Below are 201797 nucleotides of genomic sequence, written 5' to 3'. Positions count from 1 at the left end.
GGTGGTGTTGCCCGCGGTGTTGCCTGGGTAGTAGTACTGGTAGACGCCCACGTCCCAGTCGATCGGGCCGCCCTTGAATTTGTAGCCGCCGTAGAAGTCCATCTCGACGGAGTTGCCCGGCAGCCAGTTGACGCTGGAGTTCCAGTTGCCGACGTAGAAGCCGCTGTCGCCGAAGGCGTAGTCGATGCCGCCCTGGATGGCGGGCTTGAACCAGCTGGTCTTGGCGAAGCCGTTGTGCCCGATGGTGTCCTGGTCCTGACCGCGGAACTTGTAGTTCGTCGTGATCGAGACGTTGCCCGTGAGGTTCGGAGCCGGGGGCGTCGCGGCTGCGTCGGCAGTCTGCGCGCTCGCGAGCATCGGCAGGGCGGCCAGCGCGGCCGCGGCCAAGGGAAGAAAACGAGGTGATTTCATCGTTGAAGAATGCAAGTACGAAAGGGAAGCGCGAGCGTAGGTGCGCGGCCATAAAAGGCGCGTAAAAAGCACCGGTGCCCGCGTAAAGACTTCGTGCGGGCGGGGCACGCCCTTGCGTTTCAACGAACGAAGGCGTCCACCCCCTGCACGAGCCGCTTGGCCAGGCGGGCCTGCTTGAGCTGCGCCAGCCACCAGTCCAGCGCGCGTCCTTCCTGTTCGCCGCGCCAGGCGACGTACAGGATGTTGGGCTCTCGCGGATCGGCGGTCTGCATTTCGACCAGTTCGCCGCGCTCGAGCAGCGAGGCGATGCGCTGCCGCGGCAGCCAGCCGACGCCGAGGCCCTCGCGTTGCGCCAGGATCTTCGCGTGCATGGTCGGCACGGCCAGCGTCGCCTGTCCGCCCTGGATGCCGTAGGCGCTGCCTGCGGTGCCGCGCGACGTGTCCGCCACCACCACGGCGCGGTGGCTCACGATCTGGTCGCGGCCCAGCGGCTCCTTCGCCTTGGCGAGCGGATGCCGCGGCGATACGGCGAACGCCCACTCCATCACGCCGAGCTCGAACCAGCGCAGCCCCTGGATGGCGGGCGGCTCGTTGGTCGCGCCGACCACGATGTCGGCGCGGCCATCGCGCAACGCTTCCCAGGTGCCTCTCAGGACCTCGTGGGTCACGCGCAGCGGCACGCCGGACGCCAGGGCATCGAAGGCGGTGATGACGGGGAGCAGCGTCTCGAACTCGATCACTTCGTCGGTGACGATCCAGAGGCGATCTTCCCAGCCGCTCGCGACCTGGCGTACGCGCTGCGAGAGTCGCGACGAGTCCAGTGCCAGCCGCGCCGCCTCCTGCGCGAGGAGTTGGCCGGCAGGCGTCAGCTGCAGCCGGTAGCGGCGGCGGTCGAACAGGAGCGCGTCGAAGCGCTCTTCGAGCTGCCGGGCCGCATGGGAAACGGTCGAGGGCGCCTTGCCGAGCCGGGCGGCGGCGCGCGAGAGGCTGCCGCTTTCGCGGATGGCCTCCAGCAGCGCGAGTTCGTCATCTGACAGCATCCGGAAATCCTCGAACCAGTTCGCCGGGATGATGGCATGTCCGGCCAACATGTTCGATGCCTTCGCACATGTGCATCGCGAAGACGGCACGTCAATCGAGACTGAAAAGCGGACCATTCATGTCACGGTCTTTCACCGCAACCCAACCCAACTGGAGTCCACCATGAATCGCTTTCAAGACAAGACAGTCCTCGTTACCGGCGGCACGAGCGGCATCGGCCTGGCAACCGCCAAGGCCTTCGCCGCCGAAGGCGCGCGCGTCATCATCACCGGGCGCGACGCCGCCGCCCTCGAAAAGGCGCAGGCCGAGCTGGGCGCCCGCGCGCTGGCCATCCGCAACGATGCCGGCGCGCCCGGCTCGGCGAAGGAACTCGCCGCGGCCCTGTCCGGTCACGGCGTGAAGCTGAGCGCGGTTTTCCTCAATGCGGGCATCGCCAGGTTCGCCGGTCTGCCGGACGTGACCGAAGCCTTCTGGGACGAAGCCTTCAACATCAACGTCAAGGGCGTGTTCTTCCAGATCCAGGCGCTCACGCCTTTGCTGGACAAGGGTGCGTCCATCGTGATCAACGGTTCGATCAACGCGCACATCGGCATGCCGAATTCGTCGGTCTACGCGGCGAGCAAGGCGGCGGTCATCTCGCTGGCGAAGACGCTGTCGGCTGAACTGCTGCCGCGTGGCGCCCGCGTCAACGTGGTCAGCCCGGGCCCGGTGCACACGCCCCTTTACGGCAAGCTGGGCCTCGACGCGGCGACGCTGGAAAGCACCGCCGCGCAGATCCAGTCGCAAGTGCCGCTGGGCCGCTTCGGCACGCCAGAGGAAATCGCATCCACCGTCCTCCACCTGTCGGCACCGGAGTCGGCGTTCATCGTCGGCACCGAAATCATCGCCGACGGCGGCATGAGCCAGCTCTGATCCCGCAAGATGGTCGCGCGAGCCCGTGGCAAGATGGCCCCGTCATCTTCACTGCCCGGGCTATTCGCATGCTAGTCAATTGCGTCGTCTACGAGGACGGCACCAAGCTCGCCGACATTCCGGTGGCCCGGATCAGCGACTATGTCTCGCTGCCGGGCTGCTTCGTGTGGGTGGCGCTGCACGACGCGACACCTGAGGAACTGAACGAGGTGCAGGCGGAATTCGGACTGCACCCGCTGGCGGTCGAGGACGCCCAGCACGGGCACCAGCGACCCAAGGTCGAGGAGTACGAGGATTCGATCTTCGCCGTCATGCACCTGCTGGAGCCCGAGGGCTCGGAGACGTCGAGGCTGAACATCGGCGAGATCGATGTCTTCGTGGGCCACAACTACGTGGTGTCGGTGCGCAATCGCAGCGAGCACGGCTTCACCGAGGTTCGCGAGCGCTGCGAGCGCGAGCCCGCCCTGCTGAAGCATGGCCCGGGCTTCGTGCTCTATGCGCTGATGGACGCGGTGGTCGACCGCTACTTTCCGATCATCGATGCCTTTGAGGTCGAGATCGAGACCATCGAGCGGCGGATCTTCACCAAGGGCGCGGCGCGCGAGAGCATTAAGCGGCTGTACGACCTGAAGCAGCGCCTGACCGTGCTGAAGCACGCGGTCGCGCCGCTGCTCGAAGGCGCCGGCAAGCTGCACGGCGGCCGGGTGCCGCAGATCTGCATGGGGTCGCAGGAGTACTTCCGCGACGTGGTCGACCATCTTGGGCGCATCAATTCGTCCATCGATGCCATCCGGGACACGATCGGCACCGCGATCCAGGTCAATCTCTCGATGGTCACCATCGAGGACGGCGAAGTCACCAAGCGCCTCGCGGCCTGGGCAGCGATCTTCGCCGTGTGCACCGCGTTCGCGGGCATCTGGGGCATGAACTTCAAGCACATGCCCGAACTGGAATGGCGCTATGGCTACGTGGCCGCGCTGGCGCTCATCGTCGGCTTCTGCGGCTACCTGTACTACCGTTTCAGGCGCGCGGGCTGGGTCTGAGCCGATCCCTCGGCGAACAGGCTGGCAAGGTCGACTTCCTGCTCGGCCGAGGCACCGGCGATCACGCGCTGCTCCAATTCGTCGAGATGCTCCATCGCCGAATGCACGGCGCGATCGAGCGACGGGCCCATCAGGTCCTCGATGATCTGCTCATGCTCGCGCGGTGCGCAACTCGCCGCCTCCACCGTGTCGTAGAGCGCCTTGTAGAGCTCGGTGTTGGACACCAGGCGCTGGAGGTAGGAGAGCAGGTCCTCGCTGTCGGCCATCTGGGCGAGCAGGAGGTGGAACTCTCCCGCCAGCCGGATCGCGTCCTCGCGCCGGCCTTCCTTGAAGGCGCGCTGCTCGGCCTGGACGTGCTTGCGCAGCGTGGCCGTCTGGTCACGCGAAAGCTGGCCGAACAGCGTGGTGATCAGCCCCGCCTCGACGATGCGCCGCGCACGGTAGACGCCGCGCATGTCCTCGATCGACGGGTTGGGGACGAAGGCGCCGCGGTTGTGTTCGAGCACGAGCCGCTTCTCGGACCCGAGCCGCGCCAGCACCTTGCGGATGGCGCCGCGGGTGCAGCCCAGCGCTTCGGCGAGCGCCCGCTCCCTCAATGGCGTGCCGGGGCGGAGCTTGCCGCTCAGGAGGGCCTTCGACACCGCCGCGTAGACGCGCTCGTCGACGCTCGCGTCGGTGGCTGGTGCGTCGTCCGTCGCGTCGTCGGCCGGGGCGCCGGCGTTCCGGGGTGGGGCAGGTGCGGGAGTGCGGCGACGGACGGATGTGGGCATGAAGATCCGGGGAGGGGCGCCGGCAAGGGCCGGCGGTCACCGGAAATGTTAACCGTGACGCGGCGGCGCCTCAGCGCGGCGGGGCCGGCATGAAGGCCAGGCGGCCGTCCGGTGTCCGCCGGCACACGCCGTCGACGGACTCGCCGCGCGGGCCCTTGACCTGCACGGCGGCGCCGTCCTGCTGCCCTTCGCAGGCCTTCATGAATTCCGGCGGTGGCGGCCGTCCTTCGCGATGGTGCGGCGACGGGGGTGGTGGCGGTGGCGGTGGCGGCATGACACAGCCTTGAAGGGCGGCAAGTGCGAGAAGTGCGAGAAGTGCAAGGGGGGCAAGTACGCCCCGACCATGGGTTCGGTTCATCTGGAATCTCCTTGTTGCCCATGGTCGCGGCCGACTTCGGAGGAATGTGGGAGCGTCAGTCGCCAGGCTCTTCGAAGGCGAAGCCGACGCCATAGACAGAGCGGATCCAATCGTGCGCCGGTCCTGCCGCGGCGAGCTTGCGGCGCAGGTTCTTGATGTGGCTGTCGACCGCGCGCTCCGTGACATCGGCGTTGTCGTCATAGGCCAGGTCGAGCAGTTGCGAGCGCGGGAAGATGCGGCCCGGTTGTCGCGACAGCACCTGCAGCAGCCTGAATTCGAGGCGGGTCAGGTTGAGCGCCGCGCCGTCGAGCGTGGCGCGCCAGTGGAGGTCGTCCAGCAGGACCCGCTTCCGGACCGGCGGTGCGTCATTGCCTGCGAGGCTGCGCCGGAGCACGGCACGCACGCGTGCCACGACCTCGCGCGGCGAGAAAGGCTTGCACACATAGTCGTCGGCCCCCAGTTCGAGACCGAGCAGGCGGTCGACCTCCTCGATGCGCGCGGTGAGCAGGATGACCGGATGGGCCGTGTGCTGCCGGGCCTGCTGCAGCACCGAGAGGCCGTCCAGCCGCGGCAGCATGATGTCGAGCAGCGTGAGGTCGGGCGGGTCCGCGCGCATGCGTTCGAGCGCGCTCTCGCCGTCGGCCACGCGCTCCGTGTCGTAGCCGGCATGCCGCAGGTAGTCCACGAGCACCGTGGCGATGTCGTCTTCGTCGTCGACGACGAGGATGCGTGTCATGTCGGCGCCTCCAGCGGCAGCGTGACCCTCATGCGCAGTCCGCCGAGCGGCGAGGCGGCTGCCTCGATCGATCCGCCGTGGGCCTCGATGGTGGCGCGGCAGATCGCCAGCCCGAGTCCCGAACCGCCCAGCGCCCGGCTGCGCGAGGCCTCGCCCCGGAACAGGCGCTCGAAGAGGCGCTGCAGTTCGTCCGTTGGGACGCCCGGCGCGCTGTCGTCGAACTGCAGCACCAGCCGCGTCCCGCCTTCGATGTGTGCGCCGATCCGCAGGCGGCCGCCGGTGTCCGTGTACGAGAGCGTGTTCTCGATCAGGTTCAGGAAGACCTGGTGCAGCCGGCGCGCATCGCCCTGCAGCAACGGCTGATGCGCCGCTGCCAGCATGTCCAGCGAGGCGGCATCCAGTGTGATCCCGCGCTGCGCGAAGCGTTCGCGCGTGAGCGCCAGCGCTTCCTTCAGCATTGCCAGCGGAAACACCGGCGCGAAGGGTGGCGCCGCGTCGTCCTGTTCGCGCATGCTGCTGCGCAGGTCGTCGACCAGTTGTCCGAGCCGCATGACCTGCCGGTGCAGTCGAAGCGCGGTCTTGTCGTCGAAGCTGCGCACGCCGTCCTGCAGCGCTTCGATCTCGGCGCGCATCGCGGCCAGCGGCGTGCGCAATTCGTGGGCGACGTCGGCCAGCCAGGCGCGGCGCGAGGCCTCGATGTGGTCGAGGCGCTCGGCCATGTCGTTGAAGGTGCGGCCGAGCAGGGCGAGTTCATCCTGCCCGCGCACGTCGACGCGCGCGTCCAGGCGCCCTTGCGCGATGCGTTGCGCACCTTGCGTCAGCGCATCGATGGGGGCGAACCAGCGGCGCGCCAGCAGCCATGACAGAAGCAGCGCGATCGCGAGGCCCGCAACGCCGGTCCAGATGACGAAGCTCGACTGCCGGGCGACGAAGGCGCGGTCGGCATCGGTCTCCAGCCCCTGCAGCGGCGCGAGCACGAGGCTGCCGATCAGGTGCTCGCCATCGCGCAGCGGGAGACGGGCGGCGATCGACGGGTCGACCTTGGCCCCGACGACCCAGTTGCCTGCGGCATCGACGAGGCCCAGGCGCTGGTAGACCGAGTCCGGGTTGCCACGCGGATCGCCGGACGGGTCCGGCGGCGGGGGCGGCATGCGGCGCGGTGGGAGCAGATCCGGTGGCCGCGCGGCCGGTGGCCGGCCTGCGTCGCGAGGCGGCGGTCCGTCTTGCCAGGGCGGCGGGGGCCGGGCATCGCGCATCGGGCCGAAGCCGCCCATCTGCACCTGGTGCCACGCGCTTGGGTCGTTGCGCAGGGTGTCCCAGTTGCCTTTCTCCGCGTAGTGCTTCCTGAGCAGTTCGCCGAGCCAGTCCATGCGCCGGATCTCGATCTCGGCGACGTAGGGGCCGAGCCCCCGCTGCAATCCGAGGCGCGAGAAGCCCGCGAAGATCAGCAGCAGCGCCAGCAGCAGCACCGCCAGCGCAAGGAAGATCTTTCGGAAGAGCGTCAGGCGAGGCATGGTGGCGGCGGACGGGCGAGCCGCATTGTGCGGCATGCCTTCGGGGCCTTCGTGGCTAGGCGGCGATCGCGATGCTGATGTTCGCGCTGTAGCCGCTGTCGGCGTCGCCGCTGAAGTTCACCATTTCGAGCGAGGTGCCGTCGCTGAACACGTTGTCCGTCGCGAAGCTGATCGCGTTCAGGTTGGCCACGCTCTGCGAATAGCCTGCGGCGTTGGTGTAGATGGCGCGCAGCGTTTCGGTCGGGAAGGCGAGCTGCGTGGTCCTCACCGCGGTCGCCGACGACCTGGCGTTCGCGAGGCTCGGGTAGATCTCCAGGTGCATGTGCGGCATGCGCCCCGCGTAGCAGCCGGGCACGACGGTGGTGAATTTCACGGCGCCGTTCGCGTCCGTTTCCTGCACGCCGCGCAGGTGGTTGTCGCTCAGGCTCTGCGTGGTGTAGACCGAGTAGGTGCCTTCGCGCGTGCAGTGCCAGATATAGACCGCGTAGCCGGCGAGCGGCGCGCAGCTGGTCTTCGTGTTGGTGAGCGTGATGGTGATCGTCAAGGGTGCGCCGGCGACTTGCGCCGTGCCGCCGATGTTGGTCCGGATGTCCGAGCGGACGATGCCGTCGAGGGCGAGCACGTTGTAGGTGTTGTTGCTCGCGTTCGAACCGTCGGCGGGGTAGGGTCCCGCGGTTTCCTCGGGCACGACCTGGCAGGCGCTGCTGGTCGTGCTCGTGTCTGCGGCGGCGGTAGCTGTCGAGGTGGTGGCGGCCGTCGTCGGCGGCGTCGTGGTGCTGCTGGTCAGGATGGGCGCGAGCGTTGATGCGCTGCTGCCCGAACTCCCGCCGCCGCCGCCGCATCCACTGAACGCGAGCAGGCCCAGCGAGCCGAGTGCGCCCAGGACGTGGCGCCTGGCGCCGTCGGTCGGGGATGAACCCATTGCCATGTGAATTTCTCCTGCGCGGAATGCGTGATGCCTCGACTGTGCGTGGCGATCTGGGAGAAAACGTGTGGAAGGACTAGAGCGCCGGCGGTGTCCCGCCGCTGGAATGGTTGCCCTGCAGCGGGAGCCGCAGGGTGATGCCCAGGTGCCCAAGCGGGGACGGCGCTGCGTAGATGCGGCCCCGATGCTCGCCCACGATCTGCGTGCAGAGCGCGACGCTCGCGATCGAATCGCCGTCGCCGCGCGACCGCACGACGCGTGCGGATGCCGCGTCGAAGCCTCGCGCGAGACGCGGCTCGTCGGCGCCGGGTGCGCTGTCCATGAAATTGACGACGGCCTGCGCGCCGTCGACGCGGCCCAGCACATGCAGGGTGCTGCCGGCCTTCATGACGCGACATGCCAGTTCGACGATGTGGGCAAAGACTTCCTGCATCCCGGATCGGTCGAGGAGCACCGGCAGCGGCTCGGAAAACTTCAGCTCCAGCGCCATCCCGGCGTCATGGAGGCGGTCTCTCAGGGCGTCGGACATCTGGTGCAGGAGTTGCCGGATATCGGCCTGGCTGCACGACTGCGGAACGTAGGCGACCGGTTCCCGGCAGGGCGTGTCGGGCGCGCTGTCGCTGTGCTGCTTCAGGAGCCGCCAAAGCACCGACAGCAGCACGGTGACGAAGAGGGCGATGGCGATTCGGGCTGGATTCATGCAGGAAAGGGGTGGTTGCGATGGGCCGCATTAACCCCTGTCGGCGCCGCGCGCGCAACAGCGCCCGCGCACGGTGTCGGGCCTTCAAGATCTCTCCCAGATCCGGCCGCATTGCCTCGGGGTCCGGCCTGCGGCCTAGGTATTAACGCGAGATTGACGGCTTTGGTGGTCGACCATAACATCGTGTTTGGTTAACCAAAATGTGTTTTATGGGTTAACCATCAAATCCAACCCAACAGAGAGAGCGAGGTCTCGAATGAACCCCGTCAAATGGCTGGCCTTGTTGCCGGTGATTGCCTTTTTCAGCGGCGGATGGCTTTCCGCCCACGCGCCGACCTTCGTGCTGGGCCTGCCCTTCCTGATGGTCTGGAACGTGAGCTGGCTGGTCCTGACTTCGCTGATCATGGTCGTCATCGACCGCAGCGAGGGTGACCTCGACGCCGTGGACGCGGCCACAGGGGACGCACGATGAATGCCGCGTTGCTGATCATTGCCCTCTTCGTCGTCGGCGCGCTCGTGCTGGCCGTGCTGGCCCGCCGCGGGCGCAAGATGAGCCTCGAACAATGGGCGCTCGGCGGACGCGGACTCGGCGCGCTGATGGTGTTCCTGCTGATGGCGGGCGAGTCCTTTTCCACCTTCACCTTCCTCGGTGCGAGCGGCTGGTCGTACAGCAAGGGTGCGCCGGCCTTCTACATCCTGGCCTACGGCGGCCTCGCCTACCTGCTCGCGTTCTGGATGCTGCCGGCCATCTGGCGCTATGCGACGGCGCACAAGCTGGTGTCGTTCTCGGACTTCTTCGCGAGCAAGTACGACAGCCGGGCGCTGGGCGTACTGGTGTCCGTCGTGGCGCTCATGGGGATGGTGGCGCTGCTCACCATCCAGTTGCGCGGCCTCGGCATCATCGTTTCCGAAGCGTCGTACGGCACCATCGCGCCCCAGGTCTCGATCTGGATCGGCGCCATCGTGATGGTGGCGTACATCCTGGTGTCGGGCGTGCATGGCTCGGCGAGCATCGCGATCGTCAAGGACTTCATGATCCTCGCGCTGGCGATCTTCCTGGGCGTCTACCTGCCCCTGCACTACTACGGCGGCGTGACGCCGATGTTCACCGCCATCCACAGCGCGAATCCCGAGTTCTTCCAGTTTCCCAAGGAGGGGCTGAACCTCACCTGGTACAACTCGACGATCCTGCTCACCGCGCTGGGCTACTACCTGTACCCGTTCAACCTGACCTCGGTCTATGCCGCGAAGAGTGCGAGCGCGGTGCGTCGCAACACGATGCTGATGCCGCTCTATCAGATCGTCATCGCCTTCCTGTTCCTGGTCGGCTTCGCGGCCATCCTCAAGGTGCCGGGCCTCAAGGGCGCGGAAATCGATCTCGCGCTGTTCGGGCTGGCCAAGGCGACCTTCGATCCGTGGTTCGTCGGCATCATCGGCGGGACCGGCGTGCTCACCGCGCTGGTGCCCGGCGCCATGATCCTGCTCACGGCGTCGACGGTCATCGGCAAGAACGTCTACAAGGAAGGCTTTGCGCCGCGCGCTACCGACCGTCAGGTCTCGATGGTCGCGCGGGGTGTGCTGCCTGTGTTCGCGCTGGTGGCGGTGTACTTCGTGCTGCGCGGCGGCGGCACCATCGTCTCGGTCGCGATCTTCGCTTCGAGCCTGCTGACGCAGTTGCTCCCGTCGCTGCTGTTCAGCATCCTGCCGCGGCCCTTCGGGACCAAGCAGGCGGCGTTCGCGGGCATCCTCTCGGGCGGCGCGGTGCTGGGCTACGTGATGATCGCCGGCACCACGCTCGCCCAGATGTTCCCCGACGCACCGGCGGTCTTCAAATCGCTCAATATCGGACTGGTGGCGCTGGCGGCCAACGCGCTGGTCTTCACGCTCGTGACCGTGATCAGCCGCCGGTCGGTGGCGCAGCGTGTCGCAGCCGTGCCGGCCTGAGCCGACGCCCGACGCCATCCATCATCGAAGTCTTTCATGTCCCATTCTTCTTCGCTCCTCATTCGAAACGTCCGTCCCCTGGGCGGCGCCCCGGTCGACGTTCTGGTCCAGGACGGCCGCCTTGCCGCGCTCGGTGCTCCGCTGCAGCCGGCGGACGGCTGTGCGGTGGAGGACGGGCAGGGCGCGCTGCTCCTTCCCGGACTGGTCGAAGGCCACACGCACCTGGACAAGACGATGTGGGGCATGGACTGGTACCGCAACGAAGTCGGCACGCGGCTGATCGACAAGATCGACAACGAACGTGCCTTCCGCGAGGCAAGCCGGCATGACGCCGCCGCGCAGTCGCTGGCGCTGGCGAAGGCCTTTCTCGCGCTGGGCACCACGCGGCTGCGCACGCACGTGGACGTCGATACGCAGGCCGGGCTGCGCCATCTCGACGGCGTGAAGCGCACGCGCGAGACGCTGCGCGAAGTGCAGCAGATCCAAATCGTGGCCTTTCCCCAGTCGGGCCTGCTGCAGCGTCCGGGCACGGCGGAACTGCTCGACCAGGCGATGGCGCAGGGCGCGGACGTCCTCGGCGGGCTCGACCCTTGCGCGATCGATGGCGACCCGGTGCGCTCGCTGGACGCGCTCTTCGCCATTGCGGACCGACACGCCTGCCCCATCGACATCCACCTGCACGAGCCGGGCGCGATGGGCGCTTTCTCGCTCGAACTGATCCTGGAACGCGCAGCGGCGCTTGGCATGCACGGACGCGTCGCGATCAGCCACGGCTTCTGCCTGGGCGAGCTGCCCGAACGCGAGCGCGACGTGCTGCTCGCGCGCATGGCCAGGCTGGGCATGGTGCTGATCACCAGCGCACCGCCGTCGCGCATCGTGCCGCCGCTCATGGCCTGCCGGGAGGCCGGCGTGACGGTGCTGGGCGGCAACGACGGCATCCGCGACACCTGGTCGCCCTACGGCAATCCGGACATGCTGGAGCGTGCCATGCTCATCGGCCTGCGCTACAACCTGCGCCGCGACGACGAGCTCGAAGTGGCGCTCGACTGCGTCACGCACGCCGGCGCACGCGGCTGCGGCTTCGAGTCCTATGGGCTGGTGCCGGGCAGCCGGGCGGACCTGGTGCTGCTCGATGCACAGACGGTCGCCCATGCCGTGGTCGCGCGCCCGCCGCGGCGGCTCGTCGTGGCGGGTGGTCGCATCGTCGCGCGCAACGGCGTGCTGCTGCCGGACGCGGTGCCAGCGTGATTCGGACCGGCAGGGGCCGGCAGGGCGAGGGCGGCCTGGGTCTGGCACTCGTGATCGTGCTGGTGGCGCTCAATCTGCGCGCCTTTCTCACTTCGACCAGTCCGCTGCTCGACGACATCCACAGCGCCACGGGCCTGGGCTTCCATGGGGCGTCGATGCTCACCGTGCTCCCCATGCTGGCGATGGGCGCGATGTCGCTGATCGGCGTCGCGGTGGGCCAGCGGCTCGGGCATCGGGCGAGCATCCTCGCGGGCCTGGCGACCATCGCGCTGGCTTGCGCAAGCCGCTTCGTCGCGCATGACGTGCTGCTGCTGATGGGCACCGCCGCGCTGGCGGGCATCGGTGTGGGACTGGTGCAGGCGCTGATGCCGGCCGTCATCAAGGGTGCCTATCCGATGCGGATGGGCATGGCGATGGGCCTTTATTCGGCCGCGCTCATGGGCGGCGGTGGGCTGGGTGCCATGGGCAGTCCGTGGCTTGCGCGGCTCAGCGACGACTGGCAGGCAGGGCTGGCGATATGGGCGCTGCCCGCGGTCCTCGCGGCGCTCGCATGGTCGCGCGTGGCGCGCACGGACCCGGCGGGCGTTCGCGACACGCGCACGGATGCGCCCTGGCTTCGCTGCTTCGGCAACCGGCGTGCTTGGTTGCTGGCAACGTACTTCGGCCTGATCAACGGCGGCTACACCAGCGTGGTCGCGTGGCTTCCTCATTTCTACGCGCAGCAAGGCTGGAGTACCGAGCGGGCCGGTTCCATGCTGGCGCTGATGACCGCAGCGCAACTGATCGCTGCGCTGGCGATGCCTGCCATGGCGCGCGGCCGGCGGGATCTCCGGCCCTGGCTCGTCCTGACCTTGCTGACCCAACTCGCAGGCTTTGCAGGGCTGCTGCTCGACGCGCAGCCGGCCGTGGCCGTCGTGGTTCTGCTGGGGCTTGGGCTGGGCGGGGCCTTCTCCCTTTGCATGGTGCTGGCGCTCGACCACTTGCCCGATCCGTCGCAAGCGGGCACCCTTGCCGCATTCATGCAGGGGCTGGGCTTCATGATCGCGGCGCTGGCGCCCTTCGTCACCGGATGGGTGCGCGAGCACAGTGACGGCTTCGGCTCGGCGTGGGCCTACCTGGCCGCCATCGTCGTGTTGTTGCTGCCGTTGACCTTGCGTCTGGGGCCGCGCGGCTATGCACGGGCGACGGCGGGCCTTTTCGGCCCGCGGAAGTACGGGACATTGACAACGAACGGACGGGTGCCGGGCACGCCGGCCGTCATCGAATGAACGAGTAGGAAGGAACGACGATGTACCAGGAAGAATTCATGCAGCGCGCCATCGCGCTGTCGGCCCAGGCGCTGGACACGCCGGGCACGGAGCCCTTCGGCGCCGTGGTCGTCAAGGACGGCCGGGTCGTCGGCGAAGGCTTCAATCATTCCGTGGCCCATTTCGACCCCACGTCGCATGGCGAGGTCGAGGCCATTCGGGATGCCTGCCGTAACTTGAAGAGCGTCGACCTGGGCGGCTGCGACCTCTACACGTCATGCGAGCCTTGCGCACTGTGCGTGGCCGCGATGCGGATCGCGGGCATCGGCAAGCTCTACTACGCCGCGTCGCTCGCGCAGTCCGGCGAGGCCTTTGCGGGAGTGCCTGTAGAGGCGCGTCACCCCATCGATGTGGAAGAACTGCGGGCCGAGGCGGGTGCACCGCTCGCCGCGCGCGCCATGCCTTCGGAGCAGAAACTCGATCGCGCCGCGGTCGAGGCGCTGGAAGCCTGGGCCGCGGTCCGGCGCGCCTAGCGCGACAACCCGCGGGTCCCGTTTCAGGCGCTCGGGCTCAGGCGGCCTGTGCCGAGGTCTGCGCCTCGGACAGCGCGAGGCGGTAGATCACCGCGCCGATCACCGCGCCGAGCAGCGGGGCGGCCCAGAACATCCACAGTTGGTCCATCGCCCACTGCGGTGCGAACAGCGCCGGACCCGTGCTGCGCGCAGGGTTCACGGACGTGTTGGTCACGGGAATCGAGACCAGGTGGATCAGCGTGAGGCACAGGCCGATGGTCAGGCCCGCGAAGGCGCTCGATGCGCGTTTGGCTGTGGCGCCGAGGATCACGACCAGGAAGAACGCGGTCATCACGACTTCGGAGACCAGCGCGGCGGCCATGCTGTACTGCCCGGGCGAATGCGCTCCGAAGCCGTTGGAGGCGAAGCCGCCGAGGTCGACGCCGGGCTTGCCCGAGGCGATGAAGTAGAGGACGCCGGCGGCGACGCATGCCCCCGCCACCTGCGCCACGATGTAGCCCGGCAGCTTGCCGAGCGGCATGCGCCCGGCAACCACCAGGCCCAGGGAAACCGCCGGATTGAAGTGACCGCCGGAGACGGGCCCGAACGCATAGGCGCCGGTGACGACGGTCAGCCCGAAGGCGAGCGAGACACCGAGTAGGCCGATGCCCAGTTCGGGAAAGGCGGCGGCGAGCACGGCGCTGCCGCAGCCACCGAAGGTGAGCCAGAAGGTACCGAGGAATTCGGCCGACCAGATCTTGAAGTTGCTGTGTTGCATGGGAGCTTTCAGGTTCAGTTGCAGGTTGGAAAGGGTTGGGAGGCAGGGGAAAGGGCGGTTCGCGGGCGGGTTCTGGCGCGTGTCAACTGATAGCCGGCGTGAGGATAGGTCTCGAGAATCCAGCCATGCAAGCCGCGCAAATTGAGAGAGGAACGCACGTCCTTGATGACCGAGCCGATGTTGTCGATGCGGTAGAGGATGTGTCCGCGCTCGCCGGAGGGCAGCATCTGGCGGAGGGCTGCGCGCGTCACCCTCTGGTCGGCGTTGAAGAACAGTTCGAGGGCCACGTCGAACGCGACGGGATCCAGTCGCGTTTCGCGTCTTTCGAACGTGACGATGCGTGTGGCCGGATCGAAGGAATAGCTGTCCCACTCCAGAAGCGGGTGCGAGGTTTCGAATCCGTTGGCGTGGAGGAAGGAGAGGATCAGGCCGTACAGGTCGCTGAAGAAGCGCGCGGAGACGATGTCCGGACTGCCGGGTGCCAGGGCTGGCTGCAATCGCGCGCTGAGCATCGGCACATGCGGGCCAACCACGTTGCGGACGCCGGAGAGGACGGGGATCCCCTTGTCGTCCTTGTCGGGCAGGTCACCGAGCAGGAGCAGATCGAGGGTCCTCGCGCCGGCGCCCATTGCGCTGAGTTCGTCAAGGCTCGTGAACACGAGCGGCGCATAGCGCTGCGAGCGCAGCGCGCGACGCATGTATTCGCGTGCCCTGAACGAGTAGGCGAGGACGCCCGCGCGCCGGGAGGCGGCAAAACGAGACATTGACGGGTTCCCTGATGCGCCGCGCCTGCACGCGCACGACATGACGTGTTGTTCAAATGATTGGGTCGCAAACAATGACAAAAGCCGTCAATTGACGGCTTTCGGATTGCGTGACAGCGGCCGGAAAGTTTAGGGTCCGGCTTGCTTTGAGTGGGCTGAGTCGGGTTGTGAAATCTCTTGAAATCCATCAGAGATCTCCCGATGGAGAAGGTGAGAATCTTCGAAGGTCATTGCGGCCGTGAAATCATGGGCGCCTCTCAAACACCAAACCAAGAGGAGCCCATTCATGACAGGCAAGCCGTCGAAAGTCCCCGGACCGCGCGGATGTGATCGAGTGAGGCCCTCATGAAGATCGCGGTGATGGGCGCCGGTGCGGTTGGCTGCTACTACGGCGGCATGCTGGCGCGTGCCGGCCATGCGGTGACGCTGATCGGGAGGCCGCAGCACGTCGAGGCGGTCCGGCGCGATGGCCTGCTGCTCGACACGCAGACCTTCAAGGCGCATGTGCCGATGCACGCCAGCACCGACCCCGACGCGGTGGAGGGCGCGGAACTCGTGTTCTTCTGCGTCAAGTCCACCGACACCGAGAGTGCAGGCATGGAGATACGGCCTCATCTCCTGCCGGATGCGCTGCTGATCACGCTGCAGAACGGCGTCGACAACGCCGAGCGGTTGCAGGCGCTCGTGCCGCAGGAGGTCGCTGCCGCGGTGGTCTACGTGGCGACCGAGATGGCGGGCCCCGGCCACGTCAAGCACAACGGACGCGGCGAACTGGTCATCGCGCCCTCGAAATCGAGCGAGCGTGTCGCCGCGATGCTCGCTGCAGCGGACGTGCCGACGCAGGTTTCCGACAACGTCATCGGATCGCTGTGGGCCAAGCTGATCCTGAACTGCGCCTACAACGCGCTGTCGGCCATTTCCCAGCTCCCCTATGGCCGCCTGGTGCAGGGCGTGGGCGTCGACGCCGTGATACGCGACGTGGTGATGGAGTGCCTCGCGGTCGCCGAAGCGGCGGGCGTCACGGTGCCCGGCGACACGTGGCAGGCGGTGGAACGCATCGCGCAGACTATGCCCGCGCAGTTTTCATCGACGGCGCAGGATCTGGCGCGCGGCAAGCGCAGCGAGATCGACCACCTCAACGGCTACGTCATGCGCAAGGGCGAGGCCTTGGGTGTGCCGACGCCGGTCAATCGCACGCTCTTCACCCTGGTCAAGCTGATCGAAGACCGCCAGGCGCACGCCGCTGCGCAGTGATCCGCCCGGCGTCGCGTCTTCAATCGGCTCGCGGATCCGGCACGTACCAGCGGGTGGCGATCAGTTCGGGCTCCTCGTGTGCCTGCAAGCGATCCCAGTGCCGGTCGGCGTCTTCCACGAAGAGGTCTCGCGCGATCGCCTGCGCGAGACGGGTGGCGCCGATGGCCAGTCCGGGAATGTCCCCCGCGAGTGCGCCGTGGCTCATCGTGGCACCCCAGTTGAAAAGGCGCATGCGCGCCAGCGCCGCTGCCTGCGGGCCGCCCGGATCCGTGCTGCGCAACTCGAAGCCCGCGCCAAGGCAGGGAAAGCGCGCCGGCTCCGGGTGATGTTCCGCTTCGGTCGGCGACACATGGTTGGCCCAGGTGTCAATGTGCGCGGTGTAGGGCGCGATCTCGGGCCGGTCGAGTAGGTCGACATCGAAGCCGGTGCCGAAGATCACGGCATCGAAACGCTCGCTGCCGCCGTTGGGCAGGGCGACGCTCACGCCGTCCTCGTCGGGCGCGACGTCCTCCCACGGGGTGCCCAGTCGCAGTTCGAAGGCGTCGTGCGCGTCGCAGCGACGCACGGTTTCCCAGGGCGGCGGCACCTGCTCGTCGAAGATGTAGGTGTAGACGCGCCACTTGCGCGCATCGTCGAGCCCTTCGAAGCCCCGCAGGAAACCGTGGCTCGACGCGGCCTTGCTCTTGTTGACCTGCGGCAGTTGCGTCCGGCGCGCGAACAGCGTGACCTTCGCGGCGCCCGCTTCGAGCGCGCAGGCCGCGTTGTCGAAGGCCGAGGCGCCGGCGCCGAGCACGGCGATGCGCTGGCCTTCCCAGGCCGCGAAGTCGATCGGATCGGCGGAATGGAACACGCGGCCGCCTGCGAGCGGGTCGCCGCGGCGCAGCGAGGGAAAGGCCGGCCAGCGCGGCGCGCCGCTGCCGTCGCGGCCCAGCGCCAGCACGAGCTGGCGTGCGCGCACGGTCTCGCGCCGGCCTTGGGCATCCTCGATGTCGATCAGCAGCACGGCACCATCGCCGGCGTGCGACACCGAGCGCAGCGACACGCCGTTTTCCACCGGCAATCCGACCGTGTCGCGCACCCATAGCAGGTAGTCGCGCCAATCGACGCGCCCGATCTTGTGCAGCGCCTCCCAGCCCGGCGTGCCTGCGCTGGCGCTTTCGCGGCCCTCGCCGTGCTGGGCCTCGTACCAGGCGCGGAAGCTCAATGACGGCACACCCAGCTCCGGGCCGCCCACATGCTTGGGGCTGCGCAAGGTCAGCATGCGCGCATAGGTGCCCCAGGGCCCTTCCTCGCCGCGGGCGGCGCGGTCGATCACCCGGATGTTCGTGATGCCTTCGCGGCGCAGGGCATAGGCAGCGGTCTGGCCGCACATGCCGGCGCCGGCGACCAGCACGTCCAGCACGGGCGCGTCGGCGGTCGACGATTCGGCGGGAAGCACCCAGGCGGGCGGCGGAACATTGATGCGTTCGAGGTCGGCACGCGCCTGCATCGCCAGGCGTTCAAGCGCCGCCGTGTCGCGCGGGCTTGCGATGAATTGAAGGGGCACCGGGGGCAGTTCGCCGGGCACGTCGGGAAGGGAATCGTGGGAAGCCATCGCCTGAAGATAATCCAGAACATGATCGCTCTCGACTGCTACTACAGCCTCTCTTCGCCCTGGGCCTACCTCGGCGGTCCGCAATTGCAGGACATCGTGCGCCGCCACCATGTGCAGCTCACGCTCAAGCCCTACGACTTCCAGGCGGTGGTCCCGCAGACCGGGGGGATTCCGCTCAAGACCCGGCCGGAGCCGCGCCGCACCTATCACGCGCTCGAACTCGCGCGCTGGCGTGATCACCTCGGCATGGCGCTCAACCTCGAACCGGCCCACTACCCGAAGGGCGCGGCCAGCGATCCGAACTGGAACAAGTACCCCGGCTGGATGGTGATCGCGGCGCAGTTGCAGGGGCTCGACGCGCTTCCGCTCTCGCATGCGCTGCTGCGCGCGCTGTGGGCGGAGGAGCGCGACACCTCCGACGCGGCGGTGCGCATCGCCGTGGCGGACGAGAACGGCTACGACGGCCCCGCACTGCAGGCGCTGGAGCAGATGCCCGAGACGCAGGCCATCTATCGCGCGAACAGCGCCGAGGCGGTGGAAAAGGGCGTGTTCGGCGCGCCGACCTTCATCCTCGACGGCGAGCGCTTCTGGGGCCAGGACCGCCTGCCCTTCCTCGACCGTGCGCTGGACAAGCTCAGGGCCACGCGCGGCGCATAGCGCGTTGGGCGCAGCGGATAATCCCGCGATGCGAATCCGCTTCACCAAGATGCAAGGCGCCGGCAACGACTTCGTCGTGCTGGACGAAACCCGCGGCACGCTCGGCCTCGACGCCGCGCAGTACCGCTTCCTGGCCGACCGCCATTTCGGCGTGGGCGCCGACCAGATCCTCACCGTGCGGCCTTCGCCGGGCGAGGGCATCGATTTCCAGTACGTCATCCACAACGCCGACGGCGGCGAGGTCGAGCAGTGCGGCAACGGCGCGCGCTGCTTCATGCGCTTCGTGCGCGAGCAGGGCCTGACACCCAAGGACACCGTGCGTGTGCAGACGCTTTCCGGCGTGATCGAGCCGCGCATGGGGGCCGACGGCCGGGTGACGGTCGACATGGGCGCACCCGTCTTCGAACCGGCCCGCGTGCCGTTCGACACCGCCGGGCTCGATCCGCAACCCGAAGGGACGTGGGAGAAGTGGCACCTGGCCATGGGCACCCGCGCCGGCACCGCCATCGTGTCGGTGGCCGTGCTGTCGATGGGCAATCCGCATGCGGTGCAGATCGTCGACGACATCGACACCGCGCCGGTCGAGACCCAGGGGCCGCTCATCGAGCACCATCCCCGCTTTCCGCAGCGGGTCAACGCCGGCTTCATGCAGGTGGTCGACCGCACGCACGTGCGCCTGCGCGTGTTCGAGCGCGGCGCCGGCGAAACGCTGGCCTGCGGCACGGGCGCCTGCGCGGCCGTGGTCGCGGGCATCCGGCTCGGCCTGCTCGACCCGCGGGTCGACGTCCAGACGCGCGGCGGCCTCCTCACCATCGAATGGGCCGGCGACGGCGCGCCGGTGCTGATGACGGGCCCCGCCGTCACCGTGTTCGAAGGCGACATCGAGGTGCCGGACCAGCCATGAATCATTACAACCAGAACGCCATGAACCCCATCACCGAAGACGATATCGCCAACTACCTGTCGAACACGCCCGACTTCTTCGAGCGCCATGCGCAGTTGCTGGCGCAGGTGCAGCTCACCAGCCCGCACGGCAATCGCGCCGTGAGCTTGCAGGAGCGCCAGGCCGAGATGCTGCGCGAAAAGATCAAGGCGCTGGAGCACCGCGTGATGGACATGGTGCGCCACGGCACCGAGAACGTGGTCACGGCCGATCGCCTGCAACGCTGGACGCGCGGCCTGTTGACGGCGCGCGATCCGCGTTCCCTGCCGACGCAGATCGCCTCCCAACTGCAGACGCTGTTCCTCGTCCCGCAGACGGCGATCAAGGTCTGGGATTGCGACAGCAGCTATCTCGACGAGTCCTATGCCCAGTGGGTGAGCGACGACGTGAAGACCCTGGCCACCTCGCTGACCGCGCCCTATTGCGGCCTGAACGCCGGCTTCGAGGCCGCCAACTGGCTGCCCGAGCCGCACGCGGCCGTGTCGATCGCGCTGATCCCGCTGCGGGCCGAGACCGACGCGCCGGCTTTCGGCCTGCTGGTGCTGGCATCGCCCGATGCGCAGCGATTCAATCCCGAAATGGGCACCGATTTCCTGGAGCGCATCGCCGAACTCGCGTCGGGCGCTCTCTCTCGGTTGCGGTCTTGAGCCCTGTAATCCGGCGCTCGGTGATTGGCGCGCTGCTGATCCTGCTGCTGGGTTACGCGGCCATCCACATCACGATCTGGCGACATGGGTTGCGTCTGCTGGCGCATCCGCCGGAGCGCAACGCCGATGCGGCCCTGGTCCTCGGCAACCGCGCGTACCGCGACGGGAAGCCCAATCCCTGCCTGACGGGGCGCGTCGACACGGGCATCGCGCTCGCGAATGCGGGGCGCGTGCAGCGCCTGATACTGAGCGGAGGCGCCGACTGGGAAGACGGCCGCATCGAGGCCGAAGTGATGGAGCGGCACGCGCGGATGTCCGGCTATACGGGGCCGTTGATGCTGGAGCCTGTGTCATCGTCGACGCGCGAAAACCTCGCGATGTCGAGCACCTTGCTGAAGGCCGCGAGGGTGAAGAGCGTGATCATCGTGACGGAGCCCTATCACCTCTGGCGGACCGAACGCCTGGCGCGCGCATCCGGGTTCGATCGGGCCTTTGACGTGCAATACGCCGCGGCGCCCACCTCGTGCTGGCAGCGTTGGGGCATGGCCTTCAAGGGCGCGTTGCGCGAGCCGCTGGCGATCGTCAAGAATGAAATTTTTTAACTCCCCCAGGCTTGCCCACTTCGTGTGGCCGCCTACCCCCTCGCCGGGGGCAATACCGGCGGACCGGCGGAGCCGGATCCGCGGTATTTCTGGAAGGGAATGGTGATGGCTGATCCGGCGTTGATCGAGCGGTATCTGGAGCATGTCCGGGTGGAGCGGCGGCTGGCGGCGCGTACGGTCGAGCTCTACTCCATTCATTTGAAGACGCTGGCTGAGAAGGCGGCGGGTGGGGGCCTCGCGCTGGACAAGGTGCAAACGGCGCATGTCCGCCGCTGGATGGCGCAAATGCACAGTGCCGGACGCGAGTCGCGGGGCATCTCGCTGGTGCTGTCGTGCTGGCGCAGCTTCTACCGCTGGCTCGGCAACGAGGGGCTGGTGGTGTCGAATCCGGTGCAGGACGTCCATGCGCCGAAGGCGGGGCGGCCATTGCCGAAGGCGCTGGCGGTCGATGAGGCCGTGCAACTCGCGGACCTGCACGACGCCGAGGCCGATCCCTGGGCGGAGGCGCGGGATCGCGCGATCGTCGAACTGCTCTATGGCTGCGGCCTGCGGGTCGGCGAACTGACGGGGCTGGACGCGCGCGCCAGCGGCACAGCGCGGGGCTGGGTCGACCTGGATGTCGGCGAGGCCCATGTGCTGGGCAAGGGAAGCAAGCGCCGCATTGTTCCGCTCGGCGCCAAGGCGGCGGAGGCCCTTCGGGCATGGCTGGCGGTGCGGGACGACTGTCCGGCGCTGAAAGCCGCGCTGCTGCGCGACCCGTCGGGTGCGGTGGCGCTCTTCATCGGTCGCAACGGCACGCGTTTCTCGGCGCATTCGGTCTGGACCCAACTGCGTCGGCGCAGCCTGAAGGCGGGTTTGGCGGCGCCCGTGCATCCGCACATGTTGCGCCACTCGTTCGCGAGCCATGTGCTGCAATCCAGCAGCGACCTGCGTGCGGTGCAGGAACTGCTGGGCCACGCCAACATCTCGACGACCCAGGTCTACACAAGGCTGGATTTCCAGCACCTCGCGAAGGCCTATGACGCGGCGCATCCGCGCGCGCAGGCCCGCGACGAGGCGCCGCCGATCGGCGACACCGTCCGCAAGAACAAGGGCAAGACCCCATGAAGCAACTCCGACTCCGGCCCGGCAAGGAGCGCTCACTGTTGCGGCGTCACCCGTGGGTCTTCGAATCCGCGATCGCCAAGGGCGGCGGCGACGCGGGCGAAACGGTGCGCATCGAGTCCGACGAGGGCAAGTTCCTGGCGTGGGCTGCGTTCAGTCCGCATTCCAAGATCCGCGCCCGGGCGTGGAGCTTCGACGAGAAGCAGCGCATCGACGCCGCATTCCTGGCGGAGCGGGTCGCGAGAGCCGTCCAGGCACGCACACTGTTCGACCTTCGAAGCGACGGGGTCCGCCTCGTCCACGGGGAGGCCGACGGCCTGCCGGGCCTGATCGTCGACCGCTACGGCGACACGCTGGTGGCGCAGTTTCTCTCCGCCGGCGTCGAGCGCTGGAAGGCCGTGCTGGCCGATGCGCTGCTGGCGGCGACCGGACTCGACAAGCTCTATGAGCGGTCCGATGCCAGCGGCCGGGAGCGCGAGGGGCTGAAGCCCGTGACAGGCTGGCTGCGCGGCACCGGGCCGACCGACATCACCATCCGGGAGCACGACTGGCGGCTTTCGCTGGATGTCGCGACAGGCCACAAGACCGGCTTCTACCTGGACCAGCGCGACAGCCGCCAGCGGTTTGCTGAACTCGCCGCGCACCGCCGCTTCCGGCGCGTGCTGAACTGCTTCTGCTACACGGGTGGCTTCACCGTGGCCGCGCTGGCCGGCTTGAAAGCTGCGGATGCGGTGGAGGGGGCCGAGTTGATCTCCATCGATTCATCCCAGCCCGCGTTGGAGCGGGCGCGTGCCCATGTGGCGCTCAACGGCTTCGAAGGGGCGCGCGCGGAGTTCCTCGACGCCGACGTCAATGCCACGCTGCGCCGCTTCGTCGAGGAGGGCCGCGCTTTCGACGCCATCGTGCTCGACCCGCCGAAGTTCGCCCCGACGGTGGCGCACGCGGAGCGCGCCGCGCGGGCCTACAAGGATCTCAATCGGCAGGCCTTCAAGTTGCTTGCACCGGGTGGGCATCTGCTGACCTTCTCGTGCTCCGGCGGCATCGGCGCCGACCTGTTCCACAAGATCGTGGCCTCCGCCGGCATCGACGCGGGGGTCGACGGCTACATCACCGAACGGCTCGGCGCGGCGCCCGACCATCCCATGACGATCGAGTTTCCCGAGGGCGAATACTTGAAAGGCCTCGTCGTGGTGCGCAAGTAGCGTTTGACCTTGCTGAAGCGTGCCCGCGGCGCCGAGGCTAGACTTTCCGCCCTTTCCCCGTTTCCTGATCTCCGGAGCATTCCATGGCCCTCATTCCCGCCACCATCCTCACCGGCTTCCTCGGCTCCGGCAAGACGACCCTCCTGAAGCGCATCCTGAGCGAGGCGCATGGCCAGAAGATCGCGGTCATCGAAAACGAATTCGGCGAGGAGAACATCGACACCGACATCCTCGTCACCGAATCGAAGGAGCAGATCGTCCAGATGAGTAACGGTTGCATCTGTTGCACGATTCGCGAAGACCTGCGCGAGGCGCTGCAGCTGCTGGCCGCCAAGAAGCGCAAGGGCCTGCTCGACTTCGACCGCGTCGTGATCGAGACCACCGGCCTGGCCGATCCGGGCCCCGTGGCCCAGACCTTCTTCATGGACGACGAAATCGCAGAGAGCTACCTGCTGGACTCGATCCTGACGCTGGTGGACGCCAAGCACGCGCCGCAGCAGCTCAACGACCGCCAGGAGGCCCGCCGCCAGGTCGGGTTTGCCGACCAGATCTTCATCAGCAAGAGCGACCTGGTCGCCGCCGACGAAACCGAGGCGCTGATCCACCGCCTGAAGCACATGAATCCGCGTGCGCCGCAGCAGAAGGTGCACTTCGGCGAGGTGCCTCTGAAGGACGTGTTCGACCTGCGCGGCTTCAACCTCAACGCCAAGCTGGACATCGACCCGGACTTCCTCAAGGAGGAAGACGAGCACGACCATGACCACGTGCACGGCGAGAACTGCGACCACCCGTCGCACGCGCACGAGGGGCATGGCCACCACCATCACCATGACGACGATGTGAAGAGCTTCGTCTACCGTTCCGACCGTGCCTTCGACCCGGCGCGCCTGGAGGATTTCCTCGGTGCGATCGTCAATATCTACGGTCCGCGCATGCTGCGCTACAAGGGCGTCCTCCACATGCAGGGCACCGAGCGCAAGGTGATTTTCCAGGGCGTCCACCAGCTCATGGGCAGCGACCTCGGCCCCGCCTGGGGCCCCGACGAAAAGCGCAACAGCCGCATGGTATTCATCGGCATCGACCTGCCGCGCGAGATCCTGGAACAGGGCCTCGACCAGTGTCTCGTCTGATTCCCCGGGCGACTTGACTTCTCTATACAATCGCGCGCCTGTTGCGGAGGCATGCTCCGTTTCGCTTTAACGACGAAGTGTGGCTTCCGCATGGGACGGAGTGCGTTTCCGGGCTGAATTCGGGGGTATAACCCCGGGGTTCGCCATTGGCGAGCACCCTGACAACATGGACTCCGCGAGGCCGCAAGGCGCCGTGGGTTCCATGGGGAAGACACCCATTGAATGTGCGTTCGAGTTCGTCGAAGGAGCCAGTCACTGTGAAGAAACCTGCCGCAAAAGCCCAGCCCGCGCCGAAACCGGCCGTCAAGAAGACGTCGGTTGCCAGGCAGGCTGTGCCCGCGGCGAAGAAGGTTTCCGCTGCAAAGTCCGTTCAGCCCGCTGCACCATCGAAGGCGCCTGCCACGAGCAAGGCCAAGGTGGAGCCTGCGAGTGTCCTGTCATCCAAACCGGCCGGCCCCCATGCCGAGCCACCTGCACCATCGACTCCCATGAAAAAAACGGCTGCCGCCTCTTCCTCCGCCACGGCGACACCTCCCGCAACCGCCACGACGACCACGCCGGCTCCCGCTCGCGGCGGACGCGTGTCGCGGCTGTCGCAGTTGACCGTGCCCTCCATGCCGCAATCGGTGGCTTCCACCGCGGCCAAATCGAGCTTCGTGCAGATCACCTCGAACGCCCTGGTGCCTCCGCCGCCCGTCGCGGTCAAGAAAGACCCGAAGCTCGCCAACAACTGGAAGGCCAAATCGGCCGAAGAGCTCACCGACGCCGAAGTCATCGCGATGCCGGACTCGGAGTACATGAACGACAAGCAGATGGCGTTCTTCCGCCTGAAGCTGCAGGAACTCAAGCGCGGCATCCTCGAGAACGCCGGCGAGACCACCGAGCACCTGCGTGAAGACACCGTTGTCGTGCCCGACCCGGCCGATCGCGCCACCATCGAGGAAGAGCATGCGCTCGAACTGCGCACGCGCGACCGCGAACGCAAGCTACTGAAGAAGATCGAGCAGTCGATCCAGCGCATCGACGCGGGCGATTACGGCTACTGCGACGAAACCGGCGAACCCATCGGCGTCGGCCGCCTGCTGGCCCGCCCGACGGCCACGCTGTCGCTGGAGGCCCAGCAGCGGCGCGAGCTCAAGCAGAAGATGTTCGGAGATTGATTCCGACATCGCCAAGGGCCGAAGGGAGACACTGAGCATGGCCAAGGAAGAACCCGGGCGCTTGCTGTCGAAGGTGGCGAAGTTCGTGCGCAATCCGCTCAAGGATTGGTCCGAGCTCGACGCCGACGAATCCTCGACGCTCGAAAACGGCTACAGCCGTGAAATGCTCAAGGAGATGATCGAGCGGCGGCAGCGCAACGACTTCGTCCGGCGCCGCGAGTTCGACATGCTGCGCAAGCTGCGGCAGCGCGAAGCGGCCGGCGGGCGCGATCCCGCCGCAACGCCGTCCTCCTTCAATGTCAGCAGCACCTCCGGCAAGACCGAAGGGCGAGCGCTCACGCTCAAGAAGATCGACGAGATCGAAGAGCAGATGTCGCAGCAATGGTGGAAGGCCCGAGGCCCCCGCGACGAGTCGACCGCCGAGGGCGCGCCGGCCGAAGGCGGGCAGATGGCCGCGCAGCATGCGCGCGCCTATGCCGATACCGTGCCAGGCGTGCCGCAGCCGGGGGCGCAGGCTCAGTTGCCGGCCCATGACGGCTGTGTCGAGGAAGCCTCCATCCGCTTCGCCCACGGCGACGACGCCGGCGCCGAGGCCATCCTGCTCCAGGCGCTCGCGCCGGACAGCCCGACCAACGACAACGACGACACATGGCGCACGTTGCTCGACCTTTACCGCGCCATGGGCGACGCTGAAAAGTTCGTCGCCGCCAGCACCCGTTATGCGCAGCGCATGAAGCGGACCGCGCCCGAGTGGATTTCCTTCCGCGCACTCGCCAACACCGTCCGTACATCGGCCGCGGCGAACGTCGCGCCCGTCGCGGCGCCCGGTACAGGCGACGCCGACTGGTCCAGCGGCCCACGACTGACCCGCGAGGGCCTGATCGGCCTCACCCGCGCACTCGGTGCCGCCGGACCTTCGTGGAGACTCGACTGGAGCGCCCTCCAGGCCATCGAAGGCGATGCCGCGGGCCCCTTGCGCGCCCTCTTCACGCACTGGGCGGATTCGACCGTCCAGCTCCGTTTCGCGGCGCCGGACCAGTTGTTGCTCGTGCTGGCCGAAGCCACACCGGCCAATGACCGCACCGTCGATCCCGTCTGGTGGCAGTTGCACATGGCCGCGTTGCGCGTGATGCACCGAGCCGACGAGTTCGAGCTCCTGGCACTCAACTACTGCATCACCTACGAAGTCTCCCCCCCGCCATGGGAAGACCCCAAGGGCGACTACGCCGTGCTCGATACGCCCAAGGTCACCAAGCCGGCGGTGCCGAGTTTCTCGCTCGCGTCCAGCCACGGCGACGACCCCGAACCCGAGCCCGTCGCTGGTGTCGGCCAGGCCGCGCTCGCGGGTGAACTGGTGGGCGAATCCGTCTCGACCTGGCAGCGCCTCGACGAGGAACTGGCCGACGCATCCGCGCCGATCATCTCCTGCTCCGCCCTGGTCCGCATCGATTTCGCGGCCGCAGGAACCCTCCTCAACTGGGTCACCGGCCACCACGCCCGCGGCCACGGCGTCCAATTCGTCGACGCCCACCGCCTGATCGCCGCCTTCTTCAACGTCATCGGCATCGCCGACCACGCGACCGTCAAAACACTGGAATAGGCTCGCCCCCAGGCTCGCGCACTTCGTGTCGCTCTCCACCCCCTACCGGGGGCGCTGCCTTGCGGCCCGGCAAAGCCGGTTCCGCGGCAGCCCCCGCGCTCGGCGCGCTGCGCGCCGCCGCTCAATGGCTAGGCGTCCCCATTCCAGAAATACCGCGGAACCGGCTTCGCCGGGCCGCTGGTATTGCCCCCGGCAGGGGGTGGAGAGCGACACGAAGTGCGCGAGCCTGGGGGCGAGATAATGCTTTATGGAACAATTTCACGGAACCACCATCGTCAGCGTGCGCCGCAAAACCGCTGCTGGCGCTGATCAAGTGGCCATCGGCGGTGACGGGCAGGTCACGCTGGGCAATATCGTCATCAAGGGCAGTGCGCGCAAGGTGCGTCGCCTCTATCACGGCAAGGTGCTCGCAGGTTTTGCCGGCGCGACAGCCGATGCGTTCACGCTGTTCGAGCGCTTCGAGGCCAAGCTCGAGAAGCACCAGGGCCATCTGGCGCGCGCCGCCATCGAACTCACCAAGGACTGGCGCACCGACCGCGTCCTGCGTCGCCTCGAAGCCATGCTGGCCGTGGCCGACGCAACCACTTCACTGATCATCACCGGCAACGGCGACGTGCTGGAGCCCGAGAACGGCATCATCGCCATCGGCTCCGGCGGCGCGTACGCGCAGGCCGCCGCCAAGGCGCTGATCGACCACACGGAGATGCCCGCCGACCAGATCGTCAAGAAGGCGCTGGAAATCGCAGGCGAGCTCTGCATCTACACCAACATGCACCACACGGTTGAAACCCTGTGAGATGGATCGAGTGACCCCATGTCCATGACTCCCCAGGAAATCGTCTCGGAACTTGACCGCCACATCGTCGGCCAGCCGGACGCCAAGCGCGCCGTGGCCATTGCGCTGCGCAACCGCTGGCGTCGCCAGCAGGTCGAGGAAAAGCTGCGTTCCGAGATCACGCCCAAGAACATCCTCATGATCGGCCCCACCGGCGTGGGCAAGACCGAGATCGCGCGCCGGCTGGCGCGCCTCGCGGACGCACCTTTCATCAAGGTCGAGGCCACCAAGTTCACCGAGGTGGGCTATGTCGGCAAGGATGTCGATTCGATCGTCCGGGACCTGGCCGAGATCGCCGTCAAGCAAACCCGCGAAACCGAAAGCGCCAAGGTCCGCATGCGGGCCGAGGACGGCGCCGAGGAACGCATCCTCGACGTGCTGCTGCCGCCCGCCCGCACCGCGGACGGAACGGCCGCCGACAGCAGCAACGCGACGCGCCAGGCCTTCCGCAAGAAACTGCGCCAGCATGAACTCGACGACAAGGAAATCGAGATCGACCTCGCCGATACCCGCACGCCGCTCGAAATCATGGGTCCGGCCGGCATGGAGGAAATGACCGAGCAACTCCGCGGCATGTTCGGCCAGCTTGGGCAGGGCAAGCGCAAGACGCGCAAGCTCAAGATCGGCGAGGCGATGCGCCTCCTGGTCGACGAGGAAGCCGCCAAGCTGGTGAACGAGGACGAGATCCGCGCCCAGGCGATCCACAACGCCGAGCAGAACGGCATCGTCTTCATCGACGAGATCGACAAGGTCGCCACGCGCAGCGAGGCGCAGGGCGCCGACGTGTCGCGGCAGGGCGTGCAGCGGGATTTGCTGCCGCTGGTCGAAGGCACCGCCGTGAGCACGAAGTACGGCGTCGTCCGCACGGATCACATCCTTTTCATCGCGAGCGGCGCATTCCACCTGAGCAAGCCGAGCGACCTGATTCCCGAGCTCCAGGGTCGGTTTCCGATCCGGGTCGAACTGCAATCGCTGTCTGTGGCGGATTTCGAGAGCATTCTCACGCAGACCCAGGCATCGCTGGTCAAGCAGTACCAGGCCTTGCTGGCCACGGAGGGCGTCACGCTCGAATTCACGCCCGAGGGCATCACGCGTCTCGCGAGCATCGCCTTCGATGTCAACGAGCGCACCGAGAACATCGGCGCGCGCCGGCTGTCGACCGTCATGGAGCGCCTTCTCGACGAAGTGAGCTTCGGTGCGACCCAGCTGGGCGGGCAGGCCGTGCGCATCGATGCGGCCTATGTCGATTCGCGCCTGGCGGCACTAAGTCACGACGAAGATCTTTCCCGATTCATCCTCTGAAAATTCCGTTCGGCTCAATTGGTTCACGCAACACATTCATTGCGTGAGCTAAGTGCTTCATTTGCAACGGGATTCGGTATTTGGCCAGTTGCAAAAACACCGCTAAGTCGTTGATTCCATTACAAAAAATTCCCCCAGCGCAGCGTTGCGCGGTAGGCGTTTCCTGCTACAGTGCAAAAAAGTGCAGTTAAGTGGGAAAAAGTGTCGAGCGGTGCCTGATTCGGGTGCGCGACGCCTCCCACCACCGGGGTCTCGTGGTCGTGTTTCAAGGCGCTTCATCGCTCAGTCTGGATGCAAAGGGTCGGCTTTCCGTGCCGACCCGGCATCGTGACGTCCTGAGCGCGACCGCGTCCGGCCAGCTCACGATCACGAAGCACCCCCACGGCTGCCTGATGGTGTTCCCGCGCCCCGAGTGGGAAAAGTTTCGCGACCGCATCGCGGCGCTCCCGATGTCGGCGCAGTGGTGGAAGCGCGTCTTCCTCGGCAACGCGATGGACGTCGAGATGGACGGCACCGGCCGCGTGCTCGTATCCCCCGAACTGCGCACCGCCGCCGGCATCAGCCGCGACGCGTTGCTGCTCGGCATGGGCAACCACTTCGAGCTCTGGGACAAGGCCACCTACGACGCCAAGGAAGCCGAAGCCACCCAGGGCCAGATGCCTGACGTATTCCAGGACTTCTCGTTCTGAGGCCCGACGTGGAGCAGTCATGGACCCATACGACCGTCTTGTTGAACGAAGCGGTGGACGCCCTCTTTCCGGAAGGATCGGACGTCACCGGCACCTATGTGGACGCGACCTTCGGGCGCGGCGGGCACAGCCGCGCGATCCTCGAAAGGCTGGGCCCGTCGGGGCGGCTGATTGCGTTCGACAAGGACGCGGAAGCGGTGGCCGAAGCAGCGCGCATCGAGGATGCGCGTTTTTCCATCCGTCACCAGGGGTTCAGGGACCTGGGCGAGTTACCACCGGCGAGTGTGTCAGGTCTGTTGATGGACCTCGGTGTCAGCTCTCCCCAGATCGACAACCCCGCACGGGGTTTTTCTTTTCGTTTCGATGGCCCGCTCGACATGCGCATGGATACCACGCGCGGCGAGAGCGTGGCCGAGTGGCTGGCGACAGCCGAAACACAGCAGATTGCGGAGGTGATTCGTGACTATGGCGAGGAACGGTTTGCTGTTCAGATTGCAAAGGCGATTGTTGCTCGCCGACAAGAACGGAGCCCAGTTTCAACCACCACCGAGCTGGCCGAGCTCGTGGCTGGCACGGTCAAAACCCGCGAGCCGGGCCAGAACCCTGCAACGCGCACATTTCAGGCTCTTCGGATTTTCATCAACGCCGAGCTTGAAGAGCTGCAACAGGCGCTAGAAGCGAGTCTTGCCGTGTTGCAACCCCAAGGCCGGCTCGCGGTGATCAGCTTCCATTCGCTGGAAGATCGCATCGTGAAGCAGTTCATCGCCACGCATTCGCGCGAGGTCTACGACCGCCGCGCGCCTTTTGCCGTGCCGAAGGCGATGAAGCTGCGGGCCCTGGCGCGCATCAAGCCATCGCAGGCTGAGGTGGACGGCAACCCGCGCGCACGCAGCGCGATCCTTCGCGTCGCCGAACGCACGGCCGAGGCAGCATGAAACTCGCCCCCAGTCTTCGCGCACTTCGTGTCGCTTCGCCAACCCCCTGCCGGGGGCAATACCTGCGGCCCGGCGAAGCCGGTTCCGCGGTATTCCTCGCAACCGATGCATGGCGGAAGTACTGAAATGGCACGCCTCAACCTGCTCCTGCTGATCGCCGTGCTCGGCTCGGCGATCTACCTCGTGCACACGCAGTACATGTCGCGGCAGCTCTATACCGAGTTCCACCGTGTCGAGCTGGAGGCCCGTCGCCTCGAACTGGACCAGGACCGTCTGCAGGTGGAGAAGCGCGCACAGGCCACGCCTCTGCGCGTCGAGAAGCTCGCCAAGGAGCAGCTCAAGATGCGCACGACTTCACCCGCCATCACGCAGTACGTGCGGCAGGACGGCACCGTGATTCCGGCGGTCGCCGCGCCTGCGCCAACCGCGCCGGGCGCGCGCACGGCAGGTTCGACCCGGGGGGCTCACTGATGACCCGTCGCAGCCGCAGCGTCCAGTACACGACCAGCCCATTGCTCGCCAGCAAGACCCCGGTCTGGCGCAGCAAGTTCATCGTCGCCGGCATTGCGCTGGGCTTCGGGGTGCTGGCTGCCCGCGCGGCCTACGTGCAGGTGATCGGCAACGATTTCTTCCAGCGCCAGGGCGAGGTGCGTTTCACCCGCACGCTGGAACTGCCGGCCAATCGCGGGCGCATCCTCGACCGCAACGGGCTGCTGCTGGCGTCGAGCGTGGTCGCGCCGAGCATCTGGGCGATCCCCGAGGACATCGAGCGCGACGATCCCGAGGTCAAGGGCAAGCTCCGGCAGGTCGCGAAGCTGCTCGAGATGCCCCAGAAGGACTTCGACAAGAAGCTGGAGGACGAGGACAAGACCTTCGTCTGGATCAAGCGCCAGGTCGACGAGCCCATCGCCAAGCAGATCGCCGCGCTCAACATCAAGGGCATCTACCAGCGCAAGGAGTACAAGCGCCAGTACCCCGAGGGCGAGGCCGCCGCGCACGTGGTGGGCTTCACCAACGTCGAGGACAACGGCCAGGAAGGCATCGAGCTCGCCTTCAACAAGGACCTCGCCGGCAAGGCGGGTTCGCGCCGCGTGATCAAGGACCGCCTCGGCCGCGTGGTCGAGGGCGTGGGCGAGCAGGTGCCGCCGGTCGACGGCAAGGACATCCAGCTCAGCGTCGACAGCAAGGTGCAGTTCTTCGCCTACCAGAAGCTGCGCGACGCGGTGACGATGCACAAGGCCAAGGCCGGCAGCGTGGTCGTGCTCGACGCCATCACGGGCGAGATCCTCGCGCTGGCCAACTACCCGAGCTACGTGCCCGACAAGCGCCAGAACCTCACGGGCGAGCAGCTGCGCAACCGCGCGATGACCGACGTCTTCGAGCCCGGCTCGACGATGAAGCCGATCACCGTCGGCATTGCGCTCGAAGCCGGCCGGGTCAAGCCGCAGACCGTGATCGACACGTCGCCGGGCCGCTACAGCCTTGGCGGCTTCACCATCAGCGACACGCACAACTACGGTTCGCTGACTGTGGAAGGCGTGATCCAGAAGTCGAGCAACATCGGCGCGCTGAAGATCTCGCAGAAGATGACGCCGCACGAGATGTGGGACACCTACACGGCGCTGGGCTATGGGCAGAAGCCGCAGATCCAGTTTCCGGGCGCGGTCACGGGCCGCCTGCGTCCCTGGAAGTCGTGGAAGCCGGTCGAGCAGGCGACCATGGCCTACGGCTACGGCCTTTCCGCGTCGCTGTTCCAGATGGCGCACTCGTACACGGCCTTCGCGCACGACGGTGACGTCATCGCGGCGACCATCCTCAAGAGCAACGAGCCCGCAGTCGGCGTGAAAGTCTTCTCCGCGCAGAACGCGCTGGCCGTGCGCAAGATGCTGCAGATGGCCGCCGGTCCGGGCGGCACCGGCCCTCTCGCGCAGACCATCGGCTACTCGGTCGGCGGCAAGTCCGGCACGGCCCACAAGCAGGTCGGCCGCGGCTATGCCAGCAAGCAATACCGCTCGTGGTTCACGGGCATGGCGCCGATCGAGAAGCCGCGCATCATCGTCGCGGTCATGATCGACGAGCCGAGCAACGGCCAGTACTTCGGCGGCATCGTGGCCGCGCCCGTCTTCAGCGAAGTCGTGCAGCAGACGCTGCGCATGATGAACGTGCCGCCGGATCTCGCGGTCAAACCCCTGGTCGTGACCAAGGGTGTGGAAGAGAGCTTCTGATGACGACGACGCTTCGCAGCCCCGACGAAGCCGCGCGCTGGCTCAAGGCGCGCGTGCGCGGGGTGCTGCATGCCGACAGCCGTGCCGTGGGCGCGGGCGATGGCTTCGTCGCCTGGCCCGGCGCCGCGACGGACGGCCGCCGCTACGTGCCGGCCGCGCTGGCGCAAGGAGCGGTGGCCTGCCTGGTCGAGGAAGAGGGCAGCGCCGCGTTCGGATTCGAAGGCGAGGCGACCGCCACCTACGCCGGCCTGAAGGCCGCGACCGGGCCGATCGCCGCTGCCTATTACGACGCGCCCTCGACGCAGCTGGACGTGCTGGCCGTCACCGGCACCAACGGCAAGACCTCCACCGCGTGGTGGCTCGCGCAGGCGCTGTCGTCAGAGGCGGCGCAGTCGGTCGATTCGCCTTGCGCCGTCGTGGGCACGCTGGGCGTGGGCGTTCCGCCCGAGCTCACCTATACCGGCCTCACCACGCCGGACCCGGTGCTGCTGCAACGCGAACTGCGCGGCTTCGCCGACCGCGGCTTCCGCGCCTGCGCGATCGAGGCATCGTCGATCGGCATCGCGGAACGCCGGCTCGACGGTACGCACATCGCCGTCGCGGTGTTCACGAACTTCACCCAGGACCACCTCGATTACCACGGCAGCATGGATGCCTACTGGCAAGCCAAGGCCGAGTTGTTCCGCTGGCCGGGCCTGCGCGCGGCGGTCGTCAACATCGACGACGTGCACGGCGCGTCGCTCGTGGGCAATCTGGTCGAAACCGGCGTTGGCGCGCTCGACATCTGGACGGTGTCGGCCGACGGCAGCCCGGCGCGCCTCCGTGCCGAGGACATCGGCTATGACGCGCAAGGCCTCCATTTCTCCGTGGTGGAGCAGGGCGCGACGACGCAGCACCTGTCGACGCAACTGATCGGCCAATACAACGTCGCGAACCTGCTGGGCGTGCTCGGCACTCTGCGCGCGCTCGGCCTTTCGCTCGAACAGGCGGTGCAGGCCTGCACGGGCCTCGACAGCGTTCCGGGCCGCATGGAGCGCCTGAGCGTGCCCGGCCATCCCCTGGCGGTCGTCGACTACGCGCACACGCCGGACGCACTCGACAAGGCGCTGGCCGGCCTGCGACCGCTGGCGCAGCAACGCGGCGGCGCGCTCTGGTGCGTGTTCGGCTGCGGCGGCGACCGCGACAACGCGAAGCGCCCGATGATGGGCGCGGTGGCGGAGACGCAGGCCGATCGCCTGGTCGTGACCAGCGACAACCCGCGCAGCGAGAAGCCCACGGCCATCATCAGCCAGATCCTGCTAGGCCTGGCACGGCCCGAGGCCGCTCAAGTCGAGCCCGACCGATCGAAAGCGATCGCCGACACGCTGGCCCAGGCGCGGCCCGAAGACGTCGTGCTGATCGCGGGACGCGGCCACGAGGCATGGCAGGAGATCGCCGGAGAACGCATCGCGTTCTCCGACCGCGCGCACGCCATCGATGCACTCACACGGAGGAGCGACGCATGATCGACGCACTCGCACCCGTGCCCATGATGACGCTCGGCCAGGCGCACGCCTGGATCCCCGGATCGCGTTTGGTCGGCGATGCCGCCACGCCGATCCTTCGCGTGCATACCGACACGCGCACCCTCGCGGCCAGCGATCTCTTCGTCGCGCTGAAGGGCGAGCGTTTCGATGCCAACGACTTCCTTGCCGACGCGCGTTCTCGCGGCGCAGTCGCGGCCATTGCCCATCACGGACTTGAAGCCGCGGGCCTCGCGGGACTCGAAGTGCCGGATACGCTGGCCGCCCTCGGCGCACTGGCCTCCGGTTGGCGATCGCAATTCGACCTGCCGCTGATCGCCGTCACCGGCAGCAACGGCAAGACCACCGTGACGCAGATGATCGCCGCGATCCTGCGCACCGCCTGCGGCGAAGGTGCACTGGCGACCGCCGGCAATTTCAACAACGAGATCGGCGTGCCGCTGACGCTGCTGCGCCTGCGTGCACGTCATCAGCGCTCGGTGGTCGAACTGGGCATGAACCATCCGGGCGAGATTGCGCGGCTGGCCGCCATCGCCAAGCCCACGATCGCGCTGGTCAACAACGCGCAGCGCGAGCACCAGGAATTCATGGCCACGGTCGAAGCCGTCGCCCGCGAGAACGCATCGGTCTTCGCGGTGCTGTCGGCCGACGGAACCGCCGTGTTCCCCTACGGCGACGCGTTCACGCCGCTGTGGAACGAGATCGCGCACGAAGGCGCGATCCGTCGCTGCCTGACCTTCGGCGAGCACGCGGATGCGGACATCGCGCTGGTGTCCGCCGACTGGCAGCACGGCGCGTGGCATTTCGAGGCGCGCACGCCGCTGGGCGAATTGCGCAGCACGCTGCGCATCGCCGGCCGCCACAACGTGATCAACGCGCTGGCGGCGATCGCCTGCTCGCTCGCCAGCGGTGTCTCGCTCGACAAGATCGCCGAAGGGCTCGCTGCGTTCGAGCCGGTGAAGGGCCGTTCGAAGGCCAGCGAACTGACGTTCGCCGGCGAGCGCGCGATCACGCTGGTCGACGACACCTACAACGCGAACCCCGATTCCGTGCGCGCCGCGATCGACGTGCTCGCCAGCCTGCCCGGCCCGCGCGTGCTCGTGCTCGGCGACATGGGCGAGGTCGGCGACCAGGGCCCGCAGTTCCATGCCGAAGTCGGCGCCTGGGCGCGCGAGCGCGGCATCGAGACGGTCTTCGCGCTCGGCAAGGAATCCGTTCACAGCATCGCCGCCTTCACAGGCGCCGCCGGCGTCGACGCCCGGCACTTCGACGACATCGACGCGCTCCATGCGGCCGTGCTGGCGCAGCTGCCGCGCGCCGCCAGCGTGCTGGTCAAGGGATCGCGCTTCATGCAGATGGAGCGCGTGGTCCAGGCCATTGCCGCTGCCTCGCAACAACAAGAGAAGGGGGGCGGCAAATGACGTATGTGCCGTACCCAGTTACATCATGCTGATGACCCTGGCCCAATGGCTGCAGACGGTCTCGCCGGAGTTTGGTTTCCTGCGTGTCTTTCAATACCTCACCTTCCGCGCGCTGATGGCGTCGCTGACCGCGCTGCTGCTCGGCCTGGCCGCGGGGCCCTACGTGATCCGTCGCCTCACGGCGCTCAAGATCGGCCAGCAGGTGCGCAGTTACGGCATGGAGACGCACCTCACCAAGAGCGGCACGCCGACCATGGGCGGCGTGCTGGTGCTGTTCTCCATCGCCTTCTCGACCCTGCTGTGGTTCGACCTGTCGAACCGCTTCGTGTGGATTGTGCTCTGGGTCACGCTGGGATTCGGCGCGATCGGCTGGGTCGATGACTGGCGCAAGGTGGTGCGCAAGGATCCGGAAGGGATGCGCTCGCGCGAGAAGTACCTCTGGCAGTCGGTGGTCGGGCTGGTGGCGGGCTTCTACCTGCTCTTCAGCATTTCGGAGAGCTCCAACTGGCGCGTGCTCGAACTGTTCTTCACCTGGGTGCGCTCGGGCTTCGACCTGGACTTCCCGCCGAAGATCAACCTGCTGGTGCCCTTCTTCAAGGAAGTGAGCTACCCGCTCGGCGGCATCGGCTTCGTGATCCTGACCTACCTGGTGATCGTCGGCGCGAGCAATGCGGTGAACCTCACCGACGGTCTCGATGGCCTGGCGATCATGCCGGTCGTGATGGTCGGCTCCGCGCTGGGCGTGTTCGCGTACGTCACGGGCAGCGCGGTGTATTCGCGCTACCTTCTCTTCCCGCACATCCCGGGTTCGGGGGAACTGCTGGTGTTCTGCTCCGCCATGGCCGGCGCGGGCCTCGCTTTCCTGTGGTTCAACACCCATCCGGCGCAGGTCTTCATGGGCGACGTGGGCGCGCTCGCGCTCGGCGGCGCGCTCGGCACCATCGCCGTCATCGTGCGGCAGGAGATCGTGTTCTTCGTGATGGGCGGCATCTTCGTGGTCGAGGCGATCTCGGTGATGGCGCAGGTCACGTACTTCAAGTACACCAAGAAGCGCTTCGGCGAAGGTCGGCGCGTGCTCAAGATGGCACCGCTGCACCATCACTTCGAGAAGAGCGGCTGGCGCGAGACGCAGGTCGTCGTGCGCTTCTGGATCATCACGATGCTGCTGTGCCTCGTGGGCCTTTCCACCTTGAAGCTGCGTTAAAAACATGCGGCATCTCAAAGACCTCCACGTGCTCGTCCTGGGCCTCGGTGCGTCCGGCCTGGCGATGGCGCGCTGGTGTTCGCGCCACGGCGCCAGGGTCACGGTGGCCGACACGCGCGAAGCGCCGCCGCAGTTGGCGACGCTGCGCGAGGAATGGCCCGATGCCGTCTTTGTCGGCGGACCGTTCTCGGCAGCATTGGTCGAAGGCACGCCGGTGCGTGCCGTGTACCGCTCGCCGGGGCTGTCCCCGGCCTCGGTGGCGGTCGTGGTTCAAGCCGCTCGTGCCATGGGGTTGACCGTCGGGGGTGAGCTGGACCTGTTTGCACGCGCGCTGGCGGACCTGCGCATCGTCGAAGCGGCGGCGGCGCCAGAGGCCGAGGTTGTCGTCGAAGCGCCCGCTGTCGAGCCGACGCCGGAGGTCGCCGAGCCCGTCGAGCCCGTGTTGGATGAAACCGCCGAAAGCGAAGGCGACAAAGCCGTCGAAGCCGCGCCGCCCGACGAAGACGACGACTCCTTCGCGCCGGCGCCGGAAATTGTCGTCCCGCCGCCGGAGCTTAAAGGCTACGCCCCGGCGGTGCTGGCGATCACCGGCACCAACGGCAAGACCACGGTCACCGCATTGACGGGCCAACTCGTGGAGCGCGCCGGCAAGAGCGTCGCGGTCGCCGGCAACATCGGCCCCACCTTGCTCGACACGCTGTGGGGCCACATGGATGCCGAGACATTGCCGGACGTCTGGGTGCTGGAGCTGTCCAGCTTCCAGCTCGACGGCGTCGAGGGCTTCGAGCCGACCGCCGCCACGGTGCTGAACCTCACGCAGGACCATCTGGACTGGCACGGCGACATGGCCGCCTATGCGGCGGCCAAGGCCCGCGTCTTCGGCAAGAAGGGCACGATGGTGCTCAATCGCGATGACGAGGCCGTCATGGCCATGCGGCCTGCGCCGGCCAAGCTGCCTAGGGGGCAGGTCGCGCGCACGGTCGTCACCTTCGGCGCCGAAATGCCGACGCGCCCGGGCGACTACGGCATCGAGCGCCTGCACGGCATGGGCTGGCTCGTGCGTGCGCTGGAAGCCGACGAAACGCAAAAGCGCAAGCGCGGTGCCGCCGTCGAAGAGGAAGAGATCCACATCCAGCGCCTGATGCCCGCCAATGCCCTGCGCATTCGCGGCCGGCACAACGCGCTCAATGCGCTGGCGGCGCTGGCGCTCGCCACGGCGGCGGGCTGCCAGCTCGCGCCGATGCTCTATGGCCTGCGCGAGTACCGCGGCGAGCCGCATCGCGTCGAGCCGGTCGCCATCGTCAACGAGGTCGAGTACTTCGACGACAGCAAGGGGACCAACGTCGGCGCCACGGTCGCCGCGCTGATCGGTCTCGGCGAAGAACGCCGTGTCGTCGTGATTCTCGGCGGCGAAGGCAAGGGGCAGGACTTCGCGCCGCTGGCCGCGCCGGTCGGTCGGTACGCGCGCGCCGTCGTGCTGATCGGCCGGGATGCTCCGTTGATCGAGGCGGCACTCGCTTCCACCGGCGTCTCGATGCAGTCCGCCGCGAGCTTGCCCGAGGCGGTGGCGCTGGCCGCCGGCCGCGCGCAGCCCGGGGATGCCGTCCTGCTGTCACCGGCCTGCGCGAGCTTCGACATGTTCAAGGACTACGCCCATCGCGCCACCGTCTTCTGCGAGGCCGTGGAGGCACTCGCCGACGCGCCGGGTGGCCAAGGCAATGGGGAGGCCGCGTGAGCGCCAGCGCTTCGGCGACACCCAACAAGACCGGCCGCTTCAGCGGCTGGTTCAGCCGCGCCAAGAGCGGCATCGACGCATTGCCCATGCACCTGCCGGTGCGGCTCGGCAACGCCGGCATGACGCAGACCAAGGCGGCGCCGGTGCGCGTGCTCGGCTTCGACCAGGCGCTGGTCTGGGTCACGGTCGCCCTGCTGGCCTGGGGCCTGGTGATGGTGTATTCCGCATCCATCGCGATCCCCGACAACCCGCGCTTCGCGCGCGCCGGCTACAGCCCCACCTTCTTCCTCACCCGGCACGCGGCGTCGCTCGTGATCGCCTTCGTGGCGGCCCTGCTGGCATTCCAGGTGCCGATGAAGACCTGGGAGCGCGCCGCGCCCTGGCTCTTCGTGGTGTCGCTGCTGCTCCTGATGGCCGTGCTCATTCCGCACGTCGGCATCAACGTCAATGGCGCACGCCGCTGGCTGCCGCTGGGCTTCATGCGCTTCCAGCCCTCGGAGCTGGCCAAGCTCGCGATGATCCTCTACGCCGCCAGCTACATGGTGCGCAAGATGGAGATCAAGGAGCGATTCTTCCGGGCCGTGCTGCCCATGGGCGTGGCGGTCGTCGTGGTCGGCATGCTGGTGATGGCCGAGCCCGACATGGGCGCCTTCATGGTGATCGCGGTCATCGCGATGGGCATTCTCTTCCTGGGCGGCGTGAACGCCCGCATGTTCTTCGTCATCGCCGCGCTGGTCGTCGTGGCCTTCGGCACCATCGTGGCGACGAGCCCGTGGCGGCGCGAGCGGATCTTCGCTTACCTCGATCCGTGGAGCGAGGAGCATGCGCTGGGCAAGGGCTACCAGCTTTCGCATTCGCTGATCGCGATCGGGCGCGGTGAGGTCTTCGGCGTCGGACTTGGCGGCAGTGTCGAGAAGCTGCACTGGCTGCCCGAGGCCCACACCGACTTCCTGCTCGCCGTGATCGGCGAGGAGTTCGGGCTCATCGGCGTGCTGCTTGCCATTGCCCTGTTCCTCTGGCTCACGCGGCGTGTCATGCACATCGGGCGCCAGGCGATCGCGCTCGACCGTGTGTTCTCCGGCCTGGTCGCGCAGGGCGTGGGCATCTGGATCGGCTTCCAGACCTTCATCAACATGGGCGTGAACCTGGGCGCGCTGCCGACCAAGGGGCTGACGCTGCCGCTGATGAGCTTCGGCGGCTCCGCCATCCTGATGAATGTCGTGGCGCTCGCGGTCGTTTTGCGCATCGACTACGAAAATCGCGTTCTCATGCGCGGGGGGCGTGTATGAGCCGGACCGCACTCGTCATGGCCGGCGGCACCGGGGGGCACATCTTCCCGGGCCTCGCCGTGGCCGAGGCGCTGCGCGAGCGCGGCTGGCGCGTGCACTGGCTCGGCGCGCCCGGCAGTATGGAGCACCAACTCGTGCCGCCCCGCGGTTTCGCCTTCGAGCCGGTGCAGTTCGCCGGCGTGCGCGGCAAGGGCCCGATCACGCTGGCGCTGCTGCCCATGCGCCTGCTGCGCGCCTTCTGGCAGAGCATCGGCGTCGTGCGCCGCGTGCGTCCCGACGTGGTCGTCGGCCTGGGCGGCTACATCACCTTTCCGGGCGGCATGATGAGCGTGCTGTTGGGCAAGCCGCTGGTGCTGCATGAGCAGAACTCGGTCGCGGGTCTCGCGAACAGGGTGCTCGCGAGCGTGGCCGACCGCGTCTTCACTGCCTTCCCCAACGTGTTCAAGAAGGCGCAGTGGGTGGGCAACCCGCTGCGGTCGGCATTCACCTCGCAGCCGGATCCCGTCGCCCGCTTTGCGAACCGCACCGGCCCGCTGCAACTGCTGGTGGTCGGCGGCAGCCTGGGTGCCAAGGCGCTCAATGCCGTCGTGCCGAAGGCGCTGGCGCTGATCGCGCCGGCGCATCGTCCCAGGGTCACGCACCAGAGCGGCGCCAAGCAGATCGACGAGTTGCGCGCCAACTATGCGGCCGCCGGCGTCGAAGGCGAACTGACGCCTTTCATCGAAGACACCGCACAGGCCTACGCCGAAGCCGACCTGATCGTCGCGCGCGCAGGCGCCAGCACCGTCACCGAAATCGCGGCCGTCGGCGCAGCAGCGCTGTTCGTGCCATTTCCTTCCGCCGTTGACGACCACCAGACCACCAATGCCCGCTTCCTTGTCGACGCGGGCGGTGGCTGGCTCGTTCAACAAACCGAACTCACACCTGAATTGTTGGCAGACTTGCTACAGAAAACCGGGCGCCCCGCGCTCATGGAACGGGCCTTGAAGGCCAAGACGATGCAGAAGACCGAAGCGGTAGACGCCGTGGTCCGCGCATGCGAAGAACTCAGCCATGGAGGTCGCTCATGAAGCATGCGATCCATCACATCCATTTCGTCGGTATCGGCGGCTCGGGCATGAGCGGCATCGCCGAGGTACTGCTCAACCTCGGCTACACGATCTCGGGCTCGGACCTGGCCGACAGCGCGACGTTGCGACGCCTGGCGGGCCTCGGCATCTCGACCTTCGTCGGCCACGACGCCGCGAACATCGCCGGTGCCGATGCGGTCGTCACCTCGACCGCCGTGCAGGCCGACAACCCCGAGGTCGTCGCGGCGCGCGAGAAGCGCATCCCGGTCGTTCCGCGCGCGTTGATGCTCGCGGAGCTGATGCGGCTCAAGCAGGGCATCGCCATCGCCGGAACGCACGGAAAGACCACGACGACGAGCCTGGTAGCGAGCGTGCTCGCGGCCGCGGGCCTCGATCCGACCTTCGTCATCGGCGGGCGCCTCAACAGCGCGGGCGCCAACGCCCAGCTCGGCAGCGGCGACTACATCGTGGTGGAGGCCGACGAGTCGGACGCCTCCTTCCTGAACCTGCTGCCCGTGATGGCCGTGGTCACGAACATCGACGCCGACCACATGGAGACCTACGGCCACGACTTCGCGCGGCTCAAGAAGGCCTTCGTCGACTTCCTGCACCGGATGCCTTTCTATGGCGTTGCGATCCTGTGCACCGACGACCCCGCCGTGCGCGACATCGTGACGGAAGTGTCCTGCCCGGTGACGAGCTACGGCTTCGGCGAGGACGCGCAGGTGCGCGCAGTGAATGTGCGCGCCGTCGGATCGCAGATGCATTTCACGGCGCAGCGCCGCAACGGCGTCACGCTGCCGGACCTCGACATCGTCCTGAACCTGCCCGGCGAGCACAACGTGCGCAACGCGCTGTCGGTGATCGCGGTCGCCGTCGAACTTGGCGTACCTGACGAGGCAGTCCAACGTGGCCTCGCCGACTTCAAGGGCGTGGGTCGACGCTTCCAGCGCTATGGCGAAGTCCCGTCGCAAGGCGCGGGCAGCTTCACGCTGATCGACGACTACGGCCATCACCCGGTCGAGATGGCGGCGACCATCGCTGCGGCGCGCGGCGCCTTTCCGGGTCGCCGCCTCGTGCTGGCATTCCAGCCGCACCGCTTCACGCGCACGCGGGATTGCTTCGAGGATTTCGTCAAGGTCATCGGGCAGGCCGATGCCGTGCTGCTGGGCGAGGTCTATGCCGCGGGCGAAGCGCCCATCGTGGCGGCGGACGGCCGCTCGCTGGCACGCGCTCTGCGTGTGGCGGGCAAGGTGGAGCCGGTGTTCGTCGACGAGATCACGGAGATGCCGGCAGCGATCCTGGACAACGCGCGTGAAGGCGACGTCGTGATCTGCATGGGCGCCGGCTCCATCGGTGCCGTGCCCGCGAAAGTGGTGGAACTCGGTGGCGCGATGCCGCCGAAATCGGAGCGCCTGACGCGCGAAGGGAGGGCGCTGTGAGCCTGATCGATCCCAAGGCCTTCGGCAAGGTCGCCGTGCTGTTCGGCGGCAGTTCGGCCGAGCGGGAAATCTCCATCATGTCCGGCACGGGCGTGCTCGAGGCCCTGCGCTCGCGCGGCGTCGACGCCCATGCCTTCGACCCGGCCGTGCGCGAACTGAGCGATCTCAAGCGCGAGGGCTTCCAGCGCTGCTTCGTGGTGCTGCACGGCCGCCATGGCGAGGACGGCACGGTGCAGGGCGCGCTGGAGCTGCTCGGCATTCCCTACACCGGCTCCGGCGTGATGGCGTCCAGCGTGGCGATGGACAAGGTCATGACCAAGCGCATCTGGCATGCCGACGGCCTGCCCACGCCGCGCTACGTGCGCCTCGCCTTCGACCAGCAAAGCCGCGAGCAGATCAACGCCGTGCCCGACGTGCTGGGCCTGCCGCTGATCGTGAAGCCGCCGCGCGAGGGGTCGTCCATCGGCGTGACCAAAGTGGTGGGCTACTCGCAGATGCAGGACGCGGTCGCGCTCGCGATCCGCTACGACACCGACGTGCTCTGCGAGGAGTTCATCGAGGGCGAGGAAGTCACTTGCGCCGTGCTGGGCAGCGGCCTCGACGCGGTGGCACTGCCGGTGGTGCGCATCTCCGCACCCGAAGGCGCCTACGACTACCAGAACAAGTACTTCACCGACGACGTGAAGTACCACTGCCCGAGCGGCCTGGCGGGCGACGAGGAGCAGGAGATCCGCCGCATCACGCTGGCCGCCTACCACCAGCTCGGCTGCCGCGGCTGGGGCCGGGCCGACCTGATGATCCGCGCCAGCGACCGCAAGCCGTTCCTGCTGGAGATGAACACCTCGCCGGGCATGACCACGCATTCGCTGGTGCCCATGTCGGCGCGCGCCGCGGGCATCGACTACGAGGACCTGTGCCTGCGCGTGCTCGCCACCGCGACGCTGGATTCCGGCTCGGCACCGAAAGAGGCCAGCCCATGAGCGACAGCATCCCCGTGCCCTTCGACGTCAAGCTGATGAACGTGACCGCGACCCTCGTGTTCGCGCTGTTCGCGCTCACGTTGCTGGCGGCGGGCGCATGGTGGGTGCTGCGCCAACCCTTCTTCCCGCTCGCCGGCATCAAGGTCGACGGCGAGGTCACGCACAACAACGCGGTCACGCTGCGCGCCAACGTCGCGCCGCAACTGGCGGGCAACTTCTTCACGGTCGACCTGGCGCGTGCGCGCACGGCCTTCGAGTCGGTGCCATGGGTGCGCAAGGCGGTCGTCCGGCGCGAGTTCCCGAACAAGCTGCGCGCCACGCTGACGGAGCACGTGCCCGTCGCGCATTGGGGCGACGAGGCGGGTTCGAAACTGATCAACGGTTTCGGCGAAGTCTTCGAGGCCAACGTGGCCGAAGTCGACGACCACCTGCCGCGCCTCGACGGCCCGCCCGAGCAGGCCGGCCAGGTGCTGGGCATGTACCGGGTGCTGGCGCCGATCTTCCAGGGCTACGACCTGTCGATCGACGAGCTGAGCCTGTCGAGCCGCGGCAGCTGGAAGGTGATTCTCGAAAGCGGCGCCGTCATCGAACTGGGGCGCGGGCAGGTCGACGAGGTGACCGCCCGCACGCAGCGTTTCCTGAAGACCGTGACGCCGGTGGCAAGCCAGTACGGGCGCACGGTCGCGGCGGTCGAGGGCGCCGACCTGCGGCACAACGAGGGCTACGCGCTGCGGTTGCGCGGCGTCACCACGGTCGTTCCAGACCCCAAGAAGAAATAGCGATTAGAGGAAGCTTCATGTCCAAAGAGTACAAAGATCTCGTTGTCGGCCTCGACATCGGCACCGCCAAGGTGATGGCGGTGGTGGCCGAGGTGCTGTCCAACGGCGAGCTCAAGCTGGCCGGCCTCGGCATTGCGCCCAGCAACGGCCTCAAGCGCGGGGTGGTGGTGAACATCGACGCCACGGTGCAGAGCATCCAGCAGGCCCTCAAGGAGGCCGAGCTGATGGCCGACTGCAAGATCAGCCGCGTCTACACCGGCATCACCGGCAGCCACATCCGCGGCATCAATTCGAGCGGCATGGTGGCAGTCAAGGACAAGGAGGTCACGCCCGCCGACGTGGCCCGCGTGGTCGAGACGGCGCGCGCCATCAACATCTCCAGCGACCAGCGCCTGCTGCTGGTGGAGCCGCAGGAATTCGTGATCGACGGCCAGGACGTGAAGGAGCCGATCGGCATGAGCGGCATGCGGCTCGAAGCCAAGGTCCACATCGTGACCGGTGCACAGAGCGCGGCGGAGAACATCATCAAGTGCGTGCGCCGCTGCGGGCTCGAAGTCGACCAGCTCATGCTCAACCCGCTGGCCTCGAGCCAGGCGGTGCTGACCGAGGACGAACGCGAACTCGGCGTGGTGCTGGTCGACATCGGCGCGGGCACGACCGACGTCGCGATCTTCACCAACGGCGCGATCCGCCACACCGCCGTGATCCCGATCGCCGGTGACCTGATCACGAGCGACATCGCCATGGCGCTGCGCACGCCGACCAAGGACGCCGAGGACATCAAGGTCGAGAACGGCTATGCGAAGCAATTGCTGGCCGATCCGGACACGCAGGTCGAAGTGCCGGGCCTCGGCGACCGCGGCCCGCGCATGCTGAGCAAGCAGGCGCTGGCCGGCGTGATCGAGCCGCGCATCGAGGAGATCTTCTCGCTCGTGCAGCAGGTGATCCGCGAGTCGGGCTATGAAGAGGTGCTGTCATCGGGCGTGGTGCTCACGGGCGGCAGCGCGGTGATGCCCGGCATGGTCGAGCTTGGCGAGGACATCTTCCTGAAGCCGGTGCGGCGCGGCATTCCGAAGTATTCGAGCGCGTTGTCCGACATGGTTGCGCAGCCGCGTGCGGCTACGGTCATGGGCCTGCTCGAAGAAGCGCGCTACGCACGGCTGCGTGGCTTCAAGGTCGCTCAGAAAAACGGTTCCGTGAAGACAGCTTTCGGCCGCTTCAAGGACTTCATCGTGGGGAACTTTTGATGACCCCCAGGCTCGCGCACTTCGTGTCGCTCTCCACCCCCTTGCAGGGGGCAACACCTGCGGCCCGGCGAAGCCGGTTCCGCGGTGTTTCCGATGGAGGGACGGTGCGATGAACGCATTTCCTCTTTGGCTGGCCCGTGCGGGGCCTCCGCGTCATTTCAACGAGCGATGGCGACGGACGGGTCCACCGCCATAGCGCTCTCGGTTCCAACAACAAATTCATTCGCAAATAAGTGGCAACTGCAAATTCAAGGAGTCAGAAAATGGCTATCGAAATGATCGAGATCGAAGAGTTCAACCAGGGCACGCAGATCAAGGTGATCGGTGTCGGCGGTGGCGGCGGCAACGCGGTCGCCCACATGATGGACCGTGGCGTGCAGGGCGTGCAGTTCGTCTGCGCGAACACCGACGCACAGGCCCTGTCGCGCAGCAATGCGCACAAGACCATCCAGCTCGGCACCAACGGACTGGGCGCGGGCAGCAAGCCGGAGAAGGGCCGTGACGCGGCAGAGGCGGCGATCGACGACATCCGCGAGGCGATCGCCGGCGCGCACATGCTGTTCATCACGGCCGGCATGGGCGGCGGCACGGGCACCGGCGCAGCGCCGGTGATCGCACGCGTCGCGAAGGAGATGGGCATCCTGACGGTGGGCGTGGTGACCAAGCCCTTCGACTGGGAAGGCGGCCGCCGCATGACCAATGCCGATGTCGGCCTGACCGAACTCGAAGCCAACGTCGACTCGCTGATCGTGGTGCTGAACGAGAAACTGCTCGACGTGCTCGGCGAGGACGTCACGCAGGACGAAGCCTTCGCGCATGCCAACGATGTGCTCAAGAACGCCGTGGGCGGCATCTCGGAAATCATCAACGAGTACGGCGGCGTCAACGTCGACTTCGAAGACGTGCGCACCGTGATGGGCGAACCCGGCAAGGCCATGATGGGCACGGCCGCCGCCAGCGGCCCGGACCGCGCGCGCATCGCCGCCGAGCAGGCCGTGGCCTGCCCGCTGCTGGAAGGCATCGACCTCTCGGGCGCCAAGGGCGTGCTGGTTCTGGTGACGGCGTCGAAGGCTTCGCTCAAGCTGAGCGAATCGAAGCTCGCGATGAACACCATCCGCGCCTACGCCTCGCCGGACGCGCACGTGATCTACGGCGCCGCCTACGACGACAACCTCGGCGACGAGATGCGCGTGACGGTGGTCGCGACCGGCCTCTCGCGCCAGGACGCACGCCGCCAGGCACCGACGCTCGAAGTCATTCGCACCGGCACCGACAACATCCCCTTCAACGTGCCAACGCTCGGCACCGCGAGCGGACATGGCCACGGTCACGCGGCCAGCCAGCCGAACTACGACGGCATGGCCGTGCCCAGCGTGTGGCGCACCAACCGCACCATGGCCGCGGCCAAGGTGGACGCGCTGTCGTCGGGCGGGATGGACGATTTCGAGATTCCGGCGTTCCTGCGCAGGCAAGCTGACTGAGCGAGTTCCTGTGGGGGCTATTGCGGAGATAGCGAGGCATACGGTACGCCGGATGCCTCGCGCCTCTAAAATCGCGCCCGTGCTTCCCCAACGAACCCTCAAATCCATCACACGCGCCGTGGGCGTCGGCCTGCACAGCGGCCAGCGTGTGGAACTCACTCTGCGCCCGGCGCCCGTCAACCACGGGATCGTGTTCCGGCGCGTCGACTTGCCCGAGCCGGTCGAGATCCCGATGACCGCCGAGGCGGTCACCGACACCCGGCTCGCGTCGACGGTGTCCTCCGGCGGCGCCAAGGTGCAGACCGTCGAGCACCTGATGTCGGCGTGTGCGGGCCTGGGCATCGACAACCTGCTCATCGACATCACGGCCGACGAGGTGCCGATCCTCGACGGGTCGGCGTCATCCTTCGTGTTCCTGCTGCAGAGCGCGGGCATCGAACTCCAGAGCGCGCCGCGGCGCTTCATCCGCGTCACCCGCCCGGTCGAGGTGCGCGAGGGCGAGGGCGCCGACGCCAAGTGGGCGAGGCTCGAGCCGTTCCACGGCTTCAAGCTCAGCTTCGAGATCGACTTCGACCATCGCGTCGTCAACTCCACCGGCCAGCGGGTCGAGTTCGACCTGGGCAGCGGCTCCTACAGCCGCGACATCGCGCGCGCCCGCACCTTCGGTTTCACCAAGGAAGTCGAGTACATGCGCTCGAAGGGCCTCGCCCTCGGCGGCGGGCTCGACAACGCGATCGTGATGGACGACACCAAGGTGCTGAATGCGGGCGGACTTCGCTACGACGACGAGTTCGTCAAGCACAAGATCCTCGATGCGATGGGCGACCTCTACGTCATCGGGCAGCCGCTGCTGGCGGCCTACAGCGCCTTCCGCTCGGGCCATGCGCTCAACAACAAGCTGCTGCGCGAGCTGCTCGCGCACGACGATGCCCACGAGGTCGTGACCTTCGACGACGAGAAGCGCGCGCCGGCCGGCTTTGCTGAAGTCGCACGTGCCTGGTAGCCCATCCCGTCGATGCTGATCTTCCGCTGGGCCATCCTGTTGCTGCTGCTCGTGGCCGGGGCGTCCTTCGCGTTCTATGCCGGCACCGGACAGCTCAAGTACCGCCGCTTCGGCTGGGTCGTCCTCAAGTGGACGCTGCTGGCGGCCTTCGGCTTCTTCGCGGTGCTGATCGCCGAGCGGGTGTTCTAGGCCGGCGCTAGCCTGTGTGCGTGCGTCGGACTTTCTTCAGTTGCTCGATCTGTCCGTCCACCAGCGAGAAGGCGTGAGCCACGGGCGAACCGGCTGACAAGGGCGCCAGCGCGTAGAACACCCCGACACCCGGATCGATCATTCCCTTGGGGTTTGGAATGTCGTCGAAACCCATGCGTGTCGCGTAGTCCCGCACCTCGCTCTCGAAGCCCGTCAGCGCACGCTCCAGGTCGGCTTGCGCGAACGCGCTGCCCGGAACGCCCGCCACGACCGCCGAGAACTCGTCGCCGCCCTGCCGGAACAGCATGCATTGCGCGTGCCCGGCGAGTGTCTCCACGAGGGCCTTTTTCAGGAAGCCGGCGAAGGGCTTGAATATCCGGTCCGCCACGCCCGTCCAGTTCAGGACGGCGTTGGCACCGCCGACATTGCGGATGTCCACGCAGACGTAGAACACCTCCACGCGATGGGCTTCGCCATAGAGCAGCGCCTGTTCCGCCACCGCATGACGATCCCGACTCCAGAAGCCGGTGATCTCGTCGAGCAGGATGTTCTCGATGGCGGGGCGGATGTTCTGGAAGTACAGGTCGACGGGCGTGGGAATGCGATCGGGCATGTCGCGCCTTTTCGTCAGACCGGGACGATTTCCGTGCTCACGCGGGACTTGGTGATGTCGTTGGATTCGATCAGCACATCCAGCACGCCCTGGAAGCCGGAGATCTCCCTGTGCTCCAGCATCCGCTCGTAGAAGTCCCTGCCCAGGTGGGCCTTTTCAAGGTGTTGCTGGATGGCCTGGTGCAGGCTGTTCAGGGTCAGGGGGATGTCATAGATCTCGATGTGCCCCGCGACGTTCGACGACAGGTCGACGTGGAAGTCGTAGGGGCGCATCGTTCCTGCATCGACCTTGATGGGTCGCCACTTCAGCGAATGGCGCCTGGCCGTGACCTTGTCGTACATGTCGGCCGACAGGTCGTTCGGGATCAGGATCCTGAAGCGGAATTCCTCCACGGGCAGCGAGCGACCATCGACCACGATGTGTTTCTGGTCGATCAGCCGCTGGCAGGTGCGCACGACGAAATTCTGGAAGTAGCCGTGGGCCAGCGACACGGAAGGCAGCAGCCCGAGTTCGAAGGTGCGGCCGCGCTTGTCGATCTCTTTCTTGATCCTTGCACAGATGTCACGCAGCGCCTTGTCCTGTGCATCGCCCGGCTCGCCGGGAAACGACGGCAAGGAGATGCCGAGCAGATCGCTGGGCAGCTTGACACCGTCCTGGCAGACAAGGAACGCCTTTCTCGGCCCGAGGCCGCCCAGAAACAGGCCGAACTCGAAGATCACGTTGTCGCGCGGCACATCGAACGCCTCATCGCGAGATCGCGTGAAGTCGTCCGCGGTCGCCACCAGCACGCCGATGTCGTAGAGGTTGATGCTTTTGACGAGCGTGTCGAAATAGCTCTTGTTGAAGGTGAAGACATCCTTGTCCCAGATGGTGCAGGTCGCCCAGCGGGAAAGATGCTTCTTCACCTTCCGGGCAACTTCGAGGCCTTCGGTGGAAGAGCCAATGAAGACTTGCGGCTTCAGGACCAAGATCGAGCCCTCCGGGTTGGCTCGCGCTGACAGGATGCAGCGCCAGCGGACGGACCGACTATGCCTTGCCGGACTCGCGTTGGGAAGCGATGGACGACGCAGCCTAGCGCGTCCGCCCCTGCCGATACATCCCCGTCGTGGTCCGCCCGAGTGCCGTGGCCTGCCCGAGCCGGGCCATGGAACTCCCCACATGGGCATGCGTGATTGCGATGCCGAGCGCGTCGGCCGCGTCGCTGCCCGGCACGCCCGGCAGTTGAAGAAGCCGCTTGACCATCTCCTGCACCTGCGCCTTCGCAGCACCGCCATGGCCGGCCACGGCCTGCTTCATCTGCAGGGCCGTGTACTCGGCCACGGACAGATTGCTCGTCACCAGCGCCGTGATGCACGCGCCGCGCGCCTGGCCGAGCAACAGCGTCGACTGGGGATTGACGTTGACGAACACGATTTCCACCGCCGCCGCGTCGGGCTTGTAGCGCTCGGCAATCTCGCCGATGCCATCGAACAGCACCTTGAGGCGCGCCGGCAGTTCGCCGCGCGCCAGGTGCTTGGTGCTGATGGTGCCGCTGGCGACGTAGTGCAGCGCGTGGCCTTCCATGTCGACCACGCCGAAGCCGGTGGTCTGGAGTCCGGGGTCGATACCGAGGATGCGCATCAGCGGCTCATACGTCGAAGTACCAGCGCACGGCGTGGAAGAACACCGGCGCGGCGAAGCAGAGGGCGTCCACGCGGTCCAGCAGGCCGTTGGCGCCGGTCACGCCCACGCCGCGGCGGCCCCAGTTGGGGATGCCGCGGTCGCGCTTGAGTGCCTTCATCACGAGATGGCCCATGGAACCCGCCACGCAGGCGATGAGCGACATCGCGAGCGCCTGGCCGAACTTGAACGGCGTGATGAAGGACAGCAGGGCGCCGGCCACGCTGGCGATCGCCATGCCCAGGGCCCAGCTGGTCCAGTTGAAGCTGCGGCTCACGTTCGGCGCGAAGGGCGGTTGCATGAACAGCCGGTGGCGTGCGGTGGCGAGCCAGCCATTGGGCGGCTCGGGCGGGGGCGCGCCTTCTGCAGGCATCGTCTTGCGTCGCGACACGAGGTGCTGCACGATCATGCAGGTCTGCACCACGAACACGAGGTAGAAGACGAGGAATGCGTTCTTGCCCTCGTAGTGCGGGAAGGACAGCAGCAGCAGCGCCGGCACATGGCTCATGCCGTAGACGCAGACCATGATCCCCCATTGCAGCTTGGCATTGCGTTCGAGGAAGTGGCTCGGATCGTCGGCCAGCGCGCTGACGACCGGAATCGCGAGAAAGACATACACCGGGATGAACACGGTGAACAGGTCGAAGTGCGCGGTCGCGACCAGCCAGAACTGGATCGGCAGCACGAAGAAGAAGGCGAGGATCAGGCTGCGGTGGTCGCCCCGCCGCGTCGGCGACATCGAGATGAACTCGCGCAGCGCGAAGAACGAGATGAGGGCGAAGAGCAGCGTCGCGACCTTCTCGCCCAGGGCCCAGCCGACCCAGAAGATGACCACCATCACCCAGGTCGTGCGCAGCAGCGTGCGGAAATGATGGAGCTCCCGCTGCCAGATCTCGTCGTGCACCGGATTGCGACGCTCCCTGAAGCTCAGCAGGAAGGCCACCGTGCTCACGATGAACAGCAGCCCGAAGACGATGAAGAAAAGCGCCGCGACCTGGTGGGTCGATGAAAGATTGCGGAGGTACTCGTTCATCTAGACCTCGCGCAGCGCGACCACGGCTTTGCGTGCCCGATCGAGAAAGGGCCGGCGCTCTTCGCCTTCTTCGAGTCGGATTGGTGCGCCAAAGGTGACCGAGCAGAGGATCGGCACGGGCACCACTTCGCCCTTGGGCATCACGCGCTGGACGTTGTCGATCCAGGCCGGCACGAGCACCGCCTCGGGAAACATCTGCGCGAGCGTGAAGAGGCCCGACTTGAACTTCTGCGGCTCGCCCGTGTGGCCGCGCGTGCCCTCGGGGAAGATGATGATCGAGTCGCCGCTCTGCAGCGCCTCGATCAAGGGCTGGAGCGGTGCCAGCGCCTCGGCGCTGCCCGGCGTCGCGATGGGAACGGGCTCCGCAACCGGTTGCGACAAGGGCAGTTCCACCTGCGAGGTCCACGGCTCGACGGGCGCCGGGTCCGGCGGCGGCACGTCGTCGAATGCCGGTTCGATGCGCTCGGCGAGCGGTGGCGGCGCGGGCGGCGCAGGCGGCACCACCGGCGCGCCACCGCCGCGCTCGACGTAGATCGCATGGAACACCTCGGTCGTGATCCAGCGCTTGAAGGGCGAGTTGGCCCAGTAGTCGCGGGCGGCGATCGGCCGCGTGATGCTGCGCAGTTCCTCGGGCAGGGCGGCCCAGATCATCACGAGATCGAGATGGCTCTGGTGATTGGCGAAGTAGATGCGCTGCTCGGCCTTGGGCGGGCAGCCCCACCAACGCGCCTGCGCGCCGGTGAGCAACCGGATCAAGGCCAGCAATCCCCACCCGGTGATCTTTGCAAGCATGAAGTCGATGATAGGTTGAGCTAAGGCAGTTCGGCGGCCGGCATCCGGGCGACGATCGTGCTCGTGCGACTTGCGAGATAGCCCGAACCCTGCCGCCGCTCGAAGTACTTGGGGCTGGGCAGCATCACGGCGAGCCGTGCTGCCTCACTCGCGCTGAGCCGCGACGCGGACTTCCTGAAGTAGTGCTGGGCGGCGGCTTCTGCGCCGAAGATGCCTTCGCCCCATTCGACGTTGTTGAGGTAGATCTCGAGGATGCGCTGCTTGCTCAGCATCACTTCGAGCGCGGTGGCGAGCACCAGCTCCTGCCCCTTGCGCAGCAGCGTGCGCTCGCCCGACAGCAGCAGGTTCTTGGCCAGTTGCTGGGTGATGGTCGAGCCGCCGCGCAACTGGGGAGCGCGCGGCTCCTTGCCTCGCGCACGCATCTGCGCGGCGCGGCGCGCAGCGAGTTCCTCGGCCTTGGCATTGCGCTGGCGGGCCCGCTCGATGGCCTCCCACTCGACGCCCTGGTGATAGACGAACTCGCTGTCCTCGCTGGCGATCACGGCGCGCTTGAGCGAGTCGGCGATCTGCGCATAGGGCACCCAGCGCTGCTGCCAGTCGCGTTCGCCGTTGCTGCGTCCGTGCGTCGCGACCTGCCAGGCCTCGGAGCGCTGGAAGGCCGTGGACTCGGGATCGATGGCCGCCATCGCGGCGATCCTGCCGATGAAGAACAGTTCGAGCGCGAAGCCAGCGATCAGAAGGCAGCCGAGCCAGCGAAGGAAGGGCTTCACTTCGCGTCGACGATGGCGCGCAACTCGGCCAGCACCGTGGCCGTCGGCGGCCGGACGCCGCGCCAGGTCTCGAAGGCCTCGGCCGCCTGTTCGACCAGCATGCCGAGCCCGTCGCGCGGCACCGCGCCGTGCGCGCGTGCCCATGCCATGAAGCCGGCAGCGGCGGGGCCGTACATCATGTCGATCGCGAGTGCGCCCTTTTTCAGGACGCGGCCGTCGACCGGCACTTCGCCGCCCGCCAGGCTCGACGCGGTGGCGTTGACCACGACGTCGAAGGTGCCGGGCACTTCGTGCAGTGCCTGCGCCTCCAGCGCAACGTGGTGCTGCAAGGCGAGCGGTGCGTGGCGCTGGACCAGCGCGATGGCCTTCGCGAGCGTGCGGTTGGCGACCACGACGCGGCGCGGGCCGGCTTCGAGCAAGGGACCGAGCACGCCCGCGGCCGCGCCGCCCGCGCCGAGCAGCAGCAAATCGCTCCCCGCGATCGCGACGCCCGCGTGAAGGGTGATGTCGTTGACCAGCCCGATGCCGTCGCTGTTGTCGCCGTGGATGCCGTCGTCGCGAAAGCTCAGCACGTTGACGGCATGCGCCAGCGCGGCGCGCGGCGTCAGATGTTGCGCGGCGAGCGCCGCCGCATCGAACTTGAAGGGCACCGTGACGTTGCAGCCGCGTGCCGTGCCCGCCGTGTCGGCCCGAAAGGCCGCGACGGCATCGGCAAATCCCCCGATCGGTGCCAGGCGTCGCCCGTAGTCCAGCGTCTGGCCCGTGAGCTCGGCGAAACGCGCATGAATCCAGGGCGAGCGGCTGTGCTCGACCGGATTGCCCATCACGCAGTACAGGTCCATGGCGTCACCTTGGTCATTGTCTGGACGAAAGCTGTGTCTCGAGCGTCTCGTCGTGGGTGAACTTGAAGCGCGAGGGCAGCACGATCTGGTCGGTCTGGCGGCGCATCGCGTCGGTGAACTTGCCGAAGCTGCCGATGCTGCGGACGATGGCCTGCGCGCGCCGGTCGAGCAGCCGGTTGCCCGAGCTCTCGACGATGTCGGTCGCGAGGATCGAGCCGTCGAAATTGACCGTCAACATCATCGTGAGCTCGCCGTACATCTTCTTGCCGGCCGCCTCGGGGAAGTTCTCGGTGCCGCGCACCTCGATCTTCCGGCGCAGCGCATCGACATAGGCGGCATAGGCGGCCTCGCGCGTGGCGGGGCTGATGTAGCGCTTCTTGGGCCGTGCGTTTTCTTCGTTGACGCGGCGCTCGATCTCCGCGAGCAGGTCGACCAGCTGGCGACGCTTTTCCTCGCGCGCGGCGGTTTCGCTCGGGTTGCCCTGGCTGCGCGGATCGGGCACCGGCATCGATGCGAGCTGCTGCTTGATCTGGGCGAGCAGCAGCATCTGTTGCTGCTGCATCGCCTCGACCTGGCGCTGCTGCTCTTCCATCGCATCGCCCATGGTCGTGAAGGCGGAGGGCGGCAGCGGACTGGTGGCGCGTCCCTTGTCGAGATCGCCGCCGCCGGCCAGGGAGGCCTGGGCGATCGCCTTGGCCTTGTCGGGCCGCTCGTTGGTCCGGGCGTTGACCAGGATGACCTCCAGCGGCGTCTCCTTGAAGACGCGGTTGAAGGACTCCGGATCGACGAAACGGACGGTCAGCAAGGCCGCATGGGCGACCACGGACAGGCCGAGGGCAATCTGCAGCGTGCTGAGGTCGCGCAGGTTCATCGGGTGATTTCCTTCTCCAGACTGCTGCTCGCTTCGGTCATTGGCAAAGCTCCATGCTTCGCACGGCGGTGCGAGCTTGCCTGGAGCGGTCCGGCGCGGCTCATGCCGGAGCGTTCTCCGGTGCGGCCTCGCTGTCCGCGAGGTCGACCGCAATGGCGATCGGGCCGGCGACCTCTTCCTCGTCCTCGCCCGCTTCGTCCTCCGCCGTGGCTTCGGACGGCGCAGCGTCGAGTCGCTCGACGACGGTGCCGTGGACGTCGAGCGCGATCTCGTCTATCTCGCCCAGCTTGACGCGCACGCGCGCGCCGCGAAGCAGACCCTGCGTTCCCGTCACCATGAACACCAGCGGCAGCGTGTCGGCGCGGGCCAGCGCACCGTTCGGCACGTCCTTGATCAGGGTCGCGTCGAGTTCGGTGATGCCGTGCTGCTCCAGGTACTTGAGCGTCCAGAAGCGCTCCATGCCACCCTGGTGCGCGTTGTAGGTGCTGTAGGCCGCGTCGAATCCCGACAGGATGGAGAACAGGTCGGCATCCTTCGGCTTGAAGGGCGCGGCCAGCGCGGCGGTCTTGCCATGGCGCGCGGCGGCGATGATCTGCCACTGGTTGACGAGGTCGGTGTAGCGGCGCAGCGGCGAAGTGCTCCACGCGTAGCTCTTCACGCCGAGGCCGGCGTGCGGCAATGCGCGCGTGCCCATGCGCACCTTGATGCCGGGTGCGAGGCTGGCCTGGCTGCGATAGAGCCCCGGCACGCCCAGCTCGCCGAGCCAGCCGCCCCAGCTGCTGTTGGCCAGGATCATGGCCTCGGAGACGATCAGGTCGAGCGGCGCCCCGCGCTGGCGCGTGGTGATCTGCACCTGCTCGCTGCCGGTGGGCTCGCCGTCGTTGCCGACGAGGCGGAAGTTGTAGTCGGGCCGGTTGAAGCTCTCGGGCTTGCCGCGCACGACTTCACGCTGCGCCTTCAGCTGCTTCGCCAGGCGGAACAGGAAGGACAGCGGCTCGCGCACGCGCTGGGCCACCTCGGGCGTGCGGTCGGCGTCGACCGAAGCATCCTCGAGCCACGCCTGCGTGACGACGGCATCGAGCTGGTCGTGGCGCAGGTTGGCGACGATCGGCACGCGCTCGAGGCGGGTCTCGGTGCCCTTGAGTTCGAGCGAGGATTCGTCGAAGGTCGCGTAGAGCGACACGGCCGGGCAGTCGCGGCCCTCCTGCAGGGTGTAGGCCTCGACCACGTGGTCGGGCAGCATCGTGATCTTGTGGCCCGGCATGTAGACGGTCGACATGCGCGCACGCGCGACCTGGTCGATCGGGCTGCCCGGCACCAGGGCCAGCCCCGGCGCCGCGATGTGGATGCCGACGACGACCGTGCCGGTGCCGAGGCCACTCACCGACAGCGCGTCGTCGATCTCCGTGGTCTGCGAATCGTCGATCGAGAAGGCCTGCACCTCGGCCAGCGGCAGCTCGTCGGCGATAACCGGCGCGCTGAGCGCCGGAAAGGCGGTGCCCTTCGGAAAGTTCTCGAACAGGAAGCGCCGCCAGTGGAACTGGTAGGACGAGTCGATGGCGCCCGCCTGCTTCAGCAGGTCGAGCGGTGCGCGCTGCGTGGCGCGGGAGGCCTCGACCACGGCCTTGTACTCCGGCGCGTTCTTGTCGGGCCGGAACAGGATCTTGAAGAGCTGCTCGCGCACTGGCGCCGGGCATTCGCCGGCCGCCAGCTGGGCCGACCACTCGGTGATCTGGGCCTGTACGGCTTTCTTCTTCTCGATGGCAGCCAGCGCCTGCTGGATGATCTCGGCCGGCGCCTTCTTGAACCGGCCCTTGCCGGCACGACGGAAATAGTGCGGTGCCTCGAACAGCGCCAGCAGGGCCGCGGCCTGCTGCACGAGGGTCGGCTGGGCCTGGAAATACTCGGCGGCGAGCTCGCCGAAGGCGAATTCGCCCTCGGGTGCGAATTCCCACGCCAGGTCGAGATCGACCGTGGCCGCCAGCGCGCGCGCCTCGGCGAGCAACTCGGGTGGCGCGGGCTTTTCGAACCTCAGCACGATGTTGGCGCCCTTGACCTTGACGCGCTTGCCGGTCTCGAGCTCGACCTGCGCCGAGGACTCGGCCTCCGACAGGACGCGGCCCCCCAGGTACTTGCCGGCTTCTTCGAACAATACAAACATGGCGCGGATTGTCCCATGCGCTGTGGCGCGTTCGCCGCTCGCAGACCCTCAGACAGGGTCGATGAAGGCCATCACCTCGTCGAGGTGCCGCTCGGCGAAGTCCGACAGCGCGTGGTCGCCGCCTTCGAGCAGCTCGATGCGACTTCCCGGATAGCGGTCGGTCATTTCGCGCCAGTCGAGCACTTCGTCGCCCTTGGCGATGATGGCGAAGACCTGGTCCGGCCGCGCCAGCGGTCCGGCATCCATCACGCGCAGCTCGCCGATGTATTCGGGCCGGAAGTGGAAATGCTCGGCCGGGTCGTGCCAGAGCGTCTGGTCGCCGATCTGGCGCACCAGGTCGCGGGCGGGGTGCACGGCGGGGTTCAGAAGCACCGCCCGGCAATGGGTGGTGCTGGTGACATAAGTGGCATAGAAGCCGCCCAGGGAGGAGCCGACGACCGCCATCGAACTTCGGGGCCAGTCGGCGATGCCGCGCATCACGAGGTCGATCGCCTCGCGCGGCGAGGGCGGCAGTTGGGGGCACCACCACCGCAGATTCGGGTGCTCGCGGGCGACGCGCTGCGCCATGAGCGTGGCCTTGGTCGAGCGGGGTGACGAGCGAAAACCGTGCAGGTAGAGCAGGTGGGTGGTTCGCGGCATGGGCGACATTATCGGGATTGCAACCGAAAAAGCCGTCGGAGCCGCTTCCGAGTGCGCAGGGCGCGATAATCCCGACCCGAATCATCTGCCCGAAACCATGTCAGCCGTCTTCCACCAACCCTCGCTCGCGCGACGCCTGTTGCCCGTGTTCCAGGGATTCGACGGTTTCCTCGCCTTCGCCGTGCTGCTGCTGGCCTGTGCCGGCATGCTGACGATGTACTCGTCGGGCTACGACCACGGCACCCGTTTTGCCGACCATGGCCGCAACATGCTGCTGGCCGCCTTCATCATGTTCGTGGTCGCCCAGGTGCCGCCGCAGCGCCTGATGTTCTTTGCGGTGCCGCTCTATACGGTGGGCGTGGGCCTGCTGATCGCCGTGGCGCTCTTCGGCATCACCAAGAAGGGCGCGCAGCGCTGGATCAACGTGGGCGTGGTGATTCAGCCCAGCGAAATCCTCAAGATCGCGATGCCGCTGATGCTGTCGTGGTGGTTCCAGCGGCGCGAAGGGCAGTTGCGGGCGCTGGATTTCGTGGTCGCGACGATCCTGCTGGTCGTGCCCATCGGCCTGATCATGAAGCAGCCCGACCTCGGCACGGCGCTGCTGGTGCTGGCCACGGGGCTGTCGGTGATCTTCTTCGCCGGGCTGTCGTGGAAGCTGATCGTGCCGCCGGTGGTGATCGGCCTGGTCGCCGTGGCGCTCATCGTGGGCTTCGAATCGCAATTGTGCGCGGACGGGTTCGACTGGCGGATCCTGCACGACTACCAGAAGCAGCGCATCTGCACGCTGCTCGACCCCACCAAGGACCCGCTCGGCAAGGGCTTTCACATCATCCAGGGCATGATCGCCATCGGTTCGGGCGGCGTCGGCGGCAAGGGTTTCATGCAGGGCACCCAGACGCACCTGGAGTTCATCCCCGAGCGCACCACCGACTTCATCTTCGCCGCCTATTCCGAGGAATTCGGCCTGGCCGGCAACCTCGCCCTGATCGCCGGCTTCATCTTCCTGATCTTCCGCGGCCTCGCGATCGCGCTGGACGCACCGACGCTCTTCTCCCGCCTGCTGGCCGGCGCGGTGACGATGATCTTCTTCACCTATGCCTTCGTGAACATGGGCATGGTGAGCGGCATCCTGCCGGTGGTGGGGGTGCCTCTTCCGTTCATCAGCTATGGCGGAACCGCCATGGTCACGCTGGGGCTCGGGCTAGGGATCCTGATGTCGATATCTCGCGCAAAACGATTAATGCAATCCTGACTTTTTCCAGGAACACCGCGGAACCGGCTTGGCCGGGCCGCCGGTGTTGCCCCCGGTAGGGGGTGGGCGAAGCGACACGAAGTGCGCGAAGCCTGGGGGGGAGCCTAGAATGTTTTCATGATTTCTCGCGAACCCACCATCGAGCGCCTCGCCACGGCGCAGCAACTCCTGCTCACGCCCTTCGGTCTCGACGAATCGCATCTCTCCCGTGCGCTCGCCGAGATCACCGCGCACAAGGTGGACGACGCCGACCTCTACTTCCAGTACACCCGCAGCGAGGGCTGGAGCCTGGAAGAGGGCATCGTGAAGACGGGCAGCTTCAGCATCGACCAGGGCGTCGGCGTCCGGGCGGTCAGCGGCGAGAAGACGGCCTTCGCCTATTCGGACGACATCTCCGAAGCCTCGCTGCTCGACGCGGCGCGCACCGTTCGCTCGATTTCCGCCGCCGGCCGCACGGCACGGGTGAAGGCGCCGACGCGAAAGATCGCGTCCAGCCGTTCACTCTACGGCGCGGTCGACCCGATCTCCACGCTCGACAGCACGGCGAAGGTGCAGCTTCTCGAAAAGGTCGAGAAGCTCGCGCGCTCCCGCGATCCGCGCGTCGCGCAAGTGATGGCGGGCCTCGCGAGCGAGTACGACGTGGTGCTGGTCGCGCGCGCCGACGGCACGCTGGCCGCCGATGTGCGGCCGCTGGTGCGCCTGTCGGTCACCGTGATCGCCGAGCAGAATGGCCGCCGCGAGGTGGGCTCCGGCGGTGGCGGCGGACGCTTCGGGCTGGCCTACTTCGATGACGAACACATCGCGCAGTACGTGGACCAGGCCGTCAAGTCGGCGCTCGTCAACCTGGACTCGCGCCCGGCACCCGCCGGCGAAATGACCGTGGTGCTCGGCCCCGGCTGGCCCGGCATCCTGTTGCACGAAGCCATCGGCCACGGCCTGGAAGGCGATTTCAATCGCAAGGGCTCGAGCGCGTTCTCCGGCCGCATCGGCGAGCGCGTGGCCGCGAAGGGCGTAACGGTGCTCGACGACGGCACCATCGCCGACCGCCGCGGTTCACTCAACGTCGACGACGAAGGCAACGCCACGCAGCGCAACGTGCTGATCGAGGACGGCATCCTCAAGGGCTACATCCAGGATTCGCTCAACGCACGGCTGATGAAGACCAAGGCGACCGGCAACGGCCGTCGCGAAAGCTACGCGCATGCGCCGATGCCACGCATGACCAATACCTACATGCTGGGCGGCGACCGCGTGCCGGAAGAAATCGTGGCCAGCATCAAGAAGGGGCTCTACGCCACCAACTTTGGCGGCGGCCAAGTCGACATCACGAGCGGCAAGTTCGTGTTCTCTGCGAGCGAGGCCTACTGGGTCGAGAACGGCAAGATCCAGTATCCGGTGAAGGGCGCCACGCTCGTGGGCAACGGGCCGGATGCGCTCACGCGCGTCACGATGATCGGCAACGACATGGCGCTCGATTCGGGCGTGGGCACCTGCGGCAAGGAAGGCCAGAGCGTGCCGGTGGGCGTCGGGCAGCCGACGCTGCGCATCGATGGCCTGACGGTGGGCGGAACTGCATGAGGCTCGCCCCCAGGATGCGCGCACTTCGTGTCGCTTCTCCTTCCCCCTGCCGGGGGCGACGTCTGCGGACCGGCGGAGCCGGTTCCGTGACGTCCCAGGCCTTGGTTCCCCGCTGGCGCGGTTGTCTGTGTTAAATTCGCGACTTATGTCCGCAGCTCGCGCTTTTTACTTTGCCTACTTTTGGTTCCCGGTTTCCGGCGGACGAGAGGCGCGCGCGTAAAAGCAGCAGACAAACAGAACCTCCCAAAACCGCCGGTGCCACAAGCCCGGCGGTTTTTTTATTGCCCTCACGAAATCAAGCCACCCGAAAAGGACCGACACATGAGCACGAAAGCCGCCCCGGCCAGCGACACCTGGTATGCGAACGTCGAAAAAACCAGCCAGACCGACGACGAACGCATCAAGGACATCAACGTGTTGCCTCCTCCAGAGCATCTGATCCGCTTCTTCCCGATCCGGGGCACGCCGGTGGAGTCGCTGATCACCGCCACCCGCCGGTCGATCCACAACATCATGACCGGCAAGGACGACCGGCTGCTGGTGGTGATGGGGCCGTGCTCGATCCATGACCCGGCCGCGGCGATGGAATATGCCCGTCGCCTGAAGGCCGAGCGCGAGAAGTATGCGGGTACGCTGGAGATCGTGATGCGCGTGTACTTCGAGAAGCCGCGCACGACGGTGGGCTGGAAGGGGTTGATCAACGACCCTTACCTCGACGAAAGCTTCCGCATCGACGAAGGCCTGCGCATCGCGCGCCAGTTGCTAATCGACATCAACCGGCTCGGCCTGCCGGCGGGCAGCGAGTTCCTCGACGTGATCTCGCCGCAGTACATCGGCGACCTGATCTCCTGGGGCGCGATCGGTGCGCGCACCACCGAGAGCCAGGTGCATCGCGAACTGGCCTCCGGGCTGTCGGCGCCGATCGGCTTCAAGAACGGCACCGACGGCAACATTCGCATCGCGACCGATGCGATCCAGGCGGCGGCCCGCGGCCACCACTTCCTCTCGGTGCACAAGAACGGCCAGGTCGCGATCGTGCAGACCAACGGCAACCGGGATTGCCACGTGATCCTGCGCGGCGGCAAGGCGCCCAACTACGACGCGGCCAGCGTCGCGGCGGCCTGCAAGGACCTCGAAGCCGCCAAGCTGCCGCAGACGCTCATGGTCGACTGCAGCCACGCGAACAGCAGCAAGCAGCACCAGAAGCAGATCGACGTGGCGAAGGACATTGCCGCGCAGATCGCGGGCGGCAGCCGGAGCGTGTTCGGGCTGATGGTCGAGAGCCACCTCGTCGCCGGGGCGCAGAAGTTCACGCCGGGCAAGGACGACATCGCCGGCCTCGAATACGGCAAGAGCATCACCGACGCCTGCCTGGGCTGGGACGATTCGACGCAGGTGCTGGACGTGCTGTCGCAAGCCGTCAAGCAGCGCCGCGGCTGATTGGCGCCCGCGGCGCCGATCAGATCAGCGCCGCGAGGTCGGGCCAGTGGTGGCGCAGCAGGGCCGCCTCGTCGCCATCGGGCTGCATGAACGAGAAGTCGTTGAAGTCGAAGCCCGGGCCGACGGTGCAGCTCACGAGCGTGTAGTCGTCGGCCTCGGGCGAGACGATCGGCCGGGCCGCCTGCCAGCGCCCGGCAGGCACCGTGTGCTGCGGCCGGGTGCCGTGGACATCGACCGGCCCCAGGCGCACGTGAGCCGGTGCGGTGCGCAGCGCTGCATCGCTGATCCACAGCGCGAGCGGCGCGCCTTCGAGGTGGATCCACACCTCGTCGGACTGCACCCGGTGCCAGCGCGAATGCTGGTGCGCTTCGAGCAGGAAATAGATCGTGGTGAGCGCATCGCGGGCGGGGCGGCCGTCGGCGGGCATCACCTGCGCGGCCGAACGAAACATCTCACGGAACCACCCGCCCTCGGGATGGGGCTGCAATTGCAGGGTCTCGATGAGTTGCTTCGCGCGCATGGGGCTCATTCTGGCGCGTTCAGGGCCGTCAGGAGTTTCTCGTGCACGCCGCCGAAGCCGCCGTTGCTCATGCAGACGATGTGATCGCCCGGCTGCGCGGCCGCGACGACCTGGGTGACCAGTGCGCCGATGTTGTCCGCCACCTGCGCGCGTGGGCCCATCGGCGCGAGCGCCAATGCCGCATCCCAGTCCAGGCCTCCGCTGTGGCAGAAGGAGAGGTCGGCCGCTTCCAGGCTCCAGGGCAGCTGGGCCGTCATGGTGCCCAGCTTCATCGTGTTGCTGCGTGGTTCGAAGACCGCCAGGATGCGCTGACTTTGGCCACCCTCGGCGTCGAGCTTCTGGCGCAGGCCGTCGAGCGTGGTGCGGATCGCGGTCGGATGGTGTGCGAAGTCGTCGTAGACGGTGATGGCGCCCTGCGGGCGATCGACCGTGCCGCGCAGTTCCATCCGCCGACGCACATTGCGGAAGCTGCCGAGCGCGTCGGCTGCCGCGGCCGGAGCGACGCCGACATGCTCCGCCGCCGCGATCGCGGCCAGCGCATTCATCTGGTTGTGCAGCCCGGAGAGCGGCCATTCGACACGGCCCACGCGCTCGCCCCGGCGAAGCACGTCGAAGGCATCGTGCGATCCGCTGGCCTGCCATTCGCCACCGGCGCCGAAGCGCGCGAGTTCGCTCCAGCAGCCTTGCGCCAGAACGCGCTGGAGGCTCTCCTCGATGGCATTGACGACCACGCGCCCTTTGCCCGGGACGGTTCGGACGAGGTGATGGAACTGCCGTTCGATCGCCGCGAGGTCGTCGAAGATGTCGGCGTGGTCGAACTCCAGGTTGTTCAGGATCGCGGTGCGCGGGCGGTAGTGGACGAACTTGCTGCGCTTGTCGAAAAAAGCCGTGTCGTATTCGTCCGCCTCGATCACGAACGCATCGCCTTGCCCCAGTCGCGCCGAGACGCCGAAATCGAGCGGCACGCCGCCCACCAGGAAGCCCGGCGTCAGTCCGGCGCGCTCCAGGATCCAGGCCAGCATCGAGGTCGTGGTGGTCTTGCCATGCGTACCGGCCACGGCCAGCACGTGACGGCCCTGAAGGACGTGTTCGGCCAGCCACTGCGGCCCGCTGGTGTAGTTCGCGCCGGCATCGAGGATCGCCTCCATCAATGGAAACTTGGGCGTCCCGTCGGCGAGGCGGACACGCGACACCACGTTGCCGACCACGAAGACGTCCGGCTTCAAGGCCAGCTGGTCGGCGCCGAAGCCTTCGATCAGGTCGATGCCGAGGGCCCTCAATTGGTCGCTCATCGGCGGGTAGACGCCCGCGTCGCAGCCGGTCACCCGGTGGCCGGATTCGCGCGCCAGCGCCGCGACACCGCCCATGAAGGTGCCGCAGATGCCGAGAATGTGAATGTGCATCCGGCGATTCTAGGGATGCGGTCGATCCGTCTTCCTGCGAGGGACGTACTGCGGGCAAAATGAACCGATGGACATGTCCAAACAGGAAATCGCCGCCGCTGCGGCCCGCCTCGTCGTCGAGGAAGGGCTGGAGTACGGACCCGCCAAGCGCCGCGCGCTCCGCGACCTGGGCTTGCCCGTGCGCACCGCCCTGCCCAACAACGACGAGGTCGAGACGGAGGTCCGGGACTACATCCAGCTCTATTGCGCCGACACCCAGCCTCAGGAACTGCACGCGCTCCGCGTGCTCGCGCTGGAGTGGATGGAGCGGATGGCGCAGTTCCGGCCGCATGTGGGCGGCGCGGTGTGGCACGGCACGGCCACGCGGCTTTCGGACATCTATATCCAGCTCTTCTGCGACGACTCGAAATCCGCCGAGATCGCGCTCATCGACCATCACGTCGACTACGAGCCGCGCATGGTGACCGGGTTCCACGGCGAGCAGGTCGAAGCACTGAGCGTCCACGCCGCCAGTCGCGAACTGGGCGAGGAAATCGGCGTGCACCTGCTCGTGTATGACCTCGACGACCTGAGGGGTGCGCTCAAGCCCGACACTCAGGGGCGTGTGCCGAGGGGCAATCTGGCCGCCCTCCGGCGGTTGATAGAAAAGGACGGTGGATGACCTCCAGCTCCAAGCGTCGTGGCTTGCTTTTCGGTGCCGTCGCCGCGGTGGCGGCCGTCGCCGGGGTGGGCGGCGCATTCTGGCGAAGCCAGTCCGCGCAGCGGGGCGGGGAGCGGCTCGATGATGCATTCTGGTCGCAGCGGTTCGAGCGCCCGGAAGGCGGTGAGGTGGCACTCGACGCCTTGCGCGGCAAGCCGATGCTGATCAACTTCTGGGCCACGTGGTGTCCGCCCTGCGTGGAGGAGATGCCGATGATCGACGCCTTCTTCCGCGAAAACGCCGCCAATGGTTGGCAAGTTGTCGGATTGGCGATCGATCAGCCGAGCGCCGTCCGCAAGTTCCTCGCCAAGACGCCGGTCAGCTACCCGATCGGGATGGCAGGATTGAACGGGACCGAACTGGTCAAGCAGTTGGGAAACACGGCGGGCGGCTTGCCTTTCACGCTGTTCGTCGATGGGGGCGGATCCGTTGCGGCACGTAAAATGGGAAAGCTCGAAGTCGGTGATCTTCAATCATGGCGACGGGCATAGTTCACGGCTAGAATCCAGCCCCACGAATCGCGCAGTTGGCGTTGAAACGCCGAAATAAGCCGATCTTCAGGCGAGTTACATTCTAATAACCGGCAAAGCCGGGGCTGGAGTCCCATGGATCTACGCAAACTCAAGACACTGATCGACCTGGTGTCTGAATCGAACATTTCCGAACTGGAAATCACTGAAACCGAAGGCAAGGTCCGGATCGTCAAGGGCGGCGTGGCCGCACCGGTTCAGTACGTGCAGACCGTGGCTGCGCCCGCCGCGGCGCCCGCCATCGGAACTGCGCCGGCGCCCGCTGCCGGCGCGCCTGCAGCCGCACCGGCCGAAGCCGCTTCCACCGGCCACGCCATCAAGTCGCCCATGGTGGGCACCTTCTATCGCTCGTCCAGCCCCGGTGCCCCGGCATTCGTCGAGATCGGCAGCCAGGTCAAGGAAGGCGACACGGTCTGCATCATCGAGGCGATGAAGATCCTCAACGAAATCGAGGCCGACAAGTCCGGCACCGTCACCCAGATCCTCGGCGAGAACGGCCAGGCGGTCGAATATGGCCAGCCGCTGTTCATCATTGAGTGACCATGTTCAAGAAGATCCTGGTCGCCAATCGTGGTGAGATTGCGTTAAGAATCCAGCGCGCCTGCAGCGAACTCGGCATCAAGGCCGTGATGGTCTATTCCGAGGCCGACCGCGAGGCGAAATACGTCAAGCTGGCGGAGGAGGCGGTGTGCATCGGCCCGGCGCCGTCATCGCAGAGCTACCTCAATATGCCGGCGATCATCTCGGCGGCGGAGGTGACGGACTCGGAAGCCATCCATCCGGGCTACGGCTTCCTGAGCGAGAACGCCAACTTCGCCGAACGCGTGGAGCAGAGCGGCTTCCAGTTCATCGGCCCCTCGCCCGAGTCGATCCGCATCATGGGCGACAAGGTGTCGGCCAAGCAGGCGATGATCAAGGCGGGCGTGCCTTGCGTGCCCGGTTCCGAAGGCGAACTGTCGGACGACGCGGCCACCAACAAGCGCATCGCCCGGGCGATCGGCTACCCCGTCATCATCAAGGCGGCGGGCGGCGGTGGCGGACGCGGCATGCGCGTGGTCCACACCGAGGCGGCGCTGGTCAACGCGATCCAGATGACCAAGGCCGAGGCCGGCGCGGCTTTCAACAATCCGGCGGTCTACATGGAGAAGTTCCTCCAGGACCCGCGCCACATCGAGATCCAGATCCTCGCCGACAAGCACAAGAACGCCGTCTACCTGGGCGAGCGCGATTGCTCGATGCAGCGTCGCCACCAGAAGGTGATCGAGGAATCGCCCGCGCCGGGCATTCCGCGCAAGCTCATCGAGAAGATCGGCGAGCGCTGCGCGGCTGCCTGCAAGAAGCTCGGCTACCGCGGCGCCGGCACCTTCGAGTTCCTCTACGAGAACGGCGAGTTCTATTTCATCGAGATGAACACGCGCGTGCAGGTGGAGCATCCGGTCACGGAGTTCACGACCGGCATCGACATCGTGAAGACGCAGATCATGGTGGCGGCCGGCGAGAAGCTGCCCTTCACCCAGCGTCAGATCGAGATGCGGGGCCATGCGATCGAATGCCGGATCAACGCCGAGGATCCCTACAAGTTCACGCCCTCCCCAGGCCGCATCACCATGTGGCATCCGCCGGGCGGACCGGGGGTGCGCGTGGATTCGCACGTCTACACCAACTACTTCGTGCCGCCGAACTACGACTCGATGATCGGCAAGATCATCGTCTACGGCGATACGCGCGAGCAGGCGATGGCTCGCATGCGCACGGCGCTGAACGAGACGGTGGTCGAAGGCATCCAGACCAACATCCCGCTGCATCGCGAGTTGATGGTCGACGCGAAGTTCATGAGTGGCGGGACCAACATTCACTACCTGGAAGAGTGGCTCGCCGCGCATAAACGTTGATCTCCCCCAGGCTGCGCGCACTTCGTGTCGCTTCGCCTTCCCCCTCGCCGGGGGCAACACCAGCGAGCCGGCCGAGCCGGCTCGCGGTGTTTTGCGAACGGGCTTCGCTTCGCTTGCCGCGGGCGCAGTCCTTGACTTATTGAGAGGACTGCGATGTTCGAGCTTCGATTGATGGCGCCGGAGGAATTCGTCGAGACGGTCAGCGATGCGCTGGATGCGCTCGATGCGTTGAGCGTGTCCGTCGAGGATGCGGATGCGCAGACGGATGCCGAGCAGGCGCTGTTTGGCGAGCCGGGGATGCCGCCGCCGAAGGAGGGGTGGCAGCGGTCGCGGGTGATCGCGTTGTTCCCTACGGAGCAACTCGCGCAGGAGGCGGCCACGGTGCTGGCGGCGCAGGACTTCTTTGCGGAGTGCCGCGTGCTCGGGATGGCCGAGGTGCCGGAGCAGGATTGGGTTCGCTTGACGCAGTCGCAGTTCGCGCCGGTCGAGGTGACGCCGGAGTTCTGGATCGTGCCGACCTGGCACGATCCACCGGCGCAGGCGCGGCAGATCATTCGGCTGGACCCCGGGCTCGCGTTCGGCACGGGCACGCATCCGACCACGCGCATGTGCCTGCGATGGATCGCCCGGCGCGGCGAGTTGGCAGGCCTTCGCGTGCTGGACTATGGCTGCGGCTCCGGCATCCTGGCGATCGGCGCCGCGAAGTTCGGCGCGCGTGAGATCGATGCGGTCGATATCGATGATGCTGCTGTGGAATCGACACGGCTCAATGCCGAGGCGAATGGCGTGACGCTGAATGCCGGCTTGCCGGAGGCGGCGGTGGGGCGCTACGACATCGTGCTCGCGAACATCCTTGCGACGCCGCTCAAGGTGTTGGCACCCCTGCTCTGCGCGCACGTTGCACCGCGCGGTGCACTCGTTTTGGCGGGCATCCTGGAGCGCCAGGCGGATGAACTGAAGCTAGCCTATGCGCCGTATGCAACTCTTGAAGTGGGTGACAGCGAGGACGGTTGGATCCTCATGAAAAGCGTGACTTGACTCGCCCCCAGGCTTGCCCACTTCGTGTGGCCGCCAACCCCCTGCCGGGGGCAACACCGGCGGCCCGGCGAAGCCGGTTCCGCGGTGTTCGCCAGCAGTCCCGGCTTGCACGGCAATCTTCGACGTCCAGTTGGGGCGAGCTTTTACAATTCGCCACATGAGCCTGGTCACGCGCTGCCCCGCCTGCGAAACCACTTTCAAGGTGGTGAAGGACCAGCTTCGCATCTCGGATGGATGGGTGCGCTGCGGTCGTTGCAGCCAGGTCTTCGACGCCACGGTCGATCTTCGGGAAACGGCTGAGTCCGCGCCGGCGCCTTCCGTGCCGGTCTCCACGCCGGTTTCCGACGAGAGCGGCGCGTCGAGCGATTCATCTGTCGAGAAAGCACCGGCACCGTTGCCCGATGAGGATGCTTCGCCCGCAGCAGACGTCGAGCATCATGCCGACGAAGAATCGGAGGTCGACTTCCTCGAGGACGACCATCCTGAGGCGGCGGCTGATACGGGCGCACAACCATTGTTCGAGGCTGGATCGACGGCATCCTTGAAATCCGCGGACGAGTTGCCGCCTCTCGCAGGCATGGTTGCAGGCGATCCTTGGATGGATTCGGGCTTGCTGGATCTGGGGGACCAAGGCCGCACCGCAGTGAGGCCGCCGGTGCCTCCGCCGCTTTCCTTTCCGAACATCGATCTCTCGTTGTCGAGCCCGGCACCGGTATCGACGCCGGCCCCGAGCAGTCTCGAGCCCGCGCCATCCGCCGAAGATGCGGCCAACGCGCAGCTGCAGAAAGCCTTGCGTCGCGCGCGCGCCAAATCGGCCAAGATCGCGAAGGCGAAGGCCCGCGAGGCAAAGACGGCTTCGATCGAAGTGGCGCCGCTGGTCCTCGCCGCCAGCGAGCCCGAGCCGCCGGCCGAAGTAGTCCGCACGCCGTCCTTCATGGGGATGTCCGGCGGGGAGGGCTTCTGGCAGCGGCCGGCGGTTCGCCGATCGATGGTGGCGGTGGCTGTGCTCGCCGCATTGCTCCTGATCGGGCAGGTGGTCTACCAGGAGCGCGATCTCATCGTCGCGCGTTCTCCGGGACTGCGCCCTGCCATCGCATCGATGTGCGGCGTGCTCGGCTGCGAGATTTCCGCGCTTCGCCAGATCAACGACATCAAGGTCGACGGCGCTTCGTTCTCGCGCGAGAAGATCGATGACGGATTCCGCCTCAGCTTCACCTTGCGCAACACCGCCGATGTGCCGCTGGCGATGCCGGCGGTCGAGCTGTCCCTGCTCGACACGCAGGAACGGGCCGTGGTGCGGCGCGTGCTTGCGCCCGCCGAATACGGTGCGCCGACCGTCCTGCCGGCTCGCACCGAACGCGCGGCGTCGCTGTCGCTCAAGCTCACCGGTCCCGAGGCGGCGGCGATGCCGCCGGTCGCGGGCTTTCGTGTCGAGACCCTCTATCCCTGAGCGTCTGCGGCTTTCTTCCCCTTCCATCCAACCAACGGTTCATCCGGTTCATTCATGGCAGCAGTAATTTGCGGTTCGCTCGCGTTCGACACGATCATGACCTTCGAGGGCCGGTTTGCAGACCAGATCCTCCCCGACCAGCTGCACATCCTCAACGTGTCGTTCCTGGTGCCCGGCCTGCGTCGCGACTTCGGCGGGTGCGCTGGCAACATCGCCTACAGCCTCAACGCGCTCGGTGGCACGGCGCTGCCGATGGCCACGGTGGGCAGCGACGGCGGCGACTACCTGGATCGACTGCGTTCGCTGGGCATCAGCACCGAGTTCGTGCGGCAGGTGAGCGACACCTTCACGGCGCAGGCGATGATCATGAACGACCGGGACAACAACCAGATCACGGCCTTCCATCCCGGCGCGATGCAGCAGGCCCACATCACACGTGTTGCCGCGCGCGAGGACATCAAGCTCGGCATCGTGGCGCCGGATGGCCGCGACGCGATGCTTCAGCATGCGGAGCAGTTCAAGGCGGCCGACATCCCCTTCGTGTTCGACCCGGGGCAGGGCCTGCCGATGTTCGACGGCAAGGAGCTCGCGCACTTCGTCGAGCTGGCGAGCTGGGTGGTCGTGAACGACTACGAAGGAAAGATGCTCTCGCAGCGCACGGGCTGGAGCCTCGCCGAGATCTCGGAGCGCGTGCGCGGCCTGGTGGTGACACTGGGCGCCGATGGCTGCGAGGTGTGGATCGATGGCGATCGCGAGCACGTCGCGGCGGTGAAGCCGGTGGCCGTGCTGGAGCCGACCGGATGCGGCGACGCATGGCGCGGCGCGCTGTTGTTCGGGCTGGAGAAGGGCTGGCCGCTCGCCCGTTGTGCCGCGCTCGGCAATCAATTGGGCGCGCTCAAGATCGCGCAACGCGGGCCGCAGAACTACAAGGTCGACCTTCCTTCCCTGGGGCTCTGACGCGGCGAAAGCCCCACGAAAAAAGCCCGGCACCTTGCGGTACCGGGCTTTGCCTTCAAGGCCGCTGAACGACTCAGGGCTTGCTGGCCGTCGGGAACGGCCAAGCTGCCTGCGGGTTCAGGGTCGTCTGCGCTGCGGGAGCAGGGGCAGGGGCGACGGCAGCCTTGGCGGGAGCCTTCGCAGCCTTTTTCGCAGCAGGCTTCTTCGCTGCTTTCTTGGCAGCGGGCTTCTTGGCCGCAGCCTTTTTCGCAGGGGCCTTCTTCGCGGCGGCCTTCTTCGCCGGCGCCTTCTTGGCTGCTGCCTTCTTCGCAGGAGCCTTCTTCGCTGGCGCCTTCTTGGCCGCTGCCTTCTTGGCAGGAGCCTTCTTCGCCGGCGCCTTCTTGGCCGCTACCTTCTTGGCGGGAGCCTTCTTCGCAGGGGCCTTCTTGGCCGCTACCTTCTTGGCCGGCGCCTTCTTGGCTGCGACCTTCTTCGCCGGAGCCTTCTTCGCCGGGGCCTTCTTTGCAGCGGCCTTCTTGGCCGGCGCTTTCTTTGCAGTTGCCATTTCTATTTTCTCCTTGATCAAGTTGAAAAAATCAACCTTTTGAAGCACTCCACGCATGTTGGTCAGCGTGAAGCGATTCATGGCGTTGGAGCGGGCTCCAGCACCATGAACACCTGTGCCCTCACCGATGCCGCACTCTTTGGTGCTGGTCGTCGGCAAGAACGATTCTTGAATTCACTTCTTGTTCTTGTCGGAAAGATTCAATCCCAGGAGAGCGCACCACCCGACTGATACTCGATCACGCGGGTTTCGAAGAAGTTGCGCTCCTTCTTCAGGTCAATCATTTCGCTCATCCAGGGGAACGGGTTTTCCTCGTTCGGGAAGAGCGTCTCAAGGCCGATCTGCTGCGCGCGCCGGTTGGCGATGTAGCGCAGGTAGCCCTTGAACATGGAGGCGTTCATGCCGAGCACGCCGCGCGGCATGGTGTCTTCGGCGTACTTGTATTCGAGCTCGACGGCCTTCATGAAGAGGGCCTTGATCTCCGCCTTGAACTCCGCGGTCCAGAGGTGCGGGTTCTCGAGCTTGAGCTGGTTGATCAGGTCGATGCCGAAATTGCAGTGCATCGATTCGTCGCGCAGGATGTACTGGTACTGCTCGGCGGCGCCGGTCATCTTGTTCTGCCGCCCCAGCGCAAGGATCTGCGTGAAGCCGACGTAGAAGAAGAGCCCTTCCATCAGGCAGGCGAAGACGATCAGCGACTTGAGCAGCGTCTGGTCGTTCTCGTGCGTGCCGGTGTGGAAGTTCGGGTCGCTGATGGCGTCGATGAACGGGATCAGGAACTGGTCCTTCTCGCGGATCGACGGCACTTCGTTGTAGGCGTTGAAGATCTCGCTCTCGTCCAGGCCGAGCGACTCGACGATGTACTGGTACGCGTGCGTGTGGATCGCTTCCTCGAAGGCCTGGCGCAGCAGGAACTGGCGGCACTCGGGCGCCGTGATGTGGCGGTAGGTGCCCAGCACGATGTTGTTGGCGGCCAGCGAGTCGGCGGTCACGAAGAAGCCGAGGTTGCGCTTGACGATGCGGCGCTCGTCCTCGGTCAGGCCGTTGGGGTCTTTCCAGAGCGCGATGTCGCGCGTCATGTTCACTTCCTGCGGCATCCAGTGGTTGGCGCAGGTGGCGAGGTATTTTTCCCAGGCCCACTTGTACTTGAACGGCACCAACTGGTTGACGTCGGTCTGGCCGTTGATGATGCGCTTGTCGGCGGCCTTGACGCGATGCGCCACCGGTGCCGCGCCTGTCGTTGCCGCTGCTTGAACGGGGCGCACGACTGCGCCGTCATCGAGCGTGCGTGCGACGGGCATCACGGAAGCAGGTGCGGAAGAAACTTGGGGAGCAATTTGCGAAGTCGGAAACTCCGACGAGCGGCCGACTTGCGCGCCGCTGTTCGATGTGTGCCGCAATCCTTGTTGCAGATCCTTTGGCAAGGAGGGCTTGACTTCTTCGTCCCAGGTCAACATAGAAAAATCCAATGCTCAAATTATGTGAGCAACGATGTGAGTTGCAAAGTGCTCCATCACATCGCGCTCCAATTATGTTGTCGTTATGTTGTTCGCATGCATCGCAATCTGTCAGGCAATGCCGCGAACGACCTCCACTTTCATGCCGACATCATTGGCATGCTTCGCACGTCGGATCGTCGACGCCGCAGAACGCGATGTCGGTTGCAGGCATCGCATTCAACTGTGCCTGCGCTGCGAGTGCCGCGGCTTCGAGTGCGCTCATGCCTTGCGATGCATCGCCGCTGCCCGACGACACGGCGTTGAGCCGACCCGATTGAACAGTGGACTTCTCTGCATGCGTCGCGCTCTGCGTGCGCAGGTAGTACGTGGTCTTCAGGCCGCGCAGCCATGCGAGCTTGTACGTGTCGTCGAGCTTCTTGCCTGATGCGCCGGCCATGTAGATGTTGAGCGACTGCGCCTGGTCGATCCACTTCTGGCGACGCGCGGCGGCCTCGACGAGCCACGTCGTCTCGACCTCGAACGCGGTGGCGTAGAGCGCCTTGACGTCCTGCGGCACGCGGTCGATGGGGCGCAGCGAACCGTCGAAGTGCTTCAGGTCCATCACCATCACGTCGTCCCACAGCCCCAGGCGCTTGAGGTCGCGCACCAGGTAGTGGTTGATCACGGTGAACTCGCCGGAGAGGTTCGACTTGACCGAGAGGTTGCCGAAGCAGGGCTCGATCGAGGCATCCACGCCGATGATGTTCGAGATGGTCGCGGTCGGTGCGATGGCGACGCAGTTCGAATTGCGCATGCCGTCGGCCTTGATCTTCTGGCGCAGCGCGTCCCAGTCGAGGGTCGACGAGCGGTCCACTTCGACGTAGCCGCCGCGTGCCTTCTCCAGCAGGTCGAGCGTGTCGGACGGCAGCACGCCCTTGTCCCACAGCGAGCCCTTGTAGCTGGAGTACTTGCCGCGTTCGCGTGCCAGGTCGGTCGAGGCCCAGTAGGCGTGGTAGCAGATCGCTTCCATCGATTCGTCGGCGAACTGCACGGCTTCCTGCGAGGCGTAGGGAATGCGCAGTTCGTACAGCGCATCCTGGAAGCCCATCAGGCCGAGGCCGACCGGGCGGTGACGCAGGTTCGAATCGCGCGCCTTCTTGACCGCGTAGTAGTTGATGTCGATCACGTTGTCGAGCATGCGCATCGCGGTCGAGATGGTGCGCTTGAGCTTTTCCTGGTCGACCTTGCCGTCCTTCAGATGCTGCAGCAGGTTGACCGAGCCGAGATTGCAGACGGCGGTCTCGGTGTCGCTGGTGTTGAGCGTGATCTCGGTGCAGAGGTTCGACGAGTGAACCACGCCGGCGTGCTGCTGCGGCGAGCGCACGTTGCAGGCGTCCTTGAAGGTGATCCACGGATGCCCGGTCTCGAACAGCATCGTGAGCATCTTGCGCCAGAGGTCGGTGGCCTGGACCGTGCGGCTCGGCTTGATGTCGCCGCGCGCGGCCTTCTCTTCGTAGGCGACGTAGGCGGTTTCGAAATCGGCGCCGAACTTGTCGTGCAGATCGGGCACGTTCGAAGGCGAGAACAGCGTCCAGGTGCCCTTTTCCATCACGCGACGCATGAACAGGTCGGGAATCCAGTTCGCCGTGTTCATGTCGTGCGTGCGGCGGCGATCGTCGCCGGTGTTCTTGCGCAGCTCGAGGAATTCCTCGATGTCGAGGTGCCAGCTTTCCAGGTAGGTGCAGACGGCGCCCTTGCGCTTGCCGCCCTGGTTGACCGCGACGGCGGTGTCGTTCACCACCTTGAGGAAGGGCACGACGCCTTGCGATTCGCCGTTGGTGCCCTTGATGTGGCTGCCGAGGGCGCGTACGCGCGTCCAGTCGTTGCCCAGGCCGCCCGCGAACTTGGAGAGCAGCGCGTTTTCCTTGATCGATTCGTAGATGCCGTCCAGGTCGTCGGGCACGGTCGTCAGGTAGCAGCTCGACAGCTGCGAGCGCAGCGTACCGCTGTTGAACAGCGTCGGCGTGCTCGACATGAAGTCGAAGGAGGACAGCACTTCGTAGAACTCGATCGCCCGGGCTTCGCGGTCGATCTCGTTCAGCGCGAGGCCCATCGAGACGCGCATGAAGAAGGCTTGCGGCAGCTCGATGCGCGTCTTGCGCACGTGCAGGAAGTAGCGGTCGTACAGCGTCTGCAGGCCGAGGTAGTCGAACTGCATGTCGCGTTCGGGCTTGAGCGCGGCGCCAAGGCGGGGCAGGTCGAACTGCAGCAGCTTCTCATCGAGGAGCTCGTTGTCGACGCCCTTCTTGATGAACTGCGGGAAGTAGTCGGCATAGGCCTGGGCGCGGTCGGCCGGGGGGACCTCGCGGCCGATGACTTCCTTGAAGATCGTGTGCAGCAGCAGGCGGGCAGTGGCGAAGGTGTAGTCGGGGTCCTTCTCGATCAGCGTGCGCGCGGCGAGGATGGAGGCCTTGTAGACCTCGTCGAGCGGAACGCCGTCGTACAGGTTGCGCATCGTCTCGGCCACGATCGGGGCGGAGGTGATGCTGTCGCCGAGGTCGGTGCAGGCGGATTCGATCAGGTCCTTGAGTTCGTTCAGGTCGAGCGCCACGCGCTCGCCGCGGTCCAGCACGTGCAGCGTGGAGACGGCGACCTGCGACTCGGTGTCACCCTGCTTCGTGCGCTCTTGCGAACGGCGCTCGCGGTACAGCACGTAGGCGCGGGCGATCTCGTGGTGGCCGCCGCGCATCAGGCCGAGCTCGACCTGGTCCTGCACATCCTCGATGTGGAAGGTGCCGCCGCCCGGACGCGAGCGGACCATGGCGCGCACCACGGCCTGGGTCAGGGTGTCGACCGTCTCGCGCACGCTGGCGGAAGCCGCGCCCTGGGTGCCGTGCACCGCGAGGAAGGCCTTCATCAGCGCGATCGCGATCTTGTTCGGCTCGAAGGGAACGACGGCGCCGTTGCGGCGAATGATCTGGTAGTGGGCGAGCGCGTTGCCGGCGGGCGAGCCGGCGACGTCGCGGTTTTGCGGCGTCGAGGGTACGGCGCGAGGGGTGGAAGGGGTGTTCAGGGCTGTTTGCATTCGATCCTCGTTTGGCGATTCTTGTTGGGGCGGCAGTGCCGTGTTGGCATTTGTTACTGACGGTAAATGCCGGGCCAGGGCACACTATATCTAGGGTCTGGAGGGTCCACAACCCACTAGATATAGTGTTTTCGACAATCTACAACAACTGCCAAAGTGCTTCTTGAATGGCCAGGGCGCGTTCGTGCCGCACCATCAGTGGCCTACCTTAGTCCAGCCCGCGATCCATGGGCGTTTCCGCAGGATTTGGGCTTGAAAAGCGCATGGTTGCTGCCCTTCCGGCGTGGCGGGCCACGTCGGCACCGATGTGTCGGCGGCGCATCGCCGGACGCTTCGCGATTGAAAAATTTCAGCGCGTTACGACAGTGGAGGGAAACATCGCACGGTCCCAGCCCAGTTCTTCCTGCAGCAGGCCCCAGTCGAAGCCCGCGCCCGGGTCTTCCTTGCGGCCCGGCGCGATGTGTTCGTGGCCGGCGATGAACGCGATGGCGTACTCCTGCGCGATGGCGGGGCACAGGCTCGCCAGCGCTTCGTACTGGGCGCTTTCGAAGGACTCGCCTTCGAGCCCTTCGAGCTCGATGCCGATCGAGTCGTCGTTGCAGTTCGCGCGACCGCGCCACGACGATGCGCCGGCGTGCCAGGCACGGTCGTCGCAACTGACGAACTGCCAGAGCTCGCCGTTGCGCCTTATATAGAAGTGGGCCGAGACTTCCAGCCCGCGGATGGTGCCGAAATAGGGATGCGCGTCCCAGTCGAGGCCGTTGGTGAAGAGCTGCTGCACCTCGTCGCCGCCGTAGCGTCCGGGCGGCAGGCTGATCGAATGCAGCACGATGAGATCGATCTGCGCGCCGGTCGGGCGGGCTCCGAAATTGGGAGAGTGCAGGTGTCGGGCGAAGCGGTACCAGCCGGACTGCCAGAGGCCCGTAGCGGCCTCACTCATCGGCGCCGAATCCATTGCCGTCGTCGCCGTTCGGCGTGGCGATGCCGAGGCGGGCGATCCGGTAGCGGATCTGCCGCAGGCTCAGGCCGAGTCGCGCTGCGGCCGCCGTTCGGTTGAAGCCGCTCTCCTGAAGGGCGCGCACCAGGATCTGTCGTTCCTGCTGATCGAGATAGCCTTGCAGGTCGTTCGGCATGGCCGCTGTCTGGCGCGGGGCGAATGCGGGCACGGATTCGGGCTCGGGCTCGCGCGCAAGAACGGGTTCCGGCGCGGATGCTTCCGTGGCCATGACGGCGCTGTCGACGAAGTCGAGATGCAGCATGTCGCCGTCGCTCAAGGCCACGGCGCGATGCAGGAGGTTTTCCAGTTCGCGGACGTTGCCGCGCAGGGGATGCTCGGACAGCAACTGCAGCACATCGGCCGACAGCTTGGGCACCGGCATGCCCGCGTCGCGTGCGATGCGGGCGAGCAGTGCGTTGCACAGGGCAGGCAGGTCGCCGCGACGCTCGCGCAATGCCGGCACGGCGATCTCGATCACGTTGAGGCGGTAGAAGAGATCCTGCCGGAATCGGCTGGCCTGCACTTCGGCTTGCAGGTCCTTGTGCGTGGCGCTCACGATGCGGACATCGACCGCGTCCTCCTGCGTCGAGCCGATGGGACGCACGCTGCGCTCCTGGATCGCGCGCAGCAGCTTTGACTGCATCGCCAGCGGGAGGTCGCCGATCTCGTCGAGGAACAAGGTGCCGCCGCGCGCCGCCTGGAAGTAGCCGTCGCGATCCTGCGACGAGCCGGTGTAGGAGCCCTTGCGCGCGCCGAAGAATTCGGCTTCGAGGAGGTTCTCGGGAATGGCGCCGCAGTTGACCGCGACGAAGGGGCCGTCGCTGCGCTGACTGCACGCATGCACGGCTCGCGCGACCAGTTCCTTGCCGGTACCGGACTCGCCCCGGACCAGCACCGGCGCCATGCCGCGCGCCACCTTGGCGATGCGCGCCTTCACGAGGCGCATCGGTTCGGATTCGCCCACGAGCCGCTCGAGCGCGGCGACGCCGGTGACTCCGATCACGGGCGCGGCCTTGCCGGCATCGTCCGTCGCGCGGACCGCCTTGGCCATGGTCGTCTGGACCGTCGCCTGGACGGCCGACGCCACGACCGCGCGAAACTGCTTCAGGTCGACCGGCTTCGTCAGGTAATCGAAGGCGCCGGCCTTGAGTGCCTCGACCGCGTTCTCCGCGGAGCCGTAGGCCGTCATCACGACGCAGCGCTCGCTGCGCTGGTCCTGCTGGATGCGCTGGAGGATCTCCATGCCGAGCCCGTCGGGCAGGCGCATGTCGGTGATCACGGCATCGAAGCGTCCGGCCTCCAGGTGCTGCCAGGCCTCGGACACACTGCCCGCGGCCTCGACGCGATAGCCCTCGCGGAGCAGCGTGAGTTCATAGAGCGTGCGCAGATCGGGCTCGTCGTCGACGACCAGGATCTGGGCGGGGCGCGCCGTTGGCGGGTTGAGGGTGCTCACGGCGCTATTGTGTCAGCCGGCTTTCGGCCGCGGCAAATGCCACGAAAAACTCGTTGCCCTCCGGCCCCGATGGCGACAGCGCGCGGCGCTCGTAGCCGATCGTGGCGCCATGGCGCTCGCACAGTTCGCGGCACAGGAAAAGGCCCAGGCCGCTCGAGCGGCTTTCGGACGAGAAGAAGGGCTCGAACAGATGACGTTGCACCGCAGGCTCCAGCGGCGCGCCGTCGCTCCAGATCTGGAGGCAGGGTCGGCCGGCCGCGTTCAGGCGCGTGCTTACCTGGATGGAACCGTCGCGGTCACCGGCATAGCGGGCTGCGTTGTCGAGCAGGTTCACGAGGATGCGGCGCAGGTGCTCGACGTCGAAGCGCACGTCGCGGCCCGTCGCGTCGAGCGCGAGCAGCACCCCCTGGCGTTGCGCATGCTGGACCCATTCCTCCGCGAGCGATCGCACCGTGGGATCGAGCGCCACCTGTTCGCCCAGCGGCAGCACGCGCTGTTGCCGGGCGCGCGCAACGTCGAGCACGTCGTCGACGATGCGCGAGAGGCGCAGCGCGTTCTGCTGGACCATGGTCGTCAACTGCCGGTGCGCGGGGTCGACGAGGTCTTCGCTGAGCAGCGCGCTGGCCTGCGTGATGGCGGCGAGCGGGTTGCGGATCTCGTGCGCGACGGCCGCCGACATGCGCCCCATGGCGGCCAGCTTCTCGGTGCGGATGCGGGCTTCGAGTTCGCGAAGGTCCTGCAGGAACATCACGCAGAGGCTCTCGGTATGGCGGTCCCTCGATTGCGTGAGGCGCGTGCGCACGCGGACTTCGCGCGGCGCACCCTGGGCCTGCGCGACGGGAATTTCCCTGGACTGCGGCGTGCGTCTGGAAAAGGTCTGCCGGGCGAGCGCCGCCAGCGGAATCCACGCCGGATACGCGCTCAGCGCGAATGGCAGCGAGAGCCCTCCAAGGCCTTGGCCAAGGATCGCATCGGCGGCCGGGTTGGCGGCGTGCACCTGGCCTTCGGCGTCGATCACCAGCACGCCTTCGCTCAGCGTCTCGATCACGAGGTCGTTGACCAGCTGGTGCATCTGCGCGGCGCTGCGGCTGCGTTGCGCCATCGCTTCCTCGCGCGTCAGCCGGCGTGCCAGCTCGTGGGCCAGCAGCGCCACCACGAAGAGGCCCGTGCCGGTCAGCGCCGCCTGGACGAAACGGGGCGACGTGTCCGTCGGCTGCTCCATCCAGTACCAGGCTGCATGCCCCAGCAGCAACAGGGTGGCCGCCGCCGTCGTGCCGAGGCCCACGGCACTCGTGCCGAGCACCGCGCCCATCAGCGCAGGCAGCGCGTACAGAGGCGTGTAGTTGATGCTGCCGACCTGCAACACCTGCAGCGCCGTGAAGGTGACGAGGTCGACCCCGATGGTCGCCATCCATGCGGCGCCGATGCCGCGGATCGGCTGGAACGGCGCAAAGCGCGCTGCGAGCAAGGTCGCGACCACGTAGCCCCCGGACAGCGCGATCGCCGCCGGCTGCATCGGCTGCCCCAGCGCCATGGTGACGGCCTGCAGAAGCAGCAGCACCGCCGCGACGAAGCACCGCGCCGCCATGAAGCCGCGCCACAGCCGGAGCAAGGCCGTGCTGTCGCCGCTGAAATGCTCCAGCGAACTCCAGTCCGTGGCGGGATCGCCCCGCGACCAGAGTGAAGCCGTCATGGTCGTTTCATCTCAGTCTCCCACCAGTCGATCTCGCGACGAATGCGAGAAACCCCGCGGAACCGGCTCCGCCGGTCCGCCGGGGTTGCCCCCGGCGAGGGGGGAGGCGGCCACACGAAGTGGGCAAGCCTGGGGGTGGTTCATTGATCTTTCTGCCGGTGCGCGGTGCTGCAGTACACCCCTGACGGGCCGGTGATGGCGTCGGCCGCGGGAAGGTGAAGGCCGCAGTAGGCGCAGCGGACCATGGCTTGCGGCGCACCGACGACCGGCGGCTTGGCGGCGGGCGGTGGACGCGACTGCATTTCCTCGCGCCGGTTCTTGCGCCAGATCCAGATCGCCACGAAGACCACGGCAAAGACGAGAAGGTATTTCATGCGGGTGTTCGCGAGAGGACGACTTCCAGCACGAAGCGCGATCCGACATAGGCCAGCAGCAGCAGCGCCGAACCCGCGTAGAGCACGCGCCGCGCCGTACGTCCGCGCCATCCGAAGCGAGCGCGGCCGGTGAGAAGCACGGCGAAGGTGAGCCAGGCCAGCACCGAGAACACGGTCTTGTGATCCCACTTCCATCCGCGCACGGCCGCGCCGTAGAGGGTCTCGCTGAACAGGAGCCCCGCGAGCAGCGTGGCCGACAGCAGCACGAAGCCGGCGGCCACGAAGCGGAAGGTCAGCCGTTCCATCGTGAGCAGCGGCACGCCACCCTGCGGCTCGGCCGCGAGGCGGATCTGCTTCTCGGCACGCGTCATGAGCCAGGCATGGATCACCGCCGCGCCGAACAGGCCGTAGGACGCGATGCCCAATGCCAGATGCAGCGGGAGCCAGGGTGACGCCGAGACATGCAGCGGCGTGCCGGGGAACACCACCGCGAGCAGCACCGCAGCAGCGCCCAGCACCGCGAGTGCGCGGCGAACCTGCAGTTGGGGGTACATCCGGCTCTCGATGGCATAGACCGTGAGCACCAGCCAGGCGGTGACCGAAATCGCAGGTGCGAAGCCGAAGCGCGGGGTGCCGCCGACCAGCCCGCAGCCCAGCGCGAACGCGTGCAGCAGCCAGGCCAGCGCCAGCAGCGATTGCGTGGAAGAGCGGCTGAGCCACGAGGATGCTGCCGCTGTGATGCCATAGGCCGCGGCGGTGGCGATGCCCAGTGCCACGCCGAGCGGGGAAGGGATCGCTAAAATCATCGCTGGAGTTTACTGGCTCGCCCCCAGGCTTCGCGCACTTCGTGTCGCTTCGCCTACCCCCTGACCGGGGGCAACGCCAGCGGCCCGGCGGAGCCGGTTCCGCGGCGTTTCGCGAAAGGCGCTTCCGGCGCTGGCTGCGGTTCTTCCGACTTTCTAACGGTCCGCTTCGGCGGGCAACAGGTATCCCCTCATGGCCACCGCCCTCACTGAAAAGTTCTCCCGCCTCGTCAAGACGATGAGCGGCCAGGCCCGCATCACCGAAAGCAATGTGCAGGACATGCTGCGCGAGGTGCGCATGGCGCTGCTCGAAGCGGACGTGGCGCTGCCGGTCGTTCGCGATTTCGTCGCGCGGGTCAAGGAGAAGGCGCTCGGCCAGGAAGTGCTGGGCTCGCTGAAACCCGGCCAGGCGCTGGTCGGTATCGTGAACCGCGAACTCGCTGCGACCATGGGCGAGGGCGTGTCCGACATCAATCTTGCGGCCCAGCCGCCGGCCGTGATCCTGATGGCCGGCCTGCAAGGCGCCGGCAAGACGACAACGACGGCCAAGCTGGCCAAGCACCTCATCGAGAAGCGCAAGAAGAAGGTGCTGACCGTGTCGGGCGACGTCTACCGGCCCGCCGCGATCGAGCAGCTCAAGACGGTCACGAAGCAGGCGGGTGCCGAATGGTTTCCGAGCACGCCGGACCAGAAGCCGCTCGACATCGCGCGGGCTGCGCTCGACCATGCCAAGCGCCACTTCTTCGACGTGCTGCTGGTCGACACGGCCGGCCGGCTCGCCATCGACGAAGTGCTCATGACCGAGATCCAGCAACTGCATGCCGCGCTCGATCCGGTCGAGACGCTCTTCGTGGTCGATGCGATGCAGGGGCAGGACGCGATCAACACCGCCAAGGCCTTCAAGGAGGCCTTGCCGCTGACCGGCATCATCCTGACCAAGACCGACGGCGACTCCCGTGGCGGCGCGGCCTTGTCGGTGCGGCAGGTCACGGGCGTGCCGATCAAGTTTGCCGGCGTCAGCGAGAAGATCGACGGCCTGGAAGTGTTCAACGCCGAACGGCATGCCGGTCGCATCCTGGGCATGGGCGATATCGTCGCGCTGGTCGAGCAGGTCACCGCCGGCGTCGACGTCGCGGCGGCGCAGAAGCTCGCAGCCAAGGTCAAGAGCGGCGCGGGCTTCGACCTCAACGACTTCCTCGTCCAGTTGCAGCAGATGAAGCAGATGGGCGGCCTCTCCAGCATCATGGACAAGCTGCCCGCCCAGATGGCCGCCAAGGCCACCGAAGCGGACATGACCCGTGCCGAGCGCGACATCCGTCGCAAGGAAGGGATCATCAACAGCATGACGCCGCTGGAGCGCCGCAAGCCCGAGCTGCTCAAGGCAACGCGCAAGCGGCGCATTGCGGCGGGGGCCGGCGTTCAGGTTCAGGAAGTGAACCGCCTGCTTAACGAGTTCGAGCAGATGCAGGGCATGATGAAGAAGATGAAGGGCGGCGGCCTCATGAAGATGATGAAGCGCATGGGGGGCATGAAGGGCATGCCACCCATGGGCGGTGGCGGCATGCCACGGTTTTAGCGCGCCCCCAGGCTCGCGCACTTCGTGTCGCTCTCCACCCCCTGCCGGGGGCAATACCGGCGGACCGGCGGAGCCGGGTCCGCGGTATTTCTGGAAATGAAAAAGCCCGCCGAAGCGGGCTTTTCTTATTGCATCGAGGCTCAGGCTGCTACGGGGCGGGCCAGGCGCACTGCGTGCATCCAGGCGCGGCGCAGCACGGCTGGTGAGCGCGATTCTTCGGGGATCAGCAGGAAGCCCTTGTCGCGCAGGGAGTTGCCTAGTGCGATCTGGCTGGTCAGCACCGTCAGCGGGATGGCCAGCAGCAGCGGCAGGCCGACAGGCATCAGCCAGGCCAGTGCGCTCGCGTCGATCAGCGCAATGCCGACCGCGAGGGCGGCAACCACCAGCGACATAGGCGCCAGTTGCGAGGCGGCGATGCGCCACGGCACGGCGGCGGCTTCACGCGGGGGCGACTTCCAGTCGAGCTTGATGCCGGTCAGGGCCACGACCACGAAGAGCGAGTGCGCGAGCATGCGGACCGGCGCCTGCACGATGGCAAGGGCGCTTTCGAGCGCGGCGCTCTTGAGCAGGCCGCCCAGGCCGCCGAACTGGCGCTGTTCGCCGCGAATCACCACGGCCACGATGCCCAGCACGCGCGGCAGGAACAGCAGGCAGAGGGTCCACAGCCACAGGCCGGCCAGTTCCATCGGCATGGCGAGCCAGTGCTCGACCACGCTCGAACCCGTCAGCCACAGGGCAGTGCCCAGCGTGAGGAACGCGAGCCACAGCGGCGCGGAGACATAGGCCATCGTGCCGGTGACGAACATCGCGCGGTGCACAGGGTGCAGGCCCGGTTCAGCCATCAGGCGGGCGTTCTGCAGGTTGCCCTGGCACCAGCGGCGATCACGCTGCAGCTCGGCCAGCAGATCCGGCGGTTGCTGTTCGTAGCTGCCGACCAGATCGGCCACCAGCCACACGTGGTAGCCGGCGCGGCGCATCAGCGCGGCCTCGACGAAGTCGTGCGACATGATGCCGCCGGACATGCCGCCCGTGCCCTTGATCGGGGCCAGCGCGCAATGGTCCATGAAAGGCTGCACGCGGATGATTGCGTTGTGGCCCCAGTAGTGCGATTCGCCGAGTTGCCAGAACTGCATGCCGAGCGTGAACAGGCGGCCCGTCATGCGCGAGGCGAACTGTTGTGCGCGGGCGTGCAGCGTGACGTGGCCGATGGCCTGCGTCGCGGTCTGGATGATGCCGGCGGTGGGGTTGGCTTCCATCAGCTTGACCATCGAGGTCAGGCAGTCGCCGCTCATGACGCTGTCGGCGTCGAGCACGACCATGTAGCGGTAGTCCTTGCCCCAGCGGCGGCAGAAGTCGGCGACGTTGCCGGCCTTGCGATGCGTGCGGCGGGTGCGCAGGCGGTAGTACACCTCGACTTGCGGCTGGTTCGGGCTGCTGGCCAGTGCGGCGCGCAGGTCTTCCCAGGCGGCGCGTTCGGCGGCGGCGGTCTCGGGGGTGTAGCTGTCGGACAGCACGAACACGTCGAACTGCCGCGCATGCCCGGTGGCGGCAACCGATTCGCAGGTGGCACGCAGGCCGGCGAACACGGTGGCCACGTCCTCGTTGCAGATCGGCATGATGATCGCCGTGCGCGCCTCGGGGTTCATCGGGTGGTTGGCCACCTGCCTGGCGGACAGCGCATGCTTGTCACCGCGAACCGAGACATAAAAGCCCATCAGCGCGGTCACGAAGCCGGTCACGACCCAGCCCGACAGCAAGCCGTAGAGCGCGATCTGGCTGTATTCGAGCCAGAGGTTGTCGTAGTCGGGCTGCACGCGTGCAAACAGCGTGGAAGCGATCACGGTGCTGAACACCGCGAGTGCCATGAACGCCAGGCGACGCTGCGATGCCGCGCGCTGCCACGGTTGTTGTGCTGGCGCTGCTGCGGAACCAGCACGCGAGGCCTTCGCCGCGCGGCCGGCGCCCAGCTTGACCAGGAGCGCGGTACCGATGCTGTTCCAGAAACCGCGCCAGGGGCGGGGCGCCATCGAACCGCGGTTGATGGGGGGCGCGGTCACCGAATTCGGGTGGCGCTCCTCGCGAAGGTAGCTGCGGCGCGAGAAATCGCTGTCCGACAGGACCTTCAATTGGGAGAATTCATTGGGCTTCATGGGGCGGCTTACCTGTGCTTCTGGACGGAAGGCGTGTCGCCGATTGCCGGAAAGCGCTTGAACACGCAATCCGGCGCGATGCCGCTGGAGGCTTCGAGTGCTGCCAGCGACTGACCCGCGGCACGGGGCCGCGAGAGGGAAAACTGCTTTTGACGCAGGCCGTCGCGCTGCGGACGCATCGCGAAAGAGGGGCTGGTAAGTGCTGTCATGCCTCTACTAGGGCAAGCCCTGTGCCAGCGCCGGAAAACCCTTTCAAATCAACCGCTTGGGATGATTTTTCCGGTCTCGATCGGGGCGCGGAGGCCAGAATGGCCCCAAAACCCCCGAATCTGTCGCCGAATCCCGACAACTCGCCGTGCCTGACCAGCAAAAGCCAATCAAATCAACGACTTAGGGGTGTCGCTGGTCAGCGACCGCCTTCGGGTCCCGGCGACGGCACGTCGGCCTTGAAATGGCCGGGCGTCAGTTCGTGCTTCTGCAGCAGGCGGTAGAACTCCGTCCGATTGCGGTCGGCGAGGCGTGCGGCATCGGCCACGTTGCCGTCGGTCAGCTTGAGGAGGCCGACCAGGTAATCGCGCTCGAAACGCTGCTTCGCCTCCGCATAGGTCTGCACTTCGACGCTCGGCACGCGCAGCGCGCGCTGCACCAGCACCAGCGGGATCAGGGGCGAGCTGGAGAGGGCGCACACCTGTTCGACCACGTTGAAGAGTTGGCGCACATTTCCCGGCCAGGAGGCGGTCGTCAGCGCCTTCAGCGCCTCGGGCGCGAAGCCAGACAGCCGCTTGCCGTACTTGGTCGACAGCCGCTGGAGGAAGTGATTCGCCAGCAGCGGAATGTCCTCGCGCCGCGCCGAAAGGGGCGGGAGGCTCAATGTCACGACGTTGAGACGGTAATACAGGTCTTCGCGGAACTGGCCGGCTTCCATGGCGGCGTCCAGGTCCCGATGGGTGGCGGAGATGATCCGCACATCGACCGCGATCGACTGGCTGGCGCCGAGCGGACGCACCGCGCGTTCCTGCAACACGCGCAGCAGCTTGACCTGCAGCGCCGGCGGCATGTCCCCGATCTCGTCGAGCAACAGCGTGCCGCCGTCCGCCTGCTGAAACAGGCCCTTGTGATTGGCCACAGCGTCGGTGAAGGCGCCCTTCATGTGGCCGAACAGCTCCGATTCCAGCAGCGCTTCCGGGATGGCGCCGCAATTGACCGCCACGAACGGCTTGTCGGCGCGTGCGCTGGCGCGGTGGATCGCGCGGGCGAGCAGTTCCTTGCCGGCACCGCTGTCGCCGCGCAGCAGGACGCTGGCGTCCGACTTGGCGACCATGCGGGCTTCGGCCAGCAACTCCGACATGCGGTTGCTGCGGCTGACGATCTCCGCACGCCAGCTTTCGTCGCCGCCCTTGCCGGGCGCCGCCGCCGGGGCGCCGAGCGCAAGCGCCTGCGCGATCTTGTCGAGCAGCTCGCGACCGTCGTAGGGCTTGGTCAGGTAAGTGAAGACGCCGCGCGCCGTGGCTTCGACCGCGTCGGGGATCGTGCCGTGCGCGGTCAGCAGGATCACCGGCAGGGTCGGGTGCCGCTTGCGGATCTCGTCGAACAGCGCGAGTCCGTCGCGCCCCGGCAGCCTGACGTCGCTCAGCACGAGTTGCGGGTGTTCGATCTCGAGTTGCGTCAGTGCCGATTCCGCCGAGGTCACGGCGGTGACCTGGTAGCCGACCGACGTGAGTCGCATCGACAGGAGCCGGAGCATGTCCGGATCGTCGTCCACGACGAGCAGCCGGGCGCCGCGCGCGTCACCGCCCGGTGCCACGGCGGGATCCTTGGCAGGCGAAGGCGGGACGGGCGTGATCACTGTGGCGGCTTCGTGTTGTTCGCGGGGGTCGGTGCCGCGGCCGGGTTCGGGCGCGCAAAGCTGCGCTCGATGGCGCGCAGGGCCTCGATCCGATCATTGAGCTGGTCGATGCGTCGCTGGCTGTCGCGCACCTGCTGTGCCTGCTTGTCACGGTCGTCCTCGACGCGCCGCTGTTCCGCGTAGCGCGCCGCCAGCACCCGGGCCAGGGGCTGCAGCGGCAGCGCATCGGCCGAGGGATTGGTGATCACCCGCTGGAGCAGCCCCTGCGCCTTTGCGAGGTCAGCCGGTGCGCGCGTCTGGGCAAGCACGATCGCCGTCTGCATCTGCGTGGTGGGCGTCTCGATGAGGTCACCCAGCCGTGCCAATTCGTTCGCGAGTTCGGGCGGGCCGAGTTGTCGCACCTTGTCGGCGTACGCAATCATGGCGCCGACCGGGCCCGGGGCCTGCTGCGTGAAGAGGCCGCCTGGCAGCGTGGCGGGCGCGATCGGCTCGGCCTCGACCGGCGTGATGGGGGGAGGCTGAGGCGTCGGCACGACGGTCACTGCAACGGCTTCGGCCGGCGGCTTGCGCGGCGACGCGCAGCCGGCAAACAGCAGTGCCGAGGCGATCGTCGCGGCGAGGGCGGATCTGCGAAAGATCGAAAAACACATGGGTCGGAAAGGCGCGTGGGGCGGTGGACGTCAGGCGGAGCGCGGCAACTCGACGCGGAATCGCGCACCCGGCCCACCGGGCAGCAGCGTGACGCGGCCGCCATGGGCTGCAATGTACTCCTGCACGATCGAGAGGCCGATACCGGTTCCCTTGACCGCGTGCTGGGGTTGCCGCTCGCCGCGGAAGAATGGCTCGAAGATGCGGTCGCGGTCGTTGTCGGCAATGCCGGGCCCGGCGTCCTGGATGTCGATGTAGACGGTGTCGGCCGTGCTCGAAACCGCCATGGTGATGGTGCCGCCGCGCGTCGAATACCGGATCGCATTCGACAGCAGATTGGCCAGGGCGGTGCCGAGCTTGACCGGATCCACCACGGCGGAGATCGGCTCGCCTTCGGCGCGGACGGTGAGTCCGTTGGCCTGCCACTGGAGGCGCTGCGCCTCGATCTGGTCCTCGATCAGCGGGATCAGCGGGGTGCGCTGGCGGTGCAACTGCCGCGCCTCGAAGGCCGCGGCGTTGAAACGCAGCAGGGCTTCGATCTGCCCCTGCAGCGAGATCGTGTTCTGCTGCAGGATCTGCGCGACTTCGCGCTGCGCGGGATTCAGCGCGCCGGTCACGCCGTCTTCCAGCAGCGAAACACCCTCACGGAGGGCGGCGAGCGGCGTCTTGAGTTCATGCGAGACGTGTCGCAGGAAACGTGCCTTGTCGGCGTCCAGTTCGGTGAGCCGCAGCCGCAGCCATTCGAGCTGCTGGGAGACGCGGCGGACATCGGAGGGACCGTGGATGTCGATCGGCTCGTCCAGGCGGTTTTCGCCCAGCCCGACGATGGCGCGCTGCAGCCGCTTGAACGGCCGCGCCAGCCAAACGCCGAAGGCGAGCGCGAGCGACACGGCCAGTGCACTGGCCGCCACCACCAGCCGCATCAGGCGCGTACGGGCGGTCTCGATGCGTTCCGCGAGCGCCTTGTTCTGGGTCTCGATCAGGAACTGCGCCTGCTGCGCGATGTCGGTGTTCACCGCATCGAGATCGCGGAACTGCATCGCCATGGAGCTTTCGCGCGCCAGGGCCGTTTCGGGGGCGCCGCTCATCAGGCCCTGGATCACGTCGAGCTGCGCGCGCCACTTGTCGGGGCCGTCGGCGGAGAGGCCGTTCGTGGCCAGGCGGTCGAGCACCTGGCGGGCATCGCGGGCGGCATCGTCGAAGCGGCGCCGCAGCACGGCATCGTTCAGCACCAGCGACTGGCGGGCGGCGCGCTCCATCGCCGCGCTGCGTTCCGCCAGCGATTGCGCCGCGCCCGACAGAGTGAGCGCACGCGCCGCCGCGTCGCGGCTTTCGGTCATCAGCAGGTCGTACTGGAAGACGGCGCGCAGCGCGACCCCTACCAGCAGCGCGGTGATCAGGAGGAACGCGAACAGCAGCAGCTGCTGGAAAGAACCGCGCGCGGCCTTCAGCTTCGCCATCAGGCGGCCGGCACCAGGGCGCTTCGGTCGGCCGCCCGAGTCGATTCGGCGGTCAGGACCTCGCCGCGCAAGGTGTAGGCCAGCGAGCGCGTGATGCGCAGGTCGACCATCTCGCCGACCAGGCGCGCATCGCCCTCGAAATTGACGACGCGATTGCACTCCGTGCGGCCCATGAGTTCGCGGGCGTCCTTCCGCGAGGCACCCTCGACCAGCACGCGCTGGACCGTGCCGACGCGGCTTTCGCCGAAGCGCTTGACGTTGCCGTCGATCACCGCCTGCAGCCTCTGCAGCCGCGCCAGCTTGACCGCATGCGGGGTGTCGTCGTGCAGCGCGGCGGCCGGCGTGCCGGGGCGCGGGCTGAAGATGAAGCTGAAGCTTGCGTCGAATTCGAGGTCGTCGATCAGCTTCATCATCTTGCCGAAGTCCTCATCCGTCTCGCCGGGGAAGCCGACGATGAAGTCGCTGCTCAGCGCCAGCCCGGGGCGGATCGCGCGCAGCTTGCGCACCGTGCTCTTGTATTCCATCGCCGTGTAGCCACGCTTCATCGCCATCAGGATGCGGTCGCTGCCGTGCTGGACGGGGAGGTGCAGGTGACTCACGAGCTGCGGCACACGCGCGTAGGCCTCGATGAGCCGCGGCGTGAATTCGTTGGGGTGGCTCGTCGTGTAGCGAATGCGCTCGATGCCCGGGATTTCCGCGATGTATTCGATGAGCAGCGCGAAGTCGGCAATCTCGGCGGTGTCGCCCATGCGGCCGCGGTAGGCATTCACGTTCTGCCCCAGGAGGGTGACTTCCCGTACCCCCTGGTCCGCCAGTCCGGCCACCTCGACCAGCACGTCGTCGAGCGGCCGGTTCACTTCCTCGCCGCGCGTGTAGGGAACGACGCAGTAGCTGCAGTACTTGGAGCAGCCCTCCATGATCGAGACGAAGGCGGTCACGCCCTCGACCCGTGCGGGCGGCAGGTGATCGAACTTCTCGATCTCGGGAAAGCTGATGTCCACCTGCGGCCGTCCTTCGCGCTCGCGCCGGTTCAGCATGTCCGGCAGGCGGTGCAGGGTCTGGGGTCCGAAGACCACGTCGACGTAGGGCGCACGCGCGATGATGGCCGCGCCTTCCTGGCTCGCGACGCAGCCGCCGACACCGATCTTCACGCCCTTCGCCTTGAGATGCTTGACGCGGCCGAGGTCGGAGAACACCTTCTCCTGGGCCTTCTCGCGCACGGAGCAGGTATTGAAAAGGATCAGGTCAGCCTCGTCCACATTCGTGGTCGGCTCGTAGCCATCGGCCGCGCGAAGCACGTCGGCCATCTTGTCCGAGTCGTACTCGTTCATCTGGCAGCCGAAGGTCTTGATAAAAACTTTGGGCGTCATGACGCTCTCCCGAAAAAATGAAATGGCGCTGCAATCGAGCGCAGGCGGCGTCGCAAGACACCGCGGGACTGGCTCCGCCAGGCCGCCGGTGTCGCCCCCGGCAGGGGGTAGGCGGCTACACGAAGTGAGCAAGCCTGGGGGCGAGCTACTTGTTCTCGTACTTGGGCAGCTGGTCGAACGGCGTCTTGCCGTCGTCGCGCGGGCCGCTGTCGGCCACGAAGGGCCAGAAGTTCAGCAACGGCTTCTCGGCGGATGCCCGCTTGGCCCGGGCTTCGTCCGGCGTGAGAATCCAGACTTCGCGGACCATCCCGGCCGCGTCGCGCGTGTAGTTGACCAGCAGGTTCTGGCCGGTGATCGACGCGGGCATGACGAGCATGCGGTTGGCGCCGAGGATGCGCGCACCGGGGGAAAGGCGCTCGGCCTGGCCGTCGAGGACTATTTCCGGCGCGTTCACCACCATGAACTTGCCGCGCAGCGTGCCATTCGGAAAATTGCGGCCGCCGTTGGTGGCCTCGTTCTGCGTGGCGGACGGATCCTGCAACTGGGCGGCGGCGCTTGCGGAATAAAGAGCAGCAGCAGGCATCAGCACTGCGCTCAGCGCTACTAAAATGAGAGCGTTCAGTGGGTTTTTGCAGCGGTTCATGGGGTACATCCAGAGGCTGTGGGAGCGGCGATTCTAGCGGTCGCATCTTTTCAGACGAAGCCGCGGAACGTGCCATCGTGCATGAACGCTTTACTTATCTTTACGGCGGCCATGGGCTCTTTTCTGATTGCACTGCTCCAATAAATGCCGCCGGAAAATAGTGCGACATAGCGACCGGCCCCTTTCGATCCAATATCAACGCCCCATGAAGAAGAATCTCGTTCTCACCCTGTCGGGTGTGCTGGTCGTGGCCGCAGCAGCGGGCACCTGGTGGTGGTCGGGCGCCAAGACGCGCGGAACCGCCGAGGGCGCTGCGACCACCAGTGCCAGTCCCGGCAAGCCCGGCGCGGGAGCGGCCGGGACAGGCGCTCCCGCGTTGGTCACCCTGGCGGCCGCGAAAAAGCAGGATGTGCCGGTCACCGTGCAGGTCAACGGCAGCGTCGTGTCGCTCAACAGCGTCGACCTGCGGCCGCAGGTGACGAATACGGTGAAGGACGTGCACGTCAAGGAGGGCCAGTTCGTCAAGGCCGGCCAGTTGCTCTTCACGCTCGACGACCGCCCCGACCAGGCCAACCTGGCGAAGGCCAAGGCGCAGCAGCAGCGTGACGAAGCCATGCTGGCCGACCTGGAGCGCCAATACAAGCGCAGCCAGGATCTCGTGGCGCAGAACTTCATCGCCAAGAGCGCCGCCGACGCCACCCTGTCGCAGCTCGAGGCCCAACGCGCGGCGGTCGCCGCGGATCGCGCTGCGGTGCAGTCCGCTCAGGTGGCGCTGGGCTACACCACCTTGCGCGCACCCATCGCGGGTCGCATCGGCGCAGTCAATATCTACCCGGGCACGCTGGTCCAGCCGAGCCTGTCGCTGGTGACCATCACCCAGCTCGATCCGATCGCGGTGAGCTTCCCGGTGCCTGAAGGGAAGCTGCAGGACCTGCTGGAAGCGGCGCGTTCGCACACGCCGGTCGAAGCAGCCGTGACCGGTCGCAAGGAGCCATTGAAGGGTTCGCTGAGCTTCGTCGACAACACGGTCGATCCGCTGATCGGGACCGTGCGCGCCAAGGCGGTGTTCGACAACGCCGACCAGAGCCTCTGGCCCGGCCAGTTCGTCGAGACGCGCGTGACCGTCCGAACGATCAAGGACGCCACCGTGCTTCCGGCCTCCGCGCTGATGATGCTGGCGGACGGCGTGTCCGTCTACGTGGTCGACGCCGACAGGAAGGCGTCGCGCCGCAAGGTCGAATCGCTCTACACCTTCGGCACGCAGGTCGCGGTGCGCGGCGTCGAGCCGGGCGAGCAGGTGGTCATCGAAGGCAAGCAGAACGTGCGGCCCGGCGGCAAGGTGCGCCTCGATGCGCCGGTGCCGGCGCAGAAACCCGGAGAGTCGGCAGCTCCCGGCCCGGGCAGCGCCGCATCGGTCGCCCCCTCCAACGCGAGCCTCGTCGCCGAGCGGGAGCACACATGAACATCTCCGAGCTGTGCATCCGTCGTCCTGCGATGACGGTGCTGCTCTCCGCCGCGGTGGTGGTGATCGGCATCTTTGCCTATTTCCAGATCCCCGTCGCGGCGCTGCCCAGCTACAACACGCCGGTCATCAACGTCAACGCGCAGTTGCCCGGCGCCAGTCCGGACACCATGGCGTCATCGGTCGCCTTGCCGTTGGAAAAGCAGTTCTCCACGATCCCGGGCCTGCAGACCATCAGTTCGGTCAATACGCAGGGCGTGACCTCGGTCACCCTCGAATTCGTCAGCTCGCGGGACATCGACGCGGCCGCGGTCGACGTGCAGGCCGCACTTCTGCGCGCGCAGCGGCAACTGCCGCAGGAGCTGACGCAGCTGCCTTCCTACCGCAAGGTCAATCCGGCCGACGCGCCGGTGCTGTTCATCGCGATGGTCTCCAACTCGATGACGCCGGCCGAGCTGAACGACTATGCCGAGAACCTGATTTCACCGAGCCTGTCGACCATCGACGGCGTGGCGCAGGTCGGCGTGTACGGGCAGAAGCGCTTCGCGGTGCGCGTCAAGGCCGATGCCAACCTGCTCAACGCACGGAACATCACGCTCGACGAGCTCGCAAATGCCGTGCGCCTGGCGAATGCCAATACGCCGGTCGGCGTGCTCGACGGTCCCCGGCAGACGCTCACCATCCAGGCCAACGAACAGATGCTGAAGGCGGCGGATTTCGCCAAGGTCATCGTCGGCCAGCGCAACGGCGCGCCGGTGCGGCTCGACGAAGTCGCGACCATCGAGGACAGCTTCGAGTCCGTCAAGACCGCGAGCAGCTTCAACGGGCAGAGTTCGATCCAGCTGGCCGTGCAGCGCCAGCCCAACGCGAATACGGTGCAGGTGGTGGATGCGGTGCGCGCGCTCATGCCCCGCTTCAAGGAAGAGCTGCCGCAGTCCGTCGAGATCAACCTGGTCAACGACCGCTCGCTCTCCATCCGCGAAGCCGTGCACGACGTGCAGCTCACGCTGCTCGGCACCATCCTGCTGGTGGTGCTGGTGATCTTCCTGTTCCTCCATCGGCTGGTGGCCACCCTTATCCCCGCGCTGACGATCCCGATCTCGCTGATCGGCGCGGTGGCGCTGCTCTACGCCTTCGGCTACAGCCTGGACAACGTGTCGCTGCTTGGCATCACGCTGGCCGTCGGCCTGGTGGTGGACGACGCCATCGTCGTGCTCGAGAACATCATGCGCTACGTCGAGAAGGGCATGGAGCCTTTCGCGGCGGCCTTGCGCGGTGCGCGCGAGGTGGGCTTCACCATCATCTCGATCTCGATCTCGCTGGTCGCGGTGTTCATTCCGATCTTCTTCATGCCGGGCGTCATCGGCCTGCTGTTCCATGAATTCGCCGTGGTGGTGGGACTGGCCGTGATGGTTTCCGCCATCGTCTCGCTCACGCTGGTGCCGATGCTGGCGAGCCGGCTGCTCAAGCACACGCCACGCGACGGCGGGAAGGTCGATCACGAGGAAGAGCATCCCGAGCCGGGCACCGCCATCGGCCGGGCCTTCGAGCGCGGCTACCGCTGGGTGCACGGCAATTACATGCGCACGCTCGACTGGACCCTGGGTCACCGGCCGATCATGCTCGCCCTCGCCGCCTCGACCTTCGCGCTGACGGCCTGGATGTTCATCACCATCCCCAAGGGCTTCTTCCCCGAAGAGGACATCGGCCAGATCCAGATCACGACCGAGGCGGCCGAAGACATCTCCTTCCCCGCCATGAAGGCCCTGCAGGATCGCGTGGCCGAGGCGCTGCAGGCCGACCCCAGCGTGGACTACGTCAATTCCTTCATCGGCGTCGGCGGCCCGACGGCCACGCAGAACTCGGGCCGGCTGTTCGCGGTGCTCAAGTCCCGCAAGGAGCGCCCGCCGATGCCGCAGGTGCTCGAATCGCTGCGCAAGCGCTTCCGCGAGATCCCGGGCATCGCCGTCTACATGCAGCCCGTGCAGAACCTGCGGCTGGGCGGCCGGCAGAGCAAGGCCCGCTTCCAGTACACGCTGCAGAGCGTGAATGCCGGCACCATGGGCGTGTGGGCCGACAAGCTGATGGAGCGCATGCGCGCCGATACGGACTTCCGCGACGTCACCAGCGACTCGCAGAACCGCGGCCTGCAGGCCACGCTCGACATCGACCGCGACAAGGCCGGCGTGCTCGGCGTCGCGGTGGGCGACCTGCGCACCGCGCTCTACAACGCCTACGGCGACCGCCAGATCGGCAGCATCTATGGCGCGAGCAATACCTACCAGGTGATCCTCTCCGCCTCCGACAGCGACCGTCAGTTCGAGGAAGACATGTCGCGCCTGTCCGTGCGCAACAAGGCGGGCCAGCTGGTGCCGCTCTCGGCCTTCTCGACGGTCAAGCGCACGGTGGGGCCGACCTCGGTCAACCACCAGGGCCAGCTCCAGGCGGTGACCGTGTCGTTCAACCTCGCGCCGGACGTGCCGCTCGGCAACGCCACGGCCAAGATCGACCAGTTCAAGGCCGAGCTGAAGATGCCGGTCTCGATCATCACGAGCTACGGCGGCGATGCGGCGGTGTTCCAGAGCTCGCAGTCGAGCCAGGCGGTGCTGCTCATCCTGGCGGTGCTGGTGATCTATGTGCTCCTGGGCGTGCTCTACGAGAGCTACATCCATCCGCTCACCATCCTGGCCGGCCTGCCTTCGGCCGCGGTGGGTGCACTGCTGTCGCTCAAGCTCTTCGGCTTCGACCTCACGCTGATCGCCACCATCGGCATCCTGCTGCTGATCGGCATCGTGAAGAAGAACGCGATCATGTTGATCGACTTCGCACTCGAGGCGCAGCGCGTCGAGGGCATGAAGCCGGTCGACGCGATTCGCGAGGCGTGCCGGCTGCGGTTCCGTCCGATCCTGATGACCACCCTGGCCGCGATGATGGGTGCACTGCCGCTCGCGCTCGGCCTGGGCGCCGGCGCCGAGTTGCGTCAGCCGCTGGGCGTGGCGGTGGTCGGCGGGCTGATCTTCTCGCAGGTGATCACGCTCTACATCACGCCGGCGATCTACCTCGCGCTCGACCGCTACAGCGGCAGCGGACCGATGCAGGAACTGCCCGGCGAAAAGGTGCCGCACGCGGCTGGCGCGGCGACGTGAACGGTGCACGCCGCGCGAGCGCGGCGGTCATCAGGGCAGCGCGTCGCGGGCGAACGCCTGTGCGGTGCGCCGCGAGCCCGCCCGTGCGGGCGAGCGCCCCGCCAATGCCGGGGCCAGTTGCGACAAGGCGGACGTCCCGCCATGCGTCACGCGCAGCACCCAGTCGCACACCACCGCCATGAAGGTCTGCTGCGCAGCCATCGACGTCAGGCCGTGGTCGATCTCGCCGATGAACTCGTATTCGAACTGGCGCATGAACGGCTCATCGGCAAACGGTCCGAGCTGATCGCGATTCCGGTCCGTGACGTGCATGGTCCCGGTGTAGAGCAGCAGCACGGCCAGATTGCGCGCCGCCACTTGCGACATCGACCGGCGAAACGCCGCCGCGGTCACTTCCGGCGGATCGGGCTCGAAGATATGCGGTGCCGCCGCGGCCGCCGCGCTCGGCGACAGCTTGCGCTGGACCCAGCGCACCGTCTTGCCGATGAAGGCCGGATTGGTCGGCGCTGCCAGCGCCCGGCGCAGCATGCGTTCCATGCGGGTGCGGCGTCCGGGGAACGCATAGCCGTCGAACATCAGGAGGCCGACCACCCGCGCGTCGGCGACGGCGAGCGAAAGGCCGTTGGTCGCGCCCGAGCAGAGCCCGATCACGATGAATCGGCGCACCCCGAGCATGGTTTCGATGAGATTCATCGCCGCCTGCAGGTCGTACACCGCCTGCGTCAGGAAATGCTCCGAGCCGCTGGCCGGACCGCTGTCGCCCAGGCCGGCGAGGTCGAGCCGGATGCTGCTGATGCCGCGGGTCGCCAGCTGGCGGGCCAGTTTCACGTTGATGCGGCGGGGGCCGATGTGGTGGTTCGCCCCCATGTTGAGCATCAGGCAGGCGACCGGACCCATCGGGCCGTCGGCAGGCGTCGTGACGATGCCGATCAGCGAGCCGTCGGGCCCGAACTGAACGGGGGTTTCCTTGCAATCAATCATGAACTTCAGCCAGGAGACGTTGCAGCGCTTCGGTCGGGACCATGGCGTTATTGGGGTGCGGATCGGAGGTCCAGATCAGCGGATGGTGGAAATCGGAAATCTTCACAGGCATGTGCCGGCCAGCCTCCGCCTTCGCCCACCCGTGCGCTGCATGGTCTTCCGCGTCCGCCAGCATCACGGTTTCGTGCAACGCGGTCAACTGCAATGTTGAGGATGACAGCGAGCGCAATTGCTGCCTCAGGGCGGGCGAGACGCCGAAGCCGAAGAGTTCGTCGGTGAATGCGTCCGGATCCTTCACGAGCCGGCGGCGCCACGTCGGATCGGGAACGCAGTAGGAGCGCTCGAGCGCGTCGACGTGGCCGGCGCGAAGCGTGTCCAGATAGCGGGTGCCGTCGACGATGGGATCCCAGAGAATCAGGCGCGACGGGTCGCAGCGACCGCTCTTGGCCGCCAGCACCGCGATCGCGGCACCCAGGCGCGAGCCCAGCCAGATGATGCGCCGCGCGCCCGCTCGCCTGCGCAACTCCTCGTGCGCCGTGCAGACGTCGCGCCGCCAGCCCTCGAGTTCGCCTTCGACGTCGTCGCCGGGCGAGTCGCCCGTGCCGTAGTAGTCGAAGCGGAGCACCGCCACGCCTGCGCGCGCGAGCCGGTCGGCGAGCACGCGGAACAGGCGGTGCGCGCGGATCGCTTCCTGGCCGAAGGGCTGGCAGATCAGCACGGAGACGTTGCCTTCGCGCTCCGGCGCGTGGTACAGCCCGAACAACTGGCGCGAGGCCGGGCCGAAGAGCATCGGGGTCATGCGTACAACTCGCTTTCCTGCATCATGGGGCGCGGCGCGATCGCCTCCACCGCCAGGATGCGCGCGACCGCGCACACCACACCCTGCCCGCCATCGAACGAACTCAGTGCCAGGCGCACGAGGCTCCCGTCACCGGCAACCTGCACTTCGCGCGCATCGCCGTCGAGGCCGACCTCGAAACCGCGGGTATCGGCACTGAGGCCCATCCCCGTGGCTTTCAGGCAGGCTTCCTTGCGCGTCCAGCAGCGCAGGAAGGCGCGGTCCCGCTCGTCGGGCGAGACGGCCTTCAGCGCACGCCGTTCCGCGTCGGTGAAATGCGCTTCGGCCAGGGCCTCGGCGTCCGGCAGGTGGCGCAGCAACTCGACGTCGACACCGACCTCCGAATCCATGCTGATCGCGATCAGTCCGACCGACTGGCTGTGGCTCAGGTTGAAGCGAACGCCGACCGGGTCCACCAGCCGGGGCTTGCCGAATGCGCCGTGCGCGAAGTCCAAGAATGCGCCCGGGATGCCCGTGTGGGCCGACAGAGCGCCGCGAAGCGCCGAATGCGCGGCAATGAAGCGGTGCCGATCCCGCGCGAAGACGAAGCGATGGGCCCTTTCCCACTCCTCGTCCGACAGGCATGCCGCCGCCTCCGGGCCCGGCACCACATCGAGATCCACGCGCCACAACTGGCAGTGCGCCACGGAAGGAATCTGGACGATCGACATGGCAACCCTTCAGCCTTTGCGGCCCCAACCCGAGAAAACGCGACCCAGCAGGCCCTTCTTCGCCCCGCTGTCCGCCGAGGCTTCCGCGACAGCTTCGCCGGCGTCGATGGCAGTCCCTGCGGCGGCCGAGGCCAGTTGTCCCAGGCTCTCGAACACGTAGCGCCGCGGTTCCACCCGGAAGCCTAGCACCTGTTCCGCCTGCCGCAGCACGCGCATCGCCAGCAGCGAATCGCCGCCGAGGTCGAAGAAGTTGTCGTTGGCGCGGATGTCGTTGACGTCGATGCTCAGTGCGCTCGCCCAGATCTGGGCCAGGCGGGCCTGTTCCGGCAGCAGCAGCGCCGGCGGTCCCTTTTCTTCCGGGACCGAGGCGACGGGCGGCGCGGCCTGCGGCGACGGCGTGTTGCCGGCCGCGAGGCGCTTCAGGTAGCTCTTGCTTTCGGACTCGCCCGACGTCCAGAGCGCTTCCAGCGTGTCGTCCGGCCGTTGCGCCACGAGCGTCAACAGTTCGACATAGCGTTCCTTGAAGGCGGCGCCCGTCTCGCGACGGTAGATGTCGGCGTTGTAGGTGATCGCGCCTTCCAGCCCCTTGGCCTTGTCCATGAGCCAGATGCCGAGGTCGTCCGTCGCGCCGCGCTGCAGCAGGTGCATCTGCCGATCCTGCAGGTCGCCGATGCCTGGCGGCCGTTCGCGCGCATCCTGGAAGGAGAACAGCGCCTGGTAGAGGCCCACGCCCTGGGCGCGCTCGACGAACTCGGGCTCGACCACCAGCCGCTCGAAGGGCACCTGCTGGTAGTTCATGACCGACAGCAGCTCCTGCTTGACGTAGCGCATGAACTCCCCGAAACGCAGCGAACCGTCGATCTGGAAGGACAGCGGCAGCACGTTGTTGAAGAAGCCCATGATCGACTCGGTCTCGGGCGCCTCGCGGCCGCGCACCGGCGTCGCGATGACGATGGAGCGCGTGTCGATCACGCTGCTCATCATCAGGATGTAGACGCCGAGCGTGAGCATGTTGAGCGTGACGTTGTGGCCGCGCCCGACGTCGCGCAGTCGCTCGGTCATCCCCTTGTCGACGCTGATCCAGTGCGTGCCGCCCTGGCCGCTCATGCCCGCGCGGCGCGGCATGTCGGTTTGCGGTGCCTTGGGCGTCGGCGAGTTCGCGAAGCGGTTCTTCCAGTATTGAAGCTGGGTCTCCATCTCCGGCTGTTCCAGCCAGTTCGCATACCACTCGGCGTAGTCGCCGTGCGTCAGGGCCGGCTCGGCCAAGCCGTGCGGCACGCCGCGCACCATGGCGCCGTAGATCTGCGACAGCTCGGACTGCAGGACGTCGAAGGACCAGCCATCCCACACCAGGTGATGCGGCACGAAGACGAAGGCATGGTCGTCCTCCGCGACCTTGTAGAGCGCGGCGTGGAAGAGCGGTGCCTTGTGGATGTCGATCGGGCGATCGGCCAGCTCCTGCATCAGCTCCAGCAGTTCGTTCTCCCGCTGGTCCTCGGGAAGGCTGCCCAGATCGACCAGCGGCAGTTCGTAGTCGATGCGGTCGGCGATCAGCGCCACCGGCTCGCCGGTCTGCGGGTCGACGCCGACCGACGTGCGCAGCGAAGCCTGTCGGCGGATGATCTCGCGCAGCGCGGCGTTGAACTTGGGAATGTCCAGCGGCCCGCCGAGACGGTGCGCCGAAGGTGCGTTGTAGACCGAGCGGCCCGGATGCATTTCCTCGACGAAGCGGATCCGCTCCTGCATGGGCGTGAGCGGCGCGCTGCGACGTCCGGCCTTGTGGGGAATCGGTTCGCTGTGCGGCGCGTTGTCGCCGCTCAGGTCGTCGATTGCCGCGGCCAGCCGTTCGGCGGTCGGGGCTTCGAACAGCGTGCGCAGCGGCACGGTCACGCCGAACTCGCGGCTCAGCAGCGTCGACACGCGCGCGGCCAGCAGCGAATGCCCGCCGAGCGCGAAGAAGTCGTCGCGGATGCCGAGCCCGGGCAGGTTGAGCACGCGCTCCATGGTTTCCATCACGACGCGCTCGCGGTCGTTGCGCGGTGCGATGCGCTCGGTCGTTTCCTGCCGGGTCGCGCTGGGCTTGGGCAGGGCCTTGCGATCAACCTTGCCGTTCGGCAGCAGCGGAATCGCATCGAGCGTGACGACGTGCTGGGGCACCATGTACTGCGGCAGGCGGCTGCGCAAATGACGGTCCAGCGCCGCGAGGTCGACGGTGGCGCCGGGGGAGGTCGCGAGGTAGGCCACCAGGCGCACGTCGCCGGGCTGGTCCTCGCGCGTGACCACGACGCTGCGGGCCACGCCGGATGCTTCGTTGCAGCGTGCCTCGATCTCGCCGAGTTCGATGCGGTAGCCGCGCACCTTCACCTGGAAGTCGAAGCGACCCATGTGCTCCAGAAGTCCGTCGTTGCGCCAGCGGCCGCGGTCGCCGCTGCGGTAGATCAGCGTCTCCACGCCGTCGATGGCGGTGGTCACGAAGCGCTCGGCCGTGAGTTCGGGGCGGTCGAGGTAGCCCAGTGTCACGCCCATGCCGCTGATGCAGATCTCGCCCGGCACGCCGATGGGACAGGGCTGCAGGTTGTTGTCCAGGATCCAGACGCCGGTGTTCGCCATCGGGCGGCCGATGGACACGCCGCGTGCCGCGATGCGCGGCCGCTCCATGCGCCAGACCGTCGACCACACGGTGGTCTCGGTCGGGCCATACAGGTTCCAGAGCTCGGAACTGCGGTCGAGCAGTTCGAGTGAAAGGTCCGCCGGCACGGGTTCGGCGCCGATCCAGGCCCGGAAGCCGCGTGCGCCCGACCATTGCGCGTCGAGCAGCAGGCGCCACATGCCGGGCGTGGCCTGCAGGATGGTGATGGCTTCGGATTCGAGGAGTCCGCGCAGGCGGTTGCCGTCCATGGCGACTTCGCGCTGCACGATCACGATCTCGGCGCCCGCCGCCAGCGGCAGCATGACTTCGGGCACGGCCATGTCGAAGGACAGCGTGGTCACCGCGGCCAGTCGGTCCTGCGCAGAGATGCCCGGCTCGCGCTGCATGGTCTGCATCAGGTTCGCGACGGCACGGTGCGGTACGCACACGCCCTTGGGCTTGCCGGTGGAGCCGGAGGTGTAGATCACGTAGGCCGTGTCCTCGGCCTCTGCGTCCTGGGGTCCGGCTGCGAGCGGTGTCGCCGGCTCGTCGAGCCAGGCGGTCTCGCGGTCGAGCAGGAACACGCGTTGCGCGGCATCGGCGCACCAGTTGGCCGGCGCGGCGGTAATGGACGAAGCGGTCAGCAACAGGCCCAGGCTCGCATCCTCGGCGTAGTAGTCGAGACGGGCCTGCGGGAAGGCGGGGTCCAGCGGCACATAGGCGGCGCCGCTCTTGAGCACGGCGAGCAGGGCCACGAACATGTCGGTGCCGCGGTCCAGGCACAGGCCGACGCGCTGGCCGCGGCCCATGCCGCGGGCGCGCAAGGCATGCGCGAGGCGGTTCGAGCGAGCGTCGAGTTCGCGGTAGCTCATGCGCCGATCGCCGTCGCGAAGGGCCGGCCGCTCGGGTTGCGTGGCCGCATGCTTCACGAAGCCGGCGTGCATCAGCGGCTCACCGTCGAGCGGCGTCGGCGCCGGTTGAAGCGCGGTGAGCGCACGCGCCTCGTCGGCCGACAGCACTTGCAGCTTGCCGACGGGCTGCGCCGGATCGCTCACCACCGAGCGCAGCAGGCATTCATACATGCCGAGCCAGCGGCGCACCGTGGCATCGTCGTACAGGTCGGCGTTGTATTGCGCCTCCATCTGCATGCCGCCGACCACTGGCGTGACGTTCAGGAAGAGCTCGAAGTTCTCGTAGCGGCGCGCGATGGTGCTCTGCTCGACGCGCAGGTCCGGGAAGTTGCCCTCGTTGGGCGCCGCATCGCGGTCGACGTTGAACAGCACGTTCACCAGCGGAAGCCGGCTCGGATCGCGCGGCACGGGCAGCTTCTTGAGCAGCGAGCCGTAGGTCAGCGTCTGGTGCTCGAAGGCATCGAGCAGCAAGGTGCCCGACTGGCGTGCCAGCGCATCGAAAGGGGTGTTCGGGTCCACCGCCACGCGGATCGGCAGCAGATTCACGCAGTGGCCCACGAGGCTGGTCATGTCGCTGGGCATCTGGCCCGCGGCGGCGATGCCGACCACGAGATCATCCTGCGCCGTCAGCCGCTGGAGCGTCGCGGCAAAGGCGCTGAACATCGTCGCGAACAGGCTGGTGCCCGTTCCCGAACCGACCTTGCGCAGGCCGTCGATCAGGGACTGGTCCAGCACGTGGTCGATGCGGTAGGAGCTGAACGTGCGCACGGCGGGCCGCGGGTGGTCCAGCGGCAGTTCCAGCACCGGCAGGCTGCCGCCGGCATAGCGGGAGAGCCAGTAGTCGACGTGCGCCTGCATGTCGGGGCTCGATGCTTCCTCGGCCTCCCACGCGGCATAGTCGGAATAGCGCGCCGCCGGTTCGAGCGCGGGGCCCGCGCCGATCTGTTCGGCATAGAGCATGCCGAGGTCCTGGCTGATCACGCCCCACGACCAGCCGTCGCAGATGGCGTGGTGCGCGGTCATCACGAGCACATGGTCGGTCGGGGACAGCTGGTAGAGCGCGGCCCGGAAGAGCGGACCCGTCTCGAGCAGGAAGGGCTCCTGCACGGCGGCCTGGCCGTCTTCCTCCAACCGGCGCTGCTGTGCCGCTGCGTCCAGATGCCGAAGGTCATGCTGGCTCAGTCGCAGCGGCGCGGGCTCGCCGATCAGCAACTGGGTACCGTCGGGAGAAATCGTCGAGCGCAGCGATTCGTGGCGTGCCACCAGCTGGTCGAGCGCCTCGCCCAGTGCGCGCGTGTCCAGCCGGCCCTTGAGGCGAAGCCGCAGCGACTCGTTGTACGCCAGCGATGCCTGGGGGCTCAGGCGATCGCCGAGCCAGACTTCGCGTTGCGCCTCGGTCGTCGCGACGATGCGCTCGATCAGGCCGGCTGCAAACGGGTCGAACTCGTCCACGACGCTGTCATCGGAAGGGGTCAGGACGGCTGTGGTCATGCTTGGAACTTCATGAATTTGCCTTGGGCGGTCGGATCGGGAACGAACCATGCGGGCTGGCCGTCCTTGTCACGACCAAGACGTGCATTTGGCACGGGCGGATGGGAGGGGTCGAAAGCCGACTTCGGCGCCGCACGGCGCGGCAGCAATTCGGCCTCCTGCATCTCGGCGATCGATTCCTTGAAGGCCGACTTGATGGTCGCGATGTCCTGCTGCGTGTGCGCGGTCGTCATGAAGCAGGGAAAGTTGTCCAGGATGTGCACGCCGCGGCTGCGCATCATCGCGAACAGCAGGTCCTGCAACGGATGGTCTTCCAGCCAGCTCACGCGCCACAGCGACGAGAAGTAGCGGATCTCGACCGGCGCACCGACCTCGCGGCAGAAGGCCGACAGCTCGTCCGCCATGGCGGCCGTATGCAGGTTCAGCTGGGTCTGCAGCTTGTTGTTGTCCTGCTTCAGGAATTCGAGGGCGGCCTTGGAGGCGGCGAGCGCCAGCGGATGCCGCACGAAGGTGCCGGCGAAGTAGGTCACGCCCACGGTGGGCACGGAGTCGTCGCCGTACTGCCACGGGCCGCCATCGAGCGCATCCATGTAGGTGCGCTTGCCGGCGATCACGCCGACCGGGAAGCCGCCGCCGAGCACCTTGCCGTAGGTGGCAAGGTCGGCACGGATGCCGAACACGGCCTGTGCGCCACCCAGGTCGCAACGGAAGCCGGTGATGACCTCGTCGAAGATCAGGCAGGTCTCGGACTTCTCGGTGATGGCGCGCACCTCGCGGAGGAATTCACGCGGCTGGAAATCGGGCCGGCGGCTCTGCACCGGCTCCACCAGCACGGCGGCCAGGTCGTCGGCATTGGCGCGGATGAACTCCAGCGCTTCCGGCGTGCCGTAGTCCAGCACCCGGACATCGCCGAACATGCCCTGCAGCACGCCGGGCGCTGCCGACATGCCCTTGGCGCTGCGCCCCGCACGGACCAGCACTTCGTCGAAGGTGCCGTGGTAGGAACCGGTGAACAGCACCACCGTGCTGCGGCCGGTGACCGTGCGCGCGATGCGCAGGGCGGCCATCACGGCCTCGGAGCCGGTGTTGCACAGACCCGCGCGGTCGAAGCCGGTGAGGTCGCACAGGAGCCGGGTCACGTCGGCGGCCAGCGGATGCTGCGGACCGATCTCGTAGCCCAGGTCGAGCTGCTTGCGCACCGCGTCGTTGATGAAGTCCGGCGTCCAGCCGAAGAGGTTCATGCCGAAGCCGTTCAGCGTGTCGACGTATTCGTTGCCGTCGATGTCCCAGAGCCGCGAGCCCTTGGAGCGCTCGATGACGATCTGGTAGGTGATCTCCTTCGTCGCCGGGCGGAAGCCGTTGACCACGCGCGGATCGGCCATGTGCGGACGGTTGCGCTCGGTGAAGGCCTTGCTGCTGTGCGTGCGCTCCACGTAGCGCCGCATGAAGGCGGCCAGCCGCGCCTTCTGCCGCTCGGTCGGCTCCTTGCTCTGTGTGTGGATGCGCGCGATGGCGCCGAAGGCTTTCTTGACGTCGTACTTCTGCAGGGGCGCGGCGGGCTCTTCGGCAGCAGCCGGCGTGGGGGAATTGGACGCCGTGGCCGCGGCGGTGGCCATGGGCGTAGGTTGCTCCGTCGCCGGCGCCGGCAGCACAGGGCTAACCGGAGCCGTCGGCGCCGCCGACAGCAATGCGAGTTGCTGTTGCATCAATTGCATCTGTTGCGCGATGACCTGCTGCATCAGCGAGCCATTGCCGGCGGCGAGACCGGCCGCGGGCTGGATCACCTGCATGACGGGCACTTGCACCGCCGCTGCCTGTTGCGGCATGGCCGCCGCCGCGGGCACGGCCACCGGCGCCGCGACTGCCACCGGATCGGGCGGCAGCGTGGCATCCAGGAACTCCGCCAGCGCATCGAAGCTGCGATAGCTCTCCATCAGTTGCCGGAAGGTGAGGTTGACCTTGAAGTTCTTCTTGACCTGCAGTGCGGCCTGCGTGAGCGTGAGCGAGTCGAGTCCGATCTCGACGAAGGGTGCCGCGCCTTCGACGTCGGTCATGTCGACGCCCGAGAGGTTCTCGAACAGATCGCGCAGGCGCGTGACGAGGGATGCACGACGCGCAGGGGGCGCGGAAGAGGCGACAGCAGCGACAGTCATTGTCAACTCCGGGATCGATGGGGAAAGAGGAATGGAAAGGGCAGGAAAAGCGGAAGCGTCGAACGCGGGCGCAGCGGCGGCGACCGGCACGCTGGTGGTCTCGGGCACGGCCGGGACGGTGGTGGCCACCGCCATCTCGACCCAGAAGCGCTTGCGTTCGAACGGATAGGTCGGCAGGCGCACGCGATGCTTGCGCGCGCGCGTGTCGAGGGCGCCGAGGTCGATCTCGACCCCCTGCGTCCAGAGGCGGCCGGCGGCGAGTCGCCATGCGGCGCTCTCGCCCTGCGCCGGGTCGGGCAGCAGCGACGCCGCGGGTGCGGGCACGGCCTTGGTGGCGTGCTGGCGCACCAGCGTCGCCAAGGTATTGCGGGGGCCGATCTCGATGAAGAGAGGATGCGCGAGCTGGCCGAGCACTTCGCGCACCGCGGGCGAGAAGCGCACGGTTTCGCGCAGGTGGCGTGCCCAGTAGTGCGGGTCCGTCGCTTCCGCGTCCGTCAGCAGGCGGCCGGTGAGCGTCGAATAGATCGGCAGGCTCGGGGCAGACAGCGGCGTCTCGCGAACCAGCGCCTCGAAGGGTGCGACGGCCGCTTCCATCATGGCGGAGTGGAACGCGTGCGAGGTTTGCAGCGTCCTCGCGACGATGCCCTTGGCTTCCAGCGCTGCGCGCAGGTTCTCGATCGCATCGCTGGGACCCGCCGCCACGCAGACGGCCGGGCCGTTGTCGGCGGCCAGCGAGATGCCTTCGGGCAGCAGCGGCAGCAACTCGGCGGCACCGAGCCGCACGGACAACATCGTGCCGGGGGGCAGCGCCTGCATCAGCGCGCCGCGCCGTGCCACGAGCCGCGCAGCGTCTTCGAGGCGCATCACGCCGGCCAGCACGGCGGCGGCGAACTCGCCGACGCTGTGGCCGACCATGGCGGCCGGCGTCACGCCCAGTGCCATGAGCTGGCGCGCGAGCGCGTATTCGAGCGCGAAGGTGGCCGGCTGGGTGACCGATGTGGGGGTGAGCGCCGAGGCCTCGTCCGAGAACATGCGTTCGCGGAGATCGAAGCCCAGGACACCGTCGAAGGCCCGCAGGCAATCGTCGAAGGCGGCGCGGAAGACCGCATCGGCCGCGTAAAGCGCGCGGCCCATGCCGGCGTACTGCGCACCCTGGCCGGGGAACATGAAGACCGGTTGCGGCACCCAGGCATTGACCGAGCCACCGGCGCGCGCGGGCGAGTCGGCGGTGCGCAGCGCCGCGACCGCCTCGTCGAAGGACTCGGCGACCACGCAGGCGCGATGTGCGAACTGCTTGCGGCCGACGCGCAGCGTGTGGGCGACGTCGGCCAGCGAGACCTCGCGATGCGTATCGAGGTGATCGGCCAGGCGGCCCGCCGCGGCGGCGAGCGCTGCCGGCGAGCGGGCAGAGAAGGTCAGCAATTGCGGACCGGTCGCTGCATCGGAAGGCGTGCGAAGCGGTGCCTCCTCGATGATCACGTGCGCGTTCGTGCCGCCCACGCCGAAGCTGCTGACACCCGCGCGCCGCGGCGTGGCTTCGCGCGGCCAGGCGCGCAGCTGGTCGTTCACCCGGAAGGGCGAGGCGTCGAAATCGATCGCCGGGTTGGGCGACTCGTAGTGCAGGCTGGCGGGGATCGCTTCCGAATGCATCGAGAGCGCGGCCTTGATGAGTCCGGCGGCGCCGGCGGCGGTGACCATGTGGCCCACATTGCTCTTCAGCGAGCCGATGGTGCAGAAGCCGGTGTCCGCGGTGTGCGCCGCAAAGGCGCGCGTGAGGCCTTCGACCTCGATCGGGTCGCCCATCGGCGTGGCCGTGCCGTGCGTCTCGACGTAGGAAATGCTGCGGGCCTCGACGCCGGCCGACGCCAGCGCGGCTTCGATGACCGCCGCCTGTCCGTCGACGCTCGGTGCGGTGAAGCTGGCCTTGGCGCCGCCGTCGTTGTTGACGGCCGCGCCGCGCAGCACGGCATAGATGGTGTCGCCGTCGGCGATCGCGTCGGACAGGCGCTTGAGCAGCACGACGGTCGCACCATCGCTGAAGACCGTGCCCTTCGCCTTCGCGTCGAAGCTGCGCGTGTGGCCGTCGGGCGACAGCATCGAGCCTTCGTTGTACAGATAGCCGCTGCGCGGCGGGCAGGTCACCGACGCGCCGCCCGCGAGTGCCATGCGGCACTGGCTGGTGCGCAGCGCATGGAAGGCCTGTGCCACCGCCACCAGCGAGGTCGAGCAGGCGGTGTGCACGCTCACGGCGGGGCCGGTCAGGCTCAGACGGTTCGCCACGCGCGTGGTGATGTAGTCCTTCTCGTTGCCGAGCATCACCTGGAATTCGCCGACCATGTCGACCAGGTCCGGGTGCGCCGACACGTGGCGCTGGAAGTAGGTGGCGTTGTACATGCCGCCGTACACGCCCACCGGGCCGGGCGCCTGGTCAGGCACGTAGCCGCCGCGCTCCAGGCACTCCCAGCAGATCTCGAGGAACACGCGGTGCTGCGGATCCATGAGCTCCGCTTCCTTCGGATTGATGCCGAAGAAGGCCGCGTCGAACTGCTCGATGTCGTCGATCACGCCGCGTGCGCGCACGTAGGACGGGTCGGCCCGCAGCGCGGCGTTGACGCCGGCGTCCAGCGTCGCATCGTCGAAGAAGGTGATCGACTCGCGACCCGCCATCAGGTTGTCCCAGAACTGCTCGACGTCCGCGGCACCGGGGAAACGGCCGGCCATGGCGATCAGCGCCACCGGCTCCATGTCCTGCGTGGCTTGCGGCGCGGGCTTTGCGGCCTCGCGTTGCGGCGTGTTGGCGTCGCTGTCCTGCATCCCGGTGGCGAGGGCCGCGGGCGTGGGCTGGCGGAAGAACAGGTTGGTCGACAGGCGGCGATCGCTGCCGCGCTGCAGATCCTTCAGAACCTTGAGCACCAGCAGCGAGTCACCGCCGAGGTCGAAGAAGTTGTCGTTGCGGCCGACCTGGTCGATGCCGAGGGCGCGTGCGAAGGCTGCGCATACCTTGCGCTCGGCATCGTCGCGCGGTTCCTCGAAGGTCTGCGCGAGTTCGGGCCGTTGCCTCGGCGGCTCGGGCAGCGCGCGGCGATCGAGCTTGCCGTTGTTCGTCACTGGCAGTTGGTCGAGCCAGACCTGTGCCGCGGGCTGCATCGCTTCGGGCAGGCGTTCGGCGAGGTGCTGGCGCAGGCTCGTCCATGGCACTTCTGCGCCACGCGCGACCAGGTAGGCCACCAGGCGAAGCCGTCCCGCTGCGTCGGCGCGCGCGATGACAGCGCAGGACTTGATGCCCGGATGGGCAAGCAGCGCTGCCTCGACTTCACCTGTCTCGATGCGGTGACCCCGGATCTTGACCTGGCCGTCGATGCGGCCGATGTACTCGATGGTGCCGTCCGGCAGCCAGCGCGCCTGATCGCCGGTGCGATAGAGGCGGTCATCAGGCCCGCCGAACGGATCGGGGACGAAGCGCTCCGCGGTGAGGTCGGGGCGCTGCAGGTAGCCGCGCGCCAGGCCGCGTCCGCCGATGCAGAGCTCGCCGACCAGGCCGGCGGGCAGCATTGCCATCGCCGGGCTGAGCACGCGCAGGGCGGTGTCGTTGATGGGGCGTCCGATCGGCACCGAACGCGCGTCGGCCGGCAGGTCGCGCGGAATGCGGTGCGTGGCCGCGAAGGTCGTGCACTCGGTCGGCCCGTAGCCATTGATGAGCGTGAGACCGGGCAAGGCGGCCATGGCGCGGCGCACATGCGGCACCGACAACGCCTCGCCGCCGGTCAGCAGTTGCCGCAGGCCGGCCAGTTGCGCCGGATCGTCATCGACCACCGCGTTGAAAAGCGCGGCCGTGAGCCAGGCGCTCTTGACCGAATGCAGCGCGATGGTGCGCGCGAGGCCGGCCCCGGTCGGCACCTGTTCGTCGTGGACCACGCAGATGCCGCCATTCAGCAGCGGGCCCCAGATCTCCAGCGTGGAAGCATCGAACCCGAGCGGCGCGGCGTGCAGCATCGCTTCGCCGGGCGGGAGTTCGACATATCGCGCATCGACCACCAGCCGAAGAATCGAGCGGTGGCAGATCTCGATGCCCTTGGGCGTGCCGGTCGAGCCCGACGTGTACATCACATAGGCCACCGATTCGCCGCCTGCCGCTGCGGTCGCGAGCGGCGGCAGCGAGGCGTCGTCTTCCATGGCCTCGTCGATCGACAGCAGCGCCCGTCCTGCGGGAACGAGTGGCCGGTGCGCGGCCTGGGTCACGACCAGCCCGACCGCGGAGTGCGACAGCATGAAGGCGATGCGTTCGGGCGGGAAGTCCGGCTGCACGGGAACGTAGGTCGCGCCGGCCTTCAGGATGCCGAGCAGGACAACCACCGCGGCGCTCGACCGGTCGAGCATCACGCCCACGGTATCGCCGGCGCGGACGCCGCGCGCCTGCAGCCTGCGCGCCATGCGGTCGGCCCGATCGGACAGCGCGCGGTAGCTCAGGGATCCCTCTTCGCCGATCAACGCGATGGCGTCGGCCTGCGCCGCGACCTGGCGTTCGAACATGGCGTGGACGGTCAGCGCCGGGTCGTAGGGCGACGCCGGGATGTTCCAGACTTCCAGTTGCTGCTGCCGGTCGGATGCCGGCAGCGTGCGGATCTCGCGCAGAGTGGCCGTCGGCCGCCGCTCCAGCAGATCGGATGCCGTGTCGATGAGCGCGGCCAGCAGGATTTCGGCGACTGCGCTCTCCAGCAGCGCGGCAGCGGCCGTCATATGAAGTGCGGCTGTCTGGTCAGACGGGAAAGCGGCCCCGAGTTGAAGCATCGGACCCTCGTCGCCACCGCCGGGCGCTCCGTCACGAATCCACAGCGCAAAGGGCGGTTCGTCGGCGGCCGGGATGGTGCCAGCGTTGCGACGAGCCTGATCGACCTCGACGAGCCACTGGCCCGCAGGCGCATCGCCATTGCAATGGATCGCAGTGCCGACGATGCGAGCGTCCACCGATTCGCGAAGCTCCACCACAGGCGTTCCCAGCCAGCGTGATTGTAGGAGGCACCAGGCCGCTGCAAGCAGCGTGTCGGGGAGGAGTCGGGATGCCCGCGTCAGTGCGGCCAGTTTTGCGGCGAGGACAGGCGACAAGTCGGCGCTGCCGCTCTGGCGAGTCTGGGGCGCGCTGCCGGTCGGGCGTACGAACAGGTCGGTCAACGTGAGCGCCGCTGCCTCGGGCGATGATGGGGATAGAGGCTGTTGTTCCATGGACTGCTGACTCCGCAAAATGCCCTTGCCCTTCGGGTAAGCCCTATTGTTTCAACCGTTACGTCTTTTCGGCAGGAGATGTATCAGGGCCTAGAGTAATCACAAAGCGCTAATTTTTCAGCCGAGACCCGATATTGCCCTCTACAGCGCCCCTGCGCTACCTTCCGAAAGGCCATATTTGGCAGCCTATGCCGTTTGGATGCTCTGCAACATTCGACGCACTTGGTTGCGTTTTGGGTGTCAGAAGAATGCTTTAAGACGGATACGATTCTGCACTCATTTATACAAAATGAATACAAATTACTGACACGAAACGTCAGTCATAGCGCGAAACGCGCACTAAGGCAGCTATTCGGCGCGAAGTGGGCGCGATCAGGCGGTTGCTTCGTCCAGCGTTCCGTCGCCGAGAAGGTGGGCGGTGTCGGCCCATCCCACCAGTGTGAATCCCTGCGGCGTCCAGAGCAACCGGTTAATCGCCGCGTTGCCCAGGTCCCAGGTGCGAGGCGCCTGCAGTTCCTGCCGCGTGGCCGCACGGTAGAGCACGTCCATGACACCCCCATGAGCCACCATGACCACGAGTTCGCCCGGATGCCGCGCCGCAAGGCGGGCCGCAGTGCCCGTCACGCGTTCACGGAAAGTAAGCAGGGACTCCCCGCCTTCGGGCATGAATTCGGGGTCGCGCGTGCGCCAGAGCCGCGCCTGCTCGGGCAATTCGGCGTCGATCTCGGCGAAGGTGCGGCCTTCGAACAGGCCGAAGGCCCGTTCGCGCAGTCCCGGTTCGGCTTCGACCTCGATGCCGTGCGTCTGGGCGATCTGCTGGGCGGTCTGCCACGCCCGGGCGAGGTCGCTGGCGTAGATGGCTGCGATGGACTCCTCCTCCAGCGCCTGCGCGACGCGCCGGGCCTGCCAGAGCCCGGTGTCGTTGAGCGCGATGTCGAGCTGGCCCTGGAGGCGGCTGTCGGCGTTCCAGGCGGTTTCGCCGTGACGGACGGCGATGAGTCGGGTGGGCTCCATTCGAAGGCATTCTAGGGTGAACCCCTAGCCCTCAATTCCTGGCCGTCGGGATCTCGATGTTGACGCGCCGTTCGCCCTCCGGCGGATTCGGAAAACCCTGGAGGGCAGCCTGGAACATCACGGGCAGGACGGCGTCGGTCGCGGTGTAGGGCCCGTCGTTGCGCGCGTGGGTTTCGTAGACGACGCGGTTGGAAGGCAGCTCGCGCAGCACGATGCTGACTTCGCGTGCGTACCAGGGCGACGGGGGTGGGAAGGCGGGGCCCCACCATCCGCCACCGCCATACCAGCCGCGGCCGTACCAGCCGGGGCCATAGCCCCAGGCGCCGAATCGCGGGCCCGGTCCCCATCCCGGACCCCAGCCGGGGCCCCACCCCGGCCCGCCGTAGAACCATGGGTCGGCCCAGGGCGACAGCTCCGTGTTCACGCGGGCGCCGATCAACGCGCTGAAACGGGGTTCGGCATCGTCCCGGCGCAGGCCCGCGCCTTCGAGCGCCGGGGCCGCCATCGCCTCCAGTCGCTGCTGCGCGGCCTCGTCGTATTGCTGCGAAGGCAGGCGTTCGAAGCGGAAGGTCGACCCGGCCGGCACTGTCTCGATCTTCGAGAAGCTCCGGACATCGCTGTCCACCACCCAGCGGGTCGCGCAGCCGCCCAGGCTGGCGATCAGCACGAGGGCGGCGAGCAGGCGTTTCATGGTGTCAGAGTTGCACGATCCGGAGCGGGGATGGGGTGGTCGGGAACTCGGGCGCGTCGAAGGCCTTGTCCCCGTCGGCATCCGCGACGCCCGTCGCCTTCAGACCCTTGAAGTCGAACGACGTTCCGTCGAGCAGGTGCGAGGGCACGACGTTCTGCAGTGCGTTGAACATGTTCTCGATGCGGCCCGGGAACTTGCGGTCCCATTCGCGGAGCATCTCGGCGACCTGCTTGCGCTGCAGGTTCTCCTGGCTACCGCACAGCGTGCACGGGATGATCGGGAACTCACGGTGCTGCGCCCAGCGGATCAGGTCCTTCTCGGCCACGTAGGCGAGCGGACGGATCACGATGTGCCTGCCGTCGTCGCTCACCAGCTTGGGCGGCATCGACTTGAGCTTGGCCGCGAAGAACATGTTCAGGAAGAAGGTCTGCAGCATGTCGTCGCGGTGATGGCCCAGCGCGACCTTGGTGGCGCCGAGTTCGTCCGCCACGCGGTACAGGATGCCGCGCCGTAGCCGGCTGCACAGGCCGCAGGTGGTCTTGCCTTCGGGAATGACGCGCTTGACGATCAAATAGGTGTCCTGCTCCTCGATGTGGAAGGGCACGCCCAGGGCCGTCAGGTAGCCCGGCAGCACGTCCTCCGGAAAGCCCGGCTGCTTCTGGTCCAGATTGACCGCGACGATGTCGAAGTGGATCGGCGCGCGGGCACGGAGCTTGAGCAGGATGTCGAGCAGCGCATAGCTGTCCTTCCCGCCCGAAACGACACCATGACCTTGTCGCCTTCCTCGATCATGTTGTAGTCGACGATTGCGCGGCCGACTTCGCGGCACAGCCGCTTCTCGAGCTTGTGCGTCTCGCGTTCGATCTTCAGTTGATTCGTGGACGAGGGCGTCTCGTCGATCCATACGGCACTCATTCACTTGCTCCTGAAAACTTCGACCCCGACTGCGTCGCAGTCGGGGTACACGTCGGGTTTGGCAGTCGACACGCGCGCGGCCTGCACCTTGGGATGCGTCAGCACCTGCGTCAGGATGTCGTCGCACAGCGTTTCCTGCAAGTGGATGTGGCCCTTGTTCAGGCGCGTGGCGACGGTGCGGCGGATGAAGTCGTAGTCCACGACTTCGTCGAGCTCGTCCGACTTCGGCGTCGAGACGTCAAGTGGCACGTAGAGGTCGACATTGATGATCACGCGCTGCTCGGCGCGCTTCTCGAATTCGTGCACGCCGATGTTGATCCAGACCTCGTAGTCGCGCAGGAAGACGCGCCGGCAGTTGGCGAGCAGGGGATCGATAGTGTTCATGATTTCATTCCAGGGTGCGCCCCCTCGAGGGGGTGTCCGAGCCACTCGAAGTGGGCGAGGCTGGGGGTGGATGCAACAGGTCTTCGACGACGAACATGATGTCGCGGGGCAGCGGCACCAGGTGCTGGCCGTTGTCGACGCAAAGGGTGGTGCCGGTCACGCTGGGCGTGCCGGCGAGGAAGACGCAGGTCCTGGCGACGTCGGCCGGGTCGATCGGGCGGCGCATCAGGTTCGCGCGCGAGGCCTTCTCGAAATTGTCCTGGGCCTGTGGCCCGCTCGGGAAGAGGATGCCCGGCGCCACGCCGCAGATGCGCACCGCCGGGGCCAGCGACTGCGCCTGCAGGGCGACGGCGCGCTCCAGTGCGAGCTTGGACACGGTGTAGGAGAAATAGTCCGGGTTCAGGTTGTAGACCTTCTGGTCGAGCACGTGGATGGCCGACCGATCGATGCCGTCGCCCGCGGCAGCCGTTCGGGCGAGCAGCCGCGCGAAGGAAAGCGGCGCGATCAGGTTCACGCCGATCTGGCGCATCGCCGCGTCGGGCTCGAAATCCATCCCGGTGTCGGGTTCGAAGGCGGACGCGTTGTTGACGATGCAGGCCAGCGGGCCCGCCGCCGAAATCCGGTCGACCAGTGCATGCCGCTGCTCCTCGGCCCCGATGTCGGCCTCGACCGCCGTGGCCTCATGCCCCTCGTCGCGCAGCCGCGCGCACAATGCCAGCGCCTGCACCTGCGAATCGCGGTACTGGCACCACACCCGCCAGCCCGCGCGCGCGAAGGCCTCGCAGACAGCGGCGCCGAGCCGCTGGCCGCCGCCAGTCACGAGCACGCCGTGGCGTGGGGTTGATTCAGACATCCTGATAGATTTCCCGTAAATGAACCTGGAGCAAGGCGCCGAGCGCGCCACCCCCCTGACCCGGATTATCGATGCCGCGTTGCAGCGCGCCGGTGGCTGGCTGCCTTTCGACCGCTTCATGGCCATGGCGCTCTACGCACCTGGACTGGGCTACTACGCCAACACCAGCCGCAAGTTCGGGCAGATGCCGTCCTCCGGGAGCGACTTCGTGACCGCGCCCCAGCTCACGCCTATCTTCGGCCGCACGCTCGCGATCCAAGTGGCGGAGGCGCTGGAAAAGACCGGGACCGACGAGGTCTGGGAATTCGGCGCCGGATCCGGCGCGCTCGCCCTCCAGTTGCTCGACGTACTGGGCGACCGGGTGGCGCGCTATCGCATCGTCGACCTTTCCGGCACGCTGCGCGAGCGCCAGCAGCAGACGCTGACCAGGCACGCCGGCAAGGTCGAATGGCTGGCCGAACTGCCCGAGACCATGCGCGGCGTGGTGATCGGCAACGAGGTGCTCGACGCGATGCCGGTGCAACTGCTGGTGCGGAACCGGGGGCAATGGTTCGAGCGCGGCGTGGTCCGGCAGGGCGACGGCTTCGGCTGGGAGGACCGCCCCACCGAACTGCGCCCACCCTTGGAGGTGCAAGGCGCACACGACTACCTGACCGAGATCCACCCCCAGGCCGAGGCCTTCATTGCCACCCTGTCCGACCGCCTGAAGCAGGGTGCCGCCTTCTTCATCGACTACGGGTTCCCGGAGGCCGAGTACTACCACCCGCAGCGCCATATGGGCACGGTGATGTGCCATCGCGGCCATCAGGCCGACCCCGATCCGCTCTCGGACGTGGGCGCGAAGGACATTACGGCGCACGTGAACTTCACCGGCGTGGCCCTGGCCGGCCAGAACGCCGGCCTCGAAGTGCTGGGCTACTGCAGCCAGGCGAGGTTCCTGCTCAACGCCGGCATCCTGTCGATGATGGAACAGGCCACGTTGTCCGAACGCACGCTGGCGGCGCGGCTGATCCACGAGCACGAGATGGGCGAACTGTTCAAGGTGATCGGCTTCGCGGCGGGCCCGCACTGGGATGCGATCGGCTTTGCGGAAGGCGACCGCACGCACACCTTGTAAGCGTGCACAGCGGGCATAAGCTAGCAACAAACATTTCCTTTGAGATCGACCGGGCGACTCCTAGAGTGGCTGGTTTGCCGCCCGCGTCCCGCAGGCATTCGGATGCGCGGTACCACGATGGATTGATTGGATGACAGAAGTTCTCTCGCCCGAAGCCGGCACGCGCAACGCGCCGCCACAGCATTTCGAAGTTCGTCCGTTCGACGCGCCCGTCGGCGCCGAGATCGTCGGCCTCGACATCTCGAAGCCGATCAACGATGCCGATTTCGCGCGCATCCACCGTGCGCATCTCGACCATCACGTGATCGTCTTCCGCGACCAGCAGGTCACGCCGGCGGACCACATCGCCTTCAGCCGCCGCTTCGGCCCGCTCGAAATCCACGTGCTCCACCAGTTCCACCTCCAGGGGCATCCCGAGATCCTGATCGTGTCGAACATCAAGGAGAACGGCGAACCCATCGGCCTGGGTGATGCAGGCGTGTACTGGCATTCCGACATCTCGTACAAGCCCCGGCCCAGCCTCGGCTCGCTGCTGCATGCGCAGGAACTGCCCAGCAAAGGCGGTGACACGCTCTTCGCCGACCAGCATCTCGCCTGGGAGGCGCTGAGTCCCGACTTGCAGAAGCGCATCCTTCCGCTGAAGGCCGAACACAGCTATCTCGCGAAGTACGAAGAACTGCGGGCGAAGAATCCGTGGCGGCCCAAGCTTTCGCAGGCGCAGATCGACCAGGTGGCGCCTGCCGTCCAGCCCGTCGTCCGCACGCATCCGGAAACCGGCCGCAAGGCGCTCTTCGTCAGCGAGCACTTCACGACGCGCATCGTCGGCCTTCCGCAGGACGAAAGCGATGCGCTGCTGGCCGAACTGTTCGCGCACAGCGTGAAGCCCGAGTTCGTCTACCGCCACCACTGGGCGCCGCACGACCTCGTGTTCTGGGACAACCGCTCGCTGATGCACCTGGCGGCCGGCACGCCCGACGAGCTGCGCCGCAAGCTCTATCGCACCACCATCGAGGGCGACACGCCTTTCTGAGTTTCCCGCGGGAAGGGCGCGGGTGGCTGGGGTCTAATCGCCCCTCATGAGCCCGAATTTTTCCCCTGACGACGACCTGCGCATCGCCCATGCGCTGGCCGATGCAGCCTCGGCGCATTCGCTGCGCCTCTTCCGCACGCCGCTCGACATCATCGCCAAGGCCGACGAAAGCCCGGTCACGCAGGCCGACCGGGCCGCGGAGGCCGCGATGCGCGACATCCTCGGTGTCGAGCGCGCATCCGACGGCATCTATGGCGAGGAGCATGGCCAGGTTCGCGTCGACGCCGAGCGCGTCTGGGTGCTGGACCCCATCGACGGCACCCGCAGCTTCATCACCGGCTCGCCGCTGTGGGGGACGCTGATCGCCCTGGTGCGCGGCGGGCGTGTCGAACTGGGAATGGTCGACATGCCGGTGCTCGGCGAACGCTGGATCGGGCAGGCCGGCGTCGGCGCACAGCGCAACGGCCACCCGGTGCGTGTGCGGGATTGCAGGACGATCGCCGAGGCCCGCATCGTCACGACCTCGCCGGACATCTTCAATGCGGCCGACTGGCAGGCCTTCGACCGGCTCAGCCGCCAATGCGCAATGCGCCGCTTCGGTGGCGACTGCTACGGCTATGCCCAACTGGCGGGCGGCACCATCGACCTGGTGGTCGAGACCGGCCTGCAGCCCTACGACTACCTCGGCCCGACCGGACTCATCGAAGCGGCGGGCGGCGTCGTCACCGACTGGGAGGGGCGTCCGCTCAACCTCCAGTCCGACGGGCGCGTGGTCGCGGCCGCAACCCCCGAACTTCACCGACAGGCGCTCGCCCTGTTGGCGGCCTAAACTGCACCCATGATTCGCTGGCTGATCGTCGTCGTCCTGGCACTGGTGCTGATGAGCGGGCTCACGGCCTGGCTGCGCCGCTTCGGCTTCGGGCGGCTGCCTGGCGATTTCGAGTTCCGTGCCTTCGGGCGCGAATGGCAGCTGCCGATTGCGAGCACCGTCGTGCTCAGCATGATCGCGGCATTGATTGCACGATGGATCTGAACCGATGAGAGCCTGCGTCGACCTCGGCGGCACCAAGGTGGCCGTCAGCCTTTCCGCGGACAGCGCGTCGCCCTTGATCGGCCGACGCAGCGAGCCGACCGCGAAGACGGGCGACAACGATGCGGTCGCGGTGCAGATCCTGCGGCTCATCGACGAGATCTGTGTCGAGCAGGGCGTCGAACGCGCCTCGATCGACCGCGTCGGCGTCTCGTCCGCCGGCCCTTTCGAACTCCGAGACGGCTTGGTCGAACTCGCGACGCCCAACATCTGCGGCGGCATCGCGGGGCCGGCACGCGGGTTGCCCAACGACTGGATGACCGCGCTGCTGGAGGCGCCGCTCACACGCCATTTCGCCCACGTCCGTGTCGAGAACGACGCCGTCGCCGCGCTCGAGGCCGAACGACGCTGGGGCGCGCTCCAGGGCGCGGACCACTGCGCCTACGTCACCTGGAGCACCGGCGTCGGCGTCGGCCTGTGCGTCGAAGGCCGGGTGCTGCGCGGCAAGAACGGGAACGCTGGACACGCCGGGCACAGCTTCGTGGTGGACGACGACACCAACGCCCTGTGCGGCTGCGGCAACGTCGGCGACGTCGAAGGGCTGGCCGCGGGCAATGCGATCGCGCGACGCTTCGGGCAGCCCGCGGCCAACCTGTTCGCCGCGGCGGCGCGTGGCGAGCCGCAGGCGCTCGCGAAGACCGACGCCCTGTGCCGCGTGATGGGCCGCATGCTCTACAACCTGATCGCCACGCTCGATCTCGAACGCATCAGCCTCGGCGGCAGCGTCTTCTGGAACAACCGCGATTTCCTGCTGCCCCGGCTCCAGGCGCAGATCGACGGCAAGCTCATGGCATTGACGCGCGGCGCGGTGCTGGTCGCCGCCGGCCTGGGTGACAGGGTCGGCGACTACGGCGCGCTGGCGCTGCTCGACTGACCCAACGCGCGACTCAGGCCGCCCTGCGCGCAGGCGCGGCCTGCGCGGCGGCGCATTCACCGACGATGGCGCCCAGCCGCCTCAGTCCCGCATCGATCGCGTCGTCGTAGGGCCAGCCGCAGTTGATGCGCAGGTAGTGATCGAAGCGCGAGGAGTTGGAGAACAGCGTCCCCGGCGCGATAAGGATGCGCTCGCGCAAGGCCGCTTCGAACACCGTCGCCGACGAGAGGCGCTCGGGCAGTTCCACCCACAACTGCAAGCCACCCGGCGGCAGGTTCAGCCGCGTTCCGGCCGGGAAGTGCGCGGCGATGGCATCGGCCGTCCGCTCGCGTTGAACCTGCAGCCGTTCGCGCAGACGCCGCAGATGCCGGTCGTAGGCGCCGGTGCCCATGAATTCGCCCGCCGCGTATTGCGCAAGCTCCTCGTTGCTGCGTGACTGCGTGTACTTGAGCATCTCGACCCGCCCGTGCCAGCGGCCGGCCGTGATCCAGCCCAGCCGCAGCCCCGGCGCCAGCACCTTGTGCAGCGAGGCGCAGTGGATCACGTTGCCCGAGCGGTCCCACGACTTGATCGCGCGCGGCGGTGACTCGCTATCGAGCAGTTCGGTGTAGGTGTCGTCCTCGATCAGCGCAATGGCATGGCGCTCACACAGCTCGACCAGCCGTTGCTTGTGGCTGTCCGGCATGACGCTGCCCAGCGGGTTCTGCAGATGCGGCACGACGACCACCGCCTTGATGTGCCCGTAGGCCTCGATCGCCATTTCCAGCGCTTCCACCGACAGGCCGGTCTGCGGGCTGGTCGGGATCTCCAGCGCGCGCATGCCGAGGCTTTCGAGCACCTGCAGCAGGCCGTAGAAGGTCGGCGATTCGACCGCGACCGTGTCGCCCGGCTGTGCCACGGCGCGCAGCGCGAGGTTCAGTGCCTCGATGCAGCCGTTGGTGACCAGCACGTCTTCCGGTGCGAGCGTCATGCCCGCGCGCAGGCCTCGCCGCGCGGCGGCCTCGCGCAGGGGGGTGCGGGCGCGAGATGGCGCAGCCGTCGTCAGCAACTCGGGCCGGTGGCGCAACATGCGCATCATGATGGCCCGCAGCGCTTCAGCTGGATAAAGCGCCGGCGCGCCGCGTGCCCACGAGAAGTCGACCTGCACCTCGCCTTGCCGCCGGCGCGCCACGAAGTCCGACACCTTGGAATGGATGCCGACGTACTGCGCGGGATCGGGCGCGACGTCGGCGGCCGGCTCGTCCATGGGCGCGATCGAAAGGCGCCGCGGGCGCCGCACGAAGTAGCCCGAGCGGTCACGGGCCTCGACCCAGCCTTCGCTTTCCAGCGCACGGCAGAGCTGCAGCGCGGTCGACAGGCTGATGCCGTGTTGGCGCATCAGGCTGCGCAGCGAGGGCAGCTTGTCGCCCGGCTCGAGCGAACCCGCCCGGATCGCGTCCAGGTAGTGCGTGGCGAGTTGCCGGTAGAGCGGTGGCGATTCCATGCGATCGATGCTCCTTCAGCCAGGGTAGCGGGAACAGATGCAGATTGGAGGGAAAGGGACCATAACAGATGGCGCATGTCGACGACTGTTCCGCCTGCGAATGCCGATGGCTGTGCCTGTTTTTCAGGCGTCACCTTCCCTACGATGAAGCCATCGCAATCTTCCCTCAAAGGTGTTCCAGATGACGACCGACCTCTACGAAACCACCCGCCTGTCCCCCGGCCAGACGCTCCGCATGGCCGTCGACAAGGGCTTCACCCTGTTCGTCGAGCAGGGCGCACTGAACATCGTTTCTCCGCCTTCGTGGTTCGGGGATACGGTGTTCACCGCGAAGTCCATGGTCATGGAGGGCGAAGCCTATGTCGCCGAGGACGGTGGATGGATCGAAGTAGCTGCGCTGTCGCCCGCCAAGGTGATCGGCTTGCCGAAGCCTGCCGCGGCGGCGCCTGCCGGGCCCTCGCTCGTCGCGCGGCTCGTGCAGTTGCTCGTTGCCCGCACGGCCTGACGCCGGTAGAAGCTGCGTGCCTAGCGAACGCTCTCCGCGGCGCGCAGCGCATTCAGGAAGCCTTCGCGCCACCAGTGCACGTCCTGCTCGCGGATGCGCGCCAGCAGCTTCTGGTGGCGCTCCCGGCGCTCGTCCAAAGGCATCATCAATGCCTGTTGCACGGTTTCGGCGGTGCCGTGCGTGTCGTAGGGATTCACCAGCAGCGCTTCTCGGAGCTGCTCGGCCGCGCCCGCGAAGCGCGACAGCACCAGCACGCCCGGGTCCGCAGGGTCCTGCGCCGCGATGTATTCCTTGGCCACCAGGTTCATGCCGTCGCGCAGCGGCGTGACGAGGCCGACGGCCGCCGCGCGGCACAGGCCCGGCACGCGTTTGCGCGCCACCATGCGGTGGATGTAGCGCACCGGCATCCAGTCGAGTTCGCCATAGTCGCCGTTGATGGCGCCGCACAGGGCCTCGAGCTCGCGCCGGATGTCCGCATAGGCGTCGACCGTCTCGCGCGTGGGCGATGCGATCTGGATCAGCGTCGCGCTGCGGCGGTTCTCCGGGTAGTTGGCCAGCAGCTCGCGGAACGAGCGCACGCGCTGCGGGATGCCCTTCGAATAGTCGAGCCGGTCGATGCCCAGCAGCAGGCGGCGGCTCGAGTACTCGCGCTTCATCGTCTCGTACATGTCGAGCGATTCCTTCGCATGCGTGAGCGCGGCGAACTCGTCGACGTCGATGCCGATCGGGAAGGCGTTGCAGCGCACGGTCTGGCCGTAGGCGCGGAACAGGTGGTCGCCGAGGATCTCGCCGTGCGCTTCGTTGCGCACGTAGTGCTCGAAGTGCTGCACGTCCTGCTGGGCCTGGAAGCCGATCAGGTCGTAGGCGAACAGCGAGCGCATCAGCCACTCGTGCTGCGGGATGGCCGCAATGATGATCTGCGGCGGCAGCGGGATGTGCAGGAAGAAGCCGATGCGCTGGCGGCACCCCATCGCGCGCAGCTCGGCAGCCAGCGGGATCAGGTGGTAGTCGTGCACCCAGATGATGTCGTCCTTCTCCAGCAGCGGCATCAGCTTGCGGGCGAAGAGCTGGTTCACGCGCCGGTAGCCGCCGATGAAGCCGGCATCGAAGTGCGCGAGGTCAAGGCGGTTGTGGAACACCGGCCACAGCACGTCGTTGCTGTAGCCGGAGTAGTAGCTGTCGTGGTCCTCGCGGCTCAGGTCGATGGTGGCGAGCGTGACCTTGCCGGCCTGCTGCTTGTGCATCTCGCCTTCGCCCGTGGGCCCGTCCTCGACGATCGACCCGCTCCAGCCGAACCACAGGCCGCCGCTCTGCTGGAGGCTCTCGCCGAGTGCAACCGCCAATCCGCCAGCCGCGGGCTTGCGGGGGTCTGCCACGCGGTTCGAAACCACCACCAGGCGGCTCATATGCAGGAATCCCAAGGGACCGACAAGCGGACCGCGGCGTTGATGATCCCGACCATCGAATACGTCTGGGGGAAGTTGCCCCACATCTCGCCGGTGATCGGATGCGTGTCCTCGGACAGCAGCCCGAGCGGGTTGCGCGCCGCCAGCATGGTCTCGAAGATCGCGCGCGCCTCGGCCTTGCGCCCGATCTTGGCGAGCGCATCGATGCGCCAGAAGGTGCAGATGTTGAAGGCCGTCTCGGGCTTGCCGAAGTCGTCGGCAGCTTCGTAGCGGCGCATGTATGGCCCGTCGCAGAGCGACTTTTCCATCGCCTCGACGGTGGAGACGAAGCGTGGGTCGCGTGCGTCGATCAGGCCGACCTCGGCCATGAGCAGGATGCTCGCGTCCAGCTCGTGGCCGCCGAAGCTTTCGGCGAAGGCCTGGCGCTCCTCGCACCATGATTTGGCGAGGATCTCTTCCCGCATGCGCGTCGAATGCGCCTGCCAGTAGGCCTCGCGCTCCGTGAGTCCGAGCGTGCGTGCGATCTTGGCGAGGCGATCGCAGGCGGCCCAGCTCATCAGCGCGGAGCTGGTGTGCACTCGGGCGCGCGTGCGCAGTTCCCACATGCCTGCGTCCGGCGTGCCGTAGACGCGGATCGCCTGCTCGCCGACGGCTTCGAGGTACGGAAACTCCGCCTCGCCGCCCCGGCTCAGCAGCCGATGGTCGTGAAAGGCCTGCGCCGCGCCGAGCACGATGTTGCCGTAGACGTCATGCTGGAAGTGCTCCTGCGCCTGGTTGCCCACGCGCACCGGCCCCATGCCGCGATAGCCGCTGAGCCCTTCGACGAAGGATTCCGGCAACTCGCCCTCCAGGCCGATGCCGTAGAGCGGCTGGATGTGCTCCCCCCGCGAGCCGATCACCACGTTGGACAGCCAGCGAAGGTAGTCCTCCATCGTGCCCACTTCGGAGAGGCTGTTGAGCGCCCGCACCACGAAGAACGCGTCGCGCAGCCAGCAGTAGCGGTAGTCCCAGTTGCGCTCGCTGCCCGGGGCCTCGGGGATGCTGGTGGTCATCGCGGCGACGATCGCGCCGGTGTCCTCGTAGAGCGAGAGCTTGAGCGTGATGGCCGCGCGGATCACGGCCTCCTGGTACTCGAAGGGAATCGCGAGCCGCTTGCTCCAGGTGCGCCAGTAGGCGATGGTCTCCTGCTCGAAATGGCGGGCCGTGTCGGCGATGCCATCGGTCAGGGTCTCGTCCGCGCCCAGCACGAAGTTGTATTCGCGCGAGAGCACGAAGGCCTGGCGCGACAGAATGTGCGAGACCGATGCGTCGGTGTTCAGCCGCAGCGTGAAGTCCGGCCCCACGTAGCGGATGTGGTTGCTGCCCCGCGTGATGGTCGGCGCCATGGCGCCCCACTGGAAGCGCGGCGCGAGCGTGACGCGGATGCGCGGCGTCCCCTGAATCGGCTTCACGCGACGCACCATCGTGAGCGGCCGGAAGTAGCGCGAGCGGCTGTGGAAGCGCGGCGCGAAGTCCGTGATCTCGATGCCCTGGCCCGCCGAATCGAAGAGCTGGGTACGCAGGACGGCGGTGTTCGGCTCGTACCACTGTTTTGACGATGCGAAATCCTCGAGCTCGATGGCCCATGCGCTCGCATCCTCGCCGGTGTGCAGCAGCGCGTTGAAGACCGGGTCGCCGTCGAAGCGCGGCAGGCAGCTCCAGACGACGCGGCCGCGCGCGTCGATCAACGCGCTGTAGGCGCAGTTGCCGATCACGCCCACATCGAGCGAGGGCTCGGCCGGCGGCCCGAAGCCGGTGCGCGCGGACGGTTCGGTGATGGCCTCGGGATGGGCGGGCGCCTTGTCGCCCGCGCTCGCGGCGCCCGCGATGGACTGGCCGGCGCGGTCTTCGGGCGCGTCGACCTCTTTCTGGATGATGCTCATGCAGGTTTCCTCGGGGTTGGGGGCGGCGGCGATGCAAGCAGGTCTCGCGCGGCCACCAGCCATTCGAACACGGCCCTCGGCGAATCGAGCCGGTGCAGCGCCAGGCTGGGCCCGGAGCCGACCTTGATCGCCACGCCGCCGCGCGGCTGCACGATGGCGAAGCCGCTTTCGTCGGTGGTGTCGTCGCCCGCGAAAACGGGCACGCGGCCCGCGAACGGCGCCTCGCGCATGAAGGCGTCGATCGCGACGCCCTTGTTGATGCCCGCGGGCTTGACCTCGAACACGAACTTGCCATGCAGCAGCTCGAATTGCGGCTGGCCGTCGATCACGCGCGCCATCGCGTCGCGGCACACGGCCTCCAACTGCGGCGCAAGCCGGTAGTGCAGGGCGATGGCCGCGTGCTTGCGCTCGACCAGCAGGCCTTCATGAACCCGGGCGAGTTCGTTGGCGGCGTTGAGCACCATCGTGAGATCGTGCGCGCGCTGCTCCTGCATGGCACCTTGCGCGTCGCGGCGCTGCACGCCGTGCTCGCCGGCGGCCGGCAGGCGCAGCGGTGCGAGGAAGCGGTCGAGCACGTCGATCTGTCGGCCGGACACGACCGCGAGCGCGCCGCCCAGCAGGTCATGCAGGTCGCCGAGGAGCGGCACCATGGCCGCGGGAACGTGGACAGCCTCGGGCGTCTCGGCGATGGCCACGAGCGTGCCGTCGAAGTCGAGGAACAGGGCCGCGTCGGGCGTGAGTCGGGGGGGCGTCTGCAGCATGGAGGGAAAACCATAGCAGAGTCGCCCCGCGCGGCACGTCGGCCAAAGCCGTCAATCCACCTTCGGGAGGAGGGTTGCCGGCCTCAGAGGGCGGAAGGCAGCGCCGCGGCGACGGCGGCGACGCGCGCGTGGGCGATCGCTTCGCCGATCTTCGGACCCGCTGCGCCCGCCAGTTGCGCCTCGCGGGCGATCGGCTCGGTGGCGACGGACTGCGCGGCGGCCAGCGCGGCGAGCAGACGGGTGCGCTGCGGGTACGGGTTCCCTTCGAGGCCGAGGCGCCCGCGGGCGTCGCATTCGCAGGCCAGCAGGGCCTCGTCGAAGCGCTCGGGCTTGCGGAACGCGTCGCAGCGCTCCAGCAGGCGCACGATCGCGGCGGCGGCGAGGTCGGCGCTGCGGTGGATGTTGCCGTGCTCGCGCGCGACCACGTCGGCCAGCTCGCGGATGTCGACCGGCACGCGCCAGCGGTCGCACACCGCGCGCAGCAGCTTCGCGCTGCGCTGCTCGTGGCCGATGTGCCGCGGCAGCACGTCGGCCGGCGTCGTGCCCTTGCCGAGGTCGTGCACGAGGCAGGCGAAGCGCACTGCCAGCGGCGCATGCAGGTGCGCGGCCATGTCGAGCACCATCATCAGGTGCACGCCGGTGTCGACCTCGGGATGGTGCGCTTCGGGTTGCGGCACGCCCCAAAGGCGGTCGACCTCGGGCAGCAGGACGGCCAGCGCGCCGCACGCGCGCAGCAGCTCGAACATGCGCGAAGGCCTGTCTTCCATCAGGCCGCGCGAGAGTTCCTGCCAGACGCGCTCGGGCACGAGCGCATCGACTTCGCCGGCCTCGACCATCTCGCGCATCAGCGCCATCGTTTCGGGCACGACGTGGAAGTCGGCGAAGCGCGCGGCGAAGCGCGCCACGCGCAGGATGCGCACCGGGTCTTCGCGGAAGGCGTCGGTCACGTGGCGCAGTCGTTTCTGTTGAAGGTCGCGCTGGCCGTGGAAGGGGTCGACCAGGTCCGTCGGGTCCAGGTCCAGCCGGTCGGAGGCGTTGATCCGCGCTTCGGGCAGCGCGATCGCGTTGATGGTCAGGTCGCGCCGCGCCAGGTCCTGTTCGAGCGTGACGTCAGGCGCCGCATGGACGACGAAACCGCGATAGCCCGGGGCGCTCTTGCGTTCGGTGCGCGCCAGCGCGTACTCCTCGCGCGTCTCGGGGTGAAGAAAGACCGGGAAGTCGCGCCCGACGGGCAGGAAGCCGCGCGCGACCATTTGTTCGGGCGTGGCGCCGACTACCACCCAGTCGTGATCGCTGCCGGGGCGGCCCAGCAGCGCATCGCGGATGGCGCCCCCGACGAGATAGGTTTGCATGAGGCGCAGTTTAGGGCGCCCCGGAGCGCTCAGCGCGCCAGCCGGTAGGGCTCGTCCATGAGGACGAATTCCTTCTCGACCAGCGCGTCGGCGATCCACGCCTGGACGCCGGGCAGGGCGAGCACGCGCTCGATGTAGGCCGAGATGGCGGGAGGCACCGGCAGCGCGAAGGTCTTGATGCGCGTGCAGACGGGCGCGTAGTAGGCGTCGGCGATGCTGAAGTCACCGAAGAGCATCGGGCCGCCATGGGCTTCGAGCAGGCCGCTCCACAGTTGCACGATGCGGTCGACGTCGGCGCGCACGCCGGGCTGGTCGCGCAGGATCAGCTGGCCCTGCAGGCCCAGGTCGGCCTCGATGTTCATGGTGCAGTAGGTGCGCAGCGACTTGAATCCTGCGTGCATCTCGGCGCAGGCGCTGCGGGCCTGTGCGCGCCGTGCCTTGTCGGCGGGCCACAGCTTCTTGTCCGGATGCGTCTCCGCGAGGTATTCGCAGATGGCGAGGGTGTCGTAGACGACGATGTCGCCGTCCTTGAGCACGGGCACGGTGCCGGTCGGGTTGAGCGGCAGGATGGTCCGCTTGAACTTCGAGTGCTCGTCGAAGGTGTCGAAGCGCACCATCACTTCCTCGAACGCGATGCCGGCCTGCTTCATGAGCACCCAGGGCCGCATCGACCAGGACGAGTAGTTCTTGTTGCCGATGTAGAGCTGTGTCATTTCGGGAGACTCCGGAAGTGATGCAAAGCCTTCGATCCTAGCGGCGGCGAACAGCGCGATTGATGCAATCGCGGCGTGGAATTGATGCTCAGCGCCTGGGCGTGTCGTCCGGGCCGGTGATCACGCGGGATGGCGGCGTTTCGTCCGATGGCGGACCCAACAGCCGCGTGAGCGTGGACACGAGCCGCGGCACGAGCGCCAGCACCGCCAGCGCCAGCAGCGCGCTGAGCACCGCGGTCACCTCGCGCCCGAGCCCGCAAGCCATGCCGATCGCGGCCGTCATCCAGAGACCGGCGGCGGTGGTCAGGCCCTGCACGTTCTGTTCGTCGCGGCCCTGCTTGAGGATGGTGCCCGCGCACAGGAAGCCGACGCCCGCCACTAGGCCCTGGATCACGCGGCTCATGTCGGCCGGCACGATGCCGGATTGCTGCGGAACGAGCACGAAGAGGGCCGAGCCGATCGCCACCAGCATGTGGGTGCGCGCGCCGGCGGCCTTGCCGTGCTGCTCGCGCTCGAAGCCCAGCAGGAAGCCAAGCACGGCGGCCAGCAGCAGGCGCACGAGGATGCGCACCATCTGGGCGATGTCAGGGACGTCGGAGAACTCGGCGGCGAGCACCTCGGTGGTCGCTGTCCATACAGAAGTGGCCATGCAAGACTCTAGCTCGCCTCGCTAAGCCGGTTCCGCGGTATCCCTGGGTTTGATGTGTGGATCGGAGGCCGCGGTGTCGTGGGGGCGCTGCGAAAGCAGGTCGGCGGTCCGCGGCAGCTCCGGGGAAATGCCATGCCAGCGGCGCACGGCGCGCTGGAAGAACATGCTGTTGGGAATCTTCAGCGTCGTGCCTTCCTGCGCTGTGCCGCTTTCCTGCAGCGTGGTGTAGACGAGGTTGATGTCCATCACGCGGCCCTTGAGGCCGGGCTTCTCGCCGTTTTCCAGCACCTCGACCGTGTCGCCGTGCCAGAACATGCGGGTGGTGAAGATCAGGAGCGCGCAGAAGATGTTCGACAGCACGCTCCACGCCGCGAAGAAGGCCACGGCACCGACGGCGGCAAAGCCGGTGAAGGCGCCCCAGAGGACCGTGCCCGAGACGCCGAGCCGCTCCAGGGCCCACAGCAGGGCGCCGCCGTAGAGCAGGAAACCGAAGGCGCGGCGAGTGATCAGCGCCACGTCCTCGGGCAGCGCATAGCTCGTGGTCACGCGCTCGATCAATCGGCGCACGAAGCGGTACAGCAGCCACGCGGCCAGGAGGATCAGCGCCACCTCCACGATCGGGACGATGGTCTCCAGCCATTCGTTGACCCAGTCTGGCAGCCGGGTGCGCAGGCTTTGCAGCGCCCGGTTCATGACAGTCGGCCAGTGGGGACAGGCGAAGCCGGTTCGCGATTCGTCACGGCAGGTCTTTGTTCGGCTCGGGTTCGGCGGTGTTGCGCGGCCCCACGCTGCCCAGGCGCGACTTGAGCGACTGCGGCTGGCCGCTGATCACCGCGGCGTAGTTGGTGGTGTTCGCGAGCACCTTCTTCACGTAATCGCGCGTCTCGGTGAAGGGCACGTTCTCGGCCCAGATCGCCGCGTCCATCGTCGGGCCGTTGCGCCAGTTGCGCGGGCGCCCCGGGCCGGCGTTGTAGGCGGCCGCGGCAAGCGCCATCGAGCCGTCGAAATCGTCGAGGGCGAGCTTCAGGTAGTTGGTGCCGATCGTGATGTTGGTGTCGCGGTCGTTGATCTGGCCGGGCGTGAAGTCGCCCATGCCGATCTTCTTGGCAGTCCAGCGCGCAGTGGCCGGCATCACCTGCATGAGCCCCGAGGCGCCGACGCCCGAGCGCGCGTCCATGATGAAGCGGCTTTCCTGCCGGATCAGGCCGTAGACGTACGCCGGATCGAGGCCGATCTCGCGGCTCTTGCGCACCACGGTCTCGCGGAAGGGCATCGGGAAGCGCTGGTCGACGTCGATCACGCCCTTGGTGCGCTCGCTGGTGTTGATGCAGCGGTCCCAGACCTCGCGCTGGCAGGCCAGGTCGGCGGCGGCCAGGAGGTCGCGGTCGTTCATGCCGCCCTTGTCGTGCAGGTTGGTCGCGTAGTTCCACTCGCGCGTGCCTTCGGGCCGCAGGCCGATCGAGATCGCGTAGAGGGCGCGCTGGAGCGACGCGTTGTTGCGGGCGGCATCCTTCTCTTCGAGCGTGAGCGGCGCGGGGCGGGTCGGCACGGCGGCGCGCTGGCCCAGTTCCTCCAGGGCGAGCAACTCGTAGAAGCCGCGTGTGCCCGCGATGCTTTCGTACAGGGTGCGCGCCTCGGCACGTCGATCGTCGCCGCCGATGGCCGTCAGTGCGCGGCCTTTCCAGTAGACCCAGGTGGGATCGATCTGCTGCACGTCGCTCATCGCGTCGATGGCGGACAGGACCTGCTTCCATTCCCCGGCGCGCAGGGCGGCGCGGGCCTTCCACGAGAGCATGTCGTCGGTCAGGTCGCCGATCTTCGTGACGTTCGCGAAGTAGACGTTGGCCATCGGCGAGAGCTTGGTGGCGAATTGCCTCCCGATCGCGCCCCAGAGCCAGTTGCGCTCCTCGGCGGAGAGCGTCGTGGCCCATTTGCTTTCGAGCTGCGAAGCCGCGATCTCGGGGTCGGCGACGGTCATCTTGATGAGGGCCAGCACGACCAGTTCCCGGCGCGACTTGGCGACGGCGAAGCCGCGCCCGGTCAGGAACTTGACGGGGCTGGCGTTCATTTCGTCGAACAGCGGGACGGCGTCAGGCGCGACGAGCAAGACCGCCGCGCGCGCGGCCTGCGGACGGTTGGCTTCGATCGACAGGCGCGCCTTCTTCCAGGCGTCGTTGGGCGACATCAGGCGTGCGCCGATCATGCGGTCGGCGGCGGTGAGACAGCCGTCGTCCAGTTCGCGCTGGGCGAACCAGGTACGCCGCACCTCGTCGGCCTGGGCCTGGGTGGCGCTGCCGTTGCGGAGCGTGTCGATCAGGATCGCGTAGCAACGCACCTGGGCGTCGTCGTTCATGCGATAGGCCGGGTGCTGGGTCATGAAGCTGTCCCAGTCGCGTCGCTGGCCGGCGAGCAGCAGCCAGTCGTTGCGGAGGCGGTCTTCCTGGTAGGTACCGGGGTAGCGGGCGAGGAAGTCCTGGACCTCCTGCGGGCTCGCTTCCGTCAAGCGCGCCTTCAGCTCCCAGTAGGCGGCCCAGGGTTCGAGCGCATGGCCGCGGGCCTGGGGCAGCAGGGCCGTCAGGCGGGCCTTGTCGCCGCGCTGTGCCGCCTGCTTCATCTGCAGCAGGACGTCGTCGTTGCCGCTCTGCGCGCGGGCCGGCTGGAGCATGGCCGCGGCAGCGAGAACGAGCGAAAGTGAGAGGGCGGAAAAAGAGGCGCGGGGCCGACGGCGCGCGGATGCCAAAATGCTTGCGAACTGCATCGGGGGATTATGGACAAGTCAAAGGGTGCCGACACCTCGGCAACTGCCACTTTTCTCAAGGGACAACTGCGTGCGGCGCTGATCGAACAGCGCCTCGCCATGCCCGACCGTCTCGCGCGCGCCGACCTGCTGCAGCGGGTGATGCGCATCTGGCTCGTGGGGCGCCCGGACACGGTCATCGGGGCTTACTGGCCGATCAAGGGCGAGTTCGACCCGCTGCCGGCGCTGCATCGCTGGAAAGAGGACGGCGAACTGCTCGACGAGCCGCACCGCCGGCGCATCGGCCTGCCGAAGGTCGACAGGGTGCACAAGACGCTGACCTTCCATTCCTGGTATCCCGGCTGCCCGATGGAAAACGACGCCTTCGACATCCCGAAGCCGAAGGACACCGAACTCATCGTGCCGACGCTGCTGTTCGTGCCTTGCCTGGGCTACAGCGCCGGTGGGTATCGGCTCGGGTACGGGGGCGGTTTCTACGACCGCACGCTGGCGTCGCTGGAGCCGCGGCCTTTCACCGTGGGGCTGGGCTTCGCAAACGGCTTTTTGGATGACTTCGAGCCCGAGGCGCATGACATGCCACTGGACGCGATCTTGAACGACAACGGCGTGGTCTGGCCGATCACCTGAGGCGCGCATCTTTCAGAAACGCCGCGGAACCGGCTTTGCCGGGCCGCAGGCGTTGCCCCCGGCAGGGGGTGGGCGGCCACACGAAGTGGGCAAGCCTGGGGGCGAGCTAATCCATCTGATCAATGGTGTCGGGGTCTGGGACTTCGCCGATCGTTTCGCGCGTCGTGATGGCCTGGCTCAGGAGCCAGTCGTTGAAAGCCTGGATTTCGGGGCGGGGGGCGCTTCGGGGACCGGTGATGAGCCAGTAGGCCATGGGTGAATCCATTCGGTGGTGCGGCAGGACCTCGATCAGGTCGCCGTTGGCGAGGCTTTCCGCGATCAGCGAGCTGCGGGCCAGCACCACGCCCTGGCCGGTGAGGGCGGCCTGGACCATCTGGTAGGCGTAGTTGAAGTAGAGCCAGCGGCGCGGCTGGGCGCGCGACAGGTTGTTGACTTCGAACCAGCGCCGCCAGGTCAGCCATTCGAGGTGGGTGCGGTGGGCGTCGCCGGCCTCGATGAGGGTGAAATTGGCGATGTCGGCCGGTCCCTTGATCTGCGGGTTGCTCTTGATCAGCCAGGGGCTGGCCACCGGCGTGATCGTCTCGCCGAACAGGCGCACGGAGCCGGCCGGCATGTTCTCGCGCGGGCCGTAGCGCAAGGCGATGTCGACGTCCGCGATGTCCATGTCGAGCGCGGCGTCGCTGGCGTCGATGCGGATGTCGATCTCGGGGTTGTCGCGCTGGAAGGCTTCCAGCCGCGGTATTAGCCACATGGAGGCGAAGGAGGCGAAGGTCGTGAGCGAGACGCTCTTGCGACCCGCGTTCTGGCGGATCTGGCGCACCGCGCCATCGATGCGCGGCAGCGATTGCTGGACGGCCAGAAGCAGTTGGGCGCCGGCGCTCGTCAGTTCGACGGCGCGCGTGTGCCGCAGGAAAAGGCCCACCCCCACCTCCTCTTCGAGCGACTGGATCTGCCGGCTGACGGCGGACTGGGTCAGGGCCATTTCCTCGGCGGCTGCGCGAAAGTTCAGGTGGCGGGCGACCGCCTCGAACGCGCGGAGATGGCCGGCGGAGATCGGCCGGGAGCGGAGATGGGTTTGCGAATGGAGCATGGCGGGAAGTGGCTGCCGGCGCATGGATTGATGCGAAACCGGAATCAGTAGGCTACCCCGTTTTCATTGGACTGCCAACGAGGACGGGCGGATCATTCATTCCCGAAGCGCGCCATTTGTGCGTTTTCAAATTCCTCCCAGGAGTCCACCATGTCTGCCGTCTACACCTCTTCTTCGCTTCCGTCCGTCGCACTGGGCCGCGCCGCCGCCGTGCCTCCGGCCGTGCGCCGCGGTGCCTGGCAGCTGGAAGCCGGCCACGCGATGAGTCTCAGGGCTTCCGGCGCCAGCGTGCTGCGCATCCGGCAGGGCCGCGTCTGGGTCACCCGCGATGCCACCGCCCATTCGGGCAGCGAGGACCTGGTGCTGGCACCGGGCGAATCGCTGGCCGTTGCCGCCGGCGAACGCATCGTGATGGAGCCGTGGGACGGCAGCGGCGCGACCTACAGCTGGGACGCCGCAACGCCGGTCCACGCGGGCTGATTCAGCCCGAGACGTCGAACCGGGGCCGCAGCGCCAGAAAGCGCTGCAGCGCCTCGGCGCCTCGCATCACGCTGATGTCCGCCAGGTCGTCGTGGTCGTCGACCTCGGCAAAGCCCAGTTCAAAGCGCTGATAGCGCCGTTGCTGCAGCGGCCCTTCGTACAGCACGTTCACTTCCTCATGGCGCCGGTCGGCTTCGAGAAGGCGCATGAGCGCGGCCACCTGCTCGGCGGGCCCCTCGAAATGCTGGCAGAAGCGCATGCCGTCGAAGACCAGCAGGCCCGTGATCCCGTTCTCCGCATTCCGGAGACGTGCGCGTGTCACGAACTGGCCGACGACGGCGGTCGGCTGATGGGGGGCAAGCAGGCTGCTGTAGAGGATTTCTCGAAGGTGCATTCGGCGTCAGATGAGAAGGCGTGGCGAGTTTAGGAGGGGGAAATGCCGCCCGAAATGTCAAAAGACACATGCACCGGGCCTATAGTGTTCAGGTGAAATTCGAGGACTATCCAGCTCCCGTCTCTCCCCCTCGCTGCGCCCATCCCTGCGACGAGTGCGGCTTGCGCATCAATCCCGCCTTCGTGCCCGCCACCGCGGACGAAGTGCGCACGATCGAATCGTTTCGCAGCGGCACGCGCATCGTCGATGCCGGTCGGCAGATCATCGACGAGCAGCGTGCCAGCACCCAGCTCTACACGCTCTATTCGGGGTGGGCCTTCCGCTACAAGACCCTCAGCGATGGGCGCCGGCAGATCCTGGGCTTTCTTTTGCCGGGCGATTTCATCGGTCTGCAGGACGAATTCGCCGACGGCCAGACCCATGGCGTGGAAGCCGTGACGGGCGTCACGCTCTGCGCCTTCGAGCGCGCCAAGCTGTGGGAACTGTTCCATTCGCACCCCAAGCTCGGCTACGACATCACCTGGCTCGCCGCGCGCGAGGAAAAGATGGTGGACGACTACCTGGTCACCGCCGGCCGGCGCAACGCCAGCGAGCGCGTCGCCATGCTGCTGATGCACCTGTATCGCCGTGCGGAGCGCGTGGGCATGGTGCGCGACGGCTGGGCGGAGTTTCCCTTCAGCCAGCAGCACGTCGCGGATGCGCTGGGGCTGTCGCTGGTACACACCAACAAGACCTTGCGCCGCCTCGAGCGGCTCGGCCTGCACAAGCTCGACAGCGGCTGGCTGCGCATCATGGAGCCGCATTCCCTCGAACGGCTCGGCGACTATTTCGAACGGCCCATGCGCCCGACGCCTTTGATCTGACGCGGAATCCGGACGCCATCGCTTATCGTAGAGGCCTGCCGGAACCCCCGGCAGCCTGTCAGCCCGGCAATCGCCGGCCATTCCCAATGACCGACGCCCCCCGCCTGTGAAGCTCCTTGCCCGTTTGCGCCAGATCGCCATGGTTGGCGGTGTCGAGACCTTTGGCGTGGCTGTCGGCGGCATCGCCGGCCTGCTGATCGTCAACGTGCTGCCGAAGGACCAGTACGCCGCCTACACCTTCCTGGTGGCTTGCATCACGCTCATCCTGGGCGTGACCGACCTGGGGCTCGCGCACTGCTGCCTGCCGGTGGTCGGGCAGCGCACGACCGAGGTGCCGTGGGTGGTCGGGGCCTGCCAGCAGGTCTTTCGCAAGCGCTGGCTGCTGCTGGCGCTGGGGCTGGTCATCGTGGTGCCTTACTGGTTCGTCACGTCGCGCGAGCACGGCTGGGGCGGCGGGGGCTACCTGCTGGCGTCGGCGTTCATGATCGTGGTCGTGCTCCTGTCGCTCCGGGAGCACTTCGCCAGCACGGTACTGCTGATCCTCGGCCACATCTCGACGCTGAACCGGATCGCGTTCTCGTCGCACTTCGTGCGCATCCTCTTCGTCGGCACGGTGCTGCTGCTGCCGATGACTTCGTGGTCGGTGGCCGGCATCGTCGCGGCCACCGCGGCCGCGAGCCTGGTGAGCGTCACGCTCTATCGCATCGAGTTCAGGTCACGCGAGATCGTGGATTCCGCCCGGCTCGGCACCGAGGACGCCCGGCGCGTGGATGCGCAGGTGATCAAGATCGCCAAGCCGCTGGTGCTGCCGGCGATCTTCTACCAGGTGCAGGGCGTGATCACCGTGTTCCTGGTCTCGATGTTCGGCACTTCGACGATGGTGGCAGAGGTGGGAGCCTTCGGGCGACTCGCCATGGTGCTCATGGTGGTGGACCGGGTGACCAATATCCTGGTGTTCCCCGTCATCGCGCGCGCGCCGGATGGGGAGAGGCTGCGCAGGATGCTGCTGCTGGGCCATCTGGTTTACCTCGGCATGATGGTGCTGGTCCTGCTGACCGCAATCTTCCTTCCGCAGTACTGGATCCTGCTGCTGGGCGAGAAGTACCGCAGCATGGAGCCGTTGGTGTGGATGGTGTTCCTGGCGTCCATCCTGCAGAACGCGTCGGGATTTGCGTTCCGCACCCTTACGGTTCGGGGCGCCACCTCCGGGCAGACGTACAGCATCCTGGCGACGCTGATCACGCAGGTGGTCTACCTCGCGGTGGTGGGCGTGAGCGACCTTCGCGCGGTGCTCGGCTTCGGCATTGCGACCGCCGTCGCGAACTTCGGCTACCAGTACATGCTCCTTGCACTCCGCTGGATGCAATGGAAAACTTAGCTCGCCCCCAGGCTCCGCGCACTTCGTGTCGCTTCGCCTACCCCCTACCGGGGGCAACACCTGCGGCCCGGCGGAGCCGGTTCCGCGGTGTTTCTGGAAGTTGGGTGGGTTAGGTGCGTTTGTAGATTCGGCCTATGGCGGCGGCGAGCTTCAGGGAAAGCTGGCGCTTTTTCAGGTCGCCGTCGGAATAGACCTTGATCGGGGCGTTGGCGAAGCGGTAGTACCACTTGCTTGCGGCAGTCGGGGGGCGGCCGCGCAGGGCCTGGCGGATGTGGCCGCCGTGCCAGGGCTTGACCGAGCCGATGGCGTGCGAGAGGTAGTAGCCGCCGGGGACGAAATCCATGGCCTCGGGGCCGGCGGTGTTGAGCGGGGATTCGCAGACGGTGAGGGCGAAATTCAGGGCGTCTTGGTCCGTCGAATGGAACAGCGCGGCCGAGCCGCCCGCCTTGAGCTGCTTCGCATTGGCGTTGTAGGCCACGACCAGGTCACACAGGCGTCGCCACAGGTCCAGGAATTCGAGATGCTGGCGCGAGACGGCGATGAAGCCGGCGTTGTAGTAGCGCTCCAGCGTGCGCCGGGGCGTGGCGCCATGTGGTTCGAAGAAGCGGTTCCACAGCAGGCGCTTGGGATGCCGAGCCGGGAAGCACCAGTTGACGTCCTCGGCGAGCGAGATCCCGTCCTCGGTGAACCAGCCCGTGAACGCGGGCCAGTCGCACTTGAGGACGATGTCCGGGTCGATGTAGGCGACCATGGTCGAAGCCGGCGCGTGCTTCTCGAACATCTCCCGGATGAAGGTCGGCTTGTAGTAGGTGAAGTGCAGCGGCGTCGCGAGTTCGACCATGCACAGCCGGAGCGTCGGGGCCACCTGGAACTGGCCGGTGGCGCTCTCGAAGGCCGGCGAATCGACGATCCAGCCCGGCAGCGCACCGCGATAGCCGACCCAGAGGTCGCCCTCGTAGCCTGAGGCGATCAGCGAATTCGAGAGCGCCGCGACGCCGAAATGGTAGTTACCTTCAAAGAGCGTGCAGAGCGTGATGTTCATGGATGGTGGAGTGAGTCCCGCCTAAGTGTAAACAAACGTTGTACTTTGTCGCGACAGATTTCATGTGCCATTCGGCGTATTCCAGCCGGTCACTGCGAAGCGGCGAGGTCGCGAAGGTCGCCTTCGTAGGCCTGCAGGCGCCGCATCGCCTTGTCGCGTTGGGCGGTGCTGGTCTGGTTGTGGAACTCGGCGATGTCGCGGCAGGCCTCCGCCTGGAGCGCGCGTTGCCGGTCGCGCCAGGGCCCCGGCGGGGGGTCCGCGATGTGCATCACGTAGGCATGAAACGCCAGTTGCGCATCGGCGGGCGAGGTCTTCTGCACGTAGAACCGGCGCAGCAACGTCAATGCCTCCTGCTGGCGCCGCTTGCGCTCCGCATCGAGTTCCCGCGGATCGAACACCGAGCGCGCCACTTGCCGCCGAAGCAGATCGCGCTGATCGTCATCGAGCCGGCCGTAGAAATCCTCGCTGCGGTCCAGGAACTGCTCGTAGCGCTTCTCGTGCTGCTTGGCCACGCTGCGGTCGAGCCAGTCCTTGCGGTAGTCCGCGTTGATCTTGACGTACTTGCGTTCGAGCTGCTGCAACTGCGATTCGGTCAGGCTCACCGCGAGTTCGGCACCGGCCGGCTCCGCACGTTCGGCCAGTGCCAGCAGCCGGGTGCGGATCTCGCTCACCATCTCGCAGGTCTGCTCCGGCGTGATGTCGTTGGGCGCCAGGACCTGCGCCCGCTGGAGCAGGCCGACGATCTTGGGCAGTTCGTTCTGGCGGTGCCAGGCCAGCAGCCTCTCCAGTTCGTCTCGCACGCGGGGCGTCTGGGTGCCGTCGAAGTCGACGTAGCCGTCGAGCCACCAGTAGCTGACTTCCGGCAGGTTGTTGTAGGCGAGCTTGATCGCGCTGCACGCGGCCAGCACGGCGCCGAGGGCCAGCACGCCGATAATCCGCGCCAACTTCGCGCAACGCATTCGGGAAAGAGGCATGAATCAGACTCCGCAAGACAACCAGGGCCCGGTCGACGTCGTCATCATGGCGGCCGGAAAAGGCACGCGCATGAAGAGCAGCCTGCCGAAAGTGTTGCATCGTTTGGGCGGGCGTGCACTGGTCACGCACGTGATCGACACGGCGGGGCGCATCGGCGCACGAAACGTGGTCGTCGTGACGGGCCATGGCGCGACCGAGGTCGAGACCGCGCTCGACGGCGCCGTGGCGGGCGTGACTCCCCAGTTCGCGCGCCAGGTGCCGCAGCTCGGCACCGGCCATGCCATGCAGCAGGCCGCGCCGCTGTTGCCGGACGATGGCACGGTGGTGGTGCTGTCGGGCGACGTACCGCTGATCGGCGACGCCACCCTGCGCGCGCTCGTGGCCGAGAGCGCGGGCCGTCGCCTCGCCTTGCTCACCATCTGCGTCGATGACCCGACCGGCTATGGCCGCATCGTGCGCGCGCAGGGCCAGGAGGGCGAAGGCGAGGTGCAGGCCATCGTCGAGGAAAAGGACGCGAGCGAAGCCCAGCGTTCGATCAACGAGATCTACAGCGGCGTCATGGCGGTGCCGGCGCGTCTCCTGAAGACGTGGCTTGGCCGGCTCGACAACAGGAACGCGCAGGGCGAGTACTACCTCACCGACGTGGTGGGCTTCGCGACGGTCGACGGCGTGCCCGTCGTCGCGCACCGCACGGACGATGCGTTGCAGGTGGCCGGCGTGAACAGCCCTACGCAGCTTGCAGCGCTGGAACGCGCCTACCAGCGTCGTCAGGCGGACGCGCTGATGGTGCAGGGTGTCCGGCTGGCCGACCCGGGGCGCTTCGACCTGCGCGGCACGCTGGCGTGCGAGTCGGATGTCGAGATCGACGTCAACTGCGTGTTCGAGGGTGCCGTGTCCCTGGGTGCCGGCGTGCGCATCGGGGCGAACTGCGTGATTGCGAATGCCCGTGTCGAGAGCGGGTCGGTGATCCATCCCTTCACCCATATCGACGGCGAGAAGGCCGGCGTGACGGTGGGAAGGGGCTCGCTGATCGGTCCGTTCGCGCGGCTGCGGCCGGGCGCGCGGCTGGGCGCGGAGGTGCATATCGGCAACTTCGTCGAGGTCAAGAACTCGACCCTCGCGGCCGGCGCGAAGGCGAACCATCTCGCTTACCTGGGCGACGCCACGGTGGGCGAGCGCGTCAACTACGGCGCAGGCAGCATTACGGCCAACTACGACGGCGCCTTCAAGCACCGCACGATCATCGGCGACGACGTGCATGTGGGGAGTAATTGCGTACTGGTCGCGCCGGTGACGATCGGTGCCGGCGGCACCATCGGCGGCGGCTCGACGGTGACCAAGAGCACGGAGCCCGGGGCGCTGACGATTTCGCGGGCGCGCCAGACGAGCTTCGCCAACTGGAAACGACCAAAAAAATAGCTCGCCCCCAGGCTGCGCGCACTTCGTGTCGCTTCGCCTACCCCCTGCCGGGGGCAACACCGGTGGCCCGGCAAAGCCGGTTCCACGGTGTTTCTGGGATTGCGCGCTTACCTTGCCTCGTTGGGGGAGGGGAGTGGCACGCGGGGGGAGAACTTGGCGCGGTGGATGCTGAAGAAGGCCTTTACGTTGCGGACGTTGGCGTCGCTCGTGAAGAGGCGCTGCGCGAGCGCCTGGTAGCCGGGCATGTCGCGCAGGGTGACGATCAGGACGAAATCCGGTCCCGGGGAGACGCGGTAGCACTGCTGCACTGCGGCGTCGGGGGCGACGCGCTCCTCGAAAGCGTCCAGGGCCGACGCGTCCTGGCGGTCCAGCGATACCTCGACGACGGCGGTGAGCAGGGGGCCGACGCGGTCTGCGCTGAGGATGGCGACTTCGCTTTCGATCCAGCCGGATTCGCGCAGACGGCGGACCCGCCGCAGACAGGTGGGCGGTGAAATGTCGAAGCGCTCGGCAAGCGACTGGTTGCTTTGGCCGGCGTCCTTTTGAAGCGCGTCGAGCAGTTGAAGGTCAATCTGGTCGAGGTCTGAAAATTTCACAGAATTGTTATTGTTGAAAGAATAGTGCAACGCGGCGGATTAGTGAAATTATCAGTCAACAATTTGGGACCGTTGAAGAATAATTTCTTCAACAACGTCCTAACATCGCTTCACTTCCAATCGCAGGAGCAGTTATGTGTGGCATCGTCGGCGCCGTTTCCGGACGCAATATCGTTCCCGTCCTTGTTCAGGGCCTGCAGCGCCTCGAGTACCGGGGCTATGACTCCTGCGGGGTCGCCGTGCATGCTGGCGGCCTTCAGCGGGCCCGCACGACCTCTCGGGTCGCGGAGCTTCTGGCGCAGGTGCGGGACGATCACATCGAAGGCACCACCGGCATCGCGCACACGCGCTGGGCCACGCATGGGGCGCCTGCGGTGCACAACGCCCATCCCCATTTCAGCCATGGCCCCGGCGGGGATGCCCAGGCGGCCCGTCCAGGCCGCGTCGCGCTGGTCCACAACGGCATCATCGAGAACCACGAAGCGCTGCGTGCGGCACTACAGGCCAAGGGCTATGACTTCACGAGCCAGACCGACACCGAGGTCATCGCGCACCTGATCGACAGCCACTACGACGGGGACCTGTTCGAAGCGGTGAAGGCGAGCGTCAAGCAGCTGCAGGGTGCGTATGCCATCGCCGCGATCTGCCGCGACGAGCCGCACCGCGTGGTGGGGGCACGCGCGGGTTCGCCGCTGATCCTCGGCGTCGGCAAGGAGGAGGGCGAGAACTTCCTCGCGAGCGATGCGATGGCACTGGCCGGCGTGACGGACCAGATCGTCTATCTCGAAGAAGGCGACGTGGTCGACATCCAGCCGGGCAAGTACTGGATCGTCGACCGCGCGCACAAGCCCGTGACCCGCGTCGTGCGCACGGTGCAGGCGCACAGCGGCGCGGCCGAGCTCGGCCCCTATCGCCACTACATGCAGAAGGAAATCTTCGAGCAGCCGCGCGCCATCTCGGACACCCTCGAAGGCGTGGAGGGCATCGTGCCCGAGCTGTTCGATGGCGTCGGCACCGACGGACAACCGGGCGCGGCGGCATGGCGCGTCTTCAACGACATCGACAAAGTGCTGATCCTTGCGTGCGGGACCAGCTACTACAGCGGCTGCGCGTCCAAGTACTGGCTCGAAGGCATCGCGAAGATCCCGACGCAGGTCGAGATTGCGAGCGAATACCGCTACCGCGATTCGGTGCCCGATCCGAAGACGCTGGTGGTGACCATCAGCCAGTCGGGCGAGACCGCCGACACCCTGGCTGCGCTCAAGCATGCGAGGTCACTGGGCATGGAGCACACGCTGACCATCTGCAACGTCGCGACCAGCGCGATGGTGCGCGAGTGCAAGCTCGCCTACATCACGCGCGCCGGCGTCGAGATCGGTGTGGCGTCGACGAAGGCCTTCACGACGCAGCTCGCGGGACTCTTCCTGCTGACCCTGGCGCTGGCGCGAGCGAAGGGACGTCTCGCCGAAGAGGACGAAGCGCGCTACATGAAGGAGATGCGGCACCTGCCCGTGGCCCTGCAATCCGTGCTCGCGCTGGAGCCGCAGGTCATCAGCTGGGCGGAGGACTTCGCGCGCAAGGAAAACGCGCTCTTCCTCGGCCGCGGCCTGCACTACCCGATCGCACTCGAGGGCGCGCTCAAACTCAAGGAAGTGACCTACATCCACGCGGAAGCCTATGCGGCCGGCGAACTCAAGCACGGTCCGCTCGCACTGGTCACGAGCGAGATGCCGGTGGTCGCGGTCGCACCGAACGACGCGCTCCTCGAAAAGCTCAAGAGCAACCTGCAGGAAGTGCGTGCGCGCGGCGGCGTGCTCTACGTGCTGGCCGACGGCGACACGCACATCGAGAGCGGCGAGGGGATTCACGTGATCCGCATGCCCGAGCACTATGGGGCGCTGTCACCGCTTCTGCATGTGGTGCCGTTGCAGTTGCTGGCGTATCACACGGCATGTGCACGAGGGACGGACGTCGACAAGCCGCGTAACCTGGCCAAGAGTGTGACGGTTGAGTAGGGCACTCAATGGACAGTGGCGCGGAGGACGGAGGAGGAGGAGGAGGAGCGCCTGCAGGCACGCCAGGCGCCGAACAACGCGAGCAGCCCCGGCACCAGGATGAGTGCCCAGATCACCTTGTCGAGGTTGTCCCTGACGATCGGCAGGTTGCCGAAGAAATAGCCGATGGCGCACAGGCTCGCCACCCACAGCAGCGCACCCACGACGTTGAAGAGCGTGAACTTTCCGCGCGACATGTCAGCCACCCCGCCACGAACGGCACGAAGGTGCGGATGAACGGGAGGAAGCGTGCGGCGATGATGGTGACGCCGCCGTAACGCTCGTAGAAGGCATGCGCCTGTTCGAAGGCCCGGCGGTTGAACCAGCGCGAGTTTTCCCACTGAAAGACCTTGGGGCCGAAGTACCGCCCGAGGCTGAAATTGCGTTGGTCGCCGAGAACTGCCGCCAGCAGCAGGATCGGCAGCGCCAGCCCGAAAGTCATGAGCCCGGCGCCGCACAGTGCGCCGACGATGAACAGCAGCGAGTCGCCCGGAAGAAACGGCATCACGACAAGCCCGGTCTCGACGAACACGATCAGGAACAGCAACGCGTACACCCAGGTGCCGTAGGCGATGACGAAGGCTTCGAGGTGTTGGTCGACGTGCAGGGTTCACATTGGTTCCGTGGTGACGAGTCCAATGCGCTTCAAGAAAAGGCTGCGCCTCTACCCCGACGCGATCCACCACCTGTCCGTCACCGCACTGCTGACCAATCGCGATCTGCCGTGCCTGGTTCCGCGCAACGGCGAGAACGACCTGGCCGTTGCCGATTCCATCCCGGTGTCCGGGGTCGGCCTCATCCGCCCGCCGAGCACGCCCAAGTCACCGTTCGCGCAGCGCGAGATGGCATGGCGACTGATTCGACAACTGGGTTTCAACCATCTCCCGCTCGCGGACATGCCGCACCGCGAGGGCGCGCAGGCGCTGCGCGACATGCTGCGGCTGTTCGTGACGACCGACAACGAAGTGCAGCGCCGGCAGATCGAAAGCCTGGTGGGTTCGCGCATCGAGCCGGTGACGCGACGCCTGCCCGGCGCCGGGCCGTTGATCTACGGGCGGGGCGTGCGCTGCACACTGATCGTGGACGAGGAAGGCTTCTCCGGAACGAGTCCCTATCTGTTCGGGCTGGTACTGGAACACTATCTCGCGCGCCACGTCAGCATCAACGTCTTCACACAGACGGTGCTCGAATCCATGCAGCGCGGCACCGTCGCGAGTTGGCCTGTTCGCATGGGCGGAAGAGGGGTCGTTTGATGCGGCGGGATCGCGATCCAATCGCCCTCGGCTTGCAGGAACTGCTGGTGCGCTTGCGCCGCGAGCCATGGAAATTCGGATTCACCACGCTCATGCGTCGCCTCGGCGCCATTCATTCCAGCCAGCCGCGCATCGGGCTGGCCAGCCGGCCGCAGCAGGAGCCTTTCCGGCTCGGCCAGACTGCGGCGCTGACCTTTGCACCGCGCGAGATCGCCGAAGTGGCGTTGCCGCTCGATGGGGGGGCGACAGCCGGCGTGGGTGCTTCGCCCGCACGGAAGGGCAACAACGCGTCCGTGCCGACCGTGCGGCTCTTTGGCCTCGGGCTGCTCGGCCCCAATGGCCCCCTGCCGCTGCACTACACGGAATGGGTCCGCGAGCGAACGGAAAACTACAACGACGGCACGCTCGCCGACTTTCTCGACATCTTTCATCACCGCTATCTCACGCACATGTATCGCGCGTGGGCGCAGAGCCAGTCGGCGGCGGGTCTCGACCGGCCGGGTGACGAGACCTTCAGCCGCTACGTCGCGCACCTCACGGGGCATGATCCCTTGGAGATCCGAGCTTCGGTGCTGCCCTCGCATGCGCGGCTGGCCGCATCGACACACCTCACGCGCGAAGCCCGCAACCCGGATGGCCTGGCCGGCTCGCTCGCGCGCTTCTTCGCCGTGCCGGTGGAGTTGAACGAGTTCGTGCTGCACTGGATTCGTATCGATCAGGAGGACCAGACGCGCCTCGGCACACCGCGCACCTCAAGCGTGATGGGCATGGGCGCGATCGCGGGCGAAGTCGTGGCCGACCGGCAGAACAAGTTCCGGATCGTGCTCGGTCCGTTGAGCCTGGAGCAATACCTGCGCTTCACGCCGCAAGGCAAGGACCTGCCGTTGCTCGTCGAATGGGTGCGTGGCTTCGTCGGTTACGAGTTTGTCTGGGAGGTCGAGTTGCGCGTGAGCAAAGACAGTGCTCCGGCCGCACGCCTCGAAGACAAGGAAAAGCTCGGCTGGTCGACGTGGCTCGGCGGCTCCGAAGACGTCGTGCCGGGTGCCGCAGCCGGCGTCCAACTGACGGCAGCAGCGGCGCAGGACTATGCCGTCGGCCTCGTTTTCGAGCCCGAGCAGTACGTCGGCGCGCACCACCGCTCCGGTGCAGCCGTCCATTGACTCAATTCATTTCAACTTGCGTTCATGCCTCAGCTTGCCCCCTCTATCCGTTCCTCCGACCCGGTCCCTGAATGGCTCTTGCCGATCAGCACCGATGCGCCGTGCGGCGCCAGTCTCGAATACGACGCCGAGTACGCGATCCTGCTGTCTCGCATGACGCCGCGCGGCGATGCGCAATACGGCGATTTCGTCGACGCCGCAGGGGCGCCTGTGTGGGCCGAGATCGAACGGGCTTGCCGTCGGCTCCTGCTGCGCACCAAAGACATCAACCTGTTCGTCTGGCTCTGTCGTGCCCGCGCACGACTGGGTCAGGCCGCGGGTCTGGCGCAGACGCTCGCCATGCTGGCGGCCGTGCTGCGGGAATGGCCGGAAGCCGTTCATCCGCAGACCGTCATCGAAGGCCAAAGCGACCCCGATGTGCGTGCGAATGCGCTCGCTGCACTGGCCGACCCCGAAGGCCTGATGAGCGACGTGCGCGACGTCGTCGTGGCCTCCAGCACCGCCCTGCGGCTGAGCGTGCGCGATGTGGAGCGAGCGTTTGCCGTGCCGAAGTCTGCGGACGCTCAGAGTCCGGAATCCGTGAACCGGCAGCTCGAAGCGTTGCGTGCCGTCGGCAATGCTGAGTCCCCCATCAACCTGCTTGGGCAAGCCGCCCTGCATGCCCGTGCGATTGACGAGTGGTGCAAGGCGCAATTGGGCGGCGATGCGCCGCCGCTTCATGCGCTGATTCGCGTGCTCGATCTTTTCACGGCGCACGACCGGTTGCGCGAGGCCGATTCAGAGACCTCGTCGATGCCTGCGGGATTGCACGGAAGTCCTGGCCCCATGACTGCATTTCCTCGCACCCCCGCATCTTCGAAGCCGTTACCTTTTTTGCCCGCAGCCACCCGCGACGATGTCGCGCAGACCATTCGCGCCGCGCGTGAGTGGTTCGAGATCCATGAGCCCAGCAGCCCTGTTGCGGTATTGCTCAAGCAGGCTGAGCGCGTGGTTGGCAAACGCTTCTCCCAGGTGGTCGATGCGATTCCGCTCGACCTGCTGCAAAAGTGGGAGGCCGGCGAAGATGTCGTTCCCCCGGGAGGACTGTCGGCATGAGCATGACGCCATCGGCAACCTATTTGCTACTCGGCAGTTTTGCCCTGGGGATCCTCGGTGCCGTGCTGGGCGCTTGGTTGTATGCGCGCAGTGTTGCCGCAGCGGCTGCGAAAGCGCCTCCTGCCCGCGCGGACTTGCCAGCTGATGCGGTGGACCGCGACACCGAACTCATGAAGGTCGTTCAGGCCTCTGTGTCGTCCGAGCTGTCCGGTATCGAGGCGAAGCTGCTCCAGCGTATCCCGCAGTACGTGCAGCAGGCCATCCAGATCGAACTCCAATTCCACACCCAGCAACAGGTCGAGCGCGAGAAAGCCCGGGCATGCTCGCAAGAGCGTTGGCAGGCCGAACGGGACGAGCGCCGGTCAAGCGAGTTCCGCACGCTGCTGCGCGTGCTGGAGGCGTGGTCAGCCGAAGTGGCTCCTGGCGTGGCGTTCGAATCGCCGGAGCGGCCGCAGCGGCCACCGGCGTCCGGCGCGTCGGCTATGCCCGCGCCTGCGGTGTCGGCACGGCCGCCTGAGCTAGTGCACACGCCGCTGCCGCGGCCGCAACCCGTTCTCCATGCCGACGAGAGCGGACCGGAGCTCAGCGACGAAGAGATCGATGCCTTGCCGGCTGAACTGCCGGTTCCCGGCAAGCAGCGAAAACGAGTATTGCCGGCGCCAAAAAAGCCGGTCTGGCGCAGTCTTTGAACGCCGTCGGGCAAACGTCCAGGTTGAGCGTCGTGAGCCGCCGGAACTGCTGCGCCTGTCAGGCCGCGAGGCGCCACGAAGTGCGGATCGAAGTGGCGTGACGATCGGTTTCGCGCACGCATGTCCTTCGTTCAGGTTGCGCACAGGTCCATGTCATAGCATTTCAATATGCTCACGGCACACTCCCTCCAACGCATCATCCGGCTGCGCGCCTGGTGGTTCGCGCTGCTGGTCTTGCTGTGTTCGATCCAACCGTTCCTGTCGGTGCATTTCGACGTCGATGGGATCGTTCCGCAGGAGCACGTGAGCGTCCGCTTTTCCGATGCGACTGCGCATTTCCAGCCTGACGAAGATGCCGACACTCCGATGGCGCTCGAAGTCACGCTCTTCGTCCCGACCACTGCAAGCATGGATATGCCGCTGACGCTGCTGAGCGGGATCGCGGCTTTCATGAGCCTGATCCTCCTGGCGACGCCGTTGATCGTGCAGGTCGCGCAATGCGTGCAGGCGTTGCTCGATGTCCCCGTCCCCAGGGTGTCACCTGCGAGCGGTGCGCCGCCGCTCACTGCCATCTGGCGCAGTCGACCGCCGGAAACGGCCCCTCCTCTCTGATCTTTCATTGAAACGCGGCGCTCGCGGCGCCAGTCGTGCGGTGGCGCTTTGCTTCACCGCGGTTGTCGACGCTTTCATGAATCATCAATGGATCAAGTTCAAGATTTCGCCGGCCGGGCGCGGCCATTGCACCCTGCCGTTCCTGCCGTGCCGGCTGTGCCGGTCGCGCTGGCTGTACTGCTGGCCCTGTTGGCCGTCGTCTGGTTTGGTTCGCTGGGCACGCGTTCACTGATCAGTCCCGACGAGGGCCGCTATGCCAGCATTGCCTGGGAGATGCTGCGCAGCGGCGACTGGATCACGCCGCGATTGAACGGCGTGCTCTATTTCGAGAAGCCACCGCTGCAATACTGGATCAGCGCCCTGTTCCTGCATTTGTTCGGCCTGAATGTCTTCGCGGCCCGCTTGTGGCCTGCGCTGGCCGGCTTCCTGACTGCGCTGGTGGTCGGCGGAACGGCCTGGCGCCTGTGGGGACGCGAGACCGGCATCCGCAGTCTGGCCGTCGTGTCGTCGATGACCTGGGTGTTTGGCAACGCCCATTTTCTGACCCTCGATGCCAGCCTGACGCTGTTCCTCACCATCGCAATGTGTGCAGTGCTGATCGCGGAGCAAACTCCCTCCACGGCTTCTGAACGCAGGCGCTGGATCTGGCTCGCGTGGGCCGCAATGGCCGGCGCGGTGCTCAGCAAGGGGCTGGTCGGCATCCTGATACCCGGCGTCACGCTGTTCCTGACGTGTCTCTGGCGCCGGGACTTCAGTCTGTGGCGAGGGATGCATTGGGCATCGGGCCTGCTGATCTTCCTGCTGCTCGCAGCGCCGTGGTTCGTACTGGTCTCCTCGCGCAATCCGGAGTTCGCGCAGTTCTTCTTCATTCACGAGCATTTCGCCCGTTACCTGACGAATGTGCACAAACGCGAAGGCGCGTGGTGGTACTACCTGCCCCTGCTCCTGGGCGGGATGCTTCCATGGACCAGCGCGCTGCCGTGGCTGTGGCCGCGGCAAGCGGCTTCCGGGCCTTCGAATACGCAGCCGCGGGTGGACATGCTGTTCGTCTACGCGCTCTTCGTCCTGCTGTTCTTCAGCGTCAGCGGATCGAAACTGCCGTCCTACATCCTGCCGGTGTTCCCCGTGCTGGCGCTGCTGGTCGCGCTTCGTCTGCGGCAGGCGAGTCTGCATGCGCTGCGACTGCACCTGGTGGTGCCGGTGTTGATCTGGGTGCTTGTCTTCGTCGCCTCGACCCAGACCGCATGGATCGCGTCCCAGACGGCGCCGGCCGAAGTGTTCGGGCAGTTGGGCGCCGGGCTTCGCTGGGGGGCGCTGACCTTCCTGTGCTTCGCGGTCTTTGTCTGGTGGCTGCTGCGGCGGGACGAGGTGACGCTGGCGATCGCGACACTCGCGCTCGGCCATGTCACTGCCATGGCCATGGTGATGGCGGCCCATGATCCCTTCGGACAACTCAAGAGCGCAGCGCCTTTCGCCTCGGCGCTGGAGCCGATCCTGCAATCCGGCGCGCCGGTCTTCGCGGTCCGCGCGTACGACCAGACGATGCCCTTCTATCTGCGTCGTGAAGTCACGCTCGTGGACTACCAAGACGAATTCGCCATGGGGCAGGTGCTGGAGCCGAGCCGCTCGATCGCCTCGCTCGACGAGTTCGTCGCCCGTTGGCAGACCCTTCCTCAGGCGGTTGCCTACATGGACTTCGGTACGCGCGACGCGCTGAGCCAGCGTGGGCTTCCGATGCGGGTGATCTACAAGGATTCACGACGCGTGGTCGTTTCGAAAAAGTGAAGCGATGGCCCGCACGCCGGCAAGCACGGATAGATGACCAACGGTGCGTGCCGTCGAATCAGGGCTCTCCAGGCCGCTGCCAGATCGGCGCTCACTTCCGGCAGTCCCCGCCGACCGATACCGAACCGTCCTTGCATTCGGTCAGGATGCCGTCGTTGCTGCGCCGGGGTGCGGGGGATGCGTTGGAAGACGGAGCCTCTACTTCGTAGACGATCTTCCTGCTGCCACGTTCGCAGGTGCCGACGACCTTGCCGCTGACCGTTGCATCGGCTGCCACGGTGGTGAGCGTGAAACGCATCACGCCCGCATCGCGAATCTTCGCGTCGATCTGGGCGAGGACTTCGTCGCAGTTGCTGGCAGCGCTCACGGAGCCCGTGAAGGCCAGCAGGACGACAGAGAGCAAGGATGGCTTCGGCATCGGATGCTTGCCTCGAAGGAGGGCGCTAGGCCGGGACAGGCAGTGTAGCGATGCCGCTTCGGGCTTGCGAACGGTGGCTCGTGCTGCGGTAGCGGTTCAGTGCCGCAGTGCGGCCACGTCCTCCGCCTTCAGGGACGAGGCGCTGCCGCCGAATCGCGCCGTGACGAAGTTCGACACGGCGGCGATCTCGGCATCCGTGAAGCTGTTGCCGAAGGACGGCATCGACGCCGCGTCCGCCGGCGAGGTCCGGTGGACGCCGGTCAGCACGACCTGTGCGACGTTGGTTGCCTTCGGATCGTTCACGGACCTCGCACCGGTCAACGTCGCATTCGGCGAGAGCGTGCCGATGCCGCTCCAGCCGTGGCAGCTCGCGCAGGCTTCGGCGAACAGTGCCTTGCCGCGCACGTTGGCCAGCGGGTTGCCCTCCTTGTGCGATTCCGGGGCGACCTTCGTGACCGCGGGCCGCGCGCCAGGGTCGACCACCACCGGCACGCTGCGGAGGTAGACGACGAGGGCCTGGATGTCGCCGGGCGAAAGATGGCTGAAGCTGTCGTCGACGGCCTCGGCCATGGGGCCGGCAGCGCTGCCGCGGCCGGGCGCGTGCCCGCTGGAGAGATACGACACCAGCTCTTCGCCGCGCCAGGTGCCGATGCCGGTCCCGCGATCGGGGCTCACGTTGTAGGCTTTCCATCCCGAAACCAGGGTACCGCCGAACTTCAACCGGTTGTTGAGCGCAAAGGCCACGTTGCGCGGCGTGTGGCACTCGCCGCAATGGGCCAGTGCCTCCGCGAGATAGGCCCCCCGGTTCCATTCGTCGCTGCGCGAGACGCGGGCTTCGAAGTGCTTGCCGGTGCTGAACACCAGCGCCCAGGCACCCAGCGTCCAGCGCTGGTCGAACGGAAAGCCCAGCGTGTTGTCGAGCGCGGTCGCCACGACCGGCTTCAGTGAAAAAAGGTAGGCCTTGATGGCGAGGACGTCGGCATCGGTCATGTAGGCGTAGGACGTGAACGGCATGGCCGGATAGAGCCGCGTGCCGTCCTTCCGGATGCCGCGGCGCACTGCAGCGAGAAACTGTTCGTCCGAGTAGCCACCGATGCCCGTCTTCTCGTCCGGCGTGATGTTGGTGGAATACAGGGTGCCGAAGGGCAAGTTGAACGCGAGCCCGCCCGCGAAGGCCGGACCGTCGTGCGCCGTATGGCAAACCACGCAGTCGGCGGCGCGCGCAAGGTATTCGCCGCGCTGCACCACGTCCGCCTGCGCCATCGCGGCCGGCACGCCAGTCGGATCGGCACCGGCATAGTCCGCGACGGCCACACGATTGCCGCCCGCGAAGTCCATGGGCCCGGGCTGGCCCAGCAGCCACCCGAGCGCGATGACGGCCAGCACGACGGAAATGCCGATGACCGTCCGACGAGCGGCACCGCGCGCAAGCGAGCGACGGGGTCGCGCGCTCATGTCGACCTGCCGACCGAAAGCAGCTTGCGATCGACGGGCATGCTGCGCAGCGCGACGCCGGTCGCCGCGAAGATGGCATTGCGCAGTGCCGGCGCCGATGCGGTGGTGCCGGTCTCGCCGATGCCTCCGGGTGCCGCGTCGCTCTTCACGACGAGCACGTCGATCTTCGGCGCCTGGTCGATGCGCAGCATGCGGTAGTCGTTGAAGTTGGATTGCGCGACGCGGCCCTTCGCGAGGGTGATCTCGCCGTAGAGCGCCGCCGTCAGGCCGAAGATCAGCCCGCCCTGTATTTGCGCCACGACCTGGTCCGGGTGCACGGCGATGCCGGTATCGACGACCGAGGTCACGCGACGCACGTCGACCTCGCCCTGTCCGTCGACCTCGACTTCGATCACCGTCGCGATCAAGCTCCCGAAGGACGGCTGCACGCAGACACCGCGACCGACGCGCTTCGCGAGCGGCTCGCCCCATCCGGATCTCGCCGCGACCAGGTCGAGCGCCGCGCGCAGGCGCGGTGTCTTGCCCAGCATGCCGCGGCGGAACGCGATCGGGTCCATGCTAGCCTTCTTCGCGAGCTCGTCCACGAAGCACTCGATCGCGAAGACGTTGTTGTTCGCGCCGACACCGCGCCAGAAGCCGGTGCGGACGGCCTTGGGTTCTGCCCTCACGAATTCCACCTGGAAGTTCGGAATGTCGTAGGGCATGTCCACCGCACTGTCCACGGCGTCCCTGTCGATGCCGTTCCTGTATTGCGACGGGAGCCTGCGCGCGATCACCGCCGAGCCGCAGATCTTGTACTTGAAGCTGTCGATCCTGCCGTTCGACAGCGTTGCCGCGATGACGTCGCGGTACATGGGGCGGAAGATGTCGTGCCGCACATCCTCCTCGCGGGTCCACACGACCTTCACGGGCGTGTCGTCCAGCTGCTGCGCCACGCGCACAGCGACGAGCGCCATGTCGACTTCCAGCCGCCGCCCGAAGCCGCCGCCGAGCAGATGGTTGCGAACCACGACTTTCTCCGGCGGCATCCCGAGCAGATCGGCCACGCCTTGCCGGACCTGTCCCATGACCTGCGTTCCGATCCAGATCCGGCATTCGCCCGCCTGGAGGTGGACAGTGCAGTTGATCGGCTCCATCGGCGCGTGCGCGAGCAGCGGAAGCTCGTAGGCCGCCTCGATGCGCTCGCCCGTCGACAAGCCTTTCTGCACATCGCCGACGGTCCTGGCGACGATGCCGTCCTTTGTGCTGGCGAGACGGAGTTCCTCCCACATCTGCCGGGAGGAGACCTGGCCGTTCGGGCCGTCGTCCCATTCGATCGCCAGCGACTCCAGCCCCTTCTTCGCGGCCCACATGTAGTCGCCGACGACCGCCACCACGTCGTCCAGCACGACGACCTTGCGGACGCCGGGAACGCGCAATGCCGGGCCTTCGTCGACATGGCGGACCTTGCCCCCGAGGACCGGGCTCTGCATCACCGTGGCGAACTTCATGCCCGGCAGCATCACGTCGATGCCATAGACCGTCTTGCCAGTGACCTTGTCGGGCGTGTCCAGGCGTTTGACGGGTTGGCCGATCAGCTCGAACTGCGCGGGGTCCTTGAGCACGACGTTCTTCGCGGGCGGAAAGGCGGCAGCCGCCTCGGCCAGCTCGCCATAGCCCAGGCGGCGTCCGCTCGCGGCATGCATTACCTCGCCCTTCGAGGTCGTGCATTCGGCGGAACTCGTGTTCCATCGTGCGGCGGCGGCTTGGACGAGCGCGTCTCTCGCCGTCGCACCGGCAGTGCGAAGCGGCCGCCAGAAGGCGCGGACCGAGCAGGAGTTTCCCGTGATCTGAATACCGAGGATCGGGTTCGCATAGCGCTTCTGGTCGGGCGGCGCGTGTTCGAGCAGCACGCGCGAGAAGTCCGCGTCGAGTTCTTCCGCGAGCAGCATCGCGATCGAGGTATAGACGCCTTGTCCCATCTCGACCTGCGGCATCACGAGCGTCACCGTGCCCGCGCGGTCGATCCGGATGAAGGCGTTGGGCGCGAACTTCCCCCGGATGTCGTCGTCCGGCTGCGCCGCTTCGTTTGCGGCGAGCGTCGGCAGGTAGAAGGCGAGCACGAAGCCGCCGGCGGAAGCACCTTTCAGCAGCGCACGGCGGGAGAGCTTCGCGGCACCGTCGACCTCGGCCTTCACGATGGTGCCCTTGGGTCCGAAGCCGCCTGCTTGATCGCTTCGCGAATGCGCACGTAGGTGCCGCAACGACAAATGTTTCCGGCCATGGCGGCGTCGATGTCCGCGTCGTCCGGATGCGGCGTCGTCGCCAGCAGGGCGGTCGCGGACATGATCTGGCCCGATTGGCAGTAGCCGCACTGCACGACCTCCAGGTCGAGCCATGCGCGTTGAATCCTGGCGCCGACCTCGCTCCGCCCCACTGCCTCGATCGTCGTGACGGCCCGGTCGCCGATCGAGCCGATGCGCAGCTGGCAGGAGCGCACGGCACGGCCTTCGAGGTGGACCGTGCACGCACCGCATTGGGCGATGCCGCACCCGAACTTCGTGCCGTTCATGCCGAGCACATCGCGCAGAACCCACAACAGAGGGACATCGTCGGGAACATCGACGGTCCTCGTTTCGCCATTGATACGCAGGCTTCTGTCAGCCATGAGGGGCCTCGCTCGGGTGAGTGGCCCGGAGCTTAGGACGGGGCCCGTGCAGTGCCATCCGGCCGGCGATGGACGTGCGACTCGTGCCAAAGTCCGACGCGCAGTGCCTCTATGACTTTGTGCGCATCGGACGCCCTGCTACCGGTCGGATGTGAGCGCTGCGCAGCGCTCGTACGCTCCGGCAAGACGCCTCGGGGCAGGCCGACACACACACAGGAACCCATGATGAAGTCATCGAACGCAGTCCCCATGCTGCTTGCAGCACTGTTCGCGGTATCCGCAACCGCTGCGTCGGCCCAGCTCACGCGTGCGGAAGTGAACGCGCAACGAAGCGCGACGCAAGGCGACGGTCAACCCGGCGTGCTGCTCGGCGAAGACAGCGGCTCGGCGTACCTCGCGTCGCACTTCCAGTCAACGGAATCCCGCGATGAGGTGAAGCGTGAACTGGGCGAGTCGATCAAGGCGGGGACGCTGACCGTCCTGATCCGCGGCGACAGCGGCTCGGTCTACCTGTCGCGTCACCAGATGCTGCGCACGCCGCGCTCGGAGGTGAGAGCCGCCCTTGCGACTGCGGAGAGGGACGGCACGCTCGGCGAGGCGTACGCGGAAGACAGCGGCTCCTTCGCGCTGTCGCACGAGAGGCCCGTGGCAACGGCGCATGCATCTTCTGCTCGATGGGCAAGGTAGGGATCGAACGCCAGCGCGCGCCTTTCCGTCAAGGATCAGTAGACGACCTTGTCGCCGATCCTGATGTCCTTGAACCAGGCCTTCTTGGCAGTGAGGTTCCCGCTGCTGCCCAGCATGAGCATCACCGCTGGCGTGTTGGTAGCAAGAGGCACCTGCGCATCCGGATTCGGCCAGTTGTAGATGCACGCGTTCGGGTAGGCCTGGATCAGCGCCTGCAGCGAGTCGCCGGTCGCCGTCTTGTTCGGCATCAGCACGACCGTCTTGCCGTCGGCGGCGTAGATCGGGTTGTTGAAGTTCGACGACTTCCAGGCCCTGCTGCCCGCCGAAATGTCGGCGGTGTAGGTGTAGTAGCCATCCGCATCGGGACCCGTGGGGCTCATGTCGTTCAGGTTGGTGATCAGGTTGGCCCAGCCGGTGCCATCGCATTGCTTGCTGATGGAATAGGTGACGTACGGAAGGCCGGCGCCAGTCGCGCCACCCGTGCCGTCGTCCTTCGACTTGAAGCTGAATCCGGCGAACTCCGACAGCTTCACGCCGTGCAGGATTTCCGTTCCCAGGATGGCCCGGTTGCCGGTGATGCCCGTGTGAAAGCTCTTCTGCGCCGCGGGCACCGTGCTCGCGAGCGTCTCGAGCAGGAGCGCATTGGCGTTGCTTTCCTGGACGACCGCGACCGATGCACGGTTGTCCGAGAAGTCCATCGCGCAGGCCGGGAGTTTCGTGCCGTCGGCGGCGCAGTCCGCATCTCGCCAGGTGGCGAGCGCCACGGTCACCGTCACGCTCGACGGCGCGCTGTCCGCCTTGCCATCGTTCACGACGAGGCTGAAGACATAGGTTCCGGGCACGTCCGCAGTGAACTCCGGCTTCGCCACGTTGGGGGAAGCCAGCGTGGCCGAGCTGGTGGCCGGCTTCGTCGCCAGGGTCCATTGGTAGGTGAGGGCATCGCTGTCGGCGTCCGTGCTGCCGCTGCCATCGAGCTTGAAAAGCTTGCCCGTGATCGTGCTCTGGGCGGAGCCTGCATTGCTCACAGGCGCTTTGTTCTCGCTCGTCGACACGACGGGTGCGGGGACTTGCGACTGAGCGACCGGGCCGGGTGACGGCACTTGCGTCTGCGTTGCGGTGGCGGCTGCCGGAGCGGGAAGGAAAGCGGAACCGGAACCTCCGCCGCCGCATCCGGCGAGGGCGAAGGCTGCCGCGGTGGCGGCGAGGGTGGCGGTCAGGGAGGTCGGGCTGGGACGGAACGGCTGGCTCATTGGAGTCGCGAAGGAGGATGTTTCAAAAAGTATTCATTGTAATGAAACGCCTCCGTTTGCTTGCTCGACACAAGCCTCCGATCGTGACTTAGTTCATCAGACTGTCATCGAAAGCGGCGGAGCCGCGACAGCAACCGCACTTTGCCGATAAGTGAGCCGATACCTCGCTCAAGACGCGCTCCTGGCGCCAATGACGACACCCTCGTAAGGCCCCAGCATCAGGGGCCCCTGGATGGATTCGGCGCGCGCGGGAGCCGTCGATGCCAGCACGATCGCCTGGCCGGGAATCAACGCCTGCGGCAACGTCGCCGGGCCGCTTCCGAAGTTCAGCAGGACGACCAGCCGCCTTCCCTCGCTGTTTCGCGCATAGGCGAGAACGTCGCCTTCGATTTCCAGCGCTTCGTAGCTCCCCGCGTTCAGCGCCGGCTCCGCGCGCCGCAGCGCAATGAGGCGCCGGTAGAGTTCCAGCATCGACCCAGCGTCGTGAGTCTGCGCTTCCACGTTGCGCAGGCGCCAGTCGTCCGCGAGGCGCAGCCACGGGACGCCTGTCGTGAAACCGGCGTTGGCCTCGGCGCTCCACTGCATGGGCGTTCGCTGCGGATCGCGACCCAGGCCCTTGCCGGGCTGGTTCTTCTCGAACGGGTCTTGCACTTCATCGGGGGCGATCGGGACGTCCGTCATGCCGATCTCGTCCCCGTAGTAGAGCGTCGGCGTGCCGCGCAGGGTGAGCAGCAGCATGGCCGCGAGCCTTGCCATCTGCGGCCCGACGCGGCTCGCAATGCGCGGCTTGTCGTGATTGCCCAGCACCCAGTTCGGCGCGGCGCCGGCGGGCAGGGCGGCTTCGTAGTCGCGCACCAGGCGCCCGATGGCGTGAGGGTGCCATTCGGCCGCGATCAGCTGGAAGTTGAAGGGCAATTGCACCCCTTCGAGCACGCCCTCGGCGTTGAGGCCGTAGTAGGCGACCAGGCGCGAGAGCGGCAGGTAGAGCTCCCCGATCAGCACGCGCGAGGACCGGGCATCGCTGAACGCATCGACCACGCGACGCATCTCGGCCACGATGGGCTGCATCTCCGGCCGGTCCGTGGTGTAGAGCGGCAGCCAGCGGTGCGCCGGGTCCTGGCCTTCGACGAAAGCCGGATTCGGCGGGTTGTCGCGAAACTGCGCGTCCTTGATGAGGTGATAGAGCACGTCGACGCGGAAACCGTCGACGCCGCGCCGAAGCCAGAAGCGCAGCGCTTCATACATCGCAACGCGCACTTCCGGGTTGCGCCAGTTCAGGTCCGGTTGCTCCTTCAGGAACGAATGGCAGTAGTACTGGCCGGTCGCCGGATCGAGGGTCCAGGCCGGGCCGCCGAAGTTGCTCAGCCAGTTGTTGGGCGGGCCACCATCGGGCGCCGGATCGCGCCACAGGTACCAGTCGCGCCGCGGGTCGCTGCGCGCGCTGCGGCTCTGCACGAACCACGGATGCCGGTCGGAGGTGTGGTTCGGCACGAAGTCCAGGATGACCTTGAGCCCTCGCGAATGGGCATCGCTGACCAGCGCATCGAAGCCATCCAGCGTGCCGAAGCGCGGATCGATGTCACAAAAATCGGAAATGTCGTACCCGAAATCCGCCATCGGCGAGGGATAAACCGGCGAGATCCACACGGCATCGACGCCGAGGGAGACGAGATGGTCGAGCCGTGCGCGTATGCCGTCGAGGTCGCCGATGCCGTCGCCGTTGCTGTCCTGGAACGAACGCGGGTAGACCTGATAGACGATTCCGTTTCTCCACCAGGCGTCGGACGACATGCTGTTTCTTTCGGTTAGGGCGCGCGTCCATTGTCACCATGAAAGCGCAGTGAATGATCAAAGACCTCTGGTACAAGAACGCCGTCGTGTATTGCCTGTCCGTGGAGACCTTCATGGACTCCAACGGCGACGGGTGCGGTGACTTCGAAGGCTTGACGCGAAGGCTCGACTACCTGCACGGCCTCGGCATCACGACGTTGTGGCTGATGCCATTCCAGACCTCGCCCGGCCGCGACGATGGCTACGACGTCTCGGACTACTACAACGTCGATACGCGCTACGGCACCCTGGGCGACTTCGTCGAGTTCACGCATGCGGCCCAGCAGCGCGGCATGCGCGTGCTGATCGACCTGGTCGTCAACCACACGTCCGACCAGCATCCCTGGTTCCAGGCCGCCCGACGGGACCGCGACTCGCCTTATCGCGACTGGTACGTCTGGGCCGACAAGAAGCCGGCCAATGCGGACGAGGGGATGGTCTTCCCGGGTGTCCAGAAGTCGACCTGGACCTTCGACAAGGTGGCGAGGCGCTGGTACTTCCATCGCTTCTACGACTTCCAGCCCGACCTGAACACCAGCCACCCGCGCGTGCAGGCCGAGATCCTGAAGATCATGGGCTTCTGGACACAGCTCGGCGTTTCCGGGTTTCGCATGGACGCCGTGCCTTTCGTGATCTCCACGAAGGGAGCGGACGTCACCCGGCCCAAGCCGCAATACGACATGCTGCGCGAGTTTCGCGAGCTGCTGCAATGGCGCCAGGGCGAGGCCATCATCCTCGGCGAAGCCAACGTGGAGCCCCGGACCAACATGCAGTACTTCGGCGGCGCGGGAGAGCGCATCCACATGATGTTCAACTTCCATGTGAACCAGCACCTGTTCTACGCGCTCGCGAGCGGCGACGGCCGCACGCTGGCCAAGGCGCTGGAAGACACGCGCTCGCGGCCCGCCACCTCGCAATGGGGCGTGTTCCTGCGCAACCACGACGAACTCGACCTGGGCCGCCTGACGGTCGCGCAGCGCGCCCGGGTCTTCGCAGCGTTCGCGCCGAGCAAGGACATGCAGCTCTATGACCGCGGCATCCGCCGCCGGCTCGCACCGATGCTCGGCAGCGACCGTCGCCGGCTCGAACTGGCCTACAGCCTGCTGCTGACATTGCCCGGAACGCCGGTGCTGCGATATGGCGACGAGATCGGCATGGGCGATGACCTGTCGCTGCCCGAGCGCAACTGCGCCCGCACACCGATGCAATGGTCGACCGAACCGCACGCCGGGTTCACGGCAGCCGAAACGCCGGTGCGGCCGGTCATATCCGGCGGTGCGTACGGGTTTGAGCACGTCAACGTGGCGGCCCAGCGGCGCGATCCGGATTCGCTGCTCAACTGGACGGAGCGCGCGCTGCGCATGCGCCAGGAGATTCCCGAAGTCAGCTGGGGCGAGTTCAAGGTGCTGCCACTCGCGCAGGCGTCCGTGCTGGCAATGCGCTATGAGTGGCGCAACAACTCCGTGCTCTTCGTGCACAACCTGCTGGCGGACCCACAGGAGATCGAACTCGTTGCAAGTGCCATCGGTGCGGGCGGGGATCAATTGACGAACCTGCTTTCCGAGGACCACAGCACGGCGGGCACCGATGGTCGGCATTGCATCCTGCTGGAGCCGTACGGCTACCGCTGGTTCCGTGTCGGCGGACTCGACTATCTGCTCAAGCGCAGCGACACATGAAGGACGCGAATCGGGAGGCTCGCTCTATGCGAGTGCTCTCGACGGGTCGCGCCGTTGCGTCTCGAAGAAGCGCAGCATCTCCTCGCTGGCATCCGGCCCCAGAGGGTCGGCAAAGGATCCGGCCAGGCTTCCGCCCGACCACGCGTGCGACGCGTCGTGCAGCGTCCAGTGTTCGCCGCGGATGCCGGAACCATCGGAAACGTAGTTGCGGCGCGTAAAGCGCCGGCCATCGGGCCCGGTCTGCTCGAACGATTCGAAGGCGCAGTCGATACCGAACGATGCCTCGATGACATGGGTCCCGTTGATGGCATGCACGACGGAATCCTTGTCTCCGTGGAAGACGATCGTCGGCATTTCACGCGGCTCGCTCGCTTCGCGCGGAGCGCCACGCAGCGCGGCAAGCCCAGAGGTCAGGTCGACCCCGGCACGCGCCGCGAGGCCGGAATGCACGCCCACGGCCGCATAGATTTCCGGGAAGAGATCGCCCAGCAGGGCGGCCATCGAACCGCCGGCGGACAGGCCGGCGATGTAAATGCGGTCGGGATCGACGCGGTGCTCGCGTGCGATCTGCAGCGTGAGTGAAGCGATGCGTGCCGGGTCGCCCTGGTGGCGCGTGTGGTGCGCCCGTTCGAACCAGTTCCAGCACCGGTGTGCGTTGGCACTGGTGGGTTGTCCGGGATACAGCACGATGAAGCCGTGGCGCTCGGCCACCGAGTTCATCGCAGTGCCTGCGGCGAAGTCGGCCGGATCCTGCCCCGCCCCGTGGAGCATCACGAGCAGCGGCGCGCCACGACGCGGCGCGGTCGCCGGCACATACAGGCTGTGGCCGGCATGAATTTCCGTCATCGGCGCGCAGGGCGCTGTCGACGGGCCTGGAGAACTCGACGGGAAGAATGAGGCGCTTGCGGCCGAGGCCATCTCCAGCCAGGAGAGAAAGGGATTGAATGTCGTGAGGCTGCTTTGCATGCATGCACTTTGCGTGCCCCCGGCGGCACAGGCCCGTGAGTCGAGGGCCTGCTACGAAGTAGGCATTGATGCCGGCAATGCGGACGGGCGAAGGCCCGTCCGCAGGGCCGTTCCCTGCTTCAGGCCTTCCTCGCGATCCGGGCCGTCATCGCTGTCGTCCTGCGCGCAGGCGTTCAGCAGGGGGCCGGGGCATTCCGAGCGGAACTGCACGAATCCCAGCGCGCTGCCCGCCACCGTCATGGCCACGAACAGGAGCCACGCCATCACGGAGGGCCATCGGCGCGCTGCCCAACGGCGTCCGAAGTGCTTCCGCCACTGTCCGCCTGCCGGCTGGCCCTCCAGTTCCTTGAGGTAGACCCCGAGCACCGCGATGTGCCTGCGGATCGCCAGCCCTTTCAGGCTCCCGTACGCGGCGATCGCGACGGGCAGCAGCCACGCGAGCCCGGCATAGCCCACCAGCATCTCCGCATGGGTCGCCAGCCAGGCCAGCACGGCGGTAGCGCCGACGACGCACCAGCGCTCCAGCAGGGCGAGTTCCGCCATGCATCGTGTCGCTTCCTCGTGAAGCGATGCGTATTCGTCGCTCTGCAGTGTGGGTTCGGTCATGAGTTCCCCCTCTCAGCGCAGGTAGGCCTGCACGAGCGCAACCCAGTAGCTCGCCGTGCCGGGAAGGATCTCGTCGTTGAAGTCGTAGCCGGTGTTGTGCACCATGCAGCCCGGACCGCCTCCCGGCTTGCCGTCGCCATTGCCGACGATGAAGTAGCTGCCCGGCACCGCGTTCAGCATGAAGGCGAAGTCGTCGCTGGCCTGCAGCGGCGCCATGTCGGGGATCAGCGCCTTTTCCCCCATCGCCTCGATGGCCACCCGGCGCGCGAAGGCGGTGGCGGCCTCGTCGTTCACGCAGGGCGGCATCTTCCACTGGTAGTCCACCGTCGCGCTGGCGCCGTGGACCGCAGCCTGGCCCTGGGCCATGGCGATGATGCGATCGCGCAGGAATGCGCGCACTTCCGGCTTTCGCGCGCGGATGGACAGCTTGAGTTCGGCACTGGTGGGAATCACGTTGGGCGCCTTGCCTGCGCTCATCGCGCCCACCGTGACGACCGCCATGTCGTTGGGGTCGACCTCGCGCGAGACCAGCGTCTGCAGCGCAAGGATCAGGTGCGCCGCGACCATGATCGGATCGACCGTGGTGTGCGGCATCGCGCCGTGACCGCCCTTGCCTTCGATGGTGATGACGGCGGTGTCCGACGAGCTGTAGATCACGCCCGGCAGGAAGCCGAACTGCCCCGCCGGAAAGCCGGGCTCGTTGTGATACGCATAGACCGCATCGCACGGAAAGCGCTCGAACAGGCCGTCGTCGACCATCTTCTTCGCACCCATCAGGCCTTCCTCGGCCGGCTGGAAGATGACGTTGAGCGTGCCGTCGAAGGACTTCGTAGCCGCGAGCAACTGCGCCGCGGCAAGCAGCGTGGCCGTGTGACCGTCGTGCCCGCAGGCATGCATGGCGCCGGGCTTGCGGCTGGCCCAGGAGAGACCGGTGGTCTCGGTCATCGGCAGCGCATCCATGTCGGCGCGCAGTCCCAGGCGCCTGCCGCCATCGCCGACCTTGAGCGTGCCGACCACGCCGGTGCCGCCCAGCCCGCGATGGACCGTGTAGCCCCATCGGGCCAGGCGCTCGGCCACGAGGTCGCTGGTCTGGAACTCCTCGTAGCCGAGCTCCGGATTGGCGTGGATTTGCCGGCGCAAGCCGACCATCTCCTCGGTTGAAGCCCGGATGCCGGGGTGAATGGGAACTGAAATCATCGAGGGGCCGCTTTCAACGCAATGGGTGCGCATTTTCCACGCCAATAATGGGAACTGCCGCGATGGCCTCGATATTGCTTTTAGGAGCGGCTGCCCCTGCAGGCCTTACTTCCGACGATGACCCACCACTTCCAGCACCTTACGCCCCCCTCCCTGACCCGACGCCAGCTGACCCTCGCCGCGCTTGCCGCGGCTGGCGGCCTCGCCGCCACGCGCCATGGCCGCGCGGCGACGGGGAAGGGCACCGCTGTGCTCGCCATCGACGCCGACCCGCCGACGCTCAACCTCGGCACGACCACCGACTTCGCTGCCGGCGACGTCTCGGCCAAGATCCTGGAAGGCCTGGTGTGGCTCGACCCGCAATACAACCCCAAGCCCTCCCTTGCCACCGCGTGGACGATCTCGCCCGACGGCAAGACCTACCGCTTCACCCTGCGCAAGGGTGTGAAGTGGCATGACGGCAAGGACTTCACGAGCGCCGACGTCAAGTTCACGTTGACCGAAGTCGTGGGCAAGCTGCATCCGCGCGCGGCGCCGGTGTTCAAGACCCTCGGCATCGAGGTCGACACGCCCGACCCCCTGACCGTGGTGATCCGCCTGCAGAAGCCCTACGCGCCCTTTCTTTCGCAGATGACGGTGTTCGACGCACCGATGCTGCCGCGCCACCTCTACGAAGGCAGCAACATCGGCACCAACCCGGCCAACCAGAAGCCGGTGGGCACCGGTCCCTTCAAGTTCGGCGAATGGAAGCGCGGGGCCAGCATCAAGCTCGTGCGCAACGACCAGTACTGGGACGGTGACAAGCCCTATCTCGAATCGATCATCTTCCAGGTGATTCCGCAGGCGGCCAACCGCGTGCCTGCCTTGCAGACCGGCGAGATCGACGAACTGCTCGACTTCTACACGCCAAAGCCCGAAGTCCCGCGCATCCTCGCCGACAAGAACCTGGCGCCGCGCCGCGGCGTGAACATCCCGGCGGTCTACTTCCTGATGTTCAACACGCAGTCGCCGCTGTTCTCGAAGCTGGAAGCGCGCCATGCGGCGGCCCTGGCGATCGACCGTCAACGGCTCGTCAAGCAGGCCATGAACGGCATCGCACGGCCGGGCGCGGGTGCCTTCGGCGACGGCTTCAAGTGGCTGCTCGACGACGACGTGGGCTACGCGAAGAAGTACCCGCTCGATCCGGCGCGCGCGAAAGCGCTTTTCGAAAAGGCCGGCGCAAAGCCCGGCGGCACGACGGTGCGCATGCCCTTCGACGCAAGCCGCGCCCAGATGCGCGCGCAGTCGCAGATCATCCAGGACAACCTCCGGCAGATCGGCCTCGAAGTGAAGCTGGAACCGCTGGAGCGCTCGGTGTACTACGAGCGCGTGTTCGCCAAGCGCGACTACGACATGATGCTGGGCTCGTACTTCTCGGCGGGCGATCCGGCCATCGGGTACACGCGCCTGTACAACACCTATGCCGGCACCGCGCCGAACACCAATGCCAGCGGCTATTCGAACCCGAAGGTCGACGACCTGCTGAGCCGCGCCGCAACAGCCACTGATCGCGACCTTCGCGCCAAGCTCTACAAGGAACTGCAGGTGATCCTCAACGAGGACCTGCCGACGCTGGTCCTGTTCGATGAAGAGACGGTCGATACGGCGAGCAAGAAGCTCACGGGTGTTTTCCCGGCGCTGGACGCGCGCGATCAGTGGGCCGGCGTCAAGCGTATCGACTAGGCATTCGCTCATTCGATGTCTTCTTTCATCCTGCGGCGCCTGCTGCACGCCATCCCGCTGCTGCTCGCGGTGGTGGTGCTCAACTTCCTGCTGATCGCCTTCACGCCGGGCGACCCGATCACGCTGCTGGTGGGCGACTTTCCGGCACCGCCCGAATACCTCGACCAGATGCGCCGCGAGTTCGGGCTCGACCAGCCGGTCTGGATTCAGCTGCTGCGCTATCTGGGCAAGGTGGTGCAGGGCGACTTCGGCTATTCGTTCGCCAACCAGCAGCCGGTCGCGACGCTGATCCTCGAAAGGCTGGGCGCCACGCTGGAACTCACGCTGAGCGCGCTCGCCTTCGCCAGCGTGGTGGGCATCGTGTTTGGCGTCGTGGCGGCGCGTTCGGCCTCGCGCACGGGTCGCGGCCTGGTCGACTCGGCGATCCAGGGCGCCTCGTCGGCGGGCTATTCGATTCCGGACTTCTGGCTCGGCCAGTTGCTGATCCTCGTCTTCGCCATCTGGCTCGGATGGCTACCCTCGCAAGGCAACAACCCCGTGCGGGGCACGCTCCCCGGCTTCGACGGCTTCGTGCAGCACCTCTCCTACCTGGTGTTGCCGGCCTTCGCGCTGTCGCTGCGCTATCTCACGCTGATCACGCGCATCACGCGCGCGGCGATGCTGGAGGTGATGCACGCGGACTTCATCCTGGCTTCGCGATCGCGCGGTGCGTCGGAGTGGACAGTCATCGTGGTCCACGCGCTGCGCAATGCCGCGGCGCCGGTGCTTACCGTCATCGGCTACAACGTCGGCTTCGTGCTGGCCGGCTCGGCGCTGATCGAGGCGGTGTTCGCATGGCCCGGCATCGGGCGGCTGCTCTACGAGTCGATCTCCAAGCGCGACTACCCGGTGATGCTGGCCATCCTGCTGATGGTGTCCGTCACGGTGGTGGTCGCGAACCTGGTCACCGACATCATCCACCGACTGATCGATCCGCGGATCGAACGCGCATGACGGAAGCGACACTGACCCCTGTCGCAGTCCCGCCGGTGGGCACGCCCTTCCGCAAGGCCGGCTTCCGGCGACGCCTGCTGCGGCGCCCGACGACACTGCTCGCGCTGGCCTTCCTCGTGCTGCTCTTCGCTATGGCAATCTGCGCACCGTGGGTCACCGCCTACGACCCGCTCGGCGGCGGCGACAGCGCCTTGCTCGAACCGCTTTCGCCCGGCCACTGGCTGGGCACCGACGACCTCGGCCGCGACATCTGGGCGCGCGTCATCTTCGGCACGCGCATTTCGCTCACTGTCGGCGTCCTGAGCGCGCTGTGCGCGGTCATCGTCGGTGTGATCGTGGGCGCGCTGTCGGGCTACTTCGACGGCTGGCTCGACACGCTGTTGATGCGCATCGCCGAGTTCTTCCAGACGCTGCCGCGCTTCGTGGTCGCGCTGATCGTGATCGCTGTGTTCGGCGCCAGCGTGTTCAAGATGATCGTGGTGATCGCGGCGCTCTCGTGGCCGCAGCTCGCGCGCGTGGTGCGGGCCTCGGTTGCCACGCTCGCGCAATCGCAGTTCGTCGATGCGGCGCGCGTGGCGGGCATGGGCCACGGCGCGATCATCGTGCGGGAGATCCTGCCCAACGTCGCGGCGCCGATCATCGTGCTCGGGTCGCTCGACATCGCGATGGCGATCCTGATCGAGGCCAGCCTGAGCTTCTTCGGGCTCGGCGACCCCAATCACGTGTCGTGGGGCGCCATGCTCAACGACGCACAGCAGTACCTGCGCAGCGCCTGGTGGATGTCGGCATTCCCGGGGCTCGCGATCGCGCTCACGGTGCTGTCGTTCAATGTTCTCGGTGATGCGCTGAACGACGCACTCAACCCCAGGAAATGATGCTCGCCCCCAGGCTCGCGCACTTCGTGTCGCTCTCCACCCCCTGCCGGGGGCGATACCGGCGGCCCGGCGAAGCCGGTTCCGCGGTATCCCTGGAGTGGGGCTGCATTGGCTTCTTGCTGCTGGCTGTAGTGGCGCGATCGGAGGTACGGAGATGAGCGATGCCGGTGTCTTGCTTGAACTGCGCGGCCTGTCGGTCGACATCCGCCAGGGCGCGAATGCGCTTCGAGTGGTGAACGAACTTGCGCTCACGGTGCGCCGCGGCGAAGCGGTGGGGCTTGTCGGCGAATCGGGGTCGGGCAAGTCGATGACGGCCTTCGCGGTCATGAATCTCTTCCCGTCGCCGCTGGCGAACGTGGCCGCCGGGCAGATCCTCCTCGAAGGCCGCGACCTGGCGCAGTTGGCGCCAGCAGATCTGCGCGCGGTGCGCGGCGCGCGCGTGGGCATGGTTTTTCAGGACCCGACCAGCTACCTCGATCCGCTGATGCCGGTGGGCCGGCAGATCGCCGAGCCGCTGCGCGCGCACGGGCGTGCCGAAGGGCTCCAGGCGCGCGTGCTCGAACTGCTCGACATGATGGAATTGCCCAACGCCGCGCGGGTCGCACGCCAGTATCCGCACGAGCTTTCCGGCGGTATGCGCCAGCGCATCCTCATCGCGACCGCACTCGCGATGCGGCCCGCGCTGCTGATCGCCGACGAGCCGACGACGGCCCTCGACGTGACCGTGCAGGCGGGCATCCTGCGGCTGCTGACGCGGCTTCGCAAGGAACTCGATCTCGGCATCCTCCTGATCACCCACGACCTCGCGGTGGTGGCCGAGACCTGCCAGCGCGTCAACGTGATGTATGCGGGCCAGGTGGTCGAATCGAACGCGGTGGCGCCGCTCTTCGCCGCGCCGCGCCACCCGTACACGCAGGGGCTGCTGGGGAGCATCCTGAGTCCGCAGTCGCGGGCGCATTCGCTGTTCTCGATTCCGGGCAGCGTGCCGATCGCCGGCCACTGGCCGGAGGGCTGCCGCTTTCATCCACGCTGCCCGATCGCCCGCGGCGGCCTCTGCGACAGCAGCGCACCGGCACTGCGCGCACACGGCACCGGCGCCGACCGCTGCCATCTGAGCGACGAGGCGGTGTCCGCCGATGCGTGGCGGCGTCACGAGGCGATGCCATCATGAACACGACCACGTCGGCACCGCTACTGGAGGCCCGCGACCTGAGCCGTCTCTTCCCCGTGCGCGCGAGCGGCGGTTTGTTCCGCGCCCGGCAGATGCAGCGCGCGGTGGATCGCGTCTCCCTGTCGATCGGTGCCGGCGAGGTGCTGGCGCTGGTCGGCGAAAGCGGCAGCGGCAAGACCACGCTCGGCCGCATGCTGCTGGGGCTCACGGCGCCGAGCGAAGGCACCATCCTCTACAAGGGCGTGGACATCGCGACGCGGTCCGGCGAGGCGGCCCGCAGTTTCAGGCGCGAGGTGCAGGTGGTGTTCCAGGACACCGGCGGTTCGCTGAACCCGCGCCGCACCATCGGCCAGAGCGTGGCGCTTCCTTTGACGTACCACCGTGGACTCGACCGACGTGCGGCGGCGACCGAGGTCGATGCGCTGCTCGACCAGGTGGGACTGCCGGCCGCGCACTTTCGCGACCGGCTGCCGCACGAACTCTCCGGCGGCCAGCGCCAGCGCGTGGGCATTGCGCGCGCGCTGGCGTCGAACCCTGCGCTGATCGTCGCCGACGAGCCGGTATCCGCACTCGACGTCTCGGTGCGCGCGCAGATTCTCAAGCTGATGTTCGATCTTCAGCGGCAGAGAAAGCTCTCCTACCTGTTCATCACGCACGACCTGGGCGTGGTGCGGGCCATGGCCGATCGCGTGATGGTGATGCACCAGGGCCGCGTGGTCGAAAGCGGCGATGCGGATGCAGTGCTGAACGACCCGCGCGATCCCTACACCCAGAGGCTGCTGGCGGCCACGCCCGTTCCCGATCCATCACGCCAACTCGAAGCGCAGTGACTCCGCGATGACCCGTCATTTCACCGAAGCCACCACCGACCACTGGCAACGCATCGTCGCGGCGGATGCCGTCGAGCGGCCGGGAGCGCCCTGGCAGTTCGGCTACCCGGCCCGCCTGCCCGACGGTCGCGTGCTCATGCTGCCGATACGTCAACTGGCGAGCGAACCATCGCATGCCGTGGCTTCGCTGCTGGTCAATCATGCCTCGCTGGACGTGGTCGATACGCTGGGGGCGATGCTGGCGGAGCGTCTGGCCGCCGAGGCGCCCGACCTCGTCATCGGATTGCCTACGCTGGGGCTCGCGCTGGCGCCCGTGGTCGCGCGTGGACTGGGCCACGCCCGCTTCGTGCCGATGGGCTATTCACGCAAGTTCTGGTACGAGGAGGCGCTCTCCGCGCCGGTGCATTCGATCACCTCGCCGGCGCCGGGCAAGCGCATCTACCTCGACCCGAACCTGCGCCCGCTGCTCGACGGCCAGCGGCTCGTGCTGGTCGACGATGCGATCAGCACGGGCACCACGCTGCGCGCGGCCTGGGACCTGATCGAATCGCTCGGCGGCAACGTGGTGGCCTGCGGCGTGGCCATGCTGCAGGGACGCCGCTGGGTCGATCTGCTGGGCGCCGAACGCGCCGCACGGGTCGTCGGTGTATTCGAAAGTCCGTTGCTGAAGGCCGTGCCCGAAGGCTGGGTGCTGCGCGACTGATCAGCCCGCGGCGCGCGCGAGTGCGTCGAGCACCACGCGCCGCAGCAGGGCCTCGTCGGCCAAGGCGGCCACTTCGGCGTTGGCCTCGGCGCGTTTCGGCACCCGCCATTCGACCACCGTCATGCCGCGCGTGTGTTCGCCCCTGCATTCGGCCACCACATGCGCCGGCCTGAAGCGCATGCCCTCGGGCGCCACCAGTGCGGCCGCGGCAGTCGGGTCGTACAGCGACATCGGCAGCGAGCCGTCCGGGCTCGCGATGCGCACATAGCCGAGCAGAAGGTCGGCCAGCACGTCCGCCTTGTCGGTGCCAATTGCGCGAAGTCCCTCGGCATCGCTCGCGTGGACGCGCACCTGCCGGCAGGCGTCGAGGCCGACCATGCGGATCGCCACGCCGGCATCGAGCACGACGTTGATCGCCTCGGGATCGACCGCGGCATTGAATTCCGCCGCGGCCGTGTGATTGCCCGGTCCCGCGCTGCCGCCCATCCACACGAGCTGGCCGATGCGCCCCGCGAGGTCGGGGCCGGCCTGCAGCACGATGGCGATGTTGGTGAGCGGTCCCAGTGCGAGCACCGTGACCCGCTCGCGGGCAGAGAGATGGTCGACGAGCGCAGCCGCCGCATCGGCCGATGCCAATGCTGCGCGTGTCTTGGGAAGGCTGCGACCCGCCGAGGCCATCGCATCCGTACCCAGGATGTTCTGCGCCGTGACCAGGGCGCTGGCGATCGGCTTGTCGCTGCCCGCGTGGATCGGAAAGTCCCAGTCGAAGAAAGCGGCCGAGCGCAATGCGTTGTCGACGACCACGTCGAGCGGGGCATTGCCCGCGACCAGCGACATCCCGTCGACGCGCCAGGGCGGCGTGTGCGTGACTGTCAGCACGGCCGCGAGGTCGTCGAAGCCCATGTCGGTGTCGATCCAGATGCTGTTCATGTGTGGGTATGGGTTGAGGATGCCTGTGCAGATTGTCCCGGCATGGGCGTGCCTGTAGGCCGGGCGCTTCAAGAGGAATCGGCGATCACTGGCACGGCGGCGAGAGTGGTTGCGGGCATCCTTCCCGCGACTTCCATCCCTGCCATCGGAGATTCTCGACCATGACCCGCCCCGCCGTCTGCTTGCTCGCATCGAGCCTCGCCGTTTCATCGCTGTTCATGCTGTCGGGTTGCGGCGGCGGAGGAAGCGGCAACAGCAACGCGACGGCCCTGGCCCTTGCCGGCAGCGTCGCAGCCCCGGCGCGCGGCACCGCGCTCACGCCCACGCCGGACCGCGTCGTCCGCCTGTCGGCCGATGAATTCAACACCCTGCTGGACGCCGACTCCACCGGCAAGGCGCTCCAGCGTGCCGCCGGCGTGCCCAAGTGCGGCATCGACGTGCGCTACCTGCAGTTCCAGACCGTCGGCGGGCAGGGCGAGTCCGTGCCGGCCAGCGCCGCGATCATGCTGCCCGCCGGCACCGATCCCGGATGCAACGGGCCGCGACCCGTGGTGCTGTACGGGCACGGGACCGCGACCGAGCTCAACTACGACTTCTCCAACCTGACCAACACCAACCAGCCGGCCGCGGCGGAGGCTGTGGTGGTGGCGGCCATGTTCGCGGCGCAGGGGTACATCGTGGTGGCGCCCAACTACGGGGGCTACGACAAGTCCACGCTGCCCTATCACCCCTTCCTGAATGCCGACCAGCAAGGCAAGGAAATGGTCGACGCACTCAAGGCCGCGCGTTCGACGCTGCCTGCCCTCTCGGCGACGGACGGGGGCTCATTGCTGGTCACCGGCTATTCCGAGGGCGGCTTTGCGGCACTGGCGGCGCATCGCGAGTTGCAGGCGACGGGCATGACCGTGACCGCGTCGGCCCCGATGTCGGCGCCCACGGCGGTCAGCCTGCTGATCGACTATTCCGGATCCGGCTCGCCCGAGCTCAGCAGCACCGTGTTCTTCCCGCTGATCACGACCAGTTGGCAGAAGCAGTTCGGCAACATCTACACGACCACGAACGAGATCTACGAGGACAAGTACGCGACCGGCATCGACACGCTGCTGCCGAGCTTCCTGTCGCAGAGCGAGCTGTACTCGTCGGGCAAGCTGCCGCAGTACGCCTTCTTCCCGACGAATGCCACGCCCGGGCCACTCAACCCCAGCCTCGCCATCAACTACGGTCCGAACAATTTGGTGCGCCAGAGCTACCTCACGACCTGGTCCAACGACGTGAAGGCCAGCCCCTGCCCCGGCAACGCGCTGCCGGCAACGTCGGCATCACTCAGCACGACGTCGCCGCTCGACTGCGCACCCACGACCGGCCTGCGCAAGGCAGCGGTCGCCAACGACCTGCGCAACTGGCTGCCGACGCGGCCTGTGCTGATGTGCGGCGGCGCGCAGGACCCGACGGTCAACTTCACCAGCAGCCTTGCGACCGCCGGCTATTTCCGCGCGCGGGGCATGCCCGCTTCGTCGCTCGGCGTGGTCGACCTGGAAGCGACGGGCGTGAGCGATGCCTATTCGCTCGCACGCGCCAACTTCGCGCAGGCCAAGGCGCAGAAGCGGGCCGACGCGGCTGGCACCGACGACGCCAAGGACCAGGCCGTGGCCTTTGCCTACCACGCGCAACTGGTGCCGGCGTACTGCATGCAATCGGTGCGGGTGTTCTTCGAAGGCGTGCTGAACACCGGCGGCTGACGCGCTAGAGTTGCGGGCATGGCCCCGCAACGCAGCAACGAACAACGACCGCCACGCACCGAGCAGCAGGTCCGCATCGACCTCGCGGCGGCCTACCGCATGGCCGCGCAGAACGGCTGGGACGACACGGTCTACACCCACCTGTCGGCCAGCGTCCCCGGCGAGCCGGGGCACTACCTGCTGAACCCTTTCGGCGCGACCTTCGACGAGATCACCGCATCAAGCCTGGTGAAGGTCGACGTGCGCGGCGAGGTGGTCGACGGGTCCGGCGCCCGCGTGAATCCGAGCGGCTTCGCGATCCACGGTGCGGTGCACGCCGCGCGACCCGAGGTCGAATGCGTGATCCACCTGCACACGCCCTGGGGCGTGGCCTTGTCCATGCTGCCGGACGGCCTGCAGCCGACTTCCCAGTACGCGATGCGGCTTCACCGGCGGCTGGGTCGCCACGCCTACGAGGGGCTGGCGCTCGGCCCTGACGAGCAGCAACGGCTCGTTGCGGACCTCGGCACGCTCGACGGCCTGATCCTCGACAACCACGGCACGCTGGTCGTCGGTCGCACCGTGGCCGAGGCGTGGATGCTGATGCACCTGCTCGAGCGCGCTGCGCAGGCGCAACTGCGTGCCATGGCGGCCACCGGCGGCGCGGTGCATGTGGTCAGCGACGAGCTCGCCGCACGCACTTATGGCGAATGGGTCGGCGACGGCAGCGAATGGGACGGCGATGTGGAATGGCCGGCCTTGCTGCGGCGACTGGACCGTGCCGCGCCCGGCTACCGGGACTGATCGATCGACTTTTTTTCATCCGAGGAACTCACATGCCCACCATCCGCGTCGAACTCTTCGAGGGTCGCACCATCGAGCAGAAGCGTGCGCTTGCGCAGGCCCTGACCGAGGCCACCGTACGCACATTGGGCGGATCGCCCGAAGCCGTCGACATCCTGTTCTACGACATCGCGAAGCATGACTGGGCAACCGGCGGCAAGCTCTGGAGCGAGCCCGCGCCGCCACCGGTCGGCTGAAGGAAGGGGCCCGCTAGAGACGCGCGGAAGCGTAGTTGCTGTGCACTGGATTGCCGTCGAAATGGTCCGGCGTCGCGAATGCCTGCAGCTGGCGCATGAGACGCACCAGTTGTGCGGCTTCGGGCGCCGCGGCCTTCAGCGGCTGCAGCGCGGGATCGTGGTTCATCTTCCAGGACGGCAAGTCGTTCCAGCAACTCGCCATGAACGCGACGAGGTTGCGGCCGCGCAGCACGCCCATCGAGCGCTTCATCGAGCCATCCATCTTCGATTGGCAGTGCAACGCCAGCAACGCGGTCTCCGCCAAGGCCTTGGGGCCGCCCTCCACGAGGATCTGGCGACCGGCCTCGCGCAGTTCGCCGGGCGCGCGATGGTTCCCTTCCCATGCCGAAGCTGCGAGCAGCAAGAGGTCATGGATGTGAACGGGCAAGGGGTCGTCCATGTTGTCGGTCTCCTTGGACCAGGTTGAAATTCAGGTTGAATTGTCTGGTCCGGCTTCCGCAGCGCCAACAGAATCGTCGCAGCCGCGCATCACGTTATTGCGTAACAGCGCAAGTTTCTGGGATGCGATCGCCAAGATGAATGCTTTGGCTCTAGTCGCGGGGCGCTCGCGGTTCCTGGGGCTCCCAGAGCCGATCGAATCGCCACTGTGCGACCGCGCTCGTCGATGCGTCCCCCTGTAGTTGCAAAGTACTCTCGTCCTGTGCTGCAGGTTCGTCGCATGGAGGCGGCGCTCAGGAGCCGCACTCGCCTCAGGTCACCGGCGCAGGATTGAAGAGCACCAGCGCGTTGTGCAGCTTCCAGTGCTCGGCCCAGGTCTTCTTGCGGCCGCTGGCGACATCGAGCATCAACTTGAACATCTCCCAGCCGACATCGGCGATGGTCTTCTCCCCGGTCGCGATCGTGCCGGCGTTGATGTCCATCAAGTCGTGCCAGCGGCGTGCCAGGTCGGCGCGTGTCGCGACCTTGATCACCGGCACTTCGGCGAGGCCGTAGGGCGTGCCGCGGCCGGTGGTGAAGACGTGAAGATTCATGCCGGCCGCGAGTTGCAGGGTGCCGCAGATGAAGTCGGACGCGGGAGTGGCTGCGTAGATCAGGCCCTTCTGCCTGACCTTCTCGCCCGGCGAGATGACGCCGGAGATGGCACTGCTGCCGCTCTTGACGATGGAGCCCATCGCCTTCTCGACGATGTTCGACAGCCCACCCTTCTTGTTGCCGGGCGTGGTATTGGCACTGCGGTCGACCCGCCCCTTGTCGAGGTAGGCGTCGTACCAGGCCATCTCGCGGATCATCGCGTCGGCCACCTCGGGCGTGGTGGCCCGCGAGGTGAGTTGGTCGATGCCGTCGCGCACTTCGGTCACTTCCGAGAACATCACGGTGGCCCCCGCACGCACCAGCAGGTCGGTGCAGAAGCCGACAGCCGGATTGGCGGTTACGCCGGAGAAGGCATCGCTGCCGCCGCACTGCACACCGACCACCAGTTCGCTGGCGGGCACCGTTTCGCGACGGCGGGCGTTGAGGCGTTCGAGATGCTCCTCCGCCTGCCGCATGATCGAATCGACCATCGACATGAAGCCGACATGGGCGTCGTCCTGCAGGCACACGACGTCGAGCTTGCTCTCCGCGCTGTCGCCGACGTCGGCCACGTTGCGTTCGTCGATCAGTGGGATGGTGCCGGGCGGCATCAGCCGCTCGGGCTGGAGCTTTTCGCAGCCCAGGCTGACCACCATGACCTCGCCGCCGAAGTTGGGGTTGAGGCTGATGTTGCGCAGCGTGCGGATCGGGATGATCGCGTCCGGCGCGTCGATGGCCACGCCGCAGCCGTAGGTGTGCTCCAGGGCCACGACGTCATCGACGTTGGGAAACTTCGGCAACAACTCGTCCTTGATGCGCTTGACGGCGAACTCCGTCACTCCGGCCACGCATTGCACCGTCTGCGTGATGGCCAGGATGTTGCGGGTGCCGACTGAGCCGTCCGCATTTCGATAGCCCTCGAAGGTGTAGCCCTCCAGCGGCGGCGCTGGCTCGGGCTTGACCGTGGCGATGGGCAGCCCTTCGAGTTCTCGTGCCGCGGGCATCCTGAGCAGGCGTTCGTGCACCCAGCTTCCGGCCGGAATCGGCTTGAGCGCGTAGCCGATCGTCACGTTGTAGCGGCGCACTTCGCCGCCTTCGGGAATGTCCACCAGCGCGACCTTGTGCGCCTGGGGAACCTTGTCCACCAGCGTCAGGCCCGAGGGGAACACGGTGCCGGCGGGCAGGCCGCCGTCGTTGGCAACGATCGCGACGTTGTCGCGCTCGTCCATGCTGATGTGCAGCGGTGCAAGGGAGATCGTTTCAGCCATGAGGTGTCGTCCGGTGATTCGCGCTTATTCGTGCTTGAGCTCGATGCGCTTGATGTCCTTGACGATCACCAGGTAGGCGAACACCGTGACCAGCGCGTTGAGGCCGACGAACACCAGGGCCCCGCTGAACGAGCCCGTGGAGGCAAGGATGTAGCCGATGACGATCGGGGTGACGATGCCGGCGACCGCACCGAAGGTGTTGAAGATGCTTCCCGCCAGGCCGATGACTTCCTTGGGCGCCACGTCGGCCATCACGGCCCAGCCAAAGGCGCCGAATCCCTTGCCGAAGAAGGCCAGTGCCATCAGGCCGACGATCATCCAGTCGGCGCTGACGTAGTTGCACAGGATCATGCTGACCGACATGAGCATGCCGACGACGATCGGGGTCTTGCGTGCCACGGTGATCGAAAAGCCCCGGCGCAGCATCCAGTCGGAAACCACGCCGCCGAGCACGCCGCCCACGAAGCCGCAGATGGCCGGCAACGACACCATGAAGCCCGCCTGCATGATCGACATGTGTCGCTCCTGCACGAGATAGACCGGAAACCAGGTGAGGAAGAAGTAGGTCAGCACGTTGATCGAGAACTGGCCGATGTAGATGCCGAGCAGCATGCGGTTGGTCAGCAACTGCTTCACGTAGAACGCGGTCTGGCCCTTGGGCAATGCCGCCGCGGTCGGGCCGCCGCGCTCGCCCATGTGGATCAGGCCGCCGCCCGCCTCGATGTGGTCGAGTTCGGCGCGATTGACCGAGGGATGCTTCGCCGGGCTGTAGACCAGCTTCCACCAAACGACGGCGAGGATCATGCCGAGAGCGCCCATCGCCAGATAGACGTCGTGCCAGCCGAACCAGTGCGTGATGGCCGCCATGATCGGCGTGAAGACGACGGCCGCGAAATACTGCGCTGCATTGAAGATCGCCGAGGCGGTGCCGCGCTCCTGCGCCGGGAACCAGCTCGCCACCACCTTCGCGTTGGCGGGGAAGGCCGGCGCTTCCGCCATGCCGACGAAGAAGCGCATCACGAACAAGGTCGAGACGGCGGCGGCGGCGCTGGTCAGCACGCCGACGGAAGCCTGCAGCAGCGTGAACACCGACCAGAAGAAGATGCTCGCCGCATAGACCTTGCGCGCGCCGAAGCGGTCGAGCAGCCAGCCGCCCGGGATCTGGGACAGCACATAGGCCCAGCTGAAGGCCGAGAAGATGTAGCCCATCTGGATCGTGTCGAAGCCGAATTCCTGCCGCATCGTCGGGCCGGTGATCGACAAGGTGGCGCGGTCGGCGTAGTTCACCGTCGTCACGATGAAGATCATCAGGAGGACCCAGTAGCGCACGCGGGTGCGCTTGACCGTATCTTCGGCGCCTGTTCCGGGCGTGCTCATCGGATGCTTGATGTCGAGCGCGTGGCTCATGTTTTTCTCCTGGCGGCGTGGCCGCTTGTCTCGTGGGTTGGCTTGATCGCTGTCAGGGAGGGGTTTGCGCGCTGCGTCAAGCGCGCTTGCCCACTTCGACTTCTTCGCGCGTCCAGCGCCGGGCCTGTTCGCTGAGGCTGATGCCCAGGCCGGGGCGCGTCGGCACCAGCATGCGACCGTCCTTGATTTCGAGGCGCTCGTTGAACAGCGGTTCGAGCCAGTCGAAATGCTCGACCCAGGGTTCGGTCTGGTAGACGGCGCCGAGATGCACGTGCAGCTCCATCGCGAAGTGCGGCCCGAGGCTCAGGCCCGCCTGCTCGGCCTGCGCCGCGATCTTCAGGAAGGGCGTGATGCCGCCCACGCGGGGCGCATCGGGCATCAGGTAGTCGGCGGCGCGGTGGCGGATCAGCTCGCCGTGTTCGGCCGCACTGGTGAGCATCTCGCCGGTGGCGATCGGCGTGTCGAACTGCAGCGCGAGGGCGGCGTGCCCTTCGAAGTCGTAGGCATCGAGCGGCTCTTCGATCCAGACCAGGTTGAACTGCTCGAAGGTGCGGCACATGCGTTGCGCTGTCGGCCGGTCCCATTGCTGGTTGGCGTCGACCATCAAGGGCATGTCGTCACCCAGATGCTTGCGAACCGCTTCGACGCGCCGGATGTCGAGCGCGCGATCGGGCTGGCCGACCTTGAGCTTGATGCCGCCGATGCCGCGTTCGCGAGAGGCGGCCGCGTTCACCAGCAGTTGGTCGAGCGGGGTGTGAAGGAAGCCGCCCGAGGTGTTGTAGCACTGGACCGAATCGCGCTGCGAGCCGAGCAGCTTCGACAGCGAAAGGCCGGCGCGCCTGGCTTTCAGGTCATAGAGGGCGACGTCGAAAGCGCCGATGGCCTGCACGGCCATGCCGCTGCGCCCGACCGACGCGCCCGCCCAGCACAGCTTGGTCCAGAGCTTCGAGATGTCGCTCGGGTCTTCGCCGATCAAGGCCGGTGCGATCTCCCTGGCGTGGGCGAACTGACCCGGGCCGCCTGCGCGTTTCGAGTAGCTGAAGCCGAGGCCGCGATGGCCGTCCCTTGTCTCGATCTCCGCGAACAGCATCGCGATCTCGGTCATGGGCTTCTGGCGGCCGGTCAGCACCTTCGCGTCGCTGATCGGATTCGCGAGTGGCAGGTAGCAGGACGAGACGCGGATCCAGGCAATGCTGTCGCCGGCGGGAGAGGAAGGGGGGTTCATGGGCCAGTCGTGTTTGCTAACGTTGTCATTTGCGGCATCGCTCGTTGAGGCGAGCTGGGATGCCGCGCTGTCTTGAGGATGAAACGTCGCTGTTGGCGCTCAAGTCGCTTCGGTGATCTGAATGATATCGTTGTCATTTTTGGCGGTCAAAGGAAGATTGATTGGGGTTTTCCCGGGTCTAGCCAGCTTGGCTCTACACACTCAAACGTGGCTGCCCTCGAGGGCCGGGTAAGATGGCTGGTCGCCGTCTCCCTGTTCTGCTAACGTTGTCATCAGCCGAAGCCAAGCCCCAGATTGACGCCCGATGAACGCCGTTTCCCCCTTCAAGTCAGCCACGCTCCATGACGTTGCCAAGGCGGCGGGCGTCTCGCTGATCACCGCGTCGCGCGCGTTGTCGAACCCCGGCGTGGTGTCGGACAAGACCATCGAGCGCGTACAGGCGGCGGTGGAGGCGACGGGCTACATCCCGAATCTGCTCGCAGGCGGCCTGAAATCCAAGCGCAGCCACCTGATCGCGGCCGTCGTGCCGGCGCTGGGCGTGGCGCAGTTCCTGCCGACCGTGCAGTCGATGACCACCGAACTGGCCAGTGCGGGCTACCAGCTCATCCTGGGTCAGACGGCCTACGACGCCGAGCGCGAGGAGGCGGTGCTCAACACCATGATCGGTCGACAGCCCGACGGCATCGTCATGACCGGCCTCGTGCAGTCGCAGAAGGCGCGGGACCGGTTGCACCGGCTCGGCATCCCGGTGGTCGAGACGTGGGACCTCAGTGATCGACCCATCGACATGCTCGTCGGCTTCTCCCACGTCAAGGTCGGCAGCGCGTTGGGCGGCTATTTCCTCGGCAAGGGATGGAAGCGCATCGGCGTCGCCAGCGGGGACGACCATCGTGCGCGAATGCGGCGTGACGGTTTCCTGACCACGCTCGGCCGCGAAGTGCCGACGGCGTTCGTGCCGGCGCCCAGCAGCCTGGAGTTGGGCCGGCGTGCTCTCGCGGAGTTGCTTGAGCAGGATCCGCACCTGGAAGCCGTCTGCTGCAGTTCCGACCAATTGGCCCACGGCGTCATCGTCGAAGCGTTGGCGCGCGGATTGCGCGTGCCGCAGGATCTGGCGATCTGCGGATTCGGCAACGCCGACTTCGGCCCCCATACCGTGCCTTCGATTTCCACGGTGCATGTCGACGGCTCGGAGATCGGGCGCCTGGCGGCGCGGCTGGTCGTGGATCGCTGCCGCGGCGAAACCATCGCCAAACCGGTCGTCGATGTCGGGTTCCGCATCGTCGAACGGCAGTCGACGGGCGGCTAGCTTCGCGTCCTCTGCGGCACCTCAGGCATCGGGCCCACATAGCGCCCGCGAGGGCGGATCACCTGCGCCACGCCCAGTTGTTCCAGGCTGTGCGCCAGCAGCCCGACGCTGCGTGCCGTCGCGAACAGGCCAAAGGCCGCATCGGCGGGCAGTCGATGGTGCGCGACCAGGGCGGCCAGGGCCACGTCGATGTTCGGCTGCAATCCCGTCAGGTTCGTCACCTTCTCGATGAAGCGCGCGATCACCTCCGGGGGCTCGAACAGCGCCAGCAAGGCGGCGGCCCGCGGATCGCCGTCGGGATAGAGGTGGTGACCGAATCCTGCCAAGGGCAGGCCGGTGGACAGGTAGTGGGCCACCACCTTGTCGTCGCCCAGTCGTTCCACTTCGCTGAACAGCGCCTGGACGCGACCCGAGGCGTCGCCATGCAGGGGGCCCGAGAGGGTGGTCAATCCTGCCAGCAGGCAGGCGGGCAACGAGGCCCCTGTCGATGCGGCAATGCGTGCGACGAAGGCTGAGCTGGTCAGTTCGTGGTCGACCAGCAGCACCATCGCCGTTCGCAGCAGATCGGCTACCTGCGTCGATTGCCCCCACCCTTGCGCGAAGCGCAGGTGCAGCGGTTGGTGCCCGGGCTGGGCCCCGAACGCATCGGCCAACTGGCCGACCAGGCCCTGGCCCTCGGCGTGCAGCACCCGGGTCAGGCGCCCGCGCGTGGAATGCCCGGCGGCCGCGAGGTTGGCCAGGGCGGTGAAGGCGGCGACGCGCCCGGGCTCGGCCTGGCGAACCTGCGTCGAGGACGAGAAGTCGACGGCCTGCCCGGCGTCCCACAGCAGCCGCGCCACGTCTTCCACGTTGGCAGCACGCGCCAGACTCACGGCATCCTGGCCCCGGTAGTACGGGCGCCCGCGAAAGAATGCGCAGAGGGCCGTCGGAATGCTGGGCTCCGAGCCGAACAGCGTGTTAGCGGCCAGCGTCTCGTGCTTGCGGCCGGCCTGCTTGCGCTTGGCCAGACCGGCAATGTCCTCTGCGCGGTACAGGCTGCGGCGCGTGTCGACCGGATCGGGCATCACTTCGACCTTGCCGCGGCTCACGTAGGCGTACACCGTCTGAGGTTGCACGCCGAGGCGTTGGCAAGCCTCGCTCATCGAAATCCAGGAAGCCATGGTCGGACGGGAAGAATGAAATATATATTGATTTTATACGTCAATATTGACGTCTAGATCAATCAATCCATAGGATGCGGCCATGAAGCCCCAGATCCTGCAACTCAATCCGATCCTGATCCCCGCGATCAATGACGAGCTCGCATCGCTCTACACGGTCCACAAATATTTCGAGTTCGCCGACCCGGGCGCCTGGCTGCGTGAACATGGCGCGTCCGTCGATGCGGTCATCACCGGCGGGCACACCGGGATTTCGCGGGAGATGCTGGAGCAGTTGCCTCGCCTTCGGGTCGTGGCCGTCAACGGCGTCGGCACCGATGCGGTGGATCTGTCGTATTGCCGAGGGCGGGGGCTGGCCGTCACCGCCACCCTGGGTGCGCTGACCGAAGACGTGGCCGATCTCGCGATCGGCTTGCTGATCGCCGCATGCCGCAACCTGTGCGCGGGCGACCGCTTCGTGCGCGAGGGTCAATGGGAGCGCTTTCCGCAGCCCAGTGCCATCCCGCTGGCGCGCCGTTTCAGCGGCATGCGCGTCGGGATCGTCGGGATGGGGCGGGTCGGCCGCGCCGTCGCGGCCCGCGCGGCGGCCTTCGGATGCCCGATTGCCTATACCGACCTGCGCGCCATGGACGACGTGGCCCACCGGTTCGTGCCGGACCTGGTCGAACTCGCTCGGAATTCGGACGCGCTGGTGCTGTGCGCGGCAGCGGACAAGGCCGAAGGCATCGTCGACGCGGCCGTGCTCGATGCGCTCGGCCCGCGGGGCTTCCTGGTCAACGTGGCGCGCGGCCGACTGGTCAACGAGCCGGACCTGACGGCTGCGCTGACCAGCGGGCGCATCGCCGGCGCGGGGCTGGACGTGTTCGTCGACGAACCCCGCGTTCCTTCCGCGCTGCGCCAATCCGACAACGTGACCCTCCAGGCCCACCGCGCCAGTGCCACCTGGGAGACCCGCACCGCCATGGCCAGGATGGTGCTCGACAGTGTGGCCCAGGCGCTCGCGTGCGAACGCCCGGCGATGAGCCTGACGACCTGAGTGGGCGCATGGCGAGCCTCGTCTTTCCCGCGCCTGAGCCGACCACCCTGCCGGTGGCGGGCAGTGAAGCGGTCTTTCCCGTGGGACGTGTGTACTGCATCGGTCGCAACTACCGGTGGGGCCAGGACAAGCCGTCATTGGAACTGCCGGCCTGGTTCATGAAGCCTGCCAGCGCGGTGGTGCAGGCGGCGGGGCTCCTGCCCTATCCACCGGGCACCGACGACTTCTGCCACGAGATCGAACTGGTCGTGGCGATCGGCCGCGGCGGCCGGGACATCGACCCGGAACAGGTGGAATCGGATCACATCTGGGGCTATGCCGCGGGACTCGATCTCACGCGGCGCGATCTGCAGCAGCAGGCCAAGCGCACGGGTGGCCCGTGGGAGGCCGCGAAAGCCTTCGACCACTCGGCCCCTTGCTCTCACCTGGTGCCGGCTGCGGTTTGCGGGCATCCCCGACAGGGGGCCGTGTGGCTGACGGTCAACGGCGTCGAACGCCAGCGCGCCGACCTGTCCGATCTCATGTGGACAGTCCCCGAGCTGGTGGCGATGCTGTCGAGGTCGGTGACGCTCGCGCCGGGCGATCTGATCTACACCGGCACGCCGGCAGGCGTGGGCCCGCTGCAACCAGGCGACGTCGTGAGCGGCGGCGTGGAGGACATCGGCCGGTTTTCCATGACCGTCCACAGCGATCACACCCTTCCCCCTCGTTCCCGCCATTCCAATTCAACGCCATCAGGAGACGCCCCTTGAACGCAACCCCTTCCAGAAAGATCGCGCTGGTCACCGGCGCAGGCAGCGGCATCGGCCGCTGCGTGGCCCTCGGACTGCTCAACGACGGCTGGGCCGTGGTGCTGGCCGGACGTCGGGCCGAGCCACTGCAGTCGCTGGCGGCCGAGGCCGAGGGCCGGGGACAGGCGGCCATGGCCGTGCCCACCGACGTGACCGACCCGGTCAGCGTGCAGGCGCTGTTCGCCGCGATCGAAGCCCGCTTCGGCCGACTCGACCTGCTCTTCAACAACGCGGGCGTGAACGCTCCGGCGGTGCCGATGGACGAGCTGCCCCTGGACAAGTGGTTCAGCGTGCTGAACACCAACGTGACCGGTGTGTTCCTGTGCGCGCGCGCGGCCTTCGGCCTGATGCGCCGCCAGTCGCCGCAGGGCGGGCGCATCATCAACAACGGTTCGGTCTCGTCGCAGACCCCGCGCCCCTTCACGGCGCCCTACACCGCCAGCAAGCATGCGGTGTCGGGCCTCACCAAGGCGTTGGCGCTCGACGGCCGTGCCTTCGGCATCGTGGCCAGCCAGATCGACATCGGCAATGCACTGACCGAACTGTCCGAGCGCATGACGCGCGGCGTGCTGCAGGCCAATGGCACGGTCGCGCCCGAACCCATGATGGACGCGAACCACGTCGCCGACGCGGTGCGCCACATCGCCGCGCTGCCGCTCGGCGCCAACGTGCTCAACATGACCATCATGGCCAGCGCCATGCCCTTCGTCGGGCGCGGCTAGCAAGCGCCGCCTGACGTTTGCCCCCACCCATAAGGAGACATCCATGCAACCCCGATCCCTGTTCAAGATCCTCGCCGTCTCGGCGTCCCTGGCCGTGGTGCCGGTCCTGGCTTCAGCGCAGGCCTACCCGACCCATGCCATCAAGATCATCGTGCCTGCGCCGCCGGGCGGTGCGATCGACACGATTGCCCGCGTCGTCGGAGAGAAGCTCACGAAGTCGATGGGGCAACCGGTGGTCATCGACAACAGGCCCGGCGCATCCAACAACCTCGGCACCGATGTCCTCGCCAAATCGGTGCCCGATGGCTACACGATCGGCATCGTGGGCGGCAGCCACAACATCAACAAGTTCCTCTTCAAGAACCTCGGCTGGGATCCGGAGAAGAGCTTCGAGCCCATCGTCTACACCCATGAGGTTCCGCTGGTGTTCGCCATCTACCCGAAGATTCCCGCCAAGACGCTGCCCGAGTTCGTGGCGTGGATGAAGGCGAATCCCGATCAGGCCAAGGTCGCGACCTCCGGCCGCGGCAGCGCGCAGGAAATGGCGGCCGAGATGTTCCGCATGTCCACCGGGGTGCAGATGCTGCTGGTCCCGTACAAGGGCTCCTCCGCCGCCCAGCCGGACCTGCTGGCCGGGCGCACCGCGCTCTACATCGACACGGTCAGCGCCATCCAGTCGCAGGTGAAGGCTGGCAACGCGCGCGCGATCGCGGTGTCGACCCGGAAGCGGACATCGTCCCTGCCGGACGTGCCGACCGCGGAGGAACAGGGGCTCAAGGGCTACGACGCCAACACGAATGGCGGCTTCCTGGCGCCGGCCGGCACGCCCAAGGCGATCGTGGACAAGCTCAATGCCGAAATCAATGCCGCGCTGAAGATGCCTGATGTGCGGTCCAAGCTGGAGGCTGCCGGCATCGAGGTCCAGGGCGGAACGCCGCAGGAGTACGCCGCGCTGATCAAGTCCGACCTCGCCAAGTGGGGCAAGGTCGTCAAGCAGGCGGGCATCGAGGCGGAGTGAGTCCGAAGGCCGCGGGCCCGCGGATCAGGGCAGCGTGAGGCCGACGAGCTGCCCGAGGTAGTGGGCTTCGAGCTTTCCCTTGCGAAAGAAGCGATCGAAGGCCATGTGGCAGAGGATGCCGAGCTTCTCGGCGGGCAGGCTGGGGTTGTACCGCTCGACCATGTCCAGCAGGACGCCGAGCACCAGGTGGCCATCGGTCACCGAAGGCGGCGCGGGCAGTCGGTCGGGCTCCCAGTCCAGGCAGAAGGGCGGGACGTCCAGTTCGACCTCGAGGTGGCGCGCCAGGGCTTCCGGAACCTCCGCATCCTCGGGCAAGCGCAGGAGCGCCGCACGTTCGACCTGGAGGGAGTGGGCCACGAGCGCGTACCCGTAGAGGGCGCACAACGTGTGGAGGTTCTTGCGGCGGTTTGTGGCGACGTCAGTCATTCGACCTACTGTTCGCCTGAGCGTACCAGCTTGCCAGCGTTCTGACGGCGAGGTGAAAGGTCGAGAGAGCCCCGCAGGCGGGTGGTGTTGGCGGCGAACGACGGCGCGCTCTCAACGCTTGCCTGCCGCTGCCCGTGTCGAGAGCCGGTCCAGCCGAAGGCGCTGCCGCTCGTCGGTGATGGCCCGTGCCGCCAAGTACACCGCGCCGGCCGCGGCCAGCCCGCCCGCGCCCGTCAGCAGGAAGAGCAGCAGGATCTGGTACTTCACCGCCTCGATCGGGTCCATGCCCGCCAGCAGCTGGCCGGTCATGATGCCGGGCAGCGTGATGATGCCGGCCGCCGACATCTGGTTGACGATGGGGATCATCGCCCGCCGTATCGAGGACCGCAGCAGCTCGCCCAGTGCCTCATGGATAGAGGCGCCCAGTGCGAGCTGCGCCTCGATCGCCGGGCGCCGTATCACCACGCCTTCCAGGAAGCCATCGAGCCCGAGGCTCGCCGAGTTGAGCACGCTCCCCAGCACGATGCCCATCAGCGGGATGGCATAGCGCGGGTCGTACCACGGGTCGGGGCGGATTGCCGTCATCAGCGCGAGCGCGACGGTCGCGACGCTGGAGAGGCCGACGACGGTCGCGCTGATGCGGTAGTTGCCGGCCGCTCGCAGCCTGCGCGTCGGACGCACCGCTACCTCGCGCGCGGCGGCCGCGATCATCAACAGCACGATGACGAGCGTGACCGCCGGCGACGCCGCCCTGAACACGATGCGCAGCAGCAGGCCGACGAGCAGGAGCTGGACGACCATGCGCGTCGCGGCCCAGAGCACCTGGCGGTGCAGGTCGAGGTGCAGCAGCAGCGAGGCCACGGCGCTGACGAGGACCAGCGACGCCGCCAGCGCCACGTCGAGCGCGCCGAGGTGCACGACGTGGTTCACAGCGCCTGCAGCCCTTCGCGCGTCATGGCGTAGCGGCGCTGGCTCACGCGCGCGGCCTGCTCCGTCGAGTGAGTGACCCAGAGGATCGACAGGCCGCCTTGCACGCGAGCCTTCAGGAGCGATTCCATCGCCAGGGTCGATGCGGCGTCGAGCGAGGCGGTCGGCTCGTCCAGCAGGAGCACCGCGGGCTCGCGGGAGAGCGAGCGGAGCAAGGCGAGCCGCTGCCGCTCGCCGGTCGAGAGCCGGGCGACCTCGGCATCGAGGATGTCGGCCGGAAGATGCAGCAAGGGCAGGGCGGTCCGGAGGGTCTCGATCGATCCGTCAGGGAAGTGCGGTCCCACCGTCGCTTGCCACCAGGCAGGCTCCGCGGCCTGGTAGACGACCTGCCGGCGCCACGCCATCGGGCGCCAGGCTTCCCGTGGCTGGCCGTCCAGCGCGACGCTGCCGCTGCCGGGATCGAGATCGGCGATGAGCCGCAGGAACAGGCTCTTGCCCACGCCCGAGGGGCCGACGATGCTCGCGCATTCGCCACGTCCGAGGTCGAGGTCGAAAGGGCCGCCGTGGACCGAGCGCAGGGCGCGGATGCTCAGCATGGCGAGCGTGGGCCAGCAAGGCCGGGGGAGTGCATGCGGAAGATCATCGCCGTGCCCATCATGGCGGAGACGCCCGGTTCTGTCGACGCAGGCCACAGGCCAAAGCGCAGTCCGTTCAGGCGGCGCGCCTTACTACACTGCCCCGGATGAGTGATGCCCCCCCATCGCGGCGCGAGCCAGACCCGCTGGTTTCCTATTTCTGGAGCGGCGATGTCATCCGCAGCCGGAGCGTGAGCAATGTCGTGCTGTCCACCACGCTCGACGTGCCTGCGCCCCCCGCCAGGCTGGTCGCCGATTGGGAAAGGGAAATCTCGTCGCGGCTGGGCCTGGAACCGGGCGACGTCGAGGCATTGCCCTTGGCACGCGCCCGCGCACGCTGGCCGGCCTACAGGCAGTGCGTGCAGGCGATGAGCGACTGGACGCGTGCGCTCGGCCTGCAAGAAGTGCTCGCCGCTTCCGACGTCGCGCTGATGGCCTGCCACGGCGCCAGGTACCACCATGACGGCGCGCACTATGGCGGCGCGGCCTTCTGCAATCTCTTCGTGAGCGAGGACAAGGGGCTGGACGTGCATTTCCCGTCCACCGGTCATCGCATCCCGCTGACCCGGGGCACGGCCCTCGTGTTCGACACCGGCCAGCCGCACGCCGTGGCCCGGCGCGGCAGCAGCGGTTTCGATGTGGCCGACTTCGCGTCGGACCCGGATTGCACGCAGGTATTCCTGACCTGGGAGCTTCCCATCGAGGACGCCAAGGTCGGGCGCCTCCTTCAGGTCGCCTTCGACGTCGATCCGTCGACTTCGTTGCAACTGGATGAAGAGCAGGTCTGGCGGAACGGCGTGCGTGTCGAAGTGTGTCCCGAGTCGGGCCGGTGGCGCGCGGCTGAGTGAGCCGCAACTCCCCGTTTGTGCCAAGGCGGCGGGCGCCAAACTTCTGATGCAATTGAAAACAAAAGTACCAATATTCCCCGGTGTGGTGCGAAACTCTGGCGCGTGGCACCACTGGGAAATCGAAGAACGGACAGCGAAGCGCATGCTTCCGAGCACGCCTTCCCGCGAGGAACACGTCGCCTGAGCGTCGCCGAATACGTTGGGCTGGTGGCGTCGAGTCAGGCGGCATTCGATGGTGCGATGAGTGCGCTTCCGCCGTCGCGCCAGGTGGATCTGTGGAACGCTTTCCATCCGGAGACTTTCCTGCCTTCGAGCGGGAAGCGAAAGCTGTGGGTGCTGCGGCGCGGCGTGCTCGACGACCTCGCGCCGAGCGTGGGGCAAGTTCTGCCGCGCGCCTGGCATCCGACGAAGAACGAGCAACTGGTGTTCCGCGCGGTGCTCGAGGCCCTCGCGACCGGGCGGGAGCGCCAGGGCGAGATCGTCGAGTTCTGCAACGACATCCATACCTGGCCTTCGGTGCTCGGCGCGGCCGACTACCTGACGGGGAACCTGGCGGACGCCGTGCGCGTCGCCACCCAGGATGTCGCTGATGACCGCCAGCCGCGACGCCTGCACCTGCCCAGCTGGGCGCTGGTCGGAACGCTGCTTGAAGCACTGGGTCCTGCGCCCCGGCAGTGGAACGGAAGCCTGGTCGCGTTCACTGCCGCGCTGGCCACGGTGCTCGGGCCGGAAAAGGCCAAGCTCACGAGCGAGCATGCGCGCCTGTTGATCCGGCTCTATCTGGAAACGGACGTGGGCCGCAAGGAGTCCGCCCCGGAGGCGGTGCTGCGAGCCGGCATGAAACTGGCGCCGCCCAACACCCCCTGGGGCGACGGGGCGGGCGACAAGTTCCGCGAACTGATGCAGGCGCTGCAGAGCCTCCAGTTGCTCCAGATCGGCCAGGACCAGGAGATCCGCTGGACCGCGCTCACCCTGGTTCATCTTCCCCCCGGCCAGGTCGCGAACGGATCGGGCTCCTCACCCTTCAAGTGACCGCGCCCTGCCGGGCGCACGCTGGACACGCGTGGAAGTTGGTATCGTGCCGACCGATGACTTCCTACGTGCTGGCCGTCCTGGTCTTCCTGCTGACGCTTTTCGGGTTGTGGCTGGGCGTGCGCCTGTCGTCGCTCCTGCCGGAACATCACCTGGTGAGCGACGCACGCGATTCCGCGAAGATCGCCATCGGCATGCTGGCCACCCTGCTCGCACTGGTGCTCGGGCTGATGATCACCTCGGCCAAGCGCTCGTTCGACGAACGGGAGGCGGAACTGGTCCAGCTCTCGACATCGATCGTGCTGCTGGACCGAGCGCTCGTGGGCTTCGGCGAAGAATCCCGTCCGGCGCGCGCCCAGGTCCGCACCGTCCTCGATCGCATCCTTCAGCTGACGGAACATCGGCGAGAGGCGCCGCGCGAGGACGGCGCCCGGTACTCCGCCGACCTCCACGAGATCACGCGGCTGCAGCAGACCATCCTCTCCCTGACGCCGGGCAATGACGCCCAGCGCTGGTATCAGTCGCGCTCGATGCAGCTGTCCACCGACATTGCGCAGAACCGGGTGCTCACCGCGGAGCGGCAGGACAGTTCGGTGCCGGCCGCACTGCTCTTCATCGTCTGCGGGTGGGTGGTGGTCATCTATGTCGGGCTCGGGGCGTTCACGATCATCAACAAGAGCGTGAGCGTGGCCCTGGGCATCTGTGCGCTCGCCTTCGCGTGCTCGATCTTCATCATCCTGGAACTCGACACACCCTTCTCGGGCGTGGTGGACGTTTCGAACAAGTCGGTGCTTCGGGCCCAGGCGGAACTCGGCGCCTGAGCCATCCGCCAGTCAGTCGAGGAGCGGTTCGAGCCCCGGCGCCTTGTCGACCTCGGACGGCTTGTAGAGCTTGTGCTGCGCGGCGGGACCGATGGCGTCTGTGACCACCGCCAGCCGCCACGGATCTCCGCGCTTGGCGCAAGCGCGCTCCTCGCCGGTGAGCCGGTAGGTGGTCACGCCGGTCGTGGTGCCTTTGACCGCCAGCTTGAGGAGCGTGGCGCCCTTCTTGTCCGAGACCTCGATGTCGTAGCCCAGTTTCTGATCGGACACGTTCTCGGCCTTGTAGCCATAGCCCGCGAAGTGGCGTGTCAGGTAGGCCATTGCAGCGGCCTGGGCGTCTTCGGCGGATGCCTGGCCGGACGGGCCGTCCGCCGGCGCCGCCGGCACACTGCCGCGCGCGCGTGCCGACGCGACCTCCTCGTCGGACGGTACCCACCCGCGCGCGCCGCGAACCAGCACCGCGATCTTCTGCGGCGGGTCCCAGGCGGCGATGTGCCATTCCTGGTCGTCGGGCACGCGCGTCGAGACCTTGGCGGCCCGGTCGGTCTCGATGTCCTGGATGGCGACACGGTTCGTCTGCAGCACGGTCCTCAGGCCGAGGCCCGCGTCCATCGTCCGCTTGAGCAGGGCGAGCCGGTCCTTGGCGCGCTGGATCTGCAGGTCGCTCCGCGTGCCGCCGCCGACCTTGTGATGCGGGTCCAGCGATTCGAGATAGAACCATTGCCCGCCCGAGCCGACGCTCACGAACTCCGCCCAGATGGTGGCGATGACGATGTCGCCCGTTGCCAGCCAGGCGTGGTCGGACGCCTTCTGGCGCGCATCGAAGACACCCATCCTGGCAATGATCTCGACAGGCGTGCGCTTCTCGCCCGTCAGGCGCTTTTCGTTGATGACCGCCAGTACCGCGGGGTCGACTTCTTTGTCCATTTCAGGGATTCATGCCAGTTGTGATCCGATCAAGTATGCCCTGTGCGGCCGTGCCGGTTTATCGTGTAATGGCGCACAGTTCAAGGAGACAGCATGCCCGTCCGCAATCGGTTCCCGTCGGCCGCCATTGCCCTCTGCGCCATCGCCAGTGGCTGCACCAGCTACCCGCCCCCCGCGACGATCGACGGCTACAAGCCTCCCGCGATCTTCGCGGGCTTCGCGTCGCCGCAGGTGTCGCGCAACAGTTGCGTCGACTCCGTCGCCCGCGAATTCAAGGTGCCGAAGGAAAACGTGAAGCCGGTGAGTGACATGACCACGATGACGGACGGCTTCTACGTGGTCACACTCAGCATCGGCCCCGGACAGCCGGCGATCAATTGCACCGTCAACGAGAACGGCGTCGTCTCGGACGTGATTCGCGCGCGCTGAACATGCCCGGTCGGCCGCCTCGGCGCGACGCACGCAAGGAACCATCCCCGTTGGACCCGCTTTCGAAATTCGCCACGACGCTCGGAGCCGAGGAGCGGTACCGCCTGCTCGTCGATGCCGTCGAGGAGTACGCGATCTACATGCTGGACCCCGATGGCTTCGTGGTGAGCTGGAACTCGGGCGCGCAGCGCCTGAAGGGCTACACCGAGCCGGAAATCCTGGGGCGCCACTTCTCCACCTTCTACACGCCGGAAGACATCAGCGCCGGCGCGCCGACCCTGACCTTGACGACCACCGCGCGCGAGGGCCGCTACGAGACCGAGGGCTGGCGCGTCTGCAAGGACGGACGGCGTTTCTGGGCGCAGGTGCTGGTCCATCCGATCCGGTCGTCGGAGGGCGAACTCATCGGCTACGCGAAAGTGACCCGCGACCTCAGCGACCGGCGCAGTGCGGAAGAGGCACTGCGGCGCAGCGAGGAGCAGTTCCGGATGCTCGTGCAGGCGGTGACCGACTACGCGATCTACATGCTCGATCCCGAAGGCGTCATCACGAGCTGGAATGCCGGCGCCGAGCGTGCCAAGGGCTACGCACCCGACGAGGCCATCGGCACCCATTTCTCGCGCTTCTATCGCCAGGAGGACCGCGAGCGCGGCGAGCCCGCCAGGGCGCTGGCGACGGCGGCGGCGGAAGGCCGCTTCGAAAGCGAGGGCTGGCGAGTCCGCAAGGACGGGACCGAGTTCTGGGCCAATGCGGTGGTCGACCCCATCTTCAACGGCGAGGGCAAGCTCGTCGGCTTCGCCAAGATCACCCGCGACATCACCGAGAAGCGACGCGCTCAGTTCGAACTCGAGAAGGCGCGGGATGCGCTGTTCCAGGCGCAGAAGCTCGACGCGATCGGGCAGCTCACCGGCGGCGTCGCGCACGACTTCAACAACCTGCTGATGGTGGTCCTGAGCAGCCTGGAGCTGCTCCGGCGACGCCTGCCGGCCGCCGACGAGAAGCTGCAGGGCCTCGTGAACAACGCGATCCAGGGTGCGCGGCGCGGTGCGGCGCTGACGCAGCGCATGCTGTCCTTCGCGCGGCGGCAGGACCTGGCCCCGGTCGCCGTCGATGTGCCGAAGCTCATCGCCGGCATGCGGGAGATGCTACGGCGGACGCTCGGATCGACGATCCAGGTGGCGACCGTTTTCCCGGCCGCGCCGGCGCGCGTGCTGGTGGACCCCAACCAGCTCGAACTCGCCATCCTCAACCTTGCCGTCAACGCGCGCGACGCGATGCCCGACGGCGGCCAGCTCGAACTCAAGGTCGAGGAGAAGACCGTCACCGACGGGCCAGGCCTCCGGCCGGGCAACTATGTGGGGCTGCTCATTTCCGACACCGGTTCGGGCATGGACGCAGCGACGCTCGAACGCGCCGTGGAGCCTTTCTTCACGACGAAGGGTGTCGGCAAGGGTACCGGGCTGGGGCTGCCGATGGTGCAGGGACTGGCGGCGCAGTCGGGCGGCCAGTTCGTCCTGACGAGCGCGGAAGGTGTCGGCACCACGGCCGCGCTCTGGCTGCCGGTCGCGCTCGGCGAGGCGGCTGCCATCGAGCGCGAGCCGGCGGCGGAAACGAGCAGTCTGCATCCCGGCCAGTCGCTGAGGGTTGTGGTCGTGGATGACGACAGCCTGGTGCTCTCCAATACCGCGTCGATGCTCGAGGACCTGGGGCACACGGTCATGACCGCGAGTTCCGGGCAGGAGGCGCTGGACATGGTGCTCGGCGAGCCATCGGTCGGGCTGGTCCTGTCGGACCACCTGATGCCGGGCATGACGGGTACGCAGCTTTTCGAGGTCATCCGCAAGCAACGTCCTGAACTCCCGCTGATTCTCGCAACCGGTTATGCCGAGCTGCCCCAGGGCCTGTCCGTGTTCACCTCCAAGCTGGCCAAGCCCTTCAACCAGGACGAGCTGGCCACCGCCATCGAGCGCGCCGTCCGGGTGAGGGAATGGCGCGCGAGCGGACTGAAGGGCTGAGAAAAGTAACTACGTCACTTTTCGCTCAAATACCACGCAGTCTGTTTGGCCGATTCCCAACGCGCACGCGCGAGGGCAAAGTGCTCCACTTCGTCGACTTCCGGAGCGGACCATGGACTCAGAGATCTGCACACTTGTCGTCCTCGCATTGCTCGTGGCCGGGGGGTGGATCATCGACGTGCTCATCCACCGCGAACCGCCGACCCGCATCGAGCGACTGATGCGCAGGCAGGTCCGTAGATCGCCGGATGCCATCCGCAGGACACAGCGGGTCTGACGCCGCCGGTGCATCCTTGCGCGCCGGCAAGCGCATACCGTTCGGCAAAGGGGTTCCTGGAGGCCCCGATTTGAGGCAGGCGAAGGACTTCACGCGCGTTTGAATTTCCCGGACAGCTTGGGGGTTTGCGAGGGCTGCGCGCCCGGGCGCTGTCAGAATCCGCCGCCCATGACCCACAGCACGCGCCCACAAACCAACGGCCGGGGTGGCACCGACAAAGACCACCTGCTCGCGTGGACCGTCGTCGGTGTCGTCCTGCTGGCCCTGATCGCACTGGGGCATGACGGCCGGCGGGTGGCGCAACTCATGGCGCTTGCGATGCCCGCGCTCGCGTGGCTGGCGTGGCCCGTGCGCACGCCCTGGCTGCATCGCGTGCGATCCGTCCTCGTCTGGCTCTGGGTCATGGGATTCGCATTCGACGGCGTGATTCGCGGCTATTTGCTCGATACCTACCAGGCTGCACCGGACAGTTCGCTCGTGCAATCCGCGGCGGCCAACACCAACAGCCGGGAGACTGGCGAATACCTGTCGATGCATTGGCGAGCGATGCTGGTCTGGTCCGGCGCGATCCTGCTGGCCGGTCTCGTCACCTGGCGGTACGCGCTGCGCGGCGCACGCCAGAGCGCGCGGCGGCCGCGCTGGGCCGTGGCCATGCTGATGGCGGCGCTCCTGGTCGGCAGCGTCGCCTACCTGAGCAAACCCTGGCGCCGGCTGCATCCGGCCATCTTCTGGGCTCACTGGAGCCAATCGATCCAGGCACTCAGTGCAGGCTGGGCCGATCGGCAGCAGGCGCGCGACCTCGCGTTGGTGCGTGCGAAGGCCGCGGCGCCGGTGGTCGCGCGGGAGGGCCTGGCGACCGTCGTGCTGGTCATCACCGACAGCATCAATCGCGACAACATGTCTCTCTACGGCTACGAGCGCGCGACGACGCCGCGGCTCCAGGCGAACAAGGCGCAACTGCGGGATCAGATGCTGGTGATGCGAAACGCGTGGTCGGTCGACGCGAGCACCATCCCGTCGCTGCACAACATGCTCAATTTCGGCGCGCCCCCGACCGAGCGGCCCCAGCATGTCCTGGCGCTCGCGCGCGCCGCCGGCTACAAGGTCTGGTGGATGAGCAACCACGACGACGTCGCGATCGAGCAGCAGCATGCGAGGTTCGCCGACGTGGTCGAACTCGTGAACCGTACACCGGGCCGCGCCGGCGCTTCGCTGGATGGCGAGTTGCTCGACTGCGTGCAGGAAGCGATCGAGGACTCGGCCGAGCGCAAGCTGATCGTGGTGCACCTCATGGGCGCACATCCGCACTACAGCCTCCGCTTCCCCGAGGGCGCCAATCCGTTCGACGACGAGGACGACGGCGTCGAGGAAGCGCTGGAGCGGAACGGCCGCTCCGCATGGGTGCGCAAGTTCCGCCAGGAATACGACGCGGCGCTGCTCTATCACGACTTCGTCGTTTCCGAGACCCTGCAACTGACCCGCAGCGCAGGGAAGACCGGCGGCTACCGGGCCTGGATGTACCTTTCCGACCACGGGCAGGAGGTGGGACACGGCAGCGACCACGCAGGCCACAGTCCGATGACCGCGTCCGGCTACAGGATCCCGACCGTCATCTGGCGCAGCGGCGCGCCGGTCACGCCGCGGAGTGCGGTCGAGGCCCGTCCCTTTCGCGCGGACTGGGCGGGCTGGACGATCGCCGACCTGTTGAACCTGCGCTGGAACGGCGACATCCCCGAACGCAACGCACTGGCGGACGGCTACAGGTGGCGCGCGCCCGAACTGCCGGTCGAGGTGAAGTCGTTCGAAGACTGATCGGCGAGGTCCTTCAGTACGACGGAAGCCGCTTCACGCAGCGCCGGATCTCTTCCATGAGTGCCAATGCGCAAGGCGCGGCCAACGCGCCGCCGCGCTGCGTGATGCCGATCTGCCGCTGCGTGCTGGCCAGCGGGAAGTTCAGCACCACCAGCGTGCCGGCCTCGATTTCGTAGTGAAGCTGGTGGGCGGAGATGGCCGTCACCATGTCGCTCTGCAGGAGCAGCCCTCGCAGCAGGGCGAGGTCGCCGGTCTCGACGGCGGGCTCCGGCGCCGGTTGGCCGGAATGACGGAAGAAGCGCTCCAGCAGTTCGCGTGAGGGCGAGCCTCGCCGGGACAGCACCCAGCCGGCGCGCTGCAGTTGCGCGAAGCCGATGCGCGGGGCCGTCGCCAGCGGATGGTCGGCGCGCGCGATCAGCGAGATGCGGTCAACGAACAGTGCTTCCTGGGCCAGGTCTTTCGCCTCCGCTTCGGGCCGGAGTGCGCCCAGGATGAAGTCCACTTCGCCGCTTCGCAACGCGGCGGCCAGGACCTCGTAAGGGCTCTCCACCGTGCCGACATGCACGCGCGGATGCTCGGCGAGCAGCGCCGAGATGGCCGCCGGAAGGATGAGCGTGCGCGAGAGCGGGAGCGCGCCGACCACGACGCTGCCCTGGACCACGCCCTGTATCGCCGCGAGATCGGAGCCCAGGCTGCGCAGTTCGGACAGCGCCCGCTTGCAGCGGAATGCGAGCAGCTCGCCGGACCGGGTCGGCCTCACGCCGCGCGCCGAGCGCGTGAACAGCATGCACCCGGACCGCGCTTCGAGGTCGCGCACCAGCGCGCTGAGCGCCGGCTGGGTCACGCCAAAGGCGCGCGCGACGGCGGGCATGTTGTGCATCTCGGCCAGTCCCGCGAAGAGCGCGAGCCTGCGGCCGCTGAACATCGCGGTCAGCAGGCCGCGCGCATCCAGCCTGCGCGTCCCATCTTCCGGAACCAATTCCTGGCTGGCCGCGATGAACTCCTGCTGGACGCGCATCGCACGCGCGAACACGGCCTTGCCGTACACGGTGAGGAGCATGCCTCGCGCCTTGCGCTCGAAGAGCGGAACGCCCAGCGAAGCCTCCAGCTCGCCGACCGCCCGTGTCACGGCCGAGGCGACGCGAAAAAGGCTTTCCGCAGCCTGCGTGACGCTGCCGGCCGTTGCCACGCCGGCGAATGCCTGGAGATGCCGCAGGTTGATCGAGAGGGGATCCGCCTGCGCGACCTTGGGCGTTTCGATAACTTTTGTCGATGCCAAAACGATGGACCCGTCTTCTGTTGCCGTAAGTAACGGCAGGCGCAGAGCATACGGCGGGTTAACCCTGCGTCAATAAATAAATGAGAACGCAGGGCAATCAGAACGCACAACCGCGAAACGCCGTTCGGCGGAGACTACGCCATGCAATCCCCGATTCGAAAACGACTGGACTCCGCATGATCATCGACTGCCACGGCCACTACACCACCGCGCCCAAAGCCCTGGAGGAATGGCGCAACCGCCAGATCGCCAGCCTCGGCAATCCGGCGGAAACCCCTTCGCCCGCTTCGCTGAAGATCAGCGACGACGAACTCCGCGAGTCCATCGAGAGCAACCAGCTCCAGAAGATGCGCGAGCGCGGCAGCGACCTGACCATCTTCTCGCCGCGCGCGAGCTTCATGGCGCACCACATCGGCAATTTCGAGACGAGTGCCACCTGGGCCGCGATCTGCAACGAGCTGTGCCACCGCGTCGCGCAGCTCTTCCCGGACAACTTCATCGGCGCGGCCATGCTGCCGCAGTCGCCGGGCGTCGATCCGCGCACCTGCATCCCGGAGCTGGAGCGTTGCGTCAAGGACTTCGGCTTCGTCGGCATCAACCTCAATCCCGACCCTTCCGGCGGTCACTGGACCTCGCCGCCGCTGTCGGACCGCCACTGGTATCCGATCTACGAGAAGATGGTCGAGCACGACATCCCGGCCATGGTGCACGTGAGCACGAGCTGCAACGCCTGCTTCCACACCACCGGCGCGCACTACCTGAATGCCGACACCACGGCCTTCATGCAGTGCCTGACCTCGGACCTGTTCAAGGACTTCCCGACGCTGCGCTTCGTGATCCCGCACGGCGGCGGCGCGGTGCCCTACCACTGGGGGCGCTTCCGCGGCCTCGCCCAGGAGTTGAAGAAGCCCCTGCTCAAGGACCACCTGCTCAACAACATCTTCTTCGACACCTGCGTCTACCACCAGCCGGGCATCGACCTGCTGACGCGCGTGATTCCGGTCGACAACATCCTCTTCGCGAGCGAGATGATCGGCGCCGTGCGCGGCATCGACCCCGAGACCGGCTTCCCCTTCGACGACACGCGGCGCTACATCGACGCCACGCCGATGCTCGACGACGAAGCGCGCTTCAAGGTCTACGAAGGCAACGCACGCCGTGTCTACCCGCGCCTCGATCGCGCGCTCACCGCCAAAGGCCTCTGAACATGTCCACACCCAGCCCCCTCCAGCAACTCGGCATCGTGCACCGCAGGATCGCGCGCGCCGACCCCGCCGCGGTCGAGAAGCTCTCGCGCTTCGGCGTATCGACCGTGCACGAGGCCCTTGGCCGCCTGGGGTTGATGCAGCCCCGCATCCGTCCGATCTATCCCGATGCGCGCTTCTGCGGCACGGCCGTCACCGTGCTGCTGCAGCCCGGCGACAACTGGATGCTGCACGTGGCGGCCGAGCAGATCCAGCCCGGCGACGTGGTGGTCGCCGGCTGCACCAGCGACAGCACGGACGGCTTCTTCGGTGACCTGCTGGCGACCTCGTTCAAGGCGCGCGGCTGCAAGGGCCTCGTGATCGATGGCGGCGTGCGCGATGTGCGTGACCTCACCGCGATGAACTTCCCCGTGTTCAGCCGTGCGATCCATTCGAAGGGCACGATCAAGGCGACGCTCGGCTCCGTCAACGTGCCGGTGGTGTGCGCCGGTGCTTTGGTGAACCCCGGTGACGTCGTGGTGGCCGACATAGACGGCGTCGTCTTGGTGCCGGCTGCGCGCGCGCAGGAAGTGGCCGATGCGGCGGAAGCCCGCGAGGCCAACGAGACGGGCAAGCGTGCGCGCTTCGCGGCGGGCGAACTCGGCCTCGACATGTATGCGATGCGCGAGCCGCTGGCCAAGGCCGGCCTGCGCTACATCGACTGATCGGCAACACCATGGCCAGCATCATCGGCGCCGTCGCCTGCTCCCACACCCCGACCATCGGCTTCGCGTTCGACAAGAACAAGCAGGACGATCCGGTCTGGGCACCCATCTTCGCGGCCTTCGAGCCGGTGCAGCGCTGGCTGGCCGAGCGCAGGCCCGACGTGCTGTTCTTCATCTACAACGACCACGTCAGTTCCTTCTTCTTCGACCACTACTCGGCCTTCGCTCTCGGCGTCGGCGAGCGTCACGAGGTGGCGGACGAAGGCGGCGGCGCACGCGACCTGCCTTCGGTGGCCGGGCATCCGGCACTGGCGCGGCACATCGGCCGCTCGCTGGTGGCCGACGAGTTCGACATGTCCTTCTCCCAGGACCGGGCGCTGGACCACGGCGTGTTCTCGCCGCTGTCGCTGCTGTGCCCGCACGAACCCGAATGGTCGGTGCCCGTCATTCCGCTGCAGGTGGGCGTGCTGCAGTCGCCCGTGCCTTCGGCCCGCCGCTGCTATCGGCTGGGGCAGGCGCTGCGGCGTGCGATCGAAAGCTATCCGGAAGACCTGAAGGTCGCCATCGTCGCCACCGGCGGCCTGTCGCACCAGGTGCATGGCGAGCGCGCCGGCTTCAACAACACCGCGTGGGATGCCCGGTTTCTCGAACTCATCGAGAACGACCCGGTTCGGCTCACCGAGATGACGCAGGCCGAACTCGCGACCCTGGGGGGCATGGAGGGTGCCGAAGTCATCATGTGGCTGGTCATGCGGGGCGCGCTCTCGGCCAATGTGCGCAAGACGCACCAGAGCTACTACCTCCCATCGATGACGGGCATCGCGACCCAGATCTACGAGAACCTCGCGAGCCCGCCCATCGCGGGCGAGATCGAGCGGCACCGCCGCCACATGGGCGAGCAGCTGGCCGGCGTCGAAGCGCTGAAGGGCACATACCCGTTCACGCTGGAGACGAGCGTGCGCGCCTATCGCCTCAACAAGTTCCTGCACGGGATGACACGTCCCGAGCACCGGGCGCACTTCCTCGCCGATGAAGAGGCCTCCTTCGAGGCGGCAGGACTGACGGCGAAGGAGCGCGATCTCGTTCGCCACCGTGACTGGCGCGGGCTGATCCACTATGGCGTGATCTTCTTCATGCTCGAGAAGCTCGGTGCCGTCGTCGGTGTCTCCAACCTCCACATCTATGCCGCGATGCGCGGGGAGACGCTGGAGGCGTTCCAGCAGACGCGCAATGCGCCGGGTGCGCTGTATTCGGTTGCAGGCAAGGACGCCAAGTCCCAAACCTGGGATTCGGCGCCCGTTGCGGACCAGCGCTGACTTCCGCCGGCCGGTCGCCCGCAGGGCGTCGGCCCGTTCCTTTCATTTTCGGGATCCCCTATGAAATCTCTCTTCCTTCGCTGCGCGCTGGTGCTGGCCGCTTTGCTGCCAATCGGCATCCTGAGCGCGTCGGCTGCCGACGCCTATCCATCGCGGCCGATCAGGATTCTTGTCGGCTACAGCGCAGGCGGCGCGGTGGATGCCATCGCGCGTTCGGTCGGCCAGCGCATGTCGGCGACCCTCGGCCAGCCGGTCATCGTCGAGAACAAGCCGGGCGCCGGGACGAACATCGCCGTCAAGTCGCTCATCGCCAGCCCGCCCGACGGCTACACGCTGCTGCTGGCGGCCAACGCGCTGGCGGTGAATCCGGCCCTGTTCCAGCCCGCGCCCTACGACCTGGAGCGCGACTTCACGACTGTCGCGGCAGTCGGAAGGGTGCCCGTGGTGTTTGCCGTGCGCGAAGGCTCGGACATCAAGACGCTGGCGCAACTGTTGGCCGCTGCCAAGGCCAAGCCCGGCACGATCAGCGTCGCGACGCCGGGCAACGGCTCGACCCCGCACCTGGCGATGGAGCTGTTCCAGCACACGGCCGGACTCTCGGTGCGCCACGTTCCGTACAAGGGCGGTGCACAGGCCCTGACGGATGTCCTGGGCGGGCACGTGGACGTCGTGGCCATCAACGCGCTGGAGGCGCTGCCGCTGGCGAAGTCCGGCAAGCTGCGCGTGCTGGCGGTCATGAGCCCCGAGCGCTCGGCGGTGCTGCCCGGCGTGCCGACCGTGGCCGAGTCCGGCTACCCGGGGTTCGAGTCCAGCGTCTGGTATGGCTTCGTCGCGCCGGCCGGCCTGCCGAAGCCCATCGTCGCGAAGTTGCACGAGGCCGTGCAGAAGGCGCTCGCATCGAGCGAGGTGCGCGACCAGCTGGCTGCCGCGGGCGGCGTCCCGCTGCCGGGTGCGCCGGAGCTGTTCGAGAAGCTGGTCAGGACCGATGCCGCGCGCTACGGCAAGCTGATCCGCGAAGCCAGCATCAAGCCGGACTGAAACCCGATGAGCACCGACATCCTCCGCCGCAGCCTCTGCCTGTCGATCGCAGGCGGCGCGCTGCTGCCAGCCGCCCGCAACGCCATGGCGCAGAGCTATCCGACGCGGCCGCCGCACCTCATCGTTCCGTTCACGCCCGGGGGCTCCTCCGACGTGCTCGGCCGCGCCATCGGCCAGGAGCTGGGACGCGCCTGGGGCCAGGCCGTGGTGGTCGAGAACGTGCCCGGCGCCGGCGGATCGGTCGGCGCGGAGAAGGTGGCGAAGGCGCCCGCGGACGGCTACACCCTGCTCATGGGGCACATCGGGACGCTGGCCGTCAATCCCTCGCTGTACCCGAAGCTGGGCTACGACCCGGTTCGCAGCTTCGCGCCCGTGGCGTGGGTCGCGCGCGTGCCGAACGTCCTCGTGGTTCACGCATCGGTGCCGGCCCGTACCCTCGGCGAGCTGGTCGCGCTGGCCAAGGCGCGCCCGGGGCAGCTGGCCTATGGATCGGGCGGCAACGGGAGCGCGGCCCACGTCACCATGGAGTACCTCAAGCTGCAGACCGGGACTTCGTTCCTGCACATCCCGTACCGCGGCACGGCGCCGTCCGTGAACGACCTGCTCGCCGGTCAGGTGCAGGTGCTCTTCACGGGTGCACCGGCGCTGCTGCCGCACATCAAGGCCGGGACGATCCGTGCGCTGGCGGTTTCGAGTCCGCGCCGCATCGCGCTGCTGCCGGACGTGCCGACGGTCGCAGAAAGCGGCGTCGCAGGGACTCGCGGTTTCGAGGCCGACCAGTGGTACGGCGTGGTCGCGCCCGCGGGCACGCCGCCCGAGATCGTGTCGATGCTCAACCAGCAGATCAATCGGTCTCTCGAATCGTCGGAAGTCCGGATGCGCCTTGCCGCCGAAGGCGCCGAAGCCACGCCTGCCACGCCACAGGTCTTCGGCCAGTTGATCGGGAGCGAGATCGGCCGCTGGGACCGCGTGATCAAGGCGGCGCACATCACCATCGACTGATCGCGGAAGAAGGAACACACCAGGAGCGGATGCGGATCGCCTGATCCGGCACCGCGAGAGCGGCGGCTGAGCGCCGTCAGCGCCAGACGGGGCGAAAGAAGGTGCGCTCGTAGCTCACGATGCACCGCGTCTCTTCAGCGTACCGGAACGCGGCCTGGCACTCCGGATCGGCGAAGGAGGCCTTCCGGTACTGCTCGTATTCCGCGAGCGACGGGAAGCTGAAGGACGCCAGCGCGATGTTGTTCGCGCCTTCGGACGGCATCAGGTAGCCGTGATGCTGGCCGCCGAGTTTCTCGACCAGCCGGATCCAGGTCTTGCCGTAGTGCTCGAACTCGGCCAGCTTCGAGGGATCGATGACGTAGCGCAGATGGCAGGTGATCATTTCACTGGAACACGACGCGCGCGGTCGCCGCCGCTTCCTTCCAGACGGCCTCCCGGGTGCCCGCGTGGGCGAGGGCGGCGTCCACCGAGACCGCGATCACGTTGACGGTGGCGCCGCTGTAGTGCGCGCGCAGCATGACCTTGAGCTGGGTGGCCGTCGGGATGGCGCGCACTTCCTCGCCGTCGGGTGCGAGGAGCGGCACGTCGGCTGAAGGCGCTTCCAGGTAGCGATCGATGACCGGAAGCTTCACCGTGAAGCGTTGTCCGACCTTGAAGGTGTAACTCTCCCGCGCACGCAGCTCCATCGAGAAAGCGGGCAGCTTTTGCGGGCGAGTGAGTAGTTCCTTCTTCTGCCGGGCAATGGCTGCGGCCTCCTCGGCCCGAGCCGGTGAAACAGGTTCTGCAAAGCGGATGTTCATGGACAGCGATGTTGGACTGGAACGCAGGAAAAGTGCCGGTGCAGTTTACGTCCGACTGGCGTTTCTGCCGAGTGCCGGTTGCGTTGTGAGAGCATCCGTCCGTCGAGGAAAGCCCCAACCATGTCCGAAGAAACCAACGCCTTGCCGCCCCAGGGCCTGCGTCCCACGCACGAACAGATGGTGCGCCACCTGCGCCGCTCCAACGAAGTCGCCCGGCGGGCCATCGCGCTCGGCCACCACCCCTTCGGGGCCGTGCTGGTCGGTCCCGATCAGGAAACCGTGCTGCTTGAGCAATGCAACATCGACACCGTGAACCACGCCGAGTCGACGCTGGCGCGCGTGGCCGCGACCAACTTCACCCCGGAGTTCCTCTGGGGCTGCACGCTCTACACCGCCGTCGAGCCCTGCTGCATGTGCGCGGGCACGGCGTACTGGGCCAACATCGGTCGCGTGGTCTACGGCATGACGGAGGCGCAGCTGCTCGCCGAGACCGGCAGCCACGCCGAGAACCCGACGATGAGCGTCTCCTCGCGCTACGTGTTCGACCATTGCCAGAAGCCGGTGGAGCTGATCGGGCCGGTGGCCGAAGTCGCGCAGGAAACCATCGAGATGCAGCGCGCGTTCTGGGCGACCCGCTGAGGCACTGAGGCGGAGGCGGGTACGCCCGCCGTTGCTTTTTGCGTCGGCGTCCTGTCGAATGGCGACCTTTCTCGCCATTTCCAGGAGACTCTTCAATGACGCGTGTCTTCAACTTCAGCGCGGGCCCGGCGACGCTGCCCGAATCCGTGCTTCGCCAGGCGGCCGACGAGATGCTCGACTGGCGAGGCAGCGGGATGTCCGTGATGGAGATGAGCCACCGCGGGAAGGAGTTCATCGCCATCCATGCCGAGGCCGAGAGCCTGGTGCGCGAGCTGCTGGCGGTGCCGTCCAACTACAAGGTGCTGTTCCTGCAGGGCGGCGCGATCGCCGAGAACGCAATCGTGCCGATGAACATGCTGCGCGGCCGTGCAGGCGCCGACTACATCGACACCGGCGAGTGGTCGAAGAAGTCGATCAAGGAAGCGAAGAAGTACTGCAAGGTCAATGTCGCGGCCAGCGGCGAGGCGGGCGGCTACACCAGCGTGCCACGGCAGGAAACCTGGAAGCTCGATCCGGACGCTGCCTACGTTCACATCTGCTCGAACGAGACCATCGGCGGCGTCGAATACCACTGGACGCCCGACACCGGCGATGTCCCGCTGGTGGCCGACATGTCGAGCAGCTTCATGTCGCGGCCGGTCGACGTAAGCCGCTACGGACTGATCTACGGCGGCGCGCAAAAGAACGTCGGGCCGGCCGGCGTCACGCTGGTGATCGTGCGCGACGACCTGATCGGCCAGGCGCTGCCGATCACGCCGTCCGCCTTCGACTACAAGATCCAGGCCGAGAACGACTCGATGTTCAACACGCCGCCGACCTACACGATCTACATCGCGGGCCTCGTGTTCAACTGGATCAAGGCGCAGGGCGGGCTGAAGGCGATCGAAGCGCACAACCGCAGGAAGGCCGCGGTGCTGTACGACCACCTGGAGACCACTTCCTTCTTCTACAACCCGGTGGCGCGCGAGGACCGTTCGCTGATGAACGTGCCCTTCAAGTTGCGCGACGAATCGCTCGACGAGGCCTTCCTCAAGGGCGCGCAGGCGCGCGGCATGGTGCAGTTGAAGGGTCACCGGTCGGTCGGCGGCATGCGCGCGTCGATCTACAACGCCATGCCCATCGAAGGCGTCGTGGCGCTGGTCGCGTACATGAAGGAGTTCGAGGTCAGCCATGGCTGACCGGCTCAAGGTCCTCGTGTTGAACGAGATCTCGGCCAGGGGGCTCCAGCGCCTGCCGAGCGATCGCTACATCGCTGGCAAGGACGTGACGGCACCCGACGCGGTGCTGGTGCGCTCGGCCGATATGCATGCGATGGACATCCCGCGCAGCGTGCGCGCCATCGCCCGTGCCGGCGCCGGCACCAACAACATCCCGATCAAGGCCATGAGCGAACGCGGCGTGCCGGTGTTCAATGCGCCTGGCGCCAACGCCAATGCCGTGAAGGAACTGGTAGTGGCCGCCATGCTGATGGCCGCGCGCAATCTCTCGGGCGCCTTGCGTTTCGTCGACGAGCTGGGCCCCGGGCGCGCGGACATGGAGAAGACGGTCGAGAACGGCAAGGCCGCCTTTGCCGGCTTCGAGCTGGCGGGCCAGACGCTGGGCATCGCCGGCCTGGGCAAGATCGGCTGCCTGGTGGCCGACGCGGCCATCAAGCTCGGCATGAACGTGCTCGGCCACGACCCGGACATCACCGTCGATGCCGCGTGGAGCCTGCCCTCGCAAGTCCGCAAGGCCGCGAGCGTGGCGGACGTGCTGCGCAACGCGCAGTTCGTGACCTTGCACGTGCCGCTGGTGGATGCCACCCGGAACATGGTCAACGCGGAGAACATCCGCCTGATGCAACCCGGCGCCGTGCTGCTGAACTTCTCGCGCGAGGGGGTGGTGAGCAACGAGGCGGTGCTGGCATCGCTGGCCGCGGGCCACCTGGGGCGCTACGTGTGCGACTTCCCGAGCGCCGCGCTGCTGGGGCACGAGCGCATCGTGTGCCTGCCGCACCTGGGCGCCTGCACGCGCGAGGCGGAGGAGAACTGCGCGGTCATGGTCGCCGAGCAGCTCCGCGACTTCCTGGAGGACGGCAACATTGCCAACGCGGTGAACTTCCCGAGCGTGAGCATGGCGCGCGAGTCGGCCTACCGCGTGGCGATCGCGAACGCCAACGTGCCCAACATGCTCGGCCAGATCTCCACCGCGATGGCGAACGCCGGCCTGAACATCCACAACATGGTCAACAAGTCGCGCGGCGACATGGCCTACACGCTGGTGGACATCGACAGCGCCGTGAGCCCCGCCGTGCTGGCCCACATCGCGGCCATCGACGGCGTGCTGTCGGCGCGCTACCTGCCGCGCCCTGCGGACTAGGGTCTGTTGATACAAACGAAGGCCATCGGCGTCTTCACAGGCGGTACGACTGGGATGAAGCCGAGCCAGGCGCGCCTGGCCGCGGGGCACCTCCCCTCAACTACTGGGCCGTCGGACAGCAGGACTGAGTTTTGGCGCAAGCCGGTTGCACGACCACCATCACCTGGTCAATGGTCGCGGTCGCGAGCGGCGACTTGGTTTTCAAGGGAAAGATGGCCCAATGGAGCTGTGCAGGACTATCGTCCCCGGTCTTTATCAGCCGAATCACGTTGTCGATGCGCTGGCGCGCCAGGGCATTGCTTGCCGCGCTGCCTTTTATGGCGTTTGCGAACACACCGATTTCACCGATTCCTTGCGTCACGCCGCCCTTGCGCTTCTGCCACAAGGCATACCAACTCGCCAGCGCCTGAATCTGCCCGTTCTCCAGGGCAGCGCTTTGCGGGTGCATTTCAATTTCATGCTCGAGGTCGCCTGGCTTGCAAGCGAATGACAGAGAGGTGACTGACGCGCACACGAGTGCCGCTACTGGTTTGCGAAAAATCATGGTCTGGGCTCTCCCACGACGCCCAATATGAACCGCACCGGCTTTCGAGGAGGCCTATTGGCTTGAGTCCGACCGGGATGGTCTGACTTCTCTTCTGGCTGTTCTGACTTTCATTATTCCAGCCCCCCGCAGGGGCCGCCGGAGG

181 protein-coding genes and 3 pseudogenes are annotated in these 201797 nt (G+C 67.3%); 98 read left to right on the top strand and 86 right to left on the bottom strand.

What is annotated here, in order from left to right; genetic code table 11:
* Together ACSFBL_RS25040 and ACSFBL_RS25035 are read right to left on the bottom strand one after the other, a co-directional pair.
* The coding region (locus tag ACSFBL_RS25040; RefSeq protein ID WP_435518513.1) for a TorF family putative porin at positions 1-411 on the bottom strand (411 nt) is incomplete at its 3' end.
* A 119-nt stretch (positions 412-530) separates the two neighbouring features.
* Positions 531-1451 (bottom strand): LysR family transcriptional regulator, encoded by a 921-nt coding sequence (locus tag ACSFBL_RS25035; protein WP_435518521.1) that lies wholly within the window; start codon positions 1449-1451, stop codon positions 531-533.
* A gap of 163 nt (positions 1452-1614) precedes the next feature.
* On the opposite strand from ACSFBL_RS25035, the gene ACSFBL_RS25030 reads away from it, so the two are divergent.
* Together ACSFBL_RS25030 and corA are read left to right on the top strand one after the other, a co-directional pair.
* Positions 1615-2364, top strand: a complete 750-nt coding sequence (locus ACSFBL_RS25030) for an SDR family oxidoreductase (RefSeq protein ID WP_435518512.1) — start codon at positions 1615-1617, stop codon at positions 2362-2364.
* 68 nt (positions 2365-2432) lie between these two features.
* Positions 2433-3407, top strand: coding sequence for a magnesium/cobalt transporter CorA (gene corA, locus ACSFBL_RS25025; protein WP_435518511.1), 975 nt, complete (start codon positions 2433-2435; stop codon positions 3405-3407).
* Here corA and ACSFBL_RS25020 read toward each other — a convergent pair.
* The 6 genes from ACSFBL_RS25020 to ACSFBL_RS24995 form a co-directional block, all read right to left on the bottom strand.
* A complete protein-coding gene (locus ACSFBL_RS25020) occupies positions 3377-4177 on the bottom strand; it encodes a GntR family transcriptional regulator (RefSeq protein WP_435518510.1) in 801 nt (266 codons plus the stop codon). The two genes, corA and ACSFBL_RS25020, sit on opposite strands and share 31 nt — an antisense overlap.
* A 70-nt stretch (positions 4178-4247) precedes the next feature.
* Positions 4248-4535: a hypothetical protein gene (locus ACSFBL_RS25015; RefSeq protein WP_435518509.1), complete on the bottom strand. Its 288-nt coding sequence runs from the start codon at positions 4533-4535 to the stop codon at positions 4248-4250.
* A gap of 55 nt (positions 4536-4590) precedes the next feature.
* Positions 4591-5271: a response regulator gene (locus ACSFBL_RS25010; RefSeq protein ID WP_435518508.1), complete on the bottom strand. Its 681-nt coding sequence runs from the start codon at positions 5269-5271 to the stop codon at positions 4591-4593.
* Positions 5268-6785: an ATP-binding protein gene (locus ACSFBL_RS25005; RefSeq protein WP_435518520.1), complete on the bottom strand. Its 1518-nt coding sequence runs from the start codon at positions 6783-6785 to the stop codon at positions 5268-5270. Before ACSFBL_RS25005 ends, ACSFBL_RS25010 begins: the two co-directional genes overlap by 4 nt.
* 55 nt (positions 6786-6840) lie before the next feature.
* Positions 6841-7713 carry a dioxygenase family protein gene (locus ACSFBL_RS25000; protein WP_435518507.1) on the bottom strand — a complete coding sequence of 291 codons (873 nt, stop codon included), beginning with the start codon at positions 7711-7713 and terminating at the stop codon, positions 6841-6843.
* 73 nt (positions 7714-7786) lie between these two features.
* Positions 7787-8410, bottom strand: a complete 624-nt coding sequence (locus ACSFBL_RS24995) for a sensor histidine kinase (RefSeq protein WP_435518506.1) — start codon at positions 8408-8410, stop codon at positions 7787-7789.
* A gap of 256 nt (positions 8411-8666) precedes the next feature.
* On the opposite strand from ACSFBL_RS24995, the gene ACSFBL_RS24990 reads away from it, so the two are divergent.
* From ACSFBL_RS24990 to ACSFBL_RS24970, 5 genes are read left to right on the top strand one after another with little or no spacing between them, the layout of a single operon-like run.
* Positions 8667-8882 carry a DUF3311 domain-containing protein gene (locus ACSFBL_RS24990; RefSeq protein WP_435518505.1) on the top strand — a complete coding sequence of 72 codons (216 nt, stop codon included), beginning with the start codon at positions 8667-8669 and terminating at the stop codon, positions 8880-8882.
* Positions 8879-10354, top strand: a complete 1476-nt coding sequence (locus ACSFBL_RS24985; RefSeq protein ID WP_435518504.1) for a sodium:solute symporter family protein — start codon at positions 8879-8881, stop codon at positions 10352-10354. Before ACSFBL_RS24990 ends, ACSFBL_RS24985 begins: the two co-directional genes overlap by 4 nt.
* Positions 10355-10390: 36 nt before the next feature.
* The gene (locus ACSFBL_RS24980) at positions 10391-11602 is read left to right on the top strand and encodes an amidohydrolase family protein (RefSeq protein ID WP_435518503.1); all 1212 of its coding nucleotides are present in this window, start codon (positions 10391-10393) and stop codon (positions 11600-11602) included.
* Positions 11599-12870 carry a cyanate transporter gene (locus ACSFBL_RS24975; RefSeq protein ID WP_435518502.1) on the top strand — a complete coding sequence of 424 codons (1272 nt, stop codon included), beginning with the start codon at positions 11599-11601 and terminating at the stop codon, positions 12868-12870. The genes ACSFBL_RS24980 and ACSFBL_RS24975 overlap by 4 nt, the downstream gene beginning before the upstream one ends.
* A 20-nt stretch (positions 12871-12890) precedes the next feature.
* The gene (locus ACSFBL_RS24970) at positions 12891-13382 is read left to right on the top strand and encodes a nucleoside deaminase (protein ID WP_435518501.1); all 492 of its coding nucleotides are present in this window, start codon (positions 12891-12893) and stop codon (positions 13380-13382) included.
* A 37-nt stretch (positions 13383-13419) separates the two neighbouring features.
* Here the strand turns inward: ACSFBL_RS24970 and aqpZ are convergent, their stop codons facing one another.
* Together aqpZ and ACSFBL_RS24960 are read right to left on the bottom strand one after the other, a co-directional pair.
* Positions 13420-14139, bottom strand: a complete 720-nt coding sequence (gene aqpZ / locus ACSFBL_RS24965) for an aquaporin Z (protein WP_435518500.1) — start codon at positions 14137-14139, stop codon at positions 13420-13422.
* A 14-nt stretch (positions 14140-14153) separates the two neighbouring features.
* Positions 14154-14837 carry a hypothetical protein gene (locus ACSFBL_RS24960; protein WP_435518499.1) on the bottom strand — a complete coding sequence of 228 codons (684 nt, stop codon included), beginning with the start codon at positions 14835-14837 and terminating at the stop codon, positions 14154-14156.
* 411 nt (positions 14838-15248) lie between these two features.
* Between ACSFBL_RS24960 and ACSFBL_RS24955 the strand changes: the two genes are divergently transcribed.
* Positions 15249-16157: a ketopantoate reductase family protein gene (locus ACSFBL_RS24955; protein WP_435518498.1), complete on the top strand. Its 909-nt coding sequence runs from the start codon at positions 15249-15251 to the stop codon at positions 16155-16157.
* Between the two features lie 19 nt (positions 16158-16176).
* Here the strand turns inward: ACSFBL_RS24955 and ACSFBL_RS24950 are convergent, their stop codons facing one another.
* On the bottom strand, positions 16177-17751 hold the full coding sequence (locus ACSFBL_RS24950) for a SidA/IucD/PvdA family monooxygenase (RefSeq protein ID WP_435518497.1): 1575 nt from the start codon (positions 17749-17751) through the stop codon (positions 16177-16179).
* A 21-nt stretch (positions 17752-17772) separates the two neighbouring features.
* On the opposite strand from ACSFBL_RS24950, the gene ACSFBL_RS24945 reads away from it, so the two are divergent.
* The 28 genes from ACSFBL_RS24945 to ACSFBL_RS24810 all read left to right on the top strand — a co-directional run bounded on the left by ACSFBL_RS24945 (position 17773) and on the right by ACSFBL_RS24810 (position 48145).
* Positions 17773-18408 carry a 2-hydroxychromene-2-carboxylate isomerase gene (locus ACSFBL_RS24945; RefSeq protein ID WP_435518496.1) on the top strand — a complete coding sequence of 212 codons (636 nt, stop codon included), beginning with the start codon at positions 17773-17775 and terminating at the stop codon, positions 18406-18408.
* 28 nt (positions 18409-18436) lie between these two features.
* The gene (gene dapF / locus ACSFBL_RS24940; RefSeq protein ID WP_435518495.1) at positions 18437-19312 is read left to right on the top strand and encodes a diaminopimelate epimerase; all 876 of its coding nucleotides are present in this window, start codon (positions 18437-18439) and stop codon (positions 19310-19312) included.
* The gene (locus tag ACSFBL_RS24935; protein ID WP_435518494.1) at positions 19309-19998 is read left to right on the top strand and encodes a DUF484 family protein; all 690 of its coding nucleotides are present in this window, start codon (positions 19309-19311) and stop codon (positions 19996-19998) included. Before dapF ends, ACSFBL_RS24935 begins: the two co-directional genes overlap by 4 nt.
* Positions 19995-20600 (top strand): YdcF family protein, encoded by a 606-nt coding sequence (locus tag ACSFBL_RS24930; RefSeq protein WP_435518493.1) that lies wholly within the window; start codon positions 19995-19997, stop codon positions 20598-20600. The genes ACSFBL_RS24935 and ACSFBL_RS24930 overlap by 4 nt, the downstream gene beginning before the upstream one ends.
* Before the next feature lie 99 nt (positions 20601-20699).
* Entirely contained in the window at positions 20700-21707 is a 1008-nt protein-coding gene (locus ACSFBL_RS24925) for a tyrosine recombinase XerC (protein ID WP_435518519.1), read from the top strand.
* Positions 21704-22906: a class I SAM-dependent rRNA methyltransferase gene (locus tag ACSFBL_RS24920; protein ID WP_435518492.1), complete on the top strand. Its 1203-nt coding sequence runs from the start codon at positions 21704-21706 to the stop codon at positions 22904-22906. The genes ACSFBL_RS24925 and ACSFBL_RS24920 overlap by 4 nt, the downstream gene beginning before the upstream one ends.
* 83 nt (positions 22907-22989) lie before the next feature.
* Positions 22990-24036: a CobW family GTP-binding protein gene (locus ACSFBL_RS24915; RefSeq protein WP_435518491.1), complete on the top strand. Its 1047-nt coding sequence runs from the start codon at positions 22990-22992 to the stop codon at positions 24034-24036.
* Between the two features lie 332 nt (positions 24037-24368).
* A complete protein-coding gene (dksA, locus tag ACSFBL_RS24910) occupies positions 24369-25196 on the top strand; it encodes an RNA polymerase-binding protein DksA (RefSeq protein ID WP_435518518.1) in 828 nt (275 codons plus the stop codon).
* Between the two features lie 37 nt (positions 25197-25233).
* Positions 25234-26796 carry an STAS domain-containing protein gene (locus tag ACSFBL_RS24905; protein ID WP_435518490.1) on the top strand — a complete coding sequence of 521 codons (1563 nt, stop codon included), beginning with the start codon at positions 25234-25236 and terminating at the stop codon, positions 26794-26796.
* Positions 26797-27043: 247 nt separating this feature from the next.
* A complete protein-coding gene (gene hslV / locus ACSFBL_RS24900) occupies positions 27044-27592 on the top strand; it encodes an ATP-dependent protease subunit HslV (protein ID WP_435518489.1) in 549 nt (182 codons plus the stop codon).
* Positions 27593-27610: 18 nt separating this feature from the next.
* Positions 27611-28933: an ATP-dependent protease ATPase subunit HslU gene (hslU, locus tag ACSFBL_RS24895; protein ID WP_435518488.1), complete on the top strand. Its 1323-nt coding sequence runs from the start codon at positions 27611-27613 to the stop codon at positions 28931-28933.
* A 260-nt stretch (positions 28934-29193) separates the two neighbouring features.
* Positions 29194-29622 carry a division/cell wall cluster transcriptional repressor MraZ gene (gene mraZ / locus ACSFBL_RS24890; protein WP_435518517.1) on the top strand — a complete coding sequence of 143 codons (429 nt, stop codon included), beginning with the start codon at positions 29194-29196 and terminating at the stop codon, positions 29620-29622.
* An 8-nt stretch (positions 29623-29630) separates the two neighbouring features.
* Entirely contained in the window at positions 29631-30557 is a 927-nt protein-coding gene (rsmH, locus tag ACSFBL_RS24885) for a 16S rRNA (cytosine(1402)-N(4))-methyltransferase RsmH (protein WP_435518487.1), read from the top strand.
* Positions 30558-30683: 126 nt separating this feature from the next.
* Entirely contained in the window at positions 30684-31028 is a 345-nt protein-coding gene (gene ftsL / locus ACSFBL_RS24880) for a cell division protein FtsL (protein WP_435518486.1), read from the top strand.
* Positions 31028-32782 (top strand): peptidoglycan D,D-transpeptidase FtsI family protein, encoded by a 1755-nt coding sequence (locus ACSFBL_RS24875; RefSeq protein ID WP_435518485.1) that lies wholly within the window; start codon positions 31028-31030, stop codon positions 32780-32782. The genes ftsL and ACSFBL_RS24875 overlap by 1 nt, the downstream gene beginning before the upstream one ends.
* The gene (locus ACSFBL_RS24870) at positions 32782-34287 is read left to right on the top strand and encodes a UDP-N-acetylmuramoyl-L-alanyl-D-glutamate--2,6-diaminopimelate ligase (RefSeq protein ID WP_435518484.1); all 1506 of its coding nucleotides are present in this window, start codon (positions 32782-32784) and stop codon (positions 34285-34287) included. The genes ACSFBL_RS24875 and ACSFBL_RS24870 overlap by 1 nt, the downstream gene beginning before the upstream one ends.
* A complete protein-coding gene (locus ACSFBL_RS24865) occupies positions 34284-35726 on the top strand; it encodes a UDP-N-acetylmuramoyl-tripeptide--D-alanyl-D-alanine ligase (RefSeq protein ID WP_435518483.1) in 1443 nt (480 codons plus the stop codon). Before ACSFBL_RS24870 ends, ACSFBL_RS24865 begins: the two co-directional genes overlap by 4 nt.
* Before the next feature lie 25 nt (positions 35727-35751).
* A complete protein-coding gene (mraY, locus tag ACSFBL_RS24860; protein WP_435518482.1) occupies positions 35752-36930 on the top strand; it encodes a phospho-N-acetylmuramoyl-pentapeptide-transferase in 1179 nt (392 codons plus the stop codon).
* Between the two features lie 4 nt (positions 36931-36934).
* A complete protein-coding gene (gene murD / locus ACSFBL_RS24855; RefSeq protein WP_435518481.1) occupies positions 36935-38665 on the top strand; it encodes a UDP-N-acetylmuramoyl-L-alanine--D-glutamate ligase in 1731 nt (576 codons plus the stop codon).
* Positions 38662-39954, top strand: coding sequence for a putative lipid II flippase FtsW (ftsW, locus tag ACSFBL_RS24850; protein ID WP_435518480.1), 1293 nt, complete (start codon positions 38662-38664; stop codon positions 39952-39954). The genes murD and ftsW overlap by 4 nt, the downstream gene beginning before the upstream one ends.
* Positions 39951-41024 carry an undecaprenyldiphospho-muramoylpentapeptide beta-N-acetylglucosaminyltransferase gene (murG, locus tag ACSFBL_RS24845; RefSeq protein WP_435518479.1) on the top strand — a complete coding sequence of 358 codons (1074 nt, stop codon included), beginning with the start codon at positions 39951-39953 and terminating at the stop codon, positions 41022-41024. The genes ftsW and murG overlap by 4 nt, the downstream gene beginning before the upstream one ends.
* Positions 41021-42466, top strand: coding sequence for a UDP-N-acetylmuramate--L-alanine ligase (gene murC / locus ACSFBL_RS24840; RefSeq protein ID WP_435518478.1), 1446 nt, complete (start codon positions 41021-41023; stop codon positions 42464-42466). Before murG ends, murC begins: the two co-directional genes overlap by 4 nt.
* Complete coding sequence (locus ACSFBL_RS24835; RefSeq protein WP_435518477.1) at positions 42463-43446, top strand: D-alanine--D-alanine ligase; 984 nt, start codon at positions 42463-42465, stop codon at positions 43444-43446. Before murC ends, ACSFBL_RS24835 begins: the two co-directional genes overlap by 4 nt.
* Positions 43443-44225: a cell division protein FtsQ/DivIB gene (locus tag ACSFBL_RS24830; RefSeq protein WP_435518476.1), complete on the top strand. Its 783-nt coding sequence runs from the start codon at positions 43443-43445 to the stop codon at positions 44223-44225. The genes ACSFBL_RS24835 and ACSFBL_RS24830 overlap by 4 nt, the downstream gene beginning before the upstream one ends.
* Before the next feature lie 17 nt (positions 44226-44242).
* Positions 44243-45472 carry a cell division protein FtsA gene (gene ftsA / locus ACSFBL_RS24825; RefSeq protein WP_028251950.1) on the top strand — a complete coding sequence of 410 codons (1230 nt, stop codon included), beginning with the start codon at positions 44243-44245 and terminating at the stop codon, positions 45470-45472.
* Between the two features lie 263 nt (positions 45473-45735).
* Positions 45736-46953, top strand: coding sequence for a cell division protein FtsZ (ftsZ, locus tag ACSFBL_RS24820; protein ID WP_435518475.1), 1218 nt, complete (start codon positions 45736-45738; stop codon positions 46951-46953).
* 79 nt (positions 46954-47032) lie between these two features.
* Complete coding sequence (gene lpxC, locus ACSFBL_RS24815; protein ID WP_435518474.1) at positions 47033-47956, top strand: UDP-3-O-acyl-N-acetylglucosamine deacetylase; 924 nt, start codon at positions 47033-47035, stop codon at positions 47954-47956.
* Between the two features lie 12 nt (positions 47957-47968).
* Entirely contained in the window at positions 47969-48145 is a 177-nt protein-coding gene (locus ACSFBL_RS24810; RefSeq protein WP_435518473.1) for a hypothetical protein, read from the top strand.
* Between the two features lie 7 nt (positions 48146-48152).
* On the opposite strand, the gene ACSFBL_RS24805 is transcribed toward ACSFBL_RS24810, so the two are convergent.
* The 10 genes from ACSFBL_RS24805 to ACSFBL_RS24760 form a co-directional block, all read right to left on the bottom strand.
* A complete protein-coding gene (locus tag ACSFBL_RS24805; RefSeq protein ID WP_435518472.1) occupies positions 48153-48758 on the bottom strand; it encodes a hypothetical protein in 606 nt (201 codons plus the stop codon).
* A gap of 14 nt (positions 48759-48772) precedes the next feature.
* A complete protein-coding gene (locus ACSFBL_RS24800) occupies positions 48773-49726 on the bottom strand; it encodes a TIR domain-containing protein (RefSeq protein WP_435518471.1) in 954 nt (317 codons plus the stop codon).
* A gap of 103 nt (positions 49727-49829) precedes the next feature.
* Positions 49830-50378 (bottom strand): crossover junction endodeoxyribonuclease RuvC, encoded by a 549-nt coding sequence (gene ruvC, locus ACSFBL_RS24795; RefSeq protein ID WP_435518470.1) that lies wholly within the window; start codon positions 50376-50378, stop codon positions 49830-49832.
* 7 nt (positions 50379-50385) lie between these two features.
* Positions 50386-51450, bottom strand: a complete 1065-nt coding sequence (locus ACSFBL_RS24790; protein ID WP_435518469.1) for a phosphatidate cytidylyltransferase — start codon at positions 51448-51450, stop codon at positions 50386-50388.
* The gene (locus ACSFBL_RS24785; RefSeq protein ID WP_435518468.1) at positions 51451-52242 is read right to left on the bottom strand and encodes a lysophospholipid acyltransferase family protein; all 792 of its coding nucleotides are present in this window, start codon (positions 52240-52242) and stop codon (positions 51451-51453) included.
* Positions 52243-52262: 20 nt separating this feature from the next.
* Positions 52263-53012, bottom strand: a complete 750-nt coding sequence (gene mtgA, locus ACSFBL_RS24780) for a monofunctional biosynthetic peptidoglycan transglycosylase (RefSeq protein ID WP_435518467.1) — start codon at positions 53010-53012, stop codon at positions 52263-52265.
* On the bottom strand, positions 53009-53854 hold the full coding sequence (gene aroE, locus ACSFBL_RS24775) for a shikimate dehydrogenase (protein ID WP_435518466.1): 846 nt from the start codon (positions 53852-53854) through the stop codon (positions 53009-53011). Before aroE ends, mtgA begins: the two co-directional genes overlap by 4 nt.
* A 13-nt stretch (positions 53855-53867) precedes the next feature.
* Positions 53868-54725 carry an energy transducer TonB gene (locus ACSFBL_RS24770; protein ID WP_435518465.1) on the bottom strand — a complete coding sequence of 286 codons (858 nt, stop codon included), beginning with the start codon at positions 54723-54725 and terminating at the stop codon, positions 53868-53870.
* Positions 54726-54825: 100 nt separating this feature from the next.
* On the bottom strand, positions 54826-56886 hold the full coding sequence (locus ACSFBL_RS24765; RefSeq protein ID WP_435518464.1) for a ribonuclease catalytic domain-containing protein: 2061 nt from the start codon (positions 56884-56886) through the stop codon (positions 54826-54828).
* Positions 56887-56934: 48 nt separating this feature from the next.
* On the bottom strand, positions 56935-57525 hold the full coding sequence (locus ACSFBL_RS24760; RefSeq protein ID WP_435518463.1) for a YqiA/YcfP family alpha/beta fold hydrolase: 591 nt from the start codon (positions 57523-57525) through the stop codon (positions 56935-56937).
* Between the two features lie 97 nt (positions 57526-57622).
* Between ACSFBL_RS24760 and rodA the strand changes: the two genes are divergently transcribed.
* The 3 genes from rodA (at position 57623) to ACSFBL_RS24745 (ending at position 61795) form a co-directional block, all read left to right on the top strand.
* Entirely contained in the window at positions 57623-58777 is a 1155-nt protein-coding gene (rodA, locus tag ACSFBL_RS24755) for a rod shape-determining protein RodA (protein ID WP_435518462.1), read from the top strand.
* 117 nt (positions 58778-58894) lie between these two features.
* Positions 58895-60355 carry a metalloprotease TldD gene (tldD, locus tag ACSFBL_RS24750; RefSeq protein ID WP_435518461.1) on the top strand — a complete coding sequence of 487 codons (1461 nt, stop codon included), beginning with the start codon at positions 58895-58897 and terminating at the stop codon, positions 60353-60355.
* Positions 60356-60676: 321 nt separating this feature from the next.
* Complete coding sequence (locus tag ACSFBL_RS24745; protein WP_435518460.1) at positions 60677-61795, top strand: 3-deoxy-7-phosphoheptulonate synthase; 1119 nt, start codon at positions 60677-60679, stop codon at positions 61793-61795.
* A gap of 19 nt (positions 61796-61814) precedes the next feature.
* Here the strand turns inward: ACSFBL_RS24745 and ACSFBL_RS24740 are convergent, their stop codons facing one another.
* The gene (locus ACSFBL_RS24740) at positions 61815-62315 is read right to left on the bottom strand and encodes a cupin domain-containing protein (protein WP_435518459.1); all 501 of its coding nucleotides are present in this window, start codon (positions 62313-62315) and stop codon (positions 61815-61817) included.
* A 5-nt stretch (positions 62316-62320) separates the two neighbouring features.
* Positions 62321-63718 (bottom strand): UDP-N-acetylmuramate:L-alanyl-gamma-D-glutamyl-meso-diaminopimelate ligase, encoded by a 1398-nt coding sequence (gene mpl, locus ACSFBL_RS24735; protein ID WP_435518458.1) that lies wholly within the window; start codon positions 63716-63718, stop codon positions 62321-62323.
* A gap of 67 nt (positions 63719-63785) precedes the next feature.
* Here mpl and ACSFBL_RS24730 point away from each other — a divergent pair, with 67 nt between their 5' ends.
* From ACSFBL_RS24730 to ACSFBL_RS24700, 7 genes are all read left to right on the top strand, one after another.
* On the top strand, positions 63786-64379 hold the full coding sequence (locus ACSFBL_RS24730; protein WP_435518457.1) for a hypothetical protein: 594 nt from the start codon (positions 63786-63788) through the stop codon (positions 64377-64379).
* Positions 64376-64909 (top strand): TlpA disulfide reductase family protein, encoded by a 534-nt coding sequence (locus ACSFBL_RS24725; RefSeq protein ID WP_435518456.1) that lies wholly within the window; start codon positions 64376-64378, stop codon positions 64907-64909. Before ACSFBL_RS24730 ends, ACSFBL_RS24725 begins: the two co-directional genes overlap by 4 nt.
* 114 nt (positions 64910-65023) lie before the next feature.
* Positions 65024-65488, top strand: a complete 465-nt coding sequence (gene accB, locus ACSFBL_RS24720; protein WP_435518455.1) for an acetyl-CoA carboxylase biotin carboxyl carrier protein — start codon at positions 65024-65026, stop codon at positions 65486-65488.
* A 2-nt stretch (positions 65489-65490) separates the two neighbouring features.
* Entirely contained in the window at positions 65491-66840 is a 1350-nt protein-coding gene (accC, locus tag ACSFBL_RS24715) for an acetyl-CoA carboxylase biotin carboxylase subunit (RefSeq protein WP_435518454.1), read from the top strand.
* Positions 66841-66993: 153 nt separating this feature from the next.
* Positions 66994-67878 (top strand): 50S ribosomal protein L11 methyltransferase, encoded by an 885-nt coding sequence (gene prmA, locus ACSFBL_RS24710; protein ID WP_435518453.1) that lies wholly within the window; start codon positions 66994-66996, stop codon positions 67876-67878.
* Between the two features lie 157 nt (positions 67879-68035).
* On the top strand, positions 68036-69328 hold the full coding sequence (locus tag ACSFBL_RS24705) for a zinc-ribbon and DUF3426 domain-containing protein (protein WP_435518452.1): 1293 nt from the start codon (positions 68036-68038) through the stop codon (positions 69326-69328).
* A gap of 54 nt (positions 69329-69382) precedes the next feature.
* On the top strand, positions 69383-70285 hold the full coding sequence (locus ACSFBL_RS24700; protein WP_435518451.1) for a carbohydrate kinase family protein: 903 nt from the start codon (positions 69383-69385) through the stop codon (positions 70283-70285).
* A gap of 73 nt (positions 70286-70358) precedes the next feature.
* Here the strand turns inward: ACSFBL_RS24700 and ACSFBL_RS24695 are convergent, their stop codons facing one another.
* The 8 genes from ACSFBL_RS24695 to ACSFBL_RS24660 form a co-directional block, all read right to left on the bottom strand.
* Positions 70359-70829: a histone H1-like DNA-binding protein gene (locus ACSFBL_RS24695; RefSeq protein ID WP_435518516.1), complete on the bottom strand. Its 471-nt coding sequence runs from the start codon at positions 70827-70829 to the stop codon at positions 70359-70361.
* A gap of 200 nt (positions 70830-71029) precedes the next feature.
* On the bottom strand, positions 71030-72286 hold the full coding sequence (locus ACSFBL_RS24690; protein WP_435518450.1) for a ribonucleotide-diphosphate reductase subunit beta: 1257 nt from the start codon (positions 72284-72286) through the stop codon (positions 71030-71032).
* Between the two features lie 151 nt (positions 72287-72437).
* A complete protein-coding gene (locus ACSFBL_RS24685; protein ID WP_435518449.1) occupies positions 72438-75353 on the bottom strand; it encodes a ribonucleoside-diphosphate reductase subunit alpha in 2916 nt (971 codons plus the stop codon).
* Positions 75354-75702: 349 nt separating this feature from the next.
* Entirely contained in the window at positions 75703-76293 is a 591-nt protein-coding gene (gene ampD / locus ACSFBL_RS24680; RefSeq protein ID WP_435518448.1) for a 1,6-anhydro-N-acetylmuramyl-L-alanine amidase AmpD, read from the bottom strand.
* Positions 76286-77803, bottom strand: a complete 1518-nt coding sequence (locus ACSFBL_RS24675; protein ID WP_435518447.1) for a sigma-54-dependent transcriptional regulator — start codon at positions 77801-77803, stop codon at positions 76286-76288. Before ACSFBL_RS24675 ends, ampD begins: the two co-directional genes overlap by 8 nt.
* A gap of 4 nt (positions 77804-77807) precedes the next feature.
* Complete coding sequence (locus ACSFBL_RS24670) at positions 77808-79496, bottom strand: sensor histidine kinase (RefSeq protein ID WP_435518446.1); 1689 nt, start codon at positions 79494-79496, stop codon at positions 77808-77810.
* 140 nt (positions 79497-79636) lie between these two features.
* Entirely contained in the window at positions 79637-79870 is a 234-nt protein-coding gene (locus ACSFBL_RS24665) for a PP0621 family protein (protein WP_435518445.1), read from the bottom strand.
* Positions 79867-80676, bottom strand: coding sequence for a cytochrome C assembly family protein (locus ACSFBL_RS24660; protein ID WP_435518444.1), 810 nt, complete (start codon positions 80674-80676; stop codon positions 79867-79869). The genes ACSFBL_RS24665 and ACSFBL_RS24660 overlap by 4 nt, the downstream gene beginning before the upstream one ends.
* A 190-nt stretch (positions 80677-80866) precedes the next feature.
* Between ACSFBL_RS24660 and ffh the strand changes: the two genes are divergently transcribed.
* A complete protein-coding gene (gene ffh, locus ACSFBL_RS24655) occupies positions 80867-82249 on the top strand; it encodes a signal recognition particle protein (protein WP_435518443.1) in 1383 nt (460 codons plus the stop codon).
* A 140-nt stretch (positions 82250-82389) separates the two neighbouring features.
* On the opposite strand, the gene mdoH is transcribed toward ffh, so the two are convergent.
* From mdoH to ACSFBL_RS24620, 7 genes are all read right to left on the bottom strand, one after another.
* Positions 82390-84399, bottom strand: a complete 2010-nt coding sequence (gene mdoH / locus ACSFBL_RS24650; RefSeq protein WP_435518442.1) for a glucans biosynthesis glucosyltransferase MdoH — start codon at positions 84397-84399, stop codon at positions 82390-82392.
* Positions 84400-84407: 8 nt separating this feature from the next.
* Positions 84408-84608: a hypothetical protein gene (locus ACSFBL_RS24645; protein WP_435518441.1), complete on the bottom strand. Its 201-nt coding sequence runs from the start codon at positions 84606-84608 to the stop codon at positions 84408-84410.
* A 197-nt stretch (positions 84609-84805) separates the two neighbouring features.
* The gene (locus ACSFBL_RS24640) at positions 84806-86203 is read right to left on the bottom strand and encodes a sigma 54-interacting transcriptional regulator (RefSeq protein ID WP_435518515.1); all 1398 of its coding nucleotides are present in this window, start codon (positions 86201-86203) and stop codon (positions 84806-84808) included.
* A 38-nt stretch (positions 86204-86241) separates the two neighbouring features.
* Complete coding sequence (locus ACSFBL_RS24635) at positions 86242-86895, bottom strand: hypothetical protein (RefSeq protein WP_435518440.1); 654 nt, start codon at positions 86893-86895, stop codon at positions 86242-86244.
* 30 nt (positions 86896-86925) lie between these two features.
* Positions 86926-88353 carry a sensor histidine kinase gene (locus tag ACSFBL_RS24630; protein WP_435518439.1) on the bottom strand — a complete coding sequence of 476 codons (1428 nt, stop codon included), beginning with the start codon at positions 88351-88353 and terminating at the stop codon, positions 86926-86928.
* On the bottom strand, positions 88353-89723 hold the full coding sequence (miaB, locus tag ACSFBL_RS24625; RefSeq protein ID WP_435518438.1) for a tRNA (N6-isopentenyl adenosine(37)-C2)-methylthiotransferase MiaB: 1371 nt from the start codon (positions 89721-89723) through the stop codon (positions 88353-88355). The genes ACSFBL_RS24630 and miaB overlap by 1 nt, the downstream gene beginning before the upstream one ends.
* A 145-nt stretch (positions 89724-89868) precedes the next feature.
* Positions 89869-90366 (bottom strand): hypothetical protein, encoded by a 498-nt coding sequence (locus ACSFBL_RS24620; RefSeq protein WP_435518437.1) that lies wholly within the window; start codon positions 90364-90366, stop codon positions 89869-89871.
* Positions 90367-90571: 205 nt separating this feature from the next.
* Between ACSFBL_RS24620 and ACSFBL_RS24615 the strand changes: the two genes are divergently transcribed.
* Positions 90572-91828, top strand: a complete 1257-nt coding sequence (locus ACSFBL_RS24615; protein WP_435518436.1) for an efflux RND transporter periplasmic adaptor subunit — start codon at positions 90572-90574, stop codon at positions 91826-91828.
* A complete protein-coding gene (locus ACSFBL_RS24610) occupies positions 91825-94974 on the top strand; it encodes an efflux RND transporter permease subunit (protein WP_435518435.1) in 3150 nt (1049 codons plus the stop codon). Before ACSFBL_RS24615 ends, ACSFBL_RS24610 begins: the two co-directional genes overlap by 4 nt.
* 30 nt (positions 94975-95004) lie before the next feature.
* Here ACSFBL_RS24610 and ACSFBL_RS24605 read toward each other — a convergent pair whose 3' ends face one another.
* The 10 genes and pseudogenes from ACSFBL_RS24605 to ACSFBL_RS24560 all read right to left on the bottom strand — a co-directional run bounded on the left by ACSFBL_RS24605 (position 95005) and on the right by ACSFBL_RS24560 (position 113725).
* Positions 95005-95955, bottom strand: a complete 951-nt coding sequence (locus ACSFBL_RS24605) for a serine aminopeptidase domain-containing protein (protein ID WP_435518434.1) — start codon at positions 95953-95955, stop codon at positions 95005-95007.
* Entirely contained in the window at positions 95948-96754 is an 807-nt protein-coding gene (locus ACSFBL_RS24600; protein WP_435518433.1) for an alpha/beta fold hydrolase, read from the bottom strand. Before ACSFBL_RS24600 ends, ACSFBL_RS24605 begins: the two co-directional genes overlap by 8 nt.
* On the bottom strand, positions 96751-97464 hold the full coding sequence (locus ACSFBL_RS24595) for a 4'-phosphopantetheinyl transferase family protein (protein WP_435518432.1): 714 nt from the start codon (positions 97462-97464) through the stop codon (positions 96751-96753). Before ACSFBL_RS24595 ends, ACSFBL_RS24600 begins: the two co-directional genes overlap by 4 nt.
* 9 nt (positions 97465-97473) lie before the next feature.
* Positions 97474-102495: an amino acid adenylation domain-containing protein gene (locus ACSFBL_RS24590; RefSeq protein ID WP_435518431.1), complete on the bottom strand. Its 5022-nt coding sequence runs from the start codon at positions 102493-102495 to the stop codon at positions 97474-97476.
* Entirely contained in the window at positions 102492-109868 is a 7377-nt protein-coding gene (locus tag ACSFBL_RS24585; protein ID WP_435518430.1) for an amino acid adenylation domain-containing protein, read from the bottom strand. The genes ACSFBL_RS24590 and ACSFBL_RS24585 overlap by 4 nt, the downstream gene beginning before the upstream one ends.
* A gap of 372 nt (positions 109869-110240) precedes the next feature.
* A complete protein-coding gene (locus tag ACSFBL_RS24580) occupies positions 110241-110882 on the bottom strand; it encodes a histidine phosphatase family protein (RefSeq protein WP_435518429.1) in 642 nt (213 codons plus the stop codon).
* A gap of 31 nt (positions 110883-110913) precedes the next feature.
* A complete protein-coding gene (locus ACSFBL_RS24575; protein WP_435518428.1) occupies positions 110914-111573 on the bottom strand; it encodes a DUF4136 domain-containing protein in 660 nt (219 codons plus the stop codon).
* A 4-nt stretch (positions 111574-111577) separates the two neighbouring features.
* Positions 111578-112488, bottom strand: a pseudogene (gene ttcA / locus ACSFBL_RS24570) (tRNA 2-thiocytidine(32) synthetase TtcA).
* Positions 112489-112872, bottom strand: a complete 384-nt coding sequence (locus ACSFBL_RS24565) for a dihydroneopterin aldolase (RefSeq protein ID WP_435518427.1) — start codon at positions 112870-112872, stop codon at positions 112489-112491.
* Positions 112873-112876: 4 nt separating this feature from the next.
* Positions 112877-113725, bottom strand: a complete 849-nt coding sequence (locus ACSFBL_RS24560) for an SDR family oxidoreductase (RefSeq protein ID WP_435518426.1) — start codon at positions 113723-113725, stop codon at positions 112877-112879.
* A 19-nt stretch (positions 113726-113744) separates the two neighbouring features.
* On the opposite strand from ACSFBL_RS24560, the gene ACSFBL_RS24555 reads away from it, so the two are divergent.
* The 5 genes from ACSFBL_RS24555 to ACSFBL_RS24535 all read left to right on the top strand — a co-directional run bounded on the left by ACSFBL_RS24555 (position 113745) and on the right by ACSFBL_RS24535 (position 117836).
* Positions 113745-114842: a class I SAM-dependent methyltransferase gene (locus tag ACSFBL_RS24555; protein ID WP_435518425.1), complete on the top strand. Its 1098-nt coding sequence runs from the start codon at positions 113745-113747 to the stop codon at positions 114840-114842.
* A gap of 130 nt (positions 114843-114972) precedes the next feature.
* Positions 114973-115872: a TauD/TfdA dioxygenase family protein gene (locus tag ACSFBL_RS24550; RefSeq protein WP_435518424.1), complete on the top strand. Its 900-nt coding sequence runs from the start codon at positions 114973-114975 to the stop codon at positions 115870-115872.
* Between the two features lie 46 nt (positions 115873-115918).
* A complete protein-coding gene (gene hisN / locus ACSFBL_RS24545; protein ID WP_435518423.1) occupies positions 115919-116701 on the top strand; it encodes a histidinol-phosphatase in 783 nt (260 codons plus the stop codon).
* 9 nt (positions 116702-116710) lie between these two features.
* Positions 116711-116905, top strand: a complete 195-nt coding sequence (locus ACSFBL_RS24540) for a DUF2905 domain-containing protein (protein ID WP_028251900.1) — start codon at positions 116711-116713, stop codon at positions 116903-116905.
* A gap of 4 nt (positions 116906-116909) precedes the next feature.
* Positions 116910-117836, top strand: coding sequence for an ROK family protein (locus ACSFBL_RS24535; RefSeq protein WP_435518422.1), 927 nt, complete (start codon positions 116910-116912; stop codon positions 117834-117836).
* Positions 117837-117849: 13 nt separating this feature from the next.
* Here the strand turns inward: ACSFBL_RS24535 and ACSFBL_RS24530 are convergent, their stop codons facing one another.
* Positions 117850-119319 (bottom strand): aminotransferase-like domain-containing protein, encoded by a 1470-nt coding sequence (locus ACSFBL_RS24530; RefSeq protein WP_435518421.1) that lies wholly within the window; start codon positions 119317-119319, stop codon positions 117850-117852.
* Positions 119320-119500: 181 nt separating this feature from the next.
* Between ACSFBL_RS24530 and ACSFBL_RS24525 the strand changes: the two genes are divergently transcribed.
* Positions 119501-119824, top strand: coding sequence for a hypothetical protein (locus ACSFBL_RS24525; RefSeq protein WP_435518420.1), 324 nt, complete (start codon positions 119501-119503; stop codon positions 119822-119824).
* Positions 119825-119844: 20 nt separating this feature from the next.
* Here the strand turns inward: ACSFBL_RS24525 and otsA are convergent, their stop codons facing one another.
* The 8 genes from otsA to ACSFBL_RS24485 all read right to left on the bottom strand — a co-directional run bounded on the left by otsA (position 119845) and on the right by ACSFBL_RS24485 (position 129385).
* Complete coding sequence (gene otsA / locus ACSFBL_RS24520; protein WP_435518419.1) at positions 119845-121230, bottom strand: alpha,alpha-trehalose-phosphate synthase (UDP-forming); 1386 nt, start codon at positions 121228-121230, stop codon at positions 119845-119847.
* Positions 121227-123152 (bottom strand): glycoside hydrolase family 15 protein, encoded by a 1926-nt coding sequence (locus ACSFBL_RS24515; RefSeq protein ID WP_435518418.1) that lies wholly within the window; start codon positions 123150-123152, stop codon positions 121227-121229. Before ACSFBL_RS24515 ends, otsA begins: the two co-directional genes overlap by 4 nt.
* The gene (gene otsB, locus ACSFBL_RS24510; RefSeq protein ID WP_435518417.1) at positions 123149-123913 is read right to left on the bottom strand and encodes a trehalose-phosphatase; all 765 of its coding nucleotides are present in this window, start codon (positions 123911-123913) and stop codon (positions 123149-123151) included. The genes ACSFBL_RS24515 and otsB overlap by 4 nt, the downstream gene beginning before the upstream one ends.
* Positions 123914-123996: 83 nt before the next feature.
* Positions 123997-125265: a multifunctional CCA addition/repair protein gene (locus ACSFBL_RS24505; protein ID WP_435518416.1), complete on the bottom strand. Its 1269-nt coding sequence runs from the start codon at positions 125263-125265 to the stop codon at positions 123997-123999.
* 29 nt (positions 125266-125294) lie between these two features.
* Positions 125295-125978 (bottom strand): glutathione S-transferase family protein, encoded by a 684-nt coding sequence (locus tag ACSFBL_RS24500; protein ID WP_435518415.1) that lies wholly within the window; start codon positions 125976-125978, stop codon positions 125295-125297.
* A gap of 88 nt (positions 125979-126066) precedes the next feature.
* Positions 126067-126627: an MgtC/SapB family protein gene (locus ACSFBL_RS24495; protein WP_435518414.1), complete on the bottom strand. Its 561-nt coding sequence runs from the start codon at positions 126625-126627 to the stop codon at positions 126067-126069.
* A gap of 21 nt (positions 126628-126648) precedes the next feature.
* Positions 126649-127320, bottom strand: coding sequence for a mechanosensitive ion channel domain-containing protein (locus ACSFBL_RS24490; protein WP_435518413.1), 672 nt, complete (start codon positions 127318-127320; stop codon positions 126649-126651).
* 43 nt (positions 127321-127363) lie between these two features.
* A complete protein-coding gene (locus ACSFBL_RS24485; protein WP_435518412.1) occupies positions 127364-129385 on the bottom strand; it encodes a lytic transglycosylase domain-containing protein in 2022 nt (673 codons plus the stop codon).
* 9 nt (positions 129386-129394) lie between these two features.
* Here ACSFBL_RS24485 and ACSFBL_RS24480 point away from each other — a divergent pair, with 9 nt between their 5' ends.
* Complete coding sequence (locus tag ACSFBL_RS24480) at positions 129395-130012, top strand: 5-formyltetrahydrofolate cyclo-ligase (protein WP_435518411.1); 618 nt, start codon at positions 129395-129397, stop codon at positions 130010-130012.
* A gap of 106 nt (positions 130013-130118) precedes the next feature.
* Here ACSFBL_RS24480 and ACSFBL_RS24475 read toward each other — a convergent pair whose 3' ends face one another.
* Positions 130119-131102 carry a LysR substrate-binding domain-containing protein gene (locus ACSFBL_RS24475; RefSeq protein WP_435518410.1) on the bottom strand — a complete coding sequence of 328 codons (984 nt, stop codon included), beginning with the start codon at positions 131100-131102 and terminating at the stop codon, positions 130119-130121.
* Positions 131103-131252: 150 nt separating this feature from the next.
* On the opposite strand from ACSFBL_RS24475, the gene ACSFBL_RS24470 reads away from it, so the two are divergent.
* On the top strand, positions 131253-131582 hold the full coding sequence (locus tag ACSFBL_RS24470) for a DUF2917 domain-containing protein (RefSeq protein WP_435518409.1): 330 nt from the start codon (positions 131253-131255) through the stop codon (positions 131580-131582).
* A gap of 1 nt (position 131583) precedes the next feature.
* On the opposite strand, the gene ACSFBL_RS24465 is transcribed toward ACSFBL_RS24470, so the two are convergent.
* Positions 131584-131976 carry a BLUF domain-containing protein gene (locus tag ACSFBL_RS24465; protein ID WP_435518408.1) on the bottom strand — a complete coding sequence of 131 codons (393 nt, stop codon included), beginning with the start codon at positions 131974-131976 and terminating at the stop codon, positions 131584-131586.
* Between the two features lie 161 nt (positions 131977-132137).
* On the opposite strand from ACSFBL_RS24465, the gene ACSFBL_RS24460 reads away from it, so the two are divergent.
* Together ACSFBL_RS24460 and ACSFBL_RS24455 are read left to right on the top strand one after the other, a co-directional pair.
* Complete coding sequence (locus tag ACSFBL_RS24460; protein WP_435518407.1) at positions 132138-132839, top strand: Crp/Fnr family transcriptional regulator; 702 nt, start codon at positions 132138-132140, stop codon at positions 132837-132839.
* A 106-nt stretch (positions 132840-132945) separates the two neighbouring features.
* Positions 132946-134217, top strand: coding sequence for a polysaccharide biosynthesis protein (locus ACSFBL_RS24455; protein ID WP_435518406.1), 1272 nt, complete (start codon positions 132946-132948; stop codon positions 134215-134217).
* 109 nt (positions 134218-134326) lie between these two features.
* On the opposite strand, the gene ACSFBL_RS24450 is transcribed toward ACSFBL_RS24455, so the two are convergent.
* Both ACSFBL_RS24450 and ACSFBL_RS24445 read right to left on the bottom strand, forming a co-directional pair.
* Positions 134327-135259, bottom strand: coding sequence for a hypothetical protein (locus tag ACSFBL_RS24450; protein ID WP_435518405.1), 933 nt, complete (start codon positions 135257-135259; stop codon positions 134327-134329).
* An 89-nt stretch (positions 135260-135348) separates the two neighbouring features.
* Positions 135349-136233 (bottom strand): DUF6279 family lipoprotein, encoded by an 885-nt coding sequence (locus tag ACSFBL_RS24445; protein ID WP_435518404.1) that lies wholly within the window; start codon positions 136231-136233, stop codon positions 135349-135351.
* On the opposite strand from ACSFBL_RS24445, the gene glmU reads away from it, so the two are divergent.
* The gene (gene glmU, locus ACSFBL_RS24440; protein WP_435518403.1) at positions 136232-137653 is read left to right on the top strand and encodes a bifunctional UDP-N-acetylglucosamine diphosphorylase/glucosamine-1-phosphate N-acetyltransferase GlmU; all 1422 of its coding nucleotides are present in this window, start codon (positions 136232-136234) and stop codon (positions 137651-137653) included. The genes ACSFBL_RS24445 and glmU overlap by 2 nt on opposite strands.
* A gap of 107 nt (positions 137654-137760) precedes the next feature.
* On the opposite strand, the gene ACSFBL_RS24435 is transcribed toward glmU, so the two are convergent.
* Complete coding sequence (locus ACSFBL_RS24435; RefSeq protein ID WP_435518402.1) at positions 137761-138279, bottom strand: Lrp/AsnC family transcriptional regulator; 519 nt, start codon at positions 138277-138279, stop codon at positions 137761-137763.
* Positions 138280-138383: 104 nt separating this feature from the next.
* On the opposite strand from ACSFBL_RS24435, the gene glmS reads away from it, so the two are divergent.
* Positions 138384-140264 carry a glutamine--fructose-6-phosphate transaminase (isomerizing) gene (glmS, locus tag ACSFBL_RS24430; protein WP_435518401.1) on the top strand — a complete coding sequence of 627 codons (1881 nt, stop codon included), beginning with the start codon at positions 138384-138386 and terminating at the stop codon, positions 140262-140264.
* Positions 140265-140269: 5 nt separating this feature from the next.
* Here glmS and ACSFBL_RS24425 read toward each other — a convergent pair.
* Positions 140270-140910: pseudogene (locus ACSFBL_RS24425) on the bottom strand (VTT domain-containing protein).
* A gap of 58 nt (positions 140911-140968) precedes the next feature.
* Here ACSFBL_RS24425 and ACSFBL_RS24420 point away from each other — a divergent pair.
* The 6 genes and pseudogenes from ACSFBL_RS24420 to ACSFBL_RS24395 form a co-directional block, all read left to right on the top strand.
* Positions 140969-141556 (top strand): annotated as a pseudogene (locus tag ACSFBL_RS24420) (type VI secretion system baseplate subunit TssF); the annotation flags it as partial.
* Positions 141556-142716, top strand: coding sequence for a type VI secretion system baseplate subunit TssG (gene tssG, locus ACSFBL_RS24415; RefSeq protein WP_435518400.1), 1161 nt, complete (start codon positions 141556-141558; stop codon positions 142714-142716). The pseudogene ACSFBL_RS24420 and the gene tssG, both read left to right, overlap by 1 nt.
* A gap of 78 nt (positions 142717-142794) precedes the next feature.
* On the top strand, positions 142795-143811 hold the full coding sequence (locus ACSFBL_RS24410; RefSeq protein WP_435518399.1) for a type VI secretion system protein TssA: 1017 nt from the start codon (positions 142795-142797) through the stop codon (positions 143809-143811).
* On the top strand, positions 143808-144500 hold the full coding sequence (locus ACSFBL_RS24405) for a hypothetical protein (protein WP_435518398.1): 693 nt from the start codon (positions 143808-143810) through the stop codon (positions 144498-144500). The genes ACSFBL_RS24410 and ACSFBL_RS24405 overlap by 4 nt, the downstream gene beginning before the upstream one ends.
* Positions 144501-144668: 168 nt before the next feature.
* Positions 144669-145112, top strand: coding sequence for a hypothetical protein (locus tag ACSFBL_RS24400; RefSeq protein WP_435518397.1), 444 nt, complete (start codon positions 144669-144671; stop codon positions 145110-145112).
* Between the two features lie 87 nt (positions 145113-145199).
* Complete coding sequence (locus ACSFBL_RS24395) at positions 145200-146897, top strand: glycosyltransferase family 39 protein (protein WP_435518396.1); 1698 nt, start codon at positions 145200-145202, stop codon at positions 146895-146897.
* A gap of 91 nt (positions 146898-146988) precedes the next feature.
* Here ACSFBL_RS24395 and ACSFBL_RS24390 read toward each other — a convergent pair whose 3' ends face one another.
* From ACSFBL_RS24390 to ACSFBL_RS24375, 4 genes are all read right to left on the bottom strand, one after another.
* Positions 146989-147300, bottom strand: coding sequence for a DUF1161 domain-containing protein (locus ACSFBL_RS24390; RefSeq protein WP_435518395.1), 312 nt, complete (start codon positions 147298-147300; stop codon positions 146989-146991).
* 111 nt (positions 147301-147411) lie between these two features.
* On the bottom strand, positions 147412-148770 hold the full coding sequence (locus ACSFBL_RS24385; RefSeq protein WP_435518394.1) for a c-type cytochrome: 1359 nt from the start codon (positions 148768-148770) through the stop codon (positions 147412-147414).
* Complete coding sequence (locus ACSFBL_RS24380; protein WP_435518393.1) at positions 148767-150947, bottom strand: xanthine dehydrogenase family protein molybdopterin-binding subunit; 2181 nt, start codon at positions 150945-150947, stop codon at positions 148767-148769. The genes ACSFBL_RS24385 and ACSFBL_RS24380 overlap by 4 nt, the downstream gene beginning before the upstream one ends.
* A complete protein-coding gene (locus ACSFBL_RS24375) occupies positions 150944-151417 on the bottom strand; it encodes a (2Fe-2S)-binding protein (RefSeq protein WP_435518392.1) in 474 nt (157 codons plus the stop codon). Before ACSFBL_RS24375 ends, ACSFBL_RS24380 begins: the two co-directional genes overlap by 4 nt.
* Before the next feature lie 225 nt (positions 151418-151642).
* Between ACSFBL_RS24375 and ACSFBL_RS24370 the strand changes: the two genes are divergently transcribed.
* Complete coding sequence (locus ACSFBL_RS24370) at positions 151643-152104, top strand: hypothetical protein (RefSeq protein WP_435518391.1); 462 nt, start codon at positions 151643-151645, stop codon at positions 152102-152104.
* Between the two features lie 35 nt (positions 152105-152139).
* On the opposite strand, the gene ACSFBL_RS24365 is transcribed toward ACSFBL_RS24370, so the two are convergent.
* Both ACSFBL_RS24365 and ACSFBL_RS24360 read right to left on the bottom strand, forming a co-directional pair.
* Positions 152140-153354: a PKD domain-containing protein gene (locus tag ACSFBL_RS24365; RefSeq protein ID WP_435518390.1), complete on the bottom strand. Its 1215-nt coding sequence runs from the start codon at positions 153352-153354 to the stop codon at positions 152140-152142.
* A 168-nt stretch (positions 153355-153522) separates the two neighbouring features.
* Positions 153523-155145, bottom strand: coding sequence for an alpha-amylase family glycosyl hydrolase (locus tag ACSFBL_RS24360; protein WP_435518389.1), 1623 nt, complete (start codon positions 155143-155145; stop codon positions 153523-153525).
* A gap of 53 nt (positions 155146-155198) precedes the next feature.
* On the opposite strand from ACSFBL_RS24360, the gene ACSFBL_RS24355 reads away from it, so the two are divergent.
* A complete protein-coding gene (locus ACSFBL_RS24355; RefSeq protein WP_435518388.1) occupies positions 155199-156863 on the top strand; it encodes an alpha-amylase family protein in 1665 nt (554 codons plus the stop codon).
* A 24-nt stretch (positions 156864-156887) separates the two neighbouring features.
* Here the strand turns inward: ACSFBL_RS24355 and ACSFBL_RS24350 are convergent, their stop codons facing one another.
* From ACSFBL_RS24350 to ACSFBL_RS24340, 3 genes are read right to left on the bottom strand one after another with little or no spacing between them, the layout of a single operon-like run.
* Positions 156888-157829: an extracellular catalytic domain type 1 short-chain-length polyhydroxyalkanoate depolymerase gene (locus ACSFBL_RS24350; RefSeq protein WP_435518387.1), complete on the bottom strand. Its 942-nt coding sequence runs from the start codon at positions 157827-157829 to the stop codon at positions 156888-156890.
* A gap of 51 nt (positions 157830-157880) precedes the next feature.
* Positions 157881-158435, bottom strand: coding sequence for a hypothetical protein (locus tag ACSFBL_RS24345; RefSeq protein WP_435518386.1), 555 nt, complete (start codon positions 158433-158435; stop codon positions 157881-157883).
* Positions 158436-158447: 12 nt separating this feature from the next.
* Entirely contained in the window at positions 158448-159632 is a 1185-nt protein-coding gene (locus ACSFBL_RS24340) for a M20 aminoacylase family protein (protein WP_435518385.1), read from the bottom strand.
* Positions 159633-159749: 117 nt separating this feature from the next.
* Between ACSFBL_RS24340 and ACSFBL_RS24335 the strand changes: the two genes are divergently transcribed.
* The 6 genes from ACSFBL_RS24335 to ACSFBL_RS24310 all read left to right on the top strand — a co-directional run bounded on the left by ACSFBL_RS24335 (position 159750) and on the right by ACSFBL_RS24310 (position 165926).
* Positions 159750-161354 (top strand): ABC transporter substrate-binding protein, encoded by a 1605-nt coding sequence (locus ACSFBL_RS24335; RefSeq protein WP_435518384.1) that lies wholly within the window; start codon positions 159750-159752, stop codon positions 161352-161354.
* Between the two features lie 15 nt (positions 161355-161369).
* A complete protein-coding gene (locus ACSFBL_RS24330) occupies positions 161370-162347 on the top strand; it encodes an ABC transporter permease (RefSeq protein ID WP_435518383.1) in 978 nt (325 codons plus the stop codon).
* Positions 162344-163222: an ABC transporter permease gene (locus ACSFBL_RS24325; protein ID WP_435518382.1), complete on the top strand. Its 879-nt coding sequence runs from the start codon at positions 162344-162346 to the stop codon at positions 163220-163222. Before ACSFBL_RS24330 ends, ACSFBL_RS24325 begins: the two co-directional genes overlap by 4 nt.
* 154 nt (positions 163223-163376) lie before the next feature.
* Positions 163377-164393 (top strand): ABC transporter ATP-binding protein, encoded by a 1017-nt coding sequence (locus ACSFBL_RS24320; RefSeq protein WP_435518381.1) that lies wholly within the window; start codon positions 163377-163379, stop codon positions 164391-164393.
* Positions 164390-165223, top strand: a complete 834-nt coding sequence (locus tag ACSFBL_RS24315) for an ATP-binding cassette domain-containing protein (protein ID WP_435518380.1) — start codon at positions 164390-164392, stop codon at positions 165221-165223. The genes ACSFBL_RS24320 and ACSFBL_RS24315 overlap by 4 nt, the downstream gene beginning before the upstream one ends.
* 7 nt (positions 165224-165230) lie before the next feature.
* Positions 165231-165926, top strand: coding sequence for a phosphoribosyltransferase (locus tag ACSFBL_RS24310; protein ID WP_435518379.1), 696 nt, complete (start codon positions 165231-165233; stop codon positions 165924-165926).
* Here ACSFBL_RS24310 and ACSFBL_RS24305 read toward each other — a convergent pair whose 3' ends face one another.
* Positions 165927-166856 (bottom strand): nucleoside hydrolase, encoded by a 930-nt coding sequence (locus ACSFBL_RS24305; protein ID WP_435518378.1) that lies wholly within the window; start codon positions 166854-166856, stop codon positions 165927-165929. It lies immediately after the preceding gene.
* Positions 166857-167017: 161 nt separating this feature from the next.
* Between ACSFBL_RS24305 and ACSFBL_RS24300 the strand changes: the two genes are divergently transcribed.
* Genes ACSFBL_RS24300 through ACSFBL_RS24290 form a run of 3 tightly spaced genes read left to right on the top strand, consistent with a single transcriptional unit; the run spans position 167018 to position 169614 of the window.
* Positions 167018-168595 (top strand): alpha/beta hydrolase family protein, encoded by a 1578-nt coding sequence (locus ACSFBL_RS24300; protein ID WP_435518377.1) that lies wholly within the window; start codon positions 167018-167020, stop codon positions 168593-168595.
* Between the two features lie 18 nt (positions 168596-168613).
* Positions 168614-169378, top strand: coding sequence for a class II aldolase/adducin family protein (locus ACSFBL_RS24295; RefSeq protein ID WP_435518376.1), 765 nt, complete (start codon positions 168614-168616; stop codon positions 169376-169378).
* A complete protein-coding gene (locus tag ACSFBL_RS24290; RefSeq protein ID WP_435518375.1) occupies positions 169285-169614 on the top strand; it encodes a 4-oxalocrotonate tautomerase in 330 nt (109 codons plus the stop codon). Before ACSFBL_RS24295 ends, ACSFBL_RS24290 begins: the two co-directional genes overlap by 94 nt.
* Positions 169615-169627: 13 nt before the next feature.
* Here ACSFBL_RS24290 and ACSFBL_RS24285 read toward each other — a convergent pair whose 3' ends face one another.
* From ACSFBL_RS24285 to ACSFBL_RS24270, 4 genes are all read right to left on the bottom strand, one after another.
* Positions 169628-170053 (bottom strand): hypothetical protein, encoded by a 426-nt coding sequence (locus ACSFBL_RS24285; protein ID WP_435518374.1) that lies wholly within the window; start codon positions 170051-170053, stop codon positions 169628-169630.
* Positions 170054-170363: 310 nt separating this feature from the next.
* Entirely contained in the window at positions 170364-171953 is a 1590-nt protein-coding gene (gene garD, locus ACSFBL_RS24280; protein ID WP_435518373.1) for a galactarate dehydratase, read from the bottom strand.
* A gap of 24 nt (positions 171954-171977) precedes the next feature.
* The gene (locus ACSFBL_RS24275; RefSeq protein WP_435518514.1) at positions 171978-173330 is read right to left on the bottom strand and encodes an MFS transporter; all 1353 of its coding nucleotides are present in this window, start codon (positions 173328-173330) and stop codon (positions 171978-171980) included.
* Between the two features lie 106 nt (positions 173331-173436).
* Complete coding sequence (locus tag ACSFBL_RS24270; protein ID WP_435518372.1) at positions 173437-174585, bottom strand: L-talarate/galactarate dehydratase; 1149 nt, start codon at positions 174583-174585, stop codon at positions 173437-173439.
* 304 nt (positions 174586-174889) lie between these two features.
* On the opposite strand from ACSFBL_RS24270, the gene ACSFBL_RS24265 reads away from it, so the two are divergent.
* Positions 174890-175891 carry a LacI family DNA-binding transcriptional regulator gene (locus ACSFBL_RS24265; protein ID WP_435518371.1) on the top strand — a complete coding sequence of 334 codons (1002 nt, stop codon included), beginning with the start codon at positions 174890-174892 and terminating at the stop codon, positions 175889-175891.
* Here ACSFBL_RS24265 and ACSFBL_RS24260 read toward each other — a convergent pair.
* Entirely contained in the window at positions 175888-177033 is a 1146-nt protein-coding gene (locus tag ACSFBL_RS24260) for a citrate/2-methylcitrate synthase (protein ID WP_435518370.1), read from the bottom strand. The two genes, ACSFBL_RS24265 and ACSFBL_RS24260, sit on opposite strands and share 4 nt — an antisense overlap.
* Before the next feature lie 100 nt (positions 177034-177133).
* Here ACSFBL_RS24260 and ACSFBL_RS24255 point away from each other — a divergent pair, with 100 nt between their 5' ends.
* Genes ACSFBL_RS24255 through ACSFBL_RS24240 form a run of 4 tightly spaced genes read left to right on the top strand, consistent with a single transcriptional unit; the run spans position 177134 to position 180618 of the window.
* Complete coding sequence (locus tag ACSFBL_RS24255) at positions 177134-178087, top strand: 2-hydroxyacid dehydrogenase (protein ID WP_435518369.1); 954 nt, start codon at positions 177134-177136, stop codon at positions 178085-178087.
* 8 nt (positions 178088-178095) lie between these two features.
* Positions 178096-178839, top strand: coding sequence for a fumarylacetoacetate hydrolase family protein (locus ACSFBL_RS24250; protein ID WP_435518368.1), 744 nt, complete (start codon positions 178096-178098; stop codon positions 178837-178839).
* Positions 178836-179600 carry an SDR family oxidoreductase gene (locus ACSFBL_RS24245; protein ID WP_435518367.1) on the top strand — a complete coding sequence of 255 codons (765 nt, stop codon included), beginning with the start codon at positions 178836-178838 and terminating at the stop codon, positions 179598-179600. The genes ACSFBL_RS24250 and ACSFBL_RS24245 overlap by 4 nt, the downstream gene beginning before the upstream one ends.
* 43 nt (positions 179601-179643) lie before the next feature.
* On the top strand, positions 179644-180618 hold the full coding sequence (locus ACSFBL_RS24240) for a Bug family tripartite tricarboxylate transporter substrate binding protein (RefSeq protein WP_435518366.1): 975 nt from the start codon (positions 179644-179646) through the stop codon (positions 180616-180618).
* A 24-nt stretch (positions 180619-180642) separates the two neighbouring features.
* On the opposite strand, the gene ACSFBL_RS24235 is transcribed toward ACSFBL_RS24240, so the two are convergent.
* From ACSFBL_RS24235 to ACSFBL_RS24225, 3 genes are all read right to left on the bottom strand, one after another.
* Complete coding sequence (locus ACSFBL_RS24235) at positions 180643-181044, bottom strand: hypothetical protein (protein WP_435518365.1); 402 nt, start codon at positions 181042-181044, stop codon at positions 180643-180645.
* A gap of 111 nt (positions 181045-181155) precedes the next feature.
* Positions 181156-181974, bottom strand: a complete 819-nt coding sequence (locus tag ACSFBL_RS24230) for an ABC transporter permease (protein ID WP_435518364.1) — start codon at positions 181972-181974, stop codon at positions 181156-181158.
* Positions 181971-182567, bottom strand: coding sequence for an ABC transporter ATP-binding protein (locus ACSFBL_RS24225; protein WP_435518363.1), 597 nt, complete (start codon positions 182565-182567; stop codon positions 181971-181973). The genes ACSFBL_RS24230 and ACSFBL_RS24225 overlap by 4 nt, the downstream gene beginning before the upstream one ends.
* Before the next feature lie 146 nt (positions 182568-182713).
* On the opposite strand from ACSFBL_RS24225, the gene ACSFBL_RS24220 reads away from it, so the two are divergent.
* From ACSFBL_RS24220 to ACSFBL_RS24210, 3 genes are all read left to right on the top strand, one after another.
* Positions 182714-183454 (top strand): hypothetical protein, encoded by a 741-nt coding sequence (locus ACSFBL_RS24220; protein ID WP_435518362.1) that lies wholly within the window; start codon positions 182714-182716, stop codon positions 183452-183454.
* Positions 183455-183694: 240 nt separating this feature from the next.
* A complete protein-coding gene (locus ACSFBL_RS24215) occupies positions 183695-184486 on the top strand; it encodes a hypothetical protein (protein ID WP_435518361.1) in 792 nt (263 codons plus the stop codon).
* A gap of 56 nt (positions 184487-184542) precedes the next feature.
* Positions 184543-185307 (top strand): bestrophin-like domain, encoded by a 765-nt coding sequence (locus tag ACSFBL_RS24210; RefSeq protein ID WP_435518360.1) that lies wholly within the window; start codon positions 184543-184545, stop codon positions 185305-185307.
* A gap of 12 nt (positions 185308-185319) precedes the next feature.
* Here the strand turns inward: ACSFBL_RS24210 and ACSFBL_RS24205 are convergent, their stop codons facing one another.
* Positions 185320-186234 (bottom strand): protein NO VEIN domain-containing protein, encoded by a 915-nt coding sequence (locus ACSFBL_RS24205; protein ID WP_435518359.1) that lies wholly within the window; start codon positions 186232-186234, stop codon positions 185320-185322.
* Positions 186235-186327: 93 nt separating this feature from the next.
* Here ACSFBL_RS24205 and ACSFBL_RS24200 point away from each other — a divergent pair, with 93 nt between their 5' ends.
* The 4 genes from ACSFBL_RS24200 (at position 186328) to ACSFBL_RS24185 (ending at position 190767) form a co-directional block, all read left to right on the top strand.
* The gene (locus ACSFBL_RS24200; RefSeq protein WP_435518358.1) at positions 186328-186663 is read left to right on the top strand and encodes a zinc-binding metallopeptidase family protein; all 336 of its coding nucleotides are present in this window, start codon (positions 186328-186330) and stop codon (positions 186661-186663) included.
* A 50-nt stretch (positions 186664-186713) separates the two neighbouring features.
* Positions 186714-188678 (top strand): hybrid sensor histidine kinase/response regulator, encoded by a 1965-nt coding sequence (locus ACSFBL_RS24195; RefSeq protein WP_435518357.1) that lies wholly within the window; start codon positions 186714-186716, stop codon positions 188676-188678.
* Positions 188679-188790: 112 nt separating this feature from the next.
* Complete coding sequence (locus ACSFBL_RS24190) at positions 188791-188955, top strand: hypothetical protein (RefSeq protein ID WP_435518356.1); 165 nt, start codon at positions 188791-188793, stop codon at positions 188953-188955.
* Between the two features lie 168 nt (positions 188956-189123).
* Positions 189124-190767 (top strand): phosphoethanolamine transferase, encoded by a 1644-nt coding sequence (locus ACSFBL_RS24185; protein WP_435518355.1) that lies wholly within the window; start codon positions 189124-189126, stop codon positions 190765-190767.
* 13 nt (positions 190768-190780) lie between these two features.
* Here ACSFBL_RS24185 and ACSFBL_RS24180 read toward each other — a convergent pair whose 3' ends face one another.
* Entirely contained in the window at positions 190781-192046 is a 1266-nt protein-coding gene (locus ACSFBL_RS24180) for a LysR family transcriptional regulator (RefSeq protein WP_435518354.1), read from the bottom strand.
* Positions 192047-192222: 176 nt separating this feature from the next.
* Between ACSFBL_RS24180 and ACSFBL_RS24175 the strand changes: the two genes are divergently transcribed.
* From ACSFBL_RS24175 to ACSFBL_RS24155, 5 genes are read left to right on the top strand one after another with little or no spacing between them, the layout of a single operon-like run.
* The gene (locus tag ACSFBL_RS24175; RefSeq protein WP_435518353.1) at positions 192223-193251 is read left to right on the top strand and encodes an amidohydrolase family protein; all 1029 of its coding nucleotides are present in this window, start codon (positions 192223-192225) and stop codon (positions 193249-193251) included.
* Between the two features lie 2 nt (positions 193252-193253).
* Complete coding sequence (gene ligK, locus ACSFBL_RS24170; protein ID WP_435518352.1) at positions 193254-193955, top strand: 4-carboxy-4-hydroxy-2-oxoadipate aldolase/oxaloacetate decarboxylase; 702 nt, start codon at positions 193254-193256, stop codon at positions 193953-193955.
* Between the two features lie 11 nt (positions 193956-193966).
* The gene (locus ACSFBL_RS24165; protein ID WP_435518351.1) at positions 193967-195271 is read left to right on the top strand and encodes a gallate dioxygenase; all 1305 of its coding nucleotides are present in this window, start codon (positions 193967-193969) and stop codon (positions 195269-195271) included.
* A gap of 60 nt (positions 195272-195331) precedes the next feature.
* Positions 195332-196309: a Bug family tripartite tricarboxylate transporter substrate binding protein gene (locus tag ACSFBL_RS24160; protein ID WP_435518350.1), complete on the top strand. Its 978-nt coding sequence runs from the start codon at positions 195332-195334 to the stop codon at positions 196307-196309.
* 6 nt (positions 196310-196315) lie between these two features.
* Positions 196316-197311, top strand: a complete 996-nt coding sequence (locus ACSFBL_RS24155; RefSeq protein WP_435518349.1) for a Bug family tripartite tricarboxylate transporter substrate binding protein — start codon at positions 196316-196318, stop codon at positions 197309-197311.
* Between the two features lie 76 nt (positions 197312-197387).
* On the opposite strand, the gene ACSFBL_RS24150 is transcribed toward ACSFBL_RS24155, so the two are convergent.
* Both ACSFBL_RS24150 and ACSFBL_RS24145 read right to left on the bottom strand, forming a co-directional pair.
* Positions 197388-197693, bottom strand: coding sequence for an NIPSNAP family protein (locus tag ACSFBL_RS24150; RefSeq protein ID WP_435518348.1), 306 nt, complete (start codon positions 197691-197693; stop codon positions 197388-197390).
* Between the two features lies 1 nt (position 197694).
* Positions 197695-198111: a hypothetical protein gene (locus ACSFBL_RS24145; protein WP_435518347.1), complete on the bottom strand. Its 417-nt coding sequence runs from the start codon at positions 198109-198111 to the stop codon at positions 197695-197697.
* Between the two features lie 120 nt (positions 198112-198231).
* Here ACSFBL_RS24145 and ACSFBL_RS24140 point away from each other — a divergent pair, with 120 nt between their 5' ends.
* From ACSFBL_RS24140 to ACSFBL_RS24130, 3 genes are all read left to right on the top strand, one after another.
* Complete coding sequence (locus tag ACSFBL_RS24140; protein ID WP_435518346.1) at positions 198232-198750, top strand: nucleoside deaminase; 519 nt, start codon at positions 198232-198234, stop codon at positions 198748-198750.
* Between the two features lie 95 nt (positions 198751-198845).
* Positions 198846-199928, top strand: a complete 1083-nt coding sequence (serC, locus tag ACSFBL_RS24135) for a 3-phosphoserine/phosphohydroxythreonine transaminase (RefSeq protein WP_435518345.1) — start codon at positions 198846-198848, stop codon at positions 199926-199928.
* On the top strand, positions 199921-201108 hold the full coding sequence (locus ACSFBL_RS24130) for a phosphoglycerate dehydrogenase (protein ID WP_435518344.1): 1188 nt from the start codon (positions 199921-199923) through the stop codon (positions 201106-201108). The genes serC and ACSFBL_RS24130 overlap by 8 nt, the downstream gene beginning before the upstream one ends.
* Positions 201109-201208: 100 nt before the next feature.
* Here ACSFBL_RS24130 and ACSFBL_RS24125 read toward each other — a convergent pair whose 3' ends face one another.
* A complete protein-coding gene (locus ACSFBL_RS24125; RefSeq protein WP_435518343.1) occupies positions 201209-201652 on the bottom strand; it encodes a hypothetical protein in 444 nt (147 codons plus the stop codon).
* Positions 201653-201797 lie beyond the last annotated feature (145 nt).

Origin of the sequence: Variovorax glacialis (assembly GCF_051216375.1) — a bacterium.
Classification (GTDB): Bacteria; Pseudomonadota; Gammaproteobacteria; order Burkholderiales; family Burkholderiaceae_C; genus Variovorax.
Note: the sequence above shows the minus strand (reverse complement) of the source record. Positions and strands in the feature narration are given on the sequence as shown.

What these genes read in the sequence shown, in the direction of transcription:
- ACSFBL_RS25010 (WP_435518508.1), bottom strand. Translation starts at nt 5,271, where the DNA reads ATGACACGCATCCTCGTCGTCGACGACGAAGACGACATCGCCACGGTG.
- ACSFBL_RS24725 (WP_435518456.1), top strand. Translation starts at nt 64,376, where the DNA reads ATGACCTCCAGCTCCAAGCGTCGTGGCTTGCTTTTCGGTGCCGTCGCC.
- ACSFBL_RS24760 (WP_435518463.1), bottom strand. Translation starts at nt 57,525, where the DNA reads ATGCCGCGAACCACCCACCTGCTCTACCTGCACGGTTTTCGCTCGTCA.
- ACSFBL_RS24205 (WP_435518359.1), bottom strand. Translation starts at nt 186,234, where the DNA reads ATGGACAAAGAAGTCGACCCCGCGGTACTGGCGGTCATCAACGAAAAG.
- ACSFBL_RS24355 (WP_435518388.1), top strand. Translation starts at nt 155,199, where the DNA reads ATGATCAAAGACCTCTGGTACAAGAACGCCGTCGTGTATTGCCTGTCC.
- ACSFBL_RS24700 (WP_435518451.1), top strand. Translation starts at nt 69,383, where the DNA reads ATGGCAGCAGTAATTTGCGGTTCGCTCGCGTTCGACACGATCATGACC.
- ACSFBL_RS24600 (WP_435518433.1), bottom strand. Translation starts at nt 96,754, where the DNA reads ATGACCCCGATGCTCTTCGGCCCGGCCTCGCGCCAGTTGTTCGGGCTG.
- ACSFBL_RS25005 (WP_435518520.1), bottom strand. Translation starts at nt 6,785, where the DNA reads ATGCCTCGCCTGACGCTCTTCCGAAAGATCTTCCTTGCGCTGGCGGTG.
- ACSFBL_RS24620 (WP_435518437.1), bottom strand. Translation starts at nt 90,366, where the DNA reads ATGAACCGCTGCAAAAACCCACTGAACGCTCTCATTTTAGTAGCGCTG.
- ACSFBL_RS24635 (WP_435518440.1), bottom strand. Translation starts at nt 86,895, where the DNA reads ATGTGTTTTTCGATCTTTCGCAGATCCGCCCTCGCCGCGACGATCGCC.
- ACSFBL_RS24335 (WP_435518384.1), top strand. Translation starts at nt 159,750, where the DNA reads ATGACCCACCACTTCCAGCACCTTACGCCCCCCTCCCTGACCCGACGC.
- ACSFBL_RS24445 (WP_435518404.1), bottom strand. Translation starts at nt 136,233, where the DNA reads ATGCCTCTTTCCCGAATGCGTTGCGCGAAGTTGGCGCGGATTATCGGC.
- glmS (WP_435518401.1), top strand. Translation starts at nt 138,384, where the DNA reads ATGTGTGGCATCGTCGGCGCCGTTTCCGGACGCAATATCGTTCCCGTC.
- ACSFBL_RS24125 (WP_435518343.1), bottom strand. Translation starts at nt 201,652, where the DNA reads ATGATTTTTCGCAAACCAGTAGCGGCACTCGTGTGCGCGTCAGTCACC.
- tssG (WP_435518400.1), top strand. Translation starts at nt 141,556, where the DNA reads ATGCGGCGGGATCGCGATCCAATCGCCCTCGGCTTGCAGGAACTGCTG.
- ACSFBL_RS24865 (WP_435518483.1), top strand. Translation starts at nt 34,284, where the DNA reads ATGATCGACGCACTCGCACCCGTGCCCATGATGACGCTCGGCCAGGCG.
- ACSFBL_RS24200 (WP_435518358.1), top strand. Translation starts at nt 186,328, where the DNA reads ATGCCCGTCCGCAATCGGTTCCCGTCGGCCGCCATTGCCCTCTGCGCC.
- ACSFBL_RS24685 (WP_435518449.1), bottom strand. Translation starts at nt 75,353, where the DNA reads ATGCAAACAGCCCTGAACACCCCTTCCACCCCTCGCGCCGTACCCTCG.
- ACSFBL_RS24235 (WP_435518365.1), bottom strand. Translation starts at nt 181,044, where the DNA reads ATGACTGACGTCGCCACAAACCGCCGCAAGAACCTCCACACGTTGTGC.
- tldD (WP_435518461.1), top strand. Translation starts at nt 58,895, where the DNA reads ATGATTTCTCGCGAACCCACCATCGAGCGCCTCGCCACGGCGCAGCAA.
- ACSFBL_RS24210 (WP_435518360.1), top strand. Translation starts at nt 184,543, where the DNA reads ATGACTTCCTACGTGCTGGCCGTCCTGGTCTTCCTGCTGACGCTTTTC.
- ACSFBL_RS24705 (WP_435518452.1), top strand. Translation starts at nt 68,036, where the DNA reads ATGAGCCTGGTCACGCGCTGCCCCGCCTGCGAAACCACTTTCAAGGTG.
- ACSFBL_RS24580 (WP_435518429.1), bottom strand. Translation starts at nt 110,882, where the DNA reads ATGGAGCCCACCCGACTCATCGCCGTCCGTCACGGCGAAACCGCCTGG.
- ACSFBL_RS24870 (WP_435518484.1), top strand. Translation starts at nt 32,782, where the DNA reads ATGACGACGACGCTTCGCAGCCCCGACGAAGCCGCGCGCTGGCTCAAG.
- accC (WP_435518454.1), top strand. Translation starts at nt 65,491, where the DNA reads ATGTTCAAGAAGATCCTGGTCGCCAATCGTGGTGAGATTGCGTTAAGA.
- garD (WP_435518373.1), bottom strand. Translation starts at nt 171,953, where the DNA reads ATGGCTGAAACGATCTCCCTTGCACCGCTGCACATCAGCATGGACGAG.
- ACSFBL_RS24615 (WP_435518436.1), top strand. Translation starts at nt 90,572, where the DNA reads ATGAAGAAGAATCTCGTTCTCACCCTGTCGGGTGTGCTGGTCGTGGCC.
- hslV (WP_435518489.1), top strand. Translation starts at nt 27,044, where the DNA reads ATGGAACAATTTCACGGAACCACCATCGTCAGCGTGCGCCGCAAAACC.
- ACSFBL_RS24495 (WP_435518414.1), bottom strand. Translation starts at nt 126,627, where the DNA reads ATGGCCACTTCTGTATGGACAGCGACCACCGAGGTGCTCGCCGCCGAG.
- ACSFBL_RS24765 (WP_435518464.1), bottom strand. Translation starts at nt 56,886, where the DNA reads ATGTTTGTATTGTTCGAAGAAGCCGGCAAGTACCTGGGGGGCCGCGTC.
- ACSFBL_RS24310 (WP_435518379.1), top strand. Translation starts at nt 165,231, where the DNA reads ATGACCCGTCATTTCACCGAAGCCACCACCGACCACTGGCAACGCATC.
- otsB (WP_435518417.1), bottom strand. Translation starts at nt 123,913, where the DNA reads ATGCTGCAGACGCCCCCCCGACTCACGCCCGACGCGGCCCTGTTCCTC.
- ACSFBL_RS24555 (WP_435518425.1), top strand. Translation starts at nt 113,745, where the DNA reads ATGAACCTGGAGCAAGGCGCCGAGCGCGCCACCCCCCTGACCCGGATT.
- ACSFBL_RS24565 (WP_435518427.1), bottom strand. Translation starts at nt 112,872, where the DNA reads ATGAACACTATCGATCCCCTGCTCGCCAACTGCCGGCGCGTCTTCCTG.
- ACSFBL_RS24740 (WP_435518459.1), bottom strand. Translation starts at nt 62,315, where the DNA reads ATGCGCGCGAAGCAACTCATCGAGACCCTGCAATTGCAGCCCCATCCC.
- ruvC (WP_435518470.1), bottom strand. Translation starts at nt 50,378, where the DNA reads ATGCGCATCCTCGGTATCGACCCCGGACTCCAGACCACCGGCTTCGGC.
- ACSFBL_RS24215 (WP_435518361.1), top strand. Translation starts at nt 183,695, where the DNA reads ATGAGTGCGCTTCCGCCGTCGCGCCAGGTGGATCTGTGGAACGCTTTC.
- ftsA (WP_028251950.1), top strand. Translation starts at nt 44,243, where the DNA reads ATGTCCAAAGAGTACAAAGATCTCGTTGTCGGCCTCGACATCGGCACC.
- ACSFBL_RS24575 (WP_435518428.1), bottom strand. Translation starts at nt 111,573, where the DNA reads ATGAAACGCCTGCTCGCCGCCCTCGTGCTGATCGCCAGCCTGGGCGGC.
- corA (WP_435518511.1), top strand. Translation starts at nt 2,433, where the DNA reads ATGCTAGTCAATTGCGTCGTCTACGAGGACGGCACCAAGCTCGCCGAC.
- ACSFBL_RS24595 (WP_435518432.1), bottom strand. Translation starts at nt 97,464, where the DNA reads ATGTCGATCGTCCAGATTCCTTCCGTGGCGCACTGCCAGTTGTGGCGC.
- ACSFBL_RS24490 (WP_435518413.1), bottom strand. Translation starts at nt 127,320, where the DNA reads ATGAACCGGGCGCTGCAAAGCCTGCGCACCCGGCTGCCAGACTGGGTC.
- ACSFBL_RS24480 (WP_435518411.1), top strand. Translation starts at nt 129,395, where the DNA reads ATGGACAAGTCAAAGGGTGCCGACACCTCGGCAACTGCCACTTTTCTC.
- ACSFBL_RS24265 (WP_435518371.1), top strand. Translation starts at nt 174,890, where the DNA reads ATGAACGCCGTTTCCCCCTTCAAGTCAGCCACGCTCCATGACGTTGCC.
- ACSFBL_RS24920 (WP_435518492.1), top strand. Translation starts at nt 21,704, where the DNA reads ATGAAGCAACTCCGACTCCGGCCCGGCAAGGAGCGCTCACTGTTGCGG.
- ACSFBL_RS24540 (WP_028251900.1), top strand. Translation starts at nt 116,711, where the DNA reads ATGATTCGCTGGCTGATCGTCGTCGTCCTGGCACTGGTGCTGATGAGC.
- ACSFBL_RS24320 (WP_435518381.1), top strand. Translation starts at nt 163,377, where the DNA reads ATGAGCGATGCCGGTGTCTTGCTTGAACTGCGCGGCCTGTCGGTCGAC.
- ACSFBL_RS24465 (WP_435518408.1), bottom strand. Translation starts at nt 131,976, where the DNA reads ATGCACCTTCGAGAAATCCTCTACAGCAGCCTGCTTGCCCCCCATCAG.
- hisN (WP_435518423.1), top strand. Translation starts at nt 115,919, where the DNA reads ATGAGCCCGAATTTTTCCCCTGACGACGACCTGCGCATCGCCCATGCG.
- aqpZ (WP_435518500.1), bottom strand. Translation starts at nt 14,139, where the DNA reads ATGCAACACAGCAACTTCAAGATCTGGTCGGCCGAATTCCTCGGTACC.
- ffh (WP_435518443.1), top strand. Translation starts at nt 80,867, where the DNA reads ATGGCCACCGCCCTCACTGAAAAGTTCTCCCGCCTCGTCAAGACGATG.
- ACSFBL_RS24315 (WP_435518380.1), top strand. Translation starts at nt 164,390, where the DNA reads ATGAACACGACCACGTCGGCACCGCTACTGGAGGCCCGCGACCTGAGC.
- miaB (WP_435518438.1), bottom strand. Translation starts at nt 89,723, where the DNA reads ATGACGCCCAAAGTTTTTATCAAGACCTTCGGCTGCCAGATGAACGAG.
- ACSFBL_RS25030 (WP_435518512.1), top strand. Translation starts at nt 1,615, where the DNA reads ATGAATCGCTTTCAAGACAAGACAGTCCTCGTTACCGGCGGCACGAGC.
- ACSFBL_RS24560 (WP_435518426.1), bottom strand. Translation starts at nt 113,725, where the DNA reads ATGTCTGAATCAACCCCACGCCACGGCGTGCTCGTGACTGGCGGCGGC.
- ACSFBL_RS24805 (WP_435518472.1), bottom strand. Translation starts at nt 48,758, where the DNA reads ATGCCCGATCGCATTCCCACGCCCGTCGACCTGTACTTCCAGAACATC.
- ACSFBL_RS24980 (WP_435518503.1), top strand. Translation starts at nt 10,391, where the DNA reads ATGTCCCATTCTTCTTCGCTCCTCATTCGAAACGTCCGTCCCCTGGGC.
- ACSFBL_RS24470 (WP_435518409.1), top strand. Translation starts at nt 131,253, where the DNA reads ATGTCTGCCGTCTACACCTCTTCTTCGCTTCCGTCCGTCGCACTGGGC.
- ACSFBL_RS24535 (WP_435518422.1), top strand. Translation starts at nt 116,910, where the DNA reads ATGAGAGCCTGCGTCGACCTCGGCGGCACCAAGGTGGCCGTCAGCCTT.
- ACSFBL_RS24770 (WP_435518465.1), bottom strand. Translation starts at nt 54,725, where the DNA reads ATGAACCTGCGCGACCTCAGCACGCTGCAGATTGCCCTCGGCCTGTCC.
- ACSFBL_RS24515 (WP_435518418.1), bottom strand. Translation starts at nt 123,152, where the DNA reads ATGAGCATCATCCAGAAAGAGGTCGACGCGCCCGAAGACCGCGCCGGC.
- ACSFBL_RS24365 (WP_435518390.1), bottom strand. Translation starts at nt 153,354, where the DNA reads ATGAGCCAGCCGTTCCGTCCCAGCCCGACCTCCCTGACCGCCACCCTC.
- ACSFBL_RS24745 (WP_435518460.1), top strand. Translation starts at nt 60,677, where the DNA reads ATGAGCACGAAAGCCGCCCCGGCCAGCGACACCTGGTATGCGAACGTC.
- ACSFBL_RS24345 (WP_435518386.1), bottom strand. Translation starts at nt 158,435, where the DNA reads ATGACCGAACCCACACTGCAGAGCGACGAATACGCATCGCTTCACGAG.
- ACSFBL_RS24325 (WP_435518382.1), top strand. Translation starts at nt 162,344, where the DNA reads ATGACGGAAGCGACACTGACCCCTGTCGCAGTCCCGCCGGTGGGCACG.
- ACSFBL_RS24400 (WP_435518397.1), top strand. Translation starts at nt 144,669, where the DNA reads ATGCTCACGGCACACTCCCTCCAACGCATCATCCGGCTGCGCGCCTGG.
- ACSFBL_RS24955 (WP_435518498.1), top strand. Translation starts at nt 15,249, where the DNA reads ATGAAGATCGCGGTGATGGGCGCCGGTGCGGTTGGCTGCTACTACGGC.
- ACSFBL_RS24970 (WP_435518501.1), top strand. Translation starts at nt 12,891, where the DNA reads ATGTACCAGGAAGAATTCATGCAGCGCGCCATCGCGCTGTCGGCCCAG.
- ACSFBL_RS24905 (WP_435518490.1), top strand. Translation starts at nt 25,234, where the DNA reads ATGGCCAAGGAAGAACCCGGGCGCTTGCTGTCGAAGGTGGCGAAGTTC.
- dapF (WP_435518495.1), top strand. Translation starts at nt 18,437, where the DNA reads ATGCGAATCCGCTTCACCAAGATGCAAGGCGCCGGCAACGACTTCGTC.
- ACSFBL_RS24810 (WP_435518473.1), top strand. Translation starts at nt 47,969, where the DNA reads ATGCTGATCTTCCGCTGGGCCATCCTGTTGCTGCTGCTCGTGGCCGGG.
- ACSFBL_RS24450 (WP_435518405.1), bottom strand. Translation starts at nt 135,259, where the DNA reads ATGAACATCACGCTCTGCACGCTCTTTGAAGGTAACTACCATTTCGGC.
- ftsZ (WP_435518475.1), top strand. Translation starts at nt 45,736, where the DNA reads ATGGCTATCGAAATGATCGAGATCGAAGAGTTCAACCAGGGCACGCAG.
- ACSFBL_RS24260 (WP_435518370.1), bottom strand. Translation starts at nt 177,033, where the DNA reads ATGAGCGAGGCTTGCCAACGCCTCGGCGTGCAACCTCAGACGGTGTAC.
- ACSFBL_RS24995 (WP_435518506.1), bottom strand. Translation starts at nt 8,410, where the DNA reads ATGAATCCAGCCCGAATCGCCATCGCCCTCTTCGTCACCGTGCTGCTG.
- ACSFBL_RS24285 (WP_435518374.1), bottom strand. Translation starts at nt 170,053, where the DNA reads ATGGACGACCCCTTGCCCGTTCACATCCATGACCTCTTGCTGCTCGCA.
- ACSFBL_RS24530 (WP_435518421.1), bottom strand. Translation starts at nt 119,319, where the DNA reads ATGGAATCGCCACCGCTCTACCGGCAACTCGCCACGCACTACCTGGAC.
- ACSFBL_RS24370 (WP_435518391.1), top strand. Translation starts at nt 151,643, where the DNA reads ATGAAGTCATCGAACGCAGTCCCCATGCTGCTTGCAGCACTGTTCGCG.
- ligK (WP_435518352.1), top strand. Translation starts at nt 193,254, where the DNA reads ATGTCCACACCCAGCCCCCTCCAGCAACTCGGCATCGTGCACCGCAGG.
- ACSFBL_RS24550 (WP_435518424.1), top strand. Translation starts at nt 114,973, where the DNA reads ATGACAGAAGTTCTCTCGCCCGAAGCCGGCACGCGCAACGCGCCGCCA.
- mpl (WP_435518458.1), bottom strand. Translation starts at nt 63,718, where the DNA reads ATGCACATTCACATTCTCGGCATCTGCGGCACCTTCATGGGCGGTGTC.
- ACSFBL_RS24950 (WP_435518497.1), bottom strand. Translation starts at nt 17,751, where the DNA reads ATGGCTTCCCACGATTCCCTTCCCGACGTGCCCGGCGAACTGCCCCCG.
- ACSFBL_RS24175 (WP_435518353.1), top strand. Translation starts at nt 192,223, where the DNA reads ATGATCATCGACTGCCACGGCCACTACACCACCGCGCCCAAAGCCCTG.
- ACSFBL_RS24475 (WP_435518410.1), bottom strand. Translation starts at nt 131,102, where the DNA reads ATGCTCCATTCGCAAACCCATCTCCGCTCCCGGCCGATCTCCGCCGGC.
- mdoH (WP_435518442.1), bottom strand. Translation starts at nt 84,399, where the DNA reads ATGAAGCCCAATGAATTCTCCCAATTGAAGGTCCTGTCGGACAGCGAT.
- ACSFBL_RS25020 (WP_435518510.1), bottom strand. Translation starts at nt 4,177, where the DNA reads ATGCCCACATCCGTCCGTCGCCGCACTCCCGCACCTGCCCCACCCCGG.
- ACSFBL_RS24660 (WP_435518444.1), bottom strand. Translation starts at nt 80,676, where the DNA reads ATGATTTTAGCGATCCCTTCCCCGCTCGGCGTGGCACTGGGCATCGCC.
- ACSFBL_RS24255 (WP_435518369.1), top strand. Translation starts at nt 177,134, where the DNA reads ATGAAGCCCCAGATCCTGCAACTCAATCCGATCCTGATCCCCGCGATC.
- murG (WP_435518479.1), top strand. Translation starts at nt 39,951, where the DNA reads ATGAGCCGGACCGCACTCGTCATGGCCGGCGGCACCGGGGGGCACATC.
- ACSFBL_RS24605 (WP_435518434.1), bottom strand. Translation starts at nt 95,955, where the DNA reads ATGATTGATTGCAAGGAAACCCCCGTTCAGTTCGGGCCCGACGGCTCG.
- ACSFBL_RS24690 (WP_435518450.1), bottom strand. Translation starts at nt 72,286, where the DNA reads ATGTTGACCTGGGACGAAGAAGTCAAGCCCTCCTTGCCAAAGGATCTG.
- ACSFBL_RS24275 (WP_435518514.1), bottom strand. Translation starts at nt 173,330, where the DNA reads ATGAGCACGCCCGGAACAGGCGCCGAAGATACGGTCAAGCGCACCCGC.
- mraY (WP_435518482.1), top strand. Translation starts at nt 35,752, where the DNA reads ATGCTGATGACCCTGGCCCAATGGCTGCAGACGGTCTCGCCGGAGTTT.
- serC (WP_435518345.1), top strand. Translation starts at nt 198,846, where the DNA reads ATGACGCGTGTCTTCAACTTCAGCGCGGGCCCGGCGACGCTGCCCGAA.
- ACSFBL_RS24830 (WP_435518476.1), top strand. Translation starts at nt 43,443, where the DNA reads ATGAGCGACAGCATCCCCGTGCCCTTCGACGTCAAGCTGATGAACGTG.
- ACSFBL_RS24500 (WP_435518415.1), bottom strand. Translation starts at nt 125,978, where the DNA reads ATGACACAGCTCTACATCGGCAACAAGAACTACTCGTCCTGGTCGATG.
- ACSFBL_RS24945 (WP_435518496.1), top strand. Translation starts at nt 17,773, where the DNA reads ATGATCGCTCTCGACTGCTACTACAGCCTCTCTTCGCCCTGGGCCTAC.
- ACSFBL_RS24935 (WP_435518494.1), top strand. Translation starts at nt 19,309, where the DNA reads ATGAATCATTACAACCAGAACGCCATGAACCCCATCACCGAAGACGAT.
- ACSFBL_RS24925 (WP_435518519.1), top strand. Translation starts at nt 20,700, where the DNA reads ATGGTGATGGCTGATCCGGCGTTGATCGAGCGGTATCTGGAGCATGTC.
- ACSFBL_RS24300 (WP_435518377.1), top strand. Translation starts at nt 167,018, where the DNA reads ATGACCCGCCCCGCCGTCTGCTTGCTCGCATCGAGCCTCGCCGTTTCA.
- ACSFBL_RS24295 (WP_435518376.1), top strand. Translation starts at nt 168,614, where the DNA reads ATGGCCCCGCAACGCAGCAACGAACAACGACCGCCACGCACCGAGCAG.
- murD (WP_435518481.1), top strand. Translation starts at nt 36,935, where the DNA reads ATGCGGCATCTCAAAGACCTCCACGTGCTCGTCCTGGGCCTCGGTGCG.
- ACSFBL_RS24730 (WP_435518457.1), top strand. Translation starts at nt 63,786, where the DNA reads ATGGACATGTCCAAACAGGAAATCGCCGCCGCTGCGGCCCGCCTCGTC.
- ACSFBL_RS24525 (WP_435518420.1), top strand. Translation starts at nt 119,501, where the DNA reads ATGACGACCGACCTCTACGAAACCACCCGCCTGTCCCCCGGCCAGACG.
- ACSFBL_RS24145 (WP_435518347.1), bottom strand. Translation starts at nt 198,111, where the DNA reads ATGAACATCCGCTTTGCAGAACCTGTTTCACCGGCTCGGGCCGAGGAG.
- ACSFBL_RS24875 (WP_435518485.1), top strand. Translation starts at nt 31,028, where the DNA reads ATGACCCGTCGCAGCCGCAGCGTCCAGTACACGACCAGCCCATTGCTC.
- ACSFBL_RS24165 (WP_435518351.1), top strand. Translation starts at nt 193,967, where the DNA reads ATGGCCAGCATCATCGGCGCCGTCGCCTGCTCCCACACCCCGACCATC.
- ACSFBL_RS24375 (WP_435518392.1), bottom strand. Translation starts at nt 151,417, where the DNA reads ATGGCTGACAGAAGCCTGCGTATCAATGGCGAAACGAGGACCGTCGAT.
- ACSFBL_RS24785 (WP_435518468.1), bottom strand. Translation starts at nt 52,242, where the DNA reads ATGCTTGCAAAGATCACCGGGTGGGGATTGCTGGCCTTGATCCGGTTG.
- ACSFBL_RS24130 (WP_435518344.1), top strand. Translation starts at nt 199,921, where the DNA reads ATGGCTGACCGGCTCAAGGTCCTCGTGTTGAACGAGATCTCGGCCAGG.
- ACSFBL_RS24155 (WP_435518349.1), top strand. Translation starts at nt 196,316, where the DNA reads ATGAGCACCGACATCCTCCGCCGCAGCCTCTGCCTGTCGATCGCAGGC.
- ACSFBL_RS24350 (WP_435518387.1), bottom strand. Translation starts at nt 157,829, where the DNA reads ATGCAAAGCAGCCTCACGACATTCAATCCCTTTCTCTCCTGGCTGGAG.
- ACSFBL_RS24140 (WP_435518346.1), top strand. Translation starts at nt 198,232, where the DNA reads ATGTCCGAAGAAACCAACGCCTTGCCGCCCCAGGGCCTGCGTCCCACG.
- ACSFBL_RS24160 (WP_435518350.1), top strand. Translation starts at nt 195,332, where the DNA reads ATGAAATCTCTCTTCCTTCGCTGCGCGCTGGTGCTGGCCGCTTTGCTG.
- aroE (WP_435518466.1), bottom strand. Translation starts at nt 53,854, where the DNA reads ATGGACCTGTACTGCGTGATGGGCAATCCGGTCGAGCACAGCCGCTCG.
- ACSFBL_RS24985 (WP_435518504.1), top strand. Translation starts at nt 8,879, where the DNA reads ATGAATGCCGCGTTGCTGATCATTGCCCTCTTCGTCGTCGGCGCGCTC.
- ACSFBL_RS24190 (WP_435518356.1), top strand. Translation starts at nt 188,791, where the DNA reads ATGGACTCAGAGATCTGCACACTTGTCGTCCTCGCATTGCTCGTGGCC.
- ACSFBL_RS25035 (WP_435518521.1), bottom strand. Translation starts at nt 1,451, where the DNA reads ATGCTGTCAGATGACGAACTCGCGCTGCTGGAGGCCATCCGCGAAAGC.
- ACSFBL_RS24250 (WP_435518368.1), top strand. Translation starts at nt 178,096, where the DNA reads ATGGCGAGCCTCGTCTTTCCCGCGCCTGAGCCGACCACCCTGCCGGTG.
- ftsL (WP_435518486.1), top strand. Translation starts at nt 30,684, where the DNA reads ATGGCACGCCTCAACCTGCTCCTGCTGATCGCCGTGCTCGGCTCGGCG.
- ACSFBL_RS24630 (WP_435518439.1), bottom strand. Translation starts at nt 88,353, where the DNA reads ATGGCGAAGCTGAAGGCCGCGCGCGGTTCTTTCCAGCAGCTGCTGCTG.
- ACSFBL_RS24790 (WP_435518469.1), bottom strand. Translation starts at nt 51,450, where the DNA reads ATGAACGAGTACCTCCGCAATCTTTCATCGACCCACCAGGTCGCGGCG.
- ampD (WP_435518448.1), bottom strand. Translation starts at nt 76,293, where the DNA reads ATGAGTGAGGCCGCTACGGGCCTCTGGCAGTCCGGCTGGTACCGCTTC.
- hslU (WP_435518488.1), top strand. Translation starts at nt 27,611, where the DNA reads ATGTCCATGACTCCCCAGGAAATCGTCTCGGAACTTGACCGCCACATC.
- ACSFBL_RS24670 (WP_435518446.1), bottom strand. Translation starts at nt 79,496, where the DNA reads ATGACGGCTTCACTCTGGTCGCGGGGCGATCCCGCCACGGACTGGAGT.
- ACSFBL_RS24225 (WP_435518363.1), bottom strand. Translation starts at nt 182,567, where the DNA reads ATGCTGAGCATCCGCGCCCTGCGCTCGGTCCACGGCGGCCCTTTCGAC.
- ACSFBL_RS24505 (WP_435518416.1), bottom strand. Translation starts at nt 125,265, where the DNA reads ATGCAAACCTATCTCGTCGGGGGCGCCATCCGCGATGCGCTGCTGGGC.
- ACSFBL_RS24360 (WP_435518389.1), bottom strand. Translation starts at nt 155,145, where the DNA reads ATGTCGTCCGACGCCTGGTGGAGAAACGGAATCGTCTATCAGGTCTAC.
- ACSFBL_RS24290 (WP_435518375.1), top strand. Translation starts at nt 169,285, where the DNA reads ATGGGTCGGCGACGGCAGCGAATGGGACGGCGATGTGGAATGGCCGGC.
- ACSFBL_RS24270 (WP_435518372.1), bottom strand. Translation starts at nt 174,585, where the DNA reads ATGAACCCCCCTTCCTCTCCCGCCGGCGACAGCATTGCCTGGATCCGC.
- ACSFBL_RS24385 (WP_435518394.1), bottom strand. Translation starts at nt 148,770, where the DNA reads ATGAGCGCGCGACCCCGTCGCTCGCTTGCGCGCGGTGCCGCTCGTCGG.
- ACSFBL_RS24990 (WP_435518505.1), top strand. Translation starts at nt 8,667, where the DNA reads ATGAACCCCGTCAAATGGCTGGCCTTGTTGCCGGTGATTGCCTTTTTC.
- prmA (WP_435518453.1), top strand. Translation starts at nt 66,994, where the DNA reads ATGTTCGAGCTTCGATTGATGGCGCCGGAGGAATTCGTCGAGACGGTC.
- otsA (WP_435518419.1), bottom strand. Translation starts at nt 121,230, where the DNA reads ATGAGCCGCCTGGTGGTGGTTTCGAACCGCGTGGCAGACCCCCGCAAG.
- ACSFBL_RS24485 (WP_435518412.1), bottom strand. Translation starts at nt 129,385, where the DNA reads ATGCAGTTCGCAAGCATTTTGGCATCCGCGCGCCGTCGGCCCCGCGCC.
- ACSFBL_RS24645 (WP_435518441.1), bottom strand. Translation starts at nt 84,608, where the DNA reads ATGACAGCACTTACCAGCCCCTCTTTCGCGATGCGTCCGCAGCGCGAC.
- ACSFBL_RS24665 (WP_435518445.1), bottom strand. Translation starts at nt 79,870, where the DNA reads ATGAAATACCTTCTCGTCTTTGCCGTGGTCTTCGTGGCGATCTGGATC.
- accB (WP_435518455.1), top strand. Translation starts at nt 65,024, where the DNA reads ATGGATCTACGCAAACTCAAGACACTGATCGACCTGGTGTCTGAATCG.
- ACSFBL_RS25015 (WP_435518509.1), bottom strand. Translation starts at nt 4,535, where the DNA reads ATGAACCGAACCCATGGTCGGGGCGTACTTGCCCCCCTTGCACTTCTC.
- ACSFBL_RS24240 (WP_435518366.1), top strand. Translation starts at nt 179,644, where the DNA reads ATGCAACCCCGATCCCTGTTCAAGATCCTCGCCGTCTCGGCGTCCCTG.
- rodA (WP_435518462.1), top strand. Translation starts at nt 57,623, where the DNA reads ATGTCAGCCGTCTTCCACCAACCCTCGCTCGCGCGACGCCTGTTGCCC.
- ACSFBL_RS24695 (WP_435518516.1), bottom strand. Translation starts at nt 70,829, where the DNA reads ATGGCAACTGCAAAGAAAGCGCCGGCCAAGAAGGCCGCTGCAAAGAAG.
- ACSFBL_RS24405 (WP_435518398.1), top strand. Translation starts at nt 143,808, where the DNA reads ATGAGCATGACGCCATCGGCAACCTATTTGCTACTCGGCAGTTTTGCC.
- murC (WP_435518478.1), top strand. Translation starts at nt 41,021, where the DNA reads ATGAAGCATGCGATCCATCACATCCATTTCGTCGGTATCGGCGGCTCG.
- ACSFBL_RS24305 (WP_435518378.1), bottom strand. Translation starts at nt 166,856, where the DNA reads ATGAACAGCATCTGGATCGACACCGACATGGGCTTCGACGACCTCGCG.
- ACSFBL_RS24150 (WP_435518348.1), bottom strand. Translation starts at nt 197,693, where the DNA reads ATGATCACCTGCCATCTGCGCTACGTCATCGATCCCTCGAAGCTGGCC.
- ACSFBL_RS24340 (WP_435518385.1), bottom strand. Translation starts at nt 159,632, where the DNA reads ATGATTTCAGTTCCCATTCACCCCGGCATCCGGGCTTCAACCGAGGAG.
- ACSFBL_RS24220 (WP_435518362.1), top strand. Translation starts at nt 182,714, where the DNA reads ATGAGTGATGCCCCCCCATCGCGGCGCGAGCCAGACCCGCTGGTTTCC.
- ACSFBL_RS24395 (WP_435518396.1), top strand. Translation starts at nt 145,200, where the DNA reads ATGGATCAAGTTCAAGATTTCGCCGGCCGGGCGCGGCCATTGCACCCT.
- ACSFBL_RS24590 (WP_435518431.1), bottom strand. Translation starts at nt 102,495, where the DNA reads ATGACCACAGCCGTCCTGACCCCTTCCGATGACAGCGTCGTGGACGAG.
- ACSFBL_RS24330 (WP_435518383.1), top strand. Translation starts at nt 161,370, where the DNA reads ATGTCTTCTTTCATCCTGCGGCGCCTGCTGCACGCCATCCCGCTGCTG.
- ACSFBL_RS24610 (WP_435518435.1), top strand. Translation starts at nt 91,825, where the DNA reads ATGAACATCTCCGAGCTGTGCATCCGTCGTCCTGCGATGACGGTGCTG.
- glmU (WP_435518403.1), top strand. Translation starts at nt 136,232, where the DNA reads ATGAATCAGACTCCGCAAGACAACCAGGGCCCGGTCGACGTCGTCATC.
- ACSFBL_RS24915 (WP_435518491.1), top strand. Translation starts at nt 22,990, where the DNA reads ATGGCCCTCATTCCCGCCACCATCCTCACCGGCTTCCTCGGCTCCGGC.
- ACSFBL_RS24185 (WP_435518355.1), top strand. Translation starts at nt 189,124, where the DNA reads ATGACCCACAGCACGCGCCCACAAACCAACGGCCGGGGTGGCACCGAC.
- ACSFBL_RS25000 (WP_435518507.1), bottom strand. Translation starts at nt 7,713, where the DNA reads ATGGCAATGGGTTCATCCCCGACCGACGGCGCCAGGCGCCACGTCCTG.
- ACSFBL_RS24585 (WP_435518430.1), bottom strand. Translation starts at nt 109,868, where the DNA reads ATGGAACAACAGCCTCTATCCCCATCATCGCCCGAGGCAGCGGCGCTC.
- ACSFBL_RS24960 (WP_435518499.1), bottom strand. Translation starts at nt 14,837, where the DNA reads ATGCGTCGCGCGCTGCGCTCGCAGCGCTATGCGCCGCTCGTGTTCACG.